The organism is Micromonospora sp. NBC_01796 (assembly GCF_035917455.1).
Lineage (GTDB): Bacteria > Actinomycetota > Actinomycetes > Mycobacteriales > Micromonosporaceae > Micromonospora_G.
In genome coordinates, this window is the sequence record NZ_CP109078.1 from 1 (window position 1) to 230,686 (window position 230,686).

Here is a 230,686-nt window from a genome sequence, read left to right on the forward strand (position 1 = left end):
CGGCGTCCTACTCTCCCACACCCTCCCGAGTGCAGTACCATCGGCGCTGGAGGGCTTAGCTTCCGGGTTCGGAATGTAACCGGGCGTTTCCCCACCGCTATAACCGCCGTAACACTATCGACTTAACAAACAACCCAAAGGGTCTTGTTCGTTTGTCGGGAATCACACAGTGGACGCGTAGCACCTTAGTAATCAAGTCCTCGGCCTATTAGTACCGGTCAACTCAACCCGTTACCGAGCTTACATCTCCGGCCTATCAACCCAGTAGTCTAGCTGGGGGCCTTACCCCACAAAGTGGGTGGGATACCTCATCTTGAAGCAGGCTTCCCGCTTAGATGCTTTCAGCGGTTATCCCTTCCGAACGTAGCCAACCAGCCGTGCCCCTGGCGGGACAACTGGCACACCAGAGGTTCGTCCGTCCCGGTCCTCTCGTACTAGGGACAGCCCTTCTCAAGTATCCTACGCGCACGGCGGATAGGGACCGAACTGTCTCACGACGTTCTAAACCCAGCTCGCGTACCGCTTTAATGGGCGAACAGCCCAACCCTTGGGACCTGCTACAGCCCCAGGATGCGACGAGCCGACATCGAGGTGCCAAACCATCCCGTCGATATGGACTCTTGGGGAAGATCAGCCTGTTATCCCCGGGGTACCTTTTATCCGTTGAGCGACACCGCTTCCACTCGCAAGTGCCGGATCACTAGTCCCGACTTTCGTCCCTGCTCGACCTGTCAGTCTCACAGTCAAGCTCCCTTGTGTACTTGCACTCAACACCTGATTGCCAACCAGGCTGAGGGAACCTTTGGGCGCCTCCGTTACATTTTAGGAGGCAACCGCCCCAGTTAAACTACCCACCAGACACTGTCCCTGAACCGGATCACGGTCCGAAGTTAGATACCCAAATCAACCAGAGTGGTATTTCAAGATTGCCTCCACCCATACTGGCGTATGGACTTCACCGGCTCCCACCTATCCTACACAAGCTAATTCGGATACCAATGTCAAGCTATAGTAAAGGTCCCGGGGTCTTTCCGTCCTGCCGCGCGTAACGAGCATCTTTACTCGTAATGCAATTTCGCCGGGCCTGTGGTTGAGACAGTGGGGAAGTCGTTACGCCATTCGTGCAGGTCGGAACTTACCCGACAAGGAATTTCGCTACCTTAGGATGGTTATAGTTACCACCGCCGTTTACTGGCGCTTAAGTTCTCAGCTTCGCCCCGAAAGACTAACCGGTCCCCTTAACGTTCCAGCACCGGGCAGGCGTCAGTCCATATACATCGAATTACTTCTTCGCATGGACCTGTGTTTTTAGTAAACAGTCGCTTCCCCCTGCTCTCTGCGGCCATACAACGCTCCACCCGCAAGGGGCTTCACGTCTCCGGCCCCCCTTCTCCCTAAGTTACGGGGGCAATTTGCCGAGTTCCTTAACCACAGTTCGCCCGATCGCCTCGGTATTCTCTACCTGACCACCTGTGTCGGTTTGGGGTACGGGCCGCTAAGAACTCGCTAGAGGCTTTTCTCGGCAGCATAGGATCACTGACTTCACCTGAATCGGCTCGGCATCACGTCTCAGCCTTAATGCGTCGCGGATTTGCCTACGACACGGCCTACACGCTTACCCCGGCACAACCACCGGCCGGGCTCAGCTACCTTCCTGCGTCACCCCATCGCTTGACTACTACCCACCAGGTTCCTCAAATCACCAAAACCAACCCGAAAGCCGGCCTCAGATCAAGGAGTTAGCACAATGAGGTTCACCACGGACGCTCTTTCGCGGGTACGGGAATATCAACCCGTTGTCCATCGACTACGCCTCTCGGCCTCGCCTTAGGTCCCGACTCACCCAGGGCGGATTAGCCTGGCCCTGGAACCCTTGGTCATCCGGCGGAAGGGTTTCTCACCCTTCTTTCGCTACTCATGCCTGCATTCTCACTCGTGCCGCGTCCACAACTGGATCACTCCGCTGCTTCACCCGCGGCACGACGCTCCCCTACCCATCCACACACCTGCACGCGCTCTCGAAAGAACACGCGAAGTAAAATATGAATGCCACAGCTTCGGCGGTGTACTTGAGCCCCGCTACATTGTCGGCGCGGAACCACTTGACCAGTGAGCTATTACGCACTCTTTAAAGGGTGGCTGCTTCTAAGCCAACCTCCTGGTTGTCTATGCGACCCCACATCCTTTTCCACTTAGCACACGCTTAGGGGCCTTAGCTGGTGATCTGGGCTGTTTCCCTCTCGACTACGAAGCTTATCCCCCGCAGTCTCACTGCCGCGCTCTCACTTACCGGCATTCGGAGTTTGGCTGATTTCGGTAAGCTTGTGGGCCCCCTAGACCATCCAGTGCTCTACCTCCGGCAAGAAACACGCGACGCTGCACCTAAATGCATTTCGGGGAGAACCAGCTATCACGGAGTTTGATTGGCCTTTCACCCCTAACCACAGGTCATCCCCCAACTTTTCAACGTTGGTGGGTTCGGCCCTCCACGCGGTCTTACCCACGCTTCAGCCTGCCCATGGCTAGATCACTCCGCTTCGGGTCTAGGACACGCGACTGAACGCCCTATTCAGACTCGCTTTCGCTACGGCTACCCCACACGGGTTAACCTCGCCACATGCCACTAACTCGCAGGCTCATTCTTCAAAAGGCACGCCGTCACCCCTAAAGGCTCCGACGGATTGTAGGCGAACGGTTTCAGGTACTATTTCACTCCCCTCCCGGGGTACTTTTCACCATTCCCTCACGGTACTAGTCCGCTATCGGTCACCAGGAAGTATTTAGGCTTACCAGGTGGTCCTGGCAGATTCACGGCAGATTACAGGGGTCCGCCGCTACTCGGGAACATCCACAGAAGACCAGCCACTTTCACCTACCGGACTCTCACCGTCTACGGTTGGCTTTCCCACACCATTCGGCTAGCAACTGGTTTTATCACTTCTCGACCCAATGTCAGTTGAATCAGCAGAGTCCCACAACCCCAACCACGCAACCCCTGACAGGTATCACACGCAGCCGGTTTAGCCCAAATCCGCTTTCGCTCGCCACTACTCACGGAATCACTATTGTTTTCTCTTCCTACGGGTACTGAGATGTTTCACTTCCCCGCGTTCCCTCCATACACCCTATGTGTTCAGGTGCAGGTGACAGCACATGACTGCTGCCGGGTTCCCCCATTCGGACACCCTGGGATCACAGCTAGGTTGACAGCTCCCCCAGGCCTATCGCGGCCTCCCACGTCCTTCATCGGCTCCTGGTGCCAAGGCATCCACCGTTCGCCCTTGACAACTTGACCACAAAGATGCTCGCGTCCACTGTGCAATTCTCAACAAACGACCAACCCACAACCCACAACCACCACACCAAACCCCACCACCAGAAAACCTGGCTCCGGGAATCCGTTTGCGATGACAGGCCATGCCTGGCAACCCGAAACAACAAACACACCGTGTTTGTTCCTTCAGGACCCAACAGGATGCTTATCATTCACCACCAGCCGCACCACCAACCACATTCCCACCACAACCCCTCTCAGGGTCACAGCTGTACTAGCGATCGGACGGCCGTTGCCGACAGTGAACTCACCAGTGTCTCCGCCATCTGAGCACCCCACCACCACGTACGGGTGGCGCGGGCTCCTAACCCACTTTCGCGGGCAGGTGCTCCTTAGAAAGGAGGTGATCCAGCCGCACCTTCCGGTACGGCTACCTTGTTACGACTTCGTCCCAATCGCCAGCCCCACCTTCGACGGCTCCCTCCACAAGGGTTGGGCCACCGGCTTCGGGTGTTGCCGACTTTCGTGACGTGACGGGCGGTGTGTACAAGGCCCGGGAACGTATTCACCGCAGCGTTGCTGATCTGCGATTACTAGCGACTCCGACTTCACGGGGTCGAGTTGCAGACCCCGATCCGAACTGAGACCGGCTTTTTGGGATTCGCTCCACCTCACGGTATCGCAGCCCATTGTACCGGCCATTGTAGCATGCGTGAAGCCCTGGACATAAGGGGCATGATGACTTGACGTCATCCCCACCTTCCTCCGAGTTGACCCCGGCAGTCTTCGATGAGTCCCCGCCATAACGCGCTGGCAACATCGAACGAGGGTTGCGCTCGTTGCGGGACTTAACCCAACATCTCACGACACGAGCTGACGACAGCCATGCACCACCTGTGAACGGCCCCGAAGGACCCGACATCTCTGCCGGATTTCCGCCCATGTCAAACCCAGGTAAGGTTCTTCGCGTTGCATCGAATTAATCCGCATGCTCCGCCGCTTGTGCGGGCCCCCGTCAATTCCTTTGAGTTTTAGCCTTGCGGCCGTACTCCCCAGGCGGGGCGCTTAATGCGTTAGCTGCGGCACAGAGAACCGGAGAGGCCCCCCACACCTAGCGCCCAACGTTTACAGCGTGGACTACCAGGGTATCTAATCCTGTTCGCTCCCCACGCTTTCGCTCCTCAGCGTCAGTATCGGCCCAGAGACCCGCCTTCGCCACCGGTGTTCCTCCTGATATCTGCGCATTTCACCGCTACACCAGGAATTCCAGTCTCCCCTACCGAACTCTAGCCTGCCCGTATCGGCTGCAAGCCCGCGGTTGAGCCGCGGGTTTTCACAGTCGACGCGACAAGCCGCCTACGAGCTCTTTACGCCCAATAAATCCGGACAACGCTCGCACCCTACGTCTTACCGCGGCTGCTGGCACGTAGTTGGCCGGTGCTTCTTCTGCAGGTACCGTCACTCTCGCTTCGTCCCTGCTGAAAGAGGTTTACAACCCGAAGGCCGTCATCCCTCACGCGGCGTCGCTGCATCAGGCTTCCGCCCATTGTGCAATATTCCCCACTGCTGCCTCCCGTAGGAGTCTGGGCCGTGTCTCAGTCCCAGTGTGGCCGGTCGCCCTCTCAGGCCGGCTACCCGTCGTCGCCTTGGTAGGCCATTACCCCACCAACAAGCTGATAGGCCGCGAGTCCATCCCAGGCCGAAAAACTTTCCACCCCCCACCATGCGGCAGGAAGTCATATCCGGTATTAGCCCCCGTTTCCGAGGGTTATCCCAAAGCCTAGGGCAGGTTACTCACGTGTTACTCACCCGTTCGCCGCTCGAGTACCCCGAAGGGCCTTTCCGCTCGACTTGCATGTGTTAAGCACGCCGCCAGCGTTCGTCCTGAGCCAGGATCAAACTCTCCAACAAAAAACTGTATGGAAAAAATGTCCCGGCAACAAAAAAGTTGCCAAAGGAATCCAACCAAACCAACCCACAATCCCCGAAGAAACCATGAGCAAGCCGGCCGGGGTAAAATCATAATTGGCACTGGCTTATCAAGCACCCTGTTGAGTTCTCAAAGAACAAACACACACCGAACCGCCAACCCCAATCAAAGGGGCCCACAACCCGGGGCTTTTCACTCCCACTTCAACACCCGGCGTTCCCGCCCGGCGCTTTTACTACGCTACCCGGTCGTTTCCGCCGAGTCAAACCGGAATTTCCCGGTTTGTCTAACTCGTTCCCACAGAAAGTCACGGCGGGTGACCCGCCGTAGAAGTTCTAGAAGGATTTGCAGGCCGTCCTGTCTGCGGTCTCACCCGCATGTCGTCCGGTTCCCTGCCGACCTGCAACCATACCCGGTCGGTCTCGCGACGCCAAATCGACCCGACCTGCAGATCGTCCGTGCCGCCCCGCCCGCCAGCCTCGTACCCGGCGGTTGCCCGCCCGAGAGCCTGGAGGTTGTCCCGCAGTTCCGGCCTTCCGGTGTTGTTCACACCGTTTCTGTCCGTTCCCCTGCGGGCAGACAGAAAGTTACGCGCCCGGCGGATTGATCGTCAAATCCGCCGGGCGCGTTCCCCGTCACATCAGCAGACGCGACTAAACGGCCAGCTCGATGCCGGCGAAGGTGCGCTTGCCCCGGCGCAGTACGAGGTACCGCCCGTGCAGCAGGGACTGCGGCCCCACCTCGGCGTCCACATCCGACACCCGCTCGTTGTTGACGTACGCACCGCCCTCGCTGATCGCCCGTCGGGCCTCGTTCAGGCTGCTCACCAGACCGGCCTCCTTGAGTAGGACGGCAACGGACGGCAGCTCGGCGAGGCGTACGAGTCCGGCTTCGGTGAGAGCGGCCCGCAACGTCTGCGGGGCGAGTTCGTCCAGCGAGCCCCGACCGAACAGGGCCTGGCTCGCCGCGACCGCCTGCCGGGTCTCCTCCTCCCCGTGCACCAGGGTGGTCAGCTCCTCGGCCAGCGCCCGCTGGGCAAGCCGGGCCTGGGGCCGTTCCACCGTCGCCCGCTCCAACTCCTCGATCTCGGCGTGCGAGCGGAAGCTGAAGTAGCGCAGGTAGCGGCCGACGTCCTGGTCGGCCGCGTTGATCCAGAACTGGTAGAAGGCGTACGGGCTGGTCATGGTCGGGTCGAGCCAGACGGCGCCGCCCTCGCTCTTGCCGAACTTGGTGCCGTCTGCCTTGGTGACCAGTGGGGTCACGAAGGCGTGCACCGGCCCCGCCCCGCGTCGACGGATGTAGTCGACCCCGGCGGTGATGTTGCCCCACTGGTCCGAGCCGCCGAACTGGAGCTGGCAGCCGTACCGGGTGTGCAGTTCGTAGTAGTCGTGCGACTGGAGGAGCTGGTAGCTGAACTCGGTGTAGCTGATCCCGCTCTCCAGCCGGGCCCGTACCACCTCGCGGGCCAGCATCTTGTTGACCGGGAAGTGCTTGCCGACGTCCCGCAGGAACTCGACCACCGACATGACGCCGGTCCAGTCGAGGTTGTTGACGAGTTGGGCGGCGTTGTCGCCGGTGTAGCTGACGAACGGGGAGAGCTGGTCCCGGATCCGCCCCACCCAGCTGGCCACCACCTCGGGCGGGTTCAGCGTGCGTTCCGCGCTTTCCTTGGGGTCACCGATCTGCCCGGTCGCGCCCCCCACCAGGAGCAATGGGCGGTTTCCGGCCAGTTGCAGGCGGCGCGCGGTGGTGATCTGCATCAGGTTGCCGACGTGCAGGCTCGGCGCGGTCGGATCGAAGCCGACATAGAACCTCACCGGTCCGTTGCCGAACTGCGCCCGCAGTTCGTCCAGGCCGGTGGAGTCCTGGATCAGGCCCCGCCACTGCAGGTCGTCCATCAGCGGTCCCGACCCGGTCGACCCGGTGGGCGAGGCGCTGCTCTCGGTCACGGTGCTGCTATCGGTCACGGTAGGGATTCTCCCCCATCGGGCCTGGTGGGCCCCACCCGGTTATCCCGACCGGTAGGGTGTCCGGCGGATGATCACCCCCGATGCCCGTGGGGCCGGTCGAGGAGGAGCAGTCGTGGACTTTTCTGAACTGACCGGTGGCTTCGCCGGCCTGCTCGGCCTGCGGCTGGACGAGGCGACGCCGGAGCGCGTGGTGATCACCTGGGACTGCCGGCCGGATCTGCACCAGCCGTACGGGATCCAGCACGGCGGCGTGTACAGCTCGGTGGTCGAGACCGCCGGCAGCATCGGCGGCGCGATCTGGTGGGGCGACCGGGGCCAGGTGGTCGGGGTGTCGAACCAGACGGACTTCCTGCGGGCGGTGCGCGAGGGCGAACTGACGGCGGTCGCGACCCCGGTGCACCAGGGGCGCAGTCAGCAGTTGTGGCAGGTCAACATCACCGACGCCGGGGACCGGCTGGTCGCGCGCGGCCAGGTCCGGTTGCAGAATCTGACCCCCGCACCACCGGCCGCCGGGTAACCGTCCGCTCCCCCACATCACGACCCCGATCCCCGGGTACGCGTACGGCCGCGCCGTGGCGCGCGTACCCGGGGATCGGTGCGGTGTGTCCGTACCCGGGTCGGAGGAACGTGCCTCGGCCCGGCGGGTGCCGACGGACGTCGGCGGGCCCGTCGCCGGTGCACGGCGAGCGACGGGGAACAGCCCGATCATCCGATCGACCGCTATTGACCTGAGGAACATCGTCGCGCACAATCCCTATCAATTAAGTAGGGAACACCTTCGCCCGTGTCCTGTTCCTAGTGCCGGACCCCCACGCACCGCCACCGGCAACCGACCGCAGGGAAAGGAACCACCGTGCGCAAACTCCTCCTCCTCGCCCTGGTGGGCCTCGGGGCCCAACTCGTGGACGGCAGCCTGGGCATGGCCTACGGCGTCACCTCCACCACCCTGCTCCTGGCGATCGGCACCAACCCGGCCGCCGCCTCCGCCACCGTCCACCTGGCCGAGATCGGCACCACGCTCGCGTCGGGCGCCTCGCACTGGAAGTTCGGCAACGTCGACTGGAAGGTCGTCGCGAAGATCGGTATCCCCGGCGCGATCGGGGCGTTCGCCGGGGCGACCTTCCTGTCCGGTCTGTCCACCGAGGTCGCCGCGCCGGTGATGGCACTCATCCTGCTCGCGCTCGGTATCTACATCCTGGTTCGCTTCACCGCCTTCGGCATCCCCCGCGACCGGCTCGGCCAGCCGCTGCGCAAGCGGTTCCTCGGGCCACTGGGTGTGGTCGCCGGATTCGTCGACGCCACCGGTGGCGGTGGCTGGGGTCCGGTCGGCACTCCCGCCATCCTGGCCAGCGGCCGGATGGAACCGCGCAAGGTGATCGGGTCGATCGACACCAGCGAGTTCCTGGTCGCGATCGCGGCGAGCCTCGGTTTCCTGGTCGGGATCGGCAGCGAGAACATCGACTTCGGATGGGTGGCCGCGCTGCTGATCGGTGGCGTGATCGCCGCACCGATCGCGGCCTGGCTGGTCCGGCACATCCCGCCGCGGATCCTCGGCTCCGCGGTCGGTGGCGTCATCATCCTGACCAACGCCCGCTCGCTGCTGCGCAGCGACTGGATCGACGCCTCGGACGCCACGCGTTACACCTTCTACGCGGTCATCTACCTGGTCTGGGCGCTGGCGTTGGCGTACTCGATCAAGCAGTACCGGGCCAACCGGGACGCGGAGCAACTGGAGTCGGAGGCCACCGAGCAGCGGCCGTCGGCGACGACCCCGGCCTGATCCGAGGTCCGGCCGCCGCTGGACCGGAGCTCACACCGCCGCGAGGACCTGTTCCTCGCGGCGGCGTTCTGTCTGCCCGTCGCATGCTCGGGTGCTAATGACTCCATTAGACGATGAAAATGAAAACCACTAGCGTCTCCGTCGTTGAGATAACGGAGGAGGCATTGTTGAGAGCGTCAGCATCCTGGGCGATCCGGGCGGTGATCGCGGTCACGACGGTATCCGTCGTCGCCGCCTGCGGTTCCGGAAACGACGACGGTACGTCCGCGTCCCCGGCCGACGGGCAGAAGTTGTCGGTCGTGGCGACCACGCCGGAGGTGGCCGACTTCGTGCGCAATGTCGGCGGTGACGGGGTGCAGGTCACCCAGCTCATCAAACCGAACGTCGACCCGCACGAGTACGAGCCCACCCCCGCCGACATCCAGGCCATCGGCACCGCTTCGGTCGTGGTCAAGAACGGTGTCGGAATGGAGAAGTGGCTGGACCAGACAATCGACGCGGCCGGGTTCGACGGCACCGTCGTGGACACCAGCCAGGGGGTCACCCTGCGCAAGGGCGATCCCGACGACGAGGAGATGGCCGAGGGCGACCCGCACATCTGGCACAACCCGCTGAACGCCAAAATCATGGCGGAGAACATCGAGAAGGCGTTTGTCGCCGCCGATTCCGGCCGGGCGGACACGTACCGGAAGAACTACCGGGACTACGCGGCGAAGCTCGACGCACTCGACGCCGAGAACACGAAGAAGTTCGACGCACTCCCGGCCGACCAACGCAAGCTGGTGACCAACCACGACGCGTTCGGGTATTACATCGACCGATACCGGCTGGAATTCGTCGGCTCGGTGATCCCGAGCATGGACACCAGCGCGGAACTCTCCGCATCCCAACTCACCGACCTGGTCGCCAAGATCAAGGCCACCGGCACCAAGGCGATCTTCAGCGAGAGTTCGCTGCCGCCGAAGAGCGCCGAGGCGATCGCCCAACAGGCCGGCGTCAAGGTGGTCGGCGGTGAGGACGCGCTGTACGGGGACAGCCTCGGCACCGAGGGCACGCCGCAGGGCACCTACATCGGCGCGGAGGAGCACAACACCGACACGATCGTGAAGGCCCTTGGTGGCTGAGTCGCCGCACGGCGTACCGGCGGCCGACGTTGCCCTGCGGTTCTCCCAGGCCAGCGTCGGCTACGCCGGCCGTACCGTGCTCACCGGTGTGCACCTGGCGGTATCGCCGGGCGAGGCACTGGCCCTGGTCGGCCCGAACGGCGCCGGGAAATCCACCCTGATCAAGGCGGTCCTCGGCCTCGCCCAGGTGCTCCACGGTTCACTGACCATCCTCGGCGAGCCATCCGCGCGCTCACGCGGTCGGGCCGCGTACGTGCCCCAGATCGACAGCCTGGACGCCGACTTCCCGGTCTCCGCCGGCCAGGTCGTCCTGATGGGCCGCTACCGGCACACCGGTTGGCTGCGGCCACCCGGTCGGGCCGACCGACGGATCGCCGCCGAGGCACTGGACCGGGTCGGGCTGGCCGACCGGGCCCGTACCCGGTTCGGGCTGCTCTCCGGCGGGCAGCGGCAACGGGTGCTGCTCGCCCGGGCGATAGCGGCGCAGCCCCGCCTGCTGCTGCTGGACGAACCGTTCAACGGCCTCGACGCGCCGAGCCAGGAGGAGATCCTGCGGGTGATGGCGCAGCTCCGGGCAGCCGGGACCGCGCTGGTGGTCAGCACCCACGACCTGGGCATCGCCCGGGACGCCTGCGACACGGTGTGCCTGCTCAACGGGCGCCAGTACGGCTTCGGACCGGTCGGCGAGACCCTCTCCCCGGCGTTGCTGCGCCGGACGTACGGCAACCACGCGGTCGAGCTGGACGGCGGCGCGACGATGCTGGTCGAGCCGTGATGCCGGGCCTGCTGGTCGACCCGTTCGCCGCGCCGTTCATGGCCCGCGCACTGACGGAACTCGCCCTGCTGGCACTGATGTGCGGGCCGGTGAGCGTGTTCATCTTCGTCCGCCGGCTCTCCTTCGTCGCGGACGCGCTCACCCACACCGTCTTCCCCGGCGTGGTGATCGGTTACCTGGCCGGCGGGGTGGAGGGCATCTTCGGCGGGGCGCTCGTCGCCGGCCTGGTCACCGCGATCGCGCTGAGCCTGCTGACCCGCCACGGTCGGCTCACCGAGGACGCGGCGATCGCGGTCATGCTCACCGCGATGTTCTCCGTCGGGGTCATCCTGGTCTCCCGGCGCTCGTCGTACACCGCCGACCTGACCTCGTTCCTGTTCGGGCGGGTACTCACGGTCAGCCGTGAGCAGCTCGTACAGACCGGGGTGCTGGCGGTCGTGGTGCTGGTTCTGCTCGCGGTCAGCGCCCGAGTGCTGATCTTCCGCGCCTTCGACCCGGTCGGCGCCGCCGCGGCCGGCTACCGGATCGGTTGGCTCGACACCTGGTTGAACGTGATCGTCGCCCTGGTCGTGGTCGCCGCTGTCCGCGCCGTGGGCACCGTACTGGTGGTCGCCCTGTTGCTGGTGCCGGCCGCGACCGCGCGGCTGCTCACCGACCGGTTGCTCGCCATGGCGGTGGTCGGGGTCGGGGTCACCCTCGGGGCGGGTTACCTGGGACTGCTGGCGAGCTGGACCGCGTCGGTCGACCACGGCCTGCGACTCACCTCGGCCTCCGCGGTCGTGCTGGCGCTGGTCGCGGCGTACCTGCTGGCCCTGCCGGTCGGCGTGCTGCGGGCCCGCCGGGCCCGGCGACGGGCGACAACCCTCCCGGGTACGTCGGGCGCCGTGCCCGGGCCGACCGGGCTGGTGCACCGATGAGCTGGTGGGACGACGTCTTCCACCGGGCGATGGTGGCGGCGGTGCTGGTCGGCCTGCTGGCCGGTCTGATCGGGGTGCAGGTGGTGCTGCGCCGGCTCTCCTTCTTCACCATGGCGATGAGCCACGCGACGTTTCCCGGTGTGGTCGCGGCCAGCATCATCGGGCTGAACATCTACCTCGGCGGCGCGGTCGCCGGCCTGGTGGTCGCCATCGGGGTGGCCGCGTTGAGCCGGGCCAGGGGGCAGGACGCCGCCGCCGCGACGGGCGTGATCCTCGCCGGTGGTTTCGCGCTCGGGATCGGCCTGGTCGCCACCCAGAACGGGTTCAGCCGGGACCTGTCGTCGTTCCTGGTCGGTTCGATCCTCACCGTGTCCACCGGTGACCTGCTGATGATCGCGGCCGTGCTGGGGGTGGTCGCGCTGGTGCTGACCGTCGGTGCCCGGCAACTGCTGTTCGTCGGCTTCGACCGGGTCGGCGCCCGTGCGGCCGGCTACCGCCCCGGACTGGTCGACCTGGTGCTGCTGGTGCTGATCGAGCTGGTGATCGTGGCGGTGGTGCCGGTGGTCGGCACCATCCTGACCCTGGCCCTGGTGGTCGCACCGGCGGCGGCGGGCCGGGCCTGGTCCGACCGGATCGGCGTCATCACCGCGTTGGCGATGGTGTTCGGCGCGGTCAGCGGGGTCGTCGGGCTGCTGGTCTCGAGCGCGTACGACGTGGCGGCGGGCGCGGCCATCACGCTGGTGGCCACCGCGATCCTGGTCCTCTCCCTGATCGGCGGGCACTGGCTGCGACCGGTGCCGCGCGTACGCGGAAGCGGCCTCGACACGGTCGGTCCGGCGGTCGCGGGTTCCGGGGGAAAGTGACGAAACCCGCGACCGCCGGAGCGTCAGTCCTGCGCCTTGCCGGTGGTCAACCGGGCCAGCAGCAGCGCGACCAGGATGATCAGGCCGTAGATGGCCTGGATCCACTGTGCGGAGACCCCGGCCAGGGTCAGGATGTTGTTGATCAGACCGAGCACGATCACACCGCAGAGCGCGCCGAACAGGGTGCCCTTGCCACCGTCCATGCTCACCCCGCCGATCACCGCCGCGGCGAACACGGTGAAGATCATGCCCTCGCCCTGGGCGGCGGCGACCGATCCGAGCCGACCGGTCATCAACAGCCCGGCCAGCGCGGCCAGCACACCGGCCACCATGAACACGATGAACACGACCCGGTCGGTACGGATACCGGCGGCCCGGGCCGCGTCGGCGTTGCCACCGATGGCGTAGATCGACCGGCCCGACCGGAAGAACCCGAGTACGACGATGCCGACCGCGAACAGCACCCCGCAGAGCCAGATCGAGGCGGGCAGCCCCAGCCACAGCGCGTTGCCCAGGTAGAGCACCGACGGCGGCAGCTCGAACAGGTTCTGACCACCGGTGATGCCGATCTGCAGACCCCGCAGCACGATCAGCATGCCCAGCGTCACGATGAACGCGGACAACCCGAGCCGCAGGATCAACATCCCGTTGAACGCGCCGACCAGCAACCCGATGAGCAGGCAGATCGGGATGGCGAAGGTGGTCGGCCAGTCCGTACCGAGGCCGTTGCTGGCGGCCGGGATCACCAGGGCGACGGCGAGCGCGGGCGCCAACCCGACGGTCGACTCCAGCGACAGGTCGAACTTCCCGCCGATCAGGATGATCGCCTCGGCCAGCACCAGCAGGGACAGCTCCGTCTGCTGCTGCAACACGTTGATGATGTTCGCGGTGCTCAGGAACACCGGGTCGACCAGCGCGCCGACCAGGATCAGCACCAGGATCGCGGGCACCAGCGCGAGGTCGCGCAGGCGGGCCAGGCGCAGCCCGCGTCCGGTGGCCACCGCGGGGGGCGCCACGGTGGCGGTGGTGGTACCGGTCATTGTTGTGCTCCTTCCGGGGCCGCCGGCTGTTCCGCGGCCACTCCCTCCACGGCGGCCACGACGTCGGCGTCCGCCCAACCGGGTGCCAGCTCCCGCGTCACCCGGCCGTGGAACATCACCAGGACCCGGTCACACGTACGCAGGTCGTCGAGTTCGTCCGAGACCATCAGCACCGCGGTGCCGGAGGCGGCCGCGTCGCGTACGGCACCGAGCAGTGATTCCTTGGACCGCACATCCACCCCTGCGGTCGGGTTGATCAGCACCAGCACCCGGGGATCGGTGGAGAGTGCCCGGGCCAGCACCACCTTCTGGGCGTTGCCGCCGGAGAGGCTGTTCACCGGTGCGTCCGGGCCGGGCGCCTTGATGTCGTACCGCTCGATCATGCGACCGGCGGCGGCGTCGCGGCGTTTCGGGATGATCACCCCGGCCGGCCCGAAGCTGCCGTTGATCGGCAGGGTGGCGTTCTCCGCGATGCTGAGCAACGGGATCAGCCCCTCGCGGTGCCGGTCCTGGGGGACCGTGCCGATCCCGGCAGCCAGCGCCGCCGGGACGCTGCCCGGCGGTACGACCCGGTCGCCGAGCACCACCGTGCCGGTGTCGGCCCGGCGCAGGCCGCTGATGGTCTCGGCCAGCGAAACCTTGCCGCTGCTGCCGGAGCCGGTCACACCGACCAGTTCGCCGGAACGCACCTCGAGGTCGATGTCCCGGTAGACGTCGCCCAGACGCAGCCCGTCGACCCGGAGGCTGACCGGCGTGTCCGCCGGCAGCGGTGGCCGGACGGTGCCGGACACCAGGCCGACCGCCTCCCCGGTCATCGCCTCGACCAGCGCCTCCCGGTCCAGCTCGGCGACCGGGCGGGTGAGCACCCACCGGGCGTCGCGCAGCACGGTCACCGTGTCGCAGACCTCGTACACCTCCTGGAGGTGGTGCGAGATGAACAGCAGGGTCACCCCGGCGGCGGACAGGCTGCGTAGCCGGTCGAAGAGTCGCTCGATGGCCACACCGTCGAGCTGCGCGGTCGGTTCGTCCAGGATGATGAACCGGGCACCGGTGGAGAGCGCGCGGGCGATCTCCACCAGTTGCCGCTGTTCGACGTTCAGGTCACCGGCGAGCCGACCCGGATCGACCGCCAGGCCGAACTCGTCCAGCAGCTCACCGGCCCGGCGACGCAACTGCCGCCAGGCGATCGGGCCACGTTCGGTCTGCCGGTTGAGGAAGAGGTTCTCCGCCACGCTGAGCGTCGGGATGATGGTCGACTTCTGGTACACGCAGGCGACCCGGCGCCGCCAAGCGTTCCGGTCGGCCAGCGGCGGCGCCGCCTCGCCACCGAACCGGACCTCGCCGCTGTCCGGCCGTTGCAGCCCGGTCAGGATCGAGACCAGGGTGGACTTGCCGGCGCCGTTGCGTCCGACCAGGGCATGCGTCTCGCCCGTGGTGATCGAGATACCGGCGTCGGCCAGCGCCGTGGTGGCGCCGAACCGCTTGCTGACGCCCACCGCCTCGACGGCCACGCCGGGTGCCGCGCCCGTGCCCGGGGCGGTGGCCCCGGGCACGGCGACACTGTTCGGGTTGTCGGGTGAAGACATCACTTCTTGACCTGGTTGCCCCACAACCCGGCGTCGTCGACGTTGGCCGCGGTGACCAGCGGCGCCGGGAGTTGGTCCTCGAGCTGGCCGTTGCCGACGTCGACGATGGTGCTGCCGTGGTCGGTCGGGCCGGGGGTGAAGGTCTTACCCTCGACCGCGGCCTTGGCGTAGAAGAGCGCGTACTTGGCGTACAGGTCGGCCGGCTGGGAGACGGTCGCGTCGATCTCACCCTTGCGGATCGCGTCGAACTCCTGCGGGATGCCGTCGTTGGAGACGATGAAGATGTGCTTGGGGTCGGTCGGCGGCACCAGCAGGTTCTTCGACCGGAGCAGTTGCAGGGTCGGGGCGAGGAACACGCCGCCGGCCTGCATGTAGACACCCTTGATGTCGGGGTGCTGGGCGAGCCGGGTCTGCAGGGCGGCGGACGCCTTGGCGCCCTCCCACTCGGTCGGCTCGGCGAAGATGGTGATGTTCGGGAACTTGGTCTTCATGCACTCGGCGAACGCCTCGGAGCGGTCCCGGCCGTTGACCGAGGAGAGCGAGCCCTGGAACTCGATCACCTTGCCGTTGCCGCCGAGCTTCTCGCCGAGGAACTCGCACGCCTTCTGCCCGTACGCCCGGTTGTCGGCGCGTACGACCATGAAGACCTTGCCCTTGTCGGGGCGGGTGTCGACCGAGACCACCGGGATCTTCTTCTGTTCGAGCTGGGCCAGGGTGGTGGCGATCGCACCGGTGTCCTGCGGTGCCATCACGATCGCCTTGGCACCCTGGCTGGTCAGGGCCTGGGCGTTGGCGACCAGCTTCGCGATGTCGTTCTGCGAGTTGGTCGGGCCCATCAGGTTGATGCCCTCTTCGGTCGCGTACTGCGGGATGTACTTCGCGTACGAGTTCCAGAAGTCCGAGTCCGCGCGGGGCAGGTCGACCGCGATCGGGGGCGGGTTGCCGTCCGTACCACCGGTGGTGGTGTCGGCGGAGTCGCCGCAGCCGGTGGCGGTCAGGGCAAAGGTGACGACCAGCGCCGCGGTGACCGCGGCGCGCCTGGTCAGTTCCATGGTGATCCTCACTGTCGGGACGGAAACGCTGGGTGGGGATGCGCTGGTCTTACCGTGTGACAGGTTGCTAACCGTGGTGACAGGTGTCGCTGGGGTACTTCTTCTTCGGGTGCGTGCGGAACTACTTCGGTGGTGCCGGTAACCGGAGCCCGTGCATGCCGCCGTCGACGGCGAGCACGGTTCCGGTGGTCGCGCCGGCCAGCGGACTGGCCAGGTAGGCGATGGCCGCGGCGACCTCGTCCGCACTGACCAGGCGGCCGGTGGGTTGACGGGCCTGCAGGGCGGCGAGTTCGGCGTCCGGGTCGGCGGCGGTGGCGAGCAGGCGGCGTACCCAGGGGGTGTCCACGGTGCCGGGGTTGACGCAGCAGACCCGGATCCCCTCGCGTACGTGGTCGGCCGCCATCGCCGCGGTCAACGCCTGCACCGCGCCCTTGGTCGCGCTGTAGAGCGCCCGGTTGGGCAGCCCGGCGTGCGCGGCGATCGAGCAGGTGTTGACGATGACCGCGTGGCGGGACTCGCGCAGCCGGGGCAGGGCGGCCCGGCTCACCCGGACCAGGCCCACCACGTTGACGTCGTACACCCGGTGCCACTCGTCGTCCGGGTTGCTCTCCACCGTGCCGACCGCGCCGATGCCGGCGTTGTTGACCAGGATGTCGATCCCGCCGAGCCGCTCGACCACCCGGTCGATCGCCGCCCGGACCGAGTTGTCGTCGCGGACGTCGGCGGGTACGCCGAACAGCGGCTCGGGCACGGCCGTGTGGTCGAGGTCGAGGCAGGCCACCCGCGCTCCCCGGGCGGCGAGGAACCGGGCGGTGGCCAGCCCGATCCCGGAGGCGCCGCCGGTGACCACGGCGACCAGACCGTCGAACTCAGTGCTGACCCGGGCGATGTCGCTCATGACGGGTCCACCTTCCAGACCGGGCCGTCGGGGTAGACGTGGTCGGCGAGGCTGCGGGGGTGCATGGTGGAGCTGAAGCCGGCGGTGGTGGGCGCCTGGTAGCGGCCGTTACGGATGCGTACCGGGTCGACGAAGTGTTCGTGCAGGTGGTCGACGTACTCGATGATCCGGTTCTCCATCGTTCCCGTCACCGCGACGTAGTCGAACATCGACAGATGTTGTACCAGCTCGCAGAGGCCCACGCCGCCCGCGTGCGGGCAGACCGGGACGCCGAACTTGGCGGCGAGCAACAGGATCGCGATGTTCTCGTTGACCCCGGCGACCCGGGCCGCGTCGAGCTGGACGAAGGCGACCGCGTCGAGCTGGAGCAACTGCTTGAACATCACCCGGTTCTGTACGTGTTCGCCGGTGGCGACCGGGATCGGCGCGATCCGCCGGGCGATCGCCGCGTGGCCGAGTACGTCGTCGGGGCTGGTCGGCTCCTCCACCCACCAGGGCGAGTACTCGGCGAGCGCCTGCACCCAGGTGACCGCCGCGTCCACGTCCCAGCGCTGGTTGGCGTCGATCGCGATCCGGATGTCCGGCCCGCAGGTCTCCCGGGCGATCCGCATCCGCCGGATGTCGTCGTCCAGGTCGGCGCCGACCTTGAGCTTGATCTGGGTGAACCCGGCGTCGATCGCCTCCCGGCAGAGCCGGCGCAGCTTGTCGTCGTCGTACCCGAGCCAGCCGGGCGAGGTGGTGTACGCGGGGTAGCCCTCGGCGAGCAGCCGGGCGACCCGTTCGTCGCGCCCCTGCGCACCGGCGCGCAGGATCGCCAGCGCCTCGTCCGGGGTCAGCGCGTCGGTCAGGTAGCGGAAGTCGACCAGCGCGACCAGGTCCTCGGGGGTCATCGAGGCGAGCAGTTGCCACAGCGGCATGCCGGCGCGCTTGGCCTTGAGGTCCCAGAGGGCGTTGACCACGGCGGAGATCGCCATGTGCATGACGCCCTTCTCCGGGCCGAGCCAGCGCAGTTGCGAGTCGTGCACCAGCTCGCGCCAGAGCCCGCCGAGGTCGTCCAGCACGTCCTTGACCGGCCGGCCGACCAGGTACGGGCGCAGCGCGGCGATCGCCGCCTCCTGCACCTCGTTGCCGCGACCGATGGTGAAGGCGAAGCCGTGTCCCTCGTGGTCGTCGGGTGCGTCGGTACGCAGCACCACGTACGCGGCCGAGTAGTCGGGGTCGGGGTTCATCGCGTCCGAGCCGTCCAGCTCGCGCGAGGTGGGGAAGCGGATGTCGTACGTGTCCAGGGCGACGAAGCGGCTGCTCACCACGCGACCCCCAGTCGCTGCCGCTGCCGACCGAGTCCGTCGATCTCCAACTCGACCACGTCGCCGGGGCGCAGGTACGGCTTCGGGTCGGGCATACCGAGCGCGACCCCGGCCGGGGTACCGGTGTTGACGATGTCGCCGGGGTAGAGCGTCATGAACTGGCTGACGTAGCGGATGATCTCCGGCACGTTGAAGATCATGTCCTTGGTGTTCCCGTTCTGTCGCAGCGTGCCGTTGACCCAGAGCCGCAGCCCGAGGTGCCCGGGATCGGGGATCTCGTCCTTGGTGACCAGCCAGGGGCCGAACGGATTGAACGTCTCGCAGGACTTGCCCTTGTCCCACTGGCCGCCGCGTTCGAGTTGGAACGCGCGCTCGGAGACGTCGTGCGAGATGGCATAACCCGCCACGCACTCCATCGCCTCCTCGGCGGAGGGGAGGTACCGCGCGGTCCTGCCGATGACCACGGCCAATTCGATCTCCCAGTCGGTCTTCTCGCCGCCGTGCGGCACCAGCACCTCGTCGCAGGCGCCGACGACGGTGTCCGGCGCCTTGAGGAAGAGGACCGGCTCGGTGGGTACGGCCGCGCCGGTCTCGCGCGCGTGGTCGTGGTAGTTCAGCCCGACACAGACGATCTTTCCGGGGCGGCGCAGGGGCGGGCCGAGCCGCAGCCCCCGTCCGCGCAGCGGCGGCTGCCGCAGTTCGAGCAGGCCGCGTACGCGGTTGATGCCGCCGTCGGCGAGGAAGTCACCGTCGAAGTCGGTGATCGAACCGGAGAGGTCGAGGAGCGTGCCGTCCTCGGCCAGCACGGCGGGGCGCTCGCCGCCGGGTGGACCGACCCGTAAGAGCTTCACGGCAGCGGTTCCTTTGTGTCGATGGTGTTTCCCCGCGTCATACATCGGATGTCTATCAGTCCATCGACAAGCGCACAAGGCCGAGGACGGGGCGTTTAGGCCCATCTACTGCGCTCCACACCGGATTGTGCGCTCGGGGTAATGCCCGTACGACCTATCTTGACCGAGCCATACATCCAATGTTAACTCCACGTGACGGGACGGGCCGGATCGACGGAACTCACCGCCGATGCCGCAAACCGCACACGGGGCGTCAATGCGCAGGTGGGAGCGTCGATGCGGGGCGGACCGGAGCGCTCCCCCGGCACCGCGTCGGATCCCACCCTCGCTCTGCGGTACGACCGGCCGGCCGCTGACCGGGAGACCGAATCGTTGCCGATCGGCAACGGAGCGCCGGGCGCCAATGTCTTCGACGGCGTGCGCACCGAGCGGTTGACGTACGACGAGAAGACCCCTGTGGACCGGCGGAACGGGTGGTGACGACGGCCCGCCGGTGATCCTCGACGGGCCACCGGCCACCTCCACCGACGTTGCCGGCCACCGCCACCGGGGTTGAGGCACCCCGACCAGCAACAGTTGAGCGATTGCTCAAACGAGGCTAGGGTGCCGTTTGAGCGACCGCTCAAACAGGGGGAGGAAAGCCGTCATGACCGAACGGAAGTCGTCACCGGGGCCCGACGAGCGGTGGCCGTCGGCGTGGGAAGCGGAACCGTCACCGAAGCCGCCCCGGACGGCGACCCGGGCCAGATGGATCCTGGCCGGGCTGATCACCTGTGTCGGAGCGGCCTTCTTCGTCTCCGCCGTCCGGAACGGACGGGCCGACAGCGCACTGCTCTTCGTCGCCCTGCCGGTGCTGCTCGCGGCCACGCTGTCGCTGGTGCCGGCCCGCTCCACCCACGGCCGGACCTTCGTGGTCACCACCATCGTCCTGCTGTTGAGCGCGGTGGTGCTGCACGAGGGCGCCATCTGCGTGGTCCTGGCCGCTCCCCTGGTGTACGCCGTCGTGCACGGCACCGCCGCACTGATCGAGTTCGTCAAATACTCCAACCGGACGTACGCGCTGCTGCCGTTGCCGCTGCTGCTGCTCGGCGGGGTCGAGGGCACCAGCGAACAGCTCCGGATCAACCCGGACCAGACCACGGTGGTGACCCGTACCGTCGCGCTGACGCCGGAGGAGGTGCGCGAGCGGCTGAGCCGGGGACCGGTGGCGGCACCGGCTCGGTCCGTACCGCTGCGACTGTTGGGCATGCCGCTGCCGCAGCGGGTCACCGGGGACGGACTCGAACCGGGCGACCGGTGGCTGTTCGCGTACCACGGCTCTGCGCACGGACCCGGCGGCCACCTCCTCGCCGAGGTCGACGAGTCGGGGCCGGACCGACTCGGCTTCACCTTCGTCGAGGACACCTCGATCACCGGACGCTGGATCACCTGGCAGGACGCGGAGCTGCGCTGGCGGGTGGTGGACGCGCAGCACACCGAGATCCGGCTGACCGTCGGCTACCGGCGGGGGCTGGACCCGTCCTGGTACTTCGGACCGCTGCAGGACGCGCTGATGCACTCCGGGGGCGGGCACCTGCTCGACATGCTGGCGCTGCGGTGAGCCTGACCGCCGTCCGTTACACCAGCCTGGTCGTACCTGTCGTCCTGATGCTGCTGGCCCGGCGGACCGACGGGGGTCGCCGGGCCACGGCCGGGGCGGCGCTCGCGTTCCTCACGGCCGTGGTCGGGCTGGCCGGGTTGCACGAGGTCAGCCTGCACACCGGCTGGTACGCCTTCGCGCCCGTCGACGGTGCCTACCGGGGATTCCCGGTCGACCTCTGGCTCGGCTGGGCGGTCCTGTGGGGACCACTGCCGGTACTGCTGCACCGGATCCTCCCGGTCCCGGTCGCGCTGGGCCTGCTGCTCTGGCTGGACGCGATCGCGATGCCCGCCCTGCACCCGCTGGTGGTGCTCGGACCTCACTGGCTGCTCGGCGAGGTCGTCGGGCTGTTCGCCGTGGCCCTGCCCGCACAACTGCTCGGCCGGTGGACCGCCCGGCAGCGCCGGCTCGGTGCCCGTACGGCGTTGCAGATGGCGGTGTTCACGGGGCTGACCCTCTGGCTGGTGCCGAACGTCGCCTTCGAACTCGGTGACGGATCCTGGGGTCGGCTGACCGGGATGCCACCGGTGGTGCTGCTCGTCCTCGGGCAGGTGGGCCTGTTGCTGGCGGTGCCGGCGCTGTCCGCCGTGGGTGAGTTCGTCCGGCGCGGTGGCGGTACACCGTTCCCCTGGGACCCGCCCCGGCGGCTGGTCAGCACCGGGCCGTACGCCTATCTCGGCAGCCCGATGCAGTGCGGCATGGTGCCGTTGATGCTGCTCGCCGCGCTGGTGACGGGCAGTCTCACGCTGGCACTGGCCGGACTGGCCGGGGTGGCGTTCAACTACGGGGTGGCCCGCCCGCACGAGCGCCACGACCTGTCCGGCCGGTACGGGCAGCCGTGGCGGGACTACCACCGGCGGGTACGCGACTGGTGGCCGCGCCTCACGCCGTACCCGGATGGTCCCCCGGCCGTGCTCTGGCTGGACGAGGACTGCGGACCGTGCGCGGCGACCGCCGGCTTCCTGCGTCGACGCGGGCCGGTCGGGCTGACCCTGGCACCGGCCGGGGCGCACCCGGCTGCGCTGTACCGGGCCCGCTACGAGGCGGCGGACGGGTACCGCGCCGACGGGGTGGCCGCTGTGGCGCGCGGACTGGAGCATGTCAACCTTGGCTGGGCCTATCTCGGCTGGCTGCTCCGGCTGCCCGGGATCGGCTGGCTGGCCCAGGTGGTGACCGACGCGATGATCGCGCCACCGCACCTGGCGAGGCGCCGTACGCCGCAACCGAGGGAGCGCGATGTCCAGCACGAAGCAGCGGCTGCTCGACGGGGCGCTGGCCGCCATCCGTGAACACGGGATCGCCGGTGTCTCGGCCCGGACCATCGCCGCCGCGGCCGGGGCGAACCAGGCGCTGATCTTCTACCACTTCGGCAGCGTCGACGAACTGCTCGCCGCGGCCTGCCGAGCCGCCACCGCCGAACGGGTCGCCCAGTACGCCGACCGCTTCGCCACCGTCGCGTCACTGCGCGAACTGCTCGACGTCGGTCGTACGTTGCAGGTCGAGGAACGCCGGCTGGGCAACGTGTCGGTGCTGGCCCAGTTGCTCGCCGGTGCGCAGCACGACGTACGCCTGGCCGCGCCGACCGCCGCCGCGTTGCAGCTCTGGGTGGACGAGATCGAGTCGGTGCTGCGCCGCCTGCTGGCCGGCTCCCCGTTCGCCGAGGTCGCGGACATCCCCGGACTGGCCCGTGCGCTCTGCGCCGCGTTTGTCGGGCTGGAACTCTACGGTGGCGTGGACGAGGCCGGGGCGCAGCAGGCGCTCGGTGCGCTGGAACAGCTCGCGGTGCTGGTCGAGGTGGTGGACGAGCTGGGACCGGTGTCCCGCCGCGCGCTTCGCTCGAAGATCAGCCGGGCGGCGACCAGGCGGAACTGACGGCGGGACGACCCGGCGGCCACGTCACGGGTGCCAGAGCCGCACCTCGGAAAATCCGGGTGTGGGTCCGTCGAGTATCGACGGTGACCCCCCTCGTAGGTGCAGGTCGAGGAAGGCGGTGACGTACGCTCGGGTGATCTCGACGCAGCGCCGCGCCGGCAGCGGCTGGAGGCGACGACCGAGCTGTTCCTCCAGCGGGGCGAAGTCGGTGAACGAGGTGTGCGACATGTCGTCCACGCCGAGCCAGCGTTTCCAGCCGGTGAGCCGGGACCAGCTTTCGGTCCAGTCCGGGTTCCCCGGCGGCCGACCGCGCTCCGCCGCACCGATGATCAGAACCGGTCGGTCGAGTTCCCGATCAAGGGTTGGTTGGAAGGCCCCGTCCAGGTTGACCCCGGCCCGGATCCGCCGGTCGGCCAGCATCGACCGGACGGCGGCGGCCCCGCCCATGGAGTGCCCGACCACCGCGATCCGGGACGGGTCGATGAGCCAACCACCCCACCAGGGCGAAGCCGGTCCGGTCCCGGCCAGCTTCTTGCTCTTCGCGACCTCGATCAGCCGGTCGATCACGAACGACACGTCGGCGGCCCGGCCACCGGCCACGGTCGGCCCGTCCGGATCGAGTTCCCCGGCCAGGCATTCGGTGATCCGACCACTCGGGAAGGTGGTGGCGACCGACTCGTAGTTGTGATCGATACCGGCCACCACGTACCCGTGACTGGCCAGTTCCTCGGCCAGTCCGGTCAGCGACGTACGCGGCAGCGCGAAGCCGGGCGAGAGCACCACCAGCGGCAGCCGCCCCCCGGACAGCGCCGGAACGTCGAGTAGGGCATGCGTACGGGTGGCGCTCAGCACGTCCGCCGGCTCGCCGGTCACCTCTCGGGCGGCCAGGATCAGCCCGGATTCCGCCTCGGTGACATACCGCGCCCGCGGTCCCCGTACGCCCCTCGCCGGGTACCAGATCGACACCATCAGCTCACGAAATTCGCCCGGCACCCACGGGTCGGTTCGGTCCCGGTCGACCAGGTGCAGGGTGGTCCGCCCGACCGGGAGCGGTCCGGTCGGCGCCGGCAGTGCCAGTTCCGCCGATCCCGAGTCCGCCCAGGCGGACACCGGAGAGAACGTCCACGCCACCATCGCCGCCGCCAACACCACAGCCAGGCCGCGTCTCGCCCCACCACTGTGGTGCGCATTCCGGTCGTACATGGATCCTCCATCCGTCCCTCGCCACCGCGCCGCATCGCGCTGGCCACCCCAGCCTTGACGGGCCGCGCCACCCCCGCATCCGGGGCGACCGCCATCGGCCGGTGCGGCAGGTGGATCGCAGGAGTCCGGGGTGTGCGGGGGTGCGGATGTTCGGGGTCCGGGTGTTCGGGGTCCGGGTGTTCGGGGTCCGGGTGTGCGGGGGTGCGGGGGTGCGGGGGTGCGGGGGTGCGGGGGTGCGGGAAAGGTCCGACGCTTGCCGACGCGGGCGCGGATCGGGGTTTGCGGGAGCGGGACCGGGTCAGGGTTTGCGGGGGACGTGGCGGCGGTAGGTGCTCACCGTCGGGTCGCCGGCCAGCCAGAACCGCCACGGCAGGTCGTGGGCTCCGGTCACCCCAACCCGTGGGCCGGCCGCGATCGCCGATGCCGGGACGGGTTCGGCGGGCGGCGCGAGTCGTACCGGGCCGTCGTCGAGCAGGAACAACCCGTAGGCCGCGCGGTCGACTCCGAGCGCCGCGCAGAGCCGGGCCGGTCCACGAGCAAGATCAAGATCTCGGCGTACGGCGGTGCGCCGGCTCCGGGCCAGGTCGAGCCCGTCGACCACCTCACCCGCCCGCAGGAGTACGGCCGACGCCTCCCCCTCGGTACCGGTCACCACGTTCATGCACCAGTACATGCCGTAGGTGAAGTAGACGTAGGCGTACCCGGCCGGACCGAACATCACCGAGTTGCGGGGCGTACGGCCCCGGTGCGCGTGCGAGGCGGCGTCCCCGCCGGTCCCGGCGTACGCCTCGACCTCGGTGAGCCGGACCGTGACGCCGCCGGCGGAGAGCGTGCAGTTCAGCAGCCCGCGCGCCGCCGGAACCAACGGCCCGGCCAGCAGCGTCGCCAGGTCGGTACGGGCGCGGTCGATCACCCGATCAGCACAACACAGCCGGGGTCGGCCCGTCCCACCGCCCCCACCGGCACGAACGGCCGGGATCGGCCCGGCTCACCGCACCGCCCGGCACCGACCGGGCCGGGGGCGCCGGCCGTGACGTGAGCGAATGGAGATGATTCACGGCACGAACGACTCACTCGCTCGGTATCCGGTGACGAAACCTTGCAGCTCACGGCGTGTTACCCGCATTGTTACCTTCTGTCGCCAATACCCTCGGCGGTGCCCCGCGCCGCCGGTTCCGGTCGATGGACGGAGGGCTTGTCGTGCTCGTCACCGTGACAGCGATCAGCGGCATGACGGTGGGCTTCATCGCCGGCCTGTACGCGTACCGGGCTTCCCGACGCTGGTGCGCCGCCTGCGGCAGCAGCCTGAGCTGCCCCGCCTGCTCGGCCCTGGGCGTACGGCGCAACGCCGCGACCCGGCGGTTCTGATGGACGCGACGCCCGCCCCGCCACACGTACCGGCCGGCACGGTGTTGCGGTTGGCCAAGGAGGACTGGCGCTACGGCGGCTTCACCCTGTTCCTGCGGGTCGAGTCGGTACGCGACGACCTGTCCAGCTACTACGACGACGAGTGGGTCTGGGTCAGCGGGCAGCAGCTCGCCCGTGACGGCACCCCGCTCGGCCAACTGGACGCGCTCGTACGGGTCTCGGCCCTGCCCCCGGACCGGCCCTGAGGCCGGTCCGGGTGGTGACGCCTACCACGCTGTGGTTGTCGATCCACGCCACCGGTTGCCCATCCTGCGGCCGGCCCGGCAGGGGCTGACCGTTCAGCATGGGACGACCTTCATTCAGCATGGGACGACGTTCGCTCAGCGCGGGACGACCTGCTCGATCGCCCATCGGCGCCAGCCGTCGAGCTGCTCGGTGGCGGCGGCGAGCTGGTCGGCGACCGGACCGGGGCCGGTCGAACCGGGCGTAGTCCTGGCCGCCAGCGCCGAACGGACCGACAGCACGCTGCGGACCTCGGGGTTGAGGTGCTCGCTGACCAGGGCGAGATCGGAGTCGGAGACCTCGTCCAGGGCGCAGTCCCGAGCCACGCAGAGGGCGACCAGACGACCGGTGACCTCGTGCGCGTCACGGAACGGCACGCCTCTGCGGACCAGCCAGTCGGCAACCTCGGTGGCGAGGGAGTAGCCGACCGGGGCGGCGGCGGCGAGCCGGTCGACCCGGACCGTCATGGTGGAGATCATGCCGGCGAGGGCGGGCAGCAGGAGCTGCAACGTGTCCACCGCGTCGAACGCCGGCTCCTTGTCCTCCTGCATGTCGCGGTCGTAGGTCAGCGGCAGACCCTTGAGCATGGTCAGCACCGCCACCAGACCGCCGACCAGCCGGCCCGACTTGCCCCGGGCCAACTCGGCGATGTCCGCGTTCTTCTTCTGCGGCATGATCGACGAACCGGTGGCGAAGGAGTCGTCCAGTTCCACCCAGCCGAACTCCTGGGAGGTCCAGAGCACGACCTCCTCGCCGAGGCGGGACAGGTGCACGCCGATCATCGCCGTGATGAAGAGGAACTCGGCGACGAAGTCCCGGTCGGCGACCGCGTCCATGGAGTTGGCGAACGAGGACCGGAAGCCCAGTTCCTTGGCCACCGCCACCGGGTCCAGCGGCAGGCCGGAGCCGGCCAGCGCGCCGGCACCGAGCGGGCTCACCGCCGTGCGGTGGTCCCAGTCGCGCAGCCGTTCGAGGTCACGCAGCAGCGGCTGGACGTGCGCCAGCAGCCAGTGCCCGAAGGCGACCGGCTGGGCGTGCTGCACGTGGGTCATGCCGGGTGCCGGCGTGTCCAGGTGTCGTCCGGCCTGCTCGGTCAGGGCGTCGGCCAGCTCGACCAGCCGGGCGGCCACACCACGGGCGTGGTCGCGCAGGTAGAGCCGCAGGTCGGTGGCGACCTGGTCGTTGCGGGACCGGCCCGCCCGGAGCTTGCCGCCGAGGCTGCCGAGCCGCTCCAGCAACCCCCGCTCCAGTGCGGTGTGCACGTCCTCGTCGTCGACGGTGGGCCGGAACGCCCCGGAGGCGCAGGCGGCCTCCAGGTCGTCCAGGGCGGCGAGGATCTGCCCCAGTTCGTCGGGGTCGAGCAGTCCCGCCCCGGCCAGCACCCGAGCGTGGGCACGGGAGCCGGCCAGGTCGTACGGAGCGAGGCGCCAGTCGAACTGCACGCTGACCGAGAGGCGCGCCAGTGCCTCGGCGGGGCCACCGGCGAACCGGCCGCCCCACAGGCTGGTGCGGTTGGTGCCGGCGCTGTTCTCGGTCAGGCTCTTGTCGTCCACGCCCGCTATTTTGAACGTCACTGTGCAGAGCCACCCAACCGGGTGTCCCGGGCGGTGGCGAGGCGGCTGGGCAGGCCCCAGAGCTGCACGAAGCCCTTGGCGAGCGACTGGTCGAAGGTGTCGCCGGTGTCGTAGGTGGCCATGCCGAAGTCGTAGAGGCTGGCGTCGGAACGCCGGCCGGTGACCACCGCGCGGCCGCCGTGCAGGGTGAGCCGCACCTCGCCGGAGACGTGCTGCTGGGTGTCGTCGATGAAGGCGTCCAGTGCCCGCTTGAGCGGGGAGAACCAGAGGCCGTCGTAGACCAGTTCGGCCCAACGCTGGTCGACGCCCTTCTTGAACCGGGCCACGTCGCGCTCGACGGTGACGTTCTCCAGCTCCTGGTGGGCCACGATCAGCGCGATGGCTCCCGGTGCCTCGTACACCTCGCGGCTCTTGATGCCGACCAGCCGGTCCTCGACCATGTCGAGGCGGCCGACGCCCTGGGCGCCCGCCCGCCGGTTCAGCTCCAGGATCGCCTGGTACGGCGTCACGGTCTCGCCGTCGATGGCCACCGGGACCCCGGCCTCGAAGGTGATCACGACCTCGTCCGGGTCGCGGGGCTCGGCGGGGTTGGCGGTGTAGGCGTAGACGTCCTCGGTCGGCGCGTTCCAGATGTCCTCGAGGAACCCGGTCTCGACCGCGCGCCCCCACAGGTTCTGGTCGATCGAGTACGGCGACTTGTGCGTGACGTCGATCGGCAGCCCCTTCTCCTCGGCGTACGCGATCGCCTTGTCCCGGGTCCAGGCGAAGTCACGGGCCGGCGCGAGGACCTTCAGGTCGGGGGCGAGCGCACCGATGCCGACCTCGAAGCGGACCTGGTCGTTGCCCTTGCCGGTGCAGCCGTGCGAGACGATCGTGCCGCCGTACTTCTTGGCCGCCTCGACCAGGTGCCGGACGATCAGCGGCCGGGAGAGCGCCGAGACCAGCGGGTAACGGTCCATGTAGAGCGCGTTCGCCCGCAGCGCCGGCAGGCAGAAGTCGGCGGCGAACTCCTCGCGGCCGTCGACCACCTCCGACTCGGCCGCACCGCAGTCCAGGGCCCGCTGGCGGATCGCGTTCATGTCCTCGCCGCCCTGGCCCACGTCGATCGCCACCGCGATCACCTCGGCACCGGTCTGCTCGGCCAGGTAAGGGATGGCAACCGAGGTGTCGAGTCCCCCGGAGTACGCCAAAACAACGCGCTCAGTCATGGTGTGCTGCTCCTTTCAACATTGGTGAATCCACGACCCACGTCGGCTGGCCGCCGAGTCCCGGTCGGTTCTGGTCGACGATCGGTAGTCCGGGTTGGCTCGCCGCCCACCCGGAGAGCTGTTCCCCCAGCGCCGCGCCGCCGGTGGCCTCGCGTGCGACCACGAGGATGGTGTCGTCGCCGGCGATGGTGCCGACCACCTCGGGCAGCCCGGCCCGGTCCAACGCGCTGGCGAGGAACTGCGCCGCGCCCGGTGGGGTACGCAGGACGGCGATGTTGCCGCTGGAGTCGACGCCGGTGAGCAGCTCGCGCAGCAGTCGGACCAGGCGCGCGGGGGCTTGCTCGGCGTCGCGCAGCGGCCGCTTGCCGTCCTCGGGAATCAGGTAGACGGCCGGGCCGTCGCCGCCGCGCACCTTCACCGCGCCCAGCTCGTCCAGATCACGGGAGAGGGTGGCCTGGGTGACCTGCACCCCGTCGCCGGCGAGCAGCTCGGCCAGCTCGGTCTGGGAGCGGATCGGCTGTTCGCGGATCAGCTCCACGATCCGGGCATGCCGGGCGGTCCGGGTAAGCGGGCTGGTCATGACGCCGCGTTCCGTGCGCCCGCCGAGGCCCGCGCGGTCGGCGCGTTCCCGGCGCTCGCCGAGGCCGGCGCGGTCGGTGCCGCCGAACCGGTTCCGGTCGCGGCGCTCACCAGCCAGGAGAGCAGCGCCTTCTGTGCGTGCAGCCGGTTCTCGGCCTGGTCGAAGACCGCGCTCTGCGCGCCGTCGAGCACCTCGTCGGTGATCTCCTCACCGCGGTGTGCAGGCAGGCAGTGCAGCACGATCGCCTCCGGCGCGGCGGCGGCGAGCAGCGCCTTGTTGACCTGGTAGGGCCAGAACGGGGTGAGCCGGTCCCGACCGTCGCCCTCCTGCCCCATCGAGGTCCAGGTGTCGGTGGCGACAACGTCCGCGCCGTCGACCGCCTCGTGCGGGTCGCGGAGCACCTGCACCGACCCACCGGTCCAGGCGGCGATCTCGGCGGCCCGGCTCACCACCGTCGGGGACGGGTCGTATCCGGGCGGACCGGCGACCCGTACGTGCATGCCCGCGGTGGCACCGGCGAGCAGGTACGAGTGCGACATGTTGTTCGCCGCGTCGCCGACGTAGGTCAGGATCCGGCCGGCCGTGCCACCGCACCGCTCCCGGATGGTGAGCAGGTCGGCCAGGAGCTGGCAGGGGTGGAACCCGTCGGTGAGCGCGTTGACCACCGGCACGGTCGCCCCGCTGGCGAGCTCGGCCAGCCGTGCGTCGCCGTGCGTACGCAGCACGATGGCGCTGACGTAGCGGGACAGCACCTGCCCGGCGTCGGCGAGCGACTCGCCCCGGCCGAAGTGGGTGGCCTGGGTGTCCACGATGATCGGGTGCCCGCCGAGTTCGGCGATGCCCACGTCGAAGGAGATCCGGGTACGCAGGCTCGGCTTGTCGAACAGCACGGCGACGGCACGGGGTCCGGCGAGTGGCCGGGCGCCGAACCGGTCGGCCTTCAGTGTCGCGGCCAGGTCGAGCACCTCGGCCTGCTCCGCGGGGCTGAGGTCGTCGTCGCGCTGGAAGTGACGGATCACGAGGTCACCGCCGGGGTGACTGACGCGTCGGCGGCCACCGGACCGTCCAACGCTTCGGTCGGCAGGGTGACGGCGTCGAGCGCGGCCGGTAGGGCGGCGAGGAACGCGTCGACCTGCTCGGCGGTGAGGATCAGCGGCGGGGCGAGCCGGATGACGTTCGGTTGCACCGGGTTGGTGAGGAAACCGACGTCGCGCAGCACACCGGCGAGCGCCGGGGCGGCCGGGGCGTTCAGCACCAGGCCGAGCAGCAGGCCGGCGCCGCGGACCTCGGCCACCAGCGGGTGCCCGAGTGCCTCGACGCCGCGCCGGATCCGCTCACCGGTCCGTTTGACGTGGTCGAGCAGCCCCTCGTTGGCGATGGTCGAGACAACCGCGAGGGCGGCGGCGCAGCTGATCGGGTTGCCGCCGAAGGTGCTGGCGTGGGTGCCCGGACCGAGCAGGTCGGCGGCCGCGCCGAAGGCGATCAGGGCACCGATCGGCAGCCCACCGCCGAGCCCCTTGGCCAGGGTGATCACGTCCGGCTCGACGCCCTCGGCCTGGTGGGCGAACCAGTGTCCGGTCCGGCCGATGCCGGTCTGCACCTCGTCGAGGACCAGCAGCGCCCCGTGCGCCGAGGTGATCCGCCGCGCCGCGGTCAGGTAACCCGCCGGGGGGACAACCACGCCGCTCTCGCCCTGGATCGGCTCGAGGATCACCATGGCCGTGTCGTCGGTGACGGCGGCCTCGAGCGCGGCCACGTCGCCGTACGGGACGTGGGTGACGTCGCCTGGCAGCGGACGGAACGGGTCGGCCTTGGTCGGCTGCCCGGTCAGCGCCAGCGCCCCCATGGTCCGGCCGTGGAACCCGCCGACCGTGGAGACCACGTGGGTACGGCCGGTCCGGCGGGACAGCTTGAAGACGGCCTCGTTCGCCTCCGTGCCGGAGTTGGCGAAGTAGACCCGCCCCTGCCGACCGGCGAGGGCGAGCAGCAGCTCGGCCAGCGCCACCGGCGGTTCGGCGACGAAGAGGTTGGAGACGTGGCCGAGCGTGGCGACCTGCTTCGATACCGCGGCGACCACGGCCGGGTGGGCGTGGCCGAGGGCGTTGACGGCGATCCCGCCGAGCAGGTCGACGTACTCGCGGCCCGCCTCGTCGACGACCACCGCGCCGTTGCCGCGGACGAGCGCCAGGGACGGGGTGCCGTAGTTGTCCATCATGGACTGCGACCAGCGGTCGACCAGTGACGTCATGACGAGCTCACCATGGTTCCGAATCCTTCCGAGGTGAAGACTTCCAGCAGGGTCGAGTGCGCCACCCGGCCGTCGACCACGTGCGCCGCCGGGACGCCGCCGCGCACCGCGCGCAGGCACGCCTCCATCTTCGGCACCATGCCGGACTCCAGGCTGGGGAGCAGTTCGTCCAGCTCGTCGGCGGTGAGTGCGGAGATCAGGCTGGAGGTGTCCGGCCAGTTCGCGTACAGCCCGGGCACGTCGGTGAGGACGACGAGTTTGCGTGCGTGCAGGGCCACCGCCAGTGCGGCGGCGGCGGTGTCGGCGTTGAGGTTGTGCAGTACGCCGTCGATGTCGGGCGCCACGGTGGAGATGACCGGGATCCGGCCGGCGGTCAGGATGTCGGTCAGCGCGTCGACGTTGACCGCGTCGACGTCACCGACCTGGCCGATGTCGACCGCCTCGCCGTCCACGTAGGCCGGACGGCGGACGGCGGTGAACAGCCGGGCGTCCTCGCCGGAGAGGCCGACCGCGAACGGGCCGTGCTCGTTGATCAGCCCGACCAGTTCCCGCCCGACCTGACCGACCAGCACCATCCGGACGACGTCCATCGCCTCGGGTGTGGTGACCCGCAGCCCGCCCTTGAACTCACTGACGATGCCGAGCCGGCCCAGCATCGACGAGATCTGCGGGCCACCCCCGTGCACCACGACCGGGCGCAGTCCGGCGTACCGCAGGAACACCATGTCGGCGGCGAACGCCCGCTGCAACTCGGGGTTGACCATCGCGTTGCCGCCGTACTTGATCACGACGGTGGCGCCGGAGAAGCGGGCCAGCCAGGGCAGTGCCTCGATCAGGGCGGCGGCCTTGACCTGCGCCTGACTCAGGTCGCGGGAGAGCGCGCCGCCGGTCGCCGAGCCGCCGTTGCCCGCCGCGGAGGTGTCGACCGTCATGACGAGTACGCCGAGTTCTCGTGCACGTAGGCGTGCGACAGATCGTTGGTCCAGATCGTGGCGCCCTCGGCACCGGCGTTGAGCCGGACCTGGATGGTCACGTCGCGGGCGGCCAGGTCAACCTTGGCCCGGTCCTCGGCGGCGGCCCCGGAACGGCACACCCAGACGCCATTGACCGCGACGTCGATCCTGTCCGGCTCGAAGGTGGCGCCGGTGGTGCCCACCGCGGCCAGGATGCGCCCCCAGTTGGGGTCGTTGCCGAACAGGGCGGTCTTGACCAGGTTGTTCCGGGCCACCGACCGGCCGACCTCGACCGCGTCGTCCTCGGACGCCGCGGCGGTCACGTCGATCGCGATCTGCTTGGTCGCGCCCTCCGCGTCGGCGATGAGCTGCTGGGCCAGGTCGTGGCAGGCGGAGGTCACCGCGGCGGTCAGCTCCGCCTGGGTCGGCTCGATCCCGGACGCCCCGCTGGCCAGCAGCAGCACGGTGTCGTTGGTCGACATGCAGCCGTCGGAGTCGACCCGGTCGAAGGTCACCCGGCAGGCGGCCCGCAGCGCGGTGTCGAGCGCCTCCGAGCCGGCCACCGCGTCGGTGGTGAGCACGCAGAGCATGGTCGCCATCCCGGGGGCCAGCATGCCGGCGCCCTTGGCCATCCCGCCGACGGTCCAGCCGGTGCCGGGCACGATCGTCGTCTTCGACCGGGTGTCGGTGGTCATGATCGCCTCGGCAGCGGCCAGGCCACCGTCACGGGCCAGTCCGCGCACCGCGGCCCGGACGCCGGGCAGCAACTTCTCCATCGGCAGCCGCTCGCCGATCAGGCCGGTCGAGCAGACCGCCACCTCACCGGCGCCCAGGATGAGGCGGGCGTTGGACCCGGTCAGGCTGGCCGCGGTCTGTTCGGCGGTGGCGTGGGTGTCCTGGAAACCGGGTGACCCGGTGCAGGCGTTGGCGCCGCCGGAGTTGAGCACCACCGCGCGGACCACCCCGCCACGGATGATCTGCTCGGTCCAGAGCACCGGCGCGGCCTTGACCCGGTTGGTGGTGAACACACCGGCCGCGGTCGCGTCGGGCCCGTCGTTGACAACCAGCGCGACGTCGGACTGGCCGGTGCTCTTGAGTCCGGCGGCGACGCCGGCCGCCCGGAAACCCCGGGGTGCGGTCACGCTCATGACTGGCGCTCCTGACTCGGGTGCGGCGCGGCGAGGCCGCAGCCGATCTTCGATCCGGTCACGGCGCCACCCCGTAGACCGGCAGGCCGGCGGTCTCCGGCAGGCCGAGCATCAGGTTGGCGCACTGCACGGCCTGGCCGGACGCGCCCTTGCCCAGGTTGTCGATCGCGCTCACCACGATCACCCGGCCGGAGTCGACGTCGACGGTCGCCTGCAGGTGGCACGAGTTGGAGCCGTAGGTGGCGGCGGTGTGCGGCCAGGTGCCCTCGGGCAGGACGTGTACGAACGGCGAGTCCGCGTACGCCTCGGCGAGCACCGCACGGGGATCGGTCGCACCGGCGCCCACCGGCAACGCGGTGACGGTGGCGAGGATCCCGCGCGGCATCGGCGCCAGCACCGGAGTGAAGGAGAGGCTGGTCGCCCCGGTCGCCTGCTTGATCTCCGGCACGTGCTGGTGTGCCCCGACCTTGTATGGCGTCAGGTCGCCCATCACCTCGCTGCCGAGCAGGTTGACCTTCGCCGACCGGCCCGCGCCGGAGGTGCCGGACGCGGCCACCACCACGACGTCCCGGGCGGCGACCGCACCGGCGGCGACCAGCGGTGCGAGCGCGAGGGAGATCGACACCGCGTAGCAACCGGTGGCCGCGACCCGGTTCGAGGCCGCGATCGCGGAGCGCTGGCCGGGCAGCTCGGGCAGACCGTAGGTCCACCAACCGGCGTGGCTGCCGCCGTAGTAGCGGTGCCAGGCGGCACCGTCGCGCAGCCGGTGGTCGGCGCCGAGGTCGACCACCTTGACCGTCTCCGGCAGGGCCGCGGCCACGGCGGCCGACTCACCGTGCGGCAGGGCCAGGAAGACCAGGTCCGCGTCGGCGAGGGTGTCCGGGTCGGTCCGGCCGAGGACCAGGTCCAGCCCGACCAGGTGCGGGTGCACGGCCGACACGGGCGTGCCCGCCTGGCTGTGCGCGGTGGCGGCGACGAGATCGAACTCGGGGTGCCCGGCGATCAGGCGCAGCAGCTCACCACCCGCATATCCACTGGCCCCGGCGACCGCAACTCGGATACCCATGCCCACCTCCGCATTTGTATGCAGCCAAGGTATCAGGGAAGGGATCCGGGACGCAATACTATACGGCCCACCGGATGATCACTCAGTTGCCGATTTTTGGCCGGTCCCGACCCGAACGACCGGAAACGGCAGCCTGCGCACGGCCCGGAACAGCGTCGTGGTGGCCGGCAACACACCCCGGCCACCACGACGTACGGCAAGCGGGTCAGGCGCCGCGCAGGGTGGCGCCGAGCCGCGACGCCGCCTCGGCAACGGCCGCGTCGCGGGCGGCCACCGCCTCCTCCACGGTCAGGGTCCGGTCCGGCGCCCGGAAGGTGAGCTTGTACGCCAGCGACTTGCGCCCCGCCCCGAGCTGCGCCGAGGCGTAGACGTCGAAGAGCCGCAGCGACTCCAGCAGCTCCCCCGCACCGTCGGCCAACGCCCGTTGCACCTCCGCGGCGGCGACCTCCTCCGGCACCACCAACGCGACGTCGATCAACGCCGGCGGGAACCCGGAGATCCGGGGTGCCACCGGCACCGGTGCCGGTGGCAGCAGATCCAGGTCCAGTTCCATCGCGCTGGTCCGGCGAGGCAGTTCCAGCGCCTCGACGGTCGCCGGGTGCAGCTCGCCCGCGTACCCGACCACGGTGTCGTCGACCAGCACCTCGGCACAACGGCCGGGGTGCCAGGGCGCCCGTTGCGCCGCCCGTACCTCGACCCGGTCGGCGGGCAGACCGGCGGCGGCGAGCACGTTGCGGGCCGCCTCGACCGCGTCGGCCCAACCGGCCGGTTTGCCGGGGCCCCACCAACCGGTGCGCTCGACCTCACCGGCGAGCACCACGGCCACGTGTCGGGGCTGGTGCGGCAGGACCGCGTCGGCGGCGGCGAACTCGGCGTCGCTGGGCCGGTGGTCGACCCCCATCGGCGGCGGGCTGCCGGCACCGGGGCGGGACTCGAAGACCGTACCCAGCTCGTAGAGGGCCAGGTCGCGCGCGCCCCGACCGAGGTTGCGCTTGAGCGCGCCGAGCAACGGACCGAGCAGCGTCGTACGCAGCAACGGCTCCTCGTCGGAGAGCGGGTTGGCCAACCGGACCGCCCGGCGACGGGTGTCGTCGGCCGGCAGCCCGAGCGCGTCGAAGAGCTCCGGTGACACGAACGGGAACGACACCGTCTCGACGTACCCGTTCTCGGCCAGCATCCGGGCGACCGCCCGGACCCGCCGCTGTGCCTGGGTGAGCCCGCGCCCCGCCGGGGCGAGCGGCAGCACCGACGGCACCCGCTCGTAGCCGTCCAGCCGGACGACCTCCTCGACCAGGTCGGCCGGACCGGTGAGGTCGGGCCGCCAGGTCGGCGGGACCACCCGGAGCAGGTCCGCTTCGGTGACGACGGTGCAGCCGACCTCCTCCAACAGCGCGACCACCCGCGCCGTCGGGTACTCCACCCCGATCCGCCGGGTCGGCAGTTCCGGGTCGAGCGCGACCGGGGCCGGCGGGCTCACCTGCGAGAAGTCGAGGATCTCCGGGGCCGCCGTGCCACCGCCGTACGTGGTCAGCAGGGTGACCGCCCGATCCAGGGCGACCAGCGGCAGCGCCGGGTCCACCCCGCGCTCCCAGCGCTTGGCCGCCTCGCTGAACAGCTTGTGCCGTCGCGCGGTACGCCCGACCATCGCCGGCTGCCAGTGCGCCGCCTCGAACAGCACGTCGGTGGTGTCGGCGAGGACCTCGCTGGTCTGCCCACCCATCACCGCGGCGAGCGAGATCGGCAGCCCGTCGCCGTCCCCGGCGACCGGACTGGGCTGACCGGCGTCGCAGATCACCATGTCCTCGGGGTCCAGCACCCGGGTCACGCCGTCCAGTGTGGTCAGCTTCTCCCCCGGTTGCGCCCGGCGAACCACCAGCGTGCCGGTCAGCCGGTCGGCGTCGAACGCGTGCATCGGCTGGCCGAGTTCGAGCATCACGTAGTTGGTGATGTCGACCGGCAGCGAGATGTTCCGGATGCCGGCGACGGTGAGCCGCTGCCGCATCCACTGCGGGCTCTGCGCGGTCGGGTCGACACCCCGCACCAGGCGGGCGGCGAACCGGTCGCAGCCGACCGGGTCGCGGACCTCGACCGGGTACGCCGGCCGCTCGGTCCCGCCCGGTGCCGGCACCAGTGCCGGGTCCCGGAACGGCACCCCGAACGCGTGCGACAGTTCCCGGGCGATACCGCGTACGGACAGGCCGTAGCCCCGGTCGGGGGTGATCTCCAGTTCGACCACCACGTCGTCGAGCCCGACCACGGGGCGGGCGTCGTCACCGGGCTTGACGGCGGTGTCCGGCGACAGGACCAGGATCCCGGCGTGGTCGTCGCCGAGTCCGAGTTCCTTCACCGAGCAGATCATGCCGTTGGAGTTGTGCCCGTACGTCTTGCGGGCGCCGATCGCGAAGCCGCCGGGCAGCACACCGCCGGGCAGGATCACCACCACCCGGTCACCGGGGGCGAAGTTGGTGGCGCCGCAGACGATCTCCTGCAGCTCACCGGTGCCGTTGGCGGTGCCCACGTCGACCCGGCAGAACCGGATCGGCTTCTTGAAGCCGGTCAGCTCCTCGATCTCGCGTACCTCGCCGACGACCAGCGCACCGGTGACCGTGGTACGCAGGTCCACCATGGACTCGACCTCGAGCCCGAGGTTCACCAGCGCCCGTTCCAGGTCCTCGGTGCTGAGGTCGACGGGCAGGTCGACGTGCTCGCGCAGCCAGGAAATAGCAACTCGCATGACTCAGACCACCGCTTCCGAAGTTCGATTCCGCATGCCCGTCACGCCTCGACGCCGAGCGCGCCGGTGAACCGCACGTCCCCCTCGAACAGGTCACGCACCTCGCTCACCCCGTTGCGGACCATCACCGTACGGTCGACGCCCATGCCGAACGCGAAGCCGGAGTAGACGTCCGGGTCGATCCCGCAGGCGCGCAGCACCCGAGGGTTGACCATGCCGCAACCGCCCCACTCGACCCACTGCGGCCCGTTGCGGTGCTCCGGGAACCAGACGTCGAACTCGCCCGACGGCTCGGTGAACGGGAAGTAGTGCGGCCGCCAGCGGGTCCGGGCGTCCTGCCCGAACATCGACCGGGCGAAGTGGTCGAGCGTGCCGCGCAGGTGGGCCATGGTGATGCCCTTGTCCACGACCAGCCCCTCGACCTGGTGGAAGACCGGGCTGTGGGTGGCGTCCAGCTCGTCGGTGCGGTAGACCCGCCCCGGGCAGATGACGTAGATCGGGGGCTTGCGCGCCAGCATCGTCCGCGCCTGCACCGGCGAGGTGTGCGTACGCAGCACCAGCCCCGGTACGTCCACGTGGAAGGTGTCCATCAGGCCACGGGCCGGGTGGTCCGGCGGGATGTTGAGCGCGTCGAAGTTGGTCCACTCCAACTCCACCTCGGGGCCCTCGGCGATCTCGTACCCCATCCCGACGAAGAGATCACCGATCCGCTCCATCAGCAGGGTCAGCGGATGCCGGGCACCACGGGGGCGGCGGTCGTACGGCAGGGTGACGTCGACCCGCTCCTCGGCCAGCACCCGCTCGGCCTGGGCGCGCTGGAGTTCGGCCCGCCACTCGTCGTAGATCGTCTCGATCGCCCGGCGGGCCTCGTTGACCCGCTTGCCGGCGTCGGACTTGGCCGCCGGCGGCAGCGCGCCGATCTCCCGGCGGGCCAGCGAGACCGGTGCCCGGTCACCCAGGTGCTGGTGACGCAGGGCGGCCAGGGCGTCGGGGTCGGCGGCGTCGGCGAACGCCGCACGGGCGGCGGCGACGGCTTCGTCGAGGTTGTCCTGGTCGAGCAGGGCGACCTGTTTCGGGTCGTACGGATCGTTGCGGTAAGTCATGGCGTACGGGTGCTCCCTCACGGCGGAAGGCCTGCCTCGGCGGCGGCCATCAGAGTTTACGGACGCGCGGCGACGCCGCAGCCCGCCGGTGGGAGTAGGGAGCAGGAAAGGGTCAGACCTGCCGCCCGCCGACACCGGCGGGCTGGCTAAACGAGCACATCGAGGCACTCATCCCTGATCCCCCTTTGATCGCGACTGCGGGGCTCGCAAACCCGGCTCACTCCTCGCGCTCACGGCGCCAACCCTGGCTCGCGACTGCGGGGCTCGCAAACCCGGCTCACTCCTCGCGCTCACGGCGCCAACCCTGGCTCGCGACTGCGGGGCTCGCAAACCCGGCTCACTCCTCGCGCTCACGGGCCCTCATCGCTCTGGCCGAAGCGTACAGGCAGACGGCCGCGGCGGCAGCCAGGTTAAGGCTCTCGGCGCGGCCGTGCAGCGGCACCCGTACCCGGGCGTCGGCGGCGGCGGCCAGTTCGGCCGGCAGGCCGTGCGCCTCGGAGCCGAACAGCCAGGCGGTCGGCCGGGACAGTCCGCCGTCGTCGGCGAGGTCGTCCAGGTCGGTCTCGCCGTAACCGGAGGCGGCGAGCACGGTCAGCCCGGCGTCGCGCAGGCTGGTCACGACGGCGGCCGGGTCCTCGGACCGGACCACGTCGACGTGGAAGAGGCTGCCGGCCGAGGCCCGCACGCACTTGCCGTTGTACGGGTCGACGGCGTCACCGGCGAAGATGACCGCGCTCGCCCCGGCCGCGTCGGCGGTACGCAGCACGGTGCCGGCGTTGCCCGGATCCCGGATCTCGGCCAGTACGGTGACCAGCCGCGGGGACCGGTCGAGTGCCCGGTGCAGTGGTTGGTCGAACTGGTCGCAGACGGCGACGAGGCCCTGCGGCGCGACGGTCTCGGTCAACGCGGCGAGACCGTCGTCGGTCAGCGGCGAGACCGGCAGACCGGCCCGTCGGGCCACCTCGGCGAGGTCGGCGTACCGGTCCAGGGCGGCCGGGGTGCCGAAGAGTTCCCGCACCACTCCGGGGCGGTCGAGTGCTTCCCGGACCGCCTGCGGTCCCTCGGCGAGGAACCGTCGGGTGGTGTCCCGGTCCCGGCGCCGGTGCAGCCGCCGGGCGGCGACCACCCGGGGCGTACGCGCGGTGAAGTGCGGCGGGTCCGCGCCCCGGACATGGTCGAGGCGCCCCACCTGCGGTCCGGACGGCATTCGGGGCGCCTCGATCAACTTTTGCGGTGACTCAGGCGGCCTGGGCCGCCGCGCCGCCGGTGCCCTCGGCCGCAACCGCGGCACGGGCCACCTCGACGATGGCGGCGAAGGCCGTCGCGTCGTTGACGGCCAGGTCGGCCAGGATCTTGCGGTCGACCTCGACGCCAGCCAGCTTGAGGCCCTGGATCAGGCGGTTGTAGGTCATCCCGTTGGCGCGGGCGCCCGCGTTGATCCGGGTGATCCAGAGCTGCCGGAAGTCGCCCTTGCGGTCGCGACGGTCCCGGTAGGCGTACTGCATCGAGTGCAGCACCTGCTCCTTGGCCTTGCGGTACAGCCGGGAGCGCTGACCGCGGTAGCCACTGGCGGTCTCCAGCAGGGTACGACGCTTCTTCTGGGCGTTTACAGCCCGCTTGACGCGTGCCATCTCAACTACTCCTTCGGGTTAAGTGGCGGGCGCGTCAGCGGCCCAGCAGCTTCTTGATTCGCTTGGCGTCAACCTTGGCAACCTCGACCGTGCCGGTGAGCCGGCGGGTCTGGTTGGAGGGCTTCTTCTCCAGGTTGTGCCGCAGGCCAGCCTGCTGGGCGACGATCTTGCCGGAGCCGGTCACCTTGACCCGCTTGCCCATTCCGGTGTGGCTCTTCATCTTCGGCATCTGTTGCGTCTCTCCCCTGTTACTCGCCGGCGGTGCCGGCGGGTTCGACCGCGGGCTCGACTGACGGTGCCTCAACCGCCTCGCCGTCCTCGGTCGTCTCGGCGTCTCGCTCGCGCGGTCCGCCGGCCTTGGCTGCCGTGGCGGCGGCCTTGGTGGCGCGGTGCGGAGCCAGAACCATGATCATGTTTCGGCCGTCCTGCTTCGGCGCGGCCTCGACGTACCCCAGCTCCGAGATCTCCGACTCGAGTCGGCGGAGGAGCCGGTAGCCAAGTTCCGGGCGACTCTGCTCGCGACCACGGAACATGATCGTTACCTTGACCTTGTCACCCGCCTTGAGGAACCGCACCACGTGACCCTTTTTGGTCTCGTAGTCGTGCGGGTCGATCTTCGGCCGGAGTTTCATCTCCTTGATGACGGTCTGCTGCTGGTTACGCCGCGCTTCGCGCGCCTTGAGTGCGCTCTCGTACTTGAACTTGCCGAAGTCCATGAGCTTGCACACCGGCGGGCGCGCCATCGGCGCAACCTCGACCAGGTCCAGGTCGACGTCCGCGGCCAGCTGCAGAGCGCGCTCCAGCGGGACGATGCCCACCTGCTCACCCTCAGGGCCGACCAGTCGGACCTCACGTGCCCGGATCTGTTCGTTCACGCGTGGTTCGACGCTGATGGGGCCTCCTCGAGTCGGTAACTCCTTCGGTGCCGACCCCTGGGCCGGCTCCCCGGTGGGAACCGATCCGGAAAGCAGAAGGCCCCGGCGCATGCCAGGGCCCGCTCGACCGGTCAGTGCGACACGAAGCCACACGTCCGACCCGGATCAGGATCCGGGCCGTTGACCGGACCCGGCCACCGACTGGGGCGACTCGGGTGGGAGCAGGCGCTCCGCTTTACCGCTGTCACCGCGAGGGACAGCATGGTCGACCTGCCAATGTTAGCAGGTCGGGCCGATAGCCCGATAAACGGGCACCCCGGACGGCGGGTCGTAACGGCTCAGCTAGCGGCCGGCTGCCGTCGCGAGGCGTCGTGCAGGGCGCGCAGCGCGCGTACCCCGGCGACGGCGGCTTCCTTGTCCACCGCCTGCAGGGCGATCATCGGGACCAGCTCGTCGTCGTGCAGCTCCAGGCTCGCCCAGGGCGAGCCGTGATCGAAGCGCACCGCCCGGACCACCTCCCAGGGCAGGTTGTACGAGCCGAGCACGTTGCGCACGCGTACGCCCCGGGTGTCGGCCTCCACCTGCACCCGGGTGAAGAGCAGGATCACCAGCGCGCCGAGCACACCCAGACCGATCATGGCGAACGAGTCACCGCGCTGGAAGGTGGCGGTGCCCTGGCCGGTCGACCCGTGCAGGGCCAGCCCCAACGCGGTGAAGACCACCACCAGGGCCGGTGCCAGCACCCAGCACATCACCCGGAGCCGCCGCGGTCGCAGCCGTACGAGATCGGAGTCGGTCACGGCCATCATCCTGCCACCCCGGTCGGACCGGTGGTCGCCGTGGGGCGGACCACCCACCCGGAGACCACCACCGCGAGCAGGGTCAGCAGGGCTCCGGCGAACACCGCCACGCTGGCTCCCGGCCCGTCCGGCCGGAGCACGTCGAGCAACAGCGCACCGCCGAGTTGACCGGCGACGATGGCCAGGCCGCTACGGAGCACACCGACCGCCCGTACGCAGACCAGCAGGGCGACCACGACGCCGACCCCGACCGGCCCGCCCAGGTAGAGGTACCAGTCGGTCGGCCAGTGGATCGAACCGAGCCGACCGAACGCCCCGGCCACCGCCGCCACGGCGACGATCGCCGGGGTGCTGACCGCGAAGTTGACCGCCGTACCGGTGGCGGCACCCCCGACCGCCGAGATCCGGCCGTTCAGCGCCGCCGACAGGGCCACCAGGACACCACCGGCCGCGGCGAGCGCCACCAGTCCCACGGCCAGTTCACCCAACGGGCGGCCGAACTGGGCCAACGCCACCGCGCCGATTCCCAGGAGCGCGCCGAGCAGCCGGGGCGCGGTGACCGCCCGCCTGCCACCCGGAGCCAGCCCGACCCGGTCGACGCCCAGGCCACCGGCGCTGTTGCCGGCCACCTGGGCGATGGTGAACACGGCCACCCCGAGCGCCGGCACCACGTACGTCGCGATCACCACGAACCCGCCGCCGCCCAGCCCACCGAGGTAGCTCCACCAGGGCAGCCGGGCCCGGCGCAGTACGCCGAACCCGGCCCGCATCGACGGGAGCGCCAGCAGGCCGACCAGGAGCAGGGCGACCCCGCCGGCGTTGTTGACCACCGCGCCCATGGCCGGGTTGCCGACCCGGGCGCCGAGTTCGGCGTTCGCCGCGCTCTGCACCGCCGAACCGACCCCGCCGAGCACCGCCAGTCCGAGCGCCAACCAGGGCGGGAAGATCCTCACCCGGCGAGCCTCACAGGCGACAGGCGTGGATGTCTGTGACCAGGATCGCCCGGGCGCCGAGATCGTACAGTTCGTCCATGATCCGGTGTACGTCGCTGCGCAGCACCATGGCCTGGACCGCCACCCAGCCCTCCCGGTGCAGCGGCGAGATGGTCGGCGACTCGATGCCGGGGGTCAGCGCGGTGGCCCGGTCGAGCAGGTCGGCGCGGACGTCGTAGGCGAGCATCACGTACCGCCGGGCGACCAGCACCCCGTGCAGCCGGCGCAGCAACTGGTCCGCCTGGTTGTGCGCCGGGGCACCGAGCCGGCGGATCATCACCGCCGAGGAGCGCAGGATCGGCTCCCCGATGATCACCAGACCGGCCTGGCGCAGGGTGGCACCGGTCTCCACCACGTCGGCGACGACATCGGCGACGCCGAGCCGGACCGCGTTCTCGACCGCGCCGTCGAGCCGGACCACGTCCGCCTTCAGGCCGTGCTCGACCAGGTGACGCTCCACCACCCCGGGGTACGCGGTGGCGATCCGCCGGCCACCGATCTGGTCGGCCGAGGTGATGGTCTCCGGTGAGGCGGCGAACCGGAAGGTGGCGCCGCCGAAGTTGAGGTCGAGCACCTCCTCGGCCGGGCTGCCGGCGTCGATCAGCAGATCCCGGCCGGTGATGCCGAGATCGAGATCGCCGGAACCGACGTAGGTGGCGATGTCACGGGGACGCAGGTAGAAGAACTCGACGTCGTTCGGCTCGTCCCGGCAGACCAGGTCCTTCGGGTCGGTGCGCTGGCGGTAGCCCGCCTCGCGCAGCATCTGCGCCGCGGGAGCGGACAGGGTGCCCTTGTTGGGGATGGCGATGCGCAGCATCGTGAGGTGCTCCTTCGATCGGCTGGATCAGGGTTCGACCGTTGAATCGGGGGCGTGGCACCTCAGAGATGTCGGTAGACGTCCTTGAGCTCCAGTCCGGTGGCGAGCATCAGCACCTGGGCCTGGTAGAGCAGTTGGGAGATCTCCTCGGCGGCACGCTCGGGGCCCTCGTGCTCGGCCGCCATCCACGACTCGGCCGCCTCCTCGACGACCTTCTTGCCGATCGCGTGCACGCCGCGTTCCAGGGCGGCCACCGTCGCCGAGCCCGGAGTGCCGGCGGCGGCCTTGGCCTGCAGCTCGGCGAACAGCTCTTCGAACGTCTTCACGGAATCGGATTCTCGCAGCCCCCCGACGCCGGGTGGCGCGCCGGGTCGGTCGGCGGCCATCAGGTGGACCGGTCGGCCGGCCGACCCGCCCCGAGCGTCCGGCGCAGCGCCGCGGCGCCCCGGGCGGTGTGGCTCTTGACCGCACCCCGGCTCAGGCCCATCAGCTCGGCGGTCTCCGCCTCCGACAGGTCGGCGTAGTAGCGCAGCACGATCGCCTCCCGCTGCCGGGCGGGCAGTGCCCGCAGGGCGGCGAGCACCGTGTCGTACCGGAGCAGGGCGAGTGCCCCGGCCTCGGCGGACGGTGCGTCCGGTCCCGGCCGGGCGGTCGCCAGGTGGGCCTGGACCACCCGGCGGTGGCGCAGCGCCGACCGGGACCGGTTGACCACCGTCACCCGCAGGTACGTCAGCGCCCGGTCGGAGTCGCGCAGGCACGGCCAGCGCCGGTGCAGGGCCACGTACGCGTCCTGCACGATCTCCTCGGCCGTGCCCAGGTCGTGCAGGAGCAGTACGGCGAGCCGGACCAGCGGGCGGTAGTGGACAACGAAGAGGTGGGTGACCTCCTCGTCCGCCCCCGACTGCGGTGCCCGCGGGTACGGCATGCTCCTCCCGCCGGGCGCGTCGATCAACGGATGGTCACCCGGGGCCGACGCGCGGGTCCTGGTTCCGGTTTACGCCCGGACGGAGGGACACGCCAGCGTGCCGCCAGAAGCCGACCGATGCCGGCAACCGGGCGGACCGGTAATCCCTACCAATGTGGTGGGGCACTCTATGGACGGGTTCCCGCCTGCGCCTATGCTGTCGGCCATGGCTCGCCGTACGGTGCCGGTCGCCCTCGGGGCCGCGACCGCCCTTCTCGCCGCCCTCGCCGGCTGCGCCCCGCAGGAAGTGGAACCGACTCCCTCCCAGCCCGCCGCCGCGTCCTGTGCGAAGGATTCGCTGACCACCAAGACGCCGGGCAAGCTGACCATCGGCACCGACGACCCGGCGTACGAGCCGTGGTTCAGGGACAACAAGCCGGACAACGGCGAGGGCTTCGAGGCGGCGGTCGCGTACGCGGTCGCGGAACGGCTCGGATACGCCCGTACCGACGTGGTCTGGAACCGGGTCAAGTTCGAGAACGCGATCGCACCGGGGCCGAAGGACTTCGACTTCGACATCAACCAGTTCTCCATCACCGAGGAGCGCAAGCAGGCGGTCGACTTCTCCGCGCCGTACTACCTGGTACGCCAGACGGTGATCGCGCTGAAGTCGTCGAAGATCGCCGGTAAGACCACCCTGGCCGACCTCAAGACCGCCAAGCTCGGCGCCCAGGTCGGGACCACCAGCTACCAGGCGATCACCGACGTGATCAAGCCCGGTCCGCAGCCCCAGGTGTTCAACACCAACGACGACGCCAAGAAGGCGCTGCAGAACGGGCAGATCGACGGCCTGGTGGTGGACCTGCCGACCGCGTTCTACATCACCGGTGCCGAACTCACCGACGCCACGATCGTCGGCCAGGTGCCGCAGGTCGGCGTACCGGAGACGTTCGGGCTGGTGCTGGACAAGGGGTCGCGGCTGACCGGCTGCGTCGGCGGTGCGGTCACCGCGCTGCGCGAGGCGGGCACGCTCGGCGAGCTGGAGCAGAAGTGGCTCGCCCAGGTGGCGGGCGCACTCGAACTGACGTGAGCGGACCCATCCGGACCGACGACCGACCGCTCGACCACGCACCCTCCGAGATCGCCCGCGCGCGGGCCGTCCACCGGCGCCGGCAGACGGTCCGGTCGGTGCTGGTCGCCGCGGCGTCCACCGGTGTGCTGGGCACGCTGCTGGTGGTCGCGGTCACCGGGTCGCCCGGCTGGGCCCGCGTACGGCAGTCCTTCCTCGACCTGGACATCGCCCGCGCGGCCCTGCCGGACGTGCTCACCGGGCTCTGGCTCAACGTCCGGCTGCTCTTCTTCTGTGCCCTCGGAGCGCTGGCCCTGGGCCTGGTGGTGGCACTGCTGCGAACCCTGCGCGGACCGGTCTTCTTCCCGGTCCGGGCGCTGGCCACCGGCTACACCTACACCTTCCGCGGGCTGCCGCTGATCATCGTCCTGTACGTGTTCACCCTCGGCGTGCCGGGGCTGCGACTGCAGGGCATGCCGCCGGTGCTGGTGCTCGGCGGGTGCGCGCTGGTGATCACGTACAGCGGTTACCTGGCGGAGGTGTTCCGGGCCGGCATCGAGTCGGTGCACCCGAGCCAGTTCGCCGCCGGTCGCTCCCTCGGGCTGACCTACCGGCAGACCATGCGGCACGTGGTGCTGCCGCAGGCCGCCCGCCGGGTGGCCCCACCCCTGCTCAACGACGTGGTGGCGCTGCAGAAGGACGTGGGGCTGGTCTCCCTGGCCGGTCCGATCGACGCGGTACGGGCAGCCCAGATCCAGACCGCCGAACACTTCAACTACACCCCGTACATCGTGGCCGGGGTGCTCTTCGTGTTGCTCGCGATCCCGCTGATCGCGGTGACCGACTGGGTGACGCTACGGGCCGCGCGCCGGCAGGCGGGGCACTGACATGACACTGACCGACCACACCACCCCGACCCCGCAGCCGTCCGAGGACCGTGCCACCGGTCTGCTGTCCTGCCGGGGGCTGCGGAAGTCGTTCGGCGGGCGGACCGTCCTCGACGGGCTCGACCTGGACGTGGCCGAGCACGAGGTGGTGGCCCTGATCGGGGCGTCCGGCTCGGGCAAGTCGACGCTGCTGCGCTGCCTGAACCTGCTGGAGGAGATCGACGACGGCACGATCCACCTGGACGGCGAGCACATCACCGACCCCCGGATCGACCCCGACCGGGTACGCCGCCGGATCGGCATCGTGTTCCAGTCGTACAACCTGTTCCCGCACCTGAGCGTGCTGGACAACATCACCCTGGCACCGCTGCGGGTGCACCGGCGGACGCGGGCCGACGCGGAGGCGCAGGCCCGTGAGCTGCTCGACCGGGTGGGCCTGGCCGACAAGGCGCGGGACTATCCGGACCGGCTCTCCGGCGGGCAGCAGCAGCGGGTGGCGATCGTCCGGGCGCTGGTCAACTCGCCCCGGCTGATGCTGCTCGACGAGGTCACCTCGGCGCTCGACCCGGAACTGGTGGGTGAGGTGCTGAGCCTGATCCGGGAGCTGAAGGCGGACGGGATGACGATGGTGCTGGCCACCCACGAGATGGGTTTCGCCCGTGACGTCGCCGACCGGGTCTGCTTCCTCGACGGCGGCCGGGTGATCGAGCAGGGGCCACCGGCGCGGGTGCTGGGCGAGCCGACCGAGCCGCGTACCCGCCAGTTCCTGCGGCGGATCATCGAGGCCGGCCGGCTCTGAACCCGGCGTACGTGGGGCGGGCGGATCAGCCGCCGAAACCGACCGGAACCGTACGCTTGCCCAGTCCCCGGATCGCCAGCGCGGCGTCCAGGGCGGCGACGGTCGCGGCCCAGCCCTTGTCCTCGGCCGAACCGGGCAGACCGGCCCGGTCCCGCGCCTGTTCGAGATTGTTGACCGTGAGCACGCCCTGCCCGACCGGCTTGCCGGCGTCGAGCGCGACCCGGGTCAGCCCGTCGGTGACCGAACGGCAGACGTAGTCGAAGTGGGCGGTGTCGCCACGGATCACCACGCCGAGCGCCACCACCACGTCACAGTCGCGGGCCAACGCCTGGGCCACGATCGGCAGCTCCACGGAGCCGGCGACCCTGGCCACCCGTACGTCCCGGACGCCGGACGCCTCGGCGGCGGCCACCGCCCGTTCGACCATGTGGTCGGTCAGTTCGGCGTGCCAGCGGGCCGCCACCACCCCGACGGTCAGCCCCGCGGCGTCCACCGCGGTCACTCCCGGTTCCCCGAAACCAGCCATCGTTACGCCGATCCTTCCGTGATCCCGTCGAGCTCACCCAGCAGGTGGCCCATCCGGTCCCGCTTGGTCCGCAGGTAGCGGACGTTCTCCGGGGTGGCCCGCACCGGCAGGCCCTCCCGCCCGGTGATGGTCAGCCCGTAACCCTCCAGCCCGGCCCGCTTCGCCGGGTTGTTGGTGAGCAGCCGCATGGAACGTACGCCCAGGTCGTAGAGGATCTGCGCACCGGTGCCGTAGTCGCGGGCGTCGGCCGGCAGACCCAGGTCCAGGTTCGCGTCGACGGTGTCCCGGCCCTGGTCCTGCAACTGGTACGCCTGGAGCTTGTGCACCAGGCCGATACCGCGCCCCTCGTGCCCGCGTACGTAGAGCACCACCCCGCGGCCCTCCTGCGCCACCCGGGCCAGGGCGGCCTGCAACTGCGGCCCGCAGTCGCAGCGCAGGGAGCCGAACACGTCCCCGGTGAGGCACTCGGAGTGCACCCGGACGAGTACGTCCTGCCCGTCGGCGAGGTCGCCGTAGACGAGCGCGACGTGCTCGGCTGCGTCATTATCGACCGTGTAGCCGAACGCCTTGAACAGCCCGTACGGGGTGGGTAGCTGCGCCTGCGCATCCTGGTGGACCTGCTTCTCGGTCCGCCGCCGGTACGCGATCAGGTCGGCGATGCTGATCAGGGTCAGCCCGTGCTCGGCGCTGAACTTCTCCAGGTCGGGCAGGCGCATCATGGTGCCGTCGTCGTTGACCAGTTCGCAGAGCACCCCGGCGGGCCGCAGCCCGGCGAGCCGGGTCAGGTCGATCGCGGCCTCGGTGTGTCCGGCCCGGCGCAGCACCCCGCCGGCCCGTGCCCGCAGCGGCACCACGTGCCCCGGTCGGGCCAGGTCGGTCGGCTGGGTCGCCGGGTCGGCGAGCAGCCGGATGGTGTGCGCCCGGTCGGCGGCCGAGATGCCGGTGGTGACACCCTCGCGGGCGTCCACCGTCACCGTGTACGCGGTGCCCCGACGGTCCTGGTTGGTGTGGTACATCGGCGGCAGTTCGAGCCGGTCGGCCTCCTGCTCGGTGATCGGGGCGCAGATGTAACCCGAGGTGTACCGGACGGTGAAGGCCAGCAGTTCCGGTGTGGCCAGCTCCGCCGCGAAGATCAGGTCGCCCTCGTTCTCCCGGTCGGCGTCGTCGACCACGACCACCGGCCGTCCGGCCGCGATCTGCGCGATCGCCTCCTCGATCGGGGCGAAGACGGGGGCGGAGCCGCTGTCCGGTGCCGATTCGGTGTCGACCTCGGTCTCGGTCTGCACGAAATCCGATTCGATGACGCTCGACTCGCTCATGACATGGCCTTTCCGGTGCCGAGTAGCCGCTCGACGTACTTGGCGACGACGTCCACCTCGAGGTTGACCGGGTCGCCGATCTTCTTGTGCCCCAGCGTGGTGAGCTTGAGCGTGGTCGGGATCAGGCCGACGGCGAAGGTGTCGTCGCCGATCTCCGAGATGGTCAGGGACACTCCGTCGACGGTGATGGAGCCCTTCTCCACCGCGTAGCGCGCGATGCCGGCCGGCAACGAGAACCGGACCGTCTCCCACTGCTCGGCCGGTTCCCGGCCGATGATCTCGGCGACCCCGTCGACGTGGCCCTGCACCAGGTGCCCGCCGAGCCGGGTGCCGAGCGTCGCCGCCCGTTCCAGGTTGACCGGGTCGCCGGCGCGCAGCGCGCCGAGGGAGGACCGGTTCAGGGTCTCCCCCATCACGTCGGCGGTGAACACGTCACCACCGACGTCGACCACGGTCAGACAGACGCCGTTAACCGAGATCGAGTCGCCGTGCTTGGCGTCCGAGGTGACGACCGGGCCGCGTACCGCGATCAGCGCGGAGTCCGTACCCGTGTCGGTCAGTTTCACGACCTCGCCCAGTTCCTCGACAATGCCGGTGAACATGTCTCAGCCCTCCCTCTTCCGGGGCAGCGCGGTGATCCGCAGGTCGGGACCGACCTGCGTGATGTCGACGAAATCGAGGTCGATGACCTCGGAGATGGTGCGGGGGCCGGCGTCCGCGAGCGCGGCCGGGCCGGCGCCGAGCAGCTTCGGTGCCACGTAGCCGATGACCTTGTCGACCAGGCCGAGGGCGAGGAAGGCGCCGGCGAGGGTCGGTCCGCCCTCCAGTAGCGCGGCCCGGACGCCGCGCTGGTACAGCTCGGCGAGCAGGGCCTCCAGGTCGACCCGGTCGTCCTTGTTGGCGCCGAGCTCCGCGGTGGTCACCACCCAGGTGCGGGCGGCGCCGTCGCGCACGCGGGCATCCGCCGGGGTACGACCGGAGCTGTCCACCACCACCCGCAGCGGCTGCCGGATGGCCAGGCTGCCGTCGCGCAGGTTCCGGGCGGTCAGTCGCGGGTCGTCGGCGATGACCGTGCCGACCCCGGCGATCACCGCGTCCACGGTGCCGCGCAGGGCGTGCACGTCCATCCGGGCGGCCTCGGAGGTGATCCACATGCTGGTGCCGTCGGCGGCGGCGGAGCGCCCGTCGAGGGTCGAGGCGTACTTCCAGATGACGTACGGACGGCCCCGGCGTACGGCGGTCAGCCAGGCGATGTTGCCGGCTTCGACCTCGGCTGACCGTACCCCGATCTCGACCTCGACCCCGGCGTCCCGGAGGGTGTCCGCGCCACCGGAGGCGACCAGGTTCGGATCCGCCACCCCGATCACCACCCGGGCCACCCCGGCCCGGATCAGCGCGCCGGTGCACGGCCCCGTACGGCCGGTGTGGTCGCAGGGTTCGAGGGTGACGACGGCGGTGCCGCCGCGGGCGCGCTCACCGGCCTGGGCCAGCGCGACGATCTCGGCGTGCGGCCCACCGGCGTAGGCGTGGAAGCCCTCGCCGACCAACTCGCCGTCGGCGTCGAGCAGTACGCAGCCGACCACCGGATTGGGGCTGGTGCTGCCCAAGCCGCGGGCGGCCAGCTCGATCGCCCGACGCATCGCCGCATCGGCGGAGACGCTCACCATGTCCTGCGCCCTACTCTCCTCGCTCGTCGGTCAAACGCGCGACGAGTGGGAGGCATTCCGGCACTTGACCGGCGCAGGCGGCGGCGGAGAAACCCGGGGACGGCACAGCCGACCCCGGCAGAGTCCCGGACCGGGGCGCCCGAGGGTGCCGGCCGAGACCTGTCCGTCCCGCGCGCTGTCTCCCATCCGGACTGTCTGAGTGCGGGCAGAGAAGCCCGCGCTCAACCGTCGGCCCCGGGTTCTCACCAGGTCCACCGCTCGACACAGGGTCGATCGGGTCGCGGGCTTACCGTGGCCGAGGCCGCGGATCACCGCCGGTTCGGAATTTCACCGAGTCCCGCCAGCGCGTGGTGGGTACGTTGTGAGTCTTACACGGTTTCGGGCCTCGATCGCCATCTACGCGACCTAGTTCACAGCGCTGATCATCACCACGTCCCGCGCAATCAGGCGGGAATAATCCGGCGTACCCGGATCAGCCCTCGACCCGGCGCCGATCGACCGCCACGTACGAGCCGGGTTGGTGCTTGGCCAGACTCTTCATCTCCGAGGCGGCGGCGATCACCTCGAGCGGGTCGGTGAACCGCCGCTCGGGCACCGACAGGGAGACCCCGATGGAGAGGGTGACCAGGGCCGCCTTTTTCACGTTGCCCCGCCGGTCCTTCAACTCGACGAAGCCGCGCTGGGCGTCGGAGGGGTCGTACAACTCGTCGGCGGTCTTCTCGAAGTCGACCACGGCCCGCTCGGTGATCGGGCGTACCTGCTCCGGGGCGCAGACGATGACGAAGTCGTCGCCGCCGATGTGGCCGAGGAACGCCGGTGGCAGCCCGACCGAGACCACCGCCCGGTGCAGGCTCCGGGCGAGGGCGCTGATGAACTCGTCGCCCCGGCTGAAGCCGTACCGGTCGTTGACGCTCTTGAACCGGTCGATGTCGACGTAGCCGACGGCGTAGTCGACGCCGCTGCGTACCCGGTCGGTGATCTCCCGGCGGACCCGGCTGTTGCCGGGCAGGCCGGTCAGCGGGGAGACCTCCCGGAATTCCTTGTTCCGGCGCAGGGTGGAGCTGACCCGGGCGATCAACTCGGCGGTGTCGAACGGTTTGACCAGGTAGTCGTCGGCCCCGGCAGTGAGGCCGTGCACCTTGTCCACGGTCATGCCCTTGGCGGTCAGCATGATCACCGGCAGGGCCGAGGTCATCGGGTCGGCGCGCAGCCGGCGGGTCAGTTCGAGCCCGTCGATCCGGGGCATCATCAGGTCGACCACGGCGAGGTCGGGGCGGTGCTCCTCGATCATCTCGAGGGCTTCCTGGCCGTCGCGGGCCTTCAGCACGTCGAAACCGTGCAGACGTAGATTGAACTCGACAAAACGGGCAATGTCGACGTCATCGTCCACCACCAGGATCACGTCCTGGCGCTCCTCGACCGGATCGACGCTCACGACCGCGCCACAGCCCGCTGTGCCAGCCCGCGCAGGTGGCCGATCGCCGCCGCCGGATCGTCCGCGCCGTACACGGCGGTGCCGGCCACGAAGGCGTCCGCACCGGCCGCCGCGGCCTGCTCGATGGTGTCGGCGGCGATCCCACCGTCGACCTCGATCCGCAGTTCGAGATGACCGGTGGCCGCGTGCCGACGGGCCGCCCGGACCTTGTCCAGCAGCTCGGGAATGAACCGCTGCCCGCCGAAACCCGCCTTGATCGTCATGATCAGCAGGGTGTCGAAGCTCGGCAGGAGGTCCAGGTACGGCTCGATCGGGGTGTCCCGGTCGATGGCCAGCCCCGCCTTCGCACCCGCCGAACGCAGGTCCTTGGCCAGCGCCACCGGGTTGTCGCACGCCTCGGCGTGGAAGGTCACGTTGTACGCCCCGGCATCGGCGTAGGCCGGCGCCCACCGCCTCGGGTCCTCGATCATGAGGTGCACGTCGAACGGCAGCGTGGTGACCGCGAGCAGGCTCTGCACCACCGGCAGCCCGATGGTCAGGTTGGGTACGAAGTGGTTGTCCATCACATCGACGTGCAGCCAGTCGGCCGCGGACTCGACCACCCTGGCCTCGTCGGCGAGATGCGCGAAATCCGCGGCGAGGATGCTGGGCGCGATGATCGGCGTCGGTGCGGTCACGGCGCCAGTCTACGAACGGACGCCAGCCGTACGACACGGGCCACCACACCGTCCCACGGTCGGACGGCCGCAAGGTCGGGCGTACGGGTCACGCGGGCGGAGACAGCCAGTCACCGGGACCGTGCCCCCACCCGCGACCCCTCGGAGCAGATACCCGTCACGGCGGCGCTGCTCGACCCGGCCCACATCGTGTTTCCGTTCTCCACTCTCAACGGAGTAAGGATTTCATTGCATAGCGGTAGTTCATCGCTTCCTCCCCGGACCTCATCCGCAGCTCGGACACGACATCCAAATCCACGTTCGGGCTCGCGACCGCCAGCACCTCGAAAAGGCCTGACTGGCCGCGCAACTCGTACACGACCCAGCTCGGGTACTCGTCAGGAGGATCGATCTCCAGCTTGTCGAGCTCGATCGAGACACTCAACGCAGAGCCAAGCGATCGAACCAGATACGTCTGGTCATCCAGGGAATCATCGAGCAGAACATTGATTGAATCGATCGCCGCCACCGCCACCGCCGCACCCGGTAACGCCGACTCGACGACGCCTTGACGTACACGCGGGATGCGCCCCGCCAGTTCCTTCCGAAGAGCGCCTGCCGCCGGCTGGCCGCCAAGCTCACGCCAAAGCATCTCGACGCCCTGTTTGAGATCGAACCTGTCCGTGTTCTGCGAACCGGCCATACGCCCGAGAAAGATCGGTACGACCGAACTGACTCGATTGACGGCGGCAACAGAGAGGCAGACGGCAACCACCCTTCGACCACTCGGGTCCGAAACACGAGGAGTTATCACTTGATTTCCGCCCTCCAGGAGTCGCGCCGTCGCAACCAGGAGCTCCGTGCGCCCAGCACAGGCGAGCGGGGCGCGGCCGGAGCCGCACCCCGCTTCGCTGGACCACCGACCAGTCGCCCAGTACCCGGAACCACCGGTCCGCCCGCTGCGCGGCGCACAGTCTGCCAAGCGACTGAAGGATGAACGCTTGCGGGTCGTCGGTCATCCGGCGCCCCGCGTTGGGACATGTCGAGTGCGCTCGTAAGCGGCTTGCAGGCATCACAGGAGGTCGACCACGACCGTCAACCCCCAACCCCGTAGACACTGCCCCCCAAAGGTGCGCCAACCTGGCCGAACGCCGCCCGAGCCGCACACCCGAACCGGTGACGGAGCCGGGCACCCGGGAACCGGGGTAAGCCCAGCCCCGGATGCCCACCGCTACCGAATCAACCCAGCCACTCTGCCGACTCTGCGCGATCCACTCCCGCTTCACCGTTCACCACGAAGTCAAGCGCTTCAGAAAAGCTCAAGCCCAGTTCCCATAGCACCTGAGGGCCTACAGCAATCACGCGCCCGTCCCCACCGATGTACGACCTGAACTGCACGGACCACATCCCCAGCGGGGAGTAATTCCTATCGAATCTCCGACTCAGCAACTCCGCCTCGTCGAACGCGTCGATACACGCATCCACCGGATCAATGTGCAAGGAAGACGGAGGGACGCGAACCTCGGAACTGCGGATCGTCAGTCCTCCGAACTCAGCCCAGACCCTGAGTGCCAGGTCGTTCAACTGAAACCCCGCCGCCTCGAGCATACTGGTCCACCCGGATGGATCGATGCGTCGACCATCGACCCATCCGGCGACACGCAAGGCATCTCGCACGCTGGGGGACCCACCCCAGCTTGCCGAACTATGGGCTTGAGGTACCAAAAGTCTTCCTAATCAACGTCAGACAGGAGTCCTCGCAGGGCTTGAAGGGTACACCGCTCGCCATCGGAGAGCCCTGCGGTCGCACCCGCAATGTCCTGAAGAAACCTCCGATGATGGCTAGGTCACCTTCAGCTTTCTGCGCCTCGTTCATCGCACAGACTTCCGAACAGGTACGGCGATGGGTTGGGCCGAGTACGTCGTCAAGTGCCGACCCTGGCGCGATTTGGGTATTTCCCTGTGTCCGACCGTAATAGCGGCGACCGGACGGGGACGTGTATTCGGTGACGAAGTCGGGCGTGCTCGCCTGGTTGATCCCCCGGTTTGCCTCCGCGTACTCCTCGATCGTCGAACCAGCCGGCGCCTCGCCTGGCTCCGGTCCACAGTTGTGCACCAGCACCGGAGTGCTACCGACGGCCACGTAGTACGTGTGAACAGCCCCAATGCTGAGGTTGTGCACGCGACGCTGCTGAACGAAGTGACTTACGGAGTCGACCTGGACCGAGGTGCCCGCCGGGGTCCGGAGCCACTGCCCTGGCTGCAACTCGGCCGCCACGACCCAGTCATCGACGCTCTCCACCCAGAACGGGTGCCCATCCGTGGCGATCACCGTGCCGGAGGAGTCACCCGCGTTCCCATCGGTGTCGACCGTGACCTCGACCAGGTCCTTGTATCCCTCACCGACGATCAACGCCACGACCGGGCGGGCCTCGGTTACCCCGGATTCGGGATCCGTGGCGAGGACCTCGTCGCCGAGTTCGACGTCTTCGATCGGCCTGGACGAGCCGTCTGCCATCACCACCTGTGTACCCGGTGTGAAGCTGTTCCCAATTGGGCAGGAATCACCCGCTCCCGCTGCATCGTCGCCCTGCCTGGCCGCGGTCGCACCGGCCTCGTCGGCCTGTGTGGCGGCAGCCTCAGCGACCTCGTCCGTCTGGCGAGCCGCAGCGGCGGCCGCCTCGTCGGCCTTGGCAAGGACGCGCTGGGCCCACTTCATCTCGCTGAACCAGTTCATCACCGCCTTGCCGGCCCGGACCATGGCCTCGCCGATTTTCTTCGCCTTGAAGATCTTGCCCCAGGGCAGCGACCCGACCACGGCCATCGCACAGGCGCCGATGTCGCCCTTCATCACGCAGTCGCGGATGTCGTTGATACCGAGGACCTCGAGCAGGATCTGTCCGCCGGCCTCGATCACGATGTCAAGGATCTTCTTTTCCTTGACCTTCTTCGCCTTGTCAACATCCTGCCGACTGGGCCCGCTCGGCGCCTTCGCCCCGTCCGAAGGCGTCTTGTTCCGGTCCGTACCCGAGGTCTTCTTGGTTACGGGGTTGTACGTGACCTCGCAGTCCTCGTCCACACACATCCGCAGACCCGTGGGGTCCGTGTACGTGACCGGCGAGTTGTTCGAGTAGGCGTACCCGTGCATCTGTTGCGGTTCTTTGAAGTCGATGATCGGGTCGACCGAGATGAACCGACCCGTTGCCGCGTCGTACTCCCGCGCCCCCAGACTGGTGAGGCCGGTCGAGGCGTCGATCGTCCCGCCGACAAAACCCTTCTGCCCCGGCCACACCGACGGCTGCGTGCCGCGCGCCTGCCCGTACGGGGTGAACTTGCGCCGGGTCAGCGCGAGGGTGGACGCGTTCACGCTGGCCTGGGCGGTGCCGTGGTGGTCGGCCAGCAGGAAGCTGACCTGGGTTCCGGTACGGACCGCTCCGACGCCGCTGTAGTAGCGGGTTCCGGTCACGGCCGATGTGGCCTTGTTCAGGGTCATCTCGGTCGATCCGAGGTAGAGCGTGACCGTCGTCGGATCCCGTCGGATCAACCGGCTCCCGGACGCGTCGTAGAGGTATTCAGTGACCTTGGTGCCCTCGGTCACCTTGCCCAGGCGTCCCTCGGCGTTCCATTCAAGGACCTGCTCGTTGCCACCGATCTTGCGGCTGGTCGTGTTGCCGGTGGCGTCGTAGTCGTACTCGTCCAACCGCTGCCCGCCGGGCAGACCGCCGGTCGGCGGGCCGGTGGTGGTCACCGACTGCAGCGTGTGCGGCTGGGCCGCACCCGCCGCCGGGTAGGTGTAGTTCGACGTGACGTTGTTGGCGGGGTTACCGGTCGTGTCGTGCTGCGTCTCGGAGAGCCGGTTGCCGACCGCGTCGAAGGTGTACGAGTGCCAGTACGGGTTCGGCCCACCGACCGTGGCCGACGATGGCGCCGCGACACAATCGTCCGTACCCGTCCAGGCGTTGGTCATCCGGCGCAGGTAGTCGTAGCTGAAGCACTGGTTGTCCGTGGTGGTGTTCTGCTCGACGTTCTTGATCTGGAGAACGTTGCCGGCCGCGTCGTAGCGGTACGTGACGTCGTCCAGCCTGGTCGGCGCGGTTATCCGGTCGGTGGTGACCTGCTTGAGCCGCCGGGAGCCGTCCTCGTACTTGTAGGTGAGGAAGACCTCCTTGTTGATCGCGCCGAGCGTCTGCCGCAGTGGCTCGCCGTACTCCGAGTAGGCCGTGGACTGGAGGTAGCGGCTCAACCCGGTGACACTGACCGGCATGTCCAGCCCGTCGTACCCGTAGGTCACTACCTCGCTCGGCAGACCGCCGCCGCTCGGATAGGTGTTCGTCTTGGGCAGGCCGGTGGTGGCGGTGTAGCTGGCACCGAAGCTGTACGTCCCGGCGAGCGCACCCTCGCTCGCCGGGACGGTGATCTTGGTTCCGGTCGGCTGATAGCGGAAGTTGTACCCGGTGACCTCGCTGACGTAGGCGTTGGTGCCGACGTGTCGGGTCGAGGAGGTCGGCAAGCCGAGCTTCAGAGTGTCGTACGTGAAGGAGGCCGCGATAGTTCCGGTCTCCGAGCCGTAGCGCATGGTGGTGGGGCGGCCCAACTCGTCGTACGTGCTCGCGATGGTGTCGTTGCGCGCATTGGTGGTCGACACAACCCGTCCACCGTCGTCGTACCTCGTGGTGGCGGTTCCCCTGTCCGGGTCGGAACTGCTCACCATCCGGCCTCGCAGGTCGAATCCGTAGCCCCAGGTGTTGCCGGCCGGGTCCTTGACCTGACTGAGCCGTCCAAACCTGTCGTAGGAGTAGGTCGTCGCGTCGTAGGCGCCGGTGGGTGTGGTGCCCTTGTGCTGCCGCAACTCCGTGGCGCGGCCGAGGGCGTCGGTGATGGTGGTCGTGGGGGTTCCGCCGGTGGGCGGGTCGACGAAGACCCGGTCGCCGCCGTAGCTGGTGACCGTCTTCCACTTCTCCACGCCGAAGCTGTTGAAGATCTCGTTGGTCGGCCGGCCCATGCCGTCGTACTGGGTGACCGACTGGCTGGGGATGAACTGGTCACCCACGTAGTCGGCCAGCGTCGCCGAGGGCGCCGCGTCGTTGTGGTAGGCCCCGTTCTTCTTCCAGGCCAGGCCACGGGTGTCGTAGAAGGTGTCGGTCAGGATCCGGCCACCGCCCGAGGCCGGCTGCTGGGTCTGGCGCAGCCGCATCGTGCCGTCGTAGATCTCGTAGCCGGTCCGGTAGGAGCCGTCCTCCTTCAGCGTCTCGGTGGTCACGACCACCGGCGCGTTGCGTACGACCCGGTAGGTGAACCGGCTGTTCGGGGTGGTCGGGAAGTCTGCCTTGGCCCGGCCGGGCAACCAGACCGAGACCAGCCGGCCCATCGGGTCGTACGCCAGATCGGTACGCGCGCCGTTCGGGTCGACCGTCGCGGTGTTGACCCCCCAGGCCGGTTCCATGTAGGTCGTGTTCTGGTGGCCCTTCGGGTTGGTCGTGGTGACCTGGCTGACCAGCGCGTCCGTGGCCGGGGTGTAGGCCGTGGTCGACTTGTTCCCGTAGACGTCGTACGCCTCCGTCACCCGGCCGTAGGCGTCGAAGACGGACTTCGAGGTGACCTTGTAACGGGGGCCGCCGGCCGGCCACTCCATCAGCTCCTCGACCTGGGTCACGTCGCCCTTGGTCGGAGCGGTTCCGTGGGTGGTCGAGCCGTCGTAGTACATCCGGGTGTCGGAGACGAGGTCGGCCGGACGGGCCGGGGTGGTCGCACAGGCGACGGCGACCTTCTCGATCCGCTTGACCGTGGTGAGGATCCACGCGGTGGTGTTGCGGGCGTACTCGTGCCGGGTGCAGCTGTTGTCGTCGTTGCGGGCCAGGTCACCCAGGTCGCTGGTCTGGGTCGGGATGCCGTACGCGTCGAAGGTGTGCTGCACCTCCGTACGCCGCCAGGTCCCGTCGGAGAGCAGCGAGCGGGAGCGTACCGACGCCATCTGGGTCACGTACGCGACCAGCGGGGTGGTGCCGGCCCTGGCTCGGGTGGCGGTCGACGCGCTGCGCCACGGGGTGTTCAGGGTCGCCGATTGCAGGGTGCCGGCGTCGCCCGAGTAGTAGAGCGTCTCCCGGCTCATCCCCTGGTAGTCGGAGATGTCGTCGATCGAGCCGCCCTCGGAGTCGACAACCTGGACGCTGCGGCTGCCGGTGGGCTGCTTGTCGCCGTGCAGGCCGCGGAAGAACAGCGTCTCGGTCATCGAGACCGGGAACGGTGCCGCGCCGACCCGGGTACGCACCCGCGCGTACCCGCGCCACTGGCTCCAGGTGCGGTGCTCGGCCTTGGTGAACTCGCTGTCGTCGTAGCCCCAGGCCGGGTCGCCGACGTAGTCGTAGCGGGTTTCCTTGGGCACCTGCGGTGCGTTGCTGGACCTGTCCTGCTCGACCACCCGGGTCGCCACGTACTTGTGGAACCAGTCGAGCTTCGGCTGGGTCTCCCCCTCGGGCTGCCAGTAGATCGGGTAGCAGCGCATGGTGTTGTTGTGCGTCTGCGAGGGGACCACGACGGTCGGCCAGCCGCTGCACTCGCGCGACGAGTAGTCGATGCCGATGGTGGAGCCGGTCTCGGTGTTGATCTCGACGATCCGGTACCGGGTGATCGCCGGTACGCCCTCGTTGCGGTCCACCCGGTTCTGCATCAGGGTGCCGACGAAGGTCACCGCCGGGGTGCTGAGCTCGCCGCCGACCTTGCCGGTACGCGTGATCCCGGACAGCCACAGGGCCTGCGCGGTCCCGTCCCCGGTGGGCGGGAACTGGTGCGTGAAGCTCCAGGTGTTGACGTCCTGGTAGGACGCGCCGCTGCGGACCTGGGTGGTGATCGCGGTCAGCCGCTTGCGGGTCCAGAACGTGGGCGAGAAGCGGTCAGTGCACGCCTCGCCGGCCTTGCAGTTCTGGTCGATCGGCACGTCGGGCCAACGGGACGCGTTCGCCTGGGTGAACTTGCTGTCGGCGCAGTCGAAGTTGGCGTCGGGCAGGCAACGCTCGGCGACGTTGAAGACGACCCGGGACAGCGCCGGCTTGCTGTACTCCGTACCGCTGCGCAGGCCGTACTCGATCCGGTCGAGGTAGCCGCCGCGCTCGTACTGGACGCCGGTGGTCTTGATGTTGCGGCCGTAGTAGTTGTCCTCCGGCACGTAGTAGTACGCCATCGAGTTGGCGTGCGGGTCGACGACGTGGTCGAGGTTCCACCGCCAACCCTGCTGGCACGATGACGTGTCGAAGGTGCTGGTGTGGCACGGTTCCCCGGCGTGGTTACCGAAGATCGGGACGGTCCAGGTCGACCTCGTCTCCGGGTTGCCGGTGGCCCAGTTCGGCAGCCGGTTGCGGCCGAAGTAGTACTGGGTGCCGTCGGTCGTGGTGACCCGCCAGTACTCGCCGTTGTCGTCGCCGTTGACCGCGCCGGTCAGACGCTCGACCCGGGAACCGTCGTCCTCGGACATCCGCCACGAGCCGGTGGCGTCGTCGCGGACCAGCTCGCTGTTGCGGCCGTTGAGCGACAGGGTGATGTTCTCCGACACCCAGCACTGGTCGCCGGTCTTGACGGTGTTGTTGGCGCCCGAGCCCATGTCCTCGGCGCACGCCTTGTAGCGACGCTCGACGAAACCGGGCGAGTAGTCCCAGCCGTCGCCGATCCAGGAGGGCTGGTTGTTGGTCGCGACCATGCGGCCGTCGATGCTGCCGGAGGAGTAGCCGAGGCCGATCTGCGGCGCCGGGCCGCCGGCCGAGGGCGGCAGTTCCATCGGGTACGACCAGGAGAAGTCACCGGAGGAGCTGCCGGCGCTCCAGGAGCCGCTGGGGGCGAGCGAGGTGGCGGCGTAGCTGCCGCCGGTGCCGGCGGAGCCGGCGGCGAGGGCGACCAGGGCCGAGGGGGCGGCGGCGCGTGCGTTGGCCGAGGTGGTCAGGTCGATCTCGGCGGAGGCGGCGGCCAGCTTCTGGTCGTTGCGGGTCGGCAGCACCGTACGCTGCTGACACTCGGCCAGTTCGGGTGTGGTCAGGGCGCATTCGGGGAGTTGGACCAGGCGCAGCCGGGAGGACCAGTCGGCGCCGTACGCCTCCTTGAACCCGCTGTAGTCCACCTCCACGGAAACCCGTCCGGCGCGACCGTCGTCGCTGCGCAGGGCGAAGAGCAGACCGCGTACGGCAGCCCGCTCGGTGCGGGGCCGGTCCTGCACCTCGACCCGTACCCGTGCTGGTCCTGCGGCGGCGGTCGCCGCCCGGCCCGTTGCCCGCGCGGGGGTTCCCACCTTGACCGGGGTGTCCCCGACCCGTGCGGTGCCGCCGGCCGGCACTGCGGCGGTGGCGGTCGCGGCGTCGGGCCAGATCACCGGTTTGGGCTTGACCGGGGCGGTGGCCTTGCGCACCACCGCCCGGGCGGGGACGACCCGCATCGGCACCGAGGGTTCCTGTTGCAGCTCGGGCAGGTCCACAGTGGCGGGTGCCGCCTGTGCCCGGACCGGGGTGAGCACGCTGAGCAGCATGACCAGCGCCAGCAGCGGTGAGAGGCGTCGGACGAGGCGGCTCCGCGCGGTGAACACCCGGCGCCGGGCGCCGGTGAACAACGGCCGGCGGGCCGGTGTGGGCAGCATGAATCGACCAGGTGTCACTGGAAGCCTCCCCCGTGGAAGTCACGACTGTCGATTTGGGCGCGACAGCGCGAGGAACACCGTACGTCGGTTGATCATCACGCACAAGAGTTGAATAAGTCACTGACATCAATGCGCCGGTTGCCCTGCGCAGTCCACTTTGTCGGACTGTTCATGACGAAGTGAGTCTTGTAAGGAGCGGTGTGTGACTGGTTGACTGCCCATCGCCGCCCGGGACGACGATGGCCCCGGGGCAACGGGGAGGTCCTGATGTCACGTCATCGGGCGCTGTCGCGCGCCCTCTCGCTGCTCACCGTCACCGCCACGATCGCCACCGTCGGCGCCGTGGCCGTGGGATCCACATCCGCCTCGGCCCAGCCGACCACGCCGGCCAGTCCCACCGCCGGCACCGACGGCGACCAGGCCTGGTACGCCACCGAACCCGCCGCCCTCGCCGCCGCCCGCAGCTCCGGCAAGCGCATCGAGGTCGACGCGCTGACCACCGAAACCCAGCAGGTCTTCGCCAACCCCGGGGGCACGTTCACCCTCGAACAGCGGGTCCGGCCGGTCCGGGTCAAGCGCGGGAACACCTGGACTCCGGTGGACACCACCCTGGTCGTCGGCCCGGACGGACGGATCGCCCCCAGGGTGACCGCGGTCGGGCTGAGCTTCTCCGGCGGCGGGGACCCGACGCTGGTCAAGCTCGACCGCGACGGCAGGGAACTGCGGATGGGTTGGAAGGCGCCGCTGCCGCGCCCGACCCTGTCCGGGGACAGCGCCACCTACGCCAACGTGCTGCCCGACGTCGACCTGGTGGTCAAGGCCGATGTGGAGGGCTTCTCCGAGGTCCTGGTGGTCAAGACCCCGCAGGCCGCGGCCAACCCCGAACTGGCCACCCTCCGATTCGACCTCGGCACCACCGGGCTCACCCTGAACACCGACAACGCCGACAACATCACCGCGTACAACAGCGACGGCAAGATGGTGTTCACCGCACCGACACCGCGGATGTGGGACTCCTCCGGTCAGGCCGATCCCGGACTCTCCGCACAGGCCCGTACGTTCGACACCAACGTCGGGGCGCACCAGGCGGCCATGGACACCACCGTGACCCCCGGCGCGCTCTCGCTGACACCGGACCAGAACCTGCTGCGGGGCAGCGGTACGAAGTACCCGGTCTACCTGGACCCGTCCTTCGTCAGCGGCGGCCGGCTCGCCTGGACCTCGGTCTGGAAGTCGTTCCCGACCACCAAGTACTGGAACTCCTCCGACATCGCCCGGGTCGGCCACTCCGACACCGACAACCTGGTCAACCGGTCCTTCTTCCGGTTGGACACCAGCCGGGTCAAGGGCAAGAACATCATCCGGGCGACCTTCCAGGCGTACGAGACGCACTCCTGGTCCTGCAACGCCCGAGCGGTCGAGCTGTGGCACACCGGCGGGATCAGCTCGTCGACGACCTGGAACAGCCAGCCCTCCTGGATGACCAAGCTCTCCACGGTGAACGTGGCCAAGGGTTACAGCTCCTCGTGTCCGGACGGTGGGGTCGACTTCGACGCCACCGGTGGCGTACGGGTCTCGGCCGCGGCCAACGCCGGGGAGGTCACCCTGGGTCTGCGGGCCAGCAGCGAGACCGACACCCTGGGCTGGAAGAAGTTCCGGAACAACCCGACCCTGGCGGTCGAGTACAACTCGAATCCGTCGGTTCCCACCGGCCTGGTGACCACCCCCGGGGTGGCCTGCGCCGGGGGCAAGATCGGCAACACCGACCTCACCCTGCGCGCGGTGCCCAGTGACGCCGACGGCGGCAACGTCACCGCGGAGTTCAACTACTGGCCGGTCGGTGGCGCCACCGTGGTCCGCAACGTGACCGTGTCCAACGGCCTCCAGGCCAGCACCATCCTGCTCAAGACCGGCCTGGTCGACGGCACCACCTACAACTGGCGGGTCCGTACCCGCGACGCCGACGGGGCCAACTCGGGCTGGTCCGGCACCTGCGCCTTCACGGTCGACCGGACGATGCCGAGCGCGGACGTCGACGTCACCTCCGCCCAGTACCCGGACTACGACCCGAGCGGCCTGTCCAGCACCGTGCCGGCCGGCATCCCCGGCCAGTTCACCATCAGCGCCAAGGGCAACACCGACATCGTCGGCTTCTACGTCGCGATCGACAACGACGCCCCGAGCCAGTACGTCGCCGCCAACGTCCCCGGCGGTACGGCGACCGTCACGCTGATCCCCACCCAGACCGGCCCGGGAACGCTCTACGTACGCACCTTCGACGGGGTGAACCCGTCGGTCACCACCGACACCGACCACACCTTCTTCGCCACCCCACCGATCGGGCCGCAGTCCAAGCGCGGCGACCTGAACACCGACGGCAAGGTCGACCTGCTCGGCCGGACTCCCTCCGGCGACCTCTGCTTCTACATCGGCAACACCGCCGGGGACTTCCGCACCGGAACCTGCACGAAGATCGACAGCAACCGCCAGGGCTGGCTGCACATCCTGCGCCCGGGTGACTGGGACGGTGACGGCTGGAGCGACCTGCTGGTGGTCGAGGCCGACGGCGACCTCGTCTACCACTACGGTGCCGGCGCGGGCAGCTTCAGCCGCGAGGCGGTCGAGATCATCACGGACTGGGACGCCGACGGCAATCCGGTCAAGACCAGCGGGTGGAACCAGTACAACCTGGTTGTCGCGCCCGGCGACTGGGACGGTGACGGCGCCCCCGACCTGATCGCCCGCAAGAGCACCGGTGAGGTCGTGCTGCACCGGGGCAACGGGTTCGGCGGCTGGGCCGACGAGTCCGCCGCCGTACGCCTCGGCTGGGGGATCTGGCAGGCGTACGACAGCATCGTCGGACCGGGCGACGTGGACGGTGACGGCGCCGTCGACCTGTACGCACGCAAGTCGAACGGCGAACTGTTCCTGATCCGGGGCAACGGCAAGGGCGGCTTCCGTACGCCGACCGGGATCACGTACGCCACCTGGGAGACCGGCGTCAACGTACGCCAGCCGAACGCCGCCTGTGACGCCTCACCGGGTGTCGCCAACTGCCCGACAATCATCGACAAACTCAATCCGACCGAACGCTTCCGCCCGATCTGCCAGCGCAAGGGCGAGTACCAGGGCGCGAACCCGTACTGGGTCTCCGTCGTGACGCCGCGCAACAAGACCGGGTGGATCTCGGCCTACCTGGTCGACTACGCCGACAACCAGCTCGCGGACGTGCCGAACTGCGCCCGGCCGGCGGCCACCACCTACACCGTCTGGGTGGACGGGGTGAACGTCGGCACCACGAACGCGGCCTGCGAGGCTTCCCCGAGCACCACCACCTGCGCCACCCCGATCGACGTGCTGAACAACGGTGACATGTTCACCCCGGTCTGCCAGCGTCTCGGGCAGACCGTCAGCGGCAACCCGTACTGGGTCTACGGCGTGACGTCACACGGCTCCACCGGCTGGATCGCGAACTGGTGGATGGACTACCCCGACAACCGGCTGCCCTACCTCGCGCTCTGCGGCGACTACGGCGCCGCGCTGGCGGGCACCGGCTGGAACACCTTCACCGTCGGTCTGGTCGCCCCCGGCGACATCAACAACGACAACAAGAACGACCTGCTCGGGGTGAAGGCCAACGGCGATCTCCAGGCCTACTACGGCACCAACACGGCCGGCCAGTTCTCCAACCCCAGCGGCGGAACCCTCGTCGGCACCGGCTGGAACGGCTTCAACAAGGTCCTCTGACCCTCGGGGTGGGGCGCCGGTCCGACGGGGCCGGCGCCGCACCCCCCGGTGCTAGCATGCGACGTGCTTGACACCCCCACTGTTTCCGCCGCGTCCGCGGAGGAATCTGCTCCGGCCCGCCCGGAGGCTTCTGCGGAGCCGACCGCTGCCCGCCGGGCCGACTTCCGGCTCTACTGGTCCGTCGCCGGACTGGTGATTCTCCTCGGCGCGGCGCTCCGGGTGCGGCAGTGGATGTTCGGTCGGGGCATGTGGGGCGACGAACTGTTCATCGCGCACAACATCCACGACCGGAACTTCGAACTCCTGCTCCGTCCGCTGACCTACTCGCAGTCGGCACCGATCGGCTGGTTGTGGCTCGAGCGCATCGCACTGCTCGCCTTCGGCGCCGGCGAACAGGCACTGCGACTGGTGCCGCTGCTCTACGGACTGGCGTTGCTGCCGCTCGTCGCGTACTTCGGTTGGCGCCTGATGTCGAAGCCCGCAGCCTGGGCGACGATCACCCTGGTCGCGGTCGCACCCCAGCTGATCGCCTACTCGAACCAGGTCAAGCAGTACAGCAGCGAGGCCTTCTGGGTGACGTTGATCGTCTGCATCGCCGTCCTGCTGGCGCAGCGAGACCGGTTGTCCTGGCGTGCGGGCATCGTCTTCTGGGTGGCCGCCGGGGTCGGGGTCACGATGAGCGCCCTGGCGATTCCGGTTGCGGGCGCGCTCGCCGTGTTGCTGGTGCTGCAACGGCTGGCCGAGCGGGGGCGGACCCGGCAGGAGCGCCTGCGCAACCTCGGCCGGTTCATGGCCGCCATTCCGGTCTGGCTGGTTCTGCTGGTGACCATGGGACTGCCCATGTACCGCGCGAGCCAGGCCGACCCTCTGCTCCGCGCGTTCTGGGAGCGGGCGCACGTCTACCCGGAGCGTCCGCTCACCGACCTTCCGGCGACCTGGGCGTGGTTCACCGACAAGGTCACGGGCCTTGGTACGGATCCGCTGGAAATGTGGTCGCTGACCCTGTTCCTCCTGATCCTGCTCCTCGGCGCGGTGTTGTGCTGGCGGCGCATCGGTGGCCTGAGTGTGGCGATGCTGTTGCTCCCCATCGCCGTCGGTCTCGGCGGCGGTGCCGTTTCCGCCTACCCGCTGACCGGCCGCCTCGCCGTGTACGCCGTGCCCACGCTCATCATCCTGGCGGGCTTCGCCGCCTCGTCACCGTCAGCCGCCTCGGCGTCCTCGGCCGCGTCGCCGCCGTTGGCCACGAGGTCCGTGCTCGGCTGGGTGCGGTGTGCGGTGGCGTTGGTCGGCATCGCAGTGCTCATGGGACCGCAACTGCGCACCGACGTCGATGGTCTGCGACACCCGGCGAGCGCCTACATGATGGGCAGCGGCGGGAACCTGTCCGAGTACCGGGAAGCCCTCCGGTACGTGGCGGACCACAAACAGCCCGGCGAGGCCTTCCTCGTCACCCGGGAGTCCTCGAACGCGCAGTCCTATTACGGCCCGACCGCCGACGGCATCATCTACCCGGCCGAGGCGGGTGCCTGCCCGGGTGTGAACGCGGCGACTCAATTGGCCGGACGTACGCGGCTGTGGCTCTACGAGACCACCGACTACACCGACGAGGAGAACAAGGTCCTCAACGAGCGCCTGGGTAAGGGCGCCACCATATCCGAACACCTCTTCCGCGGTGCCCGCGTGCTGCTCATCGAGCTACCGACCGGGAGCACCGCCGGCACCGACGTCTGCATCCTGTAGCCGACCGGCCGTCGCCCGGCACCACCGCCGGTGCCGGGATGCCAGCGCGCCGCTACCGGGGAGGGTACCGGTATGCTGCTCGGCCGATGGCCTTCGGCGCCCGGCAGGGGCGCGGTAGCCGGCCGTCGGGTCCCCGGGGAGGACAAAACAGATGCGACGTTGGTTGACCGCGGTGGCTCTCGGTGGCATGGCGGCCCTCGTACTGAGCGGTTGTGCCCTGCCCGAAGGTGTCGACGGCGACCTGACCGACGACTGGGCCACGATCGGGGCTCCGGTCAGTTTCACCCCACCGGCCGGCACCTGCCACCCACGGCCGGTGGACGTCGGTTACCTGAGTTCCTACCAGCCGGTCGACTGTGGACAGTTGCACGACGCCGAGACGGTGCACGTGGGCACCTTCAGCGGGGCTGACGCTGATCGGACCAGTCCCCCGGCGGAAGGGTCACCCAGCATGCGGGCGGCTCGGGGCGAGTGCGACGGCAAGGCCAACGAGTTCGTCGGGGGAGACTGGCGCGGCGGCCGGCTCTCGGTGAGCGTGGTGCCACCGTCGAGCTACGCGTGGGAAGGCGGCGCCCGCTGGTTCCGGTGTGATCTGGTGGAGACCGGGGGTCTGGACAACCCCGACGTGGTGAGCCGGTACCTCAGCCTCAAGGGCGCCCTGACCACCCAGCACGGTCTGGCGTACGGCTGCTTCACGCCGAAGCTGGTGAAGGACGACATCGACCAGATGCAGCCGGTCGCCTGCACGGCCAAGCACAACAGCGAGTTCGCCGGAATCTGGACCGCGCCGGACGTCCCGTACGACGCGTTCCGCAAGGACGACGCCCGCACCGAGAAGGGGTGCATGGGTGTCATCGCCACCTTCACCAAGGTGCCCAACAACAGCGACCTGAAGTACCGCACCGGTTGGATCTTCTACTACCCCAGCGAGGCCGACTGGGACGCCGGCAACCGCGGGGTGCAGTGCTTCCTCTGGATCGACGGTCGTTCCCTGACCCGGTCCCTGAAGGGTGCCGGGCCGGGCGCGCTGCCGATCAACTGACGCACCACCACGGTCGAGAGACACCACACCGACGCCCCGGCCATCCGGCCGGGGCGTCGGTGTACGGGAGATCGGGAGCGGCGGCTACTCGCCGCGGCGCAGCACCGCCAGGAACATCGCGTCGGTCCCGTGCCGCTGCGGCCAGAGCTGCACGGTGGGGCCGTCGCCGAGGCCGGGCATGCCGGCCGGCAGCAGCGGCCGGGCATCGACAAAATCGACCGGTACGCCGGAACGTCGCGCCGCCTCGGTCACCGTCACGTGGGTCTCCACCACGTGCGGCGAGCAGGTCACGTACGCGACCACGCCACCGGGTCGGACCGCCCGGAGGGCGGCGGTGAGCAGTTCCCGTTGCAGCCGGGTCAGCGGCGGCAGGTCGGACGGTTGGCGACGCCAACGCGACTCGGGGCGGCGGCGCAGCGACCCGAGCCCGGTACAGGGTGCGTCGACCAGTACCCGGTCGAATCCGCCCGAGGGCAGGTCGGGGTCCTCGCCGACGGTCCGTCCGTCCATGGTGAGCACCTTGACCGGCAGGCCGCGTACCGCCTGGGAGACCAGCCGGGCCCGGTGCTCGGCCACCTCGACCGCGGTGAGGGTGGCTCCCCGCTGTGCGGCGAGAGCGCCGAGCAGACCGGCCTTGCCGCCGGGACCGGCGCAGAGGTCGAGCCAGCGGCTGTCCTCCCCCTCGACCGGGGCGGCGGCGACCGCGGCGGCGACGAGTTGGGAACCCTCGTCCTGCACGTGCGCCCGGCCGTCGTTGATCGCGGCCAGGTCACCCGGCGCCCCACCGGACAGGTACACGGCGTACGGCGAGAAGGCGCCGGGTGCGCCGCGTACCTCGTCGGCCAGCGCGACCGGGTCGGCCCGGCCGGGCCGGGCGCAGAGGTGCACCGGCGGGCGCTCGTTGTCCTCGATCAGCAGTCGCGTGGTCTCGGACATGTCACCGCCGAGCGCTTCGGCGAACGACCGGATGATCCACTGCGGGTGGCTGTAGACGAGCGAGAGGTGCCCGACCGGGTCGGTCTCGAACGGCGGCGCCAGCTCGGCGACCCAGGTGTCGAGGTCCTTGCCGGCGATCTCGCGCATCACCGCGTTGGCGAATCCGGTCGCGCCGGGTGCCACCGAGCGGACCAGTTCGACCGTCGCGGAGACGGCGGCGTGGGCCGGCACCCGGGTGTAGAGGAGCTGGTACGCACCGATGCGCAGCGCGTCGCGCGGCTGCGGGTCGATCCGGGCGACCTCGCGTGCCGCCGCGACGGCCAGGATCGCGTCCAGGGTGCCCCGTACCCGCAGCGTGCCGTAGGTCAGCTCGGTGGCGAAGGCGGCGTCACGTCCGTGCAGTCCCCAGTCGCGCAGGAGTCCCGGCAGCACCAGGTTCGCGTACGCGTCGTCCCGGTGCACCGCAGCCACGGCCTCGTACGCCGCCAGGCGCGGCAGGTCGGCCGGTGGGCCGCCCGGTCGACCGCGTCCGCCCGTACCGGTGGACCGGTCCCGCCCGCCACGGGCGTCCCGGGGGCGGCCACGGTCGTCGAAGCGGGGTCGTCCCCGTTCCTCGGAGCGCGGTCCCCCACGGGCGTCGGAGCGCACGGCCGGGCGGTCGTCCGACCGGGCCGGCGGGCGGTCCTCGGAGCGGGTCTGGTCGCGGTTGTCGGACGAGGCGATCACTCGGTCACCTCGGCGTTCTGGAAGGTCTCGCCCGGGGCGACCCGGACGCCGCGCGCCCAGTCGGTGGCCGGCATCGGCTTCTTGCCCGCAGCGCGTACCTCGCCGAGAGCGACCGCGGTGGTGGCGGTGCCGACGAGTACCTGGGTCCGTTCGATGAGCAGCTCTCCTGGTTTGAGATCGGGTGAATTGGCGATCGGTCGGACCGGGCCGAGCTTGACCCGGTCGCCTCGGAAGGTGGTCCAGGCGCCGGGCGCCGGGGTGGCCGCCCGGATCCGCCGGTCCACCGCGAAGCCCGGTTCGGACCACCGGACCTGGCCGTCGGCGACGGTCAGTTTCGGGGCCAGGGAGACCCCGTCGACCGGCTGCGGTTCGGCGCGGGCGGTGCCCGCCTCGATCGCGTCGAGCACGGCCACGAGCAGCCCTGCGCCGGAGGCGGCGAGTCGGGTCAGCAGGTCACCGGAGGTGTCGGTGGGGCGGATCTCGTCGGTCAGGGTGCCGTACACCGGGCCGGTGTCCAGCCCGGCTTCGAGCTGGAAAACGCTGGCGCCGATCACCGCGTCGCCGTGCAGCACCGCGTGCTGTACGGGCGCCGCCCCGCGCCAGGCGGGTAGCAGCGAGAAGTGCAGGTTGACCCAGCCGTGGGTGGGGATCTCCAGTGCCGCCGGTGGCACCAGCGCGCCGTACGCGACCACCGGTACGCAGTCCGGGGCCAGCTCGGTCAGCCGGGCCAGGAACTCGGGCTCACGCGGGCGGGCCGGGGTGAGCACCTCGATGCCGTGCTCGTCGGCCCAGGCGCCGACCGGGGAGCGGACCAGGCCACGGCCGCGGCCGGCGGGGGCGTCCGGGCGGGTCACCACGGCGAGCAGTTCGTGGCGGGAGGCGGCCACCGCCTCCAGGGCGGGCAGGGCGACGGCCGGTGTGCCGGCGAAGACCAGGCGCATCCGGGTCACCTCCCCAGGCCGAAGGGACTGCCCGCGCCGTGCGGGCTGGTCTTGATCACCGGCGGGGCGCCGGCGTCGTACCAGTCCGCCGCGCGGATCGCCTTCATCGCCTCCTTGCGCCCCTCGACCGAGAGCCGGTCGAGGAAGAGCACCCCGTCGAGGTGGTCGGTCTCGTGCTGTACGCACCGGGCCATCAGCCCGGTGCCGACGATCTGCAGCGGGTCGCCGTACGAGTTGGAGCCCTTGGCCACGACGTTCTGCCGGCGCACGGTGTCGAAGTAGAGCCCGGGGATGGACAGGCAGCCCTCCGGGCCGTCCTGCTCCTCCTCGTCCGGGAAGGAGAGCACCGGGTTGATCAGGTGACCGACCACGTCGTCCACGTCGAAGGTGAACACCCGCAGGCCGACCCCGAGCTGTGGGGCGGCCAGCCCGGCACCGTTGCGGTCACGCATCGTGTCGGTGAGGTCGGCGACCAGCTTGCGCAGCTCGGCGTCGAAGTCGACCACCGGCTCGGCCGGCGTGCGCAGCACCGGATCCCCGAACAGACGGATGGGCTGGACGGTCACGCGGGACGGCTCCTTAGCTGGGGGACGACGTTACCGGCGGGTCGGTCGTCCCGGCGGGAAGCCCGCTCGGGCGGACCACCATCGGGAGAAACCGGCCCCCGGCGGAACGGGGGCAGACAGGATGCTGCCGTACCAGTCTACGGCGGCGGTACCGGCTGATTTCAGGCCACCGACACCGGCAGCCGCTCGTGGCCGTGCGGGGTGGGCAGGCCCGGTGGGCCGGCATCCCGACCCGGTTGAGCCCGGCTGTCCACCACGTCGACGGGACCGGGCGACCGGGGTCACGCGGTATCTCGGGCGATCCGGTGCGTGGCGGGACGCCGTTCGCCGGGCTCGCCGCGATGTCGGGTGACCGGCGATCAACCACGCCGCCGTCGCGCCGTCGTACCTCCGGAGCCGGATCCGAGGATCCGTCATGCCGCCCGGTGGTGCCGGATGGCCCGTTACGAGGAGATGCCGGCCTCGCTGGCGAGGATCGGGTCGGCCGGGGCGGTGTCGGCCTGGGCGAGCACGTGTTCGGGCAGGGGCAGCCGTACGCCGTGCGCCGCGTCCCAGTCGTAGATCGTGCCCAGGCCGACCTCGGCCTGGAAGAACTCGACCGCGGACCGGCCGCCGACCACGGGCTCGTCGACCTCGGCGACCAGTCGGCCGGGGACCAGCTTGAACCCGTTGCGCAGGGCGGCGCTGAGTCGCCGGTGGCCGTCGACGACAAAGAAGTCGGTGCCGGTGTAGCCGATGCTGAGCGGTTCCAGGGCCGCCTCCCCGGCCTGCGCCACGTCGTTGACGAAGTCCGACTCCCAGAGTCCGCGCAGGCCCTGGATCTCCTGGCTGGGGTAGATCCGGCCGGGGTCGAGCAGGAGCAGCGGCGGCGCCTCCTGGAGCACCTGCTTGCCGAGGGTGCCCTCGAAGGCGGCGATGACGTGCTCGACGACCTCCATGGCGGAGGCTCGGGTGGTGTCGCAGATCAGGTCGTAGTTGCGCAGTTTGGCCTTGTCCACGCCGTACCGGAGGATGAACCGGCTGCGCTCGCTCTCGCTGCGTTCCCGGAGCTTGGTCCGGGCCTCCTCGATCGAGGTGTAGCTCTCGGCCGGGCCGGAGGGGCGGGCCAGCACCCGGCGGGCGGCCTCGGTCGACTCGGTGATCATGTGAATCTTGAGCGCGTCCCGGAAGAAGTGCCAGGCCAGGCGGCTGTCGACGATCAACTGCTCGCCGGAGTCGGCGATGTCCTGCTGGAGCTGGTCGACGTACCCGTCGACCGCCTGGTCGAGCTCGGCGTGCAGGTTGAGCTGCAGGGTGGTCATCTGACGCCGCTGCGCCATCTCGCGGTACAGGTCACCGACGCTGATTCGGCGCAGGCCGAGTCGCTTGGCGAGTTCGATCGACACGGTGCTCTTACCGCTGCCGAGATCTCCATTGAGAACGATCGATTGACGATCGGTCACGACGCACACACCCCTGATCGCAGACTGATTAGGATCACTCGATTACACACCGAACCGGTGTGATCACGGCATCGTCACACCAATGGGCGGCGACATGAGGGGCGATGTTACCACGCGTACACCAGGCTCCCGGCGGACCACAGGTCAGAACAGATCCAGCGGATCGACCTGGATCCGTACCGCCTGACCGGCCTTGCGGGCGGTGCGTACCCCGGCCGCCTCGTGCAGCGCGACCGCCAACGCACCGGCCCGGCCACGGGGCACCCGGACCAGCATCCGCTCCTGCCCCTCCCCCGCCGGCACCGGACCGAGGACCTCCGCCCCGGCCGGCAACCGGGTGACCGCGAGCAGGTCGGCGACCGCGTCGGGCACCCCGGTCAGGCTCGCCATCCGGGCCGCCGGCGGGAAGCCCAGCTCCCGCCGCTCGGCCAGCTCACGGGCGGCGAACCAGGCCGGATCCCAGCGCAGCAGCGCCTGCACCGGCGCCAGCGCGCCGTCGGCCACCAGCACCACCCGGCCACCGGCCGCCGCCGGTCGGGCCAGCGCCGCAGCGGTCAGCCAGCGCCGCAGCGCCTCCTCGGCGGCCCGCAGGTCGGCCCGGGTCAGCAGCGCCCAGGAGTCCAGCAACAGCACCGCACCGTACCCACCGCCGGCCGCGAGCGGCTCGGCGCCGGGCGTCGCCACCACCAGCCCGGCCTCCGCCGGCACCTCGCCGAGCACCTCCTCCCGACCCGAGGTCCGCACGGGCACGCCGGCGAACGCCCGCCCCAGTTCCTCCGCCGTACGCCGGGCGCCGACCACCGCCGCGCGCAGCCGCCGCCCCCCGCACTCCGGGCAGGTGTACGCCGCCGCGACCCGCCCACACCAGTGGCAGCTCGGTACGGCGTTCGCCGAACGCAGCGCGAGCGGCCCCGCGCAGTGCGGGCACCGGGCCGGAGCGCGGCAGTTGGCGCAGGAGACCGAGGGCAGGTACCCCCGACGCGGCACCTGGACCAGCACCGGCAGATCCGCCCGCAGCGCCGCCCGGGCCGCCTCCCAGGCCAGGCTCGGCAGCCGCGCGGTCGCCGCCCCCGGATCCCGGGCCAGTTGCGGGTCGTCACCGGTCGGTGTCACCTGCGGCGTACGCGCCCGCACCGTCGCCCGGTCGGCCACGATCTCCTTCGCCCAACCGGTCTCGACCAGCAGTTGCGCCTCGGCGGTCCGGGCGTGCCCCGCCACCAGGACCGCCGCGTCACCGAGTTGGGCACGGGTGAGCAGCACCTCGCGGGCATGCGGGTACGGGGCGCGCGGTTCGGAGTGCAGGTCGTCGCCGTCGTCCCAGATCGCCACCAGCCCGAGCCGGTCGACCGGGGCGAACATCGCCGCCCGGGTGCCGATCACCACCGGCACCTGTCCCCGCGCGGCGGCGAGGAAGGCCCGGTAACGCTTGGCCGGGCCGAGCGCCGCGGAGAGCGCGACGTGCCGTCCGGTGCCGAGTTCGGCGGTGAGCGCCGCGTCGAGGCGGTCGAGGTCGCGGGCGTCGGCGACCACCGCGACCACTCCCCGCCCACCGCGTACGGTGGCCGCGGCCGCCTCGGCGAACCGTGCCGCCCACTCCTCCCCGGGCAGCGCCGACCAGACCGCACGCGGGCGTCGCCCGTCGGTGAGTGCCCGCAGGAACCCCGGTCCGGCCGGATAGTCCCGCCATCCCCGCCCGGGTCGGTCGCCCGCGACCACGTCGGGCCGCGCCACGTCTGCCGGCGCCACGTCAGGGCTCGTCGCGTCCGCCGGCACCACGTCGGGTGACGCCGCCGCATCCGCCACCACCTCGGATGGCGCCACGCCCGCGGGCGCCACTCCGGCGGCCACCACGACGTCGGTCGGCGACGGGTCGGTGGTCACCCGGGCGGGGGCGGGCTGCGACTCGACCCGGGCGTGGCGGGGTGGCACGGCGAGCCGGAGCACGTCGACCAGACCACCGGCGTACCGGTCCGCGACCGCCCGGGCCAGCCGGGCGATCTCCGGGGAGAGCACCCGTTCCGCCGAGACGAGGCGTTCGAGGTAGGTCAGCCGGCCGTCGTGCGTGGAGGACTCGACCCGCTCCAGCAACCAGCCGTCGACCAGTTGGCCGGCGAACCGGACCCGGACCCGCGTCCCGGGCCGGGCCGTCTCGGCGAGTTCGCTGGGCACCAGGTAGTCGAACGGGCGGTCCAGGTGGGCCAGCGGCACGTCCACCACTACGCGAGCGACCGGCAGCCCGCTCGCGGGCTGCCGGTCGGTACGCCTAGCGGTGGTCAGGCTCCTGCGGCCGACTTGAGGTCGGCGGCACGGTCGGTGCCCTCCCAGGTCAGATCCGGCAGCTCACGACCGAAGTGGCCGTACGCGGCGGTCTTCTGGTAGATCGGACGGAGCAGGTCGAGGTCACGGATGATCGCGGCCGGACGCAGGTCGAAGACCTCACCGATCGCCTTCTCGATCCGCTCCACCGGGACGTTCTCCGTGCCGAAGGTCTCCACGAACAGGCTCACCGGGTGCGCCTTGCCGATCGCGTACGCGACCTGCACCTCGCACCGCTCGGCCAGACCTGCGGCCACCACGTTCTTCGCCACCCACCGGGTCGCGTACGCCGCCGACCGGTCGACCTTCGACGGGTCCTTGCCGGAGAACGCGCCGCCGCCGTGCCGGGCGTAACCGCCGTAGGTGTCCACAATGATCTTCCGGCCGGTCAGACCCGCGTCGCCCATCGGGCCGCCGATCTCGAACCGCCCGGTCGGGTTCACCAGCAGCCGGTAACCCTCGGTCTCCAGGCCCAGTTCCTCGAGTTCCGGGGCTATGACGTGCTCGCGTACGTCCGGGGTCAGCAGCGACTCCAGCGAGATGTCCGCCGCGTGCTGGCTGGAGACGACCACCGTGTTCAGCCGGACCGGGCGCAACCCGTCGTACTCGATGGTGACCTGGGTCTTGCCGTCCGGGCGCAGGTACGGGATCGTCCCGTCCTTGCGGGCCGAGGCGAGCCGGCGGGCCAGCCGGTGCGCCAACGCGATCGGCAGCGGCATCAGCTCGGGCGTCTCGGAGCAGGCGAAGCCGAACATCATGCCCTGGTCACCGGCACCCTGCGCGTCCAGCGCACTCTCCGAGGAACCCGACCGCAGCTCGAGGGCGCTGTCCACGCCCTGCGCGATGTCGGGCGACTGGGAACCGATGGAGACGCTCACACCACAGGAGGCCCCGTCGAAACCCTTCTTCGACGAGTCGTACCCGATCCCGAGAATCGTCTCCCGGACGATCGTCGGGATGTCGGCGTACGCCTTGGTGGTCACCTCACCCGCCACGTGCACCTGACCGGTGGTGATGAGGGTCTCGACCGCCACCCGGCTGCGCGGGTCCTGGGTCAGCAGCGCGTCAAGGATGCCGTCGCTGATCTGGTCAGCGATCTTGTCCGGGTGGCCTTCCGTGACCGACTCGGAAGTGAACAGGCGGCGTGCCACGGTGCTCCTAAAGGATCTCGAAGAGTGTCGGCGGCAGTCTAGCGCCGCGGACATGGGTCATTTCCTCGGTGACAGTGTGCTCAGTGGTTAAGACGAAACGGTTAAGCGCGTTGTTACCAGGTCCCAGACGCCGTCGGCGAGGTCTTCCTTGGATTGTTCCGGGAAAACCGTCCTGGATCCATCCGCGCCCAGCACGACCGCAGTATTGAAGTCGGCGCCGAACACCTTGTCCCGCCCCACCTCGTTGACCACGATCAGATCCGCCTTCTTCCGCGCCAGCTTCGCCCGTGCGTTGGGCTCGGCCTCACGGGTCTCGGCGGCGAAGGCGACCAGTACCTGGTGGGCGTGGCGCCGGTCGCCGAGTTCGGCGGCGATGTCGGGGTTGGTGACCAGTTCGATGGTGGGCGCCGTACCGTCATCCGTTTTTTTGATCTTCTGGTCGGCGTACGTCGCCGGGCGGAAGTCCGCCGGTGCCGCCGCCATCACCACCACGTCCGCGTCCGCCGCCGCCGAGAGGGTGGCCTTGCGCAGTTCCTCCGTGGTGGACACGCGAACCACCTCCACCCCGGCCGGGTCGGGAAGCGAGACGTTGGCGGCAATCACTGTAACCATAGCGCCACGCACAGTAGCAGTGCGGGCAAAGGCGTAACCCTGTTTACCCGAGGATCGGTTGCCCAGGAATCGCACCGGGTCGAGCGGTTCCCTGGTGCCACCGGCGGTGATCACCACCCGACGCCCGGTCAGGTCACGCGGCGCCACCGCCCCCCGGCTCAGCGTCCGCCGGGCGATCGCGAAGATCTCCGCCGGGTCGGGCAGTCGACCCTTGCCGGTGTCCGCGCCGGTCAGCCGCCCGCTGGCGGGCTCGATGACAAGTACGCCGCGAGCGCGCAGCGTCGCCACGTTGGCCACCGTCGCCGGGTGCTCCCACATCTCGGTGTGCATCGCCGGCGCCAGGACCACCGGGCAACGGGCGGTCAGCAGCGTGTTGGTGAGCAGGTCGTCGGCCAGCCCGTGCGCGACCTTGGCCAGCAGGTCGGCGGTGGTCGGTGCGACCACGACGAGATCCGCCTGCTTACCGATGCGGACGTGCGGGACCTCGTGCACCTCGGCCCAGACATCGTCCGCGACCGGCTTGCCGGAGAGCGCCGCCCAGGTCGGGGCGCCGACAAAACGCAGGGCCGAGGCCGTCGGTACGACCCGGACGTCATGCCCCGACTCGGTGAAGAGCCGGAGCAGTTCACAGGCCTTGTACGCGGCAATGCCCCCGCCTACGCCAAGAACGACCTGAGCGGGCATGAGCGATCTTTCGGTCCTGCTACGGCTGGTCGGTCGGCTCGGCGGTGAGCAGGCCCGCGTTGATCTCGCGCATCGCGATCGACAGCGGCTTCTCCTGCGGGGTGGTCTCGACCAGGGGTCCGACGTACTCCAGCAGACCCTCACCGAGCTGGCTGTAGTAGGCGTTGACCTGGCGGGCCCGCTTGGCCGCGAAGATCACCAGCGCGTACTTGGAGGTGGTCTTTTCCAGCAGCTCGTCGATCGGAGGGTTGGTGATGCCTTCGGGATTGGCGATGGAACCCACGAGATAAACCTCTGTGTCTCTCAACCGCTGGTACGCGGCTGAGCCGGAGTCAGAAAGGATGAACCGAGCAAGCCTACCAGTTCCTCCGCTGCCCGCTCGACGAAGTCGTTGACCACCACCCGGTCGATTTCCGCCCCGTCGTGCGGTTGGGCGGCCGGCGGAACCACTCCCGGCGGGACGAGGTACACCAGACGGGACCCGGGCATCGCGGCCCGTACGCGCCGGGCGCCGGGCAGGTCGAGACTGAGCAGCACCGGCTGGGCGGCCCGCAACCGGGTCTGGACCGGCTGGCGCGGCGTGCCGTGCAGGTGGCCGGCGTAGCGGTCCCACTCGATCAGTTCGTCGGCGGCGATCAGCGCCTCGAACTCGTCCCGGTCCACGAACAGACGCGTCCCGTCGGCCTCGTACGGGCAACGGGATCTGGTGGTCATCGGGACCGATACCCACAACACGGGCGAACGCGCCCGGATCAGCTCGATCACGCTCTCCTTGCCGGCCCCGGCAGGACCGGCAAGGAGCGTGAGACGAGCCGCCGGGCGCGCGTCGTCCACCGTACTCACTGCTTGTTTCTACACGCTGCCACTAACTAGTTGGCGGCGAACTCACCAAGCAGTGCCTTGCGCTGCTGGTCACCCAGGCCGCGCAGACGCCGGCTGTCGGCGATCTTGAGCTTCTCCATGATCTGGGTCGCCCGGATCTTGCCGATCCCCGGCATCGCCTGGAGGACGGCCGAAACCTTCAGCTTGCCGACGACGTCGTCGCCCTCCGCCCGGTCGAGGACGGCGGCGAGGGTGGTCTTGCCCTGCTTGAGCTGCTCCTTCAGCTCAGCACGGGCTTTGCGGATCTCCGCAGCCTTCTCCAGCGCGGCTGCACGCTGTTCGGGGCTCAGTTGGGGGAGCGGCACCAGTTCTCCTCAGGTCCCTATCGCGACGGGCGGAACGCACCGCCGCATCTGTGAAACGTGGGGTGGCTGGAAACCAAAGGGGTATGTGGTTCCCAGCGCCGGGAAAACTAGCGGTCAGCAGAGTTTTCGGCAACGTGGACGCGCCATGATCATGCGACCGTGACCGAGCTATCACTCACCGGCGCGGTCGAGTACGGCCCGACAATCGGCCAGCGCGCGGTCCGCGGCGGCCCGCAGCGCGGACCGGTCCGGCCCGTGCCCGAGCACCTCGCGGGAGTACGACGGCAGCACCGCGGTCAGGTCCCGACCGAAGACCGTACGCAGGTCGGCAGCGCTCCCGCCCTGGGCGCCGAGACCGGGCGCGAGCATCGGGCCGTGCACGCGGGACAGGTCGTGACCGGTCTCGCCGATCGTCGCGCCGACCACCAGCCCGAAACTTCCGAGCGGCTCGGCACCCACGTTGAGCTGGGAAATCTCGTCGATCACGGTTTGCGCGACGGTCCGGCCGTCGGCGCCGCGGGCGTGTTGCACGGCCGGACCCTCCGGATTGGAGGTGAGCGCGAGCACGAAGACGCCGCCGCCGTGCGCCGCCGCCGTGTCGAACATCGGCGCGAGCGAGCCGACGCCCAGATACGGACTCGCGGTGATCGCATCGACATACAGCGGACTGGATGGATCGAGATACGCGGCGGCGTACGCGCTCACCGTGGAGCCGATGTCACCACGCTTGACGTCCAGAAGCACAAGAGCTCCGGCATCTCTCAACTGTCGGATAGTTGACTCAAGTACCTCGAGTCCTCGGGACCCGAAGCGCTCGTAGAACGCCGACTGCGGCTTCACCACTGCGACCCGGTCGCCCAGTGCCTCGGCCACCGTCTCGCTGAACCGCGCCAACCCGGTCACGTCGTCGGGCAGTCCCCAGCGGTCCAGCAGCGCGCCGTGCGGGTCGATACCCACACAGAGCGGCCCCCGCTCCGCCATCGCCCGGTGCAGCCGCGTCCCGAAGCTCTCCATCGCGCTCTCCTCTCCTCGCCACGACGCGGGGCGCGCCACGGCTCCAGCCCTCCCGGTACGCACCCGGCGTCGCGGGTGCGGCACGCAGCCTTCCGCGGTCCGGCAGCCGGCCCTCCCGGTACGGGGACCGGATGTCGGTGGCCACCGGTGGTGGTGGCCGGCGGGGTGGCGACGGCGGATCAGCCCGCGGCGACGGCGGCGGCCACCCCCGCGCCGATCCGGGCCAGGTCCTCGTCGTCGGTCACATACGGCGGCATCGTGTAGACCAGGTCGCGGAACGGGCGCAGCCACACCCCCCGGTCCACCGCTGCGGCGGTCGCGGCCGGCAGGTCGACCTCGTGGTCGAGCTGCACCACACCGATCGCGCCGAGCACCCGTACGTCGGCCACGCCGGGCGTGCCGCGCAACGGCTCCAGACCCGCCCGGAGACCCGCCTGCACCCTCGCCACCTCCGCCGCCCAGTTTCCGGCCCGCAGCAGCCCGATGGAGGCGTTCGCGACGGCACACGCGAGCGGGTTCCCCATGAACGTCGGCCCGTGCGCCAACACACCACCGGCCCCGATTCCCCGGGCCACCTCCGGTGTGCAGAGCGCCGCCGCGAGGCTCAGGTAGCCACCGGTGAGCGCCTTCCCGACGCAGATCACGTCCGGGGTGGCCCCCGCGTGCTCGGCGGCGAAGAACGTACCGGTGCGACCGAAACCCGTAGCGATCTCGTCGAAAATGAGTAACACCCCGTGCGCGGCGGTGACCTCGCGCAACACCCGTAGGTAGTGCGGATTGTGGAACCGCATGCCCCCGGCGCCCTGCACCACCGGCTCGACGATGACCGCCGCCAACTCGTGCGCGTGCCGGGCGACCTGGTCGGCCAGCACCGCCGCGTAGTCCTCGTCCACCGGTGCGTCGAAGCCGGCCGGCGGTACGGGCGCGAACACCTGCCGGGGCAACACGTCCCGCCAGAGGTGGTGCATCCCGCCCTCGGGATCGCAGACGCTCATCGGCTGGAACGTGTCCCCGTGGTAACCACCGCGCCAGGTGGCCAACCGGTGCCGCTCCGGGCGACCCCGGCCGAGCTGGTACTGCAGGGCCATCTTGACCGCCACCTCGACACTGACCGAGCCGGAGTCGCAGAGGAACACGTGCTCCAGTCCGGGCGGGGTGAGGTCGACCAGGTTGCGGGCCAGCTCGATCGCCGGCCCGTGGGTCAGCCCACCGAACATCACGTGGCTCATCCGGCCGAGTTGCCCGGTGACGGCGGCGTCCAGGACCGGATGCCGGTAACCGTGGATCGCGGCCCACCACGACGACATCCCGTCGACCAGCTCACGCCCGTCGGCCAGCCGCAGGCGTACGCCCTCGGCCTCGGTGACGAGGTACGGCTGCGTGGTCGCGGGCATCGGCGCGTACGGGTGCCAGACGTGCGCGGCGTCGGCGGCGAGCAACTCGGCAGGGGTCACGGCCGGGCCGACCGCGCGATCGCGCGGGCCAGACCCGGCCCGCGATAGATGAAGCCGGTGTAGAGCTGCACCAGGCTCGCCCCGGCGTCGAAGAGGCGGTTCGCGTCGTCCGGATCCATGATCCCGCCGACCCCGATCACCGGCAGCGCCCCGCCGGTCTCCCGGTGGACGAAGGAGACCACCTCCCGGGCCCGTGCGGTCAGCGGCCGACCGGACAGGCCACCGGTCTCCGTACCCCGGGGTTCGTCGGCGGCGGCGAGGCCGCCGCGGCCGAGTGTGGTGTTGGTGGCGATGACACCCGCCGCCCCCCGGTCGAGACAGACCCGCAGCAGTTCGGCGATGGCCGGCTCGGTGAGGTCCGGTGCGATCTTTACCAGCACCGGCTTCTCTCCCACCAGGGCGTCGAGCAGCGCGTCGAGGTGCTCCCGGTCCTGCAACGCGCGCAGGCCCGGGGTGTTCGGCGAGGAGACGTTGACCGCGAAGTAGTCGCCGTGCTCCCGCAGCGCCCGGTAGGAGGCGACGTAGTCGCCCACCGCGTCGTCCAGCGGGGTCACCTTCGACTTGCCCAGCGAGATGCCCAGCGGTACGCGCAGCCCCGGCCCGGCCGCCAGCCGCCGCGCCAACGCCTGCGCCCCCTCGTTGTTGAACCCCATCCGGTTGATCACCGCGGTGCTCTCCGGCAGCCGGAACAGCCGGGGCCGGGGATTGCCCGGCTGGGCGTGTGCGGTGACCGTGCCGACCTCGACGAAACCGAAGCCCAGCGCCGGCCAGGCCGGCAGTGCCACCCCGTTCTTGTCCATCCCGGCGGCCAGCCCGACCGGGTTGGGGAAGTCCAACCCGAAGACCCGGCGCGGCGCCGCCACCGCGTACGCGGACCGGAGCGCGGCCAGCGCGGCCGGCCGCCCGGAGAGGGCGGCCAGCCGGTGCAGGGTCCACTCGTGTGCCGTCTCGGCATCACCACCGCCGAGCCGGAACAGCGCGGGGCGGACCACCCGCTCGAAGATCACTCGCCGGCCCGCAGGGCGGCGTGCAGCTCCTGCAACGGGCGCACGGCCATGTCGCCGCGGATCAGCGCCTCGATGCCCATCACCGCCGCCGCCGCACCCGGCACGGTGGTGATGCACGGGATGTCCGCGGTCACCGCCGCGCTGCGGATCTCGTACCCGTCGGACCGGGCGCTGGCCCCGGAGCCCTGCGGGGTGTTGATGACCAGGGCCACCTCACCGGCCGCGATCAGCGAGACCGCGTCCGGACCGGCACCGGCCTCCTCGTAGTGCTTGCGGATCAGCTCGCAGGAGATGCCGTGCCGGCGCAGCACCTCGCCGGTGCCGACGGTGGCGACGATCTCGAACCCGAGGTCGGCCAGCCGCTTCACCGGGAAGATCATGGCGCGCTTGTCCCGGTTGGCCACCGAGACGAAGACCTTGCCGGCGGTCGGCAGCGAGCCGTACGCGGCGGCCTGGGACTTGGCGAACGCGTGCCCGAACGCCACGTCGATGCCCATCACCTCGCCGGTGGACTTCATCTCCGGACCCAGCAGCGAGTCGACCCCCTGACCGGCGCGGGTACGGAACCGCTTGAACGGCAGCACCGCCTCCTTGACCGCGATCGGGGCGTCGACCGGCATCGTGCCGCCGTCACCGGTCGGCGGGAGCAGGCGCTCCGCGCGCAGGTCGGCGATCCGGGCGCCGAGCATGATCCGGGCCGCCGCCTTGGCCAGCGGCACCGCGGTCGCCTTGGAGACGAACGGGACCGTACGGGAGGCGCGCGGGTTGGCCTCCAGCACGTACAGGGCGTCGTCCTTGAGCGCGTACTGCACGTTGAGCAGGCCGCGTACGCCGACACCACGGGCGATCGCCTCGGTGTAGCGGCGTACGGCCGCCAGGTGCGAACTCGCGAGGGTGATCGGCGGCAGGGCGCAGGACGAGTCGCCGGAGTGGATGCCGGCCTCCTCGATGTGCTCCATCACGCCACCGATGTAGACCTCGCCGTCGGCGTCGCAGAGCGCGTCCACGTCGATCTCGATCGCGTCGTCGAGGAACCGGTCGACCAGCACCGGGTGGTCCGGCGAGATGTCGGTCGCCCGGCCGATGTAGTCGCGCAGGGTCGGGTCGTCGTAGACGATCTCCATCCCCCGACCGCCGAGCACGTACGACGGCCGGACCAGCACCGGGTACCCGATCTCGTCGGCGATCGCCTTGGCCTCGTCGTACGAGGTGGCGGTGCCGTGCTCGGGGGCCCGCAGGCCGGCTCGGGCCAGCACCGCGCCGAACGCGCCCCGGTCCTCGGCCAGGTTGATCGATTCCGGGGAGGTGCCGACGATCGGCACCCCGGCGTCCTTGAGCCGCTGGGCCAGGCCGAGCGGGGTCTGCCCACCGAGTTGGACGATCACCCCGACCACACCGGGACCCCCGGCCGCCTTGCCGGAGCTGTCCTCGGCGTGCCAGACCTCGAGCACGTCCTCGAAGGTGAGCGGTTCGAAGTAGAGCCGGTCGGCGGTGTCGTAGTCGGTGGAGACGGTCTCCGGGTTGCAGTTGACCATCACGGTCTCGTACCCGGTGCCGACCGCGCCCGGCAGCGGCGCGCCCTGCAACGCCAGTACGGCGTGCACGCACGAGTAGTCGAACTCGATCCCCTGCCCGATCCGGTTCGGCCCCGAGCCCAGGATCAGCACCTTGGGCCGGTCCGAGCCGGCGACCTCGGTCTCCTCGTCGTAGGACGAGTAGTGGTACGGGGTGGTGGCGGCGAACTCGGCCGCGCAGGTGTCCACGGTCTTGTAGACCGGGCGCAGCCCGAGCCGGTGCCGCAGTACGCGTACCCCGTCCTCGGCCGCGAGTTCCGGACGGAGCGCGGCGATCTGCCGGTCGGACAACCCGGCCCGCTTGGCCCGACGCAGCATCGCCGCGTCGAGTACGGGCGCCCCGACGATCTCCTCCCGCAGGTCGACCAGGGAGGCGATCTGGTCCAGGAACCAGGGGTCGATGCCGCCGGAGGCGGCGGAGACCTCGGCGACCGAGGCACCCAACCGGAGCGCTCGCTCCACTGTGTACAGTCGGCCGTCGTGTGGGGTAGCCAGGGCGGTGAGGGTGGACTCGACCGTCGACCCGGCCGGGTCCGGTACGGTCCAGAATCCGGCCGCCTTCGTCTCCATCGAGCGCATCGCCTTGTTCAGCGCCTCGGTGAAGTTGCGGCCCAGGCTCATCGCCTCGCCCACCGACTTCATCGTGGTGGTCAGCTCCGGGTCGGCGCCGGGGAACTTCTCGAACGCGAACCGAGGAATCTTGACCACCACGTAGTCCAGCGTCGGCTCGAACGCGGCCGGGGTCTGGAGGGTGATGTCGTTCGGGATCTCGTCCAGGGTGTAGCCGATGGCGAGCTTCGCCGCGATCTTGGCGATCGGGAAGCCGGTCGCCTTCGAGGCCAACGCGGACGAACGGGAGACCCGGGGGTTCATCTCGATCACGACGATCCGGCCGTCGGTCGGGTTGACCGCGAACTGGATGTTGCACCCGCCGGTGTCCACCCCGACCTCGCGCAGGACCGCGATGCCCAGGTCACGCAGTTGCTGGTACTCCCGGTCGGTGAGCGTCATGGCCGGCGCCACGGTGACGCTGTCGCCGGTGTGCACACCCATCGGGTCGATGTTCTCGATCGAGCAGACCACCACCACGTTGTCGTTGCGGTCGCGCATCAGCTCGAGCTCGTACTCCTTCCAGCCGAGCACGCTCTCCTCGATCAGGACCTCGTGCACGGGGCTTGCGGTCAGCCCCGCCCCGGCGATCCGGGTCAGGTCCTCGTCGGTGTGCGCCATGCCGGAACCGAGCCCGCCCATGGTGAACGACGGCCGGATCACCACCGGGAGCCCCAGCTCGCCGACGGTCTGGCGAACCTCGTCCATCGAGTGGCAGACCCGCGAGCGCGGCACCAGCGAGGTCGGGTCGGCGATGCCGATCCGGGCCCCCGCCTTGGCGACGACCTCCTTGAAGAGCTGCCGGTCCTCGCCCCGGCGGATCGCGTCGATGTCGGCGCCGATCAGCTCCACGCCGTATTTCTCCAGCACACCCGACTCGTGCAGCGCCACCGCCGTGTTCAGCGCGGTCTGGCCGCCCAGGGTGGGCAGCAGTGCGTCCGGCCGCTCCCTGGCGATGACCAGCTCGACGAAGTCCGGGGTGATCGGCTCGACGTAGGTGGCGTCGGCGTACTCCGGGTCGGTCATGATCGTCGCCGGGTTCGAGTTGACCAGGCTGACCCGCAGGCCCTCGCTGCGCAGCACCCGGCAGGCCTGGGTGCCGGAGTAGTCGAACTCGCAGGCCTGTCCGATCACGATCGGACCGGAACCGATCACGAGTACGTGGCGCAAATCGGTCCGCTTAGGCATGGTTCCCGCCCTCGTTCTTGTTGCCCTGGCCACGCCCCGGCTGCCGCTCGCCCTCGATCAGCTCCGCGAAGCGATCGAAGAGGTAGTCCGCGTCGTGCGGGCCGGCGGCTGCCTCGGGGTGGTACTGCACGGTGAAAGCGGGTACGTCCTTCGCCCGCAGGCCCTCGACCACATTGTCGTTGAGGCAGACGTGACTGACCTCGACCGCGCCGAAGTCGGTCTCGATGAACTGGCCCGCCGGCACCTCCTGGCCGGGTTCGCGCCCCGGCCAGTCGACCGCGAAGCCGTGGTTGTGCGAGGTGACCTCGACCCGCCCGGTGACCCGGTCCAGGACCGGCTGGTTGATGCCCCGGTGCCCGTAGCCCAGCTTGTAGGTGCCGAAGCCGAGCGCCCGGCCGAGGATCTGGCTGCCGAAGCAGATGCCGAACAGCGGGATCCGCCGGCTGAGCACCTCACGGGCCAGCCCGACCGGGTGGTCGGCGGTCGCCGGGTCGCCCGGCCCGGGCGAGAAGAAGACCGCGTCCGCGCCGGTGGCGAGCAGGTCCTCGATGCTCGACGAGGCCGGCAGGACGTGGGTGGTCACCCCACGGGCGGCGAGCCGGCGCGGGACGTTGCGCTTGATCCCCAGGTCCAGCGCGGCGACCGTGAACCGGTGCGTGCCCTGCGCGTCGACCGTGTACGGCCTGGGCGTGGTCACCTCCGCCGACAGGTCCGCGCCGACCATCTCCGGGGTGGCCCGGACCCGGGCCAGCAGGGCCTGCGGGTCGTCGTCGAGGCTGGAGATGCCGACCCGCATGGCACCCTTGTCCCGCAGATGACGGGTCAGCGCGCGGGTGTCGATCCCGGAGATGCCGACGACACCCTCGGCGGCGAGCCGGTCCTCCAGACCGCCGGACGCCCGCCAGTTGGAGCCGATCCGGGCCGGGTCGCGGACCACGTAACCGGCCACCCAGATCCGGCCAGACTCGTCGTCCTCGCCGTTGACCCCGGTGTTGCCGATGTGCGGCGCGGTCTGCACCACGACCTGGCGGTGGTAGGACGGGTCGGTCAGGGTCTCCTGGTAACCGGTCATCCCGGTGTTGAAGACCGCCTCACCGAAGGTCTCCCCCACACTGCCGTACGCCTCACCGTGGAACGTCCGGCCATCCTCCAGTACGAGGATCGCGGGCCTGCGTCGCATTATTTGACTGCCTTTCCATCAAGCACCGTCGGCTCGCCGCGCAGGAACGTGGCCACGATCCGGCCGGGCAGCACGGTGCCGGCGTACGGGGTGTTGCGGCTGCGGCTGGCCAGCTCAGCGGGGTCGACGGTACGGCGTGCGGCCGGGTCGACCAGGGTGAGGTTGGCCACCGCCCCCGGTGCGGGGTCGTGCCCGTGCTCGGTCAGGCCGGCGATCCGGGCCGGCACCCGGGACATCCGGTCGGCGATCAGGTCCCAGCGCTCACCGAGCACCGAGAGCAGCACCGGCAGGGCGGTCTCCAGCCCGAGCATGCCCGGACGGGCGTACGCCCACTCGCACTCCTTGTCCTCCAGCGCGTGCGGGGCGTGGTCGGTGGCGACGATGTCGATGATCCCCTCGACCAGGGCGGCCCGCAGGGCGGCCACGTCGGTGGCCGTACGCAGCGGTGGGTTGACCTTGAAGACCGGGTCGTAGCTGGCCGCCAGTTCGTCGGTGAGCAGCAGGTGGTGCGGGGTGACCTCGGCGGTCACCCGGACCCCGCGCGCCTTGGCCTGGCGCAGCACCTCGACGCTGCCGGCGGTGGAGACGTGGCAGACGTGCAGCCGGCTGCCGACGTGCTCGGCGAGCAGGACGTCGCGGGCGATGATCGCCTCCTCGGCCACGGCCGGCCACCCGGTCAGTCCGAGCCGGGTGGAGACCTCGCCCTCGTGCAACTGGGCGCCCTCGGTCAGCCGGGGCTCCTCGGCGTGCTGCGCGATCACCCCGTCGAACGCCTTGACGTATTCCAGGGCCCGGCGCATCAGCCTCGGGTCGGCCACGCAGTGCCCGTCGTCGGAGAAGATCCGTACCCGGGCGGCCGAGTCGGCCATCGCGCCGAGTTCGGCCAGCCGCTCCCCGCCGAGGCCGACGGTGACGGCCCCGATCGGCTGCACGTCGACCAGCCCGGCCTCCCGGCCGAGCCGCCAGACCTGTTCGACCACCCCGGCGGTGTCCGCGACCGGCGAGGTGTTCGCCATCGCGCAGACCGCGGTGTAACCGCCGAGCGCGGCGGCACGGGAGCCGGACTCGACCGTCTCGGCGTCCTCCCGTCCCGGTTCGCGCAGGTGGGTGTGCAGGTCGACCAGGCCGGGCAGGGCCACCAGGCCGTCCGCGTCGACCACCGTGGCATCGCGGGCGTCGAGGTTGCGGCCGGCGGAGACCACCAGGCCGTCGCGGAGCAGCAGGTCGGTCGGCTCGGCGCCGACCACCCGGGCGCCCTTGATCAGGTACGCACTCATAACGTTGTTCCCCCCAGGAGCGGACGGTTCACTGGTTCTTTCCCCCCAGGAGCAGATACAGGACGGCCATCCGTACGGAGACTCCGTTGGTGACCTGTTCGACGATGGTGGAGCGGGGTGAGTCGGCCACCTCCGGGGCGATCTCCATGCCCCGGTTCATCGGGCCGGGATGCATGACGATCGCGTGGTCCGGCAGCCGGCGGAACCGGGGCCCGTCCAGGCCGTAGCGGCGGGCGTACTCGCGGGCGGAGGGGAAGTAGGAGTCGGCCATCCGTTCGCGCTGCACCCGCAGCATCATCACCACGTCCGCGCTGGGCAGCACCGCGTCCAGGTCGTACGAGACGTCGGTGCCGGGGGCGAGGGCGGCGGCGATGTCCACCGGGATCAGGGTCGGCGGCCCGACCAGGGTCACCTTCGCCCCCAGCGTGGACAGCAGCAGCACGTTGGAGCGGGCCACCCGGCTGTGCAGTACGTCGCCGACCACGGCCACCTGCAGTCCGGCGAGCCGGCCCAGCCGCGACCGCATCGTGTACGCGTCCAGCAGCGCCTGGGTGGGGTGCTCGTGGGTGCCGTCACCGGCGTTGACCACGACCCCGTCCACCCAGTTGGCGAGCCGGTGCGGGGCGCCCGAGGCGGGGTGGCGGATGACCACCGCGTCGGCGCCCATCGCCTGCAACGTCAGCGCGGTGTCCTTCAGGCTCTCGCCCTTGGAGACGCTCGACCCCTTGGCCGAGAAGTTGATCACGTCGGCGGAGAGTCGCTTCGCCGCCGCCTCGAACGAGATCCGGGTCCGGGTGGAGTCCTCGTAGAAGAGGTTGACCACGGTCCGGCCGCGCAGCGCGGGGAGCTTCTTCACCTCGCGCCCGGCCACGGTCGCCATCTCGGCGGCGGTGTCCAGGATCAGGGTGGCCGTGGACGCGTCCAGGTCGGCCCCGGAGAGCAGGTGCCTGATCACAGCGCGGGCCTCCCGAACAGTTTGACCTCGTCCGCACCGTCGACCTCGGCGAGCGTGACCTTGACGCTCTCGGCCAGCGCGGTGGGGATGTTCTTGCCGACGTAGTCGGCCCGGATGGGCAGTTCCCGGTGGCCCCGGTCGACCAGCACGGCCAACTGCACCGAACTGGGGCGGCCGAGGTCGCTCAGCGCGTCCAGCGCGGCCCGGACCGAGCGCCCGGAGAAGAGGACGTCGTCGACCAGGATCACCCGCTTGCCGTCGACCCCGCCGGGCGGCACCTCGGTCGGCCCGATGGCCCGGGTCGCGTGCCGGCGTAGATCGTCGCGGTAAAGGGTGATATCGAGCACACCGACGGGCACCTGAATGCCCTCGAAGGTGCTGATCCGGGCGGCCAGCCGACGGGCCAGCGGCACACCCCGGGTGGGAATCCCGAGCAGCACGGTGTCGGCGGCGCCCTGGGTTTTTTCGAGAATCTGGTGTGCGATCCGGTCGACCACGCGTTGCAGATCGGCGCTGGTCAGGATGACCTTCACGGACGGTGGCGATGCCACCGGGGGTTGGGCGGCCTGCGGGAAGGCCACGGCGGACCTCCTTCCCCGCCTCACTGGACGGGTCGTTAAAGGATGTCGGATCCGGCCCGGACCGCACGCGGTCAGGCCGGGGGCTGATCACCACGTTACCAGCGACCGGTCGCCGGGTCCGGGCGGGGCGCTGACCGTCCGGTCAACGAACAGATTTCAGGTTCGTGACCACGATCTTGCCAACGGGAAGGTAACGACCACTTGACCACGTGTCGCAATCCCCGTACCGTCACGCTCCGTAGCGACCGCTGGGGAGATCCCCGAGCCAGCACTGGGAGTGTCCGAATGCCCTCTGAATACGCCAAGTCGTTGGGCGCCCGCCTGCGCTCTATCCGTCAGCAGCAGGGGCTGTCCCTGCAGGGGGTGGAGGAGAAGTCGAACGGGCGTTGGAAGGCCGTCGTCGTCGGGTCGTACGAGCGTGGTGACCGTGCGGTCACCGTCTCGCGCCTCGCCGAGCTGGCGGACTTCTACCGGGTGCCCGTCGCGGAACTGCTGCCGGACGGCAGCGGGGTCCGGCACGAGCCCACGAACAAGATCGTCCTGGACCTGGAGCGCCTCTACGACGAGGCCTCCGAGGAGCTCGCGTACGTCGCCCGTTATGCCCGCGCCATCCAGCAGCAGCGGGGCGACTACAACGGCCGGGTGTTGTCGATCCGCGCGGACGACCTGCGCGCGCTCGCCATCGTGTACGACTCGTCGCCCTCCGGGCTGATCGAGCGCCTGACCGAGCACGGCGTACTCGTCGCCGACCCGCGGGCGCTCTTCGCCTCCTGAGTACCACCGCAGGACAGCACGAAGGCAGTATGAAAGGGGGCGCCCTGCCGGGCGCCCCCTTTTCACGTCCACGTGCCCTGTCGCGTCCCGTGTCCCATCGCACCCGGTGCCCTGCGGCGTGCACGGGCCGGGCCGGGGCCCGGTCAGCGGGTGGCGTACTCGGCGATCCGGCCGAGGATCCCGTTCAGGAAGCGCGGCGAGTCGTCGGTCGACATCTGCTTGGCCAGCTCGACCGCCTCGCTGATCGCCACCGCGTCGTCGATCTCGTCGACGTAGAGCAGCTCGTAGACCGCGATCCGGGCCAGGTTGCGGTCCACGACCGGCATCCGGTCCAGCGTCCAGCCCTCGGCGTAGCTCGCGATCAGCTCGTCGATCCGGTCCAGTTGCCCGGCCACACCCTCGACCAGGCCAATCGCGTACTCCATGTGCTCCGGCGGCGGCGGGGTCAGCCGCCGGAGGTAACCGGCCAGTACCTCGACCGGGGGCAGATCCCGTTGGTCGGCCTCGTAGAGGACATCCAGTGCCCGCTTGCGCGCCTTGCGACGCGCGGGCATTTGTTGCTTGGGGCCCTCGGCCATCAGCCGCGGCCGAGGTAACGGCCGTCGCGGGTGTCGACCTTGATCTTCTCACCGGTGGTGATGAACAGCGGCACCTGTACGGTCGCACCGGTCTCCACCGTCGCCGGCTTGTTGCCACCGGTCGAACGGTCACCCTGCAGACCCGGCTCGGTGTACGTGACCTCGAGGATCACGCTGGTCGGCAGCTCGATGTAGAGCGGGACCGCCTCGTGGGTGGCGACGATCGCCTCGGCCTCGGGCAGCAGGTAGTTCGCCGCCTCGCCGACGGTGGCGCCGGGCACCTGGATCTGGTCGTAGGTCTCCAGGTCCATGAACACGAAGTCTTCGCCGTCGGCGTAGAGGTACTGCATGGTCCGCTTGTCGACGGTGGCCGTTTCGACCTTGGTGCCCGCGTTGAACGTCTTGTCGACGACCTTGCCGGACAGCACGTTCTTCAATGTGGTGCGCACGAACGCACCACCCTTGCCGGGTTTGACGTGCTGGAACTCCACGACAGCCCAGAGTTGGTCGTCGAGGTTGAGGACCAGACCGTTTTTGAGGTCGTTGGTGGTGGCCATTTCCTGCCTTGATCTTCAATTGGCGGACAGACCTAACGAGTCTACTTGCCGGGACGCCTCCCGCGCTGGCACGGGTACGAGCGGTTGATCGAGACCGGACGCGTGTCGGTCACACACCGGACAACTCGCGGTCGGGTCCGGGACATCCGTCGCTGACAGCGTGCACGGGTGCCGAACCCGGTCACCCGACTCTCCGTGCTCGCCCGCTGCCGCGCCCTGGGAGTGGCCGGGGTGGTCCTGCTGGCCCTCGGCGCCGCCGGAGCCGGTGCGCTGCCGATCCGCGACCCCTTCCCCGTCCTGGGCGAACTGCGCCGGCATCCGGGCCTCGGCCTGGTCTGCGCCACGTTCGGGCTGGGCCTGCTCGTCGCCGCCTGGTGGTGGCTGGGACGCCTCGTCCACGGCGAGCGTCCGCCCCGCCCGGCGGCCCTGATCGTCACCCTGGCGCTCTGGGCGGCACCACTGGCGATCGCGCCGCCGATCTTCAGCCGCGACGTCTACAGCTACCTGGCCCAGGGGGCGATGGTCGGCGCCGGGCTGGACGTCTACGGGCACGGTCCGGCCACCCTCGGTGGTCCCCTCGCCGCCGAGGTGCCGGCGATCTGGCAGCACACCACCACCCCGTACGGCCCGGTTTTCCTGGTCCTGGCCACGGCGGTGGCGGCGGTGACCGGCACCCAGGTGGTCCTCGGCGTCCTCGGCCTGCGGATGATCGCCGTGCTCGGGGTGGTCCTGCTCGCCACGGTCCTGCCCGGCCTGGCCCGACGCTGCGGGGTCGACCCGGCGGCGGCGCTCTGGCTCGGCGTGCTCAACCCGCTGGTCCTGATCCACCTGGTCGGCGGTGCGCACAACGACGCTCTGATGGTGGGGCTGCTCTGCGCCGGGCTGGCCTCGGCGGTGGCCCACCGGCCGGCGCTCGGCACCGCGCTGCTGACCCTGGCCGCCCTGGTGAAGGCGCCCGCCCTGGTCGCGCTGGTGTTCGTCGCACCGCTCTGGGCCGGGCAGCTCGCCGGGCGGTGGCGGACCGTCCGGGCACTGCTCGGCACCGCCGTGGTGGCGGTCGGGACCACGGTGGCGGTCACCGCCGTGGCCGGCACCGGGTACGGCTGGATCACCGCCCTGGACACCCCGGTCTCGGCCGCGAACTGGTCGGTGAGCAGTGCCCTGGGCCGGGCCACCCGGGCCCTGCTGGAGCTGATCGGCGCGGACGTGGCCCCGCACGCGGTCTCGTTCTGGCGGTGGGCCGGGCTGGCCGTGGCACTCGGCGCCGGGCTGCTGCTCTGGCTGCGCCGCGACGAACTCGGCCCGGTGTACGCCCTCGGCCTCGCCCTCGGCGCGCTGGTCCTGTTCGGCCCCGCCATCCGGCCCTGGTACCTGCTCTGGGGGCTGGTGCCGATCGCCGCCGCCACGGCCGACCGGCGGCTGCGCCGGTGGGCCGCGCTCGCCTGTGCCGTACTGGCTCTGGTCGTCCTGCCGGACGGGTACGCACCGGGGCTGGTCGAGCTGGCCCAGGTGGCCCTCGGCGGCGGGCTGGCCGTACTGCTGTTGCTCGCGCTGCACCACCGGGGGCGGCTCCGGCTCCTCGCGGCCACCGTGCGGATGGTTCGCTGCCGACGCCCGGTCGAGGCGACGCGGACCGCCTGCCCGAGCCGCACCCGCACCTGCCCGCGCGCGTGCCCGCGCAGCGGATGGCCGCACCGGATCCGTCCCCCTCCGGAGGAGCACGATGAGCCGACTTCGGGCCCCCCGCCGTACCCGCGACCGGATCCTGCTGATCGGCACGCTGGTGGCGGGCTGCGCGGTGTTCCTGGCCACCGTCCCGGTCCACCGGGGCTTCTTCGACGTCGGCGTCTACCAGGGCGCGGTCACCCACTGGCTGCGCGACGGCGGGCAGCTCTACGACTACCTGCGCCCCGGCACCCGGTACGGCTTCACCTACCCACCGTTCGCCGCCCTGGTGATGAGCCCGCTGGCCCTGGTCGGCTGGCCGGCGGCGATCGTCACCAGCATCGTGGTCAACGTGGCCGCCGCCGGACTGGTGATCCACTGGCTGCTCGACCCGGTCGCCCGTCGGCACGACTGGCCCCGCTGGTACGCGTACGCGCTGACCGGGTGTGCGGTGGCGGTCTACGAACCGGTCCGGGACACGGTCAGTTTCGGACAGGTCAACCTGCTGCTGCTGGTGCTGGTGCTGACCGACCTGATGCTGATCCGGACCGGCCGGCACCGGTTCGCCGGGATCGGCATCGGTCTCGCCTCGGCGATCAAACTGACCCCGGCGGTCTTCATCGTCTACCTGGTGCTGGTGGGACGGTGGCGGGCCGCCGTCGTCGCCGCCGGTACCGCCGCGAGTGCGACCATCCTCGCCGCCGTGATCGCCCCGCACCCGTCCTACGTGTTCTGGACCCACGCCCTGTGGGACACCGACCGGGTGGGCGACCTGGGCTACGTGTCGAACCAGTCGCTGCGGGGCCTGCTGACCCGGCTCGACCCGCACCTGGGCAAGGGCGTCTGGCTGGCCGTGGTCCTGGCCGTGCTCGTGGTCTGGGCGGTCCGGGTACGCCGGGCCGCCCGCGCCGACGACCAGCTCGCCGGCTTCGCCCTCACCGGGATCGTCGGCTGCCTGGTCAGCCCGATCACCTGGGTCCACCACCTGGTCTGGCTGCTGCCCGCGCTCGCCGTCCTCGGCAACGCGGCACTGAGCGCCGGACCGGGCGGGCGCAGGCGACGGCTCGGCACCGCCACCGCCGTGGCGTACGTCCTGCTGTGCAGCAGCGTGGTCTGGCTCTGGTGGGACGACGCCAGCGGGCCGGACGGGTTGGTCGGGGCCAACGCCTACGTCTGGATCAGCCTGGCCCTACTGCTGTGCCTGCCGATCGGCGGCCAGCCGGTCGGCGAGGTGGATCAGCGCCAGCCGGTAGCCGTCCACGCCGAGTCCGGCGATCACACCGGTGGCGACCGCGGAGACGACCGAGTGGTGCCGGAACTCCTCCCGCGTGTGGATGTTGGAGATGTGCACCTCGACCAGCGGCCCGCGGAGCATGGCGCAGGCGTCCCGGACCGCGTACGAATAATGTGACCAGGCGGCCGGGTTGAGCACCACCGCGGCCTGCTCGTCGGCGGCGGCGTGCAGCCACCCGAGCAGTTCGTGTTCGGCGTCGGTCTGCCGTACCTCGACGTCGAGGCCGAGTTCCCGACCGGTGCGCTCGCAGAGGTCGACCAGCCCGGCGTAGCTGGTCAGCCCGTACACGTCGACCTGGCGGGTGCCGAGTCGGCCGAGGTTGGGACCGTTGAGGACGTACACCTTCGTCACCGGGCCACCGCCTCGTCGTACGCGGCGCGCAGCAGTTCCTCGTCCGGCCCCTCGAGGATCGCCGGCCGGGCCAGCCCGTCGAGTACGACAAAACGCAGCCGGGCGCCGCGCGCCTTCTTGTCCACCCGCATCGTGGCCAGCAGGTCCGGCCAGGCGTCCGCCCGGTAACCGGTGGGCAGGTCGAGCAGTTCGAGCACGCTGCGGTGCCGGTCGGCGGTGACCGGGTCGAGTCGGCCGGCGAGCCGGGCCAGGTTGGCGGCGTAGACCAGGCCGACCGACACGGCGTGTCCGTGCCGCCAGCGGTACCCCTCTGCCTTCTCGATCGCGTGCGCCAGGGTGTGCCCGTAGTTGAGGACCTCGCGTACCCCGGACTCGCGCAGGTCGCCGGAGACGACGTCGGCCTTGACCTGGATGGCCCGCTCGATCAGCTCCCGTACCACTGGCGCTCCGGCCCGGGTGGCGGCGACCGGGTCGGCCTCGACCAGGTCGAGGATGACCGGGTCGGCGATGAAACCGCACTTGACCACCTCGGCCAGCCCGGCGACCAGGTCGACCGGGGGCAGGGTGTCCAGGGTCGCCAGGTCGCAGAGCACTCCGACCGGCGGGTGGAAGGCACCGACGAGGTTCTTGCCCGCCCCGGTGTTGATCCCGGTCTTGCCGCCGACGGCCGCGTCGACCATGCCGAGCAGCGAGGTCGGCACCGCCACCCAGCGGACCCCGCGCAGCCAGCAGGCGGCCACGAAGCCGGCCAGGTCGGTGACCGCACCGCCGCCGACCCCGACAACCGCATCGGTACGGGTGAAGCCCGCCGCCCCGAGCCGGTCCCAGCACCGGGCGGCGATGTCGATGTTCTTGCCCGCCTCCGCGTCCGGCACCTCGACCAGCAGCGGCGTACGCCCGTCGGCGCGTACCTGCTCGGCGAGCGCGTCGGCCAACGCCTTGAGCGGTGGTGCGTAGAGCACGGCGACCCGGTCCGCGCCGGGCAGCAGCGCCGGCAGGCTGTCGAGCAGGTCCCGGCCGACGAGGACGTCGTACGTCTGCTCGCCGCCGATCGAGATCTTCGTCAACTCGTCCATCGGGGCCGAGCCTAGTGCGCCCCCGTCAGGGTGCCGCGCAACCGGTCGCCCAGGTGTCCGGATGGCGGGCGGCTGCTCAGGTGTCCGGATGGCGGGCCGCGAGGGCGGCGAGCCGGGTGGCGTGTTCGGCCAGCGCGGTACGCAGCTCGTCCGGCTTGCGGATGGTGAACGGCCAGCCGAGGCCGGCGAGCAGTTGGGCCATCCCGTCCAGGTTCTCCGCTCGGGCGCGTACCAGGACCCCGTCCGGCGCCTCGATCAGCTCGGCCACGCTGGGCGGGATCCGGCGGCGGGCCTCGGTCAGGTCGGTTTCCAGCAGCACCTCGACCGACCAGGCGTACGGCACCCCGGCCAGCGACCGGGCCACGTGTCCGGCGGGGTCGAACCCGTCCGGCACGGTGAACTGCCCCGCTCCCCCGTCGGCCGGGTCCGGCGCCGACGGTTCGACGGCGGCGATCCGGTCGAGGCGGAAGGTGCGGATCTCACCACGCCGGTGGTCGTGGCCGGTGACGTACCAGCGGCCGGCGTGGAAGACCAGGCCGTACGGGTCCAGGTCGCGACGGGAGTCCTCGCCCCGCCACGAGCGGTAGGTCAGGCTGACCCGGCGGCGGGACCGGGTCGCCGCCCCGAGGGTGAGCAGCACGCTCGCCGCCGGACCGGCCGTCTCCGTACGCCGCCGGGTGGTGAAGCCGAGCGTCTGCCGTACGGCGGTGAGCCGGTCGGCCAGCGCCTCCGGCAGCACCCGACTGATCTTGCCCAGGGCGACGGCGGTCGCCGGTGCCTCGGTGCCGAGGCCGAGCTGTTCCGCCGCGACCAGCCCGAGTACCACCGCCACGGCCTCGTCGTCGGTGAGCATCAGCGGCGGCAGCTTGTAACCGGGCAGGAGCCGGTAGCCGCCGTACCGCCCCCGTTGTGCGGTCACCGGGATGCCGAGTTCCTCCAGGGTGCGGGCGTACCGGCGGACGGTTCGCTCGTCGACCCCGAGCCGGGCGCTGAGTTCCGCCCCGGTGAGCCGGTGCTGGCTCTGGAGCAGTTCGAGCAGGCCCAACACCCGAGCTGCGGGATGTGACACAGACCACCCTCCAATACCGGACCGATCCTGCCCGGATTCGATCGTACGCTCTACCGGACGGCACAAAGCAACGCGGACGACATCGAGCAACGCGGACGACATCGAGCGATGGGAGACACGGGGATGAGCACGTTCGTACTGGTTCCGGGATTCTGGTTGGGCGCGTGGGCGTGGCAGGACGTGACCGCCGCGCTGCGGGCGGACGGGCACGAGGTCCACCCGGTGACCCTGACCGGGCTCGCGGACCGCGCCCACCTGATCGGTCCCGAGGTGGACCTGGAGACCCACACCGCCGACATCGTCGGGCTGATCGAGGCGGCGGACCTGCGGGACGTGGTGCTGGTCGGACACTCCGGCGGCGGCCTGCCGGTCACCCAGGCCGCCGACCGGATCCCGGACCGGATCGCCCGGGTGGTCTACGTCGACAGCGCCCCGCTGCCCGACGGCGTCTCCCAGTTCGACACCAACCCGCCCGAGGAACAGGAACGCACCCGCGGCCTGGTCCGGGACGGTCAGCTACCGCCGCCGGCCTGGGACCCGACGGCCGACCCGGAGAACCTGGCCGGACTGGACGAGCCGGCGTTGGCGCTGCTGCGGGAGCGGGCCACCCCGCAACCACTGCGCACCGCCACCGACCCGGTCCGGCGTACGGGAGGTCGGGCGGTGCCGACCACGCTGGTGGCCTGCACCTTCCCGGTGGACGTGGTCCGCTCGATGATCGACCAGGGGGTGCCGATGTTCGCCGAGCTGGCCGGGGCGGACATCCACGGGTTGCCGACCGGCCACTGGCCGATGCTCAGCGAGCCGAAACGCCTGGCCGACCTGCTCGACTCGATCGCCTCCGCGTAGCAGTTACGACTTGAGTAGGTGCAGGATCTCGTCGGCCACCTGCTCCGGCGTACGCCCGTCGGTGATCACGGTGTGCGCGGCGACCTCCTGGTAGAGCGGTCGCCGCTGGTCGAGCAGGTACTTGAGGGTGGCGCGCGGGTTGATCGCGAGCAGCGGTCGACCCGCGCCGAGCCCGACCCGCCGGATCGCGTCGGTCAGCTCCACCGACAGGTAGACCACGGTGCGCCCGGCCAGCGCCGCGCGGGTCGACTCGGCCAGGATCGCGCCGCCGCCGAGGGCGAGCACCCCGTCGAACTCACCCAGCGCGGCCAGCACCGCGTCTCGTTCGAGCGTACGGAAATGCTCCTCGCCCTCGTCGACGAAGATCTCGGGGATCGGCTTGCCCGCGGTCGCCTCGATGTCGCCGTCGGTGTCCCGGAAGCCGACACCGAGCGCGGTGGCGAGGACCTGACCGGTGCTGGACTTTCCGGATCCTGGGGCGCCGACCAGGACGCAGATCGGGGCCATCAGCGGATCACCAGGTGGTCCAGGTAGCCGCCGAGGTTCCGTTGGATCTCGGCGATCGAGTCGCCGCCGAACTTCTCCGTCGCCGCCTCGGCCAGCACCAACGCCACCATCGCCTCGGCGACCACGGCGGCGGCGGGGACCGCGCAGACGTCGGAACGCTGGTTGATCGCGGTCGCCGGTTCACCGGTGGTCACGTCGACCGTGGCCAGGGCCCGGTTCAGCGACGAGATCGGCTTCATCGCGGCGCGTACCCGAAGGGGTTCTCCGGTGGTCATGCCGCCCTCCAGGCCGCCGGCCCGGTCGGTGACCCGGCGCACCCCGGTCGCGGTCGGCACGATCTCGTCGTGCGCGACCGACCCGCGCGAGCGGGCCTGGAGCCAGGCGTCGCCGATCTCCACGCCCTTGATCGCCTGGATCGACATCAGCGCGGTCGCGAGCCGGGCGTCGAGCTTGCGGTCCCACTGCACGTGACTACCCAGCCCCGGCGGCACGTTGTAGGCGAGGACCTCCACGATGCCGCCGAGCGTGTCCGCGTCCTTCTTGGCGGCGTCGACCTCGGCCACCATCCGGGTGCTCGCCTCCGGGTCCAGGCAGCGCAGCGGGTCGGCGTCGATCCGCTCGGCGTCCTCGGGACGGGGCTGGAGACCGGGCTTGGCCGCGACCGAGCCCAGCTCGACCACGTGCGAGACGATCTCGATGCCGAGCCCCTGCCGGACCAGCGCCTTCGCGACGGTGCCGACGGCGACCCGGGCGGCGGTCTCCCGCGCGCTGGCCCGCTCCAGGATCGGGCGGGCGTCGGTGTGACCGTACTTCTGCATGCCGGCAAGATCGGCGTGGCCGGGGCGGGGGCGGGTCAGTGGGGCGTTTCGTGCCTGGCTGGCCAGCTCGTCCGGGTCGACCGGGTCGGCCGACATGACGGTCTGCCACTTGGGCCACTCGGAGTTCCCGATCCGTACGGCAACCGGGCTGCCCAGGGTGACCCCGTGCCGTACCCCACCGATGATCTCGATCTCGTCCCGCTCGAACGCCATCCGCGCGCCCCGGCCGTAGCCGAGCCGGCGACGGGCCAGCTCGGCGATGATCTGCTCGCTGGTCACCTCGATCCCGGCGGGCACCCCTTCGAGGAGCGCGACGAGGGCGGGGCCGTGCGACTCACCCGCGGTCAACCAGCGCAACAAGGCAGCGAACCTTTCCTTCTTCATCCGTGCCGGACGGTCCTGGCGTTCCGCGACCAGCTTGCGGATGCCAGTTGCCCAGTCTGGCACGCGCCGGACCCGCTCCGGCTGAACCCCACCCCCTGTCCCGGCGTACGGACGGGTGACCGCTACGTGTCCGCCGTTTCGGGCCGGGTAACGCATCAACCCCGTACATCAAAGAAGATGTACCCACACCATCTTTGAGGCTCTTGTGACGCTTCCGTGGGTGGTTGGGCGCGTCGTTGTGGGGCACGCCGTTGTCCTGCCTAGGTTCTGGCTTGTCGAAGGTCAGAACTTTCAGTGGCGGGAGAACGGCGTGCGTAATGCCAGGTTATGGGCTCGATTGCTCGGCGTCGAGAAGACGGTGGTCGAGGGTGTCGAGTTCGATGAGGATGCGGGTGTGGTGGTGGCGTCGGTGCGGCCGGGGCGTGGTCAGCGGCGTCGGTGTGGGGTCTGCGGGCGGCGGTGTCCTGGTTATGACCGGGGTGAGGGGCGTCGTCGGTGGCGGGCGTTGGATTGGGGAACGGTCCGGATGTTCGTCGAGGCTGACGCGCCTCGGGTCCGTTGTGTCACTCATGGGGTGGTGGTGGCCGCGGTGCCGTGGGCGCGGCATGGTGCCGGACATACCCGTGGTTTCGATCAGACGGTGGCGTGGCTTGCCACGGTGTGTGCGAAGAGTGCGGTGACGGAGTTGATGCGGGTCGCGTGGCGGACGGTTGGTGCCGTGGTGGCCAGGGTCTGGGCGGATGTTGAGGCCGGGAACGATTTGCTGGCGGGGTTGCGTCGGGTGGGGATCGATGAGATTTCCTACCGGAAGGGCCGTAAGTATCTGCTCGTGGTGGTGGATCATGACTCGGGTCGGCTGGTTTGGGTGGCCAACGGGGCGAACCAGACCACCCTGGGCCGGTTCTTCGACCTTCTCGGCGAACGGCGGTGCGCGGAGATCAGTCACGTGTCCTGCGACGGGGCTCGTTGGATGAGTGACGTCATCACCGCTTACTGCCCGCAGGCGGTGCGTTGTGCTGATCCCTACCATGTGGTGGCGTGGGCGACCGAGGCCCTTGACGTCCAGCGGCGTCAGTCGTGGAACGCGGCCCGTGGGGCGGCGCGGGGTATCAGCCACAACCGGAGATCACGCGGGACGGCGAAGCTGCTGAACAACGCCCGGTGGGCGTTGTGGAAGAACCCCGAGAACCTCAGCGAACGTCAACGCGAGCAACTGGCCTGGATCGCCAGGACCGACCCCGTGTTGCACCGGGCCTGGGCCCTGAAAGAGGGCCTACGGACCGTGTTCGCGATCGCCAGACGCAGCCCGGCCGAAGCCGTCGAGGCCCTGGACAGGTGGATCAGCTGGGCCCGCCGATGCCGAATCCCGGGCTTCGTGAAACTCCAGCAACGGATCGTCCGTCACCGTCACGCGATCATCGCCTCGATCGAACACCGCCTGTCCAACGCCATCGTGGAGTCCACCAACACCAAGATCCGACTCATCATCCGCAGGGCCTACGGATTCCACTCCGCCGACGCCGTCATCGCCCTGGCCATGCTCACCCTCGGCGGCCACCGACCCAATCTCCCCGCCAGATAACCCACGGACCAGTCACAAGAGCCATCTTTGATGTACGGCCTTACAACAAGCCGACGACCGCCAACGGGAACAGACCCAACGACACCGGGGTGGGCCCGCCTATCCGGTCGAGCCGGTAGGCGGGCCCCACTGCGGCTACGAGTTGTCGTACAGGTCGAAAACCTCGGCATCGGACAACGCCCCGGCGTAGAGCTTCACCTGGTCGACCGCGCCACTGAAGTAGCCCCCGGTCGGTCCGGCCGCACCGAGGTAGAGCGGGGAGCTGGGCGTACCGGTGGCGCCGGCGCCGCTGGCCGTCTGCAGTACGCCGTCGACGTAGAGGCGAACCGAACCGGTGGCGGCGTCGAACACGCCGGTCAGGTGCACCCAGTCGTTCGTCGTCGCCGGTACGTCCGAGGTGGCGAGCGACCACGAACCGCCCGGCGAGTTGATCCCGAACGACCACCGGCCATCCGGCCCGGCCGACAGCTCCACCGACCCGTCGGTGCCGCCCTGTTGCACCAGAACCTGCTCCTGGGCGGTGATCGCGGCGATTCGGGCCCAGGTCGACACGGTGAGGGACTGGTCGCCAACCAGCACCGCCTGGGAGGTGGCGGCATGACCGTCGCCGACGGAGCCGTACCCCTCGGGCTGCGGCTCGTTGAACCACAACGCCTCGTTGCCGTCGTGCCCGGCCTCCGTGTAACCGCTCGTCTGCTCCGGCGAGTACGGATTGGTGCAGCCGTGCGGCCTCAGCCGCTGCGACCAGTAACTGTTGCTCGTCGCGTCACCGCAGCCCGACCCGAATTCGCCGTTGAAGTCCCAGGTGGCCACCTGGGTCGGCGCGAGGATCCCTGCGGTGGCCTGCGTACCCGCACCGGGATCCGACGGCGTACCCCAGAGGTCGTCGTGGGTCACCACCCGGTTCCACAGCCGGACTCCGCGGATCTCGCCGCTGTAGAAACCCCGGTCGGCATCATCGGCCCGGCCACGACCGATGGCCACCGGCCCGCCGGCCGCCCAACCCCCGCCCCGGTTCGACAACCAGGTGGCGGAGGGCGTAACCGTCGAGGTGCTGTCGAGTACGCCGTTCACCCACAGGCTGGCCCTGCCCTCGCCTTCGTCCCACACCCCGACGAGGTGCGTCCACTTGTCGGCGGGCGGGGTCACCGCCGCCCAGGCGGTGAGGAACTTAGGCTCGGCCCCGTCCTGCGCCGGGATTCGTATACGCCACTTTCCCGCCTCGCAGTTGTAGCTCAGCATGAATCCGCTGACGTGCGCCCCGTCGACCGACACCGCGGTCCGGTTGCCCTCCGGGCAACCGCCCGCCGAGGGTTGCCTGACCCAGGCGGCGACGCTGAACGAACCCGACGTGTCCAGGCCGGTTCCGGTGGCCGTGGCGACACCACGGGGACCGGTGCCGTCGCCGTCGAACCGCGCGGTCTGCTCGCCGACGATCCAGGTATCCGGGGCCCACCCGACATCGGGTTGCGTGAGCGTCAGGTGCGCGCCCCCGAACTGGTTCCTCAGATAGTGACCGTCGATGGTGTCGAGCGGCCAGTGGGCCACCGGCGCGGCCGGGGCGCCGACCAGGAAGGCGTACGAGGTGGTCGGGCTGCGCCGGTCCGCCCGGTCCAGGCTGTACACCTCCAGCGTGTTGAGGCCGTACCGGGGCGGGGTCAGCGCCACCGTGTGGGGGGCACCCGCCGTCACCTTGACCGTGGTCGCCGGCTGAAAGCCGCCGGCCCAGGCGTACACGTATTTCACCGCGCTCGGGGCGCCGGAGGCGAGGGTGAACAGGCCCGACACTCCCGGGCCGCCGTGGGCGACACCGTCGGCCGGGTACTCGACCGACGACACCGTCGGGAGGGGCAACGCGAGCCGCGGCGCGCCGGGGTCGACCGGGGCCGCATCGGCGGGGCTCCGGTCGGCGAAGTCGGTCGCGACCAGCAGTCCCGCGGCGAGCATCAGCACCGACGTCGACCGTGCCAAGCCGCGGACGGATCGGGCATAGCTCATGGCAGATGACAAGACGAACCTCCAATGTGTACGTCTCAGAAAGTCATCGAACCCTAGAGACGCCACCTACAGCGAGTCAAGATCTTTTCACGGTCAGGAACCTTGACACTCGCTGAACGTCAGCGGTCACCAGCAACCGGAGCGTCGGGCCACCAGCCGGAGCGTCAAGCCGAGGCGCGAGCGGAGAACAATGCCGTACGCATCGCCGCGACCGGTGCGGTCACACCGGTGAAGTGCTCGAACTGGCCGACCGCCTGGGCCAGCAGCAGGTCGAGTCCGGAGACGATCCTGCACCCCGCGTCGCGGGCGTCGGCGGCCAGCGGCGTCGGCCAGGGGTCGTAGAGCGCGTCGAAAAGCACCGTCGACGGCAGCCAGGAGATCTGTCCGGCGAGTGGATCGGCGACACCCTTCGGCACGGTGGAGATCACCACGTCCGCGATGGCCTGCTTGGGTGCGTCCGTCCAGTCCGCCGGGACCAGCGAGATCCCGAGCTTGCGCGCCACCGGCCGGAGTTCATCGATCGCCGCCGACCGCCGGGCCACCACGGTCACCCGCTCCGCCTGGAGTTGGACGGCCGCGGCCAGCGCCGCCCGTGCGGTGCCGCCCGCGCCGAGGACGGTCACGGTGGCGCCGGCCGGCACCCCGGCCGCCCGGAGCACCTCCACCATGCCGCGGACGTCGGTGTTGTCGGCGTACCAGGAGCCGTCTGGTCGACGTACCAGGGTGTTGGCGGCACCGACGGCGGCGGCGACCGGCGAGATCTCGCCGGCCACCGCGAGCCCGACCTCTTTCAGCGGCATGGTCAGGGACAGCCCGGCCCACTCGGCGCCGAGGCCGGCCACCAGATCCGGTAGCTCGGCCTCGGCGCACTCGATCGCGCTGTACGACCAACCGGTCAGGCCGGCCGCGCGGTAACCCGCATTGTGGATCACGGGCGAGAGGGAATGCGAAATCGGCTTACCCAGCACCGCCGCGCGTCGGGCCACGACCACTCAGAGGACGCCGTTCTCTCGGGCTTTCTGCTGGTTGCGCAGATGCTGGGCGTTGGTCTCGGCGAACTCCGAGTGCCCCTGCTTGTCGACCGCCACGAAGAAGTACCAGTCGCCCTTCGGCGGATCCATCGCCCCCTGCAACGCCAGCTTGCCGGGGTTGTCGATCGGGGTCGGGATGAACCCCTTCAGCTTGCGGTTGTACGGGTTCTTCGGGTCGTCCAGTTCTTTCGTGGTCATGTCCTTCGACGCCTTGGTCGGCAGGCCCCGGACGTCGAACCAGTAGTTGACCGTCACGTCCATCTCGAAGCACTCGCACGGCACCTCGGAGTTCGGCTTGAACAGCCGGTTGTACGCGACCCGGGCGACCTTGCCGAGGTCGTCGGGATTACCCGCCTCGACCTGCGCCAGCGAGGCCACGATCAGCGCCTCGTACGGGGTGACCCCGCCGAGGTTCTCCTGCACCACGTCGGTGAACTTGATCTGCCCGACGACGGTGAGGAATCCCTGCACCATCTCCTTGAGGATGCCCTCGGCGGTGGCGTTCGGCGGCAGATCGTACGTGTCCGGGAAGAGGAAACCCTCGATCGACGGGGTGACCTTCTTGCCGTCGCTGCGGGTGAACCAGTAATCCGGCACACCGAGCGCGAGCGGGTCCTTCGCCGCGGCCTCGAACTCCGCCACCGGGATCTTGGTGGTCTCCTCGAGCTGCTTGTAGACCTGCTTGGCGGTCAGACCCTCGCGAATGGTGATCTTGTTGGTCACCCTGGTCTTCGGGTCCAGCAGCAGGGTCAGCGCGGACTCACCCGACATCTGCTTGCGTACCTGGTAGAAACCCGGCTGGATGCCGGTGGCAGCCGAGTTCTTCTCCGCGGCCTCGACAAACGCCTTGGGGCTCTTGACCACGCCCTGGGTGACCAGGGTGTTGCCGATGTCGGCGAGGAAATCGCCGTCCTTGATCTCGATCACGACCTGTCCGGTGCCGGCGCCCTCGTAGTCGGGCGCGCCGAACAGTCCCTGGATCCGGTCGCCGGCGTACCAGACACCACCGCCGAGTACGGCGAGCAGGACAAGGGGCAGCACCAGGGCGAGCACGGTCTTGCCCCGGCCACCACGACCCTTGCGCTTCCGGTCGCGTACGCCACCGCGCCGGTGTTGTCCCTTCTCGGTTCGCTCGTCGAACGCGAGCTCCAAGTCGTCGATCATCTGGTCCGCCTCCGCTGCCCGTCTAGCCAGCTCTGCAGGATCTCGACTGCGGCCGCCTGATCGACCACAGCGCGTTGACGCTTTCCCCGAACGCCTCGCTCGGACAGCCTACGGGTAGCCACGACCGTCGACATCCTCTCGTCCGTGAGAGTCACCGGAACGGGGGCAATCGCCTCGGCCAGTCGGGTGGCGTACGCCTTGGTGTGGATCGCCGCCGGGCCGTGCACCCCGGCGAGATTCACCGGTAGCCCGACGACCACCTCGACAGTTCGATGCTCTTCGACGAGGTGCGCCAATTCCGAGATGTCCGTCGGAATCGCCTTCTCGTCCGTGGCGAGGTCGCGGGCCAGGGTGACCAGCGGGGTGGCCAGAATGGCGTCCGGGTCGCAGATCGCCACGCCCACCCGTACCTTTCCGACGTCGACGCCGAGCCGTACACCGGGCGAGAAATGCCCCATACCGATTGCCCTCCCCTCGCTGCATACGGAAAGCAGACCGCCGTGGTTCACGATCTGACCACGACGATCTGCCTCCGAGCAATCCATCACGCCTCGGCGATTGCCTTTTCCACGGTCCCGAGCAGGGTCGGCGCCTGGTCGGCCGGCACGCCGCCGCCCTGGGCCAGGTCGGCGTTGCCGCCGCCCCGACCGGACAGGGCCGCCTTGACCAGGTCACCCGCGGACAGGCCGCGTCCCTTGGCGGCGGCGTTCAGCGCCACCACCAGCGAAGCCTTGCCACCGGAACGGGCCGCCACCGCGACCACCGCGGGACGAGCCGCGTCGATCTTGCCTCGGATCTCCTGCGCCAGCGTCCGTACGTCGTTGCCGGCCGCGCCCTCCGGCGCCTCGACCCCGACGTACGCGACCCCGCGCACGTCACGGGCACCGGCCGCGAACGCCGCCGCCCCGCCCAGCACCATCTGCGCCCGGAGCTTCTCCAGCTCCTTCTCCGCGTCCCGCAACTGGGACACGGTCTGCTCGACCCGGTCGGCTACCTGCTCGTTCGGCACCCGGTAGAGGTCGGCCAGCCGGGACACCAGCAGGTGCTCCTTGGCCAGGAACCGGAACGCGTCGATGCCGACCAGTGCCTCGACCCGGCGTACGCCGGCACCGATCGAGGACTCGTTGAGGATCTTCACCAGGCCGAGCTGACCGGAACGGGCCACATGCGTACCACCGCAGAGTTCACGGGCGTAGTCACCGACCTCGACCACCCGCACCTCTTCGCCGTACTTCTCGCCGAACAGGGCCATCGCCCCGAGCCGGCGGGCCTCGGCCTGCGAGGTGATGAAGGCGTGCACCTCAAGGTCGGACAGGAGCACCTCGTTGACCTGCTGCTCGACGTCTGCGAGCACGCTCGGGGAGACACCCGTCGGGGTGTTGAAGTCGAACCGGAGCCGGCCGGGGGCGTTGAGCGAACCCGCCTGGGTCGCCGACTCACCGAGGAAGTTCCGCATGGTCTGGTGCACCAGGTGGGTCGCCGTGTGCGACCGGGAGATCGCCCGGCGCCGGGTCACGTCGATCTCGGCGAGACCGGCCTCACCCGTACGGACCTCGCCCCGGACCACCCGGGCCCGGTGCACGATCAGGCCGGGGACCGGCTGCTGCACGTCGAGGACCTCGACCTGACCGCCGCCGACCGTGATCAACCCCAGGTCGGGCTGCTGGCCGCCGCCCTCGGCGTAGAACGGGGTGGTGTCGAGCACCAGCTCGACCGTCTCCCCCTCCCCCGCCACCTCGACCGGCACGCCGGCCCCGGCGAGCAGGGCCCGGACCTTGGACTCGCGACTGACCTCGGAGTAGCCGGTGAAGGTGACCGGTCCGCCGTTGTCCAGCACCCCGCGGTACGCGGACAGGTCCACGTGTCCGGTCTTGCGCGCCTGTGCGTCGGCCTTGGCCCGGGAACGCTGGTCGGCCATCAGCCGCCGGAAGCCGTCCTCGTCGACCGTCAGCCCCTGCTCGGCGGCGATCTCCAGGGTCAGGTCGATCGGGAAGCCGTAGGTGTCGTGAAGTTGGAACGCCCGCTCACCGGTCAACGCCGGCTTGCCCGCCGACTTCGACTCCGCGATCGCGGTGTCCAGGATCGTGGTGCCCGCCCGGAGGGTGGACAGGAACGCGTCCTCCTCCGCGTACGCGTACTGGGAGATCCGGTCGAAGTCGCTGGCCAGCTCGGGGTACGACGGCGACATGCAGTCCCGGGCCACCGGCAGCAGCTCGGGCAGGGCCCGCTCCTGCCAGCCGAGCAGCCGCACCGAACGGATCGCCCGGCGCATGATCCGGCGCAGCACGTAACCGCGACCCTCGTTCGACGGGGTCACCCCGTCACCGATCAGCATCAACGCGGTCCGCACGTGGTCGGCGATCACCCGCAGCCGTACGTCGTCCGGGTGCGACTGGTTGGCCGCGTGACCCGAGTGGGCGCCGTACCGCTTCCCGGTCAGCTCCGCCGCCCTGTCCAGGATCGGCCGCACCTCGTCGATCTCGTACAGGTTGTCCACGCCCTGCAGGATCGAGGCCATCCGCTCCAGGCCCATGCCGGTGTCGATGTTCTTCGCCGGCAGGTCACCCAGGATCGGGAAGTCCTCCTTGCCGGTGCCCGGACCCCGCTCGAACTGCATGAAAACGAGGTTCCAGAACTCCATGTACCGGTCCTCGTCGACCTCCGGGCCGCCCTCGGCGCCGAACTCCGGCCCCCGGTCGTAGAAGATCTCCGAGCACGGGCCGCACGGGCCGGGAATGCCCATGGACCAGAAGTTGTCCTTCTTGCCCCGCCGGACGATCCGCTCCGCCGGCACCCCGACCTGCTTGTGCCACAGCTCGAACGCCTCGTCGTCGTCGAGGTAGACGGTCGGCCAGATCCGCTCCGGATCCAGCCCGAACCCGCCGTCGGCCTGCGACTTGGTGATCAGGTCCCAGGCCAGGCTGATCGCACCCGACTTGAAGTAGTCCCCGAACGAGAAGTTCCCGTTCATCTGGAAGAACGTCCCGTGCCGACTGGTCTTGCCGACCTCGTCGATGTCCGGCGTACGGATGCACTTCTGCACCGACACCGCCCGCTGGTACGGCGCCGCCTGCTGCCCCAGGAAGTACGGCACGAACTGCACCATGCCCGCGTTCACGAACAACAGGTTCGGATCGTTGATGGCGGGCAGCGGAGCGGACGGCACCACGGCATGGCCATTCGCCTCGAAATGCGCCAGGTACCGCCGCTTGATCTCCGCCGTTTTCATCGGGAGCCATCCTCCGGGAAAATCTCGTGGTCGCCGATCCGCGGGTCCCCGCGCAGGTCGGCGAATTGGTCGTCATACGCCACGCCCTCGGCGAAGGCGTTGTGGATCTCCTGCTCACGCTCGGCCATACCGGCCCGAACGTCGTCGATGAAGCCACGCAGTGACTCGACCGCCCCACCGGCGGACGCCGACAGCGACGTGGCGATGCCGCCCGGTGTGTACGACTGGGCGGTCCGGGTCACCTTGCGGACGACCAGCGCCCCGACGGCGAGCCCGATGCCCAGCCAGAGCAAACGCCTCATGGCCTTATCCTCTCTCCCCGCTCCGGTGGCACCGGCACCAGGTCAGCGGTTCTCGCCGCGCTTGGCCGCCCGGCGCTGCTGCTTGATCGTCGCCCGTACCTCGCGGTCTTCGTCGGCGTGCCGGCGGGCGGCTGCCGCCTTGCGTACGCCGTAGCCGAAGGCGGCCACCTTCACCAGGGGGTTCGCCGCCGCGGCGGAGACCACGGTGGCGAGGTTGGCGACGTTGGCGGTGACGTTCTGCGCGTGACCGGTCATCGTGTCGATCTTGGCGAGCTGGATGTTCACCCCGTCCAACGAGGTGTGCACCTGTGTGAGCGCGACGTTCACGTTCTCGATGGTGGCGTTCGCGTTACCCAGAAGTGGCGCCGTACGGTCGTTCAGGTCGTTGATCGCCCGGGTAGCGGCGTCGACCGTGTGCCGCAGCCGCAGAATGGGCACGGCCAGTACGAGCACCAGCATCAGGAACGCCCCCGCCGCGACGAGCGCGGCGATCTGTCCAGGGTTCACCCGTGTTCTCCTCTACCGAACCGTCTCGAAAGCGCGGCTACGCCATCCGGGCGCACCGCTCCAACAGCGGGCAAAGCGGCACCGGACACGTAACGCCGCACTCCGTACCAACAGGCAGACCCTACCGTCCGTGACGAAAGTCGGCTCACGACGGTGGGGCGGTCAGTTCACTGAGCGGATCGTCGGTGAACAGCGGTTCCGGATCCACACCGGTGAGCGACGGGTCCGTACTCGGCTGCGGCTTGATCCGGTCGTCGTCGATCGCGTTCCGTACCTTGATCGACACCACCGCTCCGTCGCACGGCGGCGGCTCGACGCCGGGTGACGCCGGTGCCCCCTCCGGCTCGGTCGGCTCGACCGTCGGCCGGGCGTCCAGCGGCTCGGTGGCGCAGGTCGGTGGGCGGACCCACAGGTCGAGGGTCAGCTCGTCGCGCCGCCAGCAGGTGTAGTGCCCCTCGACCGGCTGCTCCGGGCAGGGCTTGATCTGCCACGTCTTCCAGCCGTCCTCGGTCAACGCCTGCTGGTACGCCTGCGCGGTCGGTTCCGCCCCCTGCGCGGACTCCACCGTGCGCTCCCGGAACCGGCACTCGATCAGGCACCACCGGCTGCCGTAGACATCGTCCTCGACCTGGGTCGCCGCCCACTGCGGTACGGACAACTCGTCCAGGGCGCTGAAGACCGGATCGCGGGTCGCGGCCCGGATGCCGAAGAAGAGCGGCAGCGCGCCGAGCACCAGCAACGTGGCCAGGATCAGCGCGGCCACCTTGAGCCGGCGCTTCTCCCGCGCCTGCCGGCGGATCTCGGACCGGGGTTCGCGGATCTCCCCGGTCCCGGTGGGATCGTCGAACGGGCGGTCGGCACCGGCCGGATCCGATCCGGGTACGGCCGCCGGCCGGACACTCGCCGCACCGACCGGTGCAACCGCCACCTTGGCCACGGCCACCGGCTTGGCCGCACCGACCGGGCCTGGCCCACCCATCGGATTCGGTCCGCCCTGATGCGGCCCACCCATCGGGTTCGGCCCACCCATCGGATTCGGCCCGCCCTGGTGGGGCCCACCCATCGGGTTCGGTCCGCCCATCGGGTTCGGTCCGCCCATCGGGTTCGGTCCGCCCTGGTGGGGGCCACCCATCGGGTTGGGTCCGCCGGGTCGGGGTGCGGTGCCGGGGACGGCCACCGACGCCGATCCGGCGACCGGTACGGACGCCGCGCCGCGCCCGACTCCGGGGGCACCGGCGTCGCGCTCCGGCTGGCCCGAGGGCGGCACGGGGCCGCCCGGAGCCATCGGGGCACCGGGGGCCATCGGGCCGGGACCGGACGGCCGTGGCGGCATGCCGGGGCCAGTCGCCGGTGGGAAGGCCGGAGGTGCCTGCCGGGGGCCGGGGGCCCGGCCACCGGGCCGGTCCATCGGCTCGGTGGGCGGCGGAACCGTGGCCGCGCCGCGTGGACCACCGGGGTTACCCGGCGGCGGAACCGCGCCCTGCGGTCCGGGGCCGACGGGCGGTCCCGGGGGCATGGCACGGCCGACGCCGCGGTTCTCGCCGGTGCCGTCGGTCCGGGCCCGGTCCTGACCGGACGGAGCGCCCGACGGCGGTCGGCCCGGCGGGTAACCGGGGCCGGGCTGCGCCCGGTCGGGGTTGGCCGGGCCGTCGACCGGGGCGGACCGGCGGGGACGCAGTTCGGGGCCGCGCGTGCCGTCGCGACCGGGCGGTACGGATTCGGCCGGCGGGCGTGCACCCGGAGCCCAGGCGTCGTGCCCCCGCCCGCGCGGTGGCGGTTGGCCGGGGCCCTGACCCGGTGACGGGGCGGGTGGTGCGCCGAATCCGTCCGGGGCGACCGGACCACCGGCCGGGCCATCCGGAACGGGCGCGGCGCCTGCGGACCGGCCCCCACGGGTGGCCCGCCGGACCCAGTCCGAGGGGCGGGACGCCCGCTGGCTACCGGTCGTCTCCTCCGGTCCACCCGGCGGGGGCAGCGCGGGCGCGTTACCCGTCCTGGGCACCTGCGGGTCAGCCGGATCGGCCGCCCTCGCCCCGCGCGGGTCCGTGGGATCGGCCAGCCGGGCACCGCGCGGATCCGTGGGATCGGCGTGCCGCCGGGCCCGCGGCTCGGGCTGCTCGGGAAGTCTCGCCCCGCGCGGATCGGTCGGGTCGGGAAGCCTCGCCCCGCGCGGATCGGTCGGGTCGCCAACCCTCGGCGCGCGGGGGTCGTCGGCGTCGCGGGGGTGGCCGTACCTGCCGTCCGGCGGTGCCAGGTCGGGTCGGCCGGTGGGCTCACCGGACGGGAATCCGGGCCGCGCCGTGGCGGGTCCACCCGGCACCGGCGGGGTGGCGACAGCACTGCGCCGGCCGGGCGGGGTGTCCTCGTGCCGCCGTCCGGGAGGCATCTCGTCGGTCCGCGGCTCGGGCGGGCGCCGCACCGGGTCGACCCCGGGCGCACCGTGCCTGGCCTGCGGCTCACGCTGATCCGGCGCCGCTGCCCCGGCGTGCCGCCCCGGTCGATCCACCGGGGCACGGGAGCCGTCGGGCTCGACCGGGGACGCCGCCCGGCGGCCCGGCCGCTCCGCACCCTGGGGGCCGTCGGGTTCGAATCCCCGGGAGTGCCGGGACGGGCCGGCCGGATCGGCCTGCTCCTGCGTACGCCAGGGCTCGGCCGAGGCGGGTGGGCCGGTCAGAGTGTGTTCGGCTCGCGGCGGCTCCGGACGGGACGGTTCGCCCCGGGGTGGTTCGGGCGCGGGCCTGGGTTGACCGACCGGGGGCACAACCGCGGCGCGGCGTACCGGGGCCGGGGGGGCGCCCGGTTCCGGGTCGCCGGGCCCCGGCCCGACGGGACCGAAGTCGGCCGGTGCCGGTCCCCGACCGGGCGGGGCAGCACGTCCCGGTCCGGGTTCGGCGCCACCGGGGCCGAGTTCGGTCTGCTGCTGCTTGGCCGTACGGAGGTCGGCGATCCAGCCGAGTTCCTCTCCGCTGACCTCCGGCTCCTCGGCGGGGGTGTCGGACTTGCCCCGTCCCCAGCGGCGTCGCAGGGATCGAGGTTCCCGTTGCTCCTCGGTGCCGTCTTCGGGCAGGTCGGAACCGCGCGATTTCACTGGTGATCCTCCCCGGCAGGCGCGCTGCCGTCTTCGTCCGCCGCCCGATCCGGCCTGGTGCCGGTGCTGGTCGACGCCGGTGTCGGGGCGGGCGTGCCCCGGACGATGCCACGCAACAGGGGAAGCCGGGCGGCGACCGCCCGCTCCCCACCGTGTCCCGTGGGCCGGTAGTAGTCGGTGCCGACGAGGTCGTCGGGTACGTACTGCTGGGTGACCACACCCCGCTGGTCGTCGTGCGGGTACCGGTAGCCGGTGCCGTGTCCGAGCCCCCGCGAACCGGAGTAGTGGGCGTCGCGCAGGGCCCGGGGCACCGAACCGCCGCGTCCGGCCCGGACGTCACCGGTGGCGGCACCGATCGCGGTGGTGACCGCGTTCGACTTCGGCGCGGTCGCCATGTGGATCACCGCCTGGGCCAGGTTGAGCTGGACCTCGGGCAGGCCGACGTACTCGACGGCGTGGGCGGCGGCGGTGGCGACGCTCAGCGCGGTCGGGTCGGCCATGCCGATGTCCTCGCTGGCGAAGATGACGATCCGCCGGGCGATGAACCGGGCGTCCTCACCGGCCACCAGCATCCGGGCCAGCCAGTGCAGGGCCGCGTCGACGTCCGAGCCGCGCATGCTCTTGATGAACGCGCTGACGACGTCGTAGTGGGCGTCGCCGTCGCGGTCGTAGCGGACCGCCGCCACGTCCACCGCCTGCTCGGCGGTGGCCAGATCGATCTCCGTGCCACCGAGGGCCGCGGCCGAGCCGGCGGCTGCTTCGAGCGCGGTCAGTGCCTTGCGTACGTCGCCGCCGGCGAGGCGTACGAGATGGTCCTCGGCGTCGGGCGCGAGGGTGAGCGCCCCGCCCAGCCCGCGTTCGTCGGTCATCGCGCGGCGCAGCAACCCGCGCACCGCCTGCTCGTCGAGCGGTTGCAGGGTGAGCAGTACGCACCGCGAGAGCAACGGCGAGATGACCGAGAAGTACGGGTTCTCCGTGGTCGCCGCCAGCAGCGTGACCGTACGGTCCTCGACCGCGGCGAGCAGGGAGTCCTGCTGGGTCTTGCTGAACCGGTGCACCTCGTCGATGAAGAGCACGGTCGGTCGACCGCCGGCCCGGCGTTCCCGGCGGGCGGTTTCGATCACCGCCCGGACGTCCTTGACTCCGGCGGAGAGCGCCGACATGGCAACGAACCGCCGGTCGGTCGCCCCGGCGACCAGGTGGGCGATGGTGGTCTTGCCGCTGCCCGGCGGGCCCCAGAGGATCACCGACATCGGCGTCGTGCCGGTCACCAGTTGGCGCAGCGGTGCGCCCGGTGCCAGCAGGTGGTCCTGACCGATCAGTTCGTCCAGGCTCGCCGGACGCATCCGGACCGGCAGCGGGGCGTCCGCTCCGGGCGTGGTGAAGCCATCGGCGTCCCCCGATGTCGGGGGTGCGGAGCGCGCCCCACCGGCACCGGTGAGGGAGAACAGACCGTCGGGCTCCATCACGAAGACATTACCGGCCCGGTGCCGGACGCTTGAAATGCGCCGATCCCGGGCCGGTTCGCGTCGGTCGACGGTCAGCCCCGACCGGGCCGCCGTCCGCGCCAGCGTCCGCCGCCACCGCCGGGCGCGCGACCGACACCGGCCAGGTAGAGCGCGAGGCAGAGCAGACCGATAAGGATCAGGGTGTTCCAGTTGAACAGGTCCGGCGCGCCGAGGTCGGAGTCGAACAGGTCGAGCAGGAGCGCAAAGCCGAAAACACCGGCGGCGATGTAGGCGAACATATCGGTCCTCCGAGGGGGTGGGGTGGGTCGACCCTGATGTACCCCGCCACGGCTCCCGTCAATCTCCACCGTGGAACCAGCCCGGTCGGCGCTATTGTTTCCCCCATGATCAGCAGAGCGACCCTGGTCAGGGGGCGTGCGGCCGTCCTGGCCGCGGCCGGCGACCACCCGTACGTCCGGCTCAACACCCACGGCGGCGGCGAGCCGACCGGATACCTGCTCGACGACGCCACGTTCTGGGCCGGGACCGGCCCGCACGGGGCGACCGGCTGGGCGACCGGCGACGCCACCCGGGCAGCCGAGCTGGCCGGTGAACTCCGCGCCACCGGCACGCTCGACCTGCGCTGGCTGCACCTGCCCCGGCTGGACGGCGACATCCCGGCCGAACACCTGCCCGTGACCCAACGCGACGAGTGGGACTTCCGCTGGGCGGTGACCCCGCCACCGGTCCAACCGGAGGAGGAGCGGGTGGTACGCCTCACCGGGGCCGACCACGACGCGATCAACGCCCTGGTCGACGCCGCGTTCCCGACCAGCACCACCCGCCCCGGCGACCCTCGGGTACGCCACTGGTACGGCATCCGCGACGGCAACCGGCTGGTGGCCGCCGGTGCCGACCGGAGTCGGGGCGGCACCGGCTTCCTCGCCGGGATCGCGGTCGCGACGGACTCCCGTGGTCGGGGATTCGGTGCCGCGCTCACCGCCGCGATGACCCGTACCCTGCTGGACGAGACGGAGGAGGTGACCCTCGGCGTACTGACGGACAACCTGCCCGCGATCCGGCTCTACGACCGGCTCGGGTTCGCCGGCTCGATTCCGCGTACGTCGGTGGGGTTGGCCCCGGTCCCCGTCCTGGCCTGAGGAACGGTCGCCGGCACCGGCTCACCCGGCACCGGCTCTTCCGGCACCGACTCTTCCGGGACGACGACGGGTGCGTTGCGGGTGGCCCGCCAGGCCGGCAGGTAGAGCGGTGCGGCGACGGCCAGGACCACCGCGCCGACGAGCATGGCCATGGTGACCGACGTGGCCCCGGCCACGGCGGTCAGGACCACCCCGCCGAGCGCGCCGGCCGGTTGCGAGACCATCGAGTTGAGCGAGATCACGCTGGTCCGGTACGGGCCGTCGACCTGCCGGTGCAGCAGCCCCAGGTGCAGCGGGTTCGACGCGCCGTGCACCAGGTAACAGGCGAGGTACGCGGCGATCACGCCGACCGGCCCGGCCAGGAGTCCCATCCCGACCACGGTCGCGCCCTGCACGATCCGCAGCAGGGCGGCGGTGGGGGCAACCCCGATCCGGCGGGCGATCACCGGGGCGAGACCCGCACCGGCGGCCGAGGCCAGCCAGGCCACCGAGCTGGCGGGGCCGAGCAGGGCTGCCGCATCGTCCGGGTTACCGATCACCTCGGACAGGCGTACGGGCAGCAGGGTCTCGAAGGTGACCATGCCGAAGCCCCAGAAGAGTTCGACCGCGACCAGGGCGAGCAGGATCCGGGACCGGCGCAGCAGGCCGAACGCGCCCCCGATCGCGGTCGGCACCCCGCGCAGCGAGTCCCGCAGCGCGGCGACGCCCCGCGCCTGACGTACTTCCGGCAGGAGGACGACCAGGGCGACCAGCGCGATCACCTGGAACACGAACGCGACCAGCACCGGTACGGTCAGCGCGCTGACTCCGGCGATCGGGCCGAGCGCCACCAGTCCACCGCTGAGCAGTGCCCCGGCCCCGACCGCCACTCCGAGTACGGCACCGCCGCCACCGAGCCCGCGTTCCAGGTCCGCGTCGGGGTCGACGGCGAGGACCGCGTCGACGTACCAGGAGTCGAGCGGGCCGCTGTCCAGCGCCCGGAAGATGCCCTGGAGCACGAAGACGAGCAGGAACAGTCCGACCGAGTCGGCGAAGGTCAGCAGGGTCAGTGACCCGAGACTGAGCAGGCTGGCCGCGATCAGCACCGGTTTGCGGCCGATCGCGTCGGCGAGTCCGCCGGTCGGCAGTTCGAGCACCAGGATGACCAGTCCCTGCGCCGCGGTCACCAGGCCGACCTGCGGCAGGCTGAGCCCTCGTTCCAGCATGAGCAGGGTGCCGACCGGGATCAACAGGCCGACCGGGAACCAGCGCAGCCCGAGCAGGACCAGGTAGCGGCCTCGGGCCTGCCGCAGGGTCAGCGTTGTCATGACCTCTCCTCGTCGTCGTGCTCGGCGATCGGCAGGCCGCCGGGCGCTATGGCGGTCGGGCTGTCGGACGACGCGCCGGGCGGGGTGTCGACCCGGGGGAACATGTTCAGGTAGAGCAGGACCTGTTCGGTCTGGTCGCCGGCTGGTGACGGGTCGGCCATGTAGCGCTTGATCACCGCGCCCAGTTCCTCGGTGAGCTGGCCCAGCCGTTCCGGGGTCAGGCTGAGCAGCGAGTCGTGGTAGCCGCCGACGGACCGCCACGCGGCCGAATAGCTGCGCTTGGCCGCGTTCCAGTTGCGGGCCTGTTCGACGTAGCTGTGCAGCAGGTGGTCGTCGAACCAGTCGGAGGCGGCCCGGGCGTCGGGGTCGTCGTCGAAGTCGCTGCTGAACCAGATGGTGCTGCGGTGTACGGACCGCCACCATCGCTCCCGGCCGGTGCCGCGCCCCGTGTCCTCGGCGACGAGTCCCACCTCGGCGAGTTGGCGCAGGTGGTAGCTGGTGTTGCCGGTGTTGGTGCCGAGCGCGTTGGCCAGCCCGGTCGCGGTGGCCGGGCCGTCCGACCGCAGCGCGGCGAGCAGGCGGGAACGCACCGGGTGGGCCAGGGCCCGGATCTGACGACCGTCGAGCCGGACACTCGACTCCGGTTCGACGGTTCCGCCCGCTTCGACGGTCCCGTCGGCTTCCTCGGATGCAGACATGTTTTGCAGAATACTTCTGCACAGAATCTATGCACAACCCCTATGCAGAAGTTTTCTGCAAGCTGCCCTCTCGGGGAGAGCTACGGGAGAGTTTCAGGAAGCGAGGAGTTCGCGTACGCCGCGCAGCCGGGTCTTCAGCAGGGCCGCCGCGCGGGAGCTGTCCAGGCGTACGTCGGCGGGGCGGGGCTGACCCGCGGCGGCGATCGTGGTCACCGCGAGCTTTGCCGGGTCCAGGCCGTAGCGCAGGGCCACCAGCCGACCCAGTTCGGCCCGGCTCACCGGGTCCGCACCGGCCACGTTCAGCACCCCGGCGTAGTCCGAGTCGACCAGTTCCAGCACCGCCGACGCCAGGTCCCCCACGTCCACCGGGCAGCGGAACTCGTCGGTGAACAGGCGCACTCCCGGTGCACCGGTGAGGGCGTCCAGGCAGAGCCGGATCTGCTTGCTCCGCTCGTCGCCGACGATCAGCGACGTACGCACCAGCGCCGCCTGCGGAGCGGCCAGCCGTACGGCGGTTTCGCCGGCCGCCTTCGCCGCCCCGTACGGGTAGACCGGGGTGGGCGGCTCGTCGTCGGCGTACGGCTCCGGGCGTCCGCCGTGCAGGGCGTCACTGGACAGGTGCACCAGCCGGGCGCCCACCTCGGCGGCGGCAGCCGCGACATGGCCGGCCCCGTCGGCGCAGACCGCCCACTGTCCGTAGACGGCGGCGGTACCGATCACGGCCTGCGGGCGTACCCGGGTGACCAGCGCACGCACGGCGGCCCGGTCGTTGATGTCCAGCCGTTGCCAGTCGACACCGTCGACCGCACCGGGCGCCCGGTGGTACGTCCCGACGACCCGGAGACCAGCGGTCACCGCCCGGCGGCAGAGTTCGCCGCCGAGGTAACCGCTGGCCCCGACGATCAGCAGGGTCAACGGGTTCAGACCGGCTCGACCGGTGCGGCCACCCCGGCGGTGCCGGCGTGTGCCGGGGTCGGCGGCTTCGGCTTGGCGTCGATGCCGGCCTCGGCGCGCTGCTGGCCGGTGATCGGGGTGGGTGCCCCGGTCAGCGGGTCGTACCCGCCACGGGTCTTCGGGAAGGCGATCACCTCGCGGATCGACTCCGCCCCGGCGAGCAGCATGCAGACCCGGTCCCACCCGAACGCGATGCCGGCGTGCGGCGGGGGGCCGTACTTGAACGCCTCGAGCAGGAAGCCGAACTTGTCCGTCGCCTCCTCGGGCGTGATACCGAGCAGGTCGAAGACCCGGCTCTGTACGTCGCCCCGGTGGATACGGACCGAGCCGCCGCCGATCTCGTTGCCGTTGCAGACGATGTCGTACGCGTACGCCAGGGCCCGGTCGGGTGCCTCCTCGAAGCGCCCCTCCCAGTCCGCGTTCGGGGAGGTGAACGGGTGGTGCACCGCGGTCCAGCCGCCCTCGTCCGTGCGCTCGAACATCGGCGCGTCCACCACCCAGCAGAACGCCCAGGCGGACTCGTCGATCAGGTTCGACCGCTTGGCGATCTCGACCCGCGCCGCGCCGAGCAGTTCCTGTGCCTCGCGCTGGTTGGTAGAGGCGGCGAAGAAGACCGCGTCGCCGGGCTTGGCGCCGACGGCGTCGGCGAGCCCGCCGAGGTGCGCCTCGGAGAGGTTCTTCGCCACCGGTCCCCGGGCCTCGCCGGTCTCCGCGTCGAGCACCACGTACGCCAGGCCGCGAGCGCCGCGCGACTTGGCCCAGTCCTGCCAGCCGTCGAGTTCCTTGCGAGTCTGGCCGGCACCGCCGGGCATGACCACCGCACCGACGTAGCCGCCGGCGTCGATCGCCCCGGCGAACACCCGGAACTCGGTGCCGCGCAGGTAGTCGGTCAGCTCGGTCAGCTCGACCCCGTAGCGCAGGTCGGGCTTGTCGGAGCCGTACCGGCTCATCGCGTCGTGCCAGGTGATGCGCGGGATCGGGGAGCTGATCTGGTGCCCGGCCAGTTCGCGCCAGAGGGTGGTGACGATCGCCTCACCGAGGTCGATCACGTCGTCCTCGGTGACGAAGGACATCTCGATGTCGAGCTGGGTGAACTCCGGCTGCCGGTCGGCGCGGAAGTCCTCGTCCCGGTAGCAGCGGGCGATCTGGTAGTACCGCTCCATCCCGCCGACCATCAGGAGCTGCTTGAACAGCTGCGGGGACTGCGGGAGGGCGTACCAGGAGCCGGGCTGGAGGCGCACGGGCACCAGGAAGTCGCGGGCGCCCTCGGGCGTCGACCGGGTCAGGGTCGGCGTCTCGATCTCCAGGAAGTCGCGGTCGTGCAGCACGCCCCGGGCGAGCTGGTTGGCCTTCGAGCGGAGCTTGAGCGCGTTGGCCGGGCCGCTGCGGCGCAGGTCGAGGTAGCGGTAGCGCAGCCGGATGTCGTCGCCGGCCGCCACCTGGTCGTCGACCGGGAGCGGCAGTGGGGCGGCCTCGGAGAGGACGACCAGCTCGCTCGCGGTGACCTCGATCTCGCCGGTGGGCAGCTCGGAGTTGTCGTTGCCCTCGGGGCGGCGGGTGACCTCGCCGGTGACCAGGACGCAGAACTCGTTGCGCAGCGCGTGGGCGGATTCCATGCCCTCGCGGAAGACGACCTGGACCACGCCGGAGGAGTCGCGCAGGTCGACGAAGATCACGCCGCCGTGGTCGCGCCGGCGGGCCACCCAGCCGGCGAGCTTCACCGTGCTGCCGGCGTGCGTCGCGCGCAGGCTGCCGGCGTCATGGGTACGGATCACGGCAGGGCTCTCCTCATGGGTCCAGGATGTGGCTCCTGCATTCTGTCAGGGCGGCTCGGCCGGCCCGGTGCCCTCCCCCGGACAGCCCCGGCCCGCTCCCCCGACCACCCGTGCCACCCTGGCAAAACGTGGCCAAGATTACTCCGATCGGATTGGTAGGGAATGCAAGATCGCGGGTATGGTCCCTGACATGAGCGTCGCGTATCCGTCCCAGTGTGCTGGGCGCATGGCCGGCGTCGCGCCGGTACGCGGCTGTTGTTGTCGCTGACCGTCTCGTCGTCAGCACACAGACTTTTCCCCGGCCGCCGGCTGCCCAGTGCCGCGCACCGGCCGGCGCGTACGGCCCCTCCGATAACCCTCGCAAACGGTGCCGATCCGTCGTCATCGTGGCCCGCCACACCTGGAGCCAGCACATGTCGTCCAGCCCATCCGGGGGACGCTCCCCCGTACGTCACTTCCGTCGCCGGCTCGGCCTGGTCACGGCGGGGGCCGCGATCGGCGCCCTGCTGCTCAGCGCCTGCTCGAACTCGTCCGACGGCCCGTCCGGCAGCGCCGGTGGCGCCGACCCGGACGCGACGATCACGATCGGTTCGCTGAACGAGCCGACCACGCTGAACACCGTCAAGGGCGGCAACACCGGTCACGCCCAGGTGCTGCTGCGCAACGTGGTCGAGGGTCTGACCGTGCTGACCGATGACGGCAAGGTCGAGCCGCTGCTGGCGAAGTCGTGGGACGTCTCGACGGACGGGACCACGTACACGTTCCACCTCCAGTCCGGGGTGACCTTCTCCGACGGCACCCCACTGAAGGCGGCCGACGTGGTGACCACGCTCAAGCGGGTGACCTCGGACGAGTCGACCAGCGCCCGGAAGAAGGACCTCTCGATCATGAAGACGATCGAGGCGCCGGACGACAACACGGTGAAGATCGCGCTCAGCCAGCGGTCGCAGTCGTTCCTGTTCTACCTGGCCTCGACCGGGGCCGCGGTGACCAAGCCCGGCGCCGGCAACCCGGAGACGACCGTGGTGGGTACCGGGCCGTACACGGTCGGCACCTGGAAGCAGGGCGACTCGATCAACCTGGTCCGCAACGACAAGTACTGGGGCGACAAGGCGAAGAACAAGGAGGTGGTGTACCGCTTCTTCAAGGACACCACCGCCGAGAACAACGCCCTGCTCGCCGGCCAACTCGACCTAGTGACCCAGGTGACCAGCCCGGACGTGCTCGCCCAGTTCGAGAACCGGCCCGAGTTCACCATCGTCGAGGGCACCTCGACCACCAAGGAGTTGTTCAACTTCAACGACTCGGTGGCCCCGTTCAACAACGTGGACGTACGCAAGGCGATCCGCCAGGCGACCGACCGGAAGGCGCTGCTGACCGCCGTCTGGGCTGAGCGCGGCCAGATCCTCGGCTCGATGGTCCCGCCGACCGACCCCTGGTACGAGGACCTGACCAGCATCGACGACCACAACGTCGAGGGCGCCAAGGCGCTGCTGGCCAAGGCCGGCTTCGCCGGTGGGCTGTCGTTCACCGTGGACTACGTGCCGTCCGACTCGATCAACATCGTGGCGCAGGGGCTGAAGAGCCAGCTCGCCCAGGCCGGCATCAACATCACGCTGAACCCGATCGACGACGCCACCTGGACCGACAAGGTCTACAAGAACCACAACTTCCAGGCCACGATCATGACCCACGTCAACCAGCGTGACCTGGTCTGGTACGGCAACCCGGACTTCTACTGGCAGTACAAGAACCCGCAGGTCCAGGAGTGGGTGAAGCAGTCCGAGACGGCCGCCACCGAGGCCGAGCAGACCGAGCTGTTGAAGAAGGTCGCCCGGCAGATCTCCGAGGACGCGGCGAGCGACTGGCTCTACCTCGACCCGGCAATCAAGATCGCGTCCAGCGCGGTCAGCGGCTACCAGAAGAACCTCACCACGGACAGCTTCTATGTCGCCCCGATCAGCAAGCAGCGCTGATTCCCCCGTCAGCGCGCCCTGGCCGGCCGGTACCCGCTCCCCCGGGTCACCGGCCGGCCCTCGGCCGCTTCGGCTCCGGCTCCGGTCTCGGCTTCGGCTGAGGCGTTCGCAGGGACGGCGGTGGGGCTGACGATGCTCGGATACCTGCTCCGCCGACTCGGCTGGCTGGTCGGCTCGCTGTTCCTGGCCGGCTCGGCGGTCTTCTTCCTGCTCCGGGTGCTGCCCGGCGACCCGGCCGTGACCCTGCTCGCGGTCGGCTCGCCACCGGAGCAGATCGAGGCGATCCGCCACCAGCTCGGCACCGACCGCCCCCTGCTCACCCAGTACGGCGACTGGTTCGGCGGGCTGTTCACCGGCAACCTCGGGGACAGCCTGTTCACCCGTACGCCGGTGCTGGAACAGATCGTCGACCGGCTGCCGGTGACCCTGCCGCTGGCGCTGAGCGCCTTCGTGGCCTCGATCCTGATCGCCGTACCGGTGGGGGTGTTCGCGGCGTTGCGCCGCCGCAACGCCGCCGGGGTCGCGGTCTCCGGCCTGGCCCAGCTCGGGATCGCGTTGCCGATCTTCTGGGTCGGCATCGTGGTCGTCTGGCTGGTCGCCGTGCAGTGGCGGTGGCTGCCGCCGGGCGGTTTCCCCCGCGACGGCTGGCAGGACCCCGGCGCCGCCGTGCAGTCGCTGGTCCTGCCGGTGGTCACGCTGACCATCGCCCAGGCGTCCCTGCTGGTCCGGTACGTCCGGTCGGCCACCCTCGACGTGCTCAACCAGGAGTACATCCGGACCGCCCGGTCGCTCGGTTACAGCCTGCCGAGGGCGTTGTGGCGGCACGGGTTGCGCAACGGCGCCGCCCCGGTGGTGAACGTCCTCGGGGTCCTGCTCGCCGGTTCGCTGCTCGGCACGGTGGTGATCGAGAGCGTCTTCGCCCTGCCCGGCCTCGGCAGCCTCCTGCTGACCAGTGTGAAGTCCCGGGACCTGCCGGTGGTGCAGGGCGCGGTCTTCCTGATGACCGCCACCGTCCTGCTGCTCGGCCTCGCCGTGGACCTGATCCAGCGGCTCATCGACCCCCGACTGCGAGGTCAGGCGTGACCGTACCGTTGTTGGACCCGACCATCGCGCCACCGGAAGCCCCGGTGGTGGCCGGTGCTCGCGCGCGCCGGGGTTGGTCACCGTCCCTGGTCGCCGGGGCGGTGCTGCTCGGCCTGATCCTGGCGTTGGCCCTGGTCAGCCTCTTCTGGACACCGTACGCCCTGGACCAGGCCACCCCCGGCGGGCGGCTCGCCGGCCCGTCGTCGGACCACTGGGCCGGCACGGACCGGCTCGGCCGCGACCAGTTCACCCAGCTCATGCTCGGCGCCCGGACCGCCGTCTGGGTCGGCACGGCCGCAGTCGCGGTGGCGTTCGCACTCGGCCTGCCGCTCGGCCTGCTTGCCGCCTCCGGTGGCCGGATAGCCGACGACGCCGTGATCGGCGTGGTCGACATCCTGATCGCCTTCCCGACCCTGCTGCTCGCGATGCTGCTGGTCACCGTCTACGGGGCATCGACCCTGGTGGCGATCATCGCGATCGGGGTGGGAGTCTGCGCAGAGGTGGCCCGGCTGACCCGGATCTCGGCCAGCCGGATCTTCACCCAGGACTACGTCCTCGCGGCCAGGACCTCCGGCACCGGGCCGATCATGATCCTGATCCGGCACGTGCTGCCGAACATCTGGCACACCCTGCTGGTCCAGGCCACCCTGGCGTTCGGGATCGCGGTGATCGCCGAGGCGTCTCTGTCGTACCTCGGTCTCGGCACCCCGCCGCCGGCACCGTCATGGGGTCGGATGCTCCAGGAGGCCCAGCCGACGGTGAGCGTCGCCCCCTGGAACGTGCTGATGCCCGGCATCGCCGTCGCCATCGCGGTGATCGGCGTGAACCTGCTCGGCGACGGCCTGCGCGAAACCCTCGACCCGCAACTGCGCCGCAACCGACGGGCGGTGAAACGATGACCACGATCCTCGCCGCCGAACACCTCACCGTCACCCTTGACGACCGCACCCTGGTCAGGGACCTGGACGTCGAACTCGCCGCCCGCGACCGGGTCGGCCTGATCGGCGAGTCGGGGTCCGGGAAGTCGCTGACCGCACTCGCCCTGCTCGGTCTGCTGCCGGAAGGCATGCGGGTCAGCGGCACAATCACCGTCGACGGCCGCGACCTGATCGCCGCACCGGACCGCGACTGGCGACGCGTACGCGGAAACACCGTCAGCATGGTCTTCCAGGAACCGCTGACCGCGCTCGACCCGCTGATGCCGATCGGCCGACAGATCGCCGGCCCGCTGCGCCTGCACCGGGGCCTGAACCGGACCGACGCGCAGGCACAGGCCGTCCACTGGTGCGAAAGGGTGGGCCTACCCGACCCGGAACGCCTGGTACGGGCCCTGCCGCACGAGATCTCCGGGGGTCAACGGCAGCGGGTCGCCCTGGCGATGGCCCTGGCCTGCCGACCCAGGGTGCTGATCGCCGACGAGCCGACCACCGCGCTGGACGTGACCGTGCAGGCGCAGATCCTCGCCCTGCTCGACGAACTGATCGAGGAGACCTCGGTGGCGCTGCTCTTCATCAGCCACGACCTGCCGGTGGTGGCCAACCTGGCGCAACGGCTGATCGTGATGCGCGACGGTCGGGTGGAGGAGTCCGGCGCCACCGAAGACGTCCTGCGCCGCCCCCGGTCCGCGTACGCCCGGCAGTTGGTCACCAGCGCGGCCCAGGTGACCCGCCTGACGGTTGGGACGGTTGAACGATGAGCGCCGAACTGCTCGCCGGTCGTTCGCTGACCCGTCAGTACGCCGGGCGTCCCCGGCCCGCGCTGGACCAGGTGGATGTCACCATCGACAGTGGCGTGAGCCTCGGCATCGTCGGTGAGTCCGGTGCGGGCAAGAGCACGCTGCTGCGCCTGTTGCTCGGGGTCGACCGGCCCACCTCGGGTTCGGTTCTCTTCGGTGGGCAGCCGTTGGGCAAGGTGCCTCGGCGGGAGTTCCGCAGCCAGGTGCAGGTGGTCTTCCAGGACCCGCGCTCGTCGCTGAACCCCCGGATGTCGGTCGGTGCGATCGTCGCCGAGCCGCTCCGGTCGCTGAAGATCGGCAAGGACCGGGCGGAACGGGCGGACAGGGTGGCCGAGGTGCTGACCGCCGTGGGCCTGCATCCCGACGACGGGCGCCGGTACCCGCACGAGTTCTCCGGCGGTCAGCGGCAGCGCATCGCCATCGCCCGAGCGCTTGCCCCGTCACCTCGGCTGCTGCTCGCCGACGAACCGGTCAGCGCACTCGACGTCTCCGTACGTCTCCAGATCGTCGACCTGCTACGGGAACTGGTCGACACGCTCGGGCTGACGCTGGTGCTGGTGTCGCACGACCTGGCGATCGTCAGCCAACTCTGCCAGCAGGTGCTGGTGATGCGGCACGGACGGGTGGTCGAGTCCGGCCCGACCGCGACCGTGCTCGAACGACCGACCCAGGACTACACCCGCGCGCTGCTGGCCGCGATCCCCCAACTCCCCGCCGACCTGGTTGCCCCGCCGGGTAGGGCTGATCTGCTTCCGAGCGCGGCGGCCCTTCCGGGCGAGGCGGCGCTTCCGACTGCACGAACCGAGGAGACGGCATGAGCGTCGACACCGATGTGACCAGCGACAACTTCGCCGACGAGTGGCGGAAGTGGCACGACCAGCGGGAAACCAAGGTCTCCTCCCCCGGTGGTGACCTGACCCTGACCGGCACCAACTGGATCTCCGACGAGACGGTCATCGAGGGTGTGCCGGGACGCTGGTCGGTCGAGAACGGAGTCGTCCGGGTCACCGACGCGGCCGGGCTCACCGTCGACGGCGAGCCGGTCACCGAGGCGGTGCTCCGCGACGGCCAGTGGCTCGCCGTGGGCGATGTCGCGCTGGTCCTCATCCGCCGGGGCAACGACACCGCCGTACGGACCTACGACCCGAACTCCGAAGGGGTACGGACCTTCGCCGGCATCGACTCGTTCGCGCCTGATCCCGCGTGGGTGGTGACCGCCGAGTTCCGCCCGGCGGAGGTGGACACGACCGAGCACATCGTGCACACGAACTCGGGGCGTGAGGTCGACTACCAGGTGATCGGTACGTTCTCGTTCGCGGTGGACGGTCACGAGGTGGAGATGGTGGGGCTCGACACCGGTCACGTGGGCGAGGCGCACCTGACCTTCCGGGACGCCACGAGCGGCAAGCAGTCGTACGCGGCTTCGCGCTTCCTGTTCGTACCGCTGCCGACCGGTCCGGGGCCGGTGACGCTGGACTTCAACCGGGTGGAGCTGCCCCCGTGCGCCTTCTCCGACGCCTTCATCTGCCCCCTCCCGCCGCGCCAAAACATCCTCCCCTTCCCGGTAGAAGCCGGCGAACAACGCGTACGCACCCACGCCTGACGCTGTTGCGCTCCTGGGTGGTCGTAGACCCTTAGGTGCACGCCGGAGTTTCCGAGGTACGTGCCACAGCAATGGTTTTTCTGCCAGGGGCCGCCTGGCACTCTTAGCCGACGGAGCCGTTCGAGTCGCGTCAAGCATCGGATGAAACGAAGGTGTTTGGAAAGCATCTACCGCAGGACATGCCGGCTGCCGGCAGGTTGTGCAACCTTCTGTACGCCTTCAAGGCGGCCCTGAACGGGCCGCACGCAGCCGCCTGGGCGCGTCCGTCACTCCGCTGACGCTCCGACTCCGGCCGCGCAATACGCGCGGCGGCTGGCACGAAAGGCGGAAGCCCACTGGTCCGCCGGAGACGACAGGGTTGAAGTAAGAGATGCTGATGAGCAGGCCGGGCGGGCAAGAGCCGCGTCGCGTGCTCGACGCACGCCGCGCCGTTGGCGAGCTGCCGGAGGCGTGCGAGGTTGGCGATTACTGCTGAATACCGGGGCCGGGGGATCCATCGGCCCCGGAATGCCAGCGGCTCCGGCGCCGATGGACGCCGCCGGGTCCGGGGGTGGTCGAGGTGCGAAGCCATCCCGTGCGCCATCGGCCCAGTCGGAGCCGAGCAGACCACCGCCCGAGGCGCCAGCGTCCGTACGGGCATCAGGGCCCGCTTGTCGTGGCGCCCCCTCCGAAAGGAGTGCGAGTCGACGGCGCACGGGATGGCCTACCCGCAGTGTGGGAGCTGCTGCAACGCCCATGCAGCGGACATGCCCCCGTTGAACGAGGGTCGTGAAGCCGACACTCCGTTCCGACGACCGCTCGGATTGCTGGCTTGATCAGCAGGCTGTCTTGTAGTTCGCTGCAACCCATGTCTGAAAGCACATGGCCGTCCTGGGTACGGCAAGCACGTCCTGGAGCACGCGGGGGTGGTCCGGCTATGCGGCCGAAGACTCCCAGCTCACCCTACTTCGGCGAGGACTTCAGCGACTGGCCAAGCGTCACCCGCAGTCTGCTTGCCGCCCAACCACTGAGTGGACCAGATTTGGTGAGGACGGTACTTGCAAGCTGGGAGTCAATCTTCCATTCACGGCTCGGCAGCGGATTCCACATTGGTCGAGAGATCAAGCCGACGCCACAGGTGATGGGATTCCTGCTACACGCACTAATCCCCCTGGAACTGGCAAGAACCCATTCGGGTTGGCGAGCAGAGCTCGCCGCACGTGACAAAGATCTCGTCTACGTCCCGGACGAACGATACTCGATCGAGATTAAGACGTCCTCGCATCCGAGCCAGATCTTTGGTAACCGAAGCTTCGGCGTGGACAACCCTGGCACAGGAAAGAAAGCCAAGGACGGCTACTACCTAACGGTGAACTTCGAGAAATGGCCCGCCGACAGCAACAGAATTCCTCGGATCCTGATGATTAGATTCGGCTGGCTGGACCACACGGACTGGGTGGCACAGAGGGCAGAGACTGGACAACAGTCGGCTCTCCCTGCACTCGTGGACAATAATCAGCTGCTTGTTCTCTACACCGCAGACTCAGAAGAGCTGCTGTTCTGACGCCTCTAAGCGCGTAATTGCAAGGTCCAGGTAGTCTGACCGGAGATCAAAGCCTACGCTCACTCTTTTGTGCTGCCGGGCCACAACGCAAGTGGTTCCTGAACCAACGAAAGGATCAAGCACAAGTCCACCGATCGGGCTGGAAGATTTAATCACGCGCTCAACGAGAGCTGATGGAAACTGGGCCGGGTGCGGTGTCCGCTCCCGGCTTGCCCGGTTGGTTCCTGAGGTAACCTTTGGAATCTGCCATACGTCGCTTGGATTTTTTCCGAGAGGATTGCATTTAAGCTTCCCATTCTTTTTTTGGTTTGGATACTTGACGTCAGGGTCGCGGACCGGGTCCAGATCAAAGTAGTAGCCTTCTGGATCGCGCACGTACCACAGAAGCTTTTCGTTCCGAGGCGAGAACGACTTGCGCGAAGCTACGCCGGCACCGTAGTTCCATACCACTTCTTGAAGCAGGTAGAACGGACTTTGATCCCATAGCAGATACGGTAGTGGCACCGCTTTGCCTCGGTCCGCTACGGATACGTATCCGACGTTTAGCCAAAAAGATCCGGATGGAAGAGTCAGGTCATAGATTCTGCTCATCCACTTGCCGCACCAGGCAACGTAATCGGCAAGAGGGAGGACCCTTTCGTACTCTTTACCAATGTTGTAGGGCGGGCTTGTCATTGTCAAGTCGAAGCTTGGCTGACTCAGTCGCTCCATGAGCGCAGTGCAGTCGCCCTGATAAAGGAGTACATCTTCCGACTCGTAGTACGGGGTTCCCAACTCTGCTTTGATCTCCGCAAGCTGCCGCACCAGGCTACCTTCCTTGCCGCACATCGATTACTGTCTGTAGCTTCCAGGGCGTGCCCCGCATTACCTTACTTCCTCAAATGTTTCAGTCACGGTAGCCACCACTACACGCCGACGGTGACTCCCTTGTAGTAATCCCACTACGCCTCGTGCTTGAAGGATCGGGCGGTGAGGGGACGCCCGGCAGGACAGGCAGGCAGACAGGCAGACACACAGACACACAGACACGCAGGAAAGTTTGTAGGGCCTTCCGACCGGGCGAGGCAGCTCGAGCCAAGAGCACGGATACGACCAATCGACAGCAAGTCCCACCCGGGCTGACTCGTGGATGCGCTCACCGATGACCAGCAACAGGCGTTGACCACGCAGGTTCGCGCCCCCGACGGGGCTGCGGCGTCTCGTTTCGACGTCCACTTGCCGGCCGGCCTTGGACCGTCGCTGGGCCGTCTGGGCCGTCGTTGGACCGTCAGATGCCGACCAGCACCGCCCAGCAATGACCAACGATGCCGAGAGGGTACAGCCTTGATCGTGACTGTGACCTGGTGGGCGACGAACGAGTCGACCTGTACGCGAGATTTTGCCCCACTGGGCTGAAGATCTGCCGGCTAAAATCATGACCGCGCCCCGACCTCCGCCGGAGCCGTTCCTACTAGTCAGAGGCGGTTTCCACGTCTCGTGGTGGGTAGAGGATTCGAACCTCTGAAGCTTCCGCAACGGGTTTACAGTCCTGCCCTGGAGGCCCTTGCACCTGACCGATCCGGGTGACATCAGGTTGGGTGGCGGCGGGTCCAGCCGAGAAATCTGGCGAACAGGTCCGCCGGGTCAGGGCCGGGGTTCGGCTTCAGGCGGTAGAGGTCGGCGGCAGCCTCATGCAGGACCGTCGAGAGGTAAATGGCGAGCGAGACGCGGTCGTGGGCGTACTCATGCCAGAGGTGGAGGCGGGCGGGGGCGCAAGGCCAGGGGGCGGCGCCGGTCCGGCAGATCCAGAGCGGGCGCAGCGGGAGATGTTGGCGTTGCCGTAGTGGCGGGGTGGTCACCAGCGACCGCCGTTCGCGCGCCAGCGCTGAGCGGGGGTGGGGTAGCTGGGGCGGCCGACACGGGGGTTGGCGACGGTGAGCGCGTCCCAGTTCGGGCGGTTGTCCCGGTCGGGGCGGATGGCGGGACCCGACTGGGGCTCGTACGGGACCGGTGTGCGGCGGTCGGGGCAGGACGCCCAGCGCAGGCCACAGGAACACCAGCGACGGAACCTGCGCCAGGTGCAGCGGTGGGTGGGTGCCAGGGGGATCGGTTTAAGCGCTCTCCGCTTGGGCATACCGACGAGCTTCGCAAGGGGTTGACGACTCGTCAACCCCCCTATTGGCAACTTGCCAACTCCATTCGTCGGATGGTGCGCCGATGCAGGTGATGGCGCTCGCCGAGGTGGCCGACTTCCTCGGGGTCAGCCGCCAGCGAGCCGCGATCCTGGTCGATCGAGCTGACTTCCCCGCTCCGATCGCCACCCTCACCGTGGGCCGCATCTGGTCGGCAGCAGACGTCCGCACGTACACCGAGAAGCGGAACCGGCGGATGGACGGCTCGGACGCGGGCTGACCGCGACGGGCCTGGCCGGGACTGCGGGGCTGCGGTTCCGACGGGCTCCTGGCGATAATGGGCGCGATGATCCAGGCCCTCGAACTCACCAAGCAGTATCGCCGGGTGCGAGCCGTGGACGGTGTCAGCTTCACTGCCGTACCGGGCAGGGTTACCGGGTTTCTCGGGCTCAACGGCTCGGGCAAGACCACGACGCTGCGGATGCTGCTCGGGCTGAGCCGACCGACGTCCGGCGACGCGCTGATCAACAACAAGCGGTTCCGTGACCTCGCGCATCCGCTGCGACAGGTCGGCGCGGTCCTCGAACAGGGCATCAGTCATCCGGGTCAGACCGGTCGGGCGCACCTGATCTCCCAGGCGATCGCGGCCGGTGCACCCCGGTCCCGTGCGGACACCCTGCTGGAGTACGTCGGGTTGGCGTACGCCGCCGACCAGCGCAGCGGCGACTACTCGCTGGGGATGCGCCAGCGTCTCGCGGTGGCGACCGCGCTGTTGGGAAATCCGGCGGTGCTCATCCTGGACGAGCCGGCGAACGGGCTCGACCCGGAGGGCATCGCGTGGCTTCGTCAACTGCTGCGCGACCACGCTCGCGAGGGTGGGACCGTACTCATCTCCAGTCACCTGCTGGCCGAGCTGGCGCAGCTCATCGATGACGTGGTGATTATCGCCAAAGGCCAGGTCAGGTGTACGGCACCGCTCGCCAGCCTCTACGGCGCCACAACCCGCAAGCTTCGGGTACGCGGCCGCGACCCGCAACGCCTGTGGCGGGCGTTCGAGGATGCCGGTGGCAGTGTGACCACGGACGGACACGCACTGGAAGTGGTCGGACTGTCCCCCGAGGACGCAGGTGAGATCGCGTTCGGTGCGCAGGTGCCCATCTACGAGCTGACCGTCGACGCCCCGAACCTCGAACAGATCTTCCTCGACCTGGCGGCCGCCTGATGATCGCTCCCGTACGCAGTGAGCTCTACCGAGCGGCGACGATCCGATCCAGTTGGATCTCGATAGCCATCCTCGGCACGGTCGGCGCGTTGTTCGGCTCGTTCAACGTCGACTCATGGGTGCTGCTGACCTGCCTCGGCGCGTTCGGGCTGGCCGTGATGACCGTCGCCCAGCACTACCAGCACCGTACGGTGGTGTTGCTCTACCTGGCCCAGCCGAAGCGGGCGCTGGTGTTGGTCGCCCAGGTCATCGCGAGCGTGGTCGTCGCCTCGGGAGTCGCCGCGGTGAGCGGTGCCACCGTGCTCGCCAAGGGTGACGTGACCCAGTACCGGTACACCTTGACCGTCGTGCCGATCATGGCCGTCTTCGGTGCCGCCACCGCGGCGATCGTGCGTCGTCCGACCTGGCTGTTCCTGGGGTGCGCGGGCTGGTTCGTCTTCATCGAGGGGCTGGTCGGCCGGTTGAAGGCACCGCTGCCGTTCTCCGCCTTCCTGGGCAGCGGTGCCGGTGAGCGCGACAGTCTGCTGATCGCCGCCGCCTGGGCGGTCCTGGCGTTGGTGGGCGCGGTCATCGCCATCCGCCGCGACCTGACCGGCGACTGACCAGTCGTTCGGCGCGTTCGCCGCTGGCGCGCCGGAACCGTGTGCCGCGCCCACACATCGCCCGTGAGGTCAGGGGTTGCCGTAGAGGCCGGTCAGGGTGCCGGTACCGATCGCCGCCGCCTCGATCGCCTTACGCGCCTCGCCGGCTTCGGTGCCGGCCGGCAAGCCGATCTTCTTCTCCAGGGCGTACACGGTGAACTGGTAGCGGTGAACGCCGCTGGGCGGGCAGGGCGGAGTCCAGGTCGCGCCACCGTTGGAGTTCGACGCCTGGAGCAGGTCGGCTGACAGGTCACCGGCCGGGATCTCCTTCGTGGCGGCCGGGATGTCGTAGGCGATCCAGTGCACGTACGTGAAGCCCGGTGCGTCCGGGTCGTCGACGATGACCGCGAACGCGGCCGCGTCCCCGACGTCACCGGACCAGGCCAGCGGCGGGCGCTCGCTGCCGCCCTTGCAGGTGTGCCGCTCGGGTATCCGCGCACCCTCGGCAAAGGCCGAACTGGTGACCGTGATCGTCTTCGCCGGACCGGCCGACGTCATCGGATCCGGCGTCGGCGTCAGACTCGGCGCCGATGTCGGATCGGGCGTCGGTGCAGTGTCCTGCCCGCATCCGGTCAGCAGCGAGCCGACCACCACCAGTACGATCAGGCTGGCCGACCGGGTCACCGCCCGTAGCCGGCCTCCCCGTATGGGCCGCCCTGGTTCCACAACCGACCGCTGTCCCATCCCCCGTGTCCTCTCCCCCGTTAACGTGGCAATGCTGCGTACATCGACGAAGCTACCGGGACCGACCGGGTCGCGAAGCCCCGTGAGCAGCGGCCATACCGCGTAACACCTGCGTTACCTGCGACTGGCACGATCCACAATGTTCGCTCCCCTGTCCGGAGGTACTGCGTTGTTCCTCACCCGACACGAGCAGGACCGGTTGCTCATCCACGTCGCCGCCGACGTCGCTTGGCGCCGGCGAGAACGTGGGCTACGGCTGAACCACCCGGAAGCGACGGCGGTGATCACCGCGTTCCTCTTGGAGGGGGCGCGCGACGGTCGCAGCGTCGCCGACCTGATGGACGCCGGCCGGCGGGTGCTCGGCCGCGAGGACGTCCTCGAAGGGGTGCCCGAGATGTTGCCCGAAGTGCAGGTCGAGGCAACTTTCCCGGACGGTACGAAGCTGGTGACCGTACACGACCCGATCTCGTAGGCCAGGGGCCCGCAGCGGCTCCGTTGGGAAGGTGGACCACATGATCCCGGGCGAGGTGCTTCCTGGTGCGGGCGACATAGAGATCAATGCCGGTCGACCGGTGCTGACCCTGCCGGTCAGCAACACCGGCGACCGGCCGGTGCAGGTCGGCTCGCACTACCACTTCGCCGAGGCGAATCCGGCGTTGGAGTTCGACCGATCCGCCGCCTGGGGCCACCGACTCGCCGTACCCGCCGGCACCGCCATCCGCTTCGAACCCGGCATCACCCGCGACGTACCCCTGATCCCCCTAGCCGGCACCCGCACAGTCCCCGGCCTCCGCTCCGCCTCCGCCGGCCCCCTCGACCCAGTCGACCAGCGCGCCGACCAGCGCGTTGATCATGAAGTTAGCGCAGATTTCAGGCCGAAAACCGTCGCTAACTTCATGATCAACGAGGCGAGCGAGGGCGAGCCGGGCAGCGGCGCGGGCGGCAGCGGGGGTGTGGTGTGAGCACGATGGATCGGCGGCGGTATGGCGCGCTGTATGGGCCTACGGCCGGGGACCGGATTCGGCTCGCGGACACGAATCTGCTGGTCGAGGTCGAGGAGGACCGCTGCGGGTACGGGGACGAGGCGGTGTTCGGCGGGGGGAAGGTGATTCGGGAGTCGATGGGGCAGTCGATGGCTACCCGGGCCGAGGGTGCGCCGGACACGGTCATCACGGGTGTGGTGGTGCTCGATCACTGGGGCATCGTGAAGGCGGATGTCGGAATCCGGGACGGTCGGATCGTGGCGCTCGGCAAGGCCGGCAACCCGGACACCATGGACGGTGTGCACCCCGACCTGGTCATCGGACCGGGCACCGAGATCATCTCCGGTAACGGGAAGATCCTGACCGCCGGTGGGATCGACAGTCACGTACACCTGATCTGTCCACAGATCCTGGAAACGGCGCTGGCCAGCGGGATCACCACGATCATGGGTGGTGGCACCGGCCCGGCCGAGGGGACCAAGGCGACCACGGTGACGCCGAACGCCTGGTACCTGGCCCGGATGCTGGCCTCGATCGACCCGTGGCCGGTGAACGTACTGCTGCTCGGCAAGGGCAACACGGTCCGCGAAGAGTCCATGTGGGAGCAGTTGCGCGGCGGCGCGGGCGGCTTCAAGCTGCACGAGGACTGGGGCACCACCCCGGCCGCGATCGACGCCTGCCTGCGGGTCGCGGACGCCTCCGGGGTGCAGGTGGCGATCCACACCGACACCCTGAACGAGGCCGGTTTTGTCGCCGACACGCTGCGCGCGATCGGCGGCCGATCGATCCACGCCTATCACACCGAGGGGGCGGGTGGCGGGCACGCGCCGGACATCATCACCGTCGCCGCCGAGCCGAACGTGCTGCCGTCGTCGACGAACCCGACCCGGCCGTACACGCGCAACACCCTCGACGAGCACCTCGACATGCTGATGGTGTGCCACCACCTGAACCCGACCGTGCCGGAGGACCTGGCGTTCGCGGAGAGTCGGATCCGGCCGAGCACGATGGCGGCCGAGGACGTGTTGCACGACCTCGGGGCGATCTCGATGATCGGGTCGGACGCGCAGGCGATGGGGCGGGCCGGCGAGGTCATCCTGCGTACCTGGCAGACCGCGCACGTGATGAAGGCCAGGCGCGGCTCGCTGCCCGGTGACGGGGCCGCGGACAACCAGCGGGCCCGGCGGTACGTGGCCAAGTACACGATCTGCCCCGCGATCGCGCACGGTATCGACGCCGAGGTCGGCTCGGTCGAGAAGGGCAAGCTCGCCGACCTGGTGCTCTGGGATCCGGTGTTCTTCGGCGTACGCCCGCACCTGGTCATCAAGGGCGGCATGATCGCGTGGGCGCAGATGGGTGACGCCAACGCCTCGATCCCGACCCCGCAACCGGTCCTGCCCCGCCCCATGTTCGGCGCGTACGGCACCGCGCCGGCCCAGACCAGCCTGGCGTTCGTCGCGCCGGCCGCGATCGAGGACAAGCTCGGTGAGCGGCTCGGGTTGGGTCGACGGCTCGCCCCGGTGGCCGACGTCCGGTCGCGCGGCAAGGCGGACATGCCGCTCAACGACGCGCTCCCCCGGATCGAGGTCGAGCCGGACACGTTCACCGTCCGGATCGACGGCGCGGTGATCGAGCCCGAACCGGCGACGGAGCTGCCGATGGCCCAGCGCTACTTCCTCTTCTAGCCGACATGTCCTCGCTGGCCACGTTGTTGGTGCTCGCCGACGGGCGGCTGCCCGCCGGTTCGCACGCCCACTCCGGTGGGCTGGAGTCGGCGGTCGCCTCGGGCAGGTTGCGGGACCTGGCCGGGCTGGCCGAGTTCCTGCGGGGCCGGCTCGCCACCACGGGCCGGGTCGGCGCGGCGTTCGCCGCCAGCGCCTGCGCCGGCCGGGTGCCGGCCGCCGACCTGGACGACGGCCTGGACGCGCGTACGCCCTCACCCGCGCTGCGGCGGGCGTCGCGTGCCCAGGGCAGGGCACTCGTACGCGCCGGACGGGCGATCTTCGGCCCGGTGGCGCTGCCGGTCGGGGTTTCCCCGGCCGGTCTGCACCAACCGGTGGCGCTCGGCCTGGTGGCGGCTGCCGCCGGACTGGGCCCGACCGAGGCGGCGGTGGCCGGTGCGTACGGGTCGGTCAGTGGTCCGGCCAGCGCCGCCGTACGCCTGCTCGGTCTTGACCCGTACGCGGTCCATGCCCTGCTTGCCGGTCTGGCCGGCGAATGCGACCGGCTGGCGGCCGACGCTGCCGGCCGGGTGGATGATCCGGTCGACGACCTGCCTGCCGACTCCGCTGTCCTGCTGGAGATCGGCGCCGAACTGCACGCGAGCCAGGAGGTGCGTCTCTTTGCATCCTGATACCTCTCACCCGGCCGGTACGCCGCACGTGCACGACCCGGACGAGCCGCCGCACACCCATCCCGATCCGGGCGTAGATCCGCATCCGCCGCTGGCCGGATCATCGGCCGATGGTGGTCGGGCGTTGCGGATCGGAATCGGCGGGCCGGTCGGTTCCGGCAAGACCGCGCTGGTCGCGGCGCTGTGCCGGACGCTGTCGGCGGAGCTGCGGCTGGCGGTGGTGACCAACGACATCTACACCACCGAGGACGCGGACTTCCTGCTCCGGCACGGTGTCCTGCCGGCCGAGCGGATCCGGGCGGTGGAGACCGGGTGCTGCCCGCACACAGCGATCCGGGACGACATCTCCGCCAACCTCGACGCGGTCGAGGAGTTGGAGGCGACGCTCGGGCCGCTGGACCTGGTACTGGTGGAGAGCGGCGGCGACAACCTGACCGCGACGTTCAGCAAGGGGCTGATCGACCAGCAGATCTTCGTGGTCGACGTGGCCGGCGGTGACAAGGTGCCACGCAAGGGCGGGCCCGGGGTCACCGGCGCCGACCTGCTCGTGATCAACAAAACGGACCTGGCGCCGCTGGTCGGGGCCGACCTGTCGGTGATGGCCCGGGACGCGGGGGCCCGCCGGGGTGACCTGCCGACCGTCTTCCTCTCCCTGGTCCAGGACCGCTCGGCAACCCCCGTCGCCGACTGGGTACGCACCCTCGTCGCGAATCGGGTGCCGCCACTCACCACCCCGGACAGCAGTGGCCTCACGCGGCAAACCGACTCGGACCACGGCAGCGTCGTGCGGCAAACTGACTCGGACCGGACCGGGGTTACGCGGCGACCGGCCTCGTACTGATGCGGGCGGTCGCCCGGATCGTGGCGGTGGCGGACGGCTCGCGGGGAACGAGGCTGACCGAGCTGCGCGGGGAGGCTCCGCTGCTGGTGCGGCGTACCGGACCCGATGGCGACCCCGGCGAGGTGCAGGTGCACCTGGTCGGGGGCGCGGCCGGACCGCTCGGCGGGGACCGGCTACGGATCGAGATCGAGGTGGGCGCGGGCGCGCTGCTGTGCGTACGGACCGTGGCGGCGTCGTTGGCGCTGCCGGGGGCGGGCGGTGGGCAGTCCCTGCTGGAGGTGGTGGCACGGGTGGCGGCGGGAGGTCGGCTGCGGTGGCTGCCCGAGCCGCTGATCGGGGCCGCGCGCTGTGATCACCTCTCCCGCTCGGTGCTGGAGCTGGCGGAGGGCGCCGCCCTGGTCTGGCGCGAGGAGCTGGTCTGCGGGCGGCACGGCGAGCCGGTCGGTGACGTACGGATCAGCACGACCGTGCGCTACGCCGGCCGTACGCTGCTGCGCAACGAACTGGCGGTGGGGCCGAGGGCGCCGGGCTGGGCGGGTCCGGCGGGGCTCGGCGGTGCACGGGTCACCGGAACACTCCTGCGGGTCGACCCGACCTGGACCGGGAGCGGGCTGCCGGAGGCGGCACCGCTGGGAGCGTACGCCGCCCGGCTGCCACTGGCCGGCGGACCGGCCGTACTTGTCAACGCGACCGGCCCAGACCTCGCCACGGTCCGGGGCGCCATGCGTGGTGACCCCGAGTTGGCCACCGCGAGCCCCGAGCCAGCCGGGATCGTCGGCTGCTGAACCCTGTTCCGGTGGGTGTGTCACAGGGCTGAGCAGCCGACGATCGAGGATCCGCTCGAGGCGGCGGGTCCGGAGGGAGGGGTTCCGCTTCGCGGTGATCGCGGAAGGAAATAGGGTTCGCGTTCGAGGCCGGAAACCGGGAGGACGCGCATGATCTGGATCCTGTTGGGTGCCGCGATTCTCAGCGAGGTGAGCGCGACCATCGCGCTGCGGATCTCCGAGGGGTTCTCGAAGCTGGTTCCGTCGGTGATCGTCGTGATCGGCTACATCATCGCCTTCGTACTCCTCGCCGAGGTGCTGAAGCGGGGGATGCCGGTCGGTGTCGCGTACGGGGTCTGGTCGGCCATCGGGGTGGCCCTGGTCGCGGTGATCGGTGCCGCGTTCCTGGGTGACAGCCTCACCTGGATCCAGGTCGGTGGGCTGGTGCTGGTGATCGCCGGAGTGGCCGCCCTGGAGTTGGGCGCGCGTCACTGACAGTGCCGCCCACTAGGGCTCAACGACCGTCCGCAATCGCCGGACCTGCACCGATGCTCCGCAGTACGGTGACCGAATGCGACCCGTGCCGTGGTGGGCCCTACTCTCCGCCATCGGTGCCCCGTTCTTCCTGATCGGCGGCTGGACCGCCGGGGCGGCTCGTCAACCCGACCATTACGACCCGGTCTTCGACACCATCAGCGTGCTCGCCGGGCCCGGTGCGACCGACCCGTGGATCATGCAGCTCGGTTTGGCCGCCGCCGGGGCCTGCTACCTGGTCACCGCGATCGGGTTGGTGCTGGCCGGGGTGCTGGGCCGGGCCCTGCTCGCCCTCGGCGGGATCGCCACCGGCCTGGTGGCACTGTTTCCGCAACCGGAGAACGGCGGTTCGGACGAGCACGCGTTTGTCGCCGGGACCGCCTTCGTCGCGCTCGCCCTCTGGCCGCTGGCATCCACGGTGGCACTGCGGGACCGGTTCTGGCCGACCTGGGCCGACCCGACCGCGCCCCGCCCCTGGGCGGTACGCCGACCCGCCGCGATCATCGCGAGCCTGGTCCCGATCGGGCTCTGTGCCTGGTTCGGCGTCGAGATGTTCAGTCGTGGCCCGTGGATCGGGCTGACCGAGCGGTTCGCCGCCGGGGCCGAGTCGATCTGGCCGATGGTGGTGGCGATCAGCGCCCGCCTGGCCCCGTCCGCGCTGCCGGCCGCCGGGACCGACTCGGCGACCGAACCAAGCCCGGTCGAGTGAGCCGACCCCGCCGAACCGAGCACCACCCGCGAGACTGAGCCACCCGACCACCGCCGCCCGACCACCGCCGCCCGAGGGGCATAATCGCCGCTGCCCGAGGGGCCGGATCACCGCCGCCCAAGGGCCGGATCACCGCCGCCCAAGGGCCGGATCACCGCCGCCCAAGGGCCGGATCACCACCGCCCCAGAGGTTGGATCACCACTTCACGAGCAGGCCGAGGGTGTCGCCGACACATTGTGTGCAGCGATGGACGTCTATATGATTCCCGGCACCCAGCACCACCACCGTCAGGCACCCGTGATCCGGAGGCCCCCATGTCCCTCTCCCGGCGCACCCTGCCCCTGCTCACCGCTCTTGCCGTACTGATCGGTTCGGTTGTCGTCGGCGCCGTCCCCGCCGCCGCAGCCCCCGGTCCCCCGCCCGCTTCGATGTCCAGCCTGGGTGACTCGATCACCCGCGGTTTCAACGCCTGCGGCTGGTACGTCGACTGCACCTCGCGCTCGTTCAGCACCGGCGACAACTCGTCGGTGAACCCCCACTACCTGCGTATCCGGGCCGTCAACCCGGCCATCAACGGTCGCAACCACAACGACGCCCAGACCGGGGCCGACTCGGCGGACCTGCTCGGTCAGGCCAACAGCGCGGTCTCCCGTGGGGTCCAGTACGTGACCGTGCTGATCGGCGCCAACGATGCCTGCACCGGTTCGGAGTCGAGCATGACGACGGTCGGCACCTTCCGGGCGAACGTCGACGCCGGGCTGAACCGGCTGAAGTCCGGCCTGCCCGGCGCCCGGGTGTACGTGATCAGCGTGCCGGACATCCAGCGGCTCTGGTCGGTGGGCCGGGACAGCGGCAGTGCCCGTACGGCGTGGTCGCTGTTCGGCATCTGCCAGTCGATGCTGGCGAATCCGACCTCGAACGCGCAGGCCGACGTCGACCGGCGCAACCGGGTACGTCAGCGCGTGGTCGACTACAACGCCCAGCTCGCCGCCGCCTGTGCCGCGTACGGCGCCAACTGCAAGTTCGACAACAACGCGGTGTTCAACTACCCGTTCGCGCTGAACCAGCTTTCGAGCTGGGACTACTTCCACCCGAACGCCACCGGTCAGCAGGTCCTGGCCAACGTCACGTACGCCGCCGGCTTCGGCTGGTAGCAGGTTCCCGGTCCGGGGCGGCCGACCGTGCGGACGGCCGCCCCGTACGGGCTAGACGGCGAGCAGGCGGTGCACCGACTCGTCCTGGAGATCGGCGCGCTCGCCTGAGCGGGCCACCTCGCCCGCGTCGAGGATGACGAACCGGTCGGCGATCCGCAGTGCCAGTTCGAGGTACTGCTCGACCAGCAGGATCGCCAGTCCCAGTTCGCTGTGCAGCCGCTCGATCGCGGCCTCGATCTCCAGGATGATCGACGGTTGGATGCCCTCGGTCGGCTCGTCGAGCAGGAGCATCTTCGGCCGGGTGACCAGGGCCCGGGCGATGGCGAGTTGCTGTTGCTGGCCGCCGGAGAGGAAACCGGCCCGGCGGCGCAGCAGCGGTGGCAGGGCCGGGAAGAGGTCCAGCGCCTCGTCCACCGCGCTCTTGTCGCCGCCGCCGGGTGACGCCTCCAGCGCCACCTGGAGGTTTTCCCAGACGGTGAGCTGGGGGAAGGTCTCGTGCCCCTGCGGCACGTAGCCGAGGCCGAGGCGTACCCGCTCGTGGGTCTTGAGGCGGGTGATGTCCCGGTCACCGAACTCGATTTTGCCCTTCTTCGCCGGCAGCACACCCATGATCGCCTTGAGCAGGGTGGTCTTGCCGACCCCGTTGCGTCCCATCACGCAGACCAGTGACCCGCCGGGCGCCCACAGGTCCACCCCGAACAGGGCCTGCGCCCGCCCGTACGCGACGTCCAGTCCCGACACCCGCAGCAACTAACCCGCCTCCTTGATCAGCTCGGTGCTCTCCTTGCGGGTCCGGCCGAGGTAGACCTCCTGCACCCGTGGGTCGGCCTGAACCTGTGCCACCGTTCCCTCGCAGAGCAGCCGGCCCTCGTGCAGGACGCTGACCGTGCTGGCGAACCGGCGCAGGAACTCCATGTCGTGCTCGATCACGATCACGGTGTGTTCCCGGGCCACCTCCTGGAGCAGTTCGCCGGTGCGTTCCCGTTCCGGCCGGCTCATTCCGGCCACCGGCTCGTCCAGCAGCAGCAGGCTCGGTCGCTGGACGACCAGCATCCCGATCTCCAGCCACTGCCGCTGGCCGTGCGAGAGGACCCCGGCGGGGCGGTCCGCGAGCGCGGTCAGCCCGGTCGTCTCCAGTGCCGCGGCGACCTCGTCGGAGGTGCCCCGGCGACGGCGCAGCAGGGCGCCGAGCGGGCGCCGGAAGCTGGCCGCGAGGTCGAGGTTCTCCAGCACCGACAGTTCCTCGAAGACTACCGAGGTCTGGAAGGTGCGCCCGACGCCGAGCCGGACGATCCGGTGCTCGCGCCGGCCGACCAGTTCGGTGCCGTCGAAGGTGACCGAACCGGAGGCGGGTTTGGTCAGCCCGGTGATCACGTCGATCAGGGTGGTCTTGCCGGCACCGTTGGGCCCGATCAGGAAACGCAGCTCACCGGCGGCGACGGTGAAGTCGAGATCGGTGATGGCCCGGAACCCGGAGAAGGTGACGTTCAGCCCGCGTACCCGGAGCAGTTCGGTCATCTCGCCACCTCGCTCGGCTCGGGCGCCGCGGCGGCCGGCGTGGTCGCCGCCGGCGGGTCCGTGGCCCCCGCCGGCTGGTCGGGCGTGACCGTCGATCGGGTACGCCTGCGGCGGCGCACCACTGCCCGCCCGTCGGCGAGGAGTCCGGCGAGTCCGCGCGGTGCCCAGATCATCACCGCGATGAACATGGCGCCCTGTAGGTAGATCCAGTTGTCGGCGGACTCCTCGCTGAAGACCGTCTTGGCGTAGTTGACCAGCAGCGCCCCGCCGACCGCCCCCGCGAGGGAGTAGCGACCGCCGATGGCCACCCCGACGAGGAGTTCGAGGGAGGCGACGATGCCGAGGTTGGCCGGGCTGAGCAGGCCGACCATGGGCACGAACAGGGCACCGGCGAGCCCGGCCATGCCGGCCGAGATGGCGAACGTGATGGTCTTGACCACGGCCGGGTCGTAGCCGAGGAAACGTACCCGGTCCTCGCCGTCGCGGATCGCGACCAGGAGTTTGCCGAACCGGCTGTGGCTGAGCTGCCAGGCGATCAGGAACGTCACCCCGAGCACCAGCACCACGACCAGGTAGAGCAGGCGTTTGTCGGCCGGGTCGTAGAGGTCGAGGCCGAAGAAGAACTGGAAGTTGGTCAACCCGTTGGTGCCACCGGTCAGGCCCTGCTGGCCGACCAGCAGGATGACGAACGCCGCCGCGAGCGCCTGGGACAGTACGGCGAAGTAGGCGCCCCGGACCCGCTGGCGGAAGACCAGCAGGCCGAGCAGGACCGCCACGGTCACCGGCAGCAGGACCGCCATGGCGAGGGCGAAGACCGGGTTGGCGAACGGTCGCCAGATCGCCGGCAGGCTCTCCACCCCGCTCCAGACCATGAAGTCGGGCAGCCCGCCCGGTCCGGCCTCGCGCAGTTTGAGGTGCATACCCATGGCGTAGCCGCCGAGGCCGAAGAAGACGCCCTGGCCGAGGGTGAGCATGCCGCCCCGCCCCCAGGCCAGGGCGATCCCGACGGCGACGATGGCGAAGCAGAGGTACTTGCCGAGCAGGTCCAGCCGGAACGGCGAGAGCAGGTTCGGCGCGGCCAGGAACAGCAGGGCCACCACGAGGAAGAGCACCGGCCCGGCGACCCGGCCCCGCCACCTGCCGGCGGCGGCGACCTGCGGGGCGGTCATGCCAGCCCCCTGGTCCGGACCACGAACATGCCCTGCGGCCGGACCTGGAGGAAGGCGATGATCACGGCGAACAGCACCACCTTGGCGAAGCTGGCGCCGTTGTCGACCCAGAACTCGACGAAGCTGTTCAGGATGCCGAGGGCGAACGCGGCGATCACCGCCCCGCGCAGTTGCCCGAGTCCGCCGGCCACCACGACCAGGAACGCGTCGACGATGTAGTTCGTGCCGAGGGTCGGTCCGACCGGGCCGATCAGGGTGAGCGCCACCCCGGCGACCCCGGCCAGGCCCGACCCGATGAAGAAGGTGAGCTGGTCGACCCGGCCGGTGGCGACGCCGCTGACGGCGGCGAGCTGCCGGTTCTGCATCACCGCGCGCATCCGCCGGCCGTGTCGCAGCTTGGTCAGGTAGGCCCAGATGCCGAACACGCAGGCGGCGGCGAGCAGCATGATGAAGATCCGGTTGTACGGCAGCCGTACGCCGCCGAGGTCCAGGCCGCCGGTGAGCCAGCCGGGTGCGCGTACCTGGACGTTGGGGGCGCCGAAGATGTCCCGGGCCACCTGTTGCAGGACCAGGCTGACACCCCAGGTGAGCAGCAGGGTGTCCAGCGGGCGGCCGTAGAAGTGCCGGATCGCCAGCCGTTCCAGGATCAGCCCGAGCACGCCGCCGACCAGGAACGCGACCGGGATGGCGGCCGGGACCGCCTGCGCCCCGAACACCGGTTGCAGCAGGTACGCGGTGTACGCCCCGGCCATGATGAACTCGCCGTGCGCCATGTTGATGACGCCCATCTGGCCGAACGTGAAGGTCAGGCCGAGCGCGATCAGCAGCAGGACCGCGCCGATGCTCGCGCCGATGACCAGTTGGTTGAGTGTCGCCACCGGTGACTCCTCCTCCCGTCGCCGCCGGTCAGGACAGCCCGCTCGCCCAGGGATAGCCCTTGAGGTACGGATCGGGCTTGATCGGCTTGCCGGAGTTCCAGACCTCCTTGATCTGCCCGTCGGGCTGGACCAGGCCGATCCTGGCGGTCTTGAAGACGTGCTGGTTCTCGCCGTCGATGGTGACGGTGCCCTCGGGGGCGTCGAGGGTGATCCCGCCGGCCGCCTGCTTGACCGCCGCGACGTCGACGCTGCCGGCCTTCTTGACCGCCTCGGCCCAGAGGTGGACGGCGTTGTAGCCGGCCTCCATCGGGTCGGAGGTGACCTTGTTGGCGCCGTACTTGGCCTTGAACGCCTTGACGAAGGTGTCGTTACGGGCGCCGGCCGTGGTCTGGTAGTAGTTCCAGGCGACCAGGTGTCCGGCGACGTTGTCCGCGCCGATGCCGACGACCTCCTCCTCGGCGACGCTGACCGAGACCGTGGGCATGGTCTGGGCGGTGATGCCGGCGCTGCGCAGCTGCTTGAAGAAGGCGACGTTGCTGTCCCCGTTGAGGGTGTTGAAGACGGCGTCCGGCTTGGCCTGCTGGAGCTTGTTGACCACGGTGCTGTACTCGGTGTGGCCCAGCGGGGTGTACTCCTCGCCGAGGACCTGCATCCCGTTCGCGGCCGCGTACGCCTTGATGATCTTGTTGGCGGTACGCGGGAAGACGTAGTCGCTGCCGACCAGGAAGATCTTCTTCTTGCCCTGTTCGGCGAGGTAGTCCAGGCCGGGCACGATCTGCTGGTTGGTGGTGGCCCCGGTGTAGAAGATGTACGGCGAGCTTTCGAGGCCCTCGTACTGGACCGGGTACCAGAGCAGCGCCTTGTTGCGCTCGAAGACCGGGAGCATCGCCTTGCGGCTGGCCGAGGTCCAGCCACCGAAGACGGTTGCGACCTTGTCCTGCGAGATCAGCTTCTGTGCCTTCTCGGCGAAGGTGGGCCAGTCCGACGCGCCGTCCTCGACCACCGGCTCGATCTTCTTGCCGAGTACGCCACCGGCGGCGTTGATCTCCTCGATGGCGAGCAGCTCGGCGTCCCGGACGGTGACCTCGCTGATCGCCATCGTGCCGCTCAGCGAGTGCAGGATGCCGACCTTGATGGTGTCCGATCCCCCGGCCGAGCTGCCGGGATCCTCGACGCAGCCCGTGGTCAGCAAAAATGTCGACAATATACAGAGAACGGCTAGCCGGTTGCGCAAACCTCGTGCCATCCGGGGCTCCCTCGAGTCGATGTCAGAGTGCCCGCCACCGTAGGGACGAGGGATTTCAAGTATCTGAGTACATCGATGTCGTAAATGTTAACGGCCCCTCACAGCCGCCCGGAGCAGCAGGTGAGGGCTCGCCACGGCCCTGGTCAGGGGCTATACATCACGGGTATACACCATCATGTAGAGTGCTCCGCATGTCAATCGGGCAGACCTTCCTCGGACTCCTGGAGTCCCGCCCCCGCCACGGTTACGACCTCAAGCGGGCCTACGACGAACGCTTCGGACACGGCCGACCCCTGCACTACGGGCAGGTCTACTCGACCCTGGCCCGGCTGCTGAAGAGCGGCCTGGTCGAGGTCGACGGCGTCGAACCGGGCGAAGGCCCCGAACGCAAGCGGTACGCGGTCACCACAGCCGGGGTGACCGACGTACAGAGCTGGCTGGCCAGCCCGGAGAAGCCCGACCTGTACCTCCAGAGCACCCTCTACACGAAGGTCCTGCTCGCCCTGCTCACCGAGCGGAACGCGGCCGAGATCCTGGACGTACAGCGGGCCGAACACCTGCGCCTGATGCGCGAGCTGACCGTACGCAAACTCAACGGCGACCTGGCCGACCAGCTCATCTGCGACCACGCCCTGTTCCACCTGGAAGCCGACCTGCGCTGGCTGGAGCTGACCACCGCCCGGCTCGACCAGCTCGCCGCGACGGTGCGCAAGTGACGCCCGACCCGGGACAGGAGAAGGACATGACCACCGACACCCCGAAGCCCGGCCCCGGCGAACCCCTGCTGCTCGGGCTCGACCTGCACAAACGGTACGGGCCGACCCCCGCCCTGGACGGGGCGTCGATCACCGTACGGGCCGGCGAGGTGGTGGCCGTGATGGGTGCGTCGGGCTCCGGCAAGTCGACACTGCTGCACTGCCTGGCGGGCATCGTCACGCCCGACTCCGGCCAGGTCCGCTACCGGGACCGGGAGCTGTCCGCGATGTCCGACGGCGAGCGCAGTGCGCTGCGCCGGGGCGAGTTCGGCTTCGTCTTCCAGTTCGGCCAGCTCGTACCCGAGCTGACCTGCCTGGAGAACGTGGCCCTGCCGCTGCGGCTGGACGGGGTCCGGCGCCGGGAGGCCGAACGGCGGGCGGCGGAGTGGCTGGAACGGCTCGAGGTGAACGACGTGGCCGGCAAGCGGCCGGGTGAGGTCTCCGGCGGGCAGGGCCAGCGGGTGGCGGTGGGCCGGGCACTGGTCACCGCACCCCGGGTGGTCTTCGCCGACGAGCCGACCGGGGCGCTGGACTCGCTCAACGGCGAACGGGTGATGCGGCTGCTCACCGAGGCCGCCAAGCAGAGCGGGGCGGCGGTGGTGCTGGTCACCCACGAGCCACGGGTGGCCGCGTACTCCGATCGTGAGGTGGTGGTCCGCGACGGCCGCGCCCGCGACCTCGAACTGGTGGCGCCGTGAGCCGCCGCTCCGGCCCCGTCCGCTGGCGCGACGACCTGCTGCTCGGCGCCCGGATGGTGTTCGTGGGGGGCCGGGAGGGACTGCTCCGGACCGTGCTGGCCGCGGTCGGCGTCGGTCTGGGTGTGTCGCTGCTGCTGGTCGCTGTCTCCATCCCGAACATGCTCGACGACCGGTCCGCGCGCGGCGAAGCCCGCGAGGACCAGTCGTACGGAGAGGAGCTGACCACCGCCGCCGCCGACACGATGCTGGTCGCCCGGTTCGACACCACCTACGGTGCGCACTCCATCCGTGGCCGGGTGCTGCAACCGGAGGGGCCGGACGCCCCGGTGCCGCCGGGCCTTCACCGGCTGCCCCGTCCGGGCGAGATCGTCGTCTCACCCGCCCTGGCCGACCTGCTCGCCTCACCTGAGGGTGCCCTGCTCCGGCCCCGGCTCGACCACCCGGTCGTCGGCACCATCGGCGACCCGGGCCTGACCGGCCCCCGCGAGTACGCCTTCTACCTCGGCAGCGACCAGCTCGCACCGGACCAGTCCCCGGTCGCGCGGATCGACCACTTCGGTGAGCCGAGCACCAACGACGGCCTCGACCCGGTACTGCTGCTGTTGGTGGCGATCATCCTGGTGGTGCTACTGCTGCCGATCGCCGTGTTCATCGGGACCACGGTGCGGTTCGGCGGCGAACACCGGGACCGCCGGCTGGCGGCACTGCGGCTGGTCGGCGCCGACCGGCGGATGGCAACCCGGATCGCGGCCGGGGAATCGCTGGTCAGCGCCCTGCTCGGGCTGGCCGCCGGGGCGCTGTTCTTCCTCGCCGGGCGGCAGCTCGTCACTTTCGTCTCGCTGCGCGAGATCAGCGTCTTCCCGTCCGACGTCCGACCGGACCCGGCGCTGGCCGTACTGATCCTGCTCGGTGTGCCGGTCACGGCGGTGGCGGTGGCGCTGCTCGCCCTGCGCCGGGTGGTGATCGAGCCGCTCGGCGTGGTCCGCCGGGCCGCCGGCACCCGACGGCGGCTCTGGTGGCGGCTGATCATGCCCGTCGTCGGCGCCGCGCTGCTCCTCCCCCTCTTCGGCCGGGTCAGCCAGACCGGGGAGCCGGCCAACCAGGCACAGATCACCGTCGGCGTGGTGCTCCTGCTCGGCGGGGTCACCACGGTTCTGCCCTGGCTGGTGGAGGCGGTCGTGGGCCGGCTGCGCGGTGGCGGCGTCTCCTGGCAGCTCGCCACCCGGCGGTTGCAGCTCGACAGCGCCGCCTCCGCCCGGATGGTCAACGGGGTGGCGGTCGCGGTCGCCGGTGGGATCGCGTTGCAGATGCTCTTCTCCGGCATCTCGCCCGACTACCAGCTCCGGACCGGCGCGGATCCCGACCGCGCCACCATGACCGCCACCATCCCGCTGGACAGCACCAACGGCGCCAACCCCGCGACGATCGCCGAACGGCTGCACACCACCACCGGCGTCCGGTCCGTGTTCCACGTCGAGCGGACCGGCATCGCGCTGACCGAGGGACCGGCCGGTCCGGACGGGGAGCGCCAGCGATGGCCGCTGTTCGTCGGCGACTGCGCCGCCCTGGCCGAACTGGCCACCGTGGGCACCTGCGCCGACGGGGACACGTTCGCCGTCGACATCCCCGACCAGCTCTCCGGCCCGCTGCCCACGCCCGGTCAACGGGTCGAGGTCGGTTCGCCGTACGAGGGCAGCACCCCCGGCCGACCGTGGACCGTACCCGCCCTGCGTGTGGTGTCGCCCCGGCCCTCGCCGGACGGCGCACTGCACGCCGGGGTGCTGGCCACCCCCGGGGCGGTGGACATGGCCGCCGTCCCGAACCAGAGCATGCTCGTCTACGTGGGGCTGGACCCGGCGGCGCCGGACACGGTCGAGCGCGTACGCAACACCGCGGCGGGCATCAGTCCGCTGATCGACATCTGGCCGCTGCGATCCTCGACGGAGGACACCACGTTCCGCGACATCCGCCGGGGGCTGTTCATCGGGGTGGTGGCAGTTATGCTGCTGCTCGGTGCGAGCCTGCTGGTCACCACGTTGGAGCAGTTGCGGGAACGGCGCCGGCTGCTCGCCGTGCTGGTCGCGTTCGGCACCCGGCGCAGCACGATGACCTGGTCGGTGCTCTTCCAGACCGCCGTGCCGGTGACCCTCGGACTGGCCCTGGCCGCCCTGCTCGGCACCGCCCTGGGTGCGGCCCTGCAACGGGTGGTGCAGGGCCCCGTACGGGTCAACTGGGTGAACCTGGCCCAGCTCTCCGGCGTGGCCGCCGGGGTGGTGCTCCTGGTGACCGTACTCAGCCTGCCGGCGCTCTGGCGGCTGATGCGCCCGGACGGGCTGCGTACCGAGTAGTGACAGCCGCGAAGGGCCCCTCTCCGCGCCGGAGCGGGGCCCTTCGCGGTCAGTAGGTCAGCGGGCGGCGAGGCGGGCGGCCCGGGCGTCGCGCTTCTCCTCGAACCGGGACGCCGCCTTGTCCAGCTCCTCCAGTTGCGCGCCGAGCTGCTCGCGGGCTGCCTCGCCGTCGGCGTCCAGGCCGGTGCGGTTCCAGACGTCCCACTGGCGCAGCACCGGCACCAGCACCTCGTCGCGGTGCTGACGCAGGTCGTAGATGCCGGCCAGGGCGATCGCCACCGACTTGCGGGCGAAGCCGTCGATGCCTGCGCCCGGCATCGCGAAGTCGGCCGCCACGTCCGCCACCGCCCGCATCGCCTGGCTCGGTGACAGCTCGAACGCGGCGTTGAGTAGGTTGCGGTAGAAGATCATGTGCAGGTTCTCGTCGGCCGCGACCCGGGCGAGCAACTGCTCGCAGAGCGGGTCGCCGGTGACCCGGCCGGTGTTGCGGTGCGAGATCCGGGTGGCGAGTTCCTGGAACGACACGTACGCCAGCGAGTGCAGGACCTCGTTGGAGTGGGCGTTGGTGTACCCAGTGGACATGTGGACCATCCGGGCCCGCTCCAGCGCCACCGGGTCGACCGCCCGGGTGACGGTCAGGTAGTCGCGGATCGCCACACCGTGGCGACCCTCCTCGGCGGTCCACCGGTGCACCCAGGTCCCCCAGGCGCCGTCGCGACCGAACAGCGTCGCGATCTCGTGGTGGTACGAGGGCAGGTTGTCCTCGGTGAGCAGGTTGACCACCAGCGCGGTCCGGGCCACCTCGGGAAGCTCGAAGTCCTCCGGGGACCAGGCCTCACCACCGAGCAGCCCGTCGAACGTACGCCCGTCGCTCCACGGCACGTACTCGTGCGGGAACCACTCCTTGGCGACCGCGAGGTGCCGGTCGAGGTTCTGGGCGACGACGGAGTCCAGCTCGGTCAACAGCGCGGTCTGGCTGAGCGGACGGGTGATGGCGGCAGTCACAGGCTCTCCCTACGGTGGCGTAAGTTACGCTACCGTAGGTCAAGCCGGACCGCAGCGCCAGTCCGCCCGCCCAGCCGGATCGCTCGCCCAGCCGGATCGCCCGAGCCGCCCTCGGGCCGCCCGACGGTCAGCTGACCAGGGGACGCAGGTCCTCGACCGGCGGCGTCCAGTCGTCCGGGGTCGCCGGCACCTGCTCGCCCGAGCGGATGTCCTTCACCTCGTCCACCGCCCCTTCGGCACCCGGGAACCACACGTACGGGATCCCGCGCCGCTCGGCGTACCGGATCTGCTTGCCGTACTTCGCGGCGGACGGTGAGACCTCGGTGGCGATGCCGCGCCTGCGCAGCGCCGACGCGATCCGGTCACCGGCCGACCGGTCCTCCTCCGCCCCCAGTGCCACCAGGACGCAGGTCGGTACCGAACGGGAGACGTTCAGCTCACCGGCGCCGAAGAGCAGGCCGAGCAGCCGGGTCACTCCGATCGAGATGCCCACACCGGGGAAGGTGGTCGAACCGGCGGTGGCCAGGTTGTCGTAACGGCCACCGGAGCAGATCGAGCCGAACCGCTCGTAGCCCCGCATCTGGGTCTCGTAGACCGTACCGGTGTAGTAGTCCAGGCCGCGCGCGATGCGCAGGTCGGCGACGCAGAGGCCGGGCGAGTGCGCGGCCGCCGTCTCCACCACCGTCGCCAGCTCGGCGAGCCCCTCGTCGAGCAGTGGGTGCTCCACCCCGAGGGCGCGAACCGCGTCCGCGAACGAGGCGTCCGGGCTGCGGATCGTCGACAGGGCCAGGCATCCCTTGGCCTGCGCCTCGGTCGCACCGGCGGTCTCGACCAGCAGCGCCGCGACCTTCTCCGGTCCGAGCCGGTCGAGCCGGTCCACCGCGCGCAGTGCGGCTTCCGGATCGGTCAGCCCGAGGCCCCGGTAGAAGCCCTCGTTGACCTTGCGGTTGTTGACCTGGATCACGATCGGTGGGATCGGCAGGCCGCCGAGGGCGTCGCCGATGACCAGCGGCAACTCGGCCTCGTAGTGCGTCGGCAGGGTGTCCCGGTCGACGATGTCGATGTCGGCCTGGAGGAACTCGCGGTAACGCCCCTCCTGCGGGCGCTCGCCCCGCCACACCTTCTGGATCTGGTAGCGCCGGAACGGGAACTGCAACTTGCCGGCGTTCTCCAGCACGTACCGGGCGAACGGCACTGTCAGGTCGAAGTGCAGGCCCAGGGCGTCGTCACCGTTCGGTCCGCCCGGATCCTCCTGCAACCGGCGCAGCAGGTAGACCTCCTTGGAGGTCTCCCCCTTGCGCAGGAGCTGGTCCAGTGGCTCGACCGACCGGGTCTCCAGCGGCGCGAAGCCGTACAGCTCGAAGGTGCGCTGAATCCGGCCGATCACGTACTGCTCGATCATCCGCTGCGGCGGGGCCCACTCGGGAAAACCGGAGATGGGCGTGGGCTTGCTCATGACGCTCCTTGAACTCCCGCGGGGCACGCGGGCGGGATCTGGGTGACGCGGGGCGCGGGCTTACCGGCCTCGGCGGGAACCGGCCGGTCGCGCTTCGTCGGGCGAGGCGACCTGACGCAGGTGCGGGTTGCTCCCGCGCTCACGGCCGATGGTGGTCCGGGGTCCGTGGCCGGGCAGGACGACGGTGTCGTCGGCGAGCGGGAGGACCTTGTCCCGCAGGCTGGTCAGCATGGCTGGCATGCTGCCGCCCGGCAGGTCGGTGCGACCGATCGAACCGGCGAACAGGACGTCTCCGGAGAGGCAGATCTGATCCGCGTCCCACTGCGAGCCGGCCCCCGGCAACCGGAACATCACCGACCCGCCGGTATGGCCGGGTGCATGGTCGACGGTGATCTCCAGCCCGGCGAGGGTCATGGTCGCCCCGTCGGTCAGCTCGGCCACGTCGTCCGGCTCGGTGTAGGGCAGCCGACCGCCGAGGAGCTGTTCCAGGTCGATCGAGATCCCCTTGCTCGGGTCGGCGAGCAGTTCCAGGTCGGCCGGGTGCACGTACGCGGTGATCCCGCGGGCGCCGCAGACGGGTGCGACGGAGAAGACGTGGTCGAGATGGCCGTGGGTGAGCAGGACGGCGGCCGGCTGCAACCGGTGCTCGGCGAGTAGCTCGTCGAGGCGGTCGACCACTCCGATTCCCGGGTCGACCACGACACACTGCTCTCCCGGCGCGGTCGCGACCACGTAGCAGTTGGTGCCGAAGGCATCCGCGGGAAACCCGGCGACGAACACGTCCGCTCCCCTCCCGTAGACGTTGGCGTCCCCCGCAGCCTATCCGCCCGTCCGGTCGCGTGCCGCGCCGCACACACGGGCGGCGAGGGTGACGGGTGGGCGATCGGGGCGGCACCGGACCCGGACACCGGGCGCCGTACGGCACAGACAAGGCCGGTCGAGTCGGCCGACGTGGGGGATATATCCGATAGAACGGTCCGGAACGGCGGCGGTGGACGGTCCGGAGGCACAGATTCACGTAGCGGCCACCTCGTACACCACATTCTCAGCCGATAGCCGTACACTCTGGCGGGCGTGTGGCGTGGCGCACTTGACGCCCGACGGCGAGAACGTGGCCGTCCGCCACGACCAGGGTAGAGGGAAAAGGAGCGCGGGTGGCTTCCAGCAGGGACCGGCAGCGCAAGTTGGCGCGTGCCAAGCTCGACCGGCAGATGGCTCGGCGAGCCGCCTCCGCCCGTCGTCGGCGACAGATCCAGGCCGGGGTCGGCGCGGCTCTCGCGCTGGCGCTGATCGTACTCGGCTCGGTCTGGGCGCTCGGCGGGTTCGACCGCGAGCCGGCTCCGGCCGCGGCCCCCGAGATCTGCGCCTGGACGCCGCAGGACGCGGCGGGCAACAGCAGCCTCAAGGACGTCGGCAAGCCGGCGACCACGGGGCTGCCGACCGCCGGCACCCGCCCGATGACCATCACGACCAACCAGGGCAGCCCGGTGACGGTCGACCTGGACCTGGCCAACGCGCCGTGCGCCGGGGCGAGCTTCGCCCACCTGGCCGGCCAGTCGTTCTACGACAACACCACGTGCCACGAGATCACCGCCGAGGGCGCCCTGCGCTGCGGCGACCCGAGCGGCACCGGGCAGGGCGGCCCGACCTACTCGTTCACCAGCGAGAACGTCCCGTCCGTACCGGCTCCGAGCCCGTCGGCCAGCCCGGCACCGGGTGAGCCGCCGCTCTACCCGGCCGGCACGGTCGCCCTGATCGGCAGCGCGCCGGGCGCCAACGGCAGCCAGTTCCTCGTCTTCTTCAAGGACTTCAACCCGGCCGACCCGACCTACCCGATCGTCGGGAAGGTCAGCGCCGGACTCGACGTGATCCAGAAGATCGGTACCACCGAACTGGTGGACAATGGCAGTGGCGAGAAGGTCAAGCCGAAGACCGACGTGGTGATCCAGAGCCTGACCGTCGGCGAGGTCGCCACCGACGCGCCGCCCGCCGCCCCACCGGCGACGCCGACCGCCAGCCCGACGGCGGCCGGGCAGTCCTGAGCCAAGCCCCAGACACCAGCCGCGGACGCAGCACCGCAGCGCAGATAGTCCAGGAGGAGTCACCGTGACGTCCACGAGAGAGCGGCAGCGCGCCGCGGCGCGGGCCCGGCTCGAACGGGAGATGGCCCAGCGGGCCGGCGCTGCCCGCAAGCGCCGTCAGCTGCAGACGATCATCGCGGCCGGGGCGGGTCTGCTAGTGGTCATCGCCGGCACCGTGTGGCTGGTCGCCAGCCTCGGCGGCGACGACAAGACCACCGACGCGGCCCCGGTCGGCGCCGGCTCGACCCAGTGCACCTGGACCGACATCCCGGCCGACCAGCGGACGCCGACGACCAAGGACGTCGGGCTGCCGCCGGTCGCGGCGCCGAACACCGGGTCGCAGACGATGACCATCGACACCGGGCTCGGACCGATCACCGCCAAGCTCGACCTGACCAAGGTCCCGTGCACCGCGGCCAGCTTCACCCACCTGGCGGAGAAGAAGTTCTTCGACAACACCAAGTGCCACCGGTTGGTCACCGAGGGCCTCCAGGTGCTCCAGTGCGGCGACCCGAGCGCCACCGGCGCCGGCTGGCGGGACAGCGACGGCACCGGTGGCCCGAGCTACCGGATGGCCGAGGAGAACCTGCCGACCGAGCAGCGTCCGCCGTACCCGGCGGGTGTGATCGCGATGGCGAACTCCGGCCAGCCCGGCAGCAGCGGCAGCCAGTTCTTCATCGTCTACGGTGACTCGCAGCTCGACGCGACCTACACCGTGCTGGGTACGGTCACCAGCGGGATGGACCTGGTCAAGGAGGTCGGCGCGGCCGGCGACGACGGCGCCTTCGCCCAGCAGGCCGGCGGCGGCCACCCGAAGAAGGAAGTTCTGATCAAGTCGCTGACGATGAGCGCCGTGGCCGGCTGAGCCAGCCGCCACCAGCGCCACCGAACGAAAGGGGCGGCCCGCTACGGCGGGCCGCCCCTTTACTCGTCTCTACCGCTGTTCCGTGCCTGGTTGCCGGAGGTGGTGCCGTCAGGCGCCGGAGGTGACCCGGTACGCGTCGAAGACACCGTCGACCTTCCGTACGGCCGCCAGCAGGTGCCCCAGGTGCTTCGGGTCGGCCATCTCGAAGCTGAACCGGCTCACCGCCACCCTGTCCCGGGTGGTGGTGACGGTCGCGGACAGGATGTTCACCCGCTCGTCGGAGAGCACCCGGGTCACGTCGGCGAGCAGCTTGTGCCGGTCCAACGCCTCGACCTGGATCGCCACCAGGAAGGTCGACGCCGAGGTCAGCTTCCAGCTCACCTCGACGATCCGCTCCCCCTGGACCCGCAGGTCCTCGGCGTTGGCGCAGTCGTCGCGGTGCACGCTCACCCCGCCGGAGCGGGTCACGAAGCCGAACACCGAGTCCGGCGGCACCGGGGTGCAGCAACGGGCAAGCTTGATCCACACGTCGCTGACCCCACGGACCACCACACCGGGGTCGTGGCTGGACGTACGGCTGCGCGGCGGCCGGGTGGCGACGGCGGTCTCGGCGATGTCCTCCGCCGCGCCCTCCTCGCCGCCGTAGCCGGCCATCAGCCGCTGCACCACCGACTGGGCGGAGACCTGGCTGTCGCCGACCGCCGCGTAGAGCGACGCGACGTCGGCCAGGTGCAGGTCCCGGGCGATCGCCATCAGGTTGTCCGAGCTGAGCATCCGCTGCAACGGCATGCCCTGCTTGCGCATCTGCTTGACGATCGCGTCCTTGCCGGCCTCGATCGCCTCCTCGCGGCGCTCCTTGTTGAAGTACTGACGGATCTTCGTCCGCGCCCGAGGGCTCTTGACGAAGCCCAGCCAGTCCTGCGTAGGGCCGGCGGTGTCGGACTTCGAGGTGAAGATCTCGATCACGTCGCCGTTGGAGAGCGTCGACTCCAGCGGCACCAGCTTGCCGTTGACCCGGGCGCCGATGCACTTGTGGCCGACCTCGGTGTGCACCGCGTACGCGAAGTCGACCGGGGTCGACCCGGTCGGCAGCGGGATCACGTCGCCCTTCGGCGTGAAGACGTACACCTCCTGGCTGGACAGGTCGAAGCGGAGCGCGTCCAGGAACTCGCTCGGGTCGCTCGCCTCCCGCTGCCAGTCCAGGAGTTGCCGCAGCCAGGTCATCTCGTCGATGTTGGCCGGCGGGCCGACGACGGTGGCGCCCTTCTGCTCCTTGTACTTCCAGTGCGCGGCGATGCCGAACTCGGCGGTGCGGTGCATCGCGTACGTCCGGATCTGCATCTCCACCGGCTTGCCGCTCGGGCCGATCACGGTGGTGTGCAGGGACTGGTACATGTTGAACTTCGGCATCGCGATGTAGTCCTTGAACCGGCCCGGTACGGGCTGCCAGTTCGCGTGGATCACACCGAGTGCCGCGTAGCAGTCGCGCACCGTCTCGACCAGGATCCGCACCCCGACCAGGTCGTAGATGTCGTTGAAGTCCCGGCCCCGGACGATCATCTTCTGGTAGATCGAGTAGAGGTGCTTGGGCCGCCCGGTCGTCTCCGCCTTGATCTTGGCGGCCTTGAGGTCGACCTGGACCTTCTGCGTCACCTGGCGCAGCAGCGCCTCCCGCTGCGGCTGGTGCTCGCCGATCAGCCGGTTGATCTCCTCGAACCGCTTGGGGAACAGGGTGCCGAAGGCGAGATCCTCCAGCTCCCACTTGATCGTGTTCATACCCAGGCGGTGCGCCAGCGGAGCCAGGATCTCCAGCGTCTCCTTGGCCTTCTGCTCCTGCTTGGCGCGGGGCAGGAAGGTCAGCGTACGCATGTTGTGCAGCCGGTCCGCGAGCTTGATCACCAGGACCCGGGGGTCCTTGGCCATCGCGACGACCATCTTGCGGATCGTCTCGGCCTTGGCCGCGTCACCCAGTTTGACCTTGTCGAGCTTGGTGACCCCGTCGACCAGCAGGGCGACCTCGGCCCCGAAGTCGATCCGCATCTGGTCGAGGCCGTAGTTGGTGTCCTCGATGGTGTCGTGCAGCAGCGCCGCCACCAGCGTGGTGGTGTCCATGCCGAGGTTGGCCAGGATGGTGGCCACCGCGAGCGGGTGGGTGATGTACGGGTCACCGGACTTGCGGTACTGCCCCGAGTGCCAGCGGGCGGCCATGTCGAAGGCGCGCTGCAACATCCGGGGGTCCATCTTGGGATGGGCGGCCCGGTGGGTGGCGATCAGCGGTTCGAGCACCTCGCTCACCTGCGGCGTCTGCCAGGGAGCGTTGAACCGGGCCAGCCGGGCCCGAACCCGTCGCCCGGTCGGCGCGCTGGCCAGACCGAAGCTGGACGTGGCCGCGCCGGGCTCGTCGGTCGTGATGACCCGACCGGCCGCGCCGACCGGCACCACAACACCCCCGAGGGGTACGGGCGTGGCGGGCGCGCCGAGACCGTTGACCGCGGCGCCCGACGGGGCGACGGCGATCGGGACCACGGCGGCGGGATCGTCACCGGCCACCACCGCGATCGGGGCGATCGGCTTTTCCCTGATCGAGCCGACAGCGGCAACGGGTGCTGCCGCGCTCGGGCCGACGGGTGTTGTAGCGCTCGGGCCGACGGGTGCTGCGGCGGTCGGGGCAACCGGTGCCTGCGTGCTCGGGGCGACCGGTGCTGCGGCGGTCGGAGCGGCGCCGTCGGGACCCTGTGCCGATGCGGCTCCGGAGCCGTCGGACGGGCTGCGGGGGCCGTCGGACGAACTGCCGGGGCCGGCGACGGGACGGCCTTCACCGTCGGCCGGCGGGGTGCTGGCGTTGCCGGCAGCGGGCGTGCCCGTGCCGTCAGTGCCGGATGCGGTCGGAGCACCGGCGCCGGTTCCGTTGCCGGAATCGTCGCGGGTGGTCGGATCGGCCGCCGTGGCGGCGTCGACCGGCTCGGCCTCACCGCCCCCATCGGTGGGGACGGGAGAACCGGGCGCGGCCGGAACCGGCCCGCTGGGGGACCCGGCCACGGGATACCCGACACCGTCGGCCTCGCTGGTCGATTGCACCGTGCCCTCCGCCGGAGGGGCGACATCGTGGGACACCGGCCTCCTCACACCTCGCTTGGGACGAGCCGACCGTAACCGGTCGACCTGGTCCTGCACCAGCCTGGTAGAACGGCCTCCACCTGGTCAGCGAAAGGCAATGCTACCCGTCTCGACGGCCGGATGCCGCTCCCCCGCACGCACCGGATCGGTCCCCGGTGACAAGAGCTGCTAAACCGTCAGAAGTGCATGTACGGGACGGGGAGCAAGCCGCTCCCGGCCACCGAGGAACGAGAGTTCCAGCAGTACGGAGAGCCCCGCCACGGTCCCCCCGGCCCGCTCGACCAGGCTCAGCGTCGCGTCCGCCGTACCGCCGGTGGCGAGCACGTCGTCGACCACCAGTACCCGGTGACCGGCCGTGAAGGCGTCCTGGTGCACCTCGAGCGTGGCCTCGCCGTACTCCAGGGCGTAGGAGGCGGCGTACGCGGCCCGGGGCAGCTTGCCGGCCTTGCGTACCGGAACCACACCCAGCCCGGTGGCGTACGCGATGGCGGCGGCGAGCACGAAGCCACGCGCCTCGATGCCGGCGACCACGTCGAACGAGTCCCGCCCGTGGTACTCGATGATCTCGTCGATCACCTGGCGGAACACCGCACCGTCGGCGAAGAGCGGCATCAGGTCCTTGAACATCACTCCGGGCTGGGGAAAGTCCGGTACGTCCAGCACCCGGCTGGCCACCAGTTCCGCCGTGGCGGGGCCGCTGTCGCCCCGTACCCCGGTCTGGGTCTCCGTCACGCTGCTCCTCTCACCGGACGTCCGCGTTACCGGACATCCGTGCCGATACGCGATGCGAAAGGCGCCCGGCACGCCGCCGAAGCCAGCATGCCGGACGCCTCCGTCGCCTGTTCCGCCAGGGTCAGCGGCGCTTGGCCCCACTGGGCCGGCTACCGCCGCCGCCACCCGGTCGACCACCCCGGGCACCACCGGTGGACCGCTTGCCGGCCGGACGGGCACCGACCTTCGGGGCCGCGCCGGCAAGCGCCGCCGCCTCCTCGTCGGTCGGGCCGGACGGTGCGGTGTCGTCGTCGACCGTTTCCTCGCCGGTACGGGCGGCCGGCCGGCGGGCACCGGAGGCGGGTCGTCCGCCGCCGGAGGAGCGCCGGGCCAGGACCCGCTTCGTGTGCGTCTGGATCCGCGGCTCGTAGTCCTTGAGCAGGCTCAGCACCGGGGTCGCGAAGAAGATCGAGGAGTAGACCGCGATGCCCATACCGAGGAACAGCACCAGGCCGAGGTCCTCCAGGGTGCCCGCGCCGAGCAGGCCGGCACCGATGAAGAGCAGGCCACCGACCGGCAGCAGCGCCACCAGACCGGTGTTGATCGACCGCATCAGCGTCTGGTTGATGGCCAGGTTGGCCGCCTCGCCGTAGGTCTGGGTGCCGCTCGCGGTGATCCCGCGGGTGTTCTCCTGGACCTTGTCGAACACCACCACGACGTCGTAGAGCGCGAAGCCGAGGATGGTGAGGAAGCCGACGATGGTCGACGGGGTGACCTCGAAGCCGACCAGGGCGTAAATGCCGGCGGTCAGCACCAGGTTGAGGAAGAGCGAGGAGACGGCGGCGACCGCCATCCGCCACTCGAACCGCAGGATCAGGTAGATCATGACCAGTACGACGAAGACCACCAGACCGAGCAGGGCCCGTTCGGTGACCTGGTCACCCCAGGCCGCGCTCACCTGGTTGATGCTGATCTGGTCCTCGGCGATGCCGAACTTCTGGGCCAGGTCGGCCTGCACCTCGTTGGACTGCTGGGTGTTCAGCTCGGTGGTACGCAGCTCGTAGAACGAACCACCGACGCCGTTGACCGTCTGGGTGGAGACGACGTGCGCCGCCTCGGCACCGTCGAGGCTGCCCAGTGCCGCGTCGACCTGGTCCTCGGCGTGCGTGATGGAGCCGACGCTGGCCGGGACCTGGAAGGAGTTGCCACCGGAGAACTCGATGCCGAGCTTGAACCCGGGGATCGAGATGCCCAGGATCGCGATCAGCACCAGCCCGGCGGCGATGCCGAACCAGACCCGGCGGCGTCCGATGATGTTGAGACCGGCCTCGCCCTGGTAGAGCCGGGTGGCCAGACCGCTACGGCGGCTCATGCCGCTACCTCGCTTTGCTCTGCGACGGCCGGGTGGGCCGGGGCGCTGCCCTGGATGACTGGCTCGCTCATGCTAGGCCTCCTTGGCGCGCGGGTTGCGCGGCTCGGTCGGCTCGGCCTCGGCCTTGTGCAGGACCCGTCCGAGTCCGCTGACCCGGGGCGACAGGAACGCCTTGGTGTTGGCGAACATCGTCATGATCGGGTGCCGGAAGAGGAAGACGACGACCAGGTCGAGGATCGTGGCCAGGCCGAGCGCGAAGGCGAAGCCCTTCACCGTGCCGACCGAGACCACGTAGAGCACGACCGCGGCCAGGATCGAGATGGCGTTGGCCGAGATGATCGTCCGCCGGGCCCGGGCCCAGGCGCGGGGAACCGCGCTACGCGGGCTGCGTCCCTCCCGGATCTCGTCCTTGAGTCGTTCGAAATAGATCACGAACGAGTCGGCGGCGACACCCAGGGAGACGATGAATCCGGCGATGCCGGCGAGGGTCAGCGTGAAGCCGATCTGCCGGCCGAGCACGATCAGCGCACCGAACACCAGCAGGGCGGAGAGCCCGAGGCTGAGGATGATGACCGTACCGAGCAGGCGGTAGTAGAAGAACGAGTAGATCGCGACCAGCAGGAGGCCGACACCGGCGGCCAGCAGACCGGCCTTGAGGTGGCTGGAGCCGAGCGTCGCGGAGACGCTCTCCTGCTCCTGCGGCTCGAACGTCACCGGCAGCGCACCGAAGCGGAGCTGGCCGGCGAGGGTGTTCGCGTCCTTGCTGGTGAAGTTGCCGGTGATCTGCGAGTCGCCGGTGAGGACGCCCTGGATCTCGGGCGAGGAGACGATCGTGTTGTCGAGCACCACGGCGACCCGGCAGTTGCCGTCCTGGCCGAGCGCGCTCTGGTCGCACGTACCGCCCTTGTTGCCGAACGCCTCGCGGGTCAGGTCGGTCCACTTCTTCTGTCCGTCGCCGGTGAAGTTGAGGCTGACCACCCACTGGCTGTTCTGGTCCAGCTGGCCGCTCGCGTCGTCGACGTCGGTGCCCAACACCTTGGCCACGTCGAGCAGGTTCTTCACCGGGCCCTCACAGGCCACGACCTGCTGGTCCGGGGCGCTGATCGAGGCCGGCGGGCGCTGCCCGAGCAGGTCACACGTGATCGTCGGTACGTTGAACTGCATCGCCGCCGGCAGCGCGGCGACCTCACGACCGGTCAGCTCGCCGAACGGCTTGAGGGTGTCGAGCAGGGTCGGATCGGTGGTCAGGTCGGCCGGCGCCTGCAGCGCGCTCGCCGCCTGCCAGGCCGCCGGGCCCACCTTCTGCTGGACCGCGGCCCGCGCCTGCTCCACGCTCTGCGGCACCGGGGCCGCAGAGGCCGAGGCACTCGGGGTCGGCGTCGCCGGGGGTGCGCTGGTGGCACCGGCGCTCGGCGTCGGGGCCGGAGCCATCCCGCCCTGACCACCCGCGGACGGGGTGGTGCTCGGCGCACCCGCGGCGGGGGCGCTCGGGGTCGCACCGGCGGACGGGTTCGCCGCCGCACCGGACGGGGTCGGGGTCGCGCCGGCCGGCGGCGTCGGCTGGGCCGCAGCGGGCTCCCCACCGTCGGTCGCCTTGATCACCTTGCGGAACCGCAGCTCGGCCGCGTTGCCGACCTCGCTGAGGTCCCGGCTCTGGCCGGGCAGCGAGATGACGATGTTGCGGTTGCCCTCGGTCACCACCTCGGCCTCGGAGACACCCTGGGCGTTGACCCGGTTCTCGATGATCTGCCGGGCCTCCTCCAGGTTCTCGGCCGTGGGGGGCTGGTTGTTGAGGCTGGTCGCCTCGAGCGTCATCCGGGTGCCACCGACGAGGTCGAGACCCAGCTTCGGCTCCAACCGGTCGCGGAAGCTCCCGCTAGCACCGCCGGCGAAGAAGACTAAGAGGTAGAGGACGACAAAGATGCCCCCGAGTACGGCTAGCTGCCGCCCGGGGTGCATCTGTCCCTGAGGTGGTGCCACGGCTGTCCTGTCTCCCTGCACGGTTCGGCCGCTGGTGGTGGGCGGCGATGGGCGCGCCGGCATGCCCGGCGACATGCGTACCTCTCCGGCGTGGGGTCACGCCGGCACAGCTATTAACTATCTTCGATCAGTGACCCGCCCCGTACACCGGGGGGTGGGTCACTCCTTTGCTTCGACCTCGTCCGAGATCGTCTCAAGCTTAGGAGCCGAGTTGATCACCCGGGCCACTGCGGGCCGCGCGTACTTGTTGTGTACACCGGGGGCCACCTCGAGGGTGACTGTCTCGTCCTCGACCGAGGCGACGGTGCCGTGGAGACCACCAATGGTGACCACCTCATCGCCGGGGCCGATCGAGGACTGCATGTTCTCAGCCTCGCGACGGCGCTTCTGCTGCGGCCGGATCATCATGAAATACATGACGCCGAAGAGCAGGACAATCATCAGGATCGGCGTGAAGCTGCCGGCTCCACCGCCGCTTGCTGCCGCTTCCAAAACCACGATATGACCTTCCCATTGGCTCCGCCGCAACGTGGTACGTCACGACGAAAGCGAAATCTCCTGTCTCTACAGACAGATCGCGGCGAAGTCTAGTCGGTGAGTCTGTGTACGCCGAATGCGGCACGGATCACAAACACATCACGGCGCTTACGACTCGGCACTGAACAGATCGGGCGCCGCGCTCGGACTGGCACCAAATGTACCATTCGGTGGATTACGCCCCAGATGGTGCCAGGCAGCCTCGGTGGCCACCCGCCCGCGCGGAGTCCTGGCCAACAGCCCCGCCCGGACCAGGAACGGCTCGCACACCTCCTCCACCGTGTCCGGCTGTTCCCCCACCGCCACGGCCAGCGTGGAGAGGCCGACCGGCCCGCCCCGGAACGAGTCGATCAAGGCGGTGAGCACCGCCCGGTCGAGCCGGTCCAGCCCGAGCGCGTCGACGTCGTACACCTTGAGGGCGGCGCGGGCGGTCTCCAGGGTGACCACGCCCTCGGCCCGGACCTCGGCGAAGTCCCGCACCCGGCGCAGCAGCCGGTTGGCGATCCGGGGCGTGCCCCGCGACCGGCCGGCGATCTCGACCGCGCCCTCCTCGGTGATCGGTACGCCGAGAATGCGCGCCGAACGGTGCAGCAGCGCCTCCAGGTCGGCCGCGCTGTAGAAGTCGAGGTGCGCCACGAAACCGAACCGGTCGCGCATCGGCCCGGTCAGAAGCCCGGACCGGGTGGTCGCACCGACCAGGGTGAATGGCTCCACGTCGATCGGGATGGCGGTCGCACCCGGGCCCTTGCCGACGATCACGTCGACCCGGAAGTCCTCCATCGCGCTGTAGAGCAGTTCCTCGGCCGGCTTGGCGATCCGGTGGATCTCGTCGATGAAGAAGACGTCACCCTCGGCGAGACTGGTCAGGATCGCCGCCAGGTCGCCCGAGCGCTCGATCGCCGGGCCGCTGGTGACCCGGATGCCGGTGCCGAGCTCGGCCGCGACGATGTTCGCCAGGGTGGTCTTGCCCAGGCCCGGCGGGCCGGAGAGCAGGATGTGGTCGGGCGGGGCGCCCCGGCCCATGGCGCCCTTCAACAGCAGGTCGAGCTGGTCGCGTACGCGGTGCTGGGCGATGAAGTCGGACAGCCGCTTCGGTCGGACGCTGACCTCGGCGTCCCGTTCGGCGTCGTCCGCGTACGCCGAGACCAGGTCCTCGGAGTCGGTCATCGGGTCTTACCGAGCAGCCGGATCGCCTGCTTGAGCAGCACCGGCACCGGCGGTGTCGGGCCGTCGATGGTCTCCGCCACGGTGGCCACCGCCTGGTCGGCCTGGGCGACACTCCAGCCGAGCCCGACCAGCGCCTGCCGGATCTGGTCCGGCCACGCCCCGCCGACCACACCGCCCGCGCCGTCCGGGCCGATCGCCACCGGCCCGATCTTGTCCCGCAGCTCGAGCACCAGGCGCTCGGCGCCCTTCTTGCCGATCCCCGGCACCCGGACCAGGGTGGCGGTGTCGGAGTTGGCGATCGCCTTGCGGACCACGTCCGGCGAGTGCACCGCCAGCACCGCCTGGGCCAACCGGGGACCGACCCCGCTGGCCGTCTGGAGCAGCTCGAAGAGGTGCTTCTCGTCGTCGTCGGCGAAGCCGTAGAGGGTCAGCGAGTCCTCCCGGACCACCAGGGTGGTGGCCAACCGGGCCTCGACCCCGATCCGGAGCCCGGCCAGGGTGCCCGGCGCGCAGTGCACGGCCAGCCCCACCCCACCGACCTCGATCACCGCGGTGTCGCCCCCGATCCCGGCCACCACGCCCCGCACACTCGCGATCATTGCGTTCCTCCACGTCGGGCGGCGCCCGCCCCCGGACGTCGCGGTGCGGTGACCGCCGCGGTCCGCCGGGCGACGGCGTCCGCCGCTGCGGCCAGCCGGGCTCGGGTCCCACCCCGCCACACATGACAGATGGCCAGTGCCAGCGCGTCCGCCGCGTCCGCCGGCTTCGGCGGCGCGTCCAGCCGGAGCAGCCGGGTGACCATCGCGGTGATCTGGTCCTTGTCGGCGCGACCGGACCCGGTCACCGCCGCCTTCACCTCGCTCGGCGTGTACGTCTGCACCGGCAGCCCGGCCCGCGCGCCGGCCAGTACGGCGATCGCGCTCGCCTGGGCGGTGCCCATCACGGTCCGGGTGTTGGACTGGCTGAACACCCGCTCGACCGCGACGCTCTCCGGCTGGTGCTCGGCGACCAGTTCGGTCAGCGCCCGGTCCAGGTGCAGCAGTCGCAGCGACAGGTCGGCGGCCGGATCGGTACGGACCACGGTGTACGCGATCAGCGTGCACGGTCGGCCGGGGACCCCCTCGACCACACCGACTCCGCACCGGGTCAGCCCCGGGTCGACGCCGAGCACCCGCACGCCGCCCCCTCCCCTACGCACCGGCAGTACACGTGTTCGACACCCTACTGGCGGCGTCGAAACGGGGACACGGCGACACGCCCGCTCCGTCGGAGCCACATAGGCTCCCCGGCGAGTATGTGTTCGTTGCCCATGTGCGCCTGCCCGTCAGGGTCGTAGCTTCTTGCGCCATGACGGCAGAAAGCGTGGCGGATCCCCACGTCGTACGGCTCGACCTGTCGGGGCGCAGCGCGCTGGTCACCGGTGGTGGGAGCGGCATCGGTCGGGCCTGCGCGGTCCGGCTGGCGGCGGCCGGGGCCGAGGTCACCGTGGTCGACCGCAACGCCGAGTCGGCCAAGGCGGTGGCGGCGGAGATCGGTGGGCACGCGGTGGCCGCCGACCTGTCCGACCCGGCGGCGACCTCGGCGCTGGACGCGGCCGTGGACATCGTGGTGAACAACGCCGGCCTGCAACACGTCGCCCCGATCGAGGACTTTCCGGCCGAGCGGTTCGCGTACATCCACCGGGTGATGGTGGAGGCCCCGTTCCTGATCATCCAGCGGGCGCTGCCCCGGATGTACGAGCGCGGCTGGGGGCGAGTGATCAACATCTCCTCCGTGCACGGGCTGCGCGCGTCGCCGTACAAGTCGGCCTACGTGTCGGCGAAGCACGCCCTGGAGGGGCTCTCCAAGGTGGTAGCGCTGGAGGGCGCCCCGCACGGGGTGACCGCCAACTGCATCAACCCGGCGTACGTGCGTACCCCGCTGGTCGAGGGGCAGATCGCCGCCCAGGCGGCCACCCACGGCATCCCGGAGAGCGAGGTGGTCGAGAAGATCATGCTGGCTCGGGCCGCGATCAAACGCCTGATCGAGCCGGAGGAGGTCGCCGAGCTGATGGCGTACCTGTGCTCGCCCGCGGCGTCGTTCATCACCGGCGCCGCGATCGCGGTCGACGGGGGCTGGACAGCAAACTGAAGATCCCCACCCGCACAATGGGTCCCATGTCGTCGCCGATCGAGTTCCTGGAGTTGCTGGCCCGCGAGGCCGCGGCGGTGGAGTTCGAGGGGCCGCTGGTCGCCGCCCGCGCCGCCGGCCTGCCGGCTGAGCGGCTGGCCGAGCTGGAACAGGCCAAGGTGGTCGCGCTGCGGGTGCGAGCGCTGCTGGAGCGACGACGCCAACGCGAGGTCGAACTCTCCGGCCTGTACGACACCGCCAGCGATCTCGCCGGCCTGCGTGACCTGGACGCGGTGCTGCACGCGATCGTGCACCGGGCCCGGCACCTGCTCGGCACCGACGTGGCGTACATGACGCTCAACGACGAGGCGCACGGCGACACGTACATGCGGGTGACCGACGGTTCCGTCTCGGCCCGGTTCCAGCGGCTGCGGCTGCCGATGGGGGCGGGACTCGGCGGTCTGGTCGCGCAGAGCGGCACCCCGTACGCGACCGCGAACTATCCCGAGGACGCCCGCTTCCACCACACCGGGGAGATCGACGCCGGGGTCGGCGAGGAGGGGCTGGTCGCGATCCTCGGCGTACCGCTGCGGCTCGGTGCGAGCGTGATCGGGGTGCTCTACGCGGCGAACCGGTCCGCCCGACCGTTCGCCCGCGAGGAGGTGGCCCTGCTGGTCTCGCTGGCCGCGCACGCGGCGGTCGCGATCGACACCGCCCGGCTGCTCGCCGAGACCCAGGCCGCGCTCGCCGAACTCTCCTTCGCCAACGGCACCATCCAGACCCACAGCGCGTCGGTCGAGCGGGCCGCCGCCGCCCACGACCGGATGACCGCGCTGGTGTTGCGCGGCGGCGGGGTGGAGGACGTGGCGGCGGCGGTGACCGAGGTGCTCGGGGGCGCGCTGCTCGCGCTCGACGCCGAGGGCCGGCTCCTGGCCCGGGTCGGCACCATCGACGAGCCGGAACGGTCGGCCCTGGTCGAGGCCGTGGTCGCGTCCCGGACCGAGGGCCGCAGCGTCCGCCGGGGACCCCTCTGGTACGCCGCCGTGGTCGCCGGTACGGAAAACCTCGGCGCGTTGGTCCTGCACCCCGACGACGAACTCGTCAACGCCGACCAGCGGATCCTGGAGCGGGCGGCCCTGGTCACCGCGCTGCTGCTGCTGTTCCGCCGGACGGTGGCCGAGGCCGAGGGACGGGTCCGCGGTGAACTGCTCGACGACCTGATCGCCCGCCCGGTACGCGACGCGGAGGCGCTGCGCAGCCGGGCCCGGCGACTCGGGGTGGAACTGGACGCCCCGCACGTACTGGTGGCGGTCGGGGACGACGTGATCGCGGCAACCGGTTCGGCCCGGCAGCGGGTGGTGTCGTGGGCGACCACGTACGCCTCGACCCGGGGTGGGTTGGCCGCGGCCCGCGACGGCCGGGTGGTGCTGATGCTGCCCGGTCAGGACGCCGGTGGGGCGGCGCGGGCGGTGGTCCGGGACCTGTCCCGGGTGACCGGTCGGCCGGTGACCGCCGGCTCCAGCGGCCCGTCCACCGGGCCGGCGTCGCTGGGCACCGCGTTCCGTGAGGCGGACCGCTGCCTGACCGCGCTCTGGGCGCTCGGCCGGGCCGGCGAGGGGGCGAGCACCGCCGAACTCGGCTTCGTCGGGCTGCTCCTCGGCGCGGTCACCGAGGACGGCGACCGGGACGTGGCCCGGTTCCTGGCCGACACGGTGGGTCCGGTGGTCGACTACGACGCCCGGCGCGGCACGGCGCTGGTGAAGACGCTGGAGGCGTACTTCGGGGTGGGTGGCAGCCTGGCCCGGGCGGCCGAGCAGTTGCACGTACACGTGAACACGGTGACCCAGCGGCTGGAGCGGGTCGGGCAACTGCTCGGCCCGGACTGGCAGAAGCCGGAGCGGGCGCTGGAGGTCCAGCTCGCGCTCCGGCTGCACCGCCTCCGTACGCCCACCCCCTGACGCCCGTACGCCGGGCCTCCGGGTGTGTCAGGCGGCGCCGATGCCGGTGAGCAGGGCGTCAACCACCCGCTCGGGCAGGTCGTCGTCGGCGATGCCGAGCTTCGGGTGCCAGCGCAGCAGCCGCTGGAGCAGCACCGGTGCGGTGAGCATGGCCAGGGTCAGCTCGATGTCGAAGTCGGGGCGGAGTTCCCCGCGATCGATCCCCCGCTGGAGCACGTCCCGCATCACCTGCCGGCGGGGTTCGAGCAGCTCCTGGTAGAGCCGGTGCATGTCGGAGTCGCGCTGGATGGTCGGCATCATGCACGGGAAGATGGACGCCGCTCGGGAGTCCGGGTTGTGGCCCACCTGGCTGAGCAGCGTCACCAGGTCCTCGCGGGCGGTCGCCCCGTTCGGCATCGTCGGCGGACCCTTGAGGGTCCGGAGGGTGTCGATGATCAGAGCGTCCTTGCCGGACCAGCGACGGTAGATGGTCGCCTTGCCGACGCCCGCACGGGCGGCGATCGCCTCGATGGAGAGCGCCTCGATGGTGCTGCCCTCGGCGAGCAGGTCCAGAGTGGCTTCGACGATCGCCTCGTCGACGCGGGTGCTCCGCGGTCGCCCGGGCGACCGCGGAGCATCAGCGGTGGTGGTCATGTCGGTCATTGTTTCCGACTTATGACGCGGGTGCCAGTTCCGGCGCGGGCGCCGTCTCCGGCTGGACGTGCGCGTCGGTCGCGGCACGTCCCGGCATCCAGCGCAGTACCACCAGGATGCCGACGACCACGACGATGGCCGACAGCCCGGAGGCCCAGTGCATGGCCGAGACGAACGCGTCGTTGGCCGCGCCGATCACACCCTGGCCGGCCGGACCCATCTGGGCGGCGGCGCCGTACGCACCGGAGATGGACTCGTTGACCGCGTCCCGGGCCGGACCGGGCAGCGCGGCCGTGGACCCGGCGATCTGGTCCCGGTAGACCGCGGAGAGCACCGACCCGAGCACCGCGACGCCGAGTGCGGCACCGACCTGCCGGACGGTGTTGCTGACCGCCGAACCGACGCCGGCCTTCTCCCGGGGCAGCGCGGACATGACCGACTCGGTGGCCGGGGCGACGATGTGCGCCATCCCCATGCCCTGGAAGAAGAACGAGACCAGCAGGACCCAGATCGGCGTCTCCGCCCCGACGAAGATGAACACGGCGAGGGCGAGGGCGGTCAGGGTCAGCCCGAACGCGGAGACCGCCTTGGCGCCGTACCGCTTGACCATGCCCGCGCTGCGCGGGGCGAAGATCAGTTGCGCGGCGGCGAAGGGCAGGAACAGCAGGCCGGTGTGCAGCGGCGCGTAGCCCCGGACCAGTTGCAGGTAGAACGAGCTGAAGAACATCACGCCCATGGCGGCGAAGAAGGTCAGCCCGACCACCGCGACCGGCGCGGCGAACCGGGGCAGCTTGAACAGCCGTACGTCCAGCGCGGGGAACTCGATCCGCCGCTCGTAGAAGACGAACGCGGCCAGTACGGCGAGGCCGCCGATGATCGCGGTCCAGACCAGCGGGCGGTCGAACCCGTGCTCACCGCCGTCGATGATGCCGTAGGTCAGGCCGACCAGACCGATCACCGAGAGCAGTACGCCGATCACGTCGACCCGGTTCGGTCGCGGGTCCCGCGACTCGGGTACCAGGATGAACGCGGCCACCAGGCCGACCAGCACCACCGGTACGTTGATCAGGAAGACCGAGCCCCACCAGAAGTGCTCCAGCAGCAGGCCACCCAGGATCGGGCCGATCGCCACGGCGAGGCCGACCGCGCCGGCCCAGATGCCGATCGCGCGGGCCCGCTCGCGGGGGTCGAACACGTTGGAGATGACCGACAGGGTGGCCGGCATGATCGCCGCACCGCCGAGGCCCATCAGGGCCCGTGCCCCGATCAGTTGGCCGGGGCTCTGGGCGTACGCGGAGAGCAGCGACGAGGCCCCGAACATGGCCAGACCGAGCAGCAGGAACCGCTTGCGCCCGAGCCGGTCGCCGAGCACCCCGAAGGTGAACAGCAGGCCGGCGAAGACCAGCGTGTAGGAGTTGATCGCCCATTCCAGCTCGCCCTGGCTGGCCCCGAGCCCGTGTACCGGGTCGGACAACGTACGCAGGGCGACGTTGAGGATCGTGTTGTCCAGGACCACCACCAGCAGGCTGATCACCAGCACGCCGAGGATCGCCCACCGCCGTGGGTGCCCGGTGTTCTCGAACGGTTGTGGGTTTTGCATCAAACGCCCCTACCCCGATACTCCGTATCCTCAAAACGATACGGAACAGACTCGTAACGTAAAGAACCTAGCCCTCTCCTAACCGATACGGAACCGTATCGTTTCGAATTGTGATCGCCCTCACTCCGCCTCCGGGTCGACCCGCTCAGGTAAGGGCGGACAGGGCCCGGTCCACGTCCGACGGGGTGGAGTAGAGGTGGAAGGAGGCGCGGACGCGGCCCGCCCGGACGGCGGCCCGGATGCCGGCGGCGGCCAGCCGCTCCTCCGCGCCGGGTACGTCCACCGTCACGATCGCGCTGTTGCCGGGCGGCTGCCCCAGGCCGGTGAGGAACCGGTTGGCCAGGGCCACGTTGTGGTCCCGGATCGCCGGCAGGCCGATCTCGGCGACGAGTTCCAGGGCGGGCGCCGCCCCGACGTAGCTGAACCAGGCCGGGGAGAGGTCGAACCGGCGGGCGTCGGTGGCCAGGCGCAGCGGCGGCCCGTAGTAGGAGCCGTGCGGGTCCTCGCCCGCGTACCAGCCGGCGGCGAGCGGGGTGAGCCGGTCCCGCAGCGCCGGGGCGAGGTAACCGAACGCGGCACCCCTGGGTGCCATCAACCACTTGTACGCGCCCACCACCACCGCGTCGGCCAGTCCCGCGTCGAACGGCAGCCAGCCGCAGCTCTGGGTCGCGTCGACCACCACCAGGGCGCCGTGCGTACGGGCCGCCACCACCACCGACTCGTACTCGGCGACCGCCCCGGTGGCGGACTGAACCAGGCTGAACGCGACCAGGTCGGTGGACGCGTCGATCGACTCGACCAGCCGCGCCGCCGGTACGGTCCGTACCCGTACGCCCCGGTCGGTGTGCACCAGCCAGGGGAAGAGGTTCGAGGTGAACTCCTCCTCCGGCGCCAGTACGGTGGTGCCGGCCGGCAGTGCGGCGGCGATCGGGGCGAGCAACTGGGAGACCCCGGCGCCCACGCACACGTCGGCGACCGGCACCCCGACCAACCCGGCGAACGCGGTCCGGGACCGGTCGGCCGCCGCACCCCACCCCTCCCACGAGGTGGCCCCGACCTGCCACTCGCCCAGTGCCCGCTGCAACGCCTCCCAGCCCGGTCGGGGCGGCAGCCCGTAGCTTGCGGTGTTGAGCCAGCCCGGCTCGGGGTTCCACAGCTGCTGTGCGCGTACGAGATCCATGGCCGCAGGGTAGGCCGCGGCCCGGACCGGCCGGTGTGGCCTGCGTCACCGCCCGTTCGGGACGGTCACGGTGGGCCTGTGCCCGGGTAGGACCCCGGTCAGCGGATGTTGGCGGTGTGGCCCAGGGAGTAGCGGCCCGGTTGGGGCCAGATGGTCAGGCCGTGCGGGCCGGAGCCGACCGGGATCCGGGCCAGCAGCCGCCCGTCGGCGGTGCTCATCGCGTACACCTCGTCGTGGTAGCGGCCGGAGAGCCAGAGCACCCGCCCGTCGGCCGAGAGCCCGCCCATGTCCGGGCTGCCCCCGTCGGGGATCCGCCAGAGTCCGGCCGTGGTGAGCGTGGCCAGGTCGATCAGGCTCACGGTGCCCTCGTCCCGGTTGGTCACGTACGCGAGGGTGCCGTCCCGGCTGAAGTAGATGCCGTGCGCGCCCTTGCCGGTGGGGATGAACCCGGTCCGGCGGGTGGCCGCCCCGTCGAAGACGTACACACCGGCCGCCATCATGTCCGCGACCAGGAAGTGCCGCCCGTCCGGGGTGAGCCGGGTGTCCTGCGGCATCCCGTCGGCCACCACGTCCAGGTCGAACTGGCGCACCTTGGTCCGCGTGACCGCGTCGACCACCAGCATCCGGTTGTCGAACTCGCAGCTCACCAGCATGGTCCGGCCGTCGACCGAGTAGTCCATGTGGTTGATCCCGGCGCACTCCGGAAACGTCACCGAGCTGGTCCGTTCCCAGGTGGCGGCGTCGTAGAAGTCGAGTCGCTGGTAGAACTCGGCGACCACGATCCCCTGCTTGCCGTCGGGGGTGAAGTACAGGTTGTAGACGTCCTGCACGTCGATCATCTTGCCCGGCGTGCCGGTACGCGGGTCGATCGGCACCAGCCCGCCGGACGGGACCTGACTGGAGGCGACGTAGAGCGTGCGCAGGTCGTAGGACGGGACCACGTGCTGCGGTTCCGGGCCGCCGGGGAACTTGTCCACCACCTCGTACGTCTCCGGGTCGATCACCCACACGTCGTCGCTGCCGGTGTTCGGGACGTACACCAGGGGTTTGTCACCGCGTACCGCCTCGATGAACTGATCGGCGCCGGCGGCTGCGTACACGTTCGTTGTGGAGGTGTAGGGCGGCATGCCGGCGATCAGCTCCAGGGCCGGCGTGGCCTGCGGCTCGGCCTGCTGGCCGGGAGGGACCGAGGCCCGTCCGGACGGCCGCGGCGTCTGCTCGGTGCAGGCGGTGAGCGCGATCAGCAGGGTCAGCACGGACCCGGCGAGGATTTTCTGCCCTCTGGTCACGGCCTGACTTTACCGACGAAACCTCGCAAATTTCGCTTTACATACTTTTCGGGCCATCCACCCGTCGCGCGGGGTGGATGGCCCGAAAACCGGGTCGGTGACGGTCAGTTTCTCGCGCCCGCCGACGCCGGCTCGGCACCCTCGGACGCGGTCCGGTCGCCGGAGTCGTCGTCCGGCGTCTCGTCGTCCGCCGGCCCGTGCTCGTCGACCATGGTCGACTCGTCGAACGGCCGCTCACCGGAGAGCACCGCGAGCGCCTGTTCCTTGTCGAACTCGCGGGTCCAGGTGCCGATCAGTACGGTCGCCACCGCGTTGCCGGCGAAGTTGGTCAGCGCGCGGGCCTCGGACATGAAGCGGTCGATGCCCACGATCAGGCCCACCCCGTCGACCAGGTCCGGCCGGTGGCTCTGCAACCCGCCGGCCAGGGTGGCGAGCCCGGCACCGGTGATGCCGGCCGCCCCCTTGGACGCGATGACCATGAAGACCAGCAGGGAGATCTGCTCACTGATGGCGAGTGGCTTGCCCAGCGCCTCGGCCACGAAGAGCGAGGCCATGGTCAGGTAGATCGCGGTGCCGTCGAGGTTGAACGAGTAGCCGGTCGGGACGGTGATGCCGACCACCGGCTTGCTCACCCCGAAGTGCTCCATCTTGGCGATCAGCCGGGGCAGCGCCGACTCCGAGGAGGAGGTGGAGAGGATCAGCAGGAACTCCCGGCCCAGGTAACGCAGCAGGGAGAAGATCGAGATGCCGGCGATGAGGCGGAGCAGCAGCCCCAGGATGACGACGACGAAGATCAGACAGGTGGCGTAGAAGCCGATCATGATCTGGGCCAGGCTCTTGAGCGCGTCCATCCCGGTCGCGCCGACCACGGCGGCGATCGCACCGAACGCACCGATCGGCGCCAGCCACATGACCATCGTCAGGATCTTGAAGACCAGCCGCTGGATCACACCGACGGCCCGCAGGACCGGCTCACCCCGGCGTCCCATCGCCTGTACGGCGAAGCCGACGAGGAGCGCGACCAGCAGGGTCTGCAACACCTCACCCTCGGTCAACGCCGACAGCAGCGAGGTCGGGATGATGCCGAGCAGGAAGTCGACCGTACCCTCGCTCTCCCCGCTGACCTGGGCCTGGCCGGCGGCGGCCTGAGCCGCACCGAGGTGCAGGCCCGAGCCGGGGTGGACGATGTTGCCGACCACGAGCCCGATGGCGAGCGCCACCGTCGACATGATCAGGAAGTAGCCGAGCGCCAGGCCGCCGACCTTGCCGACCTTGGCGGCCTGCCGGACCGAGCCGACGCCGAGCACGATGGTGCAGAAGATGATCGGGCTGATCATCATCTTGATCAGCGCGACGAAGCCGGTACCGATCGGCTTCAGCTCCTTGGCCGCCTCCGGCGCGGCGAAGCCGAGGACGATGCCGGCGACGACGGCGACGATGACGGCAAGGTACAGATAGTGGGTGCGGTCCCGTCGTGGCCGGGCGGTGGGGGTGTCCATGACCGAGACTGTGGCCTGGATCTCACGAGCACACATCCTTGCGTTCATTGTGTTCACCGCGCCGACCCCAACCCGAAACAACGAGATGTTCCCCGGCGTCGTCAAGCGCCGGACCCGTCACACAGGGAACACTGGTGCGCATGTCCAGACGACGATGGAGCATCGCGGGCCAGCTCTTCGCCCTGCAGGTCCTGGTCGTCACCCTCCTGGTGGTGGCCGGCATGGCCGGGGCGGTGCTGCTCGCCCGTGCCGACGTACGCGACGCCGCCAAGGAGGAGGTGCTCGCGGTGGCCGAGGCTGTCGCCCGGTCCCCCGACGTGGCAACCGCACTGCGCTCCCCCGACCCCGCCGCCACCCTCCAGCCGTACGCGGAATCGACCCGCCGGGCCACCGGGACCGACTTCATCGTGGTGATGGCACCCGACCGCACCCGCTACTCGCACCCCAACCCGGCACAGATCGGTCACCCCTTCGTCGGCGAGATCGAACCCGCGCTCGCCGGCCGGGCGTTCACCACGATCAACATCGGCACCCTGGGCGAGTCCGTCCGGGCGGTGGTGCCGGTACGCGCCGAGGGCGGCACGGTCATCGGCCTGGTCTCGGTCGGCATCACCACCGAGGCGATCAACCGCAAGCTGCTCGCCCAGGCACCCGCCCTCGCCCTCGCCACCGCCGCCGCACTCGCCCTCGCCGCCGCCGGATCCTGGCTGCTCAGCCGCCGCCTGCGCCGACAGACCCATGGCCTCGGCCCGGCCCAGATCACCCGGATGTACGAGTACTACGACGCCGTCCTGCACTCGGTACGGGAGGGGCTGGTCGTACTCACCCCGGACCGGCGGGTGGCCCTGATGAACGACGAGGCGCGGCGCCTGCTCGGGCTCACCGGGGCGCAACCGGTGCAGGACCGCCCGGTCGCCGAGCTCGGCTTCCCCCCGTCCGTCGCCGACCTGATCATCTCCGGCCGACCCGCACACGACGAGCCGATGCTCGCCGGTGACCGGGTCCTGGTCGCCAACCAGCGGCCCACCACCTTCGGCGGCCGGGCGGTCGGGACCGTACTGACCCTGCGCGACCACACCGAGCTGCGCACCCTGGCCAGCGAACTCGACTCCGTACGCGGACTCAGCGAAGCACTCCAGGCACAGGCGCACGAGTCGGCGAACCGGCTGCACACCGTACTGACGCTGGTGGAGCTGGGGCGTACGGACGAGGCGGTGCAGCTCGCCACCGCCGAGCTGACCCTCGCCCAGCAACTCACCGACCGGGTCGTCGGCGCGGTCACCGAACCGGCGCTGGCCGCCCTCCTGCTCGGCAAGTCCGCCCAGGCCGGTGAACGGGGCGTGGACCTGGTCGTCGACCCCGACTCCCGCCTCGACGGCAACCCGCTGCCCATCGGCGACCTGCTCACCGTCGTCGGCAACCTGGTCGACAACGCCCTCGAAGCCGTCGGTGGCACCGAACCGCCCCGACAGGTCCGGGTCTTCGTCGGCGCCACCGACCGGGAGGTGACCGTACGGGTCGCCGACAGCGGCCCCGGACTGGACCCGGCGCAGGTCACGGACGCGTTCCGGCGGGGCTGGTCGACCAAGAGCGCCGGCCGGGGACTCGGTTTGGCGCTGGTCGGACAGGTGGTGTCCCGCTATGACGGCAAGGTCGACGTGAGCCGTCCCGCCGCAGGTGGCACGCTGTTCAGCGTCCGGCTGCCGATCCCGGCCCGGCTACCGATCCCCCGGGAGTCCCCGACGTGACCACCATCCGGGTGCTGGTCGTGGAGGACGAGCCCCTGCTCGCCGACGCCCACCGCGCCTACACCGAACGGGTGCCCGGCTTCGCCGTGGTCGGGGTCGTGCACACCGCCCGGGACGCGATGGCCGCCCTGCGCGCGGGTGGTGGCGACGGCGTGGACCTCGTACTGCTGGATTTCCGGCTGCCCGACCTGCACGGCCTGGACGTCTGCCGGGCCCTGCGGGCGGCCGGCAGCAGCACCGACGTGCTCGCCGTGACCTCGGCCCGGGACCTCACCATGGTCCGGGCCGCGGTCGCCCTCGGGGTCACCCACTACCTGCTCAAGCCGTTCACCTTCGCCGCGTTCCGCGACAAGCTGGAGCGGTACGCCGAATACCGCCGCCAGGCTCTCGCCGACGGCACGGTGGTGGCCCAGCACGAGGTCGACCGGATGTTCGCCACGTTGCGCGGCGCGGACGCCGACACCCTGCCCAAGGGGCTCGGCACGGAGACCCTGGACGCGGTCCTGGCGGTGCTGCGGGCCGAGCCGGGACTGTCGGCGACCGAGGTGTCGACCCGGACCGGCACCTCCCGGGTGACCGCCCGCCGCTACCTCGAACACCTGGTCGGGACCGGCCGGGTGAGCCGCAGTTCCCGGTACGGCACCCCCGGCCGCCCCGAGGTCGAGTACCGCCCGACCTAGCCCCGCCCGGTCAGCTCCCCTTCACCACCGACTCCTCCAGGTCGCCTGCGTCACGCGGTTGCCAGTGTGGATTCCGTCAGGCCGGGTCGTGTCGCTCGCCGCCGCCCTTGCGCCGCTTCCGTGCCGATCGAGCCAGGAGCTGGTCCCCCCACAGGACGACGACCAGGCCGATACCGCCGAGCACGGCGAGCAGCAGGCCGAACGGGATCCCGCCCCAGGAGTTGAAGAAGAAGACCGAGTCGTCGGTGTTCCCGTTGGCCGCGACGAACTCCTCCGGTCGATCCGGGTCGACCCACACGGTGCTCTCCCGTACGGGATCGCGGTGACAGCCGGTCTGCCCGGCACACAGGATCCGCTTCGTGTACAGCTCGCCCTGGTACAGGTACGTGACCTTCACGGTGTCGGTGCCGCCGCCGCGTCCCATCGTGTCCCGACGGTCCGACAACGTGGCGGCAACCGGTATCCCCTCGGCCCGGAGCCGCTCCGACTTCTGGGCGAGGTGCCACTTGTACGACCCCGTCGTGATGGCCAGCCCCAACCCCAACAGCAACACGACTGCCGACACGCCACCGATCTGGATCCTGGACCGCCGGTCCGCCGACCCGGCGCGGGCGGGCCTCGTCGACTTCCGGCCCATCAGTGGTCGACTCCTGACGACGGGCCACCGCTGTTGGTTCCCGCACGTCGCCGGGCGGCCTCCCGGCTGCCGAGCCGGGTCACCACCAGCCCCGCGGGTCTGTCGAAGGCGGCGGCTTACCCGTCACCCGCTTTTTCCGGCCCACCTGACACCCGCCCGTCCGTCGGCACCCATCCAAGATTCACCACAACGATCCGACAGGGTGTCAAGGGTCCACCACCACCGGAAGGCCGGGTGTCCACTCAGGAGGACGGGGTTCGTTCGGCGTGCCAGGAGTTCCAGAGTGCGGCGTACGCACCGTCGGCGGCCACCAGGTCGTGATGGGTGCCGAGTTCGGAGATCCGACCGTCCTCCAGCACCGCCACCCGGTCCGCGTCGTGCGCGGTGTGCAGGCGGTGGGCGATCGCGATCACCGTACGCCCGGCGAGGACCGCGGCCAGCGCCCGCTCGGTGTTGCGTGCGGTGGTCGGGTCGAGCAGCGCGGTCGCCTCGTCCAGGATCAGCGTGTGCGGGTCGGCCAGCACCACCCGGGCCAGCGCGAGTTGCTGGGCCTGTGCCCCGTCGAGCCGGTGACCGGCCTCGCCCAACTCGGTGTCCAGCCCGTCGGGCAGGTCGTCGACCCAGTCGGCGCCGACCGCGGCGAGGGCGGCGCGCAACTCCCCGTCACCCGCCCCGGCCGACGCGACCAGCAGGTTGTCCCGCAACGAGTCGAGGAACACGTGGTGCTCCTGGGTGACCAGGACAACCTGGCGGCGAAGGCGTTCCGGTGGCAGGTCGACGATCGGCACCCCGCCGACGGTCACACCGCCGGTACGCGGCCGGTCCACACCCGCGAGCAACCGGCCCAGGGTCGACTTGCCCGCACCGGAGGGCCCGACCAGGGCCAGCCGCTCGCCCGGCCGTACGGTCAGGTCGACGCCGTGCAGCACGTCGCGTACGCCGTCGTAGGCGTAGTGCACACCGGTCACCTCGATCCGGTCGTCGGCCGGTTCGGCGTACGTCGGAGGCGCCGGTCGGGCGATCCGGTCCAGACCCTCGACCCGGGCGAACGAGGCACCGCTGCTCTGCAACTGCTCGACCCAGACCAGGATCGTGTCCAGCGGACTGGTCATCTGCCGCAGGTAGAGCGCTGCCGTGACGACCGTGCCGAGGCTCACCTCCCCCCGGCCGTACAGCACACCGCCGAGCAGGAGCACCCCGACCACCGGCAGGGTCTGTGAGATGTCCGTACCGGGGAAGAGCACGCTGCGCAGGAACAGGGTCCGCATCCGGGTACGCCGGCACCGCTCGATCGCCTCCAGGCAGGCGGTGATCCGGCGTTGTTGCAGTCCCAGCGCCTCGACCGTACGGGCACCGGAGGCGGTGGCGGCGAGCACCTCCGCGAGGCCCGAGTTCGCCTCCCCCTCGACCAGGTACGCGGGATGTGCGCGGCGCAGGTACCAGCGGCTGACGAGCCAGATGCCGAGCAGCCCGATCAGGCCGCAGGCACCGAGTGGCGGGGAGAGGACAAGAAGCGCGCCGAGGATGAAAACAACCTGGATGCCGGCGATGAACACGTCCGGCCCGGCGTCGCGCAGGGTGGTGCCGACGATGGCGACGTCGGTGGTGCCCCGGGCGGTCAGGTCACCGGCGCCCACCCGCTCCACCACCGAGGTCGGCAGCGTCAGGACCCGGTCGACGAACTGCTCCCGGATCCGGGCCGAGGTCCGCTCGCCGAAGCGGTGGCCGAGGTAGCGGGCGTACCGGGTCAGCACCGCCTGGACCAGGGCGAAGGCCAGGATGGCAACGGCGATCCGGTCCACCGCGGCCACCCCGCCGCCGCTCTCGACCGTGTTGACGATGCGCCCGAGCAGCCACGGGCCGACCAGTCCGGCGGCTGCGGCGAGCGCGTTCAGCACGATGACGGCGGCGAAGACACGTCCGTCGCGCCGGATCAGCCGCAGCGCCGCCCGGCGTACCCGTACCGGTTCGGCGACCGGCAGCCCGCCGCCCGCTGGTTCCGCCGGGGCGGTCACCGGATCACCCGCTGGCTCGGCAACCCCGGCTCGTCGGACCGATCCCCCGGACCGGCCGCGAGCGGTTCGTCGGGCGGATCCACCGGACCGGCCGCGAACGGTTCGTCGGGTGCGTCGCGGGAGACCAACCGGCGGTACGCGGCGGAGCCGGCCAGGAGTTCCCGGTGTGTGCCGGCGTCGGCGACCCGCCCGTCGACCAGGTGGTACACGATGTCCGCCTGGTCGGCCAGGAGCGGTGACGTGCTGGTGACCAGGGTGGCGCGACCGGCACGGGCGGCCCGCAGCCGGGTGGCGACGGCGGCCTCGGTGTGCGCGTCGACCGCCGAGGTCGGTTCGACCGCCAGCAGCACCTCCGGGTCGGCCAGCAGCGCCCGCGCCAGGCGGACCCGCTGCCGCTGACCGCCGGAGAGGTTGCGCCCCTGCGCGTCGATGGTCGAGTCGAGCCCGTCCGGGGCGCCGAGGACGATGTCCTGTGCCACGGCGGCGTACACGGCCTGCATGATGGTGTCGTCGTTCCGGTCCCACCGGCCGGCGATCATGTCGCGCAGGGTGCCGGAGAAGAGGTCGGCCTCGTTCTCGGCGACCAGGATCCGGTCCCGTACGCGGGCCGGGTCGAGGCGGTCGAGGCGGATCCCTCCCCAGGTCACGTCCGAGGCGACAAAACCGCCGAGGCGGTCGACGACGGTCCCGGTCTCCGCCGGGCGGGCTCCGGCCAGTACGGTCAGCCGCCCCGGCGCCACCTCCACACCGGACACGGGGTCGCGCAGCACCGCGGGTGCCTCGGGCGGGCCCACGGTTGCGGCAGGAACCGTGGAGCCGGGCTCCATGGACAGGAAGCGGATCACCCGTCGGGCGGCGACCAGGCCACGGCTGAGGTCGAGCCCGCCCTCGATGAAGAAGTACACCGGCACGGCGAGGACCGCGACGTATCCGTAGACGGCGACCAGTTCGCCGACGGTGATGTCGCCCGCGGCGGCCGTCCGGGCGGCCAGCCAGGTCACCCCGGCGAGGAAGATCGCCGGCAGGCCGACCCCGAGAGCCTCGATCCAGCTCGTCACCGCACCGACCCGGTAGCCGTCGGCCTGCAACGTCCGCGAGCCCTGCCGGTAGCGCTCGGCGTACAACCGCTTGCCGCCGAGGCCACCGAGAACCCGCAGGCCGCCGACGATGTCGACCAGCCGGGCGGCCAGCGCGCCCTCCCGTTCCCGGTACACCATTCCGACCCGCTGCAACCGTCCCAGCAGCGGGCCGACCAGCACGGCGAGCAGCGGAACACCGAGCAGCACCACCACCGCGAGCAGCGGCGAGACGGAGAGCAGCAGCGCGGCGACCACGACGTACGTCATCACCGCCCCGACGCCGGGACCGGTGAGGGTCAGCACCCGGCTGATCACCCAGACGTCACCGATGCCGATGGTGACCACCTCGCCGGCCGTGACCAGCCGGGGCAGCGCGGCACCGAGCCGGGTCGCCTGACCGACCACCACCCGCACGGTACGGAAGGCCGCGTCCATCCGGATCCCGGTCATCGTCCGGTGCCGTAGCATGCCGACGAAGCCGTTCAGCACCCCGACGCCGAACAGTGCCGCCACCCACCCGACCAACGCACCGGTGTCCCGGGGCCGCAGTCCGTCGTCGATCGCCCGGCTGAGCAGGTACGGCGGCAGCGCCAGGCAGACCATCCACACCGTGCCCAGCGACGCACCCGCGATCACCCGCCGCCACTGGCTGGTCACCAGCCACCACAGGTACCGCCCGGGACCGCGTACGTCCGGCTTCCCGGGATCCTCGTACGAGTGGGCCATCCTCGTACCCTATGGGCTTTGCGGACCCCGCTTCGGTGCCCTCGCGGCGGTGGGGCACGCGTCACCCGGACCGCTGCCGTTCCGGTCGCGAACCGGGCCATTCGGAAAGGTCAACTTCCGCAGGCCACCGCCCTGTCGTCGACCCACCCGGCGTGTCCGTCGCCGGTGATACAGTCCACCGGCCTGACCGGCGAGGGGCCGAGCCGGCCGGTAACTGGGGAGGAAACATGGGAATCACGGCGGACGAGAGCAGTCGTCTCGCAGCGTTGCTGAGTAAGCACGCAGAGCATCTGGTGACCCGGTGGACGGAGATCGCCGCCGCATCGCTGCGCGGCCGGATGACCGAGGCCGAGCTGCGCCAGGAGGTGCAGGAACTGCACCGCACCCTGACCACCACCCTGGGTTACGGCCAGTTCGACCTGACCGTTGAGAGTGCAGCCGGACTGCGGGCCACGCTCGCGGATCTGTCCCGCACCCGGGCCCGGCAGGGTTTCACCGCCACCGAGACCGCGGTCAGCGTGTTCGCGCTGAAGGACGCGCTGCTCGACGTGCTGGACGTACGCGCCGGTGACCGGGAGACGTTGACGGCGTTCGTCGCGGCGTCGACCGTGGTGGACCAACTCGGCCTGTTCACCTTCGAGCAGTACACGAAGTCGCGGGAACGGCTGATCGCCGACCAGACCGAGCAACTGCTGGAGCTGTCCACCCCGGTGGTCAAGCTCTGGGACGGCGTGGTCGCGATTCCGCTGGTCGGGACGCTGGACTCGGCACGGGCGCAGGTTGTCATGGAACGGCTCCTGCAGACCCTGGTCGACACCGGTTCCCCGTACGCGATCATCGACATCACCGGGGTGCCGGCGGTCGACACCCAGGTCGCGCAGCACATCCTCAAGACCGTGGTCGCCGCCCGGCTGATGGGCGCGGAGTGCATCATCTCCGGCATCCGCCCGCAGATCGCGCAGACCATCGTGGCGCTCGGCATCGAGTTCGGCGACATCGCCACCAAGTCGACGCTCGCCGACGCGCTGCGGCACGCGCTCCGGATGATCGACGCGTCCCGGCGGGCGACCGGCGCGGTGGCCACCGGCCACCGGAGCGCCTGATGGACCGGGTACCGGTCCTCAAGATCGGTGACCTGCTCCTGGTCTCGATCCAGGTCGACATGGAGGACCAGACGGCCCTCGCCCTCCAGGAGGACCTGGCCGACCGGATCGTTGCGACCGGCTGCCACGGGGTCATCATCGACATCACCGCGATGGACATCGTCGACTCGTTCGTCGGCCGGATGCTCTCCACCATCGCGGGCATCGCCCGGGTGCTCGACGCGGAGACCGTGGTGGTCGGCATGCGACCCGCGGTGGCGATCACCCTGGTCGAGCTGGGACTGTCGCTGGACGGCATCCGTACCGCGCTGAACGTGGAGCGGGGCATGGAACTGCTGGCCCGTTCCCGGGCCGACGAGGCGGCGTACGAGGTCGACCCGTACCCGGCGGACGTCTGGGCGCTACCGGGAGGCCCGGACCTCGACACACCGACACCGACCGCCCCGTGACCGGCGGCTCCGATCCGGGCACCGCCCAGGTCGTGACGATCAGCTCGGACGGGGACGTGGTCCGGGTACGTCAACTCGTCCGCACCGCCGCCGTCACGGTCAAGCTGTCCCTGGTCGACCAGACGAAACTGGTAACCGCCGCGAGCGAACTCGGCCGGAACACCCTCGTGTACGGCGGCGGCGGGGCCGCCGAGGTCAGCTTCGTCGACAGCGGTCGACGCAGGGGCGTACGGGTCGTGTTCTCCGACGACGGCCCCGGCATCGCCGACCTGGACCTCGCTCTCACCGACGGTTACACCTCGGGCGGTGGGCTCGGGTTGGGGCTCAGCGGAGCCCGGCGCCTGGTCGACGAGTTCGAGATCGACACCGGGGCCGGTCGCGGCACCAGGGTGACCATCACCAAGTGGGCCCGGTCGACGTGAACGGCGACGACCGGCTGACCGACGACGGGGTCTGGTTCCGGGTCGAGGAGCCGGGCACGATCGGTACGGTCCGGCGGGCCACCGAACAACTCGGCGTGCGGGTCGGCCTGGACAAGGGCCGGGTCGACGCGCTCGCGATCGTGGTGACCGAACTGGCCACCAACCTGGTCAAGCACGCCGACGACGGGCTGCTCCTGATCCGCCCGGCACGGGCCGAGAAGATCGCCGGGGTGGAACTCGTCGCGGTCGACTCCGGCCCCGGCATGGCCGACGTGGCGAAGTCGTCGCGGGACGGGCACTCGACCGCCGGTTCGCTCGGCATCGGACTGGGCGCGATCCTGCGGCAGTCGACCTGGGTCGACGTGTTCTCGACGCCCGGCCGGGGCACGGTGACGGTCGCCCGGGTCTGGCCGGCGGAACAGCCCGAACCGATCTGGACCGCCGGGATCAGCCGCCCGATGACCGGCGAGCAGTCGTGCGGCGACGGGTACGCCGTACGGGTCGTCGACGGTCGGCGGCAGGTGCTGGTCTGCGACGGGCTCGGCCACGGGCCGCTGGCGGCGATGGCGGCGCAGGCCGCCGTACACGCCTTCCACTCCGCCCCGGTGGGGCCACCGTCGGCGGTCCTGGAGTACCTGCACCGGTCGATCTCCCACACCCGTGGTGCCGCCGCCGCGGTCGCCGAACTCGTCCCGGACGCCAACCTGGTCCGGTACGCCGGGCTCGGCAACATCGCCGGGTTCGTGGCGGACGGCGATGAGCGACGCGGACTGGTGTCCCTGCCCGGAATCGTCGGCCACCAGCGCCGGACGTTACGCGACTTCGAGTATCCGTTGCCGGACGACGCGAACCTGGTCATGCACAGCGACGGGGTGACCGACCGGTGGCGGCTGACGGACTATCCGGGGCTGCAACGCCGCTCCCCGCAGGTGATCGCCGCGACACTGCTGCGGGACGCGGGCGTACGCCGGGACGATGCCTGCGTACTCGTCGCCCGGACCCGACCATGACCGACACCGGCACACCGCTGCTGCGGATGGCGCTGCGTACCGAGTCGGACGTGTTCGTGGTGCGTCAACGCGGCCGGGAGGTGGCCGCCGCCGTCGGTTTCGAGCACCAGGACCAGGTACGGCTGGCCACCGCGCTGAGCGAGATCGGCCGCTATCTGCTGGGCGCCGTCCGTACGCCGACCCGCAGCGAGGTGGTGTTCTCGGTCGAGGTCGACGCGGAGGCGGTACTGGTCATCGAGGTCACCACCGGCGTGACGGCCGGTACGTCCCAGCGGGAACTGTCGCAGGCGCTGGCCGTGGCCCGGCTCGTCGACACGTTCGCGGTACGGCAGGACGGGACGACGGCGGTCATCCGGATGTCCCGGCGCATCCCCGCGTCGGCCGGTCCGCTCACTCCCGCCCGACTGGCGGTGGTACGCGACAAGCTCGGCACCTCGGTCGCCCGTACGCCGCTGGACGAGATGGCCGAGCAGAACGAGCAGTTGCTCGCGGCCCTGGAGCAGGCGCGGGCCCAGCGCGACGAACTCGCCCGGCTCAACGACGAGCTCAGCGAGACCAACCAGGGGGTGTTGGCGCTCTACACCCAGCTCTCCGAGGAACTCGACGAGACGAACCGGGGCGTGGTCGCCCTGCACGCCGAGTTGGAGGACCGCTCGGTGCGGTTGCGGGCGGCGAGCGAGGCAAAAACCCGGTTCCTGGCCAACGCCAGTCACGAGTTGCGGGCGCCGGTGACCGCGGTGATCGGGCTGTCCCGGCTGCTGGTCGACCCGTCCTCGGATCCGCTCACCGGCGAGCAGCAGCAACAGATAGAGCTGATCCGTGGTTCGGCGGTCGACCTGTTGGCGCTGGTCAACGACCTGCTCGACCTGGCCAAGGCGGAGTCCGGCACGATCGAGCCGACCTGGTCCGACATCGAACTCCGGGCCGTTTTCGGCCAGTTGCGCGGTACGGCACGCGCGCTCGCCACCCGGCCCGAGGTCGAGTTGGTGGTGGTCGAGCCCGACCCGTCGGCCGTGATCCGCTCGGACGAGGTCCTGCTGACCCATGTGCTGCGTAACCTGCTGCACAACGGGCTCAAGTTCACCGAACGGGGGGAGGTGCGGATGACCGCCGAGAACGACGGGCAGACCTGGGCGCTGCGGGTCAGCGACACCGGCATCGGCATCGCACCCGAACTTCAGGAACGGATCTTCGAGGAGTTCTACCAGGTGCCGGGCCGGTCGCCGGGCGGCACCGGGCTCGGGCTCCCCTACGCCCGCCGGCTGGCCACCCTGCTCGGCGGCACCCTCGACGTCGAGAGGACCCCCGGCGCGGGCAGCGCCTTCACCGTCCGTCTACCCGTACGACCGATGCCATGACCGCGCCGGACCAGAGGGCATCCGACGCCACGATCCTGGTCGTCGACGACCGGGCCGCGAAGCGTTACCTGCTGGTGAGCTGGCTGACCCGGGCCGGGTTCACGGTGATCCAGGCCGACAGCGGCGCGGCGGCGCTGGCCCGGATGGAGCACGAGGACGTCGACCTGATCGTGCTCGACGTGCGGCTCGGCGACATGACCGGGTTCGAGGTCAGTGAACGGATCAAGGCCGATCCGCGTTGGGCGTCCCGGCCGGTGATCCACGTGTCCGCGCACGCGGTCGACGTCGGGGACCGGATCCAGGGCCTCACCCGGGGCGCGGACGCGTACCTGGTGGAGCCGATCGAGCCGGACGAGCTGATCGCCACCACCCACGCCGCGCTGCGGTACTACCGGGCCCGGCGCCGGGCCGAGCTGCTCGCCGCCCGCCTCGCCCGGCTCGCCGAGACCACGCTCGCGGTCAACTCCGCCCCCACCCTGGTCCAGCTCCTCACCGCAGCCGTGGCCGGGGCCGCGCAGATCTTCGGTACGGGCGCGGTTGTCGCCGCGCAGAACACCGACGGCGAACGGCTGATCGCCACCACCACCGAGCCCGGCACCCCGGTGACGATCCAGTCGTGGCCGGTCGACCCGAGTCCGGTTCCGGTCGGCGTCGCCCTGCGCACCGAACCGCCCACCGCGTGGCCGTTGCTCACCGGGGCGGAGGAGCGGATCGCGGTGGCCACCGCGCGACTGCGCGACGACCGGCCGGGAGTGCAGATCGCCGTACCGGACTCGGCCCTGGCCGCCGAGTCCATCGTGCTCAGTCAGCTCGTGCAGGCGCTCGCCGCGGCGGTCGAGGCGCAGCGCTCGTACGACCAGGAGCACCGGATCGCGGTGACGCTGCAACGCAGCCTGCTGCCCCGTACGCTGCCCCGGATCGAGGGCCTGGATCTCGCGGTCCGCTACGAGCCGGCGAGCGCGCAGACCGAGGTCGGTGGCGACTTCTACGAACTCGCGATGATCGACGGCAGGCTCCTGGTGGCGATCGGCGACGTGGCGGGCCACTCACTGCACGCGGCGACCGTGATGGCCGAACTCCGGCACGCCATCCGGGCGTACGCGGTGGAGGGGCATCCGCCGGGCGCCATCGTCGCGCGGGTCGACAAACTCGTGCGTACGCTCCTGCCGGGCGAGTTCGCCACGCTCTGCGTGCTGACCCTCGAACCCGACACGGGCAGAATCCGGCTCGCCAGCGCCGGCCACCTGCCGGCTCTGCTGGTCACCGAAGGCGGCGCCACCACCTTCGTCGAGCACACGGCGACCCTGCTCGGCGTACGCGCGAACCGCCCCGACGACCTGGAACTCGTCCTCCCACCCGGCGCGACCCTGGTCCTCTACACCGACGGCCTGATCGAACGCCGCGACATCGACATCGACCTCCGGATGCTGGCCCTCGCCGCCACCGCCGCCCCGGTCGACGCCAACCTCGACCACTTCTGCGGCCGCCTCCTCACCAACCTCGCCCCCCCAGAAATAACCGACGACATAGCCGTAGTAGCCCTCCGCCGCCACTGACCCTCCCGGATCACGCCGTTGATCATGAAGTTAGGTACGCGATCAGGGCCTCGGCGGCGCGCTAACTTCATGATCGACGCGTGGAGGGGCGGTGCCGGCGGCGGCGGAGGAGGGCGGCGAGGGCCAGGGCGGTGGAGAGGGCGAGGGCGGCCGAGGGGAGGGCTACGGCTATTGCGTTACGGGTCGAGATGAGCGGGACGGCACGCTGCGGGGTTCGGTGGTCGGGTGCTGGGGAGGCCGCTGGGCGCTCGGTCGGACCGGGCTTGTGGTCGACGGCGGGGGTCGTGCTGACCGGCGATGCCGGCGACGGGCCGGCCGACGGCCCCGGAATGCCGGCACTGGGCGGCGGCACGCTGCTGGTGGGAGGCGTCGGCGCGGGAGGCGTTGAAGTGGTGGGCGGGGCGGGTTGGGCGATGGGCTCCCGTTTCGGGATCAGGGCCCACAGCAGCATTGCCAGGCCGATGAGGCACGCCTCGATGCTGATCATGAAGGCGGCGTACTCGTGCCAGCCTGCGGCCACGGTCTTGGTCGGGTCCGCGTTGGGCAGCACGGTCAGCACCATGGCCTCGGCGACACAGAGCATCAGGACCGTCACGATGGTTGCCGCCCGACCGACGGGCGACCGCCCGTGCCGGTGGAAGTGCCGCGCCTCGAATCCGATGGCGATGAGCAAAAGCGGGATCACCTGGCTGACCTGGGCGAAGTACTCGTGGTCGACGGGCGACTGTGGCGGCGGCGAACCCGCCTCCCCCGGTGAGTAGTTGTGCAACTCGTTCCAGTACTGCGTGTACAGGACGTCCCAGTACTCCGCGCCGAGATAGGCGGCGAACGTACCCAGCACGAGCGGCACCATCAGGCTGAAGTCGACAACGGGCCCACCGTCGCGGCCACCTCCGGACGGCCGGAACCGTGGCAGCCCCTGCCACCCGAGGACCGCCGCGCCGATCACCATCAGTGACACCGCGTAGAGCGCCGAGTTGGTCACGACGAAGGCGGACCCGTCGCGCTCCTCGATCGGCCGCGCCAGTACGAGATAGTCGAGTCCGAGATGGAACGCGGAGCCGACGGCGAACCAGTCCCAGCGAAGCCTTCCCGAGGATCCTCTCCGGCTCGCCCAGAGCCCCAGCCCGAAAAGCAGGGCCAGCAGACCCACGTCCACCGGGAGCAGTACCTCACGCGGCGGACCGATCATCTCCCTGGATTCGTACAGCGGCTCCAGCCACTCCTCGCTGAACGCCAGCAGGACGAACAACACGAACAGCGCCGCCGTCAGCAGGAACGTGTCCCAGCCTGTCGACCTCCGGTACGCCGCTTCCGCCAAAGTCCTCGCACTCCTCGGAAAACCGCGCCCCGACAGACGGCAACCAACCCGGGCCGGACGGGTCCCCCCGCGGACCTGAGTGGACAGATCAGCTCCTGTGGCGGGAAAGATATCCGATCGGACACCCACGATCGAGACCGTACGTGAGTCAGCGGCGTCGACATCCCGACACTGTCTCTGCCGGGAGCGTCAGCGCTCTCGGGCGACATGAAGCCGCCCGAGCAGTACGAGCAGCCCACCGCCGACGACGAGACCGATGATGGCGAAAGCCAGGGTCTGCACCAACCAGTGGACGCCGCTCAGCAGCGAAACGGCCAGCCAGGCGCAGAGAAGCCCGGCCAGGGTCCCTCCCGCCAACGCCACGACGGTCGCTGTGAGTCGTTGTCCGCCGCTGGCCGCGGGATACGTGTTGAACCGGTTGATCGAAAGGCGCTCGCGCTTCGACATAACCCCTGACTACCCAAGACCGTGCCGTCGAGAAACGGTTGCGCCAGCGGCGAAGTAACTGAAGCGCCCTGTTAGTCGCCCACGCCCACCCACCCGCCGATGGCATCAACGACCCAGCACCTCGGGCTGTGACGACTAACTGCCCCCAGAGGGGCAGCAAATCGCCACAGCCGCCATGATCCACGCGCGCTGAGCTGTCGAAAGACCCGCCTCACCGACAGCTCAGCGCGCGTGGATCATCGACTGGTGTGCGTCGCCCACCCACGCGGGTACCACGAGGCACACCGTCACGGGTGGGTCAGCTTCCGTAGGGCAGGTCTGCTTGGTGGGGCAGGTCGGCGAGGAACGCACGCCACGCGTGGTCGGGGAACGCGAGCACCGGCCCGGCCTGGTCCTTGCTGTCACGCACCGAAATCACCCCAGGCAGCCCAGCCACCTCGACGCAGTCACCATTGCCGCCCGAGCGGGTCGACTTGCGCCACACTCCATCAGTACGCACTGTGGAACTCCTTCGCTGTCGCAATGATCAACTCTTGTGATTCTCCCGGATCCAGCGCCAACTCGGTGAGCGAGCGCCAGGCTTCCTCATAGGTTGCGATTTCGTAGGGCTTTTCGAGGTAGACCGCCCCGCAGGGGCCATCCATGTAGACGGTGGAAGGCTCCGGCTCACGGACGTTCTCGGTCGCGAAGTCCATGATCGTGAAACTGCCGGTGGTTGCCCACCGCTGGATACCGCTGGCCAACGGCACGACTCTGATGTTCACGTTGTGCCGCTGCCCAGCCGCCACCAGGTAGTCGAGCTGGCGACCCATCGCCGCCGGACTGCGCAACGGCCGGCGCAACACCGCCTCGCTCAGCATCACGTCGAGGTTCGGCGCGGGCGGCACGGCTCGGGCCAGCAGCCCCTGTCGCCGGATTCGGACATCCGTCTTGGCCTGCCGATCCGGATCAGCCATTGTCGGATGGTCGGTCGCCATGATTTCCCGGACGTACTCCACGGTTTGGAGGAGTCCGGGGATCACGTTGGCTTCGTACTTGCGTAGCTTGACGGCGGCTGCTTCCAAGCCGATGTAGAGCTTGAACCAGTCGTCCACCGCTTCGCCGTAGCTGTGCCACCAGCCGCGTGACTTGGTTTCCCGGGCCAGGCCGCGCAGCGTTTCGGTCCGCTCCGGCGTGGCGCCGTAGAGCCGGCACATCGCCTCGACGTCGTTCGGGTGCATCGGCACCTGGCCGGTCTCGTACCGCCAGATCCGGGGCACCGACCACTCCAGGGCCTTGGCCGCGGCGGTCGCGGTGATGTGCGCGTCGTCGCGAAGCTCCCTCAGATACCTACCGAGTTGCCTACGCGGGACGGTGCTCTCGTCAACGTCCACGTTATGTCCCCCTCTGCCGCTGCGTTAGGCGCCTCATTCCCCGGTGTCGATTGTGGTGCACGGGATTGCGCCAAGCCAAGGGCTCCCTGAAATATCTTTTGCAACTCGCCGATCCCCCACCCGGCGAGCACCGGCAGGGGCACGGGTGAATTCACCAACGCCACATTTCCCCACCCGTGCCCCTGCGCGGAGAGACGAGGACGATGTTTCCCGAACTGCACCGGCGACTGATCCGCCTTGAGCGCGACGACTATCAGGGCGGCGACCGACCACTGGTCGTCCGGGTCAGCCGCGAGCCGACCCCGACCGCCGATCCCGACTGGTGTGACCTGCACGGCATCCACATCGCCGGCAACGGCGACCGCCTCGGCGAGCGACTTCTCCGGGTACGGACAAGCGCCCTGCGCGATCGACTGGAAAGCGAAGGGCTGTGATGAGCGAAGATCATATGGCGGTACGACCCGCCTGGTCCTGCACCTGTGGAGCCGCCGAATGGCCGTGCGAGCGGGCCCGCACTCTCCTTCTCCTCACCACTGATCGGATCAGCCTTGCCATGTTCGCGGCCGGCTGGATGACCGGTGCCGCTCGGGACCTGCCGGACGTGACGCCGATCCAGCTTTTCGAGCGGTTCATGAAATGGACGCGCGAATAGTGCGTACACGAAAAAGCATCCATTGTATCGAGCCGGAAGGAACCGTGTTGGCCACCACCACATCGGACCCGGAGTTGCGTACGGCCGGCTTCGCCGACATCTCCGGCATCAGCCACATCATGGCCGAGGTGTTCCGGCAGGAGCCGGTCGCGCAGTGGCTGGTGCCGGACCCGGTCCAGCGTTATCCCGTGCTCTACGACCTCTTCGGTGAGCTGGTCACGCACACCCTCGGGGCCGGCACGGTGCACGTCACCACCGAACTCTCCGCCGCCGCCCTCTGGCTGCCCCGGATCACCCCGCACCACCGACCGCCCGACCTTGCCGACCTCCCCGCCCGCCTGCGCGCCGCCGCCGGCCCGTACGCGCAACGGTTCCACCTGCTGGAGACCACGCTGGGCGGGCACCATCCGGGCGGTCCGCACCACCATCTGAGCTGGCTCGGGGTGCACCAGGTGCGGCGGTCGCGGGGTGTCGGCAGTGCGCTGCTCCGGTACCAGCACCGGATCCTCGACGCGGCACGGGTCCCCGCCCACCTGGTCGCGGGGAGCGAGGCTGGCCGCGACTTCTGCCAACGGCATGGCTACGTCAGCGAGGGCCGGATCACCCTGCCCGACCGAGGCCCCTCCCTCTGGCCCATGTGGCGCCATCCGCGCGCCATCCCGTAGCCCATGATCCGGGAGGGTTCGGCTCGCCGGAGCCGGCCGGACTCTTCGAGATCATGGGGCGGGTGCAGCCGCTGTAGCTGCGGATACTTCACTCGGCGTTCGGCTGGCGTTGCCCGTACTGGTGATCATCGTTCGGAGCTGTCGCCCCTAATGTGCCCGAGCCTTCGTCACATCTGGGAGCCCTGACATGCAAGAGCCTATTGATAATTCCCTTTCGCCCGTTCCGGGCGCCGCCAGCCGCCGTACGTTCCTCCGGGGTGCCGGTCTGGTCGGTGCGGGCGCGGCGGCGGCCGGTGTGCTCGGCGTCGCCGCCCAGCCCGCCCTCGCCGCCGACCAGGCCGCCGGCACCACCGCCACCGGCAACGGCAAGGTCGACCCGGAGAACCCCCGATTCACCATCGCCGTCATCCCGGACACGCAGTATCTCTTCGACGGCGACCGGGGTGACCCTGCCCCGCTGACCGCGAGCCTGCGGTACATCCTGGACCAGCGCGAGGAGCACAACATCGTCTTCGCCGCGCACCTCGGGGACGTGGTCGAGAACGCCGCCGCGTCCGAGCTGACCGCCGCGGGCAAGGTCTTCGAGATCTTCGACAAGCGCAAGATGCCGTACAGCGTGCTCGCCGGCAACCACGACATCGACTCGCGTACGGACGACCAGCGCGGGCCGAGCGCCTACCTCGACGTTTTCCCCCCGTCGCGGTTCGCCCCGCTCTCCACGTTCGGTGGGTCCACCCCCGACGGCTACAACACCTACCATCTCGTACGCGCCGCCGGCCGGGAGTGGCTCGTCTTCGCGCTGGACTGGCGGGCTTCCGCCGGCACCATCGCCTGGGCGAAGCAGGTTCTTGCCGCGCACCCGCGTACGCCGGCGATCCTCACCACCCACGAGGTCGCGTCGGCCGACGCGGCCGGCAAGGCCACGTTGTCGGCCTACGGCCAGTCGCTCTGGGACAACCTCGTCAAGGACAGCGACCAGATTTTCCTGACCCTCAACGGTCACTACTGGCCGTCGGGGCGGACCGTGCTCACCAACGCCGCCGGGCACGACGTGCACGTGCACGTCACCGACTACCAGGACCGCTACTACGGCGGCAGCGCGATGATCCGGCTCTACCACTTCGACCTGGCCCGGAACACGATCGATGTGGAGACGCTGTCGCCGTGGATCCTCGGCAAGCCCGCCGAGCGGCGCAACCCGCTGGAGCAGGGTGAGATCGAGCTGACCGGCCTCGCCGACCGGTTCAGCCTCGCGATCGACTTCCCGGCCCGGTTCGCCGGCTTCGCCCCGGTGCCGGTGCCGCCGGTCCGCCCGGTGAAGGAGATGCTGGTCAAGGGGACCGTCGGCTACTGGCGGTTCGACCAGTCGGCGACCGACGGCGCCACCGTCCCGGATGGATACCGGGTCAACGACCTCTCCGGCAACGGGAACGACCTGACCCGGGTCACCCTCGCCGGCAGTGACGCCACCGCGCTGCGCTGGTCGACCGAGCACCACCCGGCCCAGCCGACCCGGTCGAGTCTCCGGTTCGCCGGCGGCAAGAAGCCGGCCCGGGGCGCCTACCTGCGTACGGCCGACGCCGCGCCGATGAACACGATGACCTTCACCGGCGGCTACACGATCGAGGCGTTCGTCAAGCTCCCCGCCGACGCCAAATCGACCAACCACGCCTGGATGAGCGTGGTCAGCCGGTTCGGTGCGGGTGCCGACGCCGGCAAGACCGGTGGCGACCCGGCCGAACCGCTGGCGACGCTGTCGCTGTCGGACGGGATGGCGTTGCAGTGGGCGTTCTTCCCCACCAACCAGAACGACATCTCCACCAACTGGGGCCACGAGATGCGCACCGGCGAGTGGTTCCACGTCGCGGTGGTCAACGACGGCCAGCACACCGTCCTGTACGTCGACGGCGCCCCGCTGCTGCGCAACCCGAGCACCCCGGCGATCGGCCTGGCGACCTCGGGTGAGCCGTGGTTCTTCGGCGCGTACCACTACGACCGGCTGATCGAGCAGGGCTTCTACGGCTGGCTCGGTGACGTACGCATCGTCGACCACGCCCTGCCGGTGGCCCGTTTCATGAACGCCACCGCCTGACGGCGGCGTCTTCGGGTGGACGGCGGGGCGATCCGCCGTCCACCCCTAGATGGCGGGTGACGGGGACTCGGGGGGACGGCCGCGTGCCCGGAGGACGTCGGCGACGGCGACCCCGGTCAGGACCAGGGTGGCCACGATTGCGATCCCGAGCGGCGGGACGAGAATCATGATCGGCGCGGCGATCACCAGTACGACCAGTGCGATCCACCGGGAGGGGGACACCCGGCTGAACACCTCGTACTCGAATCTGGCCCGGCCGAGCAGGAACAGCACCGGCCCGCCGAGGACGACACCGACCATGCCCGCAGTGGTGTCCCCGGTGGGGTGGTGGATGACGGCTTCCGCCCCGGCCGCGGCGACGACCACACCGGCCACCATGAACAGGTGGGTGTAGGGCGCGGACCGCATGAGGCGGCCGGGGTCGCGGGACGACTCGATGGCCGCCTGCAACAGCGCTCCGGCCCGCTGGACGTAGATCTGCCAGAGCAGCACGGCGTTGGCGAACCCGACCACGAACGCGGCGGTCCGGTCCGGGGCGAAACCGGTCCCGGCGTACGTCAGGCTGGTGACCAGGATGAGATCGCCCAGTGCGAGGGTGAAGAACTGCTGGTAGCGCTCGGCCAGGTGTTCGGCCGCCAACCGGTACTGCGGCCGGGGCACGCGGCCGAGCCACGGGGTGGGATAACGCAGCAGCGCCGCCAGGTAGTCGACGGCGAGCGCGAGTGCCCACAGCAGCCCGCGCGCGGTGCCCGCCACGACGGCTCCGACCAGCCACGGTACGGCCGAGACGAGGAACCAGAAGAAGAAGCGGCCGGCGTGCCGGCGTACCTCCCGGCCCTGGAGTGCCGGGGTGAGGAAGAGGCTGCGGCCGAGGTGGATCGCCACGTACGCGCCCGCGAAGACGGCGGCGCTCTGGCCGAAGGCGGCCGGCAGTGCGGCGGCCATCAGCATGGTGCCGAACATGACCGAGATGGTCATCGGGTAGATCGGTGGGTGCTGGGTCAGGTAGAGGTCGGTGGTGAGGGCGGTGACGGACCAGACCCACCAGAGCGCCATCAGCAGCACCAGGCTCTGGAAGGCTCCGGTCCAGCTCAGATCGGCGGAGAGCTTCTGCGAGGTCAGGGCGAGGGCGGCGACGAAGACGAGATCGAGGAACAGCTCCAGCAGGGTGGCCCGCTGGGGCCCGTCTGCCTGGCGGTTCAACCCCACCGCCCGGTCGACGGTCACCGGCCGCCACAGTCGCAGCTAGACAAAATACCCCCTCTCGTACTAATAGTACGAAATGCCTACAGCTCCCATTGCCCGCCGACGGTAACGAGCACGCCTCGCGTCCGAGTCAGAACGAAGCAGCCAGGTCGAGCCGTGAGCTCAACCTGGCTGCTTGATCGATCAGTCGACGCGGACTCCGCTCGACGGGGCTCAGTCGACGGCGGCCATGACCTCGTCGGAGATGTCGAAGTTGCCGTAGACGTTCTGCACGTCGTCGGAGTCCTCCAGCGCGTCGATCAGCTTGAAGATCTTCCGCGCGCCGTCCTCCTCGAGCGGGATGGTGACGCTCGGGACCAGGGACGACTCGGCCGACTCGTACTCCATGCCGGCTTCCTGGAGCGCGGTACGGACCGCGACCAGGTCGGTCGGCTCGGAGATGACCTCGAACGCCTCGCCCAGGTCGTTGACCTCCTCGGCACCGGCGTCGAGGACCGCGAGCAGGACGTCGTCCTCGGACAGCCCCGCCTTCGGCACGATCACCACACCCTTGCGGGTGAACATGTACGACACCGAGCCGGCGTCGGCGAGCGAGCCGCCGTTACGGGTGAGCGCGGTCCGCACCTCGGTCGCGGCCCGGTTCCGGTTGTCGGTGAGGCACTCGATCAGGAGCGCGACGCCGTTGGGGCCGTAGCCCTCGTACATGACCGTCTGCCAGTCGGCGCCGCCGGCCTCCAGGCCGGAGCCGCGCTTGACCGCGCGGTCGATGTTGTCGTTCGGAACCGAGCTCTTCTTCGCCTTCTGGATGGCGTCGTAGAGGGTCGGGTTGCCGGTCGGGTCACCACCGCCGGTACGCGCCGCCACCTCGACGTTCTTGATCAACTTGGCGAACATCTTGCCGCGCTTGGCGTCGATGACCGCCTTCTTGTGCTTGGTCGTCGCCCACTTTGAGTGGCCGGACATCTGTTACCTCCGTCGCTAACCCACGCGTCAACAGTCGACTGCCCGCTCATCTTCCCGGCGATATCGCCGATTTCGCGACAATCAGGCCGGGTGAAGATCCGCTGTCGGCTCTGGGCGGAAGGCGATTGGAGCAGACTGCCCGGCCGAACCCGGCAATCCTACCGGCGCGACCCGCCCGGCCGTCACACCCCGTCAGGCGGTGGCGTTGCACGCGGCCCGACGGCGGTGCTCCCACCCGCCGACCTTGTCGGCGCAGCGGTTCAGGCGGTGGCTTCCCGGACCAGGTCCACGAAGTACTGGTGCACCCGCAGATCCCCGGTCAGCTCCGGGTGGAACGAGGTGGCGAGCAGGTTTCCCTGCCGTACCGCGACGATCCGGTTCGCCGCCGGACCCTCGGTCACCCGGCCCAGCACCTGGACCCCGTCACCCACCCGCTCCACCCAGGGAGCCCGGATGAAAACGGCGTCGAACCGGGGACCGGGCACACCGGTGATCTCCACCGGGGCTTCGAACGAGTCGACCTGCCGGCCGAACGCGTTGCGCCGGACGGTCATCTCGATGCCGTCGAAGCCGCGCTGGTCGGGTCGCCCGTCGAGGACCTCGGTCGCCAGCATGATCATGCCGGCGCAGGAGCCGTAGACCGGCATGCCGTCGGTGATCCGCTTGCGGATCGGTTCGAGCAGCTCGAACTCGGCGACCAGCTTGCTCATCGTGGTGGACTCGCCGCCCGGGATGACCAGGGCGTCGACGTCGTCCAGCTCCGAGGGCCGGCGGATCGGCCGGGCGATCGCGTCGTCGGTGCTGGCCAGGGCCAGCAGGTGCTCGCGTACGTCACCCTGCAACGCGAGCACGCCGATGGTGGTCATCTGCCGCTCCCGTTTGCTACCGGGTTCACCAGCCACGCTCGGCGAGGCGGTGCGGCTGCGGGATCTCGTCGACGTTGATGCCGACCATCGCCTCGCCCAGGCCCCGCGAGACCTTCGCCAGCACGTCCGGGTCGTCGTGGAAGGTGGTCGCCTTGACGATCGCGGCGGCCCGCTGCTCCGGGTTGCCGGACTTGAAGATCCCCGAACCGACGAAGACCCCCTGCGCGCCGAGCTGCATCATCATCGCGGCGTCCGCCGGGGTCGCGATGCCTCCGGCGGTGAAGAGTACGACCGGCAGCTTGCCCGTCTCGGCCACCTCACGGACCAGCTCGTACGGCGCCTGGAGCTCCTTCGCCGCGACGTAGAGCTCGTCCGGGGCGAGCGAGCCGAGGCGGCGGATCTCGCCCAGGATCTTGCGCATGTGGGTGGTCGCGTTGGAGACGTCACCGGTGCCGGCCTCGCCCTTGGAGCGGATCATCGCCGCACCCTCGGTGATCCGGCGCAGCGCCTCGCCCAGGTTCGTCGCCCCGCAGACGAACGGCACCGTGAACGCCCACTTGTCGATGTGGTTGGCGTAGTCGGCCGGGGTCAGCACCTCGGACTCGTCGACGTAGTCGACACCGAGCGCCTGGAGCACCTGTGCCTCGACGAAGTGGCCGATCCGGGCCTTGGCCATCACCGGGATGGAGACCGCGTTGATGATGCTGTCGATCATGTCCGGGTCGCTCATCCGGGAGACGCCGCCCTGGGCCCGGATGTCGGCCGGCACCCGCTCCAGCGCCATCACCGCGACCGCACCGGCGTCCTCGGCGATCTTCGCCTGCTCGGCGGTGACCACGTCCATGATCACGCCGCCCTTGAGCATCTCGGCCATCCCGCGCTTGACTCGGGCACTGCCGACGACGGGGCTGGCGGACTCTGGCTGCACGGCGGAATCGGACACGCTCAGTCACTCCTCAGGGGCGGGATTCACATTCCGCAACCGATGTTACGCGCGCCCGACGCCCCGCCCCACAGCCAATCAACCCCCCCGTGGCCTCCCCTGTGCCCAACCTCACCCCACCCAAAACCCCGTCGATCTTGCACTTGTGGTCGTGGACGAATCACCACTTTCACCACATCCCCTGGCACCACAACTGCAAGATCGACGGGGCTCTGGGTGGGCGGGGCGGGTGGGGACGGGGCGGGGTGGGTGGGGTGGGGTGGGGTGGGGTGGGTCAGGCGGGGGCGGGGCGGTTGTCGGGGGTTGGGGTGGGTTGGGGCAGCGGGGGTGGTGGTGATGGTGGTGAGGGTGGTGAGAGGGCGGCGGGGAGGGGGTGGAGGGTGGGGTCGTCGACGTCGAAGTAGGTGGGGCGCTCGTGCTTGCGAGCCATCCGGAGCAGGCGTACGACGGGGCGACGGCGGGCGGTCAGCGCGTCGCGTACGAGATCGGTGTGGACCTGGCGGGCCAGGCCGAGCCGGCGGCTGGCCGCGATCACCGACTCGGCGGCCGGGTCGTCCGCCGCGATCGGGGTGAAGCGGAGCTGGCGGGTGAGGTCGTTCTCGGCCGCCTCACGCTCCTGCGGTCCGGCGTCGAGCGCGATCCGGGCCGCCGCGTAGAGCTCCACCGAGAGGTGCTCCTCGGCCAGCACCGCCGCGGCGGCGGCCCGGCGCAGCAGGTGCGCGTCGAGGGACCGGGCGGCCGAGGCGACCCGGATGTGGAGCCGGTCGACCCGACCGGCCGTCCAGGACAGGTACACCGCGATCAGGCCGATCACGGCGACAGCACCCACCAACCACCACATGTGCGGCATCGTCGTGCGGCTCCCTCATCCCGTCCGGCCGGAGGCGCGTGTACGCCGCCGGCACCTGCATGCGAGCCGACCGCCGTCCCGGCTCAGCGTGGCCCCACCCACTCCTGGTCGATCACCCGTCCGTCGGTGGCCTCGATCGCAGCTGCGTATACCTCCAGAACCCGGCGGGCAACCATCGGCCAGTCGAACATCGCCACGACCTCCCGCGCGCAGGCCGACAGGGCCGCCCGGCGCTCCCGGTCGTCGAGCAGTTCGACGAGCGTACGACGCAGCGCCTGGGCGTCACCGGTGGGGAAGAGCTGCCCGGCCCGGCCCCCGTCCAGCACCCGGCGGAACGCGTCCAGGTCACTGGCGACGATGGCGGCTCCGGCGGCCATCGCCTCGGTGAGGATCATGCCGAACGACTCACCACCGGTGTTCGGTGCGACGTAAACGTGCACACTGCGCAGCATGCGTGCTTTGTCCGCCTCGGAGACCAGGCCGAGGAAGGTGATCCGATCGCGCAGCTCCGCCGGGACGTCCTCCATCAGCTCGGTCGGCTCGCCCGGCCCGGCCACCAGCAGACGCAGGCCGGGGCGTTCCGCGGCGAGCGCCACGAACGCCTCCCGGAGCAGGGCGAACCCCTTGCGCGGCTCGGTGAACCGGCCGAGGAAACCGATCGTGCCGCCGGTGCCGGGCGCGCACTCCCCCGGCCACCCCGGCAACGGCTCGGCGTCGGCGAACTTCGCCACCGCCACCCCGTTGGGGATCTCCACCGCGCCGCCGTCGAGGTGCTCCACCTGCACCTTGCGGGCCAGTGCGCTGACCGCGATCCGGGCGGTGATCCGCTCCAGCACGATCTGGAGCATGCCCTGCGCCGCGGCGAGCGCCCGGGACCGGGTCATCGCGGTGTGGAAGGTCGCCACCACCGGACCCCGCGCCGACATCACGGCCAGCAGCGACAGGCTCAACGCCAGCGGCTCGTGCACGTGCAGTACGTCGAAATCGCCCCGGGCGATCCACCTGCGTACCCGGGCGGTCGAAACCGGGCCGAAGGTGATCCGGGCCACCGACCCGTTGTACGGAAACGGCACCGACCGGCCCGCCGTCACCACGTACGCCGGTAGCGGGGAGTCCTCGTCCGCCGGGGCGAGCACGCTCACCTCGTGTCCGAGACCGATCAGGGCCTCGGCCAGATCCATGATGTGGTTCTGCACCCCGCCCGGCACGTCGAAGGAGTACGGGCACACGATGCCGATCCGCACTTGCGCCCTCCCCCTCAGGCCGGCCCGGGGGCGGCTGGTGTCACCGGGTCCGAGGGTGCCCGATCCCCGTCGGCCAACCACATCCGCTGCAACATGTGCCAGTCTTCCGGATGCTGGGCGATACCGGCCGCGAGATGGTCGGCAATGTCCTGGGTCAGCGCCCGTACCCGCTCGGTGAGGGTGCCGCTGTCCGGGTCCGGCAACTTCAGCGGGCCGATCAGCTCGGCGAGCGCCTTGTCCGGTTCGTACCACATCGAGGCGACGTAGAGCGGGGCCCCCGTACTGAGGGCGAGCAGGGCCGGACCGGCCGGCATCCGGGTACGGGCACCGAAGAACCGGACCTCGATCCCCCGACGGGTCAGGTCCCGGTCGGCGAGCAGCGGCACCACGTGCCCCTGACGCACCCGCTCGGCGAGGACGTCGAACGGCGGCTGCTGCCCCCCGGTGAGCGGGATGATCTCCATGCCGAGCCCCTGACGGAACTCCAGGAACCGGGTGTAGATCGCCTCCGGCTTGAGCCGCTCGGCGACCGTGGTGATCGGCCAACCCATCGCCGCGACCCAGGCACCGGCCGCGTCCCAGTTGCCCCCGTGCGGCAACGCGATCACCGCGCCCCGCCCGGCGGCCACGTCGGCGGCCAGCATCTCGGTCCCGACCAGCTCGAACGTGGCCAGCCGCTGGGCGTGCGACAGCGACGGCAGCCGGAACAGCTCCAGCCAGTAACGCGCGTACGAGCGCAGCCCACGCCGTACGAGCTGGTCGAACTCGGCCTGCGGCAGGTCCGGGCCGACGACCTGGCGCAGGTTGTTCGCCAGCCGCTTCACCCCGGGGCCACCCTGCCGGTACGCCCGGTCGGCGCCGAGCCGGAACACGGCGGCGGCCAGCGGCCTGGGCACCGTACGGGTGATCCGCCAGCCGGCCAGATAGCCCAGCTCGACCAGATTCACCCGACCACGATCCCGGCACTCGGTCCGATCATCCGCCTCACCGGTCCACGCTCGACTCGGTCGGCTGGGCCGGCTGTGCCTGCTGGGCCGCCTGGCGGTAGACGTGGGTCATCCGCTGTCCGACGGTGAAGACCGACACCGCGGCCAGCAGCCAGAGCGCGACGGTCAGCGCGTGCGGGACCCCGGCACCATCGAGGATGCCGCCGATACCCACGATGATCAGGCGCTCGGTGCGCTCGGCGATGCCCACGTTCGCGGTCATCCCGAGCCCCTCGGCCCGCGCCTTCACGTAGGAGACGACACCACCGGCGACCAGGCAGACCAGCGCGCCGGCCACTCCCCACTGGTCACCCTCGCTGGCGAGCCAGAAGGCCACCGCCCCGAAGACGGCACCGTCGGCCACCCGGTCCATGCTCGAATCGAGGAAGGCGCCGAACTTGGTGGAGCCACCGGACATCCGCGCCATCGTCCCGTCGAGCAGGTCGGTGAGCGCGAAGAAGGTGACGATGATGGCACCGGTGACGAGGTAGCCGCGGGCGCCGAAGCCGAGGGCTCCGATCAGCACCCCGACGGTACCCGTCACCGTTACCGCATTGGGGGTCACGCCGCGGCGCAGCAGCGCGCGGGCGACCGGTTCGATGACGCGGGTCAGGCCCGCGCGGGCAGATACTTGGAAGATCTTCGCCATGGCGGTCTCACGATAACGGTCGCCGCGCCGATCGTGGTAAGCCCGGTGGTGTCACTTGCCGGCGTGGGGTTGTGTACCGTCCGCCGCGGGCGTGGACCGCGTATGGGAACGTGAGCTGGGTAACGTAACGAAACGTCATGTTCCCGGCATCCGGCAGGCTACCCCAGGAAATCGCCGCGAGGCACCCGGGCCGCTTCCCGCCGGGACCCGCCCCGCTGCGGTTCCACCCGGTCGCCATCGCGGCGCCCACCACCAACCACCGGCATGTCGTCGCAGGCCAGCGGCGTGTCGTCAGCGACCAGCCACCGGCAGAGGGAGGTGCGCCCGATGGCGCAGAAGAGTCAGGACAAGGGCGGCACCGGCCTCGCGCCGATGGCGGACGAACCCGCCAACATCCGCAACGTGGTCCTCGTCGGCCACTCCGGGGCCGGCAAGACCACCCTGGTCGAGGCGCTGCTCGCGGCCACCGGCACGATCACCCGGGCCGGTACGGACACCGACGGCAACACCGACCACGACCCCGCGACCGTACGCCAGCAGCGCTCCGCCGCCCTCGCCTGCACGACGTTCCGGCACGACGGGATCAAGGTCAACCTGCTGGACACCCCCGGTGACGCCGACCTCCTCGGCGAGGTGCGGGCCGGTCTGCGCGCGGCCGACGCGGCCCTGTTCGTCGTCTCCGCGGCCGGCGGAATGGACGCGACCACGGTCGACCTCTGGGAGGAGTGCGCGGAGGTCGGCCTGCCCCGCGCCGTCGCCGTCTCCCGGCTGGACCACCCCAAGGCCGACTTCGACGAGGCGGTGGCACTGTGCCAGCGGCTCTTCGGCGACAACGTCGCTCCGCTGTACCTGCCGATGCTCGGCGACGACGGCGTGTCGGTGGCCGGTCTGCTCGGTCTCATCACCCGCCGGGTCTTCGACTACTCCGAGGGCCTTCCGGCGGACGTACGCGACCCCGACCCGCAGCACGTACCCGCCATCGGCGAGTCCCGCGACGAGCTGATCGAGGGAATCCTCGCCGAGAGCGAGAACGAAACCCTGCTGGACCGCTACCTCGATGGCGAGGAGATCGCCGTCGACGTACTCATCGACGACCTGGAGACCGCGGTCGCGCGCGGACACCTCCACCCGGTGGTGCCGGTCTGCGCCGAGACCGGCGTTGGGCTCGACGCCCTGATCGAGGTGCTGACCTCCGCCCTCCCCTCGCCGCTGGAGCACGACCCGCCCGTGGTCACCGGCGTGGACGGCTCGCCCCGGCCGCCGCTGCCCTGCGACCCGGACGGCCCGCTGGTCGCCGAGGTGGTCACCACAACCGCCGACGGGTACGCCGAGCGGATGTCCCTGGTCCGGGTCTTCTCCGGCACGCTCCGCCCCGATCAGGGGGTGCACGTGTCCGCACCCGGGACGGCCGGACGCGACCACCCCGACATCGAGATCGAACGCCTCCACACCCCGCTCGGCACGACGCTGCGCGAGGTGTCCGCCTGCGTCGCCGGGGACATCTGCGCGATCACCACCTCCGGCGACCCCGAGGCCGGCGACACCATCTCCGCCAGGGAGGTCCCGCTACGGGTCGAGCGGGGGGAAATGGTCTGACCGGACCGCCCGCACCATCTCGCGCGGTGGCACCCGTTCGGGAGCACCCGCCGGTCGCTGCCGCTGACGCCACCGGGGTCCGTTACGGCCAGGCGGTGGTGAGGAGGTTGCGGGTGTCGGTCAGCAGCTGGGGCAGGACCTTGGTCCGGCCGATCACGGGCATGAAGTTGGCGTCGCCGCCCCACCGGGGCACCACGTGCTGGTGCAGGTGGGCGGCGATGCCGGCACCGGCCACCCCGCCCTGGTTCATCCCGATGTTGAAACCGTGCGCGCTGCTGACCTTGCGGATCACCCGCATCGCGGTCTGCGTGTGGTCGGCCAGTTCGGCGGTCTCCTCGGCGTCCAGCTCGGTGTAGTCGGCCACGTGCCGGTACGGGCAGACCAGCAGGTGCCCCGGGTTGTACGGGTACAGGTTCAGCACCACGAAGACCCGCTCGCCCCGGGCGACCACCAGGCTGTCGTCGCCCTCCCTGCCCGGTGCCAGGCAGAACGGGCACCCGGACGGTTTCTCGTACCCCTCGGCCGGCTGGTCCTGCCCGGAGATGTACGTCATCCGGTGCGGGGTCCAGAGCCGATCCAACCCGTCCGACAATCCGGTGTCCGTGTGCCGCGCCGCCCCTGTCACACCGGTGATCCTACGTTCAGCGTCGCGGATCCCACCCGTCCGTACCTGCCAGGTAGGCGCTCGGGGTCAGCGCGGCGGCCTGCGCGGCGGTGAGCTGCGGCCGGTCGGTTCCGGAGGCCGCACCGGGGCCACGGTTGCGGTACTCGGCGTAGCGGGCGTCGCGCCAGGACCAGGTGCCGAAGTCGGTCCACGGGGCCGGGTTGACGTGGGCGCCGAGGGTGCTGTCCCGAATCACCGTCTGGGCCATGGCGAGCGGATCGTTGCTCGGGTGCCAGGGGCGGCCGAGGTAGACGGTGCCGGGCGCCACGGTGCCGGTGAACTTGCTGTCGACGAAGAGGAAGCCGTACGGGTTGGCGGTGTCGGTGCTGGCCGCGGTGACGTACCCGTTGTTGGTGGTCGATGCGCGGTCGAGTGAGCGGATCTCGCACCGGTCGAAGACGGCGGTCCCCCGGCCGAAGATGAAGTCGACGTCTCCCTCGACGTAGCACTTGCGGAAGTAGGCGCGGCTGAAGGTGGCCACGTCGGGGCTGTTCACGTAGAGGGTGTCCTGGTTGCCGAGGAACCGGCAGTTGTCGAAGACCAGCCGATCCGCCCGGGTCAGTACGGCCACCGCCTGCTCGCCGCTGGTGCCGGGATTCGCCGCCTCGTCGAAGTCGTTGGCGAAGGTGAGGTTGCGGGCACTGAAGTCGGCTCCGGAGATGGTGACCGAGGCGCTGCCCGAGGTGCCCCAGGTGCCGCCGTCGGGGCGGGGCGTGCCGTTGGCCCGGTTGTCGACGATCACCACCTGGCCCGGGTCGGCGCCCTGACCACGAAAGACCAGGTACGGCTTGTCGGCGGGGATGATCACCTGGCCGACGTACCGGCCAGGTTTGATCTTGATGGTGAAGGTCGACGGGTTTCCGGCCGGCACCAGGTCGACGGCGGCCTGGATGCTCGTCACGTCACCACTCCCGTCGGCGGCAACCGTCAGGTACGGCCCCGGCCACCCCCACGCCTCCCGCCCGAGCGTGAGCGGCCCGGCAACGCCCACCCCGGTGGCGAGCCCAGCCGCAAGCAGAGTCCTACGTCGCATACGCGCACACCACCCCGGTCTAGGAAAGGGCTTTCCTCCCCAGGGCAGACTACGAACCCCAACAACCCCCGTCAATGCCCCACCCCCGCTCACCCAGGGCGTTGATCATGAAGTTAGCGCGTTTTCGATCTTCTCCAGTGTCGCTAACTTCATGATCAACGCGACGGGGCGGGGTGGGGTGGGGTGGGGGTGGGGGTTAGGCAGTGGGGGTGGGGTCGGCGGAGGGGCCGGTGTTGGTGCGGGAGCGGACCACGTCGACCACGTGGGCGACGGCTTCGGCCAGGGGGATGCCGTTGCGCTGGGAGCCGTCGCGGTAGCGGAAGGAGATTGAACCCGCCTCGACGTCGGAGTCGCCGGCGATCGCCATGAACGGGATCTTCTGCTGTTGGGCGGTACGGATCTTCTTCTGCATCCGGTCGTCGGAGCTGTCCACCTCGGCCCGGATGCCCTGGTCACGCAGTGCCTCGACGAAGTCGGCCAGGTAGCCGGAGTGCTCCTCCCGGATCGGGATGCCGACCACCTGCACCGGCGCCAACCAGGCCGGGAACGCCCCGGCGTAGTGCTCGGTCAGCACCCCGAAGAACCGCTCGATCGAGCCGAAGAGGGCACGGTGGATCATGACCGGGCGCTGCCGGCTGCCGTCGGAGGCCTGGAACTCCAGACCGAAGCGCTCCGGCAGGTTGAAGTCGACCTGGATGGTGGACATCTGCCAGGTACGGCCGATCGCGTCCTTCACCTGCACCGAGATCTTCGGGCCGTAGAACGCCGCGCCGCCCGGGTCGGGCACCAGGTCCAGCCCGGACTCCTCGGCCGCCGACCGCAGCGCCTCGGTGGCCCTCTCCCAGTTCTCGTCGGTGCCGACCGACTTCTCCGGGTTACGGGTGGACAGCTCCAGGTAGAAGTCGTCCAGGCCGTAGTCGCGCAGCAGGTCGAGCACGAAGCTCAGCAGCGACTTCAGCTCGCCTGCCATCTGCTCGCTCGTGCAGTAGATGTGCGCGTCGTCCTGGGTCATGCCGCGTACCCGGGTGAGGCCGTGCACCACGCCGGACTTCTCGAACCGGTAGACCGAGCCGAACTCGAACAGCCGCAGCGGCAGTTCGCGGTAGGAGCGACCCCGGGCCCGGTAGATCAGGTTGTGGAACGGGCAGTTCATCGGCTTGAGGTAGTAGTCCGCGCCCTCGACCGACATGGGCGGGTACATGCCGTCGGCGTACCACTGGAGGTGGCCGGAGGTCTCGAACAGGTGGCCCTTGGTGATGTGCGGGGTGTTGACGAACTCGTACCCGGCCCGCTCGTGCCGCTGCCGGGAGTAGTTCTCCATCTCCCGCCGGATGATCCCGCCCTTGGGGTGGAAGACCGCCAGGCCCGAGCCGATCTCGTCGGGGAAGCTGAACAGGTCGAGGTCCGAGCCGAGCTTGCGGTGGTCGCGCCGGGCGGCCTCCTCCAACAGCTTCAGGTACGCCTTGAGCGCGTCCCGGGTCGGCCAGGCGGTGCCGTACACCCGCTGGAGCTGCGGGTTCTTCTCCGACCCGCGCCAGTACGCGGCGGCGGAGCGCATCAGCTTGAACGCGCCGATCAGCCGGGTGGTGGGCAGGTGCGGTCCACGGCACAGGTCGGACCAGCAGACCTTGTCGGTGCTGGCGTCGACGTTGTCGTAGATGGTGAGTTCACCGGCACCGACCTCCATCACCTCGCCCGCGTCCAGTCCGGCCCCACCGGCCGAGTCGCCGGCACCCTTGACCTCGATCAACTCCAGCTTGTACGGCTCGTCGGCCAGCTCCGTACGGGCGGCGTCCAGGGTGTCGAAGCGACGGCGGCGGAACCGCTGCCCGGACTTGACGATCTCCTGCATCCGCTTCTCGAGCTTCTCGAGGTCCTCGGGCTGGAACGGCTTCGCCACGTCGAAGTCGTAGTAGAACCCGTTCTCGATCGGCGGGCCGATGCCGAGCTTCGCCTCCGGGAAGATGTCCTGTACGGCCTGGGCCAGGACGTGCGCGGTGGAGTGGCGCAGCACCTTCAGCCCGTCCGGGGAGTCCAGGCTGATCGGCTCGACGGCGGTGTCGACCTCGGGTGCCCAGTCGAGGTCACGCAGTTGGCCGGTGCCGTCGTCGGTCACCTCCCGGACGACCACGATCGCCTTCGGGCCGGCCGCCGGCAGACCTGCCGCGGCCACCGCGTCGGCCGCCGTGGTCCCGGCCGCGACGACGACCGGGTCAGCCACGACAGGGGTACGGGATGCGGACACGGTGTACTCCTTCAATTAAGACATAACGGGCATCGCCCGTGGATCGGCTATCCGATGCTATCGGTCCTGCTTTTACGCCTCCCAGCGACGCGACTGCGGCGTTAGATTGGCGCGGTGGCACCCGCGGACTTAGTCAGCGCGCTCCAGCGCAGGTACGAGACCTTTTTCGCCGCCCAACCGGCAATGCCGTTTGCGGTGGCGGACGCCGGCGCGCCGGCACACCTATTCGGCACCGGTGACCCGAAGTTCACCATCACCATCAGCGACCCCCGTGGCGCGAAGGCACTGGCCGGGCTCGACCAGTTCGGCGTCGCGGTCGCGTACCTCCAGGGCTGGCTCGACGTCGAGGGTGACCTCGCCGCGGCGCTGCGGATGCGCGGATTCTTCACCGACTTCCACCCGATCGCCTGGATGGGCCGGTTCCTGCCGGCCCTCGTCCGGGGCCGACGGGAGGACGACCGGCGCTCGATCTCCCACCACTACGACGAGGATTCCGCGTTTTTCCTCACCTTCCTCGACACCCGGCACCGGTGTTACACCGAGGGTGTCTTCGCCTCGGACGACGAGCCGCTCGAGGACGCGATGACCCGGAAGATGGACCTCGCGATCGAGGCGATCGGGGTCGGCCCCGGCGACCACGTCCTGGAGGTCGGCGGCGGCTGGGGCGCGTTCTCCGAACACGCCGCCCGGCGCGGGATCAACGTCACCACCACCACGCTGGCCAAGGAGTCGGAGCGGTACCTGGTCGACCTGTTCAACCGCGAGCAACTGCCGGTACGGGTCGTCCGCGAGCACATCTTCAACTACTCCCCCCACCAGCGCTTCGACGCGATCGTCAACATGGGCGTCACCGAGCACCTGCCCGACTACCGCACCACCCTGCGCAAGTACGCCGAGCTGCTCAAGCCGGGCGGGCGGGTCTACCTGGACGCGCTGGCGATGCGGCGCAAGCACGCCGCGTCGACCTTCCTCAAGCGCTACATCTACCCCGGCGCGTCGGCCCCGCTGCTGCTGCACCAGTACCTGCGGCACGTCGCCCGGTCGCCGTTCGAGCTACTGAGCGTGACCGACGACCGGCACAACTACTACCTGACCTGCCGGGAGTGGGCCAGCCGGCTGGACGACGCCCGGGACGAGATCGTGAACAACTGGGGTGAGCCGCTCTACCGCCGGTTCCGGCTCTTCCTGTGGGGATCGGCCGCCGGCTTCGACACCGGCATGGTCCAGGCCTACCGCTGGGTCCTCCGCCTGCCCTGACCGCTCTCTCGCCGCCTTCCCCGAGTGGTACGCCACCGGACGGCGGCGGTCAGGGTAGCCAGGCGGGCAGCGGTTCGCGGGCGGCGAGCCAGTCGGCCGGCACGCCGCCCGGCACGCCCACCCCGGTGTACGTGGCGACGATGCCGCCGACTATCGCCGCCGTGGTGTCCACGTCGCCACCGGCGTCCACGCAGGCACGGATCGCCGTCGGGTAGTCGTCGAGGTACCTGGCCGCCACCCAGACGGAGAACGGGACGGTGTCCGCGGCGCTGATCCGGCTCCCGTTGCCCAGTTCGTCGGCGACCTCCACCACCGGACGGTCACCGACCGTGATCGCCCGCTGGATGCCGCGCCACACTCGACCGGCGGGGTCGAGCGGACCAGCCACCGCGGCGAGGAACCGGTCCGGCTCCGGCCGGTACCCGGTGAGCCGGGCACGGGCGGCCTGCGCGGCGGCCACCGCCACCGCCACCGCACCGGCGATCCCCTCCGGGTGCGCGTGGGTCACCTCGGCCGAGGCCGTCGCCTGCGCCACCGCCCGACCGGTCGAGTCACCGAAGTACGCACCGCACGGGGCGACCCGCATCGCCGCCCCGTTGCCGTACGAGCCCTGGCCGTCGAAGGCGGACACGGCGGCGACCGGCCACGGCGTACCGGCACGGATGAGTTCGAGCAGTTCGACCGCGCCGGCACCGTAGCGCCGACCGGGGTCGTACCGGGCCGCGAAGGACTCGGCGAGTTCGTCCCGGTCGATCGTTCCGCGCCGGGCCAGGACGGCAAGAACCGAGCAGGCCATCTCCGTGTCGTCGCTCCACACCCACGGACTCTCCGGCGGGGTGTCGCGCCAGGGCGACACGCCGGAGCCGGGAACGAAGAACTGCGCGCCGAGGGCGTCGCCCACCGACAGACCGGCCAGACTGTCCCTAGCCAGGGCAAGTCGCGCGTCATCGACAAGTACGAAGGACATGGTACGGGGAGCATGCCGGCAAAAGGCACGTGGGCGCAATCCGCCGCACTTGCCAGGGGCAGTACGGTGCTCACGTGGCCACGGTGCTCCTGGTCGAGGATGACCACGTCGTGCGCGGCGCGATGCTGCGCTCCCTGGCCGATCGTGGGCACGCGGTGCACGCGGTCGGTACGGCTCTCGACGCCCTGCGTCGGGTGGCCGCCGAAACCCCCGACCTGGTGGTGCTGGATCTCGGACTACCCGACCTGGACGGGGCGGACGCGTTACGGATGCTGCGCGGCATCACCGACGTGCCGATCATCATCGCGACCGCCCGCGACGACGAGCAGTCGGTCGTCCGGCTGCTCCGGGCCGGGGCGGACGACTACATGGTCAAGCCGTTCACCGGCGCGCACCTGGACGCCCGGATAACCACCGTGCTGCGCCGGGCCGGCCGGGCGAGCCGTACGGTGGCGCCCGCGGTCCACGAGGTCGGTGGCCTGCGGGTCGACGTGGGTGAACGCAGTGCACTGCTGGACGGCGTGCCACTCGCGCTGACCCGGAAGGAATTTGACGTGCTGGCCTATCTCGCGGCACGACCGGGCCGGGTAGTGTCCCGCCGGGAACTGTTGGAGGAGGTATGGCGGCAGCCATCGGTCGGCGAGGATCAGACAATCGACGTACATCTGTACTGGCTTCGTCGCAAACTGGGCGAGTCCGCAGCGAAACCCCGCTACCTGCGCACCGTGCGGGGGGTCGGGTTCCGGTTGGTGGCACCGGACTGAGGTTGGCGCTGGCCTACCTCGGGGCCGGCATGACCTCGATCGTCGCTCTCGCCTTCCTCATCCCGCTCGGCCTGTCGTTGCAGCAGGAGGCGCGGGAGCACGCGCTCGCCGACGCCGGGCGGCACGCCGCGGTGGTCGTCGGGGCGCTGGCCGCAGGGGCCGATCCGACGCTGCTCACCCAGGTGATCGGGCAGTTCGCCGACGGTCCGGCCGACCGGCCGGTGGTGCACGGTCTGGAGACCGGTGGCACCCCACGGGCCAGTGAGGACGACGTCGACCGGGCCCGCGCCAGCGGTGAGCTGGTCATCGCCGACGTGGACGGCGGGGTGGTCCGGCTGGAACCGGTGTCGCTCGGCGACCGGGTCGCGGTGGTCGAGGTCTTCATCCCCTCCTCCGCCCTGGAGCCGGGGGCCGGTGGTCGGTGGCTCACGCTGATCGCCATCGCGATCGGGCTGGTGGTGGTCTCGGTGATCGTGGTGGACCGGCTCGCCGGCCGGGCGGTCGCGTCCGCCCGGGGACTGGTGCAGGCCGCGCTCGCGGTCGGCGACGGCGACCTCGACCTGCGGATCGAACCGAGCGGCCCGCGCGAGCTGGCCGAGGCCGGGTACGCCTTCAACCGGATGGCGGACCGTCTGGTCACCTCCCGGACCGACGAGCGCGAGTTGGTCGCCGACCTGTCGCACCGGTTGCGTACGCCGCTGACCGTGCTGCGGCTCGACGCCGACGCGCTCGACTCCGACGACACGAGCGTGGGGTCGTTCAGCGAGGCGGAACTCGACCGGCGCCGGACGATCCGACGGATCCGGCAGGCGATCGTCACCCTGGAGGGTGAGATCGACGTGCTGATCAACACGACCCGCAAGACGGTCGTGCAGGAGACCGAACCGGGCATGTGCGACGTCAGCGAGGTGGTCCGGGACCGGATGGTGTTCTGGGCCGCGCTCGCCGGTGACCAGAACCGGCCGCACCGGATCAGCGGCGCCCAGCTGCGCATTCCCGTGCCGGTGCCGCGGGCCGAGCTGGCCGCGGCGTTGGACGCGGTGCTCGGCAACGTGTTCCGTTACACCCCGCAGGGCACGGCCTTCGAGGTCGCGGTGTCCCGACGGGACGGTTACATAGCGGTCCGGGTCGACGACGCCGGGCCGGGCATCGCCAACCCCGACCGGGCCCTGCGCCGGGGCGCCAGCGACCGGGGTTCCACCGGCCTGGGGCTGGACATCGCCCGGCGGGTGGCGTTGCAGGCGAACGGCTCGGTCAGCATCGACCGGGCCCGGCTCGGTGGGGCCAGCGTCGTGATGCTGCTCACCGATCCCGAGGCGACGCCACGTCAGGTCAGCCGGTTCGGGCTGGTCGGCCGGTTGGCCCGGGAACGCGACGGCAAGGGCCGCCGCCAGGCAAAATCCGGCGGTACGGAGAACTGAGGCCGCCGGTTGCCCGTACCGGGCGCCGCCGAGTCACCTTCACCCCGCCGTCCACTGTCCACCGGTTTCCGGATGCCGACCCTCCACTGTGGAGGGCTGGTGTCCGGTGCCTTACCGGAAATCAGTAAGAAATCTTCAAGTTCAGCTTAGGTCTGGATTAACCGCGCAGTACACGGTGGCGGGCGCTGGCAGGATTGGCACCGATCCCATCCAGTTCCGCCGGACCATCACTTTCCCCACGCGGTCCGGCGGGAAATCGTGCGCGCGGCGGGACTCGGTCCCCCACACCCGTCCCGTCGCGCGCGCCAGCTCGGCGACGCCACGGCGCCGCCCGACCACCCCTCGGTCGGGCCCGGCGCCGTGGCCTCCGCCCACGAACGCTGGCCCGGTGCGGCCGCCCGCAGCACCCCGCGCCGGGCCAGCCCCTTTTCCTCGTCCGACATTCCCGGAGCGGGGCGGGTACGGTCGGGTCAGGCGCCGCTGGTGGCGAGGTAACCGTCGATCTCGGTGATGATGCGCTGCTGCTCCGGCGCCGGCAGGAAGGACGCGGTGACCGCGTTGCGGGCCAGCGCGGCCACCCCGTCCGGGCCGAGGTCGAGCAGGTTGGCCGCGACGGCGTACTCCTGCTCCAGGGTGGTGCCGAACATCGGCGGGTCGTCGGAGTTGACGGTGACCAGCACCCCGGCCGCGACCAGCGCGGGCAGCGGGTGCTCCTCGATGACCCGGACAGCGCGGGTACGTACGTTCGACGTCGGGCAGACCTCCAGCGCGATCTGCCGCTGCGCCAGGTACTCCAGCAGTTGCGGGTCCCGGGCGGCGGAGATGCCGTGCCCGATCCGCTCGGCGCCCAGCTCCCGCAGGGCGTCCCAGATCGTCTCCGGGCCGGTGGTCTCGCCGGCGTGCGGGACCGAGCGGAGTCCGGCCGCCCGCGCCTGGTCGAAGTACGGCTTGAACTGCGGCCGGGGCACCCCGACCTCCGGCCCGCCGAGGCCGAAGCTGACCAGCCCGTCCGGGCGCTCGTCCAGGGCGATCCGGAGGGTCTCCTCGGCGGCCGGCAGTCCGGCCTCGCCGGGGATGTCGAAGCACCAGCGCAGCTCGATCCCGAGTTCGGCGGCGGCGGCCTTGCGGGCGTCCTCGATCGCCTCACAGAACGCCGGTGCCGGGATCCCCCGCTTCACGTGCGAGTACGGGGTGATGGTCAGCTCGGCGTACCGGACCTCCTGGCGGGCCAGCTCACGGGCCACCTCGAAGGTCAGGATCCGTACGTCGTCGGGGTCCCGGATCAGGTCGACCACGCTCAGGTAGACCTCGATGAAGTGGCCGAAGTCGCGGAAGGCGAAGTAGTCGGCGAGCGCGGCCGGGTCGGCGGGCACCGGGGTACGCCCCTCGTGCCGGGCCGCCAGTTCGGCCACGATCCGCGGTGATGCGGAACCGACGTGGTGTACGTGCAGTTCCACCTTGGGTAGTCCGGCGATGAAGGCCGACAGGTCGGTCACGGGTTCTTCCTAACTGCGGGTGGTGCGCCGGTCACGGCGTGGGCGCCGGTCCGGGCGACGAAGAAGTGGCGATGGAACGGGAAGTACACCAGACCGTCCCGGACCGGGTACGCCTCGGCGAGTCGCCGGTTGAGCGCGGCTCGGAAGTCGGCCCACGCGGTGGTGTCGCCGCCGAGGCTGGCCCGGACCGGTCGCAGCGCGGTCCCCTCCATCCAGCTCAACACCGGATGGTCGACCACGTCACGGGCGGGCAGGAGGTGCACGTAGGTAGTTTCCCAGGCGTCCACCGCGCACCCCGCGCCGGTCAGCAGGGTGGCGTACCCGACCGCGTCGAGCACCGGTGCCGACCGGAGCAGGTCGCGCATCTGCTCGCTCCAGCGCGGGTCTGCGGCGACGGCCCGCAGGGCCCGGTGCGAGGCCGCGTCGAAGTTGCCCGGCACCTGGACGGCGAGCCACGATCCGGCCGGCAACTCCCCGGCCCAGCGGCGCAGCAGTGCCTCGTGCCCCGGCACCCACTGCAGTACGGCGTTGGAGACCACCACGTCGACCGTCGGGTCCGGGACCCAGTCGCGTACGTCGGCGACCGCGAAGTCGGCGCCGGAGCCCAGCCCGAGCGCCTTGTCGATCATCTCGGGCGAGGAGTCGAACCCGCTGATCCGGGCCTGTGGCCAGCGCTCCCGCAGGGTCACGGTGAGGTTGCCGGGGCCGCAGCCGAGGTCGACCACGGTCCTCGGCCGGTCCGCGGGCACCCGGGCGACCAGGTCGTGGAACGGGCGGGAGCGTTCGTCGCCGTACCGCAGGTAGGTGTTCGGGTCCCACATCATCGGCCTCCAAACCGTACGTACGTCTTGTTGAAGAATAGGGGCAGGACGCCGTCCCGTCAGCCCCGGGGGTCTAGGCTCCCGTTCGTGGAAAAGCGCAGCTTCCCCCGATTGGGGCGTGAGGTCGGTGTGGTCGGGCTCGGCGCCTGGCAACTCGGCGCGGACTGGGGCACGGTCGGCGAGGACGAGGCCCTCGAGATCCTTGCCACGGCCGTCGAGGCCGGGGTCACCTTCCTGGACACCGCCGACGTGTACGGCGACGGCCGCAGCGAGCAGCTCATCGGCCGGTTCCTGCGGGAGCGCCCGAACTCCGGGCTGACCGTGGCGACCAAGATGGGCCGGCGGGTGCCGCAGGTCCCCGAGGCATACACCCTGGACAACTTCCGGGCCTGGACCGACCGGTCCCGGACCAACCTCGGCGTCGACCGGCTCGACCTGGTGCAGTTGCACTGCCCGCCGACGCCGGTCTTCCGGGACGACCGGGTCTACGACGCCCTCGACACCCTGGTCGAGGAGAAGCGCATCGCCGCGTACGGGGTGAGCGTGGAGACCGTCGAAGAGGCCCTGGCGGCGATCTCCCGGCCCGGAACCGCCAGCGTCCAGATCATCCTCAACGCGTTCCGGCTCAAGCCCCTGGAGCGGGTCCTGCCCGCCGCGGCGCAGGCCGGGGTCGGCATCATCGCCCGGGTACCGCTGGCCAGTGGCCTGCTCTCCGGCCGGTACGACGAGCACACCAGCTTCGGCGCCGACGACCACCGCAACTACAACCGGCAGGGCCAGGCGTTCGACGTCGGCGAGACCTTCTCCGGAGTCGACTTCACCGTCGGCCTGGACGCCGTCGCGCGCCTGCGGCCACTGGTCCCGTCCGGGGCGACGATGGCCCAGTTCGCGCTCCGGTGGGTCATCGACCAGCCGGGTGTCACCGTGGTCATCCCGGGTGCTCGCAATCCCGGACAGGCCCGGGGCAACGTCGCCGCGGCCGACCTGGCACCCCTGCCTGCGGAGACGCTGGCCGGCGTCAACGCCGTCTACGACGAGCTGATCCGCCCGCAGGTGCACAACCGCTGGTAGCCCGTGGAATGCGTCGAGCCCCGTGACCACTGCTGGTCACGGGGCTCGACGTCGATCCGGTGAGGGATCAAATACAGGGCCGGCGGCGGCCGGCCGTCATGAATCAGATGGGGCGGACCTGCTCAGCCTGCGGGCCCTTCTGGCCCTGAGCGATCTCGAACTCCACCCGCTGGTTCTCCTCCAGCGTGCGGTAGCCGCTGGACTGGATCGCCGAGAAGTGGACGAACACGTCAGCACCCCCGCCGTCGACGGTGATGAAGCCGAAGCCCTTGTCTGCGTTGAACCACTTCACGGTTCCCTGCGCCATGTGTATCTCCTTCTAAACTGGCGGCCGAGCACGCCGTGCGGCCGGTTGGCCGTTTTCGAGCAGCGGCGCCTGAGCGGCCCCCACAGAGGGAGACTTCTCAACCCCGCTGTCTCTAACAGCGGGGAACAGCAAACCACGTACGCAAAAACTTCGCACAGCCTACCCGACGATATTCTCCGACATGTGACCTGAACGCCCGTGACTTCTTCGTCCGGCGATCGATCGCGAGCGCGTTGTCGGAGCGACGATCGCCCGGTCAGAGCGTTGTACGGCAACACGCTGCGTACACGCCGGGAGTCCATGATGCTCGGCCGAACGAGCCGACCGGATCCCTTCACGCATCGTCGTACCCGCTTGTCGTTACCGGCGGTGGCGATAGGAGCACCTGCCGGATACCGAGAGCGATCCGGTGGCGGGGCATAGGACTACTTCGGCACCATTGACAACGGTTCGCATAGCGTCGCGAGTGGGGCAAGCCGTACCAAAGGACGGCACCGATCGGGGACTTACTGCGGCCAGCTACCGGTCAACCGTCGTACGCCGATCGCACCGCCCCGGTCGACCGCGGCCCGGACCACCGCGAAGATCGCCCCCTGCAACGCCGCGGCGGCCAGGATCTCGACCCAGCCCCGGTCCTCGTCGATGGCGTCGGGTGCCTCGCCGTCGCCCGCGGTCACCTTCCAGACCTGCCGGAACAGGGCACCCGCCAACACACCGGCACCCATCCCGAGCAGCAGCCCGACCGGCTTGTACGCGGCCCGTCCGATGCCCCCGCTCATCGCCGCGACCGCCGCACCACCAGGTACGCGATCGCCGCCGCCAGGGTCGCGGCGGCCAGTACGCCGGCACCCCACGGCACCGGCCGGCGACGGATCGCCCGGTTCGCCTCGGACACCGACGAGCGGACCTCGTCGGCCCGCTCCCCGGCCTGCGCCCGAACCTGCCCGGCCTGCCCGCGCAGGCGGCCGGTGACCTGGGCGGCGGAGCCCTTGATGCGCGCCTTGACATCCGCCTTGTTGGCCAGCGCCTGGACCGTTTCCGCCAGTTCTGCACGCGTCTGCCGGATTTCATCCCGCAACGCTTCGTGGTCGCCGTGGCCATTACTCAATGTCATGGCTGTCCCCTGTCCTTGACCGCAGCGGTGACCGTGTCGACGTCGGCGCGCACGCTTTTCACCGCGGCGCTCGGCACCGGCGGCACGGCCCGGGTCACCTGACTCTTGCCGATCAGCGCGAGCAGGCCGGCGCCGATGAACAGCACCCCGGCGATGATCAGAGCCGCGGCCCAGGCCGGCAGCACCAGATCCAGCGCCAGGATGGCCGTGGCGACCAGCGCGCCGAGTCCGTAGAGGGCGAGCGCACCACCGCCGCCGAAGAGCCCGACGCCGATCCCGGCGTGCTTGCCCTTCTGGGCGAGTTCGGCACGGGCCAGGGCCAGTTCGTCGCGGACCAGCTTCGACACCTGCTCGGTCCCGTGCTGCACCAGCTCGGCGACCGACTGTTCGGCCACCGGCCGGGTGACCTTGCCGTCACGCAGGTCGGCCATGGTGTCCCCCTATCCGCTTGCCGACCTGAATGCCCCGAATCCCACCCGGGCAATCCTGTTCGGCGAAAGTTCGTCCCCTCCCACCCTGAGGGAAGGAAGGGTCCCTCGTTGCCGATTCGGCACAGGAAGGGGTGCCTGCCGACCGCCGGGTACGTCCGCCTAGCTCCTCGGTGAGTTGGCATCGACCGGTTCGTCCGGTCCGACGAAGGTGCTGCTGCGCGCGTCGCCGTCGTCGCTGCCGCCGAAGACCCGGGCGTCGTCGGGAGCCTCGGCGGCCGGCGTCGGGCCGACCCGGACCGGGGGCTGGACACCCTGCCAGTCGAAACCACCGTTGGCGTCGCCGACCTCGGCCCGGGTACGGGGCAGGGCGATCGGGCGCTGGTCCCGGATCCAGCCGACCAGGTGTTCCCGGACCAGGCAGCGCAGGTCCCACAGGCTCGGCGCGTCCGCGGCGCTGACCAGGGCCCGTACCCGGACCAGGCCACCGGTGGCCTCGGTGACCTGCAGGACGCAGACCCGCCCGTCCCACAGCTCGGTGCCCTCGACCAGCCGACGCAGTTCCTCGCGCATCTGCTGGACCGGGACCGACCAGTCCACATCGAACTCGGCGGTACCGAGGACCGCGGCCCGGGTACGGGTCCAGTTCTGGAACGGCTTGCTGGTGAAGTAGGAGGTGGGCAGGATCAGTCGCCGGTCGTCCCAGATCTGGACCACCACGTAGCTGAGGGTCAGCTCCTCCACCCGTCCCCACTCCCCCTCGACCACCACCACGTCGTCGAGGCGTACCGCGTCGCTGAAGGCGAGCTGGATACCGGCGAAGACGTTGCCGAGCACGGTCTGCGCGGCCAGCGCGGCGACCACGCCGATCACACCTGCGGAGGCGAGCACGCTGGCGCCGACACCCCGGACGCTGGGGAAGGTCATCATGGCGGCGCCCACGGAGAGCACGACGATCACCGCGATGGTGACCCGGCGCAGCATCACCACCTGGGTCTTGATCCGACGGGCCTGCCGGTTGTCCGGTACGTCGACGCGGAACCGGGCCAGGGCGGTGTCCTCGGCGGCCAGCAGTACGGCACCCACCAGCCACGCGGCGCCGGCGATGATGCCCAGGACCAGCAGGTGCAGCAGGACCTCGCGCCAGGTGTCGCCCACCGCGTAGTCGGTGTTGCCCCGGATCGCGACCTGTACGGCGAAGACCGTACCGGCGAGCTGGAACGGCCGGTGCCCGTGTTCGGAGAGCTCGACCAGTAACAGCGAGCGTCGACCGAGCCAGTGCAGCAGGCGGTAGAGCACCTCGGCCACCAGCAGGGCGATCGCCGCGGCACCCAGCGCGGCGGCGAGGGTTTCGGCGTATTCGGGCACGTCCGGCACGACTTTTCTCCCCTGGGACCCGGCCGGCAACACGCAGAGCTGACCGGTGTCCCGCGCGGGGCTGGCGGCTGGCGCCGGCCTGCGGGGGAACACCGGTCAGGCGGTACGGGTGGCTCGACCTCTGAGCAATTGCAGTAGTTTGCCCAACCTAGCCAGTTCTATTCGGGCTAAACCTTGCGATACCGCGCCTGCACGAAGCAGAACGCCCCGAACGCCGCGATGCCGAGCGCGACCAGCGACAGCAGGAGCGTGCCGTACGACTGCTCGCGCAGGGTGTGCAGCGCGGCGTCCAGACCACGGGCCCGGTCCGGGTCGTACGTGACCGCGGCGGTCACCACGAGGATCCCGGCGATGCCGTACGCGATGCCCTTGGCGCTGTAACCGGCGACGCCCAGCCGGCGGCTCAGCGTCCGGGTCTGCGGGCTCATCTGGCCGGTCATCAGGTGCTTCTCGAACCGCTTCTTCACCCCGTAGATCACCAGCCCGATGCCGAGCGCGGCGAGGGCGAGCCCGGCCACACCGACCAGCCAGCGCCCCCCGGAGGAGGCCATCAGTTCCTCGGTCAGCGCCTGCTGCTTGTCCGCGCTGGACGAGTTCGCGTGGTTGAACACCTGGTACGCGGTCCAGGCGAAGTAGAGGTAGACGATCGTACGGCCGGCGGAGGCGACACGCTCCAGCACCCGCTCACGGCCCCGGTCCTCGGTGTGTCCGATGGCGGCCTCGAAGGCCTGCCAGATCGCCATGGCCAGCAGGCCGACGGCGATCGCGATCACCAGGAAGCGGCCCAGCGGCTGTTCGGCCAGGGTACGCAGGGCGCCGGACTGGTCCCCGTCGTCGGCCGCCTTGCCGAAGGCGATCTGCAGGGCCAGCCAGGCGAAGAGGAGGTGGACGATCCCGTAGCCGACGAACCCGGCCCGAGCCAGTGCGGCCAGGGCGGGGCTGTTCGCGGCGCGGGAGGCGGCACGGGAGGCGGTGGCTTCGGCGCCACGGGTCATCGACATGGACCTGTCATTGACCGGAAGGCGCGATTTCCAAACGTCGCCCACCACACACCGCCCAAGAGGCCGGGTGGCGGCCGGGGTCACCCCAACCGCCACCGCACGCCACCGGAGCGGACGCTACGAGATCAGAGCTTGCCGATCCGTACCTGGACCTGCTGGTCGGTGACGCTCTCCAGGGTCACCGCCATGCCGCCGATCTCGGTGGCCTGCTGACCCGTGGTCAGGGTGAGCTGCTCGCCGCCAACCTCGAGGGTGACCTGGTCGCCCTCGGCCTTGACCAGCTTGGCGTTGACTCCGAGGATCGAGGCGTTCGCCTCGACGCCGCGCTCGAAGGTGACCGTGCACTGGTCGATGCCACAGTCGGTGGAGGCACCCTCGGAGCTACAGCCGGCGAGCAGGGCGGCACCGAGAGCGAGACCAGCGGCAAGACCGGTGATTCGACGGACATACGTCATTCTGGGATACCTGCGGGGGCTATTCACCCTCACAAGGGTACGAGAGTGATGCGACCGAGCGCGTTCGCCGCGACGATCTTCGACCGGATATCGTGCCTGACATGCCGTACGACATCGCCCGGGTACGGGCCGCCTACCCCGCTCTCGCCGAGGGCTACCTGCACTTCGACGGGGCCGGGGGCAGCCAGGTGGCCGCCGGGGTCGCCGACGCGGTGGCGGAGACGATGCGTACGGCGGTGGCGAACCGGAGCACCGCGTTCGTACCCGGACAGCGGGCGTACGGGTACGTCGCGCAGGCCCGAGCGGCGATCGCCGACCTGGTCGGCGGGGTGCCCGAAGGGGTGGTGTTCGGGCCGAGTTCGACCGCGCTGACGTACACCGTGGCCCGGACGGTGGGGCGGAACTGGCGGCCGGGCGACGAGGTGGTGCTCTCCCGGCTCGACCACGACTCCAACGTCCGCCCCTGGGCACAGGCAGCCGAGGCCGCCGGTGCGACCGTACGCTGGGCGGAGTTCGACCGGGACAGCGGCGAGCTGCCGGTCGACCAGTACGCCGATCTGATCACCGAACGGACCCGCCTGGTGGCGGTCACCGGGGGCAGCAACGCGATCGGCACCGTGCCGGACGTACCGGCGATCGCCAAGCTCGCGCACGCGGCCGGCGCCCTGGTCTACGTCGACGGCGTACACGCCGCCCCGCACGCCCCGACGGACCTGGCCGACCTGGGCGCGGACTTCTTCGTCACCAGCGCCTACAAGTGGTCCGGCCCGCACCTCGCCGCCGTTGTCGCCGCGCCCGGGGTGTGGGAGCCGCTGCGGCCGGCGAAGCTGATCCCGTCGCCGGACGCGGCTCCGGACCGGTTCGAGTTCGGCACCCCGAGCTTCCCCCTACTCGCCGGGGTACGGGCGGCCGTCGACCACCTCGCCGGGCTGGCCGAACTGGCCGGCGTCGCCGACCCGGCCACGCCCGCCGACCGTCCGGCGCGGCTGCGGGCCAGCCTGACCGCGGTACGGACGTACGAGGAGTCGATCTTCGAGCGGCTGCTGACCGGGCTGGCCGGACTGCCGGCGGTGACCGTCTACGGCTCGGCCCGGCACCGCTGGCCCACGGTCTCGTTCCGGGTCGCCGGGCAGGCACCGGCCGAGACCGCGGCGGCCCTCGGTGCGCTCGGGATCTGCGTCTCCGCCGGTGACTACTACGCCTACGAGTACTTCCAGACCATGGGTTTGCGCGACACCGGCGGTGCGGTACGGGCCAGCGTCTACCACTACAACACCGCCGACGAGGTGGACCGGCTGCTCACCGAGCTGGACCGGTTGAGCCCGCGCGGCTGACGGGTGTGCGCGGGCCGCGTCAGACCGCGTGCTCCGGTGCGGGCAGCTCGTTGAACGGGAACCGCGACCGGAAGTCGGGCCAGGGCACGGTCAGGCGTACCCGGCCGTCGCCGCCGCGCCAGTCCACTTCCAGGTCCGCGATGCCGCCGAGGTCGGTCAGGCCCTGCCGGGTCTGCTCCACCGGCAGACCGGCTACCTCGGCCAGGCCGGCGAGGTCGGTGCTGACCATCCGCCGCCGCCACCGCCGCCGGGTGCGCTGGGCCAGCCGGCGGACCGCGATGGCGACCAGCACCGCCCGGTCGTCGCGCTGGGCGCGGATCTCGAGTTCCCGCTCCTCGACCGAGAGCGGCAGCACGTCGAGCGGATCCTGGTCGAGGCGGGGTCGTACCCACGGGTCGTCCGTGGCGCCGTCGTGGACGATCTCGAACAGGCCGAACCCGGCCAGACAGGGCAGCAGCTCACCGACGGTGTGCGGGATCGGCAGGTCCCGGCGCCGGCACATCTCGCCGAACAGTTCGATCCGCGCGCCGCGTACCTCGACCAGCCAGTCGTAGTGCTGGCGCGCGTGCAACTCCGCGTGGACGGCCTCCCGGCGCGGATGGCGGTGCCGCGATCGGGTCACCCACTCCTCCACGTCACCGGGATCGCACCAGAGCGCGTCGTCCCAGGGCACGAGACCGTGCCAGGCCGAGCGACGGAACGGCACCGGGCCGGGGACGACGGTCAGATAGACAAAGGAGCACGGAAGCCAGCGAATCCAGGACGGCATCGTCGCGGCCCGCTGCCAGCGAGGGGTCACCGGACGGACAATACCGCGACTCGACGTGAAGGTGGGGGCACCCTTCGTAAAGATTGGATTGATTCCGGTATGGACTGACACCGATCGGATCCGACCCGTGGATCCGGCCCCCGCGCCAACGAACGCGGGCCCGGACGAGGTCCCGACCGTCCCCTCAGGAGCGACCGGCGAGCAGTTCGGCGGCGGCGCGTGCACCGGCCCGGGTCGCGCCGTACGTGGACAGGTGGAGCCGACCGGTGACCAGCTCCGGCACGCCCAGTTCCACCACGACGGTGTCGGGTCGTACCGCCAACACCCGGGCCACGGTCGCCGCCATCCAGTCGTGCCGGTGCAGGTCCCGGACCACCAGGACCAGCGGGCGGCCCACCGCCGGGGCGAGCAGGGACGACGGCAGCCGGTCACCGGTCGGCAGGTCCTCGGCGGTGAGCCGGACCGAGGTGGTGCCGGACAGCAACGCGGCCAGCGGTTCGGCCAGCCCCCAGGGCGTCTCCGCGCCGATCGCGATGTTGCGCGGCGGGGCGAACTCCACCACGTGCACCGGACCGGCCAGCGGCAGCGCGACGGCGTCGGCGGTCGCGGTCAGCCGTACCGCACGTCGGGCGGCCGCGAGCCCGATGACCGACCCGTCCGGCCCGGAGCCGGCACCCGCCGGCAGGTCGGCGCGGGCGGCGGCGGTCCAGGCGGCGAGTTGGCCGACCCGCTTGGCTGCCTCCACCAGTCGCTCCTCGGGCAGCTCACCGTTGACCACGGCGGCCACGATCGCGTCCCGCAACCGGCGGGCGGTCTCCTCGTCGGCGTGGTCGCCACCGACACAGATCGCGTCGACCCCGCTGGCCAGGGCGCGTACGGCCACCGCCTCCAGTCCGTAGCGGTCGGCGACGGCCCGCATCTCGATCCCGTCGGTGATGACCACACCCTGGAAGCCGAGTTCCTCCCGGAGCAGGCCGTTGAGCACCCGGCGGCTCAGGGTCGCCGGCCACTGTCCGTCGATCGCCGGGACCAGCAGGTGCCCGGTCATGATGGCCTGCACCCCGGCGTCGATCGCGGCCCGGAACGGCGGCAGCTCGGCCGCGTCGAGCTGCTCGCGGGTCGCCCCGATCCGGGGTACGTCGATGTGCGAGTCGACGCTGGTGTCACCGTGGCCGGGGAAGTGCTTGGCGCAGGCGGCGACCCCGGCGGACTGGAGTCCGCGTACCCAGGCGGCGGTCTGGCGGGCCACCAGGGCCGAGTCGGCCCCGAAGGCGCGTACGCCGATGACCGGGTTGTCGGGGTTGGAGTTGACGTCGGCGACCGGTGCGTAGTTCAGGGTGATTCCGGCGGCGGCCAGGTCGACGCCGAGGTCACGGGCCACCCGCTCGGTCAGGTCCGGGTCGTCGATCGCACCGAGGGCGAGGTTGCCGGGCCGGGAACTGCCGAGCTGCGACTCGAACCGGGTGACGTCACCGGCCTCCTCGTCGATCGCCACCAGCACGTCCGACCGCTCGGCCCGCAGGGCGGCGGTGAGCGCGGAAACCTGCTCGGCGTCGCGTACGTTGCGGGCGAAGAGGGCGACCCCACCGAGCCCCTCACCGAGCCAGCGGCGCACCCAGTCCGGCGGAGCGGCACTGCCCTCGAAACCCGGTTGCAGGACCGCCGCGGCCAGAATCGAAAGGCCGCCCGTCGGTGTGCTCATCAGGCTCCGTACCCCCCGTTATCCACAGTGAATACGCGCCGGTCCGGTCGCGGCGCGTGCTGCCATGGTCACACCGGCCCAGGAAATAGTCAATAAACCTTTCTATTAGCGGGATGCGCCGTTCCGGCAGCCGTACGACAATGCTCGGATGGGTCAGATTCCGCTCGCCGCGCAGGAAACAAGCTGGTACGACGTTCCCGGCGTACGACTGCTCGGTGCCGTACTCGGTGCACTTCTGCTGATCGCGGCGATCCGCTCGATGTTCGGTAAGGGCGGTCGCTGACCTGCCCGAGAGACCGGGTTGGGCGAACGCCCGTGGGGGTAACACGGCGTAGCACCAACCTGATCTAACCTGTCACCTGATCCGACTCAGCCCGGTGCGGCGACCGATGCCGACCGCCGGGCCTCGCTTGTTGATCGACGTACGCGAAAGGGGCATGCCGTGACCGACCAGCCGGTATTCACCAAGCTCGGTTTCTCCGACGAGGAGTGGGGGCTGCTCGTCGGCCTGCCGCAGGCGGTGCTGACCGCGGCGAGCGCGGCCGAGTCGAACGGCTCCCGGCGCACCCGCAACGAGAGCGCCGCCGGCCTGGAGGCGATCTCCGCCGGACGGGAGTCGGCCAGCCCGCTGGTCGCCGCGGTGGCCGGCGAGGTGATCGCCCGCGCCGGTGACCCGGAGACCGGCGAGGAACTGCCGGTGATCGAGCCCGACGATCCGCAGGCCATGATCGACGACGTGCTGCTGCGGGCCAAGACCGCCGTGACCCTGCTCGGGAACAAGGTGCACGAGGGCGAGGTCGGCGCGTACGAGCACTGGCTCGTCGAGATCGCCGACCAGGTGGTGTCGGCGGCCCCCAGCGGCGGCATCCTGGGCCTCGGCGGCGACACCGTCAGCGACGCCGAGCGACGCTTCCGCGACCGGCTCGCCTCGGTGCTCAACGACTGACGTCACCGAGCCGGCTGCGTGTCGGCCCACTCCTGCCAGGCGTCGAGACCGCCGTCGCGGTGGACCTCCCAGGCCCGCTGCGCGGCGGCACTGCGTACGTTCTGCTCGCCGGTCGCGGTCACCCAGACCACCTCGTTGACCGCCCGTTGCCGCAACCCGGCCCGCTGCCACCATGGCGCGCGTTCCTGGAGGTCACCGATCTGGGCGACCATCACGGTGACCGCGTCGCGGGCGTCGGCGGTGCCCTGGTCGCGAAGCTGCCGCTGCCGGCGGATCGCCGCCTCCCAGCGCGGTCCCCAGTCGGCGGGTAGCTGACCGAAGGGACGGTTCAACAACAGCCGCGCCGCCCTCTCCGCGTGGTCGGCGATCGTCATCGACAGCAGGCCGTGGTGGGCCCAGAGCGGCTCGGTCGAGTCCGGGCCGGTCAACGTCCTCTCCTCCGGGCGGGCAACGGCGGCGAGCGCCGCCAGGGCCTCGTTCCGCCGGGACGCGTACGAGCCGAGGTCGGTGAGACGGACCAGGGCGGGGAGCGTCGAGATCCCCCGCCCGGTCACCGTCACCACCACGTCGTCGAGGACGACCCGCCACACCACGTACCCGTCCACCCGCTGGACCTGTGCGGACGTCGGCGTCGCGTCGACAGTCAGCTCGACCGGACGCGACCGGGGCGCCTCCGGCAGTTCCCGGTCCGACGCCGCCGGCAACGCCCCCGGCACCGGGTAGTCCCGTCCGTCGGCGGCGAACCGGAGGGCGAGGACCCAGTCGAGGGAGTGGAACAGCACTCCGGCACGGGGCTGGGTCTCCACCAGCAGCCAGGTGTCGTCCACCCGCAGCCCGTAGCCGATCTCCACCGCCACGACCGTGCCGTCCTGGCGCGACCAACCGGCCAACCAGCCGGACTCCACCGAGTCGGCCAGCCCGTAGACCGGCCAACCGGGCAGGTGGAGGTCCAACTCGGCCCGCTGTCGCTCGGCGACCTCGCGCAACGTTCCCGCCCAGCCCGCGTCCTCGGGTCCCATGATCCCCATGGCCCATTGTCTCGGAGGACCGGCGTCCACACCAGCCGGTGACACGTCCGCGCGGACGTGTCACCGGCGTGGGTGGCCAGAGCCCGGGATCCCCGGGTACGGGCCGATCGGCGTCGCGGGGCTCCGCCCCCGGTGTTACCGGCGCGTGCGGCAGTGGTGTTACCGGTGCGCGTGCGGCAGGTGCAGTTCCACGGGCTCCGGCGGGAGGTCGTCCACGCCGGCCGCGACGGCCTGCTGGTGGCGGCGGTGCGCCGACGGCAGGGCGAGCGCGGCGAACACGGCGAGTACGGCCACACCCGCGCAGACCCAGAAGCCGGTGGTGAACGCCGAGTCCATGGGCAGGCCCTCAGGGGTGCTCTTGGACGTGATGACGGCCGCGACCACGGCCGCCCCGATGCTGCTGCCGATGGTCCGCGCGATGGTGTTGACCCCGCTCGCCTCACCGGTCTGCGCGGCCGGGACGCTCTCGATGATGGCGTTGGACATCGCCGCGAACGCCAGGCCGATCCCGGCGCCGGTGAGCACCCCGGAGAGCAGCACCTGCCAGGTCGCACCGTGGGCGAGGGCGGGCAGGACGAACGCGACGACCACCGAGACGGTGCCGAGGAACATCGGCACCTTGGGGCCGAACCGGCGGTCCAGCAGGCCGGCCAACGGGCCGAACACCACCATCATCACGACGGTGGGCAGCAGGAACAGTCCCGCCTGGGACACCGACTTGCCGAACCCGTACCCGGTGGCGGCGGGGAGCTGGAGCAGCGTCGGTACGAGCACGAACGTACCGAACATCGCGAAGCCGAGGATCAGGGCGACCAGGTCGGTGGCCCACACCCCACGGATCCGCATCAGGCTCATGTCGATGAGTGGTTCCCGTACCCGCAACTCGACCAGGACGAAGACGACCAGGGCGACCGCACCGAGCAGGAGCAGGCCGATGGTCTTCGGCTCACCCCAGCCCCAGCCCTGTCCCTTGCTCACCGCGAGCAGCAGCGACACCAGGGACACCGACAGGATGAACGCGCCGAGCATGTCGAGCCGGCCCGGTGTGCGTACGGGCGACTCCGGCATCCCGAAGATGGCCCCGAGCAGCGCGATGACGACAAGAACCAGCGGCAGCCAGAACAGCCAGTGCCACGACAGGTGCTCCACGATCGGACCCGCGGCCACGATGCCGACACCGGCACCGACACCGAAGATCGCCGACAGCAGGCCGACGGTGACGCCGACCCGTTCCCGGGGCAGTTCGTCCCGGACGATGCCGATCGACAGCGGCAGGATCGCCCCGGCCGCCCCCTGCAACGCGCGGGCGATGATCAGCACGGCCAGGTTCGGGGCGAGGGCGGCCAGCAGGGTGCCCACGGCGAGGGTGGCCAGGATGCCGATGAGGACCCGGCGCTTGCCGACCATGTCGCCGAGCCGGCCGAGGATGGGCGTCAGGACCGACGCGGCCAGCAGGTATGCGGTGAGGACCCAGCTGATGTCCCCGGTGGAGACCTCAAGGTCGCGCGCGATGGTCGACATCGCGGGCGCCACCAGCGACTGCAGCACCGCGAACGCGAGGCCGCCCAACGACAGGTACACCACCAGGAGCGTGCTGTTGGCGCGCGGAGCCACGCCGACGGTGGAGCCGGTGTGACCCGGCTCCTCGATGGTCTGGGTCATGAGATCCCCGGAGCTAGATGTAAACGTTTGCTGACTTAGCCCAGTATCCGCAGCTCGGAGCTAAAGTCAACAATCGTTTACGTCACACCTCCGGCTCGGCGCGCCGCCCGCCGCACGGGGCGACCGGGTCCACTTACGGCCACAAGTCAACAAATGTTTACATCGTGTGTCGGGGCGGTTACGCTGGCGGCAAGAGCGAGAGAGGACGTGCCGTGACCGCACAGCCCCCCGGCCGCGTGACTCGGAAGGCGGCTCCGACCGCCACCGACCCGACCCCGCGTCGGCGCAGGGACGCGACCGAGACCCGTCAACTCCTGCTCGACGCGGCCCGCCGTCGCTTCGCCAGCGACGGCTACGCGGCGACGACCGTACGGGACATCGCCGACGCCGCGGGCGTCAACGTCGCCCTGATCAGCCGCTACTTCGCGTCGAAGGAGGGACTGTTCGAGGCCTGCCTGGGGGCCGCCGGTGACGAGTTGCGGCGTACCACCGGCGAGGTGCCGTTCGAGCGGATTGCCGAAGCCATCGCACACCAGGTCGCCGGCCTCCCGACTTCGGGAGTCCCCAGTCAGTTGACACTGCTCCTGCGTTCGTCAGGGGACACCCGCGCCGACGAGATCCGGCTCGGCGTACTGCACCAGTCCGGTGAACGACTGGCCGCCGCCGCCGGTTGGCGACCCGACGAGCCGGACAGCGACCGGCTGCTCCTCCAGGCCCAGATGGTGCTGGCCACCACCATCGGGCTGGCGGTACTGCGTACGACGTCGACCCCGCTGCAACCGCTGGCGTCGGCCACCGAGCAGGACCTGGTCGAGCCACTGCGCGCCCTGGTCGACGCACTGCTGCCAGCCAGGTAGGACGCACCGCTGCCACCCCGGTGACCGGTGATGATTGCCGGCGGTCCGGGGTGGGCACAGTGATCGAATGTTCGAGGGCTTCGACCTGCAGATGATCGACGTCGGTCCCGCCGAGCTGCGGGTACGCAGTGGCGGTGCCGGGCCACCCGTCGTGCTCCTGCACGGCCACCCGCGTACGCACACCACCTGGCATCGGGTGGCGCCGCTGCTGGTCGCGGCCGGACACACCGTGGTCTGCCCCGACCTGCGCGGGTACGGCCGCTCCTCGAAACCCGCCACCACCAACGACCATTCGCCGTACTCGAAAAGGGCGATGGCCGGCGACGTCCTGGCGCTGATGCGCGGCCTCGGACATCGGCGGTTCGCGGTGGTCGGCCACGACCGGGGCAGTTACGTGGCCACCCGGCTGGCGCTCGACGCGCCCGACGCGGTCACCGGACTGGCCGTGCTGGACTGCGTGCCGATCGGCGAGGCCCTCGCCCGAGCGGGGAGCAGATTCGCCGCCGCCTGGTGGCACTGGTTCTTCTTCGCCCAGCCGAACAAGCCCGAGCGGGCGATCCTGGCCGACCCCGACGCCTGGTACGGCGGTGACCCGGACCGGATGGGCGCGGAGAACCACGCCGACTACCGGGCGGCGATCCACGACCCCGCCACCGTCCGGGCCATGCTGGAGGACTACCGCGCCGGCCTCGGGGTGGACCGGGCGGCGGACGACGCGGACCGGGCGAACGGCCGCCGGGTCGACTGCCCCGCCCTCGTCCTCTGGTCCACCCGTGACGACCTGGAACACCTGTACGGCGACGTTCTCGCGATCTGGCGTGACTGGTCCTCCGACCTGCGGGGCGGCGGGCCGATCGAGAGTGGTCACCACATGGCCGAGGAGGCACCGGAGGAACTGGCCGGCAAACTCATCCCGTTCCTCGCGACCCTCGGCCACAGGTAACCGTCAACCAGATCACACCACCCTGCGGCGGCCCCACCTCTCGTCCCGCTCCCCCGATCCCCTCGACGATCTTGCACTTGTGGCGCCCGGAATTACGGCACTCATCCGGATTTGTGTGCCACCACAAGTGCAAGATCGTCGCGACCGGCTGGTCCGCGGTGTGTGGGAGTGGTTCGAATCTGGGGGTTTCGGTGGGGTTCTGGGCAGGACCTAGGCTGGGCGGGTGCCGGAGCCGACCGAAGACCTGATCCGGCCCGGGTGGTCGATGGAGCCGCTGGGGCACAACCCGTTCAACGCGGCCACCGGCGGCATCTGGCGGGTACGACGGGACACCGACACCGCCATTCTCAAGATCGCGACGCCGAACCGGCGCGACGACCACCCCGCACACTGGGCGACCAGCGCGGACCCGACGCACTGGAACTACTGGCGGCGCGAGGTGCTCGCCTACCGCACCGGGCTGGCGGCGCAGGCGTACTCGACCGCCGGGATCCGGGCGCCGGTGCTGCTGGACGCGGTGGACCGGGCCGACGGGTCGGTGGCGCTGTGGCTGGAGGACGTACGAGGCCGGGCCGGCATGGAGTGCTCACCCGAGCAATTGGGCGAGTTCGGATACCGGCTGGGCGTCGCGCACTCCTCGTGGCTGGGGCGGGAGACGGAACCGGCCTGGCTGTCGCGGGACTGGCTGCGGGCGTACACGACGTCCCGGCCGGTGCCGCAGACGCCACGGTGGGACCACCCGGTGGCGGTACAGACCTGGTCGGCCGACCTCCGCGACGGGCTCCGGACGCTGTGGGAGCGGCGGTACGACGTACTCGCCGCCACCGACGCGCTGCCCCGGACGCTGGGCCACCACGACGTGTGGCCGATGAACCTGATCGTCGACCAGGGCGGTCCGGTGCTGCTCGACTGGACCTTCGTCGGGCCGGGGCCGATCGGCGAGGACGCCGCCAACCTGATCCTGGACACCTTCTTCGACGGGCTGGTCGACGTGGACCTGCTCGACGACGTGGTCACCGAGGTCAGCGCCGGTTACCAGCGCGGGCTCGCCCCGGCCGTGGACGCCGGCACCGTACGCCGGGCGGTGCTGCTCGGCGCCGCCGCCAAGTACTTCTGGCTCGCCCCCGGCATGCTCGCCGCCCTCGACCGGGACAATCCGAACCGGAGCCAGCAGTACGACCGCCGCGACGACCTGGCCACCTTCGACGGTCGCCGGAAGGTGCTCGAACTCCTGGTGAGGTGGTTCCGGGCGGCCCTGGACTGACCGCGTCCCACGGGCCGGCTCACTGGAGGTCGAGCAGGTACGGGGTGTCCGGGCAGCGCGGACAGACGAAGATCCGCAGCGCACCCCACCTGCCGACCTGGATGCCGGTGGGCTCCTGCGAATCGAAGCGCCGGGGGTCGGCCCACTCCAGGTGCTGCTCCTCGACCGGGCGCCACCGGTCCCGGGTGCCGCCGTCGTACTCCTTGGAGTCGATGACCAGGGCCAGCGTGGTCGGACCGGCGCAGTTCGGGCAGAGTGTCGTGCCCAGGTCGGTGAGACTCCAGTTGGCGTACCCGCCGACCTTCCAGCCGGGCGCCATGAACGTGCTGACGTAGTTGACGCCGGACGCTTCCACACGTTCGCGCAGATCGTCGGGGAGCTCCTGCGGGAACGGGTACTCCACGACCTGTTCCGGGTGCAGCCGGCACGGCCGGGGCCGGTAGACCTCGTTACCGATCTCGCCGGTCGGCGGGTCGGCCAGAATCCCGGTCAGCTCCGACTCCCGGCGCCAGTGCAGACGTACCGTCGGTCCCCAGAGGCTCTCCTGCTGGTGCTCGTACGGGCACCAGAGCACCTGGAGAAGGTCCGCGCCTCCGGGTCGGGGCAGGTCCGGGATGTCCCCGGCACGCAACTGGGCCACCGGCAGCATCGGGTGGGGTGTCGGGTGCGGGCGGGAGACGTACCGATGGCCGACCGTGGGGCCGCCGTCACGCGAACCCCAGCCGGTGAAGCCCGCCCCGACCAGGTCGGCGATCTCGTCGTGCACCTCGCGCTCGCCGTCGGCGAGCTGGTGCGAGACGGTACGGCGTGCCTCGGCGGCCCGCATCCGTTCGACCAGCTCGGCCGGGAGCGGCACCTCCTCGTGCACCTGGTACGGGTCCGCGCAGGTCGGCCAGGGTTCGTCCGCCGGCCACCGCAACGGTCCCCCGACGTGGCTGTCCCGCACGCCGACCTCGCCGGGACGCGGGTGCAGTCGGGTGGCGGTCCGGCCGAGGTCGGCCAGCCCCGGCAGGCGGTCGAGGGTTTCCGGCGGCAGCGGCGGCGTCTTCACCGGTCGATCCTAGGAGTCCGGCATGTACACCCGGCGAACACCGCCGACCGTTGGAGCGGCATGGCGGAGCCCCGCCCCGCGTCACTCGGAGAGGAACTCGATCACCGCGCGCTCGATGGCCTCCGGTGCGCCGTCGGGATCGATCTCGGCCGTGTGACCGTCGTGGTAGCGGTCGATCAGCCTCGGGTCCACGTAGGACGCCCGGGCCACGGCCGGGGTGTTGCCGAGCAGCTCGGCCACCTCGCGCATGACCCCGGCGACCACCCGCTTGCGCCTGGTCTCGGACCGCTCCGGCCCCTGCCGCGCCAGCGCGAGGGACGTCCGTAACGTGGCGTGCCAGGTTCTGAAGTCCTTCGCGGTCATCTCGCCACCGCTGGCCGCCCGCAGGTACTCGTTGATCTCGTCGCTGCGTACGTCCCGCCAGCCGTGGCCGTCCCAGTAGCCGAACAGCCGGTCCGCGTCACGCCGCCGCCTGCGCAGGTCCCGCAGTACGGCGCAGAGGCCGGCGTCGTCGATCCGCTGCACCCGGGCGATGCCGCCCTTGGCCGGGAACTCGAACACCACACACCCGCGCCGGGTACGGGTGTGCTCCGGACGCAACGTGGCGACGCCGAAGGTCGGGTCGTCGCCGGCCGCGTACTGGTCGCTGCCGATCCGGAAGGTGCCGGAGTCGAGCAGGCTCGCCACGGTGGCCAGCACCCGTTCCCGACCCAGGCCCCGACCACTCAGGTCGGCGCCGAGACGGGCGCGCAGCGCCGGGAGCCGGGCGGCCACCTCCAGCACGTGGTCGAACTTCGCCTCGTCCTGGCGTACCCGCCATTCGGGGTGGTAGAGGTACTGCTTGCGCCCGGCGGCGTCGATCCCGGTGGCCTGGATGTGCCCGGCCGGGTCGGGCGAGATCCATACGTCCCGCCAGGCGGGCGGGATCACCAGTCCCCGGAGCCGGTCCAGCTCCCGGGAGTCGCGGATCGGGCGGCCACCGGGGTCGACGAAGCTCACGCCGCGACCGCGGCGACGCCGACCGTACCCGAGCTTCGCCGGGTCGCTACGTCGCAACCGCATAGCGGGTCCGCCCCACCCGGTCGACCTCGTCGACGGCGGCGAGTACCTGTTCGATGCCGATCGCGGCCAGCGTCGGATGGGTCGTGGAACGCTCGCTGTCCCCGTCGACCGGCACCTGGTCCGGCACCTCCGGGTCGAGCCCCGGCAGCCCCGGATCGTCCGCGTCGGCCATCGCGGCGGCCCACAGTGCACGGTGCCAGGGCCGGTCGGCCGGCGGACCCCAGTGCTCGGGGCGGACCGGGCCGAACAGCACCACCGAGGGAATGCCGTACGCGGTCGCCAGGTGCGCCACACCGGTGTCCGCACTGACCACCAGCCGGCTGTGCGCGACCACCGCGGCCAGCCCGGAGAGGTCGAGCCGGCCGGCGAGGACCGCCGGACCGGGCAGGCCCGCCCGGTGGGCCACCTGTTCGGCCAGGTCACGTTCGGCGGCCGAGCCGGTCACCACCACCCGATGCCCGGCCCGGGTCAGT

The 230,686-nt window shown here is 70.6% G+C and carries 204 protein-coding genes, 3 rRNA genes, 5 pseudogenes and 1 riboswitch (1 of these 213 cut by a window edge); of the genes and pseudogenes, 73 read left to right on the top strand and 139 right to left on the bottom strand.

The genetic code is table 11. The features are described 5' to 3' along the window. From rrf to tyrS, 4 genes are all read right to left on the bottom strand, one after another. Window positions 1-111, bottom strand: a 5S ribosomal RNA gene (rrf, locus tag OIE47_RS00005). 77 nt (window positions 112-188) lie between these two features. Beyond that, window positions 189-3,295 (bottom strand): 23S ribosomal RNA (locus OIE47_RS00010). A gap of 375 nt (window positions 3,296-3,670) precedes the next feature. Next, window positions 3,671-5,185: ribosomal RNA gene (locus OIE47_RS00015) — 16S ribosomal RNA — on the bottom strand. The 16S, 23S and 5S rRNA genes sit together here, the layout of an rRNA operon. 672 nt (window positions 5,186-5,857) lie before the next feature. Further along, entirely contained in the window at window positions 5,858-7,102 is a 1,245-nt protein-coding gene (gene tyrS, locus OIE47_RS00020) for a tyrosine--tRNA ligase (protein WP_442792121.1), read from the bottom strand. A 139-nt stretch (window positions 7,103-7,241) separates the two neighbouring features. Between tyrS and OIE47_RS00025 the strand changes: the two genes are divergently transcribed. From OIE47_RS00025 to OIE47_RS00050, 6 genes are all read left to right on the top strand, one after another. Further along, a complete protein-coding gene (locus OIE47_RS00025; protein WP_326559388.1) occupies window positions 7,242-7,691 on the top strand; it encodes a PaaI family thioesterase in 450 nt (149 codons plus the stop codon). A 336-nt stretch (window positions 7,692-8,027) separates the two neighbouring features. Then, on the top strand, window positions 8,028-8,954 hold the full coding sequence (locus OIE47_RS00030; RefSeq protein ID WP_326559389.1) for a sulfite exporter TauE/SafE family protein: 927 nt from the start codon (window positions 8,028-8,030) through the stop codon (window positions 8,952-8,954). Window positions 8,955-9,121: 167 nt separating this feature from the next. Continuing rightward, the gene (locus OIE47_RS00035) at window positions 9,122-10,078 is read left to right on the top strand and encodes a metal ABC transporter substrate-binding protein (protein WP_326559390.1); all 957 of its coding nucleotides are present in this window, start codon (window positions 9,122-9,124) and stop codon (window positions 10,076-10,078) included. Next, window positions 10,071-10,853 (top strand): metal ABC transporter ATP-binding protein, encoded by a 783-nt coding sequence (locus tag OIE47_RS00040; RefSeq protein ID WP_326559391.1) that lies wholly within the window; start codon window positions 10,071-10,073, stop codon window positions 10,851-10,853. Before OIE47_RS00035 ends, OIE47_RS00040 begins: the two co-directional genes overlap by 8 nt. Then, a complete protein-coding gene (locus OIE47_RS00045; protein WP_326559392.1) occupies window positions 10,853-11,770 on the top strand; it encodes a metal ABC transporter permease in 918 nt (305 codons plus the stop codon). Before OIE47_RS00040 ends, OIE47_RS00045 begins: the two co-directional genes overlap by 1 nt. Next, the gene (locus OIE47_RS00050) at window positions 11,767-12,633 is read left to right on the top strand and encodes a metal ABC transporter permease (protein ID WP_326559393.1); all 867 of its coding nucleotides are present in this window, start codon (window positions 11,767-11,769) and stop codon (window positions 12,631-12,633) included. Before OIE47_RS00045 ends, OIE47_RS00050 begins: the two co-directional genes overlap by 4 nt. Window positions 12,634-12,656: 23 nt before the next feature. Here OIE47_RS00050 and OIE47_RS00055 read toward each other — a convergent pair whose 3' ends face one another. From OIE47_RS00055 to OIE47_RS00080, 6 genes are all read right to left on the bottom strand, one after another. Then, complete coding sequence (locus OIE47_RS00055; protein ID WP_326559394.1) at window positions 12,657-13,673, bottom strand: ABC transporter permease; 1,017 nt, start codon at window positions 13,671-13,673, stop codon at window positions 12,657-12,659. Further along, on the bottom strand, window positions 13,670-15,259 hold the full coding sequence (locus tag OIE47_RS00060; RefSeq protein WP_326559395.1) for a sugar ABC transporter ATP-binding protein: 1,590 nt from the start codon (window positions 15,257-15,259) through the stop codon (window positions 13,670-13,672). Before OIE47_RS00060 ends, OIE47_RS00055 begins: the two co-directional genes overlap by 4 nt. Next, complete coding sequence (locus OIE47_RS00065) at window positions 15,259-16,311, bottom strand: sugar ABC transporter substrate-binding protein (protein WP_326559396.1); 1,053 nt, start codon at window positions 16,309-16,311, stop codon at window positions 15,259-15,261. The genes OIE47_RS00060 and OIE47_RS00065 overlap by 1 nt, the downstream gene beginning before the upstream one ends. 121 nt (window positions 16,312-16,432) lie before the next feature. Next, a complete protein-coding gene (locus OIE47_RS00070; RefSeq protein ID WP_326559397.1) occupies window positions 16,433-17,209 on the bottom strand; it encodes an SDR family NAD(P)-dependent oxidoreductase in 777 nt (258 codons plus the stop codon). Next, window positions 17,206-18,516, bottom strand: a complete 1,311-nt coding sequence (locus OIE47_RS00075) for an L-fuconate dehydratase (RefSeq protein WP_442792032.1) — start codon at window positions 18,514-18,516, stop codon at window positions 17,206-17,208. The genes OIE47_RS00070 and OIE47_RS00075 overlap by 4 nt, the downstream gene beginning before the upstream one ends. After that, on the bottom strand, window positions 18,513-19,367 hold the full coding sequence (locus OIE47_RS00080) for a fumarylacetoacetate hydrolase family protein (RefSeq protein ID WP_326559399.1): 855 nt from the start codon (window positions 19,365-19,367) through the stop codon (window positions 18,513-18,515). The genes OIE47_RS00075 and OIE47_RS00080 overlap by 4 nt, the downstream gene beginning before the upstream one ends. Before the next feature lie 276 nt (window positions 19,368-19,643). Here OIE47_RS00080 and OIE47_RS00085 point away from each other — a divergent pair, with 276 nt between their 5' ends. The 4 genes and pseudogenes from OIE47_RS00085 (at window position 19,644) to OIE47_RS00100 (ending at window position 22,878) form a co-directional block, all read left to right on the top strand. After that, entirely contained in the window at window positions 19,644-19,847 is a 204-nt protein-coding gene (locus OIE47_RS00085) for a glycoside hydrolase N-terminal domain-containing protein (protein ID WP_326559400.1), read from the top strand. A gap of 166 nt (window positions 19,848-20,013) precedes the next feature. Continuing rightward, on the top strand, window positions 20,014-20,967 hold the full coding sequence (locus OIE47_RS00090) for a hypothetical protein (protein ID WP_326559401.1): 954 nt from the start codon (window positions 20,014-20,016) through the stop codon (window positions 20,965-20,967). Between the two features lie 2 nt (window positions 20,968-20,969). After that, window positions 20,970-22,360: pseudogene (locus OIE47_RS00095) on the top strand (methyltransferase). Next, window positions 22,243-22,878 (top strand): TetR family transcriptional regulator, encoded by a 636-nt coding sequence (locus OIE47_RS00100; protein ID WP_326559402.1) that lies wholly within the window; start codon window positions 22,243-22,245, stop codon window positions 22,876-22,878. Before OIE47_RS00095 ends, OIE47_RS00100 begins: the two are co-directional and overlap by 118 nt. A 24-nt stretch (window positions 22,879-22,902) precedes the next feature. On the opposite strand, the gene OIE47_RS00105 is transcribed toward OIE47_RS00100, so the two are convergent. After that, window positions 22,903-24,081 carry an alpha/beta hydrolase family protein gene (locus OIE47_RS00105; protein ID WP_326559403.1) on the bottom strand — a complete coding sequence of 393 codons (1,179 nt, stop codon included), beginning with the start codon at window positions 24,079-24,081 and terminating at the stop codon, window positions 22,903-22,905. Window positions 24,082-24,379: 298 nt separating this feature from the next. After that, entirely contained in the window at window positions 24,380-24,994 is a 615-nt protein-coding gene (locus OIE47_RS00110) for a DNA-3-methyladenine glycosylase (protein WP_326559404.1), read from the bottom strand. A gap of 269 nt (window positions 24,995-25,263) precedes the next feature. On the opposite strand from OIE47_RS00110, the gene OIE47_RS00115 reads away from it, so the two are divergent. Further along, complete coding sequence (locus tag OIE47_RS00115) at window positions 25,264-25,449, top strand: hypothetical protein (RefSeq protein WP_326559405.1); 186 nt, start codon at window positions 25,264-25,266, stop codon at window positions 25,447-25,449. Then, window positions 25,449-25,694, top strand: a complete 246-nt coding sequence (locus tag OIE47_RS00120; RefSeq protein WP_326559406.1) for a hypothetical protein — start codon at window positions 25,449-25,451, stop codon at window positions 25,692-25,694. The genes OIE47_RS00115 and OIE47_RS00120 overlap by 1 nt, the downstream gene beginning before the upstream one ends. Window positions 25,695-25,829: 135 nt before the next feature. Here the strand turns inward: OIE47_RS00120 and argH are convergent, their stop codons facing one another. From argH to OIE47_RS00215, 19 genes and pseudogenes are all read right to left on the bottom strand, one after another. Then, window positions 25,830-27,293: an argininosuccinate lyase gene (gene argH / locus OIE47_RS00125; RefSeq protein ID WP_326562950.1), complete on the bottom strand. Its 1,464-nt coding sequence runs from the start codon at window positions 27,291-27,293 to the stop codon at window positions 25,830-25,832. An 8-nt stretch (window positions 27,294-27,301) separates the two neighbouring features. Then, complete coding sequence (locus OIE47_RS00130; RefSeq protein WP_326559407.1) at window positions 27,302-28,513, bottom strand: argininosuccinate synthase; 1,212 nt, start codon at window positions 28,511-28,513, stop codon at window positions 27,302-27,304. Window positions 28,514-28,616: 103 nt separating this feature from the next. Further along, window positions 28,617-29,093: pseudogene (locus OIE47_RS00135) on the bottom strand (arginine repressor); the annotation flags it as partial. After that, on the bottom strand, window positions 29,090-30,112 hold the full coding sequence (argF, locus tag OIE47_RS00140) for an ornithine carbamoyltransferase (RefSeq protein WP_326559408.1): 1,023 nt from the start codon (window positions 30,110-30,112) through the stop codon (window positions 29,090-29,092). The pseudogene OIE47_RS00135 and the gene argF, both read right to left, overlap by 4 nt. After that, complete coding sequence (locus OIE47_RS00145; protein ID WP_326559409.1) at window positions 30,109-31,341, bottom strand: acetylornithine transaminase; 1,233 nt, start codon at window positions 31,339-31,341, stop codon at window positions 30,109-30,111. The genes argF and OIE47_RS00145 overlap by 4 nt, the downstream gene beginning before the upstream one ends. Then, the gene (gene argB, locus OIE47_RS00150; protein ID WP_326559410.1) at window positions 31,338-32,273 is read right to left on the bottom strand and encodes an acetylglutamate kinase; all 936 of its coding nucleotides are present in this window, start codon (window positions 32,271-32,273) and stop codon (window positions 31,338-31,340) included. The genes OIE47_RS00145 and argB overlap by 4 nt, the downstream gene beginning before the upstream one ends. Continuing rightward, the gene (argJ, locus tag OIE47_RS00155) at window positions 32,270-33,442 is read right to left on the bottom strand and encodes a bifunctional glutamate N-acetyltransferase/amino-acid acetyltransferase ArgJ (protein ID WP_326559411.1); all 1,173 of its coding nucleotides are present in this window, start codon (window positions 33,440-33,442) and stop codon (window positions 32,270-32,272) included. The genes argB and argJ overlap by 4 nt, the downstream gene beginning before the upstream one ends. Before the next feature lie 58 nt (window positions 33,443-33,500). Continuing rightward, window positions 33,501-34,508, bottom strand: coding sequence for an N-acetyl-gamma-glutamyl-phosphate reductase (gene argC / locus OIE47_RS00160; RefSeq protein ID WP_326559412.1), 1,008 nt, complete (start codon window positions 34,506-34,508; stop codon window positions 33,501-33,503). A gap of 205 nt (window positions 34,509-34,713) precedes the next feature. Beyond that, window positions 34,714-37,242 (bottom strand): phenylalanine--tRNA ligase subunit beta, encoded by a 2,529-nt coding sequence (pheT, locus tag OIE47_RS00165; RefSeq protein WP_326559413.1) that lies wholly within the window; start codon window positions 37,240-37,242, stop codon window positions 34,714-34,716. 41 nt (window positions 37,243-37,283) lie between these two features. Next, complete coding sequence (locus OIE47_RS00170) at window positions 37,284-38,345, bottom strand: phenylalanine--tRNA ligase subunit alpha (RefSeq protein WP_326559414.1); 1,062 nt, start codon at window positions 38,343-38,345, stop codon at window positions 37,284-37,286. 337 nt (window positions 38,346-38,682) lie between these two features. Next, window positions 38,683-39,552: a TrmH family RNA methyltransferase gene (locus OIE47_RS00175; RefSeq protein ID WP_326559415.1), complete on the bottom strand. Its 870-nt coding sequence runs from the start codon at window positions 39,550-39,552 to the stop codon at window positions 38,683-38,685. 31 nt (window positions 39,553-39,583) lie between these two features. Next, on the bottom strand, window positions 39,584-39,976 hold the full coding sequence (gene rplT, locus OIE47_RS00180; protein WP_145777279.1) for a 50S ribosomal protein L20: 393 nt from the start codon (window positions 39,974-39,976) through the stop codon (window positions 39,584-39,586). Window positions 39,977-40,010: 34 nt separating this feature from the next. Beyond that, window positions 40,011-40,205: a 50S ribosomal protein L35 gene (gene rpmI / locus OIE47_RS00185; RefSeq protein WP_326559416.1), complete on the bottom strand. Its 195-nt coding sequence runs from the start codon at window positions 40,203-40,205 to the stop codon at window positions 40,011-40,013. Between the two features lie 19 nt (window positions 40,206-40,224). Continuing rightward, window positions 40,225-40,851, bottom strand: coding sequence for a translation initiation factor IF-3 (gene infC, locus OIE47_RS00190; RefSeq protein ID WP_326559417.1), 627 nt, complete (start codon window positions 40,849-40,851; stop codon window positions 40,225-40,227). 338 nt (window positions 40,852-41,189) lie between these two features. Next, on the bottom strand, window positions 41,190-41,657 hold the full coding sequence (locus OIE47_RS00195; protein ID WP_442792122.1) for a PH domain-containing protein: 468 nt from the start codon (window positions 41,655-41,657) through the stop codon (window positions 41,190-41,192). Continuing rightward, the gene (locus OIE47_RS00200; RefSeq protein WP_326559419.1) at window positions 41,657-42,604 is read right to left on the bottom strand and encodes a DMT family transporter; all 948 of its coding nucleotides are present in this window, start codon (window positions 42,602-42,604) and stop codon (window positions 41,657-41,659) included. Before OIE47_RS00200 ends, OIE47_RS00195 begins: the two co-directional genes overlap by 1 nt. Before the next feature lie 10 nt (window positions 42,605-42,614). Beyond that, window positions 42,615-43,460 (bottom strand): ATP phosphoribosyltransferase, encoded by an 846-nt coding sequence (gene hisG, locus OIE47_RS00205; RefSeq protein ID WP_326559420.1) that lies wholly within the window; start codon window positions 43,458-43,460, stop codon window positions 42,615-42,617. A gap of 62 nt (window positions 43,461-43,522) precedes the next feature. Next, on the bottom strand, window positions 43,523-43,786 hold the full coding sequence (locus tag OIE47_RS00210) for a phosphoribosyl-ATP diphosphatase (RefSeq protein WP_121159833.1): 264 nt from the start codon (window positions 43,784-43,786) through the stop codon (window positions 43,523-43,525). A gap of 59 nt (window positions 43,787-43,845) precedes the next feature. Continuing rightward, complete coding sequence (locus OIE47_RS00215) at window positions 43,846-44,385, bottom strand: SigE family RNA polymerase sigma factor (protein ID WP_326559422.1); 540 nt, start codon at window positions 44,383-44,385, stop codon at window positions 43,846-43,848. 205 nt (window positions 44,386-44,590) lie between these two features. Between OIE47_RS00215 and OIE47_RS00220 the strand changes: the two genes are divergently transcribed. Genes OIE47_RS00220 through OIE47_RS00230 form a run of 3 tightly spaced genes read left to right on the top strand, consistent with a single transcriptional unit; the run spans window position 44,591 to window position 47,119 of the window. Continuing rightward, the gene (locus OIE47_RS00220; protein ID WP_326559423.1) at window positions 44,591-45,454 is read left to right on the top strand and encodes an ABC transporter substrate-binding protein; all 864 of its coding nucleotides are present in this window, start codon (window positions 44,591-44,593) and stop codon (window positions 45,452-45,454) included. After that, the gene (locus tag OIE47_RS00225) at window positions 45,451-46,320 is read left to right on the top strand and encodes an amino acid ABC transporter permease (RefSeq protein ID WP_442792033.1); all 870 of its coding nucleotides are present in this window, start codon (window positions 45,451-45,453) and stop codon (window positions 46,318-46,320) included. Before OIE47_RS00220 ends, OIE47_RS00225 begins: the two co-directional genes overlap by 4 nt. Before the next feature lies 1 nt (window position 46,321). Then, entirely contained in the window at window positions 46,322-47,119 is a 798-nt protein-coding gene (locus OIE47_RS00230; RefSeq protein ID WP_326559424.1) for an amino acid ABC transporter ATP-binding protein, read from the top strand. A gap of 25 nt (window positions 47,120-47,144) precedes the next feature. On the opposite strand, the gene ribH is transcribed toward OIE47_RS00230, so the two are convergent. The 9 genes from ribH to OIE47_RS00275 all read right to left on the bottom strand — a co-directional run bounded on the left by ribH (window position 47,145) and on the right by OIE47_RS00275 (window position 61,354). Continuing rightward, window positions 47,145-47,645, bottom strand: a complete 501-nt coding sequence (ribH, locus tag OIE47_RS00235; RefSeq protein WP_326559425.1) for a 6,7-dimethyl-8-ribityllumazine synthase — start codon at window positions 47,643-47,645, stop codon at window positions 47,145-47,147. A gap of 2 nt (window positions 47,646-47,647) precedes the next feature. Then, complete coding sequence (locus OIE47_RS00240; RefSeq protein WP_326559426.1) at window positions 47,648-48,964, bottom strand: bifunctional 3,4-dihydroxy-2-butanone-4-phosphate synthase/GTP cyclohydrolase II; 1,317 nt, start codon at window positions 48,962-48,964, stop codon at window positions 47,648-47,650. Next, a complete protein-coding gene (locus OIE47_RS00245; protein WP_326559427.1) occupies window positions 48,961-49,566 on the bottom strand; it encodes a riboflavin synthase in 606 nt (201 codons plus the stop codon). The genes OIE47_RS00240 and OIE47_RS00245 overlap by 4 nt, the downstream gene beginning before the upstream one ends. Before the next feature lie 3 nt (window positions 49,567-49,569). Continuing rightward, a complete protein-coding gene (gene ribD / locus OIE47_RS00250) occupies window positions 49,570-50,631 on the bottom strand; it encodes a bifunctional diaminohydroxyphosphoribosylaminopyrimidine deaminase/5-amino-6-(5-phosphoribosylamino)uracil reductase RibD (protein WP_326559428.1) in 1,062 nt (353 codons plus the stop codon). Window positions 50,632-50,801: 170 nt separating this feature from the next. Further along, window positions 50,802-50,980, bottom strand: a riboswitch (FMN riboswitch). 123 nt (window positions 50,981-51,103) lie between these two features. Then, window positions 51,104-52,066 carry a GGDEF domain-containing response regulator gene (locus tag OIE47_RS00255; RefSeq protein WP_326559429.1) on the bottom strand — a complete coding sequence of 321 codons (963 nt, stop codon included), beginning with the start codon at window positions 52,064-52,066 and terminating at the stop codon, window positions 51,104-51,106. Further along, window positions 52,063-52,743, bottom strand: a complete 681-nt coding sequence (gene rpe / locus OIE47_RS00260; protein ID WP_326559430.1) for a ribulose-phosphate 3-epimerase — start codon at window positions 52,741-52,743, stop codon at window positions 52,063-52,065. Before rpe ends, OIE47_RS00255 begins: the two co-directional genes overlap by 4 nt. Window positions 52,744-52,951: 208 nt before the next feature. Beyond that, entirely contained in the window at window positions 52,952-53,497 is a 546-nt protein-coding gene (locus OIE47_RS00265) for a hypothetical protein (RefSeq protein WP_326559431.1), read from the bottom strand. Window positions 53,498-53,961: 464 nt separating this feature from the next. Then, window positions 53,962-54,399, bottom strand: coding sequence for an SUKH-3 domain-containing protein (locus OIE47_RS00270; protein ID WP_326559432.1), 438 nt, complete (start codon window positions 54,397-54,399; stop codon window positions 53,962-53,964). A 28-nt stretch (window positions 54,400-54,427) separates the two neighbouring features. Beyond that, complete coding sequence (locus OIE47_RS00275) at window positions 54,428-61,354, bottom strand: RHS repeat-associated core domain-containing protein (protein WP_326559433.1); 6,927 nt, start codon at window positions 61,352-61,354, stop codon at window positions 54,428-54,430. Between the two features lie 249 nt (window positions 61,355-61,603). On the opposite strand from OIE47_RS00275, the gene OIE47_RS00280 reads away from it, so the two are divergent. From OIE47_RS00280 to OIE47_RS00290, 3 genes are all read left to right on the top strand, one after another. After that, on the top strand, window positions 61,604-65,083 hold the full coding sequence (locus OIE47_RS00280) for an FG-GAP-like repeat-containing protein (RefSeq protein WP_326559434.1): 3,480 nt from the start codon (window positions 61,604-61,606) through the stop codon (window positions 65,081-65,083). 63 nt (window positions 65,084-65,146) lie between these two features. Continuing rightward, window positions 65,147-66,823 (top strand): ArnT family glycosyltransferase, encoded by a 1,677-nt coding sequence (locus OIE47_RS00285; RefSeq protein ID WP_326559435.1) that lies wholly within the window; start codon window positions 65,147-65,149, stop codon window positions 66,821-66,823. Window positions 66,824-66,974: 151 nt separating this feature from the next. After that, on the top strand, window positions 66,975-67,865 hold the full coding sequence (locus OIE47_RS00290) for a septum formation family protein (protein WP_326559436.1): 891 nt from the start codon (window positions 66,975-66,977) through the stop codon (window positions 67,863-67,865). 84 nt (window positions 67,866-67,949) lie between these two features. Here OIE47_RS00290 and OIE47_RS00295 read toward each other — a convergent pair whose 3' ends face one another. The 18 genes from OIE47_RS00295 to pyrR form a co-directional block, all read right to left on the bottom strand. Next, window positions 67,950-69,449: an RsmB/NOP family class I SAM-dependent RNA methyltransferase gene (locus OIE47_RS00295; RefSeq protein WP_442792123.1), complete on the bottom strand. Its 1,500-nt coding sequence runs from the start codon at window positions 69,447-69,449 to the stop codon at window positions 67,950-67,952. A 74-nt stretch (window positions 69,450-69,523) separates the two neighbouring features. Next, window positions 69,524-70,468, bottom strand: coding sequence for a methionyl-tRNA formyltransferase (fmt, locus tag OIE47_RS00300; protein ID WP_326559437.1), 945 nt, complete (start codon window positions 70,466-70,468; stop codon window positions 69,524-69,526). A 5-nt stretch (window positions 70,469-70,473) separates the two neighbouring features. Then, window positions 70,474-71,034 carry a peptide deformylase gene (gene def, locus OIE47_RS00305; protein ID WP_326559438.1) on the bottom strand — a complete coding sequence of 187 codons (561 nt, stop codon included), beginning with the start codon at window positions 71,032-71,034 and terminating at the stop codon, window positions 70,474-70,476. Between the two features lie 443 nt (window positions 71,035-71,477). Beyond that, complete coding sequence (locus tag OIE47_RS00310) at window positions 71,478-72,476, bottom strand: AAA family ATPase (protein ID WP_326559439.1); 999 nt, start codon at window positions 72,474-72,476, stop codon at window positions 71,478-71,480. Between the two features lie 144 nt (window positions 72,477-72,620). After that, a complete protein-coding gene (locus OIE47_RS00315; protein ID WP_326562953.1) occupies window positions 72,621-74,690 on the bottom strand; it encodes a primosomal protein N' in 2,070 nt (689 codons plus the stop codon). A gap of 59 nt (window positions 74,691-74,749) precedes the next feature. Continuing rightward, window positions 74,750-75,943, bottom strand: a complete 1,194-nt coding sequence (gene metK, locus OIE47_RS00320; RefSeq protein WP_326559440.1) for a methionine adenosyltransferase — start codon at window positions 75,941-75,943, stop codon at window positions 74,750-74,752. A gap of 87 nt (window positions 75,944-76,030) precedes the next feature. After that, window positions 76,031-77,239: a bifunctional phosphopantothenoylcysteine decarboxylase/phosphopantothenate--cysteine ligase CoaBC gene (gene coaBC / locus OIE47_RS00325; RefSeq protein ID WP_326559441.1), complete on the bottom strand. Its 1,209-nt coding sequence runs from the start codon at window positions 77,237-77,239 to the stop codon at window positions 76,031-76,033. Between the two features lie 19 nt (window positions 77,240-77,258). Continuing rightward, window positions 77,259-77,522 (bottom strand): DNA-directed RNA polymerase subunit omega, encoded by a 264-nt coding sequence (rpoZ, locus tag OIE47_RS00330; RefSeq protein ID WP_007075826.1) that lies wholly within the window; start codon window positions 77,520-77,522, stop codon window positions 77,259-77,261. Between the two features lie 20 nt (window positions 77,523-77,542). Further along, window positions 77,543-78,073 carry a guanylate kinase gene (locus tag OIE47_RS00335; RefSeq protein WP_442792124.1) on the bottom strand — a complete coding sequence of 177 codons (531 nt, stop codon included), beginning with the start codon at window positions 78,071-78,073 and terminating at the stop codon, window positions 77,543-77,545. 35 nt (window positions 78,074-78,108) lie between these two features. Beyond that, window positions 78,109-78,426 carry an integration host factor, actinobacterial type gene (gene mihF, locus OIE47_RS00340; RefSeq protein WP_326559443.1) on the bottom strand — a complete coding sequence of 106 codons (318 nt, stop codon included), beginning with the start codon at window positions 78,424-78,426 and terminating at the stop codon, window positions 78,109-78,111. A gap of 171 nt (window positions 78,427-78,597) precedes the next feature. Then, a complete protein-coding gene (pyrF, locus tag OIE47_RS00345; RefSeq protein WP_326559444.1) occupies window positions 78,598-79,440 on the bottom strand; it encodes an orotidine-5'-phosphate decarboxylase in 843 nt (280 codons plus the stop codon). 179 nt (window positions 79,441-79,619) lie between these two features. Continuing rightward, a complete protein-coding gene (locus tag OIE47_RS00350; RefSeq protein WP_326559445.1) occupies window positions 79,620-80,894 on the bottom strand; it encodes an adenosylmethionine--8-amino-7-oxononanoate transaminase in 1,275 nt (424 codons plus the stop codon). Further along, entirely contained in the window at window positions 80,891-81,901 is a 1,011-nt protein-coding gene (locus OIE47_RS00355; RefSeq protein ID WP_326559446.1) for a quinone-dependent dihydroorotate dehydrogenase, read from the bottom strand. The genes OIE47_RS00350 and OIE47_RS00355 overlap by 4 nt, the downstream gene beginning before the upstream one ends. Further along, window positions 81,898-85,272 carry a carbamoyl-phosphate synthase large subunit gene (gene carB / locus OIE47_RS00360; protein WP_326559447.1) on the bottom strand — a complete coding sequence of 1,125 codons (3,375 nt, stop codon included), beginning with the start codon at window positions 85,270-85,272 and terminating at the stop codon, window positions 81,898-81,900. The genes OIE47_RS00355 and carB overlap by 4 nt, the downstream gene beginning before the upstream one ends. Continuing rightward, window positions 85,265-86,452, bottom strand: coding sequence for a glutamine-hydrolyzing carbamoyl-phosphate synthase small subunit (carA, locus tag OIE47_RS00365; protein WP_326559448.1), 1,188 nt, complete (start codon window positions 86,450-86,452; stop codon window positions 85,265-85,267). Before carA ends, carB begins: the two co-directional genes overlap by 8 nt. Next, window positions 86,452-87,729 carry a dihydroorotase gene (locus tag OIE47_RS00370; protein ID WP_326559449.1) on the bottom strand — a complete coding sequence of 426 codons (1,278 nt, stop codon included), beginning with the start codon at window positions 87,727-87,729 and terminating at the stop codon, window positions 86,452-86,454. The genes carA and OIE47_RS00370 overlap by 1 nt, the downstream gene beginning before the upstream one ends. A gap of 28 nt (window positions 87,730-87,757) precedes the next feature. Beyond that, a complete protein-coding gene (locus OIE47_RS00375; protein ID WP_326559450.1) occupies window positions 87,758-88,684 on the bottom strand; it encodes an aspartate carbamoyltransferase catalytic subunit in 927 nt (308 codons plus the stop codon). Further along, a complete protein-coding gene (pyrR, locus tag OIE47_RS00380; RefSeq protein ID WP_326559451.1) occupies window positions 88,681-89,265 on the bottom strand; it encodes a bifunctional pyr operon transcriptional regulator/uracil phosphoribosyltransferase PyrR in 585 nt (194 codons plus the stop codon). The genes OIE47_RS00375 and pyrR overlap by 4 nt, the downstream gene beginning before the upstream one ends. Window positions 89,266-89,550: 285 nt before the next feature. Here pyrR and bldD point away from each other — a divergent pair, with 285 nt between their 5' ends. Next, window positions 89,551-90,039 (top strand): transcriptional regulator BldD, encoded by a 489-nt coding sequence (gene bldD, locus OIE47_RS00385; RefSeq protein WP_121159805.1) that lies wholly within the window; start codon window positions 89,551-89,553, stop codon window positions 90,037-90,039. A 143-nt stretch (window positions 90,040-90,182) separates the two neighbouring features. On the opposite strand, the gene nusB is transcribed toward bldD, so the two are convergent. Continuing rightward, window positions 90,183-90,593 carry a transcription antitermination factor NusB gene (nusB, locus tag OIE47_RS00390; RefSeq protein WP_326559452.1) on the bottom strand — a complete coding sequence of 137 codons (411 nt, stop codon included), beginning with the start codon at window positions 90,591-90,593 and terminating at the stop codon, window positions 90,183-90,185. Between the two features lie 23 nt (window positions 90,594-90,616). After that, window positions 90,617-91,174: an elongation factor P gene (efp, locus tag OIE47_RS00395; RefSeq protein WP_326559453.1), complete on the bottom strand. Its 558-nt coding sequence runs from the start codon at window positions 91,172-91,174 to the stop codon at window positions 90,617-90,619. A 231-nt stretch (window positions 91,175-91,405) separates the two neighbouring features. Between efp and mptB the strand changes: the two are divergent. Beyond that, window positions 91,406-92,626: pseudogene (gene mptB, locus OIE47_RS37965) on the top strand (polyprenol phosphomannose-dependent alpha 1,6 mannosyltransferase MptB); the annotation flags it as partial. 505 nt (window positions 92,627-93,131) lie between these two features. Then, a pseudogene (locus OIE47_RS00405) lies at window positions 93,132-93,746 on the top strand (glycosyltransferase family 87 protein); the annotation flags it as partial. 282 nt (window positions 93,747-94,028) lie between these two features. Here the strand turns inward: OIE47_RS00405 and aroQ are convergent. The 3 genes from aroQ to OIE47_RS00420 form a co-directional block, all read right to left on the bottom strand. Beyond that, on the bottom strand, window positions 94,029-94,484 hold the full coding sequence (gene aroQ, locus OIE47_RS00410; RefSeq protein WP_326559455.1) for a type II 3-dehydroquinate dehydratase: 456 nt from the start codon (window positions 94,482-94,484) through the stop codon (window positions 94,029-94,031). After that, the gene (aroB, locus tag OIE47_RS00415; protein ID WP_326559456.1) at window positions 94,481-95,560 is read right to left on the bottom strand and encodes a 3-dehydroquinate synthase; all 1,080 of its coding nucleotides are present in this window, start codon (window positions 95,558-95,560) and stop codon (window positions 94,481-94,483) included. Before aroB ends, aroQ begins: the two co-directional genes overlap by 4 nt. A gap of 76 nt (window positions 95,561-95,636) precedes the next feature. Next, window positions 95,637-96,629 carry a helix-turn-helix transcriptional regulator gene (locus tag OIE47_RS00420; protein ID WP_326559457.1) on the bottom strand — a complete coding sequence of 331 codons (993 nt, stop codon included), beginning with the start codon at window positions 96,627-96,629 and terminating at the stop codon, window positions 95,637-95,639. Between the two features lie 123 nt (window positions 96,630-96,752). Between OIE47_RS00420 and OIE47_RS00425 the strand changes: the two genes are divergently transcribed. Beyond that, on the top strand, window positions 96,753-97,478 hold the full coding sequence (locus tag OIE47_RS00425) for an alpha/beta fold hydrolase (RefSeq protein ID WP_326559458.1): 726 nt from the start codon (window positions 96,753-96,755) through the stop codon (window positions 97,476-97,478). A 3-nt stretch (window positions 97,479-97,481) separates the two neighbouring features. Here the strand turns inward: OIE47_RS00425 and OIE47_RS00430 are convergent, their stop codons facing one another. Further along, entirely contained in the window at window positions 97,482-97,985 is a 504-nt protein-coding gene (locus OIE47_RS00430; protein ID WP_326559459.1) for a shikimate kinase, read from the bottom strand. Continuing rightward, window positions 97,985-99,163, bottom strand: coding sequence for a chorismate synthase (aroC, locus tag OIE47_RS00435; protein WP_326562954.1), 1,179 nt, complete (start codon window positions 99,161-99,163; stop codon window positions 97,985-97,987). The genes OIE47_RS00430 and aroC overlap by 1 nt, the downstream gene beginning before the upstream one ends. A 334-nt stretch (window positions 99,164-99,497) precedes the next feature. On the opposite strand from aroC, the gene OIE47_RS00440 reads away from it, so the two are divergent. Continuing rightward, window positions 99,498-100,769 (top strand): ISL3 family transposase, encoded by a 1,272-nt coding sequence (locus OIE47_RS00440; RefSeq protein WP_326562955.1) that lies wholly within the window; start codon window positions 99,498-99,500, stop codon window positions 100,767-100,769. Window positions 100,770-100,904: 135 nt separating this feature from the next. Here OIE47_RS00440 and OIE47_RS00445 read toward each other — a convergent pair whose 3' ends face one another. The 10 genes from OIE47_RS00445 to OIE47_RS00490 form a co-directional block, all read right to left on the bottom strand. Beyond that, window positions 100,905-102,716 (bottom strand): LamG domain-containing protein, encoded by a 1,812-nt coding sequence (locus tag OIE47_RS00445; RefSeq protein WP_326562956.1) that lies wholly within the window; start codon window positions 102,714-102,716, stop codon window positions 100,905-100,907. Window positions 102,717-102,931: 215 nt separating this feature from the next. Beyond that, window positions 102,932-103,759 (bottom strand): shikimate dehydrogenase, encoded by an 828-nt coding sequence (locus OIE47_RS00450; RefSeq protein ID WP_326559460.1) that lies wholly within the window; start codon window positions 103,757-103,759, stop codon window positions 102,932-102,934. After that, a complete protein-coding gene (gene mltG, locus OIE47_RS00455) occupies window positions 103,760-104,962 on the bottom strand; it encodes an endolytic transglycosylase MltG (protein WP_326559461.1) in 1,203 nt (400 codons plus the stop codon). It lies immediately after the preceding gene. After that, window positions 104,959-105,420, bottom strand: a complete 462-nt coding sequence (gene ruvX / locus OIE47_RS00460; RefSeq protein WP_326562957.1) for a Holliday junction resolvase RuvX — start codon at window positions 105,418-105,420, stop codon at window positions 104,959-104,961. The genes mltG and ruvX overlap by 4 nt, the downstream gene beginning before the upstream one ends. 86 nt (window positions 105,421-105,506) lie before the next feature. Continuing rightward, window positions 105,507-108,191 (bottom strand): alanine--tRNA ligase, encoded by a 2,685-nt coding sequence (alaS, locus tag OIE47_RS00465; protein ID WP_326559462.1) that lies wholly within the window; start codon window positions 108,189-108,191, stop codon window positions 105,507-105,509. Continuing rightward, on the bottom strand, window positions 108,188-108,493 hold the full coding sequence (locus tag OIE47_RS00470; RefSeq protein ID WP_326559463.1) for a hypothetical protein: 306 nt from the start codon (window positions 108,491-108,493) through the stop codon (window positions 108,188-108,190). The genes alaS and OIE47_RS00470 overlap by 4 nt, the downstream gene beginning before the upstream one ends. Window positions 108,494-108,535: 42 nt before the next feature. Then, on the bottom strand, window positions 108,536-109,000 hold the full coding sequence (locus OIE47_RS00475) for a DUF948 domain-containing protein (RefSeq protein ID WP_326559464.1): 465 nt from the start codon (window positions 108,998-109,000) through the stop codon (window positions 108,536-108,538). 145 nt (window positions 109,001-109,145) lie between these two features. Beyond that, a complete protein-coding gene (locus OIE47_RS37970; RefSeq protein WP_442792125.1) occupies window positions 109,146-109,979 on the bottom strand; it encodes a hypothetical protein in 834 nt (277 codons plus the stop codon). 2,105 nt (window positions 109,980-112,084) lie between these two features. Continuing rightward, on the bottom strand, window positions 112,085-113,554 hold the full coding sequence (locus OIE47_RS00485) for a replication-associated recombination protein A (protein ID WP_442792034.1): 1,470 nt from the start codon (window positions 113,552-113,554) through the stop codon (window positions 112,085-112,087). A 74-nt stretch (window positions 113,555-113,628) separates the two neighbouring features. Beyond that, the gene (locus OIE47_RS00490; protein ID WP_326559466.1) at window positions 113,629-113,835 is read right to left on the bottom strand and encodes a hypothetical protein; all 207 of its coding nucleotides are present in this window, start codon (window positions 113,833-113,835) and stop codon (window positions 113,629-113,631) included. 105 nt (window positions 113,836-113,940) lie between these two features. Between OIE47_RS00490 and OIE47_RS00495 the strand changes: the two genes are divergently transcribed. Continuing rightward, entirely contained in the window at window positions 113,941-114,696 is a 756-nt protein-coding gene (locus OIE47_RS00495; protein WP_326559467.1) for a GNAT family N-acetyltransferase, read from the top strand. On the opposite strand, the gene OIE47_RS00500 is transcribed toward OIE47_RS00495, so the two are convergent. The 4 genes from OIE47_RS00500 to aspS all read right to left on the bottom strand — a co-directional run bounded on the left by OIE47_RS00500 (window position 114,621) and on the right by aspS (window position 119,430). Then, entirely contained in the window at window positions 114,621-116,003 is a 1,383-nt protein-coding gene (locus OIE47_RS00500; RefSeq protein WP_326559468.1) for an MFS transporter, read from the bottom strand. The genes OIE47_RS00495 and OIE47_RS00500 overlap by 76 nt on opposite strands. Further along, window positions 116,000-116,701, bottom strand: a complete 702-nt coding sequence (locus OIE47_RS00505) for an ArsR/SmtB family transcription factor (RefSeq protein WP_326559469.1) — start codon at window positions 116,699-116,701, stop codon at window positions 116,000-116,002. Before OIE47_RS00505 ends, OIE47_RS00500 begins: the two co-directional genes overlap by 4 nt. Window positions 116,702-116,794: 93 nt before the next feature. Beyond that, on the bottom strand, window positions 116,795-117,616 hold the full coding sequence (locus tag OIE47_RS00510; protein WP_326559470.1) for an SDR family oxidoreductase: 822 nt from the start codon (window positions 117,614-117,616) through the stop codon (window positions 116,795-116,797). Window positions 117,617-117,621: 5 nt separating this feature from the next. After that, window positions 117,622-119,430, bottom strand: coding sequence for an aspartate--tRNA ligase (aspS, locus tag OIE47_RS00515; protein WP_326559471.1), 1,809 nt, complete (start codon window positions 119,428-119,430; stop codon window positions 117,622-117,624). A 413-nt stretch (window positions 119,431-119,843) separates the two neighbouring features. Between aspS and OIE47_RS00520 the strand changes: the two genes are divergently transcribed. The 7 genes from OIE47_RS00520 (at window position 119,844) to OIE47_RS00550 (ending at window position 127,370) form a co-directional block, all read left to right on the top strand. Further along, window positions 119,844-121,406 carry an ABC transporter substrate-binding protein gene (locus tag OIE47_RS00520; protein WP_326559472.1) on the top strand — a complete coding sequence of 521 codons (1,563 nt, stop codon included), beginning with the start codon at window positions 119,844-119,846 and terminating at the stop codon, window positions 121,404-121,406. 120 nt (window positions 121,407-121,526) lie between these two features. Further along, window positions 121,527-122,489 carry an ABC transporter permease gene (locus OIE47_RS00525; protein WP_326559473.1) on the top strand — a complete coding sequence of 321 codons (963 nt, stop codon included), beginning with the start codon at window positions 121,527-121,529 and terminating at the stop codon, window positions 122,487-122,489. After that, on the top strand, window positions 122,486-123,388 hold the full coding sequence (locus tag OIE47_RS00530; RefSeq protein ID WP_326559474.1) for an ABC transporter permease: 903 nt from the start codon (window positions 122,486-122,488) through the stop codon (window positions 123,386-123,388). The genes OIE47_RS00525 and OIE47_RS00530 overlap by 4 nt, the downstream gene beginning before the upstream one ends. Next, window positions 123,385-124,185 carry an ABC transporter ATP-binding protein gene (locus tag OIE47_RS00535; protein WP_326559475.1) on the top strand — a complete coding sequence of 267 codons (801 nt, stop codon included), beginning with the start codon at window positions 123,385-123,387 and terminating at the stop codon, window positions 124,183-124,185. The genes OIE47_RS00530 and OIE47_RS00535 overlap by 4 nt, the downstream gene beginning before the upstream one ends. After that, on the top strand, window positions 124,182-125,042 hold the full coding sequence (locus OIE47_RS00540) for an ABC transporter ATP-binding protein (RefSeq protein WP_326559476.1): 861 nt from the start codon (window positions 124,182-124,184) through the stop codon (window positions 125,040-125,042). Before OIE47_RS00535 ends, OIE47_RS00540 begins: the two co-directional genes overlap by 4 nt. Next, entirely contained in the window at window positions 125,039-125,827 is a 789-nt protein-coding gene (locus tag OIE47_RS00545) for a DUF1684 domain-containing protein (RefSeq protein ID WP_326559477.1), read from the top strand. The genes OIE47_RS00540 and OIE47_RS00545 overlap by 4 nt, the downstream gene beginning before the upstream one ends. Before the next feature lie 916 nt (window positions 125,828-126,743). Continuing rightward, window positions 126,744-127,370 carry a ScaI family restriction endonuclease gene (locus OIE47_RS00550; protein ID WP_326559478.1) on the top strand — a complete coding sequence of 209 codons (627 nt, stop codon included), beginning with the start codon at window positions 126,744-126,746 and terminating at the stop codon, window positions 127,368-127,370. Here OIE47_RS00550 and OIE47_RS00555 read toward each other — a convergent pair. The 3 genes from OIE47_RS00555 to OIE47_RS00565 form a co-directional block, all read right to left on the bottom strand. Beyond that, window positions 127,350-128,174: a DNA-methyltransferase gene (locus OIE47_RS00555; protein ID WP_326559479.1), complete on the bottom strand. Its 825-nt coding sequence runs from the start codon at window positions 128,172-128,174 to the stop codon at window positions 127,350-127,352. The two genes, OIE47_RS00550 and OIE47_RS00555, sit on opposite strands and share 21 nt — an antisense overlap. A 764-nt stretch (window positions 128,175-128,938) precedes the next feature. Further along, window positions 128,939-129,208, bottom strand: a complete 270-nt coding sequence (locus OIE47_RS00560; RefSeq protein WP_326559481.1) for a hypothetical protein — start codon at window positions 129,206-129,208, stop codon at window positions 128,939-128,941. Continuing rightward, window positions 129,205-129,483 carry a hypothetical protein gene (locus OIE47_RS00565; RefSeq protein ID WP_326559482.1) on the bottom strand — a complete coding sequence of 93 codons (279 nt, stop codon included), beginning with the start codon at window positions 129,481-129,483 and terminating at the stop codon, window positions 129,205-129,207. The genes OIE47_RS00560 and OIE47_RS00565 overlap by 4 nt, the downstream gene beginning before the upstream one ends. 83 nt (window positions 129,484-129,566) lie before the next feature. Between OIE47_RS00565 and OIE47_RS00570 the strand changes: the two genes are divergently transcribed. From OIE47_RS00570 to OIE47_RS00580, 3 genes are all read left to right on the top strand, one after another. Further along, a complete protein-coding gene (locus OIE47_RS00570; protein ID WP_326559483.1) occupies window positions 129,567-129,761 on the top strand; it encodes a DNA-binding protein in 195 nt (64 codons plus the stop codon). A gap of 66 nt (window positions 129,762-129,827) precedes the next feature. Further along, the gene (locus tag OIE47_RS00575; RefSeq protein WP_326559484.1) at window positions 129,828-130,703 is read left to right on the top strand and encodes an ATP-binding cassette domain-containing protein; all 876 of its coding nucleotides are present in this window, start codon (window positions 129,828-129,830) and stop codon (window positions 130,701-130,703) included. Then, window positions 130,703-131,305, top strand: a complete 603-nt coding sequence (locus tag OIE47_RS00580; RefSeq protein ID WP_326559485.1) for a hypothetical protein — start codon at window positions 130,703-130,705, stop codon at window positions 131,303-131,305. The genes OIE47_RS00575 and OIE47_RS00580 overlap by 1 nt, the downstream gene beginning before the upstream one ends. Before the next feature lie 69 nt (window positions 131,306-131,374). On the opposite strand, the gene OIE47_RS00585 is transcribed toward OIE47_RS00580, so the two are convergent. After that, window positions 131,375-131,968, bottom strand: coding sequence for a YbhB/YbcL family Raf kinase inhibitor-like protein (locus tag OIE47_RS00585; RefSeq protein ID WP_326559486.1), 594 nt, complete (start codon window positions 131,966-131,968; stop codon window positions 131,375-131,377). Between the two features lie 229 nt (window positions 131,969-132,197). Between OIE47_RS00585 and OIE47_RS00590 the strand changes: the two genes are divergently transcribed. From OIE47_RS00590 to OIE47_RS00630, 9 genes are all read left to right on the top strand, one after another. Continuing rightward, on the top strand, window positions 132,198-132,500 hold the full coding sequence (locus OIE47_RS00590) for an urease subunit gamma (RefSeq protein WP_326559487.1): 303 nt from the start codon (window positions 132,198-132,200) through the stop codon (window positions 132,498-132,500). Window positions 132,501-132,540: 40 nt separating this feature from the next. Further along, window positions 132,541-132,990: an urease subunit beta gene (locus OIE47_RS00595; protein ID WP_326559488.1), complete on the top strand. Its 450-nt coding sequence runs from the start codon at window positions 132,541-132,543 to the stop codon at window positions 132,988-132,990. A gap of 5 nt (window positions 132,991-132,995) precedes the next feature. Then, window positions 132,996-134,696, top strand: a complete 1,701-nt coding sequence (locus tag OIE47_RS00600) for an urease subunit alpha (RefSeq protein ID WP_442792126.1) — start codon at window positions 132,996-132,998, stop codon at window positions 134,694-134,696. Window positions 134,697-134,701: 5 nt separating this feature from the next. Beyond that, entirely contained in the window at window positions 134,702-135,364 is a 663-nt protein-coding gene (locus tag OIE47_RS00605; protein ID WP_326559490.1) for an urease accessory protein UreF, read from the top strand. Continuing rightward, on the top strand, window positions 135,354-136,205 hold the full coding sequence (gene ureG, locus OIE47_RS00610) for an urease accessory protein UreG (RefSeq protein WP_326559491.1): 852 nt from the start codon (window positions 135,354-135,356) through the stop codon (window positions 136,203-136,205). Before OIE47_RS00605 ends, ureG begins: the two co-directional genes overlap by 11 nt. Then, window positions 136,205-136,990, top strand: a complete 786-nt coding sequence (locus OIE47_RS00615; RefSeq protein WP_326559492.1) for an urease accessory protein UreD — start codon at window positions 136,205-136,207, stop codon at window positions 136,988-136,990. Before ureG ends, OIE47_RS00615 begins: the two co-directional genes overlap by 1 nt. Window positions 136,991-137,140: 150 nt before the next feature. Continuing rightward, a complete protein-coding gene (locus OIE47_RS00620) occupies window positions 137,141-137,464 on the top strand; it encodes a DMT family transporter (RefSeq protein ID WP_326559493.1) in 324 nt (107 codons plus the stop codon). A gap of 76 nt (window positions 137,465-137,540) precedes the next feature. Continuing rightward, window positions 137,541-138,212 carry a DUF998 domain-containing protein gene (locus OIE47_RS00625; protein ID WP_326559494.1) on the top strand — a complete coding sequence of 224 codons (672 nt, stop codon included), beginning with the start codon at window positions 137,541-137,543 and terminating at the stop codon, window positions 138,210-138,212. Window positions 138,213-138,527: 315 nt separating this feature from the next. Beyond that, window positions 138,528-139,367, top strand: coding sequence for a GDSL-type esterase/lipase family protein (locus OIE47_RS00630; RefSeq protein ID WP_326559495.1), 840 nt, complete (start codon window positions 138,528-138,530; stop codon window positions 139,365-139,367). A gap of 51 nt (window positions 139,368-139,418) precedes the next feature. Here the strand turns inward: OIE47_RS00630 and urtE are convergent, their stop codons facing one another. Genes urtE through urtA form a run of 5 tightly spaced genes read right to left on the bottom strand, consistent with a single transcriptional unit; the run spans window position 139,419 to window position 144,124 of the window. Next, on the bottom strand, window positions 139,419-140,108 hold the full coding sequence (gene urtE / locus OIE47_RS00635; RefSeq protein WP_326562958.1) for an urea ABC transporter ATP-binding subunit UrtE: 690 nt from the start codon (window positions 140,106-140,108) through the stop codon (window positions 139,419-139,421). Between the two features lie 9 nt (window positions 140,109-140,117). Further along, a complete protein-coding gene (gene urtD / locus OIE47_RS00640; protein WP_326559496.1) occupies window positions 140,118-140,885 on the bottom strand; it encodes an urea ABC transporter ATP-binding protein UrtD in 768 nt (255 codons plus the stop codon). Then, complete coding sequence (gene urtC, locus OIE47_RS00645; RefSeq protein WP_326559497.1) at window positions 140,882-142,054, bottom strand: urea ABC transporter permease subunit UrtC; 1,173 nt, start codon at window positions 142,052-142,054, stop codon at window positions 140,882-140,884. Before urtC ends, urtD begins: the two co-directional genes overlap by 4 nt. Continuing rightward, complete coding sequence (gene urtB / locus OIE47_RS00650) at window positions 142,051-142,932, bottom strand: urea ABC transporter permease subunit UrtB (RefSeq protein ID WP_326559498.1); 882 nt, start codon at window positions 142,930-142,932, stop codon at window positions 142,051-142,053. Before urtB ends, urtC begins: the two co-directional genes overlap by 4 nt. A gap of 28 nt (window positions 142,933-142,960) precedes the next feature. Then, complete coding sequence (gene urtA, locus OIE47_RS00655; RefSeq protein WP_326559499.1) at window positions 142,961-144,124, bottom strand: urea ABC transporter substrate-binding protein; 1,164 nt, start codon at window positions 144,122-144,124, stop codon at window positions 142,961-142,963. Between the two features lie 245 nt (window positions 144,125-144,369). Here urtA and OIE47_RS00660 point away from each other — a divergent pair, with 245 nt between their 5' ends. From OIE47_RS00660 to OIE47_RS00670, 3 genes are read left to right on the top strand one after another with little or no spacing between them, the layout of a single operon-like run. After that, on the top strand, window positions 144,370-144,894 hold the full coding sequence (locus tag OIE47_RS00660; RefSeq protein ID WP_326559500.1) for a PadR family transcriptional regulator: 525 nt from the start codon (window positions 144,370-144,372) through the stop codon (window positions 144,892-144,894). Window positions 144,895-144,920: 26 nt separating this feature from the next. Continuing rightward, window positions 144,921-145,631, top strand: a complete 711-nt coding sequence (locus OIE47_RS00665) for an ABC transporter ATP-binding protein (protein ID WP_326559501.1) — start codon at window positions 144,921-144,923, stop codon at window positions 145,629-145,631. After that, on the top strand, window positions 145,628-147,979 hold the full coding sequence (locus OIE47_RS00670) for an FtsX-like permease family protein (protein WP_326559502.1): 2,352 nt from the start codon (window positions 145,628-145,630) through the stop codon (window positions 147,977-147,979). Before OIE47_RS00665 ends, OIE47_RS00670 begins: the two co-directional genes overlap by 4 nt. A gap of 57 nt (window positions 147,980-148,036) precedes the next feature. Here OIE47_RS00670 and OIE47_RS00675 read toward each other — a convergent pair whose 3' ends face one another. The 3 genes from OIE47_RS00675 to OIE47_RS00685 all read right to left on the bottom strand — a co-directional run bounded on the left by OIE47_RS00675 (window position 148,037) and on the right by OIE47_RS00685 (window position 151,220). Beyond that, entirely contained in the window at window positions 148,037-148,984 is a 948-nt protein-coding gene (locus OIE47_RS00675; RefSeq protein WP_326559503.1) for an acyl-ACP desaturase, read from the bottom strand. A gap of 127 nt (window positions 148,985-149,111) precedes the next feature. Further along, the gene (hisS, locus tag OIE47_RS00680; protein ID WP_326559504.1) at window positions 149,112-150,440 is read right to left on the bottom strand and encodes a histidine--tRNA ligase; all 1,329 of its coding nucleotides are present in this window, start codon (window positions 150,438-150,440) and stop codon (window positions 149,112-149,114) included. Window positions 150,441-150,500: 60 nt separating this feature from the next. Next, window positions 150,501-151,220, bottom strand: a complete 720-nt coding sequence (locus OIE47_RS00685) for an MBL fold metallo-hydrolase (protein ID WP_326559505.1) — start codon at window positions 151,218-151,220, stop codon at window positions 150,501-150,503. A 374-nt stretch (window positions 151,221-151,594) separates the two neighbouring features. On the opposite strand from OIE47_RS00685, the gene OIE47_RS00690 reads away from it, so the two are divergent. Both OIE47_RS00690 and OIE47_RS00695 read left to right on the top strand, forming a co-directional pair. Next, the gene (locus OIE47_RS00690) at window positions 151,595-152,482 is read left to right on the top strand and encodes a peptidylprolyl isomerase (protein ID WP_326559506.1); all 888 of its coding nucleotides are present in this window, start codon (window positions 151,595-151,597) and stop codon (window positions 152,480-152,482) included. Window positions 152,483-152,546: 64 nt separating this feature from the next. Then, window positions 152,547-153,386: a peptidylprolyl isomerase gene (locus OIE47_RS00695; RefSeq protein WP_326559507.1), complete on the top strand. Its 840-nt coding sequence runs from the start codon at window positions 152,547-152,549 to the stop codon at window positions 153,384-153,386. Between the two features lie 108 nt (window positions 153,387-153,494). On the opposite strand, the gene OIE47_RS00700 is transcribed toward OIE47_RS00695, so the two are convergent. The 8 genes from OIE47_RS00700 to ruvC all read right to left on the bottom strand — a co-directional run bounded on the left by OIE47_RS00700 (window position 153,495) and on the right by ruvC (window position 163,447). Continuing rightward, window positions 153,495-155,939 (bottom strand): RelA/SpoT family protein, encoded by a 2,445-nt coding sequence (locus OIE47_RS00700; protein ID WP_326562959.1) that lies wholly within the window; start codon window positions 155,937-155,939, stop codon window positions 153,495-153,497. A 732-nt stretch (window positions 155,940-156,671) separates the two neighbouring features. Then, window positions 156,672-157,235 (bottom strand): adenine phosphoribosyltransferase, encoded by a 564-nt coding sequence (locus OIE47_RS00705; RefSeq protein ID WP_326559508.1) that lies wholly within the window; start codon window positions 157,233-157,235, stop codon window positions 156,672-156,674. Between the two features lie 121 nt (window positions 157,236-157,356). After that, window positions 157,357-158,586 carry a protein translocase subunit SecF gene (gene secF / locus OIE47_RS00710; RefSeq protein WP_326559509.1) on the bottom strand — a complete coding sequence of 410 codons (1,230 nt, stop codon included), beginning with the start codon at window positions 158,584-158,586 and terminating at the stop codon, window positions 157,357-157,359. Window positions 158,587-158,658: 72 nt separating this feature from the next. Beyond that, the gene (secD, locus tag OIE47_RS00715; RefSeq protein ID WP_326559510.1) at window positions 158,659-160,566 is read right to left on the bottom strand and encodes a protein translocase subunit SecD; all 1,908 of its coding nucleotides are present in this window, start codon (window positions 160,564-160,566) and stop codon (window positions 158,659-158,661) included. Window positions 160,567-160,725: 159 nt separating this feature from the next. After that, window positions 160,726-161,058: a preprotein translocase subunit YajC gene (gene yajC, locus OIE47_RS00720; protein WP_326562960.1), complete on the bottom strand. Its 333-nt coding sequence runs from the start codon at window positions 161,056-161,058 to the stop codon at window positions 160,726-160,728. A 153-nt stretch (window positions 161,059-161,211) separates the two neighbouring features. Further along, window positions 161,212-162,270: a Holliday junction branch migration DNA helicase RuvB gene (ruvB, locus tag OIE47_RS00725; protein WP_326559511.1), complete on the bottom strand. Its 1,059-nt coding sequence runs from the start codon at window positions 162,268-162,270 to the stop codon at window positions 161,212-161,214. Beyond that, window positions 162,267-162,869 carry a Holliday junction branch migration protein RuvA gene (gene ruvA / locus OIE47_RS00730; protein ID WP_326559512.1) on the bottom strand — a complete coding sequence of 201 codons (603 nt, stop codon included), beginning with the start codon at window positions 162,867-162,869 and terminating at the stop codon, window positions 162,267-162,269. The genes ruvB and ruvA overlap by 4 nt, the downstream gene beginning before the upstream one ends. After that, window positions 162,866-163,447 carry a crossover junction endodeoxyribonuclease RuvC gene (ruvC, locus tag OIE47_RS00735; protein WP_326559513.1) on the bottom strand — a complete coding sequence of 194 codons (582 nt, stop codon included), beginning with the start codon at window positions 163,445-163,447 and terminating at the stop codon, window positions 162,866-162,868. The genes ruvA and ruvC overlap by 4 nt, the downstream gene beginning before the upstream one ends. A gap of 170 nt (window positions 163,448-163,617) precedes the next feature. Here ruvC and OIE47_RS00740 point away from each other — a divergent pair, with 170 nt between their 5' ends. Both OIE47_RS00740 and OIE47_RS00745 read left to right on the top strand, forming a co-directional pair. Next, entirely contained in the window at window positions 163,618-164,400 is a 783-nt protein-coding gene (locus OIE47_RS00740) for a 3-hydroxybutyrate dehydrogenase (protein ID WP_326559514.1), read from the top strand. A 17-nt stretch (window positions 164,401-164,417) separates the two neighbouring features. Beyond that, window positions 164,418-166,337 (top strand): helix-turn-helix domain-containing protein, encoded by a 1,920-nt coding sequence (locus OIE47_RS00745; RefSeq protein ID WP_326559515.1) that lies wholly within the window; start codon window positions 164,418-164,420, stop codon window positions 166,335-166,337. A gap of 27 nt (window positions 166,338-166,364) precedes the next feature. On the opposite strand, the gene OIE47_RS00750 is transcribed toward OIE47_RS00745, so the two are convergent. From OIE47_RS00750 to OIE47_RS00770, 5 genes are all read right to left on the bottom strand, one after another. Further along, window positions 166,365-166,970, bottom strand: a complete 606-nt coding sequence (locus tag OIE47_RS00750; protein WP_326559516.1) for a TetR/AcrR family transcriptional regulator — start codon at window positions 166,968-166,970, stop codon at window positions 166,365-166,367. 19 nt (window positions 166,971-166,989) lie between these two features. Further along, window positions 166,990-168,570, bottom strand: a complete 1,581-nt coding sequence (locus OIE47_RS00755) for an MFS transporter (RefSeq protein WP_326559517.1) — start codon at window positions 168,568-168,570, stop codon at window positions 166,990-166,992. A gap of 145 nt (window positions 168,571-168,715) precedes the next feature. Beyond that, the gene (locus OIE47_RS00760) at window positions 168,716-169,750 is read right to left on the bottom strand and encodes an aminotransferase class V-fold PLP-dependent enzyme (RefSeq protein ID WP_326559518.1); all 1,035 of its coding nucleotides are present in this window, start codon (window positions 169,748-169,750) and stop codon (window positions 168,716-168,718) included. Window positions 169,751-169,848: 98 nt separating this feature from the next. Beyond that, the gene (locus OIE47_RS00765) at window positions 169,849-171,039 is read right to left on the bottom strand and encodes a YncE family protein (protein WP_326559519.1); all 1,191 of its coding nucleotides are present in this window, start codon (window positions 171,037-171,039) and stop codon (window positions 169,849-169,851) included. A gap of 104 nt (window positions 171,040-171,143) precedes the next feature. After that, the gene (locus OIE47_RS00770; protein WP_326559520.1) at window positions 171,144-172,538 is read right to left on the bottom strand and encodes a cation:dicarboxylate symporter family transporter; all 1,395 of its coding nucleotides are present in this window, start codon (window positions 172,536-172,538) and stop codon (window positions 171,144-171,146) included. Between the two features lie 140 nt (window positions 172,539-172,678). On the opposite strand from OIE47_RS00770, the gene OIE47_RS00775 reads away from it, so the two are divergent. Together OIE47_RS00775 and OIE47_RS00780 are read left to right on the top strand one after the other, a co-directional pair. Then, the gene (locus tag OIE47_RS00775; RefSeq protein ID WP_326559521.1) at window positions 172,679-174,286 is read left to right on the top strand and encodes a sensor histidine kinase; all 1,608 of its coding nucleotides are present in this window, start codon (window positions 172,679-172,681) and stop codon (window positions 174,284-174,286) included. Beyond that, window positions 174,283-174,966 carry a response regulator gene (locus OIE47_RS00780; RefSeq protein ID WP_326559522.1) on the top strand — a complete coding sequence of 228 codons (684 nt, stop codon included), beginning with the start codon at window positions 174,283-174,285 and terminating at the stop codon, window positions 174,964-174,966. The genes OIE47_RS00775 and OIE47_RS00780 overlap by 4 nt, the downstream gene beginning before the upstream one ends. Before the next feature lie 76 nt (window positions 174,967-175,042). Here the strand turns inward: OIE47_RS00780 and OIE47_RS00785 are convergent, their stop codons facing one another. The 3 genes from OIE47_RS00785 to OIE47_RS00795 form a co-directional block, all read right to left on the bottom strand. Further along, window positions 175,043-175,531 (bottom strand): DUF3592 domain-containing protein, encoded by a 489-nt coding sequence (locus tag OIE47_RS00785; RefSeq protein WP_326559523.1) that lies wholly within the window; start codon window positions 175,529-175,531, stop codon window positions 175,043-175,045. Window positions 175,532-175,845: 314 nt separating this feature from the next. Next, window positions 175,846-177,618, bottom strand: coding sequence for an ABC transporter ATP-binding protein (locus OIE47_RS00790; RefSeq protein WP_326559524.1), 1,773 nt, complete (start codon window positions 177,616-177,618; stop codon window positions 175,846-175,848). Then, window positions 177,615-179,333, bottom strand: a complete 1,719-nt coding sequence (locus OIE47_RS00795) for an ABC transporter ATP-binding protein (protein WP_326562961.1) — start codon at window positions 179,331-179,333, stop codon at window positions 177,615-177,617. Before OIE47_RS00795 ends, OIE47_RS00790 begins: the two co-directional genes overlap by 4 nt. 317 nt (window positions 179,334-179,650) lie before the next feature. On the opposite strand from OIE47_RS00795, the gene OIE47_RS00800 reads away from it, so the two are divergent. The 6 genes from OIE47_RS00800 to OIE47_RS00825 are packed head-to-tail and all read left to right on the top strand — an operon-like array spanning window position 179,651 to window position 185,321. Next, the gene (locus OIE47_RS00800) at window positions 179,651-180,526 is read left to right on the top strand and encodes an STAS domain-containing protein (protein WP_326559525.1); all 876 of its coding nucleotides are present in this window, start codon (window positions 179,651-179,653) and stop codon (window positions 180,524-180,526) included. Continuing rightward, window positions 180,526-180,975 carry an STAS domain-containing protein gene (locus OIE47_RS00805; RefSeq protein ID WP_326559526.1) on the top strand — a complete coding sequence of 150 codons (450 nt, stop codon included), beginning with the start codon at window positions 180,526-180,528 and terminating at the stop codon, window positions 180,973-180,975. The genes OIE47_RS00800 and OIE47_RS00805 overlap by 1 nt, the downstream gene beginning before the upstream one ends. Further along, complete coding sequence (locus tag OIE47_RS00810) at window positions 180,972-181,397, top strand: ATP-binding protein (RefSeq protein ID WP_326559527.1); 426 nt, start codon at window positions 180,972-180,974, stop codon at window positions 181,395-181,397. Before OIE47_RS00805 ends, OIE47_RS00810 begins: the two co-directional genes overlap by 4 nt. Continuing rightward, complete coding sequence (locus OIE47_RS00815; protein ID WP_326559528.1) at window positions 181,379-182,407, top strand: ATP-binding SpoIIE family protein phosphatase; 1,029 nt, start codon at window positions 181,379-181,381, stop codon at window positions 182,405-182,407. Before OIE47_RS00810 ends, OIE47_RS00815 begins: the two co-directional genes overlap by 19 nt. Beyond that, the gene (locus OIE47_RS00820; RefSeq protein WP_326559529.1) at window positions 182,404-183,765 is read left to right on the top strand and encodes a sensor histidine kinase; all 1,362 of its coding nucleotides are present in this window, start codon (window positions 182,404-182,406) and stop codon (window positions 183,763-183,765) included. Before OIE47_RS00815 ends, OIE47_RS00820 begins: the two co-directional genes overlap by 4 nt. Then, a complete protein-coding gene (locus tag OIE47_RS00825; protein WP_326559530.1) occupies window positions 183,762-185,321 on the top strand; it encodes a fused response regulator/phosphatase in 1,560 nt (519 codons plus the stop codon). Before OIE47_RS00820 ends, OIE47_RS00825 begins: the two co-directional genes overlap by 4 nt. Window positions 185,322-185,388: 67 nt before the next feature. Here the strand turns inward: OIE47_RS00825 and OIE47_RS00830 are convergent, their stop codons facing one another. The 4 genes from OIE47_RS00830 to OIE47_RS00845 all read right to left on the bottom strand — a co-directional run bounded on the left by OIE47_RS00830 (window position 185,389) and on the right by OIE47_RS00845 (window position 188,462). Then, window positions 185,389-186,642: a hypothetical protein gene (locus OIE47_RS00830; RefSeq protein ID WP_326559531.1), complete on the bottom strand. Its 1,254-nt coding sequence runs from the start codon at window positions 186,640-186,642 to the stop codon at window positions 185,389-185,391. A 189-nt stretch (window positions 186,643-186,831) separates the two neighbouring features. After that, on the bottom strand, window positions 186,832-187,089 hold the full coding sequence (locus OIE47_RS00835) for a hypothetical protein (RefSeq protein WP_326559532.1): 258 nt from the start codon (window positions 187,087-187,089) through the stop codon (window positions 186,832-186,834). Window positions 187,090-187,387: 298 nt separating this feature from the next. Beyond that, window positions 187,388-187,588 (bottom strand): DUF397 domain-containing protein, encoded by a 201-nt coding sequence (locus OIE47_RS00840; protein ID WP_326559533.1) that lies wholly within the window; start codon window positions 187,586-187,588, stop codon window positions 187,388-187,390. Beyond that, complete coding sequence (locus OIE47_RS00845) at window positions 187,578-188,462, bottom strand: helix-turn-helix domain-containing protein (protein WP_326559534.1); 885 nt, start codon at window positions 188,460-188,462, stop codon at window positions 187,578-187,580. The genes OIE47_RS00840 and OIE47_RS00845 overlap by 11 nt, the downstream gene beginning before the upstream one ends. A gap of 203 nt (window positions 188,463-188,665) precedes the next feature. Here OIE47_RS00845 and OIE47_RS00850 point away from each other — a divergent pair, with 203 nt between their 5' ends. The 4 genes from OIE47_RS00850 to OIE47_RS00865 all read left to right on the top strand — a co-directional run bounded on the left by OIE47_RS00850 (window position 188,666) and on the right by OIE47_RS00865 (window position 191,871). Next, window positions 188,666-188,896, top strand: coding sequence for a hypothetical protein (locus tag OIE47_RS00850; RefSeq protein WP_326559535.1), 231 nt, complete (start codon window positions 188,666-188,668; stop codon window positions 188,894-188,896). Beyond that, complete coding sequence (locus OIE47_RS00855) at window positions 188,893-189,114, top strand: hypothetical protein (protein ID WP_326559536.1); 222 nt, start codon at window positions 188,893-188,895, stop codon at window positions 189,112-189,114. Before OIE47_RS00850 ends, OIE47_RS00855 begins: the two co-directional genes overlap by 4 nt. Window positions 189,115-189,161: 47 nt before the next feature. After that, window positions 189,162-189,779: an N-acetyltransferase gene (locus OIE47_RS00860; RefSeq protein ID WP_326559537.1), complete on the top strand. Its 618-nt coding sequence runs from the start codon at window positions 189,162-189,164 to the stop codon at window positions 189,777-189,779. 187 nt (window positions 189,780-189,966) lie between these two features. Next, entirely contained in the window at window positions 189,967-191,871 is a 1,905-nt protein-coding gene (locus OIE47_RS00865; RefSeq protein WP_326559538.1) for a LamG-like jellyroll fold domain-containing protein, read from the top strand. A gap of 45 nt (window positions 191,872-191,916) precedes the next feature. Here OIE47_RS00865 and OIE47_RS00870 read toward each other — a convergent pair whose 3' ends face one another. The 8 genes from OIE47_RS00870 to pgsA form a co-directional block, all read right to left on the bottom strand. Then, the gene (locus tag OIE47_RS00870) at window positions 191,917-193,098 is read right to left on the bottom strand and encodes a low temperature requirement protein A (RefSeq protein ID WP_326559539.1); all 1,182 of its coding nucleotides are present in this window, start codon (window positions 193,096-193,098) and stop codon (window positions 191,917-191,919) included. A 192-nt stretch (window positions 193,099-193,290) separates the two neighbouring features. Next, complete coding sequence (locus OIE47_RS00875; RefSeq protein WP_326559540.1) at window positions 193,291-194,040, bottom strand: YebC/PmpR family DNA-binding transcriptional regulator; 750 nt, start codon at window positions 194,038-194,040, stop codon at window positions 193,291-193,293. A gap of 260 nt (window positions 194,041-194,300) precedes the next feature. Further along, window positions 194,301-194,906, bottom strand: a complete 606-nt coding sequence (gene pdxT / locus OIE47_RS00880) for a pyridoxal 5'-phosphate synthase glutaminase subunit PdxT (RefSeq protein ID WP_326559541.1) — start codon at window positions 194,904-194,906, stop codon at window positions 194,301-194,303. A gap of 25 nt (window positions 194,907-194,931) precedes the next feature. Then, a complete protein-coding gene (gene pdxS / locus OIE47_RS00885) occupies window positions 194,932-195,849 on the bottom strand; it encodes a pyridoxal 5'-phosphate synthase lyase subunit PdxS (RefSeq protein WP_326559542.1) in 918 nt (305 codons plus the stop codon). A gap of 274 nt (window positions 195,850-196,123) precedes the next feature. Continuing rightward, a complete protein-coding gene (locus OIE47_RS00890; protein ID WP_326559543.1) occupies window positions 196,124-196,699 on the bottom strand; it encodes a hypothetical protein in 576 nt (191 codons plus the stop codon). Between the two features lie 83 nt (window positions 196,700-196,782). Then, window positions 196,783-197,943 carry a glycosyltransferase family 4 protein gene (locus tag OIE47_RS00895; protein ID WP_326559544.1) on the bottom strand — a complete coding sequence of 387 codons (1,161 nt, stop codon included), beginning with the start codon at window positions 197,941-197,943 and terminating at the stop codon, window positions 196,783-196,785. 14 nt (window positions 197,944-197,957) lie between these two features. After that, window positions 197,958-198,890: a phosphatidylinositol mannoside acyltransferase gene (locus OIE47_RS00900; protein WP_326559545.1), complete on the bottom strand. Its 933-nt coding sequence runs from the start codon at window positions 198,888-198,890 to the stop codon at window positions 197,958-197,960. A 37-nt stretch (window positions 198,891-198,927) separates the two neighbouring features. Further along, window positions 198,928-199,578 (bottom strand): phosphatidylinositol phosphate synthase, encoded by a 651-nt coding sequence (gene pgsA / locus OIE47_RS00905; protein ID WP_326559546.1) that lies wholly within the window; start codon window positions 199,576-199,578, stop codon window positions 198,928-198,930. A gap of 327 nt (window positions 199,579-199,905) precedes the next feature. Between pgsA and OIE47_RS00910 the strand changes: the two are divergent. Beyond that, window positions 199,906-201,168, top strand: a pseudogene (locus OIE47_RS00910) (GTP-binding protein); the annotation flags it as partial. 88 nt (window positions 201,169-201,256) lie between these two features. On the opposite strand, the gene OIE47_RS00915 reads toward OIE47_RS00910, so the two are convergent. From OIE47_RS00915 to thrS, 3 genes are all read right to left on the bottom strand, one after another. Next, on the bottom strand, window positions 201,257-201,799 hold the full coding sequence (locus OIE47_RS00915) for an HIT family protein (RefSeq protein WP_326559547.1): 543 nt from the start codon (window positions 201,797-201,799) through the stop codon (window positions 201,257-201,259). Between the two features lie 16 nt (window positions 201,800-201,815). Then, window positions 201,816-202,871 (bottom strand): pectinesterase family protein, encoded by a 1,056-nt coding sequence (locus OIE47_RS00920; RefSeq protein WP_326559548.1) that lies wholly within the window; start codon window positions 202,869-202,871, stop codon window positions 201,816-201,818. Between the two features lie 196 nt (window positions 202,872-203,067). After that, the gene (gene thrS / locus OIE47_RS00925) at window positions 203,068-205,116 is read right to left on the bottom strand and encodes a threonine--tRNA ligase (RefSeq protein ID WP_326559549.1); all 2,049 of its coding nucleotides are present in this window, start codon (window positions 205,114-205,116) and stop codon (window positions 203,068-203,070) included. Window positions 205,117-205,230: 114 nt separating this feature from the next. Here thrS and OIE47_RS00930 point away from each other — a divergent pair, with 114 nt between their 5' ends. After that, the gene (locus OIE47_RS00930; RefSeq protein ID WP_326559550.1) at window positions 205,231-206,373 is read left to right on the top strand and encodes a class I SAM-dependent methyltransferase; all 1,143 of its coding nucleotides are present in this window, start codon (window positions 205,231-205,233) and stop codon (window positions 206,371-206,373) included. Between the two features lie 49 nt (window positions 206,374-206,422). On the opposite strand, the gene OIE47_RS00935 is transcribed toward OIE47_RS00930, so the two are convergent. Then, window positions 206,423-207,340, bottom strand: coding sequence for an ADP-ribosylglycohydrolase family protein (locus tag OIE47_RS00935; protein WP_326559551.1), 918 nt, complete (start codon window positions 207,338-207,340; stop codon window positions 206,423-206,425). A gap of 74 nt (window positions 207,341-207,414) precedes the next feature. Between OIE47_RS00935 and OIE47_RS00940 the strand changes: the two genes are divergently transcribed. Both OIE47_RS00940 and OIE47_RS00945 read left to right on the top strand, forming a co-directional pair. After that, on the top strand, window positions 207,415-208,104 hold the full coding sequence (locus OIE47_RS00940) for a response regulator transcription factor (RefSeq protein WP_326559552.1): 690 nt from the start codon (window positions 207,415-207,417) through the stop codon (window positions 208,102-208,104). A 29-nt stretch (window positions 208,105-208,133) separates the two neighbouring features. After that, window positions 208,134-209,525 carry a HAMP domain-containing sensor histidine kinase gene (locus OIE47_RS00945; protein ID WP_326559553.1) on the top strand — a complete coding sequence of 464 codons (1,392 nt, stop codon included), beginning with the start codon at window positions 208,134-208,136 and terminating at the stop codon, window positions 209,523-209,525. Window positions 209,526-209,995: 470 nt separating this feature from the next. On the opposite strand, the gene OIE47_RS00950 is transcribed toward OIE47_RS00945, so the two are convergent. Continuing rightward, complete coding sequence (locus OIE47_RS00950; RefSeq protein ID WP_326559554.1) at window positions 209,996-211,021, bottom strand: adenosine deaminase; 1,026 nt, start codon at window positions 211,019-211,021, stop codon at window positions 209,996-209,998. Further along, on the bottom strand, window positions 211,018-211,842 hold the full coding sequence (locus OIE47_RS00955) for a trans-aconitate 2-methyltransferase (RefSeq protein WP_326562962.1): 825 nt from the start codon (window positions 211,840-211,842) through the stop codon (window positions 211,018-211,020). The genes OIE47_RS00950 and OIE47_RS00955 overlap by 4 nt, the downstream gene beginning before the upstream one ends. Before the next feature lie 87 nt (window positions 211,843-211,929). On the opposite strand from OIE47_RS00955, the gene OIE47_RS00960 reads away from it, so the two are divergent. Further along, a complete protein-coding gene (locus OIE47_RS00960; RefSeq protein WP_326559555.1) occupies window positions 211,930-212,913 on the top strand; it encodes an aldo/keto reductase in 984 nt (327 codons plus the stop codon). 103 nt (window positions 212,914-213,016) lie between these two features. Here the strand turns inward: OIE47_RS00960 and OIE47_RS00965 are convergent, their stop codons facing one another. The 7 genes from OIE47_RS00965 to OIE47_RS00995 all read right to left on the bottom strand — a co-directional run bounded on the left by OIE47_RS00965 (window position 213,017) and on the right by OIE47_RS00995 (window position 217,595). After that, the gene (locus tag OIE47_RS00965) at window positions 213,017-213,220 is read right to left on the bottom strand and encodes a cold-shock protein (RefSeq protein ID WP_091424054.1); all 204 of its coding nucleotides are present in this window, start codon (window positions 213,218-213,220) and stop codon (window positions 213,017-213,019) included. A 506-nt stretch (window positions 213,221-213,726) separates the two neighbouring features. Continuing rightward, window positions 213,727-213,999, bottom strand: coding sequence for a DUF4235 domain-containing protein (locus OIE47_RS00970; RefSeq protein WP_326559556.1), 273 nt, complete (start codon window positions 213,997-213,999; stop codon window positions 213,727-213,729). Beyond that, a complete protein-coding gene (locus OIE47_RS00975) occupies window positions 213,996-214,334 on the bottom strand; it encodes a DUF3618 domain-containing protein (protein ID WP_326559557.1) in 339 nt (112 codons plus the stop codon). Before OIE47_RS00975 ends, OIE47_RS00970 begins: the two co-directional genes overlap by 4 nt. Next, window positions 214,331-214,765 (bottom strand): phage holin family protein, encoded by a 435-nt coding sequence (locus tag OIE47_RS00980; protein ID WP_326559558.1) that lies wholly within the window; start codon window positions 214,763-214,765, stop codon window positions 214,331-214,333. Before OIE47_RS00980 ends, OIE47_RS00975 begins: the two co-directional genes overlap by 4 nt. 159 nt (window positions 214,766-214,924) lie before the next feature. Further along, entirely contained in the window at window positions 214,925-216,130 is a 1,206-nt protein-coding gene (locus tag OIE47_RS00985) for a mechanosensitive ion channel family protein (protein WP_326562963.1), read from the bottom strand. A gap of 176 nt (window positions 216,131-216,306) precedes the next feature. Next, the gene (locus tag OIE47_RS00990; RefSeq protein WP_326559559.1) at window positions 216,307-217,140 is read right to left on the bottom strand and encodes a DUF1206 domain-containing protein; all 834 of its coding nucleotides are present in this window, start codon (window positions 217,138-217,140) and stop codon (window positions 216,307-216,309) included. A 125-nt stretch (window positions 217,141-217,265) separates the two neighbouring features. Then, a complete protein-coding gene (locus OIE47_RS00995) occupies window positions 217,266-217,595 on the bottom strand; it encodes a hypothetical protein (RefSeq protein ID WP_326559560.1) in 330 nt (109 codons plus the stop codon). A 101-nt stretch (window positions 217,596-217,696) separates the two neighbouring features. Here OIE47_RS00995 and OIE47_RS01000 point away from each other — a divergent pair, with 101 nt between their 5' ends. Then, window positions 217,697-218,929: a cysteine desulfurase-like protein gene (locus OIE47_RS01000; RefSeq protein WP_326559561.1), complete on the top strand. Its 1,233-nt coding sequence runs from the start codon at window positions 217,697-217,699 to the stop codon at window positions 218,927-218,929. Window positions 218,930-218,948: 19 nt separating this feature from the next. Here OIE47_RS01000 and OIE47_RS01005 read toward each other — a convergent pair whose 3' ends face one another. Together OIE47_RS01005 and OIE47_RS01010 are read right to left on the bottom strand one after the other, a co-directional pair. Continuing rightward, window positions 218,949-219,728 (bottom strand): hypothetical protein, encoded by a 780-nt coding sequence (locus tag OIE47_RS01005; protein WP_326559562.1) that lies wholly within the window; start codon window positions 219,726-219,728, stop codon window positions 218,949-218,951. 154 nt (window positions 219,729-219,882) lie between these two features. Continuing rightward, a complete protein-coding gene (locus OIE47_RS01010; protein WP_326559563.1) occupies window positions 219,883-221,400 on the bottom strand; it encodes a glycoside hydrolase family 3 protein in 1,518 nt (505 codons plus the stop codon). 148 nt (window positions 221,401-221,548) lie between these two features. Between OIE47_RS01010 and OIE47_RS01015 the strand changes: the two genes are divergently transcribed. Both OIE47_RS01015 and OIE47_RS01020 read left to right on the top strand, forming a co-directional pair. After that, window positions 221,549-221,683: a hypothetical protein gene (locus OIE47_RS01015; RefSeq protein WP_326559564.1), complete on the top strand. Its 135-nt coding sequence runs from the start codon at window positions 221,549-221,551 to the stop codon at window positions 221,681-221,683. A 159-nt stretch (window positions 221,684-221,842) separates the two neighbouring features. Continuing rightward, entirely contained in the window at window positions 221,843-222,346 is a 504-nt protein-coding gene (locus OIE47_RS01020) for a hypothetical protein (protein WP_326559565.1), read from the top strand. A gap of 2 nt (window positions 222,347-222,348) precedes the next feature. On the opposite strand, the gene OIE47_RS01025 is transcribed toward OIE47_RS01020, so the two are convergent. Together OIE47_RS01025 and OIE47_RS01030 are read right to left on the bottom strand one after the other, a co-directional pair. Next, the gene (locus OIE47_RS01025; protein WP_326559566.1) at window positions 222,349-223,374 is read right to left on the bottom strand and encodes a hypothetical protein; all 1,026 of its coding nucleotides are present in this window, start codon (window positions 223,372-223,374) and stop codon (window positions 222,349-222,351) included. Window positions 223,375-223,533: 159 nt separating this feature from the next. Next, window positions 223,534-225,036 carry an MFS transporter gene (locus OIE47_RS01030; RefSeq protein ID WP_326559567.1) on the bottom strand — a complete coding sequence of 501 codons (1,503 nt, stop codon included), beginning with the start codon at window positions 225,034-225,036 and terminating at the stop codon, window positions 223,534-223,536. A 212-nt stretch (window positions 225,037-225,248) separates the two neighbouring features. Between OIE47_RS01030 and OIE47_RS01035 the strand changes: the two genes are divergently transcribed. The 3 genes from OIE47_RS01035 (at window position 225,249) to OIE47_RS01045 (ending at window position 228,100) form a co-directional block, all read left to right on the top strand. Further along, complete coding sequence (locus OIE47_RS01035) at window positions 225,249-225,893, top strand: TetR/AcrR family transcriptional regulator (RefSeq protein ID WP_326559568.1); 645 nt, start codon at window positions 225,249-225,251, stop codon at window positions 225,891-225,893. 67 nt (window positions 225,894-225,960) lie between these two features. After that, window positions 225,961-226,836 (top strand): alpha/beta fold hydrolase, encoded by an 876-nt coding sequence (locus tag OIE47_RS01040; protein ID WP_326559569.1) that lies wholly within the window; start codon window positions 225,961-225,963, stop codon window positions 226,834-226,836. Window positions 226,837-227,059: 223 nt separating this feature from the next. Then, window positions 227,060-228,100, top strand: coding sequence for a phosphotransferase (locus tag OIE47_RS01045; RefSeq protein ID WP_326559570.1), 1,041 nt, complete (start codon window positions 227,060-227,062; stop codon window positions 228,098-228,100). 19 nt (window positions 228,101-228,119) lie between these two features. Here the strand turns inward: OIE47_RS01045 and OIE47_RS01050 are convergent, their stop codons facing one another. The 3 genes from OIE47_RS01050 to OIE47_RS01060 all read right to left on the bottom strand — a co-directional run. Beyond that, complete coding sequence (locus OIE47_RS01050; protein WP_326559571.1) at window positions 228,120-229,151, bottom strand: hypothetical protein; 1,032 nt, start codon at window positions 229,149-229,151, stop codon at window positions 228,120-228,122. 81 nt (window positions 229,152-229,232) lie between these two features. Further along, complete coding sequence (locus tag OIE47_RS01055) at window positions 229,233-230,213, bottom strand: DNA topoisomerase IB (RefSeq protein WP_326559572.1); 981 nt, start codon at window positions 230,211-230,213, stop codon at window positions 229,233-229,235. Next, on the bottom strand, window positions 230,197-230,686 hold the end of the coding sequence (locus OIE47_RS01060) for a glycosyltransferase family 9 protein (protein WP_326559573.1). 524 nt of this gene lie beyond the right edge of the window; 490 of the gene's 1,014 nt are visible here — the last part of the coding sequence; its start codon lies beyond the right edge, outside the window; it ends in the stop codon at window positions 230,197-230,199. Before OIE47_RS01060 ends, OIE47_RS01055 begins: the two co-directional genes overlap by 17 nt.

Bases quoted from the DNA above. Each gene is read 5' to 3' on its own strand.
- OIE47_RS00545 (WP_326559477.1), top strand. From the start codon at position 125,039: ATGAGCGTCGACACCGATGTGACCAGCGACAACTTCGCCGACGAGTGG.
- OIE47_RS00920 (WP_326559548.1), bottom strand. From the start codon at position 202,871: ATGCGACGTAGGACTCTGCTTGCGGCTGGGCTCGCCACCGGGGTGGGC.
- OIE47_RS00995 (WP_326559560.1), bottom strand. From the start codon at position 217,595: ATGACGTATGTCCGTCGAATCACCGGTCTTGCCGCTGGTCTCGCTCTC.
- nusB (WP_326559452.1), bottom strand. From the start codon at position 90,593: ATGCCCGCGCGTCGCAAGGCGCGCAAGCGGGCACTGGATGTCCTCTAC.
- OIE47_RS00595 (WP_326559488.1), top strand. From the start codon at position 132,541: ATGATCCCGGGCGAGGTGCTTCCTGGTGCGGGCGACATAGAGATCAAT.
- OIE47_RS00775 (WP_326559521.1), top strand. From the start codon at position 172,679: ATGTCCAGACGACGATGGAGCATCGCGGGCCAGCTCTTCGCCCTGCAG.
- OIE47_RS00245 (WP_326559427.1), bottom strand. From the start codon at position 49,566: ATGTTCACCGGCATTGTCGAGGAACTGGGCGAGGTCGTGAAACTGACC.
- OIE47_RS00425 (WP_326559458.1), top strand. From the start codon at position 96,753: ATGAGCACGTTCGTACTGGTTCCGGGATTCTGGTTGGGCGCGTGGGCG.
- OIE47_RS00430 (WP_326559459.1), bottom strand. From the start codon at position 97,985: ATGGCCCCGATCTGCGTCCTGGTCGGCGCCCCAGGATCCGGAAAGTCC.
- OIE47_RS00090 (WP_326559401.1), top strand. From the start codon at position 20,014: ATGACCGAACGGAAGTCGTCACCGGGGCCCGACGAGCGGTGGCCGTCG.
- OIE47_RS00485 (WP_442792034.1), bottom strand. From the start codon at position 113,554: ATGGAGCCCGACGGTCTGTTCTCCCTCACCGGTGCCGGTGGGGCGCGC.
- OIE47_RS00805 (WP_326559526.1), top strand. From the start codon at position 180,526: ATGGACCGGGTACCGGTCCTCAAGATCGGTGACCTGCTCCTGGTCTCG.
- ruvA (WP_326559512.1), bottom strand. From the start codon at position 162,869: ATGATCGCGAGTGTGCGGGGCGTGGTGGCCGGGATCGGGGGCGACACC.
- coaBC (WP_326559441.1), bottom strand. From the start codon at position 77,239: ATGCCCGCTCAGGTCGTTCTTGGCGTAGGCGGGGGCATTGCCGCGTAC.
- OIE47_RS00990 (WP_326559559.1), bottom strand. From the start codon at position 217,140: ATGTCGATGACCCGTGGCGCCGAAGCCACCGCCTCCCGTGCCGCCTCC.
- OIE47_RS00215 (WP_326559422.1), bottom strand. From the start codon at position 44,385: ATGCCGTACCCGCGGGCACCGCAGTCGGGGGCGGACGAGGAGGTCACC.
- pyrF (WP_326559444.1), bottom strand. From the start codon at position 79,440: ATGGAGAGCTTCGGGACGCGGCTGCACCGGGCGATGGCGGAGCGGGGG.
- OIE47_RS00290 (WP_326559436.1), top strand. From the start codon at position 66,975: ATGCGACGTTGGTTGACCGCGGTGGCTCTCGGTGGCATGGCGGCCCTC.
- OIE47_RS00875 (WP_326559540.1), bottom strand. From the start codon at position 194,040: ATGTCCGGCCACTCAAAGTGGGCGACGACCAAGCACAAGAAGGCGGTC.
- OIE47_RS37970 (WP_442792125.1), bottom strand. From the start codon at position 109,979: ATGGGTGGGCCAGGCCCGGTCGGTGCGGCCAAGCCGGTGGCCGTGGCC.
- OIE47_RS00070 (WP_326559397.1), bottom strand. From the start codon at position 17,209: ATGAGCGACATCGCCCGGGTCAGCACTGAGTTCGACGGTCTGGTCGCC.
- OIE47_RS00665 (WP_326559501.1), top strand. From the start codon at position 144,921: ATGACCACCGACACCCCGAAGCCCGGCCCCGGCGAACCCCTGCTGCTC.
- OIE47_RS00965 (WP_091424054.1), bottom strand. From the start codon at position 213,220: ATGGCGCAGGGAACCGTGAAGTGGTTCAACGCAGACAAGGGCTTCGGC.
- OIE47_RS00495 (WP_326559467.1), top strand. From the start codon at position 113,941: ATGATCAGCAGAGCGACCCTGGTCAGGGGGCGTGCGGCCGTCCTGGCC.
- OIE47_RS00060 (WP_326559395.1), bottom strand. From the start codon at position 15,259: ATGTCTTCACCCGACAACCCGAACAGTGTCGCCGTGCCCGGGGCCACC.
- OIE47_RS00630 (WP_326559495.1), top strand. From the start codon at position 138,528: ATGTCCCTCTCCCGGCGCACCCTGCCCCTGCTCACCGCTCTTGCCGTA.
- efp (WP_326559453.1), bottom strand. From the start codon at position 91,174: ATGGCCACCACCAACGACCTCAAAAACGGTCTGGTCCTCAACCTCGAC.
- OIE47_RS00890 (WP_326559543.1), bottom strand. From the start codon at position 196,699: ATGCCGCACATGTGGTGGTTGGTGGGTGCTGTCGCCGTGATCGGCCTG.
- OIE47_RS00505 (WP_326559469.1), bottom strand. From the start codon at position 116,701: ATGTCTGCATCCGAGGAAGCCGACGGGACCGTCGAAGCGGGCGGAACC.
- OIE47_RS00145 (WP_326559409.1), bottom strand. From the start codon at position 31,341: ATGACGTCACTGGTCGACCGCTGGTCGCAGTCCATGATGGACAACTAC.
- OIE47_RS00230 (WP_326559424.1), top strand. From the start codon at position 46,322: ATGACACTGACCGACCACACCACCCCGACCCCGCAGCCGTCCGAGGAC.
- ribH (WP_326559425.1), bottom strand. From the start codon at position 47,645: ATGGCTGGTTTCGGGGAACCGGGAGTGACCGCGGTGGACGCCGCGGGG.
- OIE47_RS01000 (WP_326559561.1), top strand. From the start codon at position 217,697: ATGCCGTACGACATCGCCCGGGTACGGGCCGCCTACCCCGCTCTCGCC.
- OIE47_RS00490 (WP_326559466.1), bottom strand. From the start codon at position 113,835: ATGTTCGCCTACATCGCCGCCGGTGTTTTCGGCTTTGCGCTCCTGCTC.
- OIE47_RS00115 (WP_326559405.1), top strand. From the start codon at position 25,264: ATGGACGGAGGGCTTGTCGTGCTCGTCACCGTGACAGCGATCAGCGGC.
- OIE47_RS00980 (WP_326559558.1), bottom strand. From the start codon at position 214,765: ATGGCCGACCTGCGTGACGGCAAGGTCACCCGGCCGGTGGCCGAACAG.
- urtC (WP_326559497.1), bottom strand. From the start codon at position 142,054: ATGACCGCCCCGCAGGTCGCCGCCGCCGGCAGGTGGCGGGGCCGGGTC.
- OIE47_RS00195 (WP_442792122.1), bottom strand. From the start codon at position 41,657: ATGGCCGTGACCGACTCCGATCTCGTACGGCTGCGACCGCGGCGGCTC.
- fmt (WP_326559437.1), bottom strand. From the start codon at position 70,468: ATGCGCCTGGTCTTCGCCGGCACACCGGCCGTCGCCCTGCCCGCCCTG.
- OIE47_RS00580 (WP_326559485.1), top strand. From the start codon at position 130,703: ATGATCGCTCCCGTACGCAGTGAGCTCTACCGAGCGGCGACGATCCGA.
- OIE47_RS00600 (WP_442792126.1), top strand. From the start codon at position 132,996: ATGGATCGGCGGCGGTATGGCGCGCTGTATGGGCCTACGGCCGGGGAC.
- OIE47_RS00800 (WP_326559525.1), top strand. From the start codon at position 179,651: ATGGGAATCACGGCGGACGAGAGCAGTCGTCTCGCAGCGTTGCTGAGT.
- OIE47_RS00045 (WP_326559392.1), top strand. From the start codon at position 10,853: ATGCCGGGCCTGCTGGTCGACCCGTTCGCCGCGCCGTTCATGGCCCGC.
- OIE47_RS00865 (WP_326559538.1), top strand. From the start codon at position 189,967: ATGCAAGAGCCTATTGATAATTCCCTTTCGCCCGTTCCGGGCGCCGCC.
- OIE47_RS00520 (WP_326559472.1), top strand. From the start codon at position 119,844: ATGTCGTCCAGCCCATCCGGGGGACGCTCCCCCGTACGTCACTTCCGT.
- hisS (WP_326559504.1), bottom strand. From the start codon at position 150,440: ATGAGCAAGCCCACGCCCATCTCCGGTTTTCCCGAGTGGGCCCCGCCG.
- OIE47_RS00050 (WP_326559393.1), top strand. From the start codon at position 11,767: ATGAGCTGGTGGGACGACGTCTTCCACCGGGCGATGGTGGCGGCGGTG.
- OIE47_RS00970 (WP_326559556.1), bottom strand. From the start codon at position 213,999: ATGAGCGGGGGCATCGGACGGGCCGCGTACAAGCCGGTCGGGCTGCTG.
- OIE47_RS00055 (WP_326559394.1), bottom strand. From the start codon at position 13,673: ATGACCGGTACCACCACCGCCACCGTGGCGCCCCCCGCGGTGGCCACC.
- OIE47_RS00625 (WP_326559494.1), top strand. From the start codon at position 137,541: ATGCGACCCGTGCCGTGGTGGGCCCTACTCTCCGCCATCGGTGCCCCG.
- ruvB (WP_326559511.1), bottom strand. From the start codon at position 162,270: ATGACCGACTCCGAGGACCTGGTCTCGGCGTACGCGGACGACGCCGAA.
- OIE47_RS00975 (WP_326559557.1), bottom strand. From the start codon at position 214,334: ATGACATTGAGTAATGGCCACGGCGACCACGAAGCGTTGCGGGATGAA.
- ruvX (WP_326562957.1), bottom strand. From the start codon at position 105,420: ATGGGGCATTTCTCGCCCGGTGTACGGCTCGGCGTCGACGTCGGAAAG.
- aroB (WP_326559456.1), bottom strand. From the start codon at position 95,560: ATGGACGAGTTGACGAAGATCTCGATCGGCGGCGAGCAGACGTACGAC.
- OIE47_RS00370 (WP_326559449.1), bottom strand. From the start codon at position 87,729: ATGAGTGCGTACCTGATCAAGGGCGCCCGGGTGGTCGGCGCCGAGCCG.
- argJ (WP_326559411.1), bottom strand. From the start codon at position 33,442: ATGAGCGTGACCGCACCCCGGGGTTTCCGGGCGGCCGGCGTCGCCGCC.
- ribD (WP_326559428.1), bottom strand. From the start codon at position 50,631: ATGGTGAGCGTCTCCGCCGATGCGGCGATGCGTCGGGCGATCGAGCTG.
- OIE47_RS00175 (WP_326559415.1), bottom strand. From the start codon at position 39,552: ATGCCGTCCGGACCGCAGGTGGGGCGCCTCGACCATGTCCGGGGCGCG.
- carB (WP_326559447.1), bottom strand. From the start codon at position 85,272: ATGCCTAAGCGGACCGATTTGCGCCACGTACTCGTGATCGGTTCCGGT.
- pgsA (WP_326559546.1), bottom strand. From the start codon at position 199,578: ATGGCGAAGATCTTCCAAGTATCTGCCCGCGCGGGCCTGACCCGCGTC.
- OIE47_RS00500 (WP_326559468.1), bottom strand. From the start codon at position 116,003: ATGACAACGCTGACCCTGCGGCAGGCCCGAGGCCGCTACCTGGTCCTG.
- OIE47_RS00100 (WP_326559402.1), top strand. From the start codon at position 22,243: ATGTCCAGCACGAAGCAGCGGCTGCTCGACGGGGCGCTGGCCGCCATC.
- OIE47_RS00615 (WP_326559492.1), top strand. From the start codon at position 136,205: ATGCGGGCGGTCGCCCGGATCGTGGCGGTGGCGGACGGCTCGCGGGGA.
- OIE47_RS00755 (WP_326559517.1), bottom strand. From the start codon at position 168,570: ATGCAAAACCCACAACCGTTCGAGAACACCGGGCACCCACGGCGGTGG.
- carA (WP_326559448.1), bottom strand. From the start codon at position 86,452: ATGCGACGCAGGCCCGCGATCCTCGTACTGGAGGATGGCCGGACGTTC.
- OIE47_RS00280 (WP_326559434.1), top strand. From the start codon at position 61,604: ATGTCACGTCATCGGGCGCTGTCGCGCGCCCTCTCGCTGCTCACCGTC.
- OIE47_RS00240 (WP_326559426.1), bottom strand. From the start codon at position 48,964: ATGAGCGAGTCGAGCGTCATCGAATCGGATTTCGTGCAGACCGAGACC.
- pdxT (WP_326559541.1), bottom strand. From the start codon at position 194,906: ATGACCACCATCGGCGTGCTCGCGTTGCAGGGTGACGTACGCGAGCAC.
- OIE47_RS00535 (WP_326559475.1), top strand. From the start codon at position 123,385: ATGACCACGATCCTCGCCGCCGAACACCTCACCGTCACCCTTGACGAC.
- OIE47_RS00835 (WP_326559532.1), bottom strand. From the start codon at position 187,089: ATGTCGAAGCGCGAGCGCCTTTCGATCAACCGGTTCAACACGTATCCC.
- OIE47_RS00850 (WP_326559535.1), top strand. From the start codon at position 188,666: ATGTTTCCCGAACTGCACCGGCGACTGATCCGCCTTGAGCGCGACGAC.
- OIE47_RS00740 (WP_326559514.1), top strand. From the start codon at position 163,618: ATGACGGCAGAAAGCGTGGCGGATCCCCACGTCGTACGGCTCGACCTG.
- secF (WP_326559509.1), bottom strand. From the start codon at position 158,586: ATGAGCCGCCGTAGCGGTCTGGCCACCCGGCTCTACCAGGGCGAGGCC.
- hisG (WP_326559420.1), bottom strand. From the start codon at position 43,460: ATGCTGCGCATCGCCATCCCCAACAAGGGCACCCTGTCCGCTCCCGCG.
- OIE47_RS00540 (WP_326559476.1), top strand. From the start codon at position 124,182: ATGAGCGCCGAACTGCTCGCCGGTCGTTCGCTGACCCGTCAGTACGCC.
- OIE47_RS00955 (WP_326562962.1), bottom strand. From the start codon at position 211,842: ATGTGGGACCCGAACACCTACCTGCGGTACGGCGACGAACGCTCCCGC.
- OIE47_RS01030 (WP_326559567.1), bottom strand. From the start codon at position 225,036: ATGACCCAGACCATCGAGGAGCCGGGTCACACCGGCTCCACCGTCGGC.
- OIE47_RS00620 (WP_326559493.1), top strand. From the start codon at position 137,141: ATGATCTGGATCCTGTTGGGTGCCGCGATTCTCAGCGAGGTGAGCGCG.
- OIE47_RS00570 (WP_326559483.1), top strand. From the start codon at position 129,567: ATGCAGGTGATGGCGCTCGCCGAGGTGGCCGACTTCCTCGGGGTCAGC.
- OIE47_RS00660 (WP_326559500.1), top strand. From the start codon at position 144,370: ATGTCAATCGGGCAGACCTTCCTCGGACTCCTGGAGTCCCGCCCCCGC.
- argB (WP_326559410.1), bottom strand. From the start codon at position 32,273: ATGACGGTCGACACCTCCGCGGCGGGCAACGGCGGCTCGGCGACCGGC.
- OIE47_RS00945 (WP_326559553.1), top strand. From the start codon at position 208,134: ATGACCTCGATCGTCGCTCTCGCCTTCCTCATCCCGCTCGGCCTGTCG.
- OIE47_RS00120 (WP_326559406.1), top strand. From the start codon at position 25,449: ATGGACGCGACGCCCGCCCCGCCACACGTACCGGCCGGCACGGTGTTG.
- OIE47_RS01025 (WP_326559566.1), bottom strand. From the start codon at position 223,374: ATGGGGATCATGGGACCCGAGGACGCGGGCTGGGCGGGAACGTTGCGC.
- OIE47_RS00820 (WP_326559529.1), top strand. From the start codon at position 182,404: ATGACCGACACCGGCACACCGCTGCTGCGGATGGCGCTGCGTACCGAG.
- rpmI (WP_326559416.1), bottom strand. From the start codon at position 40,205: ATGCCGAAGATGAAGAGCCACACCGGAATGGGCAAGCGGGTCAAGGTG.
- OIE47_RS00130 (WP_326559407.1), bottom strand. From the start codon at position 28,513: ATGACTGAGCGCGTTGTTTTGGCGTACTCCGGGGGACTCGACACCTCG.
- bldD (WP_121159805.1), top strand. From the start codon at position 89,551: ATGCCCTCTGAATACGCCAAGTCGTTGGGCGCCCGCCTGCGCTCTATC.
- OIE47_RS00760 (WP_326559518.1), bottom strand. From the start codon at position 169,750: ATGGATCTCGTACGCGCACAGCAGCTGTGGAACCCCGAGCCGGGCTGG.
- OIE47_RS00025 (WP_326559388.1), top strand. From the start codon at position 7,242: ATGATCACCCCCGATGCCCGTGGGGCCGGTCGAGGAGGAGCAGTCGTG.
- OIE47_RS00445 (WP_326562956.1), bottom strand. From the start codon at position 102,716: ATGCTCGCCGCGGGACTGCTGGTCGCGACCGACTTCGCCGACCGGAGC.
- OIE47_RS00565 (WP_326559482.1), bottom strand. From the start codon at position 129,483: ATGCCCAAGCGGAGAGCGCTTAAACCGATCCCCCTGGCACCCACCCAC.
- pheT (WP_326559413.1), bottom strand. From the start codon at position 37,242: ATGCGAGTTGCTATTTCCTGGCTGCGCGAGCACGTCGACCTGCCCGTC.
- urtD (WP_326559496.1), bottom strand. From the start codon at position 140,885: ATGACCGAACTGCTCCGGGTACGCGGGCTGAACGTCACCTTCTCCGGG.
- tyrS (WP_442792121.1), bottom strand. From the start codon at position 7,102: ATGGACGACCTGCAGTGGCGGGGCCTGATCCAGGACTCCACCGGCCTG.
- OIE47_RS01040 (WP_326559569.1), top strand. From the start codon at position 225,961: ATGTTCGAGGGCTTCGACCTGCAGATGATCGACGTCGGTCCCGCCGAG.
- OIE47_RS00605 (WP_326559490.1), top strand. From the start codon at position 134,702: ATGTCCTCGCTGGCCACGTTGTTGGTGCTCGCCGACGGGCGGCTGCCC.
- OIE47_RS00770 (WP_326559520.1), bottom strand. From the start codon at position 172,538: ATGGACACCCCCACCGCCCGGCCACGACGGGACCGCACCCACTATCTG.
- OIE47_RS00750 (WP_326559516.1), bottom strand. From the start codon at position 166,970: ATGACCACCACCGCTGATGCTCCGCGGTCGCCCGGGCGACCGCGGAGC.
- OIE47_RS01010 (WP_326559563.1), bottom strand. From the start codon at position 221,400: ATGAGCACACCGACGGGCGGCCTTTCGATTCTGGCCGCGGCGGTCCTG.
- OIE47_RS00085 (WP_326559400.1), top strand. From the start codon at position 19,644: ATGCGGGGCGGACCGGAGCGCTCCCCCGGCACCGCGTCGGATCCCACC.
- OIE47_RS00170 (WP_326559414.1), bottom strand. From the start codon at position 38,345: ATGACTTACCGCAACGATCCGTACGACCCGAAACAGGTCGCCCTGCTC.
- OIE47_RS00935 (WP_326559551.1), bottom strand. From the start codon at position 207,340: ATGTCCTTCGTACTTGTCGATGACGCGCGACTTGCCCTGGCTAGGGAC.
- mltG (WP_326559461.1), bottom strand. From the start codon at position 104,962: ATGATCGACGACTTGGAGCTCGCGTTCGACGAGCGAACCGAGAAGGGA.
- OIE47_RS00220 (WP_326559423.1), top strand. From the start codon at position 44,591: ATGGCTCGCCGTACGGTGCCGGTCGCCCTCGGGGCCGCGACCGCCCTT.
- OIE47_RS00470 (WP_326559463.1), bottom strand. From the start codon at position 108,493: ATGAGGCGTTTGCTCTGGCTGGGCATCGGGCTCGCCGTCGGGGCGCTG.
- alaS (WP_326559462.1), bottom strand. From the start codon at position 108,191: ATGAAAACGGCGGAGATCAAGCGGCGGTACCTGGCGCATTTCGAGGCG.
- OIE47_RS01055 (WP_326559572.1), bottom strand. From the start codon at position 230,213: ATGCGGTTGCGACGTAGCGACCCGGCGAAGCTCGGGTACGGTCGGCGT.
- argC (WP_326559412.1), bottom strand. From the start codon at position 34,508: ATGGGTATCCGAGTTGCGGTCGCCGGGGCCAGTGGATATGCGGGTGGT.
- OIE47_RS01015 (WP_326559564.1), top strand. From the start codon at position 221,549: ATGGGTCAGATTCCGCTCGCCGCGCAGGAAACAAGCTGGTACGACGTT.
- OIE47_RS00550 (WP_326559478.1), top strand. From the start codon at position 126,744: ATGCGGCCGAAGACTCCCAGCTCACCCTACTTCGGCGAGGACTTCAGC.
- OIE47_RS00825 (WP_326559530.1), top strand. From the start codon at position 183,762: ATGACCGCGCCGGACCAGAGGGCATCCGACGCCACGATCCTGGTCGTC.
- OIE47_RS00745 (WP_326559515.1), top strand. From the start codon at position 164,418: ATGGGTCCCATGTCGTCGCCGATCGAGTTCCTGGAGTTGCTGGCCCGC.
- OIE47_RS00575 (WP_326559484.1), top strand. From the start codon at position 129,828: ATGATCCAGGCCCTCGAACTCACCAAGCAGTATCGCCGGGTGCGAGCC.
- OIE47_RS00065 (WP_326559396.1), bottom strand. From the start codon at position 16,311: ATGGAACTGACCAGGCGCGCCGCGGTCACCGCGGCGCTGGTCGTCACC.
- rplT (WP_145777279.1), bottom strand. From the start codon at position 39,976: ATGGCACGCGTCAAGCGGGCTGTAAACGCCCAGAAGAAGCGTCGTACC.
- OIE47_RS00105 (WP_326559403.1), bottom strand. From the start codon at position 24,081: ATGTACGACCGGAATGCGCACCACAGTGGTGGGGCGAGACGCGGCCTG.